The sequence below is a fragment of the Pseudomonas medicaginis genome, from assembly GCF_965119365.1.
GTDB lineage: Bacteria > Pseudomonadota > Gammaproteobacteria > Pseudomonadales > Pseudomonadaceae > Aquipseudomonas.
The window spans coordinates 3,946,400-4,177,085 of the sequence record NZ_OZ221631.1 but is presented as its reverse complement, the minus strand read 5'-3'; the positions used below and the strand labels follow the sequence as shown (position 1 = coordinate 4,177,085).

The window sequence follows — 230,686 nt, the reverse complement described above, 5'->3', positions numbered from 1 at the left end:
GTTCGCTGGTTTTACAATAGCCAATCTTGAAATCGATTTCGCCACGAGGTGGCGGGAGATGAATGCCAATATAGTCAGGCTGCACAACTTGCTCATTGTTGAACGCTTTATATGCCTGCGCCACAGCGTCTATGACATCTTTCATGGCGATCAAACTGCCAACTTCTTCTTTGGTCAGCAACAGTGTGTTCAATTTACGTGACCTCGCGGTGCTTTAAACCAGGGGCATACGCTCTACGGGCTTGATCGCGCGGGTGGGAAAGAAGATTGTCAGCTCTGGGACGGGATCAAAGGCGGCCTCAGGGAAGAGAGCCCGCTAAAGCGGATTTGAACAAAGGCTTATGATTTCTTGGCCGATTCTTCGAGCACGCGCGCCTGAGCGTCAATCGATTCTCCGGGTGTCTCAGCGACTGGGTTGTCATCGCCCATGGACTTGCGAAATCCCCTGATCGTATCCCCGAGATCCGTCCCCAGGCCTTTCAGGCGCCTGGTGCCGAACAGCAGCACCAGGATGGCCAGGACGATCAGCAATTTTCCGATACTCAAACCACCTAATCCCATGCTCTTTACTCCGCGAATGATGTGATCGGTACTGGGGCCGGCAGAGGAGTACTCATCTGCCGGTGAGGATGCCGTTGGCGTTACTTGCAGACGTAGAACTTGCGTACATAGACGCTGCTCTTCCAGGCACAGGGTGCGCCTCGCGCTACGAACACTGTATCCCCGGTGTTGACCGCCAGTGGGGTTCCATCGACTTGGAGAATGATGCTGCCCTCGATCAGGTGCATCAGTTCATGCATCGTGTGAGGTCGCGCCTTGCGGGTATAGGGTGTCGAGTCCCAGATGCCGATGCGCAGGTTGGTCGCGTCCTCGACGAACACATTGTTCGAGCGACATTGCGGTGTCGGGCTCAGCAGGAACTCTTCGCTTGGAGGCGTCGAAGGAGAGAGCAGGGTATACGGGGGGAGAACGGTCAGCCCTGGGTGGCCGGTTTCAACCGGTTGGGTATCGGCGCAGAAAGCCCAGAGCGAACCAGGTTGCGCCTCGATCCGAACCGATGTGCCGCGGGCAATCACGGCGCTGTCACCTGGATTGAGTTCGAGCGCGTGATCCCCGCTCTGCAGGGTGACGTGTCCGGCGTGGACCACGATCGTTTCACTGTAAGGGTATTCATCGACACTGAACTGTCCGCTCGCCTGGACGATGCCGGCAGCAATGTCATCCGGCCCTGCATAAGCGATCTGCCGGTCGAAAGGATCGTTGGCGCCCAATGATCCAGAGGTGAATGCGGATGACGCGGGAGTGCCGTTGGCATGGGCCAACAGAACGGCAGTGGGTTCTGGCATGAGGATGTTTCTCCGGGAGTGGATGGTGTAGGGGTTCAGCTGATGGCCTGGGTCACTAGCGCAAATGGGTGTACGCCACCGCTGGCCTGGGGCGGGGTCCCGCGAACCATTTGTGCGACGGTGTCGACCAGCTTCAGCCCGGCTTCTTCCAACCAGGGGGCCAGGCCGCAATCGGACGGAATGTCGATGCGCACGAAAGCATCCGGCACTTGCGCCAACAACACGGCAATCAAGTGCTTGGCCTGCTCTGGATTTTCTGCCACGACCGGGCCGATGCAGCGACCCCGGCCGAAGGGACGCAGAATGGCGAATGCACGCAGTTGTCCATCGCGCTCGATGCCCACGACGTCTTCGACACTGTCGAACAGATCGTTGAGCACGGCACGCCTGTCCAGGCCGCTGCCAGCGTTGGCCAGTTCGATCACGTCGTTTCGATCGGCTTCGGTCAGGCGGCGCACGCGCTCACCGGAGGGCAGGTCCTTGGGGGCAGGGGGGCATACGTTTCCCTGATGCTGCTGGATATGTCCAAAGTCAACGAATCCCTGGCTGACATAAAGGGGCGCGCCGGCCAGCGTCGCATTGAGCATGGCGGTCTGGGAACCGCAGGCTTGGAGTGCCAGCTCCATCAATCTGCGCCCGATGCCCTGGCCCTGGTACTCGTCGCTGACGATCACCAGGCCAATCGTGGCGTAATCACCCTGGGGGCACGTGAATGCCGTACCGATAAGACGACCTTCGTCCTCTGCGACAAAACCCTGCGAGACACGCTGCAGCATGGCCCAGTCTTCCAGGCGGTGGGGCCATTTCAACCGCACGGACAAGGCATGGGCCGCCGCCACATCGGCAGCCGTCATGGGGCGATAGGTATAGACAGGGCGTGGCAAGTTGGACATGACAGATCTCCGTAGGTAAGGGAGCGTGGCCGGTCGGATTTCTCCGCTGAAAGTGTTGGTATCTCACCTGCCGCCAGGCCTGACAAGGGGCGGACATTGATTCGGTAGATTGCATAAGTTGCGGCTTCACGCGCCGCAGTTATTGCTCAAATCGGGCACAGGCTCAGCAGCAAATATCAGCGGATTTTCGTCGGTACTTTTCATCGGCGCAGGGGCCCAAGGGGGTCAATAACAGCGCTGGCGGTCAATCTGGCCGAGCATCGATTCGCCGCGCTGCTGTCGACGGATATTGTCCAGCAACACACCAAAGGCACTTTCGGGTTGGGTCATTGCCGCGATATGGGGCGTCAGCACTATGTGCGGATGCTGCCAGAACGGGTGATCCGGTGTGGCCGGCTCTTGTTGCAAGACGTCGAGCACCGCGCCACTGAGCTGGCCGCTGGCCAGGGCCTCGAGCAGGTCTTCTTCTATCAGGTGTCCACCGCGGCCCATGTTGATCAGGGCAGCCCCCTTGGGCAGCTGTTGGAACAACTGGCGGTTGAGAATCCCTTTGGTCTGTTCGGTCAAGGGCAAGACACACAGCACAATGTCGCATTGGCCGAGGAACGCTGGGAGCTGTTCGTCACCGGCGAAGCAATCCACCCCGTCGATGCGGTGTTCGCTGCGAGCCCAGCCGGACAAGGCGAAACCAAAGGTCTGCAGGGTGGCGAGGATCTGCTGGGCTTGCATGCCGAGCCCCATGACCCCGACCCGACGCCGGGCGGCCGGTTGCAGCAAGTGCGCTTGCCAGCATCGAGCGTTCTGTTGCTGGCGATAACGGAGCATATCCCGGTGCAGGCTGAGCACTGCGAAACTGGCGTACTCGCACATGCCCCGGGTGATGCCCGGGTCAAGTAGACGGACCACCGGCAGGGAGGCGGGCAGGCGATCGAGGTCAAGCTGGTCAACCCCGGCCGACAGGGCGAACAGCACTTCCAGATTTGGAAACAGGGTTTCGAGGTCGTCCGGGGCCTGCCAGGCAGCGAGGTAGCGAATGTCCTTCGGATCACCGATGTCCGGCCAGGCACGCCATTGGATATCCGGAGCGTGCTCGGCGAACAGACGCTTCCATTGTTCACCGCGCACCGGGTCGGCTTTATAAAGCAGGGCCATGGGTCACTTCTCTTGCTGAATAGGGAGCCTCCAGCATGCCCGAGTGGCAAAGCAGGATGTACCGAAAGAGCCTGCGTAATCCCATGACCCTGCGTTGTAGGGGGCGTCTGCCGGCAGATTCCATGGGGCTGGGGCCGGCTGAAGGATTCTGCTGTTTGACGGGGTGAAAACAGTCGATCCGAATTTCCCAGAGGCCAAGTTCGGCTTAGACAATTGCGTCGAACGCTTAACCTGTGGAGCACATCGCAACCGTTCCCGGTTGCCTGGTTCACTGTGGGAGATGCCATGAACAGTAAAGTCGAAGAAACCCCAAGCCTGCTCCGTCAACGCGATCAATTCGTGCCACGGGGGTTGGTCACCGCACATCCACTGGTCATCGACCGGGCCCAGGGGGCTGAAGTGTGGGACGTGGACGGGGCGCGTTATCTGGATTTCGTCGGCGGCATCGGTGTCTTGAACATCGGCCACAATCATCCGAAGGTGATCGCGGCAGTGCAGGCTCAACTGCAAAAGGTCAGCCATGCTTGCTTCCAAGTGGTGGCCTACAAGCCCTATCTCGACCTGGTCAAGCGCCTGTGCGAATTGGTGGGGGGCCAACAGGACTACAAGGCGGCGCTGTTCACTTCCGGCGCGGAAGCGGTAGAGAACGCGGTGAAGATCGCTCGGGCCCACACCAATCGTCCCGCGGTCATTTCCTTTCGTGGCGGTTTCCATGGCCGTACCTTGCTGGGTACGACGCTGACGGGCATGAGCCAGCCCTACAAGCAGAACTTCGGCCCCCTTGCGCCTGAGGTCTTTCATACCCCATACCCGAATGCCTACCGCGGTTTCAGCAGCGAGATGGCGTTGCAGGCCCTCCACGAATTGCTGGCGACCCAAGTCGCTCCGGATCGCGTCGCGGCGATCATCATCGAGCCGGTGCAGGGCGACGGAGGTTTCCTTTCCGCGCCGCCGGAATTTCTCCAGGCGCTGCGGGCCCTGACCGAGCAACACGGCATCGTGCTCATCCTCGATGAAATCCAGACCGGCTTCGGCCGTACCGGCAAATGGTTCGGTTTCCAGCACGCCGGCATTCAGCCGGACCTGGTCACTGTCGCCAAGAGTCTGGCAGGCGGCTTGCCCATTTCGGGCGTGGTGGGGCGTGCGGCTATCATGGACGCGCCATTGCCCGGCGGCCTGGGCGGTACCTACGGCGGCAATGCCTTGTCTTGTGCCGCGGCGCTGGCGGTGATCGACGCTTACGAACAGGAACAATTGCTCGAGCGTGGCCAGGTCCTGGGCGAGCGGCTGCGTCAGGGCCTGCTGCGCTTGCAGGCTCGTCATCCTCGCCGTATCGGAGACGTGCGCGGCACCGGTTTCATGCTGGCCATCGAATTGATCAAAGACGATGAGGCTCGCAGCCCCGATGCCGACTTCACCCAGCGCCTGATCGATCAGGCCAGGATCGGCGGGTTGTTGGTGATTAAGTGCGGGGTGTACCGAAATGTCCTGCGCTTCCTGGCGCCCCTGGTCACCGAAGAAAGTCAGATCGACGAAGCCCTGACCATTCTTGAAGCAGCATTGCAACGCGTGTTGGATTAATCTCGGTTCTCGGTCGGCCCATCTGGAACGGCGGGCCGACCGAGAGCATTTAGCGCATATGGATTGATGAATGCATCATGGGAGGCGACACACATGCACCTGACTGATTATCGTGCGCTGCTGATCGATTGCGACGAAGTCCTGGTCGATCGGGACTCTGGTGTCTGGACGGCCTTGCAACCTTTGCTCGACAACCATCCGGGAACGCCAGGCAGGGAGGCGGTGCTGGCTGAATTCGACGAGGCGGTGCGCGGGCTCTATCCGCGTTTTTCCGAGCTGGGCTTCAGTGGTTTGTTGTGCTTTGCCCATCGCCAACTGGCCGAGCGCCTGGGGCTCAAGGTCAGCTGGGAGGAGGGCATGAGCTTTGCCCGTTCGGCCTGTAACTGGTCGCTGTTCGAAGACGCGCCCGGTGCCATGTTGTACCTGCGCAAGTTCTACCGGTTGCTGGTGTACTGCGATCGTGATGCCGAGGATCGTGACCTGCTGTGCGAGCGCTTGGGCATTGCACCCGAGGACCTGCATTCGCGCGCCAGCAATCCATTGGAGGACGAAGCATGGTTGCTGGAGAACAAGCTCAAGCCTGAAAACATCATGCAAGTGTCCAGGCCGCCTGCGCAGCCGCCTAAGTCGGCTGGCTTGTGCCTCATCCGCCGTGGCCATGATCCTGATAATCAAGAATATTCTGCCGACTTCTACATCACCAGCATGGCCGACCTCGTCGCTCAGCATCAGCTATCTTTGCGACGTTGAATTTGCTAAAACCACTGTCAACCTGAAGACAACCGAGGGGTACCCGATGGAAGGTTTAATCAAACTAGACCGAATTGATATCAGTATCCTTGTTGAACTTCAAAAGGACGGTCGAATGACCAACGTCAGTCTCGCCGATGCCGTGGGCCTGTCATCCAGCCCGTGCTTGCAGCGGGTCAAGCGCCTTGAGTCGGCCGGTTATATTTCCGGCTACAGGGCTCATCTCAACCTGGCCAAGATCACCGACTCGGTCACGGTCTTCACTGAAATCACACTCAGCGACCACAAGCGGGAGGACTTCGCCAAGTTCGAGTCCAATATTCGTTTGGTCGATGAGGTACTGGAGTGCCATTTGATCAGCGGCGGTTACGATTACCTGGTGCGTTTCATGACCTGCAGCATCCAGCATTACCAGGAAGTGATCGAAGGGTTGCTGGACAAGAACATCGGCATTTCCAAGTATTTCAGCTACATCGTCATCAAATCCCCCGTGCTCAAGGATGGGGTGCCGTTGCGTAGGTTGTTGCGTCACTGATACGTCCTGGCGCAAACCCCTCAAACGGGCCTTACGGCCTGCAAGCAGCCCCGGCGCTGCCGGAATCAATGCGCCTTGGCATTGCGTTCCGATCGATTGGCGATGTGACGTCTACCTCTTCAGACACTCCAGAAACGCCGAGAGGTCGTGCGCGATCGCGGGCTTTTCTCATCGGTGCGGTCGCGCAAAAGGGAGCATTTGCTCCCTTTTGCAATTCGATCTTCATAAAAACGTAACACGACTGTTGCAGAGTTCCCCAGCCCGTCATCACAAGGAATCTCTTTCAATGAAAAGTTTGATGAAGTCTGCTGCGCTCGCCGTTACGCTTTCTCTTTGTGCCACTTCGGCAACCTTCGCCGCAGAGAGCGTCCGTCTGACGGGTTCTGGCGCGAGCTTCCCGGCGCCGATCTACCTGACGTGGTTCAAGGATTTCAGCAAGAAATCCGAAGCTGTCACAGTGGATTACCAATCCAAGGGCAGTGGCGCGGGTGTACAGGACTTTCTGAATAAAACCGTCGATTTCGCCGCCAGTGACTCGGCAATGAAGGACGAAGACATCGCCAAGGTGGCCGAAGGCGTGCAGTTGCTGCCGATGACCGCTGGGGAAATCGTGCTGGCCTATAACCTGCCGGGCAATCCCAAGGGTCTGAAGCTGCCACGGGATGTGTACTCCAACATTTTCCTGGGCAAGATCACCCGCTGGAACGATCCGCAGATCGTTGCTGCCAACCCGGACCTGAAATTGTCCGATACGCCGATCACGGTCGTCGTACGTGCGGATTCCAGCGGCACGACCGCTGTATTCACCAAACACCTGGCGACAATCAATCCAGAGTTCAAGCAGGCGCTGGGTGAGGGCAATACCGTCAACTGGCCGGCCAGCGACAAGTTCATCAAGTCGCCGAAGAACGATGGTGTGACGGCGACCGTGCGCCAGACGCCGGGCGCGATTGGCTACATCGAATACGGCTTCGCCAAGCTTGCCAAGGTTGACTTTGCCCAGTTGCAGAACAAGGCCGGCCAGTACGTGGTGCCTAACGCCGAAAGTGGTGCCGAGGCTCTGGCTGCGGTGGAAATGCCAGAAAGCCTGGTGTCCTGGCTGCCTGATCCGGACGGCGCCAAGTCCTACCCGATCACGTCTTACACCTGGATGATCTTCCGCAAGGACAACGGCAATCCGGCCAAGGCCAAGGCCATGCGTGAAATGGTCGAGTACAGCCTGACCGAAGGGCAGAAAATTGCCGATTCGATGGGGTATATCCCGTTGCCACAATCGGTCGTCGACCAGGTCCGTAAAGCGTCCGCCAACATTCAGTAACGCCTGAGGCCTCTCTCGGTGTGTGCTATCAGCCATGCCGGGAGAGTTTTCCCCCTGTTCCGGACGTAGCCAATGAACAAACCCTTTGTCGTACCGGTGAATCCAGACTCCGCCTGCCAACCACCGTCTGCGAAGGACTTTCTGGTTGATCGCACCTTTCGTGGGCTTGCGCGTATTGGGGTGGTCCTGGTTCTGGCGTTGGTATTTGCCCTTGTGTTCGAGGTGGGGCGCAAGGCGCTACCTGGCATGGAAAAGCACGGGTTCGATGTGCTTCTGGGCACTGTCTGGGATGTCAACCAGGGCAAATACGGCATCCTGCCGGCTATCTGGGGCACGCTCTACAGCGCGCTGATCGCGTTGCTGATCGCGGGTTTTTTCGGCGTCAGCATGGCGATCTTCCTGACCCAGGACTTCCTGCCTCCCAAACTCGCCGCCATTTTTCGAACCATCGTCGAATTACTCGCGGCCATCCCCAGCGTCGTCTACGGCCTGTGGGGGATCTACGTGGTGATCCCGGCGATTCGGCCACTGACGACCTGGTTGAACAGCGAGCTCGGCTGGGTGCCTTTTTTTGGCACTTCCTTGAGCGGGCCGGGGCTGCTTCCTGCGGCGCTGGTGCTTGCCATCATGATTCTTCCGACCATTGCCGCTGTTTCGCAGGATGCGCTCACGGCCGTACCGATGAAGACCAAGCAGGCCGCCTACGGCATGGGGACCACCCACTGGGAAGCGATTCTCAAGGTGATGGTGCCGTCCGCTGCCACGGGCATTTTCGGCTCCCTGGTGCTGGGCCTCGGTCGCGCTCTGGGTGAAACCATGGCACTGGCAATGCTGGTGGGCAACGCGAATAACATTTCCCTGTCGTTGTTCGCACCGGCCAACACCCTGGCGGCCTTGCTGGCGCTGAACTTCCCCGAAGCCGGGCCGAACGAGATCGAGGTGTTGATGTATGCCGCACTGGTACTGATGTTGATCACGCTGATCGTGAACATCTTCGGTTCCTTGATCATGATGTACGCCCAACGGGGTAATAAGTGATGACTGACCTCACTGCTGCAACAGACTTGACGGCTCCGGCAGGCGCGATGCCCAGCCTGCAGCGCAAGTTCGAGGGCCGCGCCCTGCGCAGCCTGATCTTGACCACGCTGGTCTGGGGCGGGGCACTGCTGGCCAGCGTGCCGTTGATTTCCGTGCTCTACATGCTGATCACCCGCGGCGGCGCTCGCCTGAACCTGGAAGTGTTCACCGAATTGCCGCCAACCGGCTTCGAGATGGGTGGGGGCTTCGGCAACGCAATGGCCGGTACCTTTGTCATGGTGGGCATCGCGGCGGCAATCGCGGTGCCGGTCGGCATCATGGCGGCGATCTTCCTGGCTGAACTGGGGCCGGACAGCAAGCTGGCGAACGCGGCGCGCTTTGCCGCCAAGATGCTCACGGGGTTGCCCTCGATTCTGGCCGGGGTGTTTGCCTATGCCTTGGTCGTGATGACCACCGGCACTTATTCGGCACCGGCCGGTGGCGTAGCCCTGGCAGTCCTGATGCTGCCTATCGTCGTGCTGACGGCAGAAGAGTCGATGCGGATGGTGCCCAAGATCATGAAGGATGCCGCCTACGGCATGGGCTGCACCCGCTCGCAGGTGATCTGGAAAATCGTCCTGCCGACCGGCATGCCGGCGATCCTGACCGGCGTCATGCTGGCCGTGGCGCGTGCCGCGGGTGAAACAGCGCCGTTGTTGTTCACCGCGCTGTTCAGCAACTACTGGATCTACCACCAAGGCAGCCTCGAGGTCATGAACCCGACGGCATCGCTTGCAGTGCTGATCTACAACTTTTCCGGCATGCCTTTTGACAACCAGCTCGAGCTCGCATGGGCGGCCTCGCTGGTGCTGGTGATGATCGTGCTGGTCGTGAATATCATCAGCCGTATTTTCGGCAAGCCCAAGTATTGAGAACGGGAGCATCTGATCTTGAACGTATCCACTGCGCAAATAGCCGCTCCGTTTGTCACCCAGGCACCTGTAGTCATGGACTGCAAACTGGACAAGATTTTCTACGGCAACTTCATGGCGGTACGTGACAGCCATGTGCCGATCGAGAAAAACAAGATCACCGGGTTCATCGGTCCTTCCGGCTGTGGCAAGAGCACCGTGCTGCGTAGCCTCAACCGGATGAACGATCTGGTGAAAGGTTTCCGTTTCGAGGGCCACGTGCATTTCCTTGGGCAAGACGTCTACGGCAAGGGCGTCGATCCCGTGGTCGTGCGCCGTTACATCGGCATGGTGTTCCAACAGCCAAACCCGTTCTCGATGAGCATCTTCGACAACGTCGCGTTTGGCCTGCGCCTCAATCGCTACAAGGGCGATATAGGCGATCGGGTCAAGCATGCGCTGCAGGGCGCCGCCCTGTGGGATGAAGTCAAGGACAAGCTCAAGGTCAGCGGCCTGTCGCTCTCCGGCGGCCAGCAACAACGACTGTGCATCGCCCGCGCCATCGCCACCGAGCCAGAAGTCCTGCTGCTGGATGAGCCGTGTTCGGCACTCGACCCGATCGCTACCCGGCGGGTCGAAGAATTGATGGTCGAGTTGAAGAAGGACTACACCATCGCGCTGGTCACCCACAACATGCAGCAAGCCATCCGTGTCGCTGACACGACGGCGTTCTTCTCGGTGGATATTTCCCAGGGCACGCGCACCGGCTATCTGGTCGAGATGGGCCCAACGGCGCAGATTTTCGACAACCCCCGTGAACAGATGACCGGCGACTACATCAGCGGCAAGTTCAGCTGAACCACACGTTCGGTCAAGGCCGCATACCTGCATGAAGCCAAATGGATTTGGCGGGCATCCGGTAGACATTTACCAAGCGTTTCCAAGGAGCACCAATGCCAGCTACGCATCGCCTTGATTTGCCTGCGATTGAACGCGCACTGCGGGAAGTGCAGAACCGCTTCGCCGAACTCAGCCGGAATTTCACGGAGCCGCGCGATCCCTTGACTGACGAGGTGCTGCACAATGTGCTTGAAGGTTACGCGTTGATTGACGACTATGTTGCCCGCGGCGTTGACCTGTTTGACCTCCAGCAACTGAACCTGATGCTCGAAATCAACGCCACGGTGCTTTGTGGCCGTGACCCGGTGCGTCGCCTGGAATACGCCCAGCACCTGGCGGCGACCGAGGCGCATTTCTTCAACAACGTTGAGGGAGGCATCAAGGACTTGTTCAATTGGTATTGCGCGTATCGCAGCGAATCCGTCTGGAAGCGTGCGGCAGGTGTCTATGTCCGCATCCTCAGCAAGCCGCAGTTGTTCATCGAAGGGAACAACCGCAGTGGGTCGCTCATCGTCAGCTACCTGCTCATGCGTGCGGGCTTGCCTCCTTTCGTGTTGACGCTGGAAAACGCCAAGGGCTACTTCAACCCGTCATCGGTCATACGCAACTCTGCCAAACATGGAGTCAAGGCGTTGTACGAATTGCCCAAGATCAAGAAAAAATACGCAGCTTTTCTAGAAGAACAAGCGCCTGACCCGATGAAGTTTTTTCTCAAAGACAAGCCACTGCCCGTCTCTCACGGTGGCCATTGATGAGCGGGAATCTTGCGCTCGCCAGATGCAAAGCCTACGGCAGCCGGGTAGGGCAGGCCATCCGCGGCGCGATGCCCATGCCCATGCCCATGCCCATGCCCATGCCCATGCGTCAGCGCGTACGCATTTCGTTTGATATCGATGACACGCTCGCCTGCCAACTCCACCACTGCGCGGTGGAGCACAGCAGGCTGCCGGCCTGCGTTCATCGGTGGCTGGGCGAGCCGTTGCGCAGGGGGACACGCTCCCTGATCCGAGAGCTGCGCCGCCAGGACTGCAGCATCTGGGTCTATACGTCGTCCGGTCGCACGCCGTCCTATATCCGGCGCTGGCTGTTGCTATACGGCATCCGCGTCGACGGTGTGGTCAACAGCGTGCTGCACAACCGCGCACTGACGGTCCATGGGCTGTCGAATGCGCCCTCGAAGTATCCACCGGCGTTCGATATCGACTTGCACGTCGACGATTCCGAAGGCGTGCAGATTGAAGGTGATGATCACGGATTTCGCGTTGTCGTGGTGCAGCCGGAAGATGCGGGCTGGGCGCAGAAAGTACTTGATGCGGTGGCCATCGTCCAGGCGCAGTTGGCTTGGCAGCAGAGGCCAGCCCAGCGAACTTCGTTGCACCGGGTGCCGACTGTTTAACTGAACGGACAGCCCGCCCGTTGCGGCCCTGCAAGAGCGTCAATCGACACCCCCTCCACCGGCTTTCAACACCAATAGATGATAGACGCCGTCTTCCGCTTCGATCCCATGGGTGTCATGGGTAAAGCCGGGAAAGGACCTGTCGAACGCTTCCAGGGCCTTCAGGTAGGCCAGCAACGGTCCATCTGCGGGACCGGCATTTTCGCCCGGCATCAGCAGGGGAATCCCTGGTGGGTAAGGCACGATACCGGTGGCGGCGATGCGCCCGGCGGCTTCCTCAAGCGTCACCTTCTCGATGTCGTTGCGCACCAGCTTTTCGTAGGCCTCGACCGGGCTGAACACGGCTTGTGGCAGTATGCCGAACGCCTGGGCCATGGATGCGGTGGTCTTATGCTTTTTCATGGCGGCAAAAATATCATCGGCCAGGTCCTTGAGGCCCATGCCGGCATAGCGCTGCTGGTTAGCGGTCAGCAGGTCCGGCAGGCACAGCTCCAGCTCGAGGTTTTCGTCATAGTCGCGCTTGAAGTCGAGCAGGGCGTTGACCAAGGTGCCCCATTTGCCTTTGGTGATGCCAATGGAGAACAGGAACAGGATGGTGAAATCGGTGGTTTTCTCCACCACGATACCCTGGTGCCCCAGGTAGGCGGTGACGACGCAGGCGGGGATGCCAACCTCCTGCAGATTGCCGTCGTCCCCCATGCCCGGGCTCAGCACCGAGACCTTGATCGGGTCGAGCATGCAGTAGCCGTCTTCGATGTCACCGAAGCCGTGCCAGACTTCGTTCGGGTGCAACACCCAACAGTCCGGGTCCGTCCTGAGCGTCACCGGGTCGGCGGCATGGAACGGCACCTGTGTGCCGTCAATGTGCACCGATGGCGGCTGCCAGCAGGTGAAGAACCACTCGTCCTTGCCTTGCATCTCATTGTGCATGCGCGAAAGCACCTGGCGGAACGCAACGGCTTCCTCGATGGATTCGCTGGTCAGGATCTGCCCGTTCGGCGCCTCCATCATGGCGGAGCTGACGTCGCAGGACGCCATGATCGCGTAGTTGGGCGAGGTCGAGGCATGCATCATGAATGACTCGTTGAAACGCCCGTGTTCAATCGGGTTACGGCCATTGCGCACATGAATCATTGATGCCTGGGACAGGGCTGCGAGTAACTTGTGCGTCGAATGGGTGGCGAACACGGTCGGCTTCGAATCATCATGGTCGTCGGGGCTGCCATGCATGGCGAAGCGCTCGCGATACAGCGGGTTGAAACGTGCATAGCCGTACCAGGCTTCGTCGAAGTGCAGGCGGTCGACGCTTTGCCCGAGGAGTTCCTCGACCCGGGTGACGTTGTAGGTCAGGCCGTCGTAGGTCGAGTTGGTGATGATCGCATGCACCGGCGTCGGATCGATGCCGGCCTTGACCATCGGGTTATTTGCGATGGCCGCTTTCACCCCTTCGGCGCTCAGTGTCTGCGGCAGGATCGGACCGATGATACCGTAGCGGTTGCGGGTCGGAACCAGGTAGGTGGGCAGGGCGCCGGAGAGGGTCATCGCGTGCTCGGCGGATTTGTGGCAATTGCGGTCGCACAGGGCAACCTGGTTGCGCGTGACGCTGGCCATCAGGATCACGCGGTTGGACATCGACGAACCGTTGGTGACGTAGTAGGTGCGGTGGGCACCGAATACCTTGGCTGCGTAGCGCTCACCCTGGCCAATGGGGCCGCTATGGTCCAGCAGCGAACCCAGCTCGCCGACCGAAATGGACAGGTCCGAACGCAGCAGGTTTTCCCCGAAGAACTCGTAGAACGCCCGGCCGGCAGTGCTTTTCAGAAAGGCCGTACCGCCGGCATGACCGGGCGTATGCCAGGAATATTCATAGGAGCGGGCGAACTTGACCAAGGCACCGAACATGGGCGGCAGGGCCGCTTTGCGGTAGCGCTCGATGGCCGCCAGGATCCGGCCGCTGAGGAATCGGCTGGTGTCTTCCGGTAGCCAGATGAAGTCGTCGGCGTGCTGCATCACCACCAGTGGGATGCTGGACGCGGTGCTGCGATCGCTGATCAGGAATACCGGCACCCGGGTGTTGCGTTCGCGCAGGTTGGTCAGCAGCCTGATGCATTCCTCATGGCTTTCGCTGGCGTCCATTTCCCAACTGAGCAGGACACATTGAATGGCCGGGTCGGCATTGAGGATCGACGTTGCGTCGCCGAGGGATTCCGACACCAGTACGCTGATAGCGCGCTGTTCCACGTCACTGATCAACTGATTCAGGGCGCGGCCGAACACTGTGCGCTTGTCGGGGGGGCTGCTGACCAGCAGGGTGAGCATCCCGAGCGTGTGCGTAGTTTCCGTCATGATTGAACCTCCAGGATGCCTTTGTTCAAGTGGTTGACCGGTACGGGTTCGCCCGTCAGGTGCCGGGCACTGACGGTTTGCGTCGGTACGCTGTTGTTGAGCGCTTCAAGGCGAATGAGCCGGTTGTTGACGAAGCCGAACAAGGTGTAGCCGAAAATGGTTGCCACGCCGCCGAGCATCAGTGCCTGTTCGCCTGAACTGTAGAGCGCGAGGTAGCTGTAGGCCGCAGCGACCCAGGCAATGATGTTGGTCACCAGTGCCTTGCCAGGCGGGACGTTGGAAACCTTCTGCATGGTCATCAAGGCGGCCATGGAAAGGATGTAGGGCACGAGGTTGGTGACCACCGCGAGGTTGACGAGGATGTCGAATTGCTTGCTCAGATCCGGGCTGATGGTGAGCAGCGCCAATGCCGTCTGCGCCGCGAGCAACACCAGCATGCCGGCAATGGGCGTACCGGCCTTGTTGGCTTTGGCAAAGATCGCCAGGAAGTATCCGGTGTCGGCGGAGCTCTTGTAGACTTGGGCAATGGTGAACTGCCAGCCCAGCAAGGAGCCGATGCACGCCAGCACCATCAACGCCATCACGATGTTCCCGACCAGCGGGGTGAACATCTTGGCGAAGACCAACCCGAACGGTGCCGTGGATGCGGCCAGTTCCGGATTTTCGACGATCCCGGCGATAATGTTGGTGGACGCGATATAGAGCACTGCCGCGCCGAGCGTGCCGCCAAGCACGGCAATCGGTACGTTCTTTTCGGGGTTTTCTACCGCATCGGTATTGGCGCAGGCCGACTCCAGTCCGAGAAATGCCCACAGCGTAATCGCCACGGAAGCCCCCGCTGCGTCGTACCAGCTTTTGTCGTGGGGGTTCCAACCGGCGGCATAGACACTGCTGTCGAACCAGAACCAACCAATGGTCGAAACCAGGACCACCGGTGCAATGACGCCCCATACGGTGACGGCGCCTATCCGACCGGTGATCCGTGCACCGCCGAAGTTGGCGAAGGTGGTGATCCACAACAACGCGATGGTTGCCAGCCCCACTTGCAATGAATCCAGCTTGAGTTGGAACAGCTCTTGGATATAACCGACGGCAGTGATGCTGATCGCTACGTTGGCAATCAACAACGACAGCCCGTAGGTGTAATTGGTGATGTAGTTGCCGGCCTTGCCAAAGGTGTATTCGGCATAGCCTCCCATACCGCCTGTCTTGCGGCTGAGCATCCCGCAACGGGCGAACGCATAGGCAAGCGCCAGGGAACCGGTGGCGGTGATGAGCCAGGACAGGATCGAGATACCGCCGACTTCGGCGAGTTTGGTTGGCAACAACACAATGCCGGACCCCAACATGTTAACAGCGGTCAACATGGTTAATTGCACCACCGTCATTTTCTTAGCGACTGACATTCCGTGCCTCACTTAATGCGGGGGGAGGAACATTAGCTATAGCTAAGGACAGGGAAGTAGCAAGTGCGCCTTAATTGTTTCTCTGACATCTAACAGTTGGTCAAGCTTGTTTTTATGTGTTTTTTAAAGCGTATTGCAAACATATCGACTAAACATTCGCACTGCTCATGAAGCTCATCACCCCGAAATCATTATGTTTCGTCGGCCAGGCAATTAATGAAAAACCGCGACTCATTGTATTTGCGATGGGATAGCTAATAGCGGTTCATGGCTGGCACCATTTTCTTCAAACGGTGCGGTAACCGGCGCCGGAACGGTCGCAGTCGGGGTCAGCTATCCTGATGATGAATCATCGGTTGTGCGCGTCGGTAACCGGCGCGCCAAGCCCAGCATCAGTAGCGGCACCAGGGCCATCGACAATGCGATGGCCAGCACCAACAGGTCGTGCAGGCGCTGATCGATCAGGCGCTGCTCCAGCGCGAGCTTGAACACCACAAAGGCAAACTCGCCACCCGAGGCCAGCACCACGCCAAGGCATATCGCCCCGGCCCGGTCGAGGCCGCCAGTCCAGCGCCCGAGGCCCACCAGGATCGGCAACTTCAGGCCCACCAGCAGCAGCGTCAACCCGAGCACCACCCAAGGCTCGGCCATCAACAGGCGCAAGTCCATGGACATGCCTACACCGACGAAGAACAAACCGAGCAACAAACCTTTGAAAGGTTCGATCTGGGCCTCCATTTCGTGCCGGTATTCGGACTCGGCCATCAGCATGCCAGCCAGGAACGCCCCCAATGCCATCGACACCCCGACGTGTTCCATGATCCAGGCGGTCCCCAGCACCAACAGGAGCGCGGTGGCGGTGGAGACTTCCCGCAGCCCCGAGCCCACCGCCCAGGTAAAGGCCGGTCGCAACAGAACGCGGCCACCGACGATGATCACGGCAATACCGGCGATTACCGCCAACACCGGCTTGAGCCCGGTTTCGGCGGGCGCGCCGCTGTCCGCGGCGCCGAGCAGGGGCACTAGGGCAATCAGTGGAATGGCGGCGATGTCCTGGAACAACAGGATGGCGACCGCCAGGCGGCCATGGGGGCGGCCCAGCTCCTTGCGTTCGGCCAGCATCTGCAAGCCGAAGGCGGTGGAGGACAGCGCCAGGCCAAAACCAATCACGACCGACACCTGACGCTCCTGGCCGAGCAGCAATGCCACGCCGCCGATGGCCACGCCACTCAGCAATACTTGCAGCAGTCCCACGCCAAACAACGCCCGGCGCATCATCCAGAGTCGTCGTGGCGACAGCTCCAGGCCGATGATGAACAGCAGCATCACCACGCCAATCTCCGAGAGCCGACTGACGTTTTCGGCATTGCTCACCAGGCCCAGTACCGAAGGCCCGATGAGCACCCCGGCCAGGAGATAGCCGGGCACGGCGCCGAGCCGCAGGCGCTGGGCAAGCGGTACCAGCAGGACCACCGCCAACAAGAACATCACGGTGGCTTTGAGCAGGCTTCCGTCATGAGGCATTGGATGTTCTCCTATCCGTAGCGTTGTTCCTGTGGGAGCAACGCTTGCTTGCGATGGCTGCCCGGTTATCCCAACGCAGGCATGGCGGATCGACGACGGTCGAGCCAGTGAACGATCAGGCACGCGTACAGCGTCACGGCGATGAACAAACTCATGCGCACGGCAAATGCGGTGTAGACGTCCTTGCCGGCTGCGCTGTCCTGGACCGATTGACCGAGCAGGATGATCATCGTCATCAGGGTACTGAGCCAGAAGCCGGGGCTTTGCCACGTGGGCCGCAGGCCATACAGCCTGCGGCCCAGCAATAGGACCACCAGCAGCGTCCACAAAAAGAACATCCACAAGTGCACGAACAGGCTGAGGGCACACCAGACCCCGACCGCCAGCAACCCGCCCAGCAGCGTCGAGCCGAGCAACTCGCGTCCGGCATGGCTGGCGGCGGTCGTGGAGCTTTGCTGGCCCAGGCTGACGGCCTTGAGGATGATGGGCAGGTACTTGGTGGGTTCGATCAGGGCGAGCAGGAACGTGGGCAGCACGATCAAGGTTGCGCGCAGCGCGATGCGGCCGATCTCGATGGGGGATGTGCCCGGTGGTGCGGGCGGCGCTGGCGCCTGGGTGGGCTCGGGAAACAGCCAATGACTGAAGGACAGCGCCACGACTGCCAGGAGCAATCCCTGGACCAACGCGCCAATGACCATGACCGCGGAGCCGAAGTCGGCGGTGCCAGCGGCGGAAATCATGGTCAGGCCCATCACCAGGAAAATCATGACCAGGGCATTTCCACCTTGCAAGCCATAGCGGAATGCCAGGAACAGGCCGAGCCCCACCAGCAGGACGCCGCACAGCGGGTAGTAACGCAGGATCGGAATCAACAGCAGCCCGCAGCCGGTGGTCAGGATCGCCACCAGGACCAGCTTCAGGCAATCCTTGGCGGATAACGGCCGGTGGCTCATCGCCAGGATCAAGGCGAGGACCGGCGCGAGAAAGGGAATCGGCAGGTCCAGGCCGAAGCTGATCGCCAGGCTCGATGCCGTGCCGCACGCCAGGCGTAGCGTCCGCTGAGCACGTACGCCTCGCTTAATAGGCATAGGACAGCCAACTCATCAACCACAGGAACACGCGGCCCAGGGGGTTCAACGGGTTGCCCTGGGATGGAAACGCCATGACTTCCGCCTGCCCACCCGCACGCACCACGCCGAGCGTGCGCAGCCGCTCACGGGCGTCGGCAGAGAACTCGATGATCACCGGGAAGCGTTGCGCCGGACGCAACCAGTCACGGCTATTGCGCACGGTGGGCAGGGTGCCGGGCGCGGTGCCCTGGCCGACTTCGACCCCGTAGCCGATGCTGCGCACCCGCCCTTGCAACACTTCACCGGGCAAGGCGTCGAGCACGATGGCCACCGGCGTGTCGACGGTTACTCGGCCGAGGTTGTTCTCGGTCATGTCCGCGCTGATCCAGACATCGTGGATGGCGATGAGGGTCATCACCGGTGTACCCGCCGCCGCAAAATGGCCGACATCGGTGCGCAGGTCGGTGACCAGGCCGGCGGAGCGCGCGCGAACCTGGCTGTTGGCCAAGTCCAGTTCAGCCTTCTCCACGGCACTGGCGGCGCTGCGCAGCAAGGCGTTGGTTTCGTCGCTGCCGCCTTCCTGCTCACGCGCCCGTTGCACCTCGGCCCGCGCCGCGGCGACCTGGCTGGTCGCCTGCTCACGGGTGGCCCGGGACACTTCAAGCACGCGCACGGAAATGGTTCCCGGATCGGCCCGGTACAGCCCCTCCAGGCGCTGGTTGTCCTGCCGTGCCTTGAGTTCGTTGGCTTGAGCGGCGCGTAACGACGCCTGTGCCGAAGCGATGCCGGCGGTGCTCGCGCCGATCTGCCGGCGGGTGGATTCCAACTCGGCGCGGGCCCGGTCGACGGCGATCCGGTACGGCAACGGGTCCACTTCAAAGAGCAGCTCGCCGGCGTTGATATCCTGGTTGTTGCGCACGTTGACCCGAGTCACCCGGCCGGCCACCTCGGACGCCACCGGAATGACGAAGGCCCCGACGCGGGCTTGTTGTGTATAGGGTGTGAAGCGGTCCGACAACAAGTACCAGGCCAGGCTCAACACGATCACCAGCAGCACCCATTTGATGCCTTTGTTCACGGGGGCGGCCTCGGCGCCTGGGGCCGGAGCGGGGGACGGCGCTTCAGTCATGGTCGGTTACCTTGATCGGGGCCGCGGGAGGCGGCAGGGCGGAGGTCGGATGGCTGAGCAGGTCGCCCCAGTCGGAGCGCCGTTCCATTTGCTGTCGAGTCTTTGGGTCCACCACAGGCTGGCTGTTCTGCCAGCCGCCGCCCAGGGCTTTGTACAGGGCGACCAGGTTGCTCACGGCGTCGCTGCGGCTGATCAGATAGTTGTCCTGCTGCTGCAACAGTGCGCTTTGGGCGTCCAGGACCCGTTGGAAATCCGAGTAGCCTTCGCGATACCAGGTGTTGGCCAGTACCAGCGAACGTTGAGCCGCCAGGGCGGCTTGGCGCAGGATGCGCTCGCGTTCGAGCGCCTTGGTCAGCCCGGTGGCGGCGTCGTCGGCCTCCCGCGCCGCCTGGCGGACCTGGTCGCGGTAGGCTTCGATCAATTGTTGCAGGCGGGCATCCTGGACCCGCACGTTGTTGCGGATCTGGCCATGGTCGAACAGGTTCCAGCGCAAGCTGGGGCCGCCGACCAGGTCCAGGCTGTTGGAGGTGCCACTCAGCGAGTTGGCTGACCAGACGATGCTGCCCAGCAGCGTCAGCGACGGATAGAGGTCGGACTCGGCCACGCCAATCAATGCCGATTGCGCGGCGACGTTGAGCTCTGCGGCTCGCACGTCCGGGCGACGCAGCAACAGGTCGGCCGGCACGTCCTGCAATACGGCCCGGTCCACCAGCGGGATCAACCCGGTGCTTTCAACCCGCAAGGGCAGGGCACCGGGTGGTTGGCCGATCAATGACGCCAGCGCATTGCGCGTGCGGGCCGCCTGGTCTTCCAGGCTCGGAATGCTGCTGGACGTGCCCAGGTACTGGGTCTTGGCCTGTTGCACGTCCAGTTCGGCAATCTGCCCACTGGCGAAGAGTTTTTCCGTGATATCGAGGTTGCGTTGCTGCTGCGCCGCGTTTTCCCGGGCTACCTGCAGTCGGGCTTCAGTGGTGCGCAAGGCGAAGTAGGTGGTGGCGACCTGCGCGCGCAACAGCACCAACGCATCCTCATAGTTGGCCTGGGCGGCGAAATAACCGGTGTCCGCGGACTCGATGGCACGGGCGAAACGCCCCCAGAAATCCAGCTCCCAGCCGATATCGTAACCGGCGCTGTATTGCCAGAAGTGACTGTCCTGAGGATTGTTGCCTCCGGATTGATCCCGCTTGGCGTACAGCGTGTCGGCGCTGGCTTGCTGCAGTTGTGGATAGCGTTGACTTTGCGCGATGCCCAACTGCGCCCGCGCCTCCATCACCCTCAAGCCGGCAATTTTCAGGCTTGAGTTGTGGGCGTCCGACTCAGCGATCAGGCGGTCGAGCGTCGGGTCGTTGAACACCCGCCACCACTGGCGCAGGTCCGGGTTGAGCTGCCGCTGGCTGGCGCGCGCGATGGCTGGGCTGTCCCAAGTCTTTGCCCAGGGTTCGCCGGGCGGCTGGAAATCCGGGCCCAGGCGGGTGCAGGCGGCGGGGAGCAGCACGCCCAGCAACAACGCGACGTCACGCAGTGAGGCGCGCATGGCCGGGTCACTGCGCCCCGGGCGGCAGCTCATCCTCGACGGCGATTTCCGGCGGCCGGGCGGCGACCCATTGCCAGAACAACTGATAACCGACAGCGAGCACGACCGGGCCGACGAACAGGCCGATGACGCCGCCGGTGACCATGCCGCCCAGGGCGCCGATCAGTATCACCGGCATTGGTACATTGACCCCGCGGCCGAGCAGCAATGGCTTGAGCACGTTATCCACCAGTCCGGCGACAAACACGTACACGGCGAAGATGATGGTCGTGGTGCTCGCGCCCTCGGTCGAGAATACGAAGATGATGACCGGGATGGTAATCAGCGTCGCCGGCAATTGCATGATGCCGATCAGCAATACCGCCAGGGCCAGTAGACCGGCGCCGGGCACGCCCATGAACACGAAGCCCAGGCCCACCAGTAGCATCTGGATGAAGGCGATACCAATCACACCCAGCGCCACGGCACGAATGGTCGAGGTGCACAATTGGGTGATCTTGGGCCCCTTGGTCGTGCCGCAGATACGCGAGACGATCTGGATGGCGCTGGCGTGCCCGCGTTCGCCATAGGCCATGAAAAAACCCGCGACGATCAGCGAACCGACGAAAATGAGGAAAGCCAATCCAAACCCAGCGACTTTGCTCAGCAGAGAAAGACTGAAGTGCTTGATCTGGGGGATATAGCTCTGCACCAGCGCGGGCAGGTCGGTGGCGGCGCGCATCCACAGCTGTTGCAGCGGCTTACCCACCAGCGGCCAGTTCGCGACGGCATCGGGTGGCAGCGGAACTTGGAGGTTGTCGGCCTTGATGTCGGTCATTACGCCTTGGATCGAGGTCACCAGCGAGTTGCCCAACAGCAGGGTCGGAATCGCCAGGATGCCGAGCGTGATGAGCACCAGCAGTGTCGCGGTGTATCCATCGCTCAAGCCCAACTTGTTTTTCAGCTTGATTTGCACGGGGTAGAGGGTAATCGCCAGAATCACTGCCCACAGCATCAAATCGAGAAAGGGACTGAAGATCCGGTAGCAGAAGAACACCATGACGGCCAGCAGACCAGCGCGAATCAACACATCGAGCATGCTGCGAGACCACGGGTTTTGGGACACTGGCACAGAGGGCATCTGAGTATTCCTGAGGTGGTGAGCAACTCGAATCACCCCAGTGTAGTGGACGAATGGGCGGTGCACCTTGGCGGTTTCCATCCGCTTCGCAGCCTGCTTCCGGGCTTGGGTGGGGTCATGTACTAAAGACGTGCGGCTCTTCATTTATGCTCATCTTGTCTACTACCCTTGTTTTCGTCCTACGATATCTCCCATCCCCGGCAGCGGCTGAACCAAGAAGCCCATGACGGAGGAATATTCGCCCCATCACAAAAAATACTATTGGAGTCCCGATGAGCCTCTCGCCATTCCACCTAGCAATCCCCGTCTACGACCTGGCCTCCGCGCGGCGCTTCTATGGAGATGTCTTTGGCCTTGAAGAAGGACGCTCCAGCAGCCAATGGGTCGATTTCAATTTTTATGGTCATCAACTGGTGATTCACGAGCAACCTAAAACCGCCTCGCAAGAGAGCGCTCACAGCAACCCGGTCGATGGCCACGACGTGCCTGTCCCGCACTTCGGCGTCATTCTGGAGTGGGAGCAATGGGAGGCGCTGGCCGAACGGCTGAAGTCGTTCGGCACGCCGTTCGTGATCGAGCCCTATATTCGCTTCAAAGGCCAGGTCGGTGAGCAAGCCACCATGTTCCTGTTCGATCCCTGCGGTAATGCCCTTGAGTTCAAGGCATTCAAGGATATGAGCCAGATTTTCGCCAAGTAGAAATATTCACGGCACAACCCTGTTGTGCCGCGTGATCTCAAGTGAACTGGAAGCCCAGGACGCCGGTGTTGCTTCGCCCATGCACATGGACAAGTTTCACCGAGAGCCCATGCCTAACGAATCGGCAACAACGCCCCAAACGCAACGAAAAAGCCGCCGCAGACGCGGTTGAAGCGCCGGCCCATTCGTGCCAGCCACGGCCGAACCCGGTTCGCCGCGCTCGCCACGCCAAACTCCACGGCGAACTCGACGAATGCGTAGGTCAGCGCCATGACCAGAGCCTGCAGGATCAGATTGCGTTGGGCGTCAATGAAGGGCGTGATAAAGGCGGTGAACAGCAGCAGTGCCTTGGGATTGGAGATCGCCGACAGCAGCCCCTGGCGAAACAGCGACCAATCGGCCGATGTCCTCACGTCGCTGACCGTGAGGGTCATCGCCTCCGAGCGCCAAAGGCTCAGCCCCAGCCAGATCAGGTAGAGCCCGCCGATGATCTTCAGTGCGGTCAGCCAATGCTGCGACGCTTGCAGCAGAGCGCCCAGGCCGAGGACGCACAACGCGATCACGATGGCGAAACCGAGGACGCCGCCGGAGATGGTGAACAGCGTCTTGCGATTGCCATGGATCGCCCCGTGGGTCAGCGCCAACAGGGCATTGGGGCCGGGCACCAAGGCGATGCCGAGGCAGGTCAGCAGGTAGAACAGCCAGGCGTCGAGGGACATGGGGGGCTCCGGTGCATGATGACAAGCACCGATGTTGCCGCGAGAAGACCTGGACGAAAAGCGCATATTGTGGCAATCAGGTATTCGATTATCGAATGCAGGAATTTCCACATGACGCCCCGGGATCTTCAGATCGATTGGCTCAAGTGCTTCGTCGCCGCCGTCGATACCGGCTCGCTGTCGAGCGCTGCCCTTGAGATCAACAAATCGCAATCGGCCGTCAGTATGCAGCTCAAGAAACTCGAGTCCGCCCTTGGCCGTCAAGTCCTGAGCCGTGGCCCGCGACACTTCCAGCTCACCAGCGACGGTGAAGCGCTGCTCGGCTACGCCCGGCGCATGCTGGCCTTGCATGCAGAAACCCTGGGGGCGTTCTGGGGTGAGCAGTTGAGCGGGCGGATCCGCCTCGGTGTGGCGGAAGATTACGCCGGGCCTTACCTGACGCCGGTGTTGAAGCGCTTTTCGGCGCGCTATGCCAGCGTGGATATCGAGTTGACCTGCGAACAATCGACCGCGCTGATTCCCCGGGTGGCCAGCGGTGAACTGGATCTTGCCCTGGTATCGCGCGACAGCCCCCGTCGCGGCGCATTTCTGTTCCATGAACCCATGGTCTGGGTCGGCTCGCCGCAGTTCGAACTCTGGCGCCGGGACCCGTTGCCGATCGCGGTCTACGACGAAGAGAGCCTGGCCCGCCGCACCGCGGTCGAGACCCTGGCCCGGCAAGGGCGCCGCTACAAGGTCGTCTATAACAGCTCGAGCCTGGCCGGGCAGATCGCTGCGGTGGAAAGCGGGGTGGCGGTGGCGGTGCTGACGCGCTGCTGCACCCCGGCCAACCTCCAGGTGCTGGGCCAGGAGCATGGCCTCGGGGCGCTGGAATCCATGAGCGTGGCGGTCTACCGCAGCCGGACCTCGCAAGGATCGATAGCCGTGGATGGGCTGCGCAGTTTTTTGATCAAGACCCTGGGATCGCCTGCAGTGGGCAAGGGAATAGCTTAAGCGAAGGGCCTTGTCGCTGGGGGGCTGCACGTGCAGTTCACAATGGCGATCCTGATCGCCATCCTTGGACTGGTCGTGAACATCGCCAGTGCGTTGCTTCTGGCTGGAAGTGGTCACGGTCACGTCCATGATCATTCCCATGACGATCATGGTCACTCCCATGGGCAAGACAACAACCTGCGCTCCGCGTATGTCCACGTGCTCGCCGATGCAGTCACGTCGGTTATGGCCATCGTAGCGTTGCTGGCCGGCAGGTTCTTGGGATGGGTATGGCTCGATCCGTTAATGGGCATTGTCGGGGGGTCGTCATTGCCCGCTGGGCGTGGTTCCTGATGAAAGACACCGCATCGGTGTTGCTTGACAAGACGGATGAGCATTTCGCCGGAGAAATCCGGGAGCTGCTTGGTCAAGCCGGACCGTTCCAAGTAACCGACCTGCACGTATGGCGGGTAGGGCATGAAGCCCGTGCCGCCATCGTCAGCGTGCAGGGCTAGCAAGCGGTTTCTGCCGATGATGTGCGTGCCGCCTTGACTGCGGTCCATGAGGTCACTCATCTCACGGTCGAATACAGGACGGTGGAAAACTGAGCCTTTCGCTCCAGAGCGGTGTTGTCATCGAACGCCGCTCGCCATTATTTCTGGAAACAAACATGGCCAAAGACGTTGAAAACCCCTGCGTATCACTTTGTCAGTTAAACAGTGAGATGTGCGTGAGTTGTGGGCGTACCAAGGAAGAGATACGCAAATGGCGCAGCATGAAACGGCCCGAAAAAATCGCAACCGTGCAGAAAGCGTCCGCTCGGATGAAAAGTATTGCAAAGAAGAAGGCGAAGGCGAGATAGCGTGATCATGGGCGTGACCTCTGAGTTAGGCTCTGTACGAAAAGAGATGTCGCAAACACTGCATGGAACAAGCTAGCGAGACCATAGCGGCGTAGCTTTTCGCGAGCTTGTCGAAGCGTGTCACGATCCGGCGGTTTCTTTCAGTCAGCCAAACATGCTCTCGATGATGTTGCGCTCTCGGTATTTGGGCGATCAAACAGTCTTGGTAAGCCAGGCTTGGGCTTTGCGCTTCATCGAGCGCAGCGGGATTACAGGCTGCTATGCTGGGGCAGGCTTACTCCTGCCTCAGTATAAATTAAGCGCACTACTTAAAGCCGTGTGCGTCAAAGGGTGTCGCCACCGCCAGAACGCCGATTGCTGGATGTGGAGATTCGCTAAATCATCAGCGGCGCGGGCGTAACGCCCGGTTGTTATATGCTTTATTGCTCTGGGGGCTTATTAAATAGATTGCCCGCCATATATTTAAGCCCGGTGTCGGAGGCAACAGTAACTACTGTTTTGCCGGGGCCTAGTTTTTTAGCAAGTTTAATCGCGGCAACGACGTTCAATCCTGTAGAAGTGCCTGCAAGAATTCCTTCCTTCTCGGCAAGGTATTGACACATCTCGCGAGCTTCGAGTTCACATATACCCCATGCTTCGTCATAAAGCCGAGCATCTATGAAGGGAGGAACAAAACCTATGCCAATACCTTCTACATGGTGCTCCCCAGCGTAACCCTTAGATACCATTGGAGAGGTTGCAGGCTCGAGTACGTAAATTTTAGTTGCAGAATTGACCTCTTTCAGAATTTTAGCAACACCCATCACCATGCCTGCTACCCCCACAGCGCCACAAAAAGCATCTACGCCCTGAGGAAATTGTTGAACGATTTCTTCGCCAATCACCTCGTAGCCAATCAATGCATCTCGATTGGAAAATTGATCTGTAAGATAGAAGTTGTCTTTTTCGCCATACTCCACAGACCTCTTGATCATCTTGGGAATAAGATCTGAACCGATTTTTCCCGATTCGCTATGGATGAGCTCCAAGTCTGCGCCGAATGCGACCATGGCCTTCAACTTTTCTGAAGCAAAGGCATTAGAAGAGATTATCTTGAATTTGTAGCCTTTTACAGCACAAACGAATGCGAGTGAAGAGCCTGTGCTGCCCCCGCTTGCCTCCACGACCGTCATACCTGCTTTCAATGCCCCTCGTTTTTCGGCTTCTTCGATCATGGTCCTTGCCATTCGATCTTTGTAAGAACCAGTGGGGTTGAAGTATTCCAACTTCACATAGACGTCAGCATGGCCGTGAGGGACAACTTTATTAAGCTTGACGACAGGGGTATTGCCTATAGCGTCAAGCATGTTATGGCAAATGCGTAGCGGGGTGGTATTCATGTTATTACCTTTAGAATTTGCGCAATGGGTTTATCACTTGGCTTTATCTGTCGCTCTCAGCAGAGAAATTCTATGCCCGGGCCAGGCTAATAGTTTTTCTTAATTTTTCCTCAGTCCGCCGATCAGGTTAATATCGTTAACCGAAACGCATTGGTACGAAGCAAATGGACAAAATTGATCGAGCTATATTGGAGCTCCTGCAGGCTAATGGCAGGCTGAGCAATGCGGAAATAGCTGAACATGTATCATTGTCGCCTCCAGCGTGCTGGAAGCGTCTGAAGCGCTTAGAGGAGGAGGTGATATCAGGGTATCATGCGCACCTAGACAGAGACGCCCTTGGTTTCGGCTTGTTCGCTTTTGTTAGTATTATTCTAGAAGGGCATAGCGATGAGACAATGAACAATTTTGAGGCGGGGGTTAAGCGCATTCCCAATATTGTGTCGTGCCACAACATCTCCGGTCGATATGATTATTTGTTGCAAGTTGTAGTAAAAGACATGAACGCCTTTCACGATTTGGCGATGAACCAGATTCGCTCAATAGGTAATATCAAGGAAATGAATACTGGGTTTTCGTTAAAGGAAATAAAATTGTCTTCGCATCTTCCGCTGTGATTTTCAACTTTGGCTTCCACGTGTCGGTAGAGACGATGGGGACAGGTGCCGAGCTGCTCCGCGGTTGTCAGTGGGCTCAGAAGCGCGTGGCCAGCGGGACAGACTCCAATGATTACGCCTGTGTTGCGCGAAACGAGGGAGCGATTGAATTTGGCAGCTTAAACGGCAACGGTTGATCGAAAGAGTGATTTAATTGCTACATCACAAATATTCTACTTTCAATACGCCATCGTGCAGATTGTCAGATGGAAGGAGGCATTTTTGGGGCATTCACAAGCTGAAAAAGCGCAAAGTCGTGAGCGAATCCTGAAGGAGGCGGCTGATCAAATTCGTGAAGGCGGGCTTGATTCGGTGAGCGTTGGTAAACTCATGAAGAGCGTAAACCTGACTCATGGCGGGTTCTACGGCCATTTCGCATCACGTGCGGACTTGCTTGCCAAAGCTCTGGAGCGCGCCCTGGATGCTGGGGCGCACCGGTCGGCTGGGGAAGAGTTAGCTTGGCCGCACGGCTTCGCAAGCTTCGTTCGTAACTACCTGAGCCAAGCTCATCGGGACTCGCGTAGTGAGGGTTGCGCAATTTCTGCCCTGGTTTCCGATGTCGCTCGTGGCGATGTGCAATCCAGGGCCGTCATGGACTCTTCCATCGAGGACTATATTGCCACCGCTCGGCGACAGCTGGGCGACGATGACGATACCAGGGCGATGTTTGCCGTCAGTGCCATGGTGGGGGCCCTGTCCCTGTCGCGGGTGATGACAGACGCCCCTCGCTCGGATGAGTTACTCCGCAACGTGAGTGAGCAATTGATCTCTCTCTACGGCCCAAGCGTCCCCGAACGCTCAGACAACCCGGACTGAGTTCTGACTGGGCAGTCGGTGCCGCTTTTCCATTGCAATCCCCTGCGGGGTATGGCGGGCCTTCTCGCACGACGTTGAGGCCTGCTTTGCCGCGAGCGTTGGAAATCAATCCTGCACCGCACGAATAAGAGGGGCGGGGCGGCACGCCTGCGCGATGGTCAAAGGCTGGACGTTCTTCTTCGACGCCGCCCACTGATCCTTGGTCTGAATTAAAATTCATAACTTTTGCGTAGACAGCATGATGGTCATCATGCAGAATTATTCCGTCACCTGTAAATGACGCTGGCAGGTGCCGGCCCATATTTCTGTCGGGGCACCGTGCCATCGGCTTAGTGGTGCACCAGAGATAGTTCTATGACCAAAGTGCAGATGCAATCCTGCTTCTTTTTCAACCCTCGTGCTTGGTGAGCGGACGGAATCCGGCTTTTATATTCAAGCTTCACTACGAGGGGGAAGCCGTACTTAGGTAATAAAAAATCATGCACAACGACCAATTGCATCAATAAGGGGTATCCCGGATGAGTACGCTTGACTTTTACTTCGATTATCGAAGCCCCTACAGTTTCCTGGCGCTTTCGCAACTCAGGAAGATGAATGTCAAAATCGCCTTCCGCCCGATCGAGCTTGGCGACCTTATGGGGCGGGTAGGGAACGTGCCAACGAGCCTTACTTGTGAATCCAAGGGTCGCTATGTGATGACTGACCTAGGGCGGTGGGCAGTGCACTATGGTGTCAACCTTAACCGCCACCCCCAAGCGTCGGCGATCGATGCCGGCAGGTTGTTGCGTGCCACCCTCGTGGCTGAGCAGTTGGGCGTTATGTCCACTGCGGTGGATGCAATCTTTCATGCTTTTTGGTCGGTTCCGGCACCGCTTACTACCGCGGCGGAAGTTGCAGCCTTGCTGGGTGCAGCTGGCCTCGACGCCGATGAACTCGAAAGGCGGATGGACACGCCGGTGGCACAGGCCCTGCTGGAGCAGGCAACCGCTGAGGCAGCGTCACGCGGCGCATTCGGTGTACCGACGCTATTCGTGGGTAACGAAATGTTCTTTGGTAATGATCGGCTGCACTTCGTGCGGAATCATCTGGCAGGTGCTGTATGAAGCCGCTCGTTGTCATTACCGGCGTTGGGCCCGGCCTTGGCTCGGCAGTGGTCCGGCGATTCCACGACGGCGGCTACCAAGTCGCTATGCTGGCGCGCACTGCCGAGCGTCTGAAGGAATTGGAAGAACAACTTCCTAATGCCTTTGCGGTCCCTTGCGACGTTGCCGACACTGGGGCGCTCGTAGCCGCTCTTCACGGCATCGAGCTTCGTGCTGGCACTCCCAAGGTGGTGATCCACAACGCCGTGGGCGGGACCTTTGGAAACTTCCTTGATATTGAACCGGAAGTCCTTGAGCAGAATTTTCAGACCAATGTCATGGCCCTGTTGCATCTGGCTCGGTGGGCGGTACCACGGATGGAGGGGGCAGGGGGCGGCGCCTTGCTAGTGACTGGCAATACTTCGGCCTATCGCGGTAAGGCCGGCTTCGCAGGTTTTGCGCCAAGCAAGGCGGCGCAGCGCATTTTGACCGAATCCATCGCACGTGAAGTGGGGCCTCGAGGCGTGCACGTGTCCTACTTAATGGTCGATGCGGTCATTGATCTACCGTGGACCCGCGAGAGGTTCGAGGGCAAGCCGGATGACTTTTTCATCCAGCCCGCCGACATCGCCGAAGAGATCTGGCATGTCACCCACCAGCCGCGCTCAGCTTGGTCGTTTCTTACGGAGGTGCGGCCCTTTGGGGAGTCTTGGTGAGAAAGGTCGAACTCAACTAGCTAAGGCAGTCGCCTGCGTTGGGGCTGCTTACAGCATTTAGCCACGATCCGTCTGCTCACGCATTCTTCTGCACTACTGCAACTCTCGAAGAACCGATTCAAATGCCTCGAGGTGCTTTCTAGCCAGCAGATCCAGATCGCGCGAGCGCCTGCAGCACCTCGATCGCTTTCTGGGCATCATCTTTGCCCACAAAAATGTGGTCGTGGTAGTAAGCCGCAATGACATTACAGCTGATGCCAGCATTTCCCAGTGCGGTTGCAAAGGCAGCCGTCAAGCCAACGGCATCCAGCGCCGAATGGACGGTCAAGGTAATCCAGGCGGCGACATATTCGAATTCAAGACCAAGCGCCAGAGCTGCGGATTGCTCGAGGATTACCGTTAGGCCTTCCTTCTCCCGAAAGCTTCCCAGCACTTCCTGCCCCTCAACGATGTTGCTGTTTTTGACAGTGCAGAAGACATAGTTACCCTCATTCAGCGAAGGGCTCATGCCATGGAGTAGCTTTGCTATTGATTTTTCACCCGACATTTCATAAGTCTCTATTGATTGTTGACGCCCAGTCTCCGCTTTTTTTGCGATAAGAAAAATTCAATTTCATGATGCAGGATTAGCAAATCTAATGTTGTATGGGGTGTCTGGCATCTTATCTTGCGGTTCCCTTGTTACCCCTGAATTGCTGATTTAAATGAAGAAATACTGACGTCAGCATAAGAGAATAGAGGAGGCGGGCGTGATCAAGGGCGATCAGGCTAACCTCGATCACTGGGATGCGTCCGCCTTATCGCCTTCAAGGAAGAAGTCAGCGGGTCTTGTCGCACACCGTCGCGGGATGGACAACGGTAATAGCATAGTCGGGGAGGAGGGTCATGATGCTTTGAAGTGCCAGGCTACAGATTCGGAAATCTCTTATCTTTCGATACCCGGAATTGTAATTCGGTCTCCGCTGTTCACCGCCCGCCACCATCCCACGGCTCGTAGCGCCAACCCGTTGGTTGCCAGATCATCTGATGCGTCAACTCCAAAGCCTGCAGAAAATCCCGATCGTGGGCACTGACGATGAGCGCGCCCTTGAATTGTCCGAGCAACTGCTCGACTGCTTCCAAGGCCGCGATGTCGAGATGGTTGTTCACTTCGTCGAGCAGCAACAGTTGCGTCTGTTTGGGGCCGCCTGCCAGCCAGGCGAGCGCTGCGCGCAGGCGCTCGCCACCACTGAGCCGACCGAATGGCGTGGCCATCTGCCGAGCGTCGAGCCCGGCGTTGGCGAAGACCTGGCGAAAGCGACCCTCCTCGACAGTGCCCAGCCCAAGCACGCCGTAGAGCCAGGCGGTCCGAGCGGCAGTAGGTGCGCTGGCGAAAACCACCCCCGCAGGGTCGCCCGGGTCGAGCAGTATCGGTAGCATCGGCAGCAGCAATGCCGTGCCCAGGCCGTCGATAAAAATGATCATCAGCAGGATCAAGGGCGCGACCTTGGCAGTGGCGCGTGTCTGCGAGAGAACGGCGGTCATGGCTGGCTCCGTGCGAAAAAGACGCGAGTGAGCATGGTGTCAGGTGCGGCAATCTGGGTCATTCGCCATAAGTCCTCAGGTAGCGGCCATCGAGAAAGCGTTGGCTCAGCGCCAAATAATCGGATCGCTCCGACTGCGCCATGGTTTCGAAGAACAACATCTCGCGGGTGATCAGCTCCACGCCGTGACGTGACATGCGCGAGAGCGCGACCTCGTGATCCAGGACGCTGCGGGACGAGGCTGCTGATGTCCGGCGCGGGGGTACTCATTCTTTCAAACATCCTTGAGAGGATACGGCTCCATAGACTGCGACTAGAGACTTGGGCTGGCATCCCGGTATCAGTGATCGGCAATAGACGCGGAGCATACCTAGGGGGTGAGGAAATTACTTTTGAAAGTGCGTGGATGCGTGGACAGCTGAAAATGCATTTAGAGTGGTCATCATTGTCTTGATCACTGTGTGACAAATGAATATTCCGCTTTTTATTTCTTTGGATGGACCCAAAGGCACTGGCAAAACCACGCTGTTAGAGGCCGTAACGGCAGCGCTGAGGGCGGACAACAAGAAAGTCATCCGACTTTGCGAGAGAAAAAGCGATCCCTACAGAAGGGAAACCATGGCCCTGGTCAATGAACTTGCCAGAAATCCCTCGCGGGAGCTGGAGTGGGCTGTGTGCGAGCGCTTTGCCGACAGTCGCCGCTGGATATCCCGGAACGTGCTGACTCAGCAGCCGTTGGACAGCATTATCCTGATTGATCGCTGGTATCCGTCCGATGCTGCGTTTCGACACACCATCTCGTTTGCAGAGATTCTCCAGTTGAACCGGGAGCGAGACGTGCGAGTGCCAGAAGTGCATGTCGGCGTTGTCACCGCGCCGGATATTTCGTGGGCAAGGGCAACTACACGGTCGCGAGGATTGGGCGGTACAGTGATCCAGAAGTATGCAGAGCATGTTGCGTGCACAGAAATGTTCGAGCAGGCGGTTGAGGATCATGACTGGGTGATGTGCCGTAATGAAGGTGCGATCGAAGACGCAGTGAAGCAGGTGGTTGCTGAGATCCAAAAAGTAGCTGGGTGAATTTGTCGAATCAGTGGCTTAGACAGCTCATGAACATCTGTGATGTGACCTTTCGTTTAACATAATATACATTATGCGATGCTAAGGATTAGCTCAGTTGACGCCCTGTGCAGGCTTTTTCGCTGTGCTTCCACTGTCGGCCACAACGGTAAATGCTGCCCCGTTACCAGGCTTTTGCTGAACGACTGGCTCACGCCTCGAGGCCGATTCAGCTTGCTGATGACGGCCTGTCAGCCACGGGTCAAAACTTCCATACGTGACGAACACGTAACACGCACTGGCCGGCACGTCGATCGGCGTCCCTTGCTGCGTGTAGCAACTGCAGCTACCACGAGACTCAGCGCTCATGCAGGCCGCCACCCGCGGGAAATCAGTCGGTGCCGTCAGCGCGTCATAGACCGGCGCCGTGTGCAAACTGCCCGGGATCCGCGGCTTTAAATTCTGCTCGGTCCATACCGCCTTATCCTTTGTCGACGGCGCGAAATCAAAGGCGTTTTCCTGGGCCGCTGTGGTCACTGCTTTGTGCTGAGCATCCACCGTCGCAATCGGCTCTTCAGTGAAATGTCGAACGGATCGATAGGTGTAAAACGAGCAAGCCACCACGACCACTAACGCCATGCCGAGCACAGCAAATATTTTGTATGGCGGTCTCGCCTTGTGCGTGTCCAGGACCGTCGAGGTGTACAGCGTAAAAACCTTAGGGTTGGGCTTCACCAGTTGCCGTTGGCCAAGTGCTTTCGCCGTCTTGGTGTTCGGATCGTTCTGCACATTGTCCCAGGTATAACGGGCGCCTTTCATGTTCCAGGGTCGGATGTAATGAACATGCGGTTTCGCCAGTTTCCGGGCAAATGGATGGAGAAACATCGGGCTTTGGGTGGTGAAAATGAAGTCCTTTCCTTCATGTCGATGCACGGCCAGATCCTGGACCCATTGAGGCGCATCCCGGCCAAGATCAGTACCGCAATAACGCTGCACCTCATCGCAGAAAATCACCACCCCACCCGCTTCGCTCCAAAAAGCCCGCTGGGGAATCGGACTTACCGGGACCTGTCCTGCAGCAGCGCTACACGTCACGGGACCGCGCAGGCTGCGCGACAGATCCGGGAAACGCCCAGGGGCAAATCAGGGCGCGAAGTGAGATAGCAGCGACGTCGAGCGTTTCGCACGCGAAGAAAAACCCCAGGGGCCTGCTGATCGCTGGGGTTTTTCGTTTGGCTCAAGACCGGCCGGCTTCGCCGGCTACCGGCGCGGACGTTTCAATGCCTGGCTGAGGAACGGCGTGGCTCCTAATGCCCTTCGGGCAGATCGAGGCCAGCAGGGTCTATGTGGAAACACGATCCAGCAGCAAAGCTGCTGCGGTGCGGGCACCTTGAATAACTTCATTGGCCGCGTCCAGTTCCGTTTGGAGCGATTCAACCAGTATTTCAAGGTCACCAATCTGGTTACGCAAAAGCTGATACTCAAAGGCTGCGTGCGCGTAGGCCTTCGAGGCAGTGTTGGTGCGGGTTTGACGCTTGAGAGCTTCGACAAAGTCGCTATCAGCATCGAGGATCTTTACAAGCATTCGGTACCACTCCTGTTCACCAGGCCACGTGCCTGGACGAAGGAATAGTACCAAAAAATACTCACATTGCAACCTTTTAGTACCATAAAATCATCACATCGTAGGCCGCGATGATTTCAATGGTACTATTAAAGTCGCTTTATAGGCTTTGGATCATTGATCTGATCGCACAAGACTACGAGTCTCATGCCAAAAGCGAGCAGCATCATTTACCCGGAAATAGACATCTTCATATCCACCACCAGCACCGTGCGTTATTTCCCAGTGTGTTGCATTTGGGCCATTTCCGAAGAGAGCGCCGCCGTCCGCCAAGATCTGGTCAGACTCGTCTCGAACACAATAAGGCTGTCGGATTGCGGGATGAGCTCTGAGAGAATCAATGGTATCAACGGGTAACACAGAGACTAGGAGTGTATGACTACCGCCACACTCCGAATGGCCGCAAGGAAAGGTAACCATGAAATCAGGCTTCCAGTTGAACACTGGAGAAACACTTGTATTCCATTGCCAGCCAGCAAGATCAAAAAACGCTGCCCATCGAGCAAGCAGCTCGGTTTGAAATTCTAATCCTTTATAGCTCGCAGACATCGTTCTGCTCCTCGGTTAAACCTAACAGAGACCTCAGAGTAACGCGAAAAAAGGCTGTGCATAATGGCCGCTATGGCTAAATCCTCGCTGGGCTTCGCCATTTTCCCGGCTTCGGATTCTGCACCAGGTGCAGCGAGTACCATACGTCGACCCCATTATGCGAACCTTCGTATTGGGATGTCAGGGTCAGTGGTGGTCAGATTTCAAGCCAGGCTCAACTCTCGATCACCGTCTCCAGCTCGTACAGGCTTCGCTTGGCGATGCTTTCTCCGCATGATTGAATGCCAGCCTTTAGTAACGTTGTTGCTTCCACTAGGCGCCGGAGAAACGGAATGTGGCTTTGTACAGACTGGAAAATTGATTGGAACGCAATCAGCGCCGTGGCTACTGCCGCAGCCGCACTCATCGCATTATTCGTTTGGCTTTACGACAAACATCAACGGAGGCTCGAACGCAAGGCCAGTGCTAGGCTTCTAGCTCAGATCATGACGACATCTATTGGAGCTGCACATGTCCAGATTTCTAAATTCAAAAGCGATCTTTTTCCAACTAGCAGTGATCCCCTGATCAGCAGTTTGCTGCAGGACAAAAATGCGCGAAAGCAGCTGGGCGAAAAGGCATCAGCAATTACGATTGAGCTCCCATCCCAGTTTTTGGACAAAGCTGATTTCTTCAGTGAGGCTGTCAGCAGCAGCCTGGCAAACGCATTTTCTGAAGTAAATCGCTTAAGACAGTTCGTCGGTTTATTCGGTGACCTGGCAGATAAAGAGCGGCAAGACGTGATTGACCTTCACTTAATGACGGTTCTCAACCAAATCAAAACGGCTGAGACAGCCGCTGAAGCTGCCTTTCAGGCTCTTTTAGTGGTTGGCCGAACCAGCCGGTAATTTTCTCTCCCCTTCCCCGTTATATAAAAGATTAGGGCACGAACCGATAACCTACTCTGGTTTTACGGTGAAAAGCAGATTGAACGCCGGGGAATCGGTCTCAAATTTAGCAGCTAAATCAACAAGGTGTCAGGCGGTGTAACAGCACCCCACCGCTTCGCTCCGAAAACCGAATCAAACTTCGCCTCAGATCGCTCAGTTAGTGATGCAGGCATGTCGACAGTGGAATCGGTAGACGACGCCGTAGATATGCAAATCGTGCTTCTCAAGGCTTATGGAGCCCAGGTCGGTGAAGAGAGATCAGCAGATTGGATGGAAGACGCTAGCTTCCTGGAAGATTATGCAAAGGCTGCTCGCATCGTCGGTAAAGAAGAACTCATTGACGCCTGGAATGACGCTCACGACTTCTGAGAACCGGTCGATAGAGAATCGTACCTCTGTTGCGTCACGCAACAGAACAAGAAACGCTCATCAGAGCAGACAAAGGAGCAGTCGATAATGTCGCAGAAGTTCATCACCACCTGGTTTTACGCATCCAAAGACTCAGAAACCCAAGACGTGGGCATCTTCAGAACCAAAATCAAGAAGATCTATGATAACCGCTCTGTGGATTTCGATGAGTTTTCACAGCGTCTTGAAGAGGCGTACAACAACTTTGATGAGCGCGGCTATGACGTGATCAACATCGTTCCGATCGCTATGGGTTCGTCTGAGCAGTGCAAGCAGTCCAATGGTAACTACGTCGGAGACGTAGGCTTCTCTCTCACGCGAGGTGCAGTCGTCGTTGGAAAGCGCAGAGACTAAATTTAGCTGCTAAATCGAGACACCGGGAAAGCCGTTTCGAAAAGCAGTAATTTAGGCGCGAAGTACTAGGTGCGTGAGCCTGGGAACGTGACCCGCGAAGAGAACCCCAGTAGTCTAGCGATCGCTGGGGTTTTTCTTTGTCTGAAGACCGGCCGGCGTTGCCGGGTATCGGCGCGGAAAGATCAAGTTTTCACCGTGATAAATCATGGCGCCTAATGCCCTTCGGGCAGTCGAGGTTTGACCTGTATCTCTACGTCAAGGCCAGCCGCTACAACCAACTGGGCGAGCTGTTCAAGGGTGAAGTGTAGTGGATCTATTATGAATGTCAGCAGCACCGGCTCATGTCGACTGGCTGATTCGGATGAGGCTTTTACTGGCAGGCGCTTGCGGGCCGCGGTAGCCACCGGCGCAACACCTTCTTCTACAGCGAGCGAGGTCGGTACACGGACGGACGCCGGCCGTTGGTATGGATAAACGTAAGCACACAGCTCTCCGCTCCATAGCTTGCTGGCTACCTGGCAATGTCGGCGAACAAAGCGTTCTGCCTGCCACGGTTCACGCAATTGGATCCTGGTCGCCTCGCTCCCCTCTCGTAGCATGGATGGGGTGCCGGCAGGGCTGGATCGAGCCCCCAGCTCGATACGATCAGTTCCGTCAAAAAAACATATCCGCATAGGCTGCCAGTCCCGGGCAGGAGGATGAAGAGGCAGTGTAGATGATCCAGACATCCAGCTCAGCGCACATTGTTTAACGCAAGAATTGATCAAATCAGGCTACACAGCATTCTCACCGATCGAAGCGCTGTCAGATCCTGTAATAAATCGTTCCGTATGAAATGTTAGAAACCGTTGTAGGATTTCTTCCCCAATTATTTCCAGGTCTGTATGAACACCCTTCAGGAACCTCCCAGTCGTCTTTCGAAGCCCCCTGTTCCTTCCGCCGCGCCAGCGCCTGTCATACGCGCGTTGCAGTCCCCTTCCCTCGCTTTGATCGCCCGAGGGAGCAAATAATCCATGGAATGGATCGTTGACCCCACGGCCTGGCTGGGCCTGCTGACCTTGATCGTGCTGGAGCTCGTGCTCGGCATCGATAACCTTGTATTCATCGCCATCCTGGCTGACAAACTTCCGCCCGAGCAGCGCGACCGTGCCCGTATCATCGGTCTGTCCCTTGCGTTGCTGATGCGCCTTGGCCTCCTCGCCAGCATCTCCTGGATGGTGACATTGACCAACCCGCTGTTCGAGGTCTTCGACAAGACATTCTCGGGCCGGGACTTGATCATGCTGTTTGGTGGTGTGTTCCTGTTGTTCAAGGCAACCATGGAGCTGCATGAACGACTCGAGGGCCATGTGGCGCAACGTTCCGGCAACGCCGCCTATGCGATGTTCTGGCCTATCGTTGCGCAGATTGTGGTGCTCGACGCGGTCTTTTCCCTGGATGCGGTGATCACGGCCGTGGGGATGGTGGAGCACCTGTCGGTCATGATGATCGCGGTGATGTTCTCGATCGGTTTGATGATGATCGCGAGCAAGCCGCTGACAACATTCGTCAACGGTCACCCTACCGTCATCATGCTGTGCCTGGGCTTCCTGATGATGATCGGCTTCAGCCTTACGGCCGAAGGCCTGGGTTTCCACATTCCGAAAGGGTACTTGTACGCCGCGATTGGTTTCTCGATCCTGATCGAACTGTTCAACCAGCTGGCACGTTCCCGTCGCAAGAAAAGCCTGCAAGGACTTCGGCCGATGCGCGAGCGTACCGCCCATGCGGTGTTGCGCCTGCTAGGCGGTCAAAAGCTGGGGGCCGAGGAAGTCGGCGAGGAAATCGCCGACATGCTGGAAGGCGACGAACCCGAACAGGTTTTCCATCGGCGCGAACGGGTCATGATCAGTGGCGTGCTGCAACTGGCGGAGCGCCCGATACGCAGCGTGATGACGCCTCGTGCGCAAATCGATCACCTCGACCTGGCGGACGCTCCGCAAGAGATCCGTACGACGCTGATGCACTCTTCTTACTCCCGCTTGCCGTTGATCCGGGAAGGACGCGTGGATGAGCCCTTGGGCTTTGTCCATAAAAAAGAACTGCTCAAGGAAATACTGGCGGGCAATCAGCCGAACCTCGAAGCCATGGCGCGCAAAGCCATCAACCTGCTCGACAGCTTCACGATCCTCAATGCACTGGAGCAAATGCGTAAGGAGTCGACCCACATCGCCTTCGTGGTGAACGAGTTCGGTGACTTCGTCGGCCTTCTCACCATGACCGACATCCTGGAATCCATTGCAGGTGAACTGCCCGATGCCAGTGAGATCGAGGGTCCGAACATTGTTCCCCAACAAGGGGGATTCCTCGTCAGTGGTGCCCTGAATCTCAGTCAGGTCCGCGAACACATCGGCTTCCAGGCGAAAGCAACGGACGATTACCAGACGCTTGCCGGGTTGGTCATGAGCCTGTTGGATCGCTTGCCGATCATTGGGGACACGCTCAATTGGCAAGGGTGGAGCATGACCGTGATGGCGGTTGAAGAACGTCGGGTGACCCGGGTGTTGTTGCGTAAGGAATAGATGTAGAACGAGGATTATCCGGAAATCAAATAGAGTGGCCGGGAAGCAATCTAACGATTGGAAGGAGCCGTGACGCTGACACGTTCGTGAAGCGGGAGGAACGATCCTGATAGCCCGGCCTACTTTCCACCGGTCACATCCAGGAAGGTGCCTGTCACAAACGAAGCCTGCGGCCCCGCCAACCACAGAATGGCACGCGCGACCTCCTCCGGCTGGCCACCACGCCCCATGGGGATCGTATCCTTCACCCGGTCGACTCTGCCGGGCTCTCCCCCGCTCGCATGCATCTGGGTATAGATATGCCCGGGTCGAACGCAGTTGACTCGAATCCCCTCCCGAGCCACTTCCTTGGCATAGCCGGTCGTGAACGTCTCGGTCGCGCCCTTGGACGCTGCGTAATCCACGTATTCATTCGGACTGCCGAGACGGGCTGACGCCGAGGAAACGTTGATGACTGCGCCGCCGCGCCCGCCATATCGATAGGCCATGCGCCGGGTGGCGTGCTGTGCACAAAGCATCGGACCCAACGTGTTCACCGCAAATATGCGCTGCATGCGCTCGAACGCAAGATCCTCCAAGCGAGACTGGCGTGCCAATATCGAAGCATTGTTGACCAGCACATCGATTCGCCCGAAGCGCAGGTCAAGGGTGGCGAACAGGTCGGCGACCTGCGCCGGCTCGGCGTTATCGGCACGTACTGCCAAGGCACGGCCTCCCCTGGCCTCGATCTGCGCCACCACCGCCGACGCCGCGGCTTCATCGGCGATGTAGCTCAATACGACGTCGTAACCTTGCTCAGCGGCCAGTATGGCCGTCGCCGCCCCGATCCCGCGCCCGCCTCCGGTAACCAGGATCACGGGTTTTTGCGAACGTTCGTCCATGGTCAATCCTCACGACTCAATGAAAAAAGAAACGTCAACCGATCACCAGCGTACCGAGCGCAATGACTGCGCAAGCCAACAGCTTGCGTAAGGTCAATGCCTCGCCAAGAAATGCATACCCGATCAACGCGGCGAACATGACGCTGGTTTCTCGCAGGGCAGAGACCGCCCCCATCGGTGCATGGGCCATGGCATAGATCACGACCCCATAGGCCAGCAATGAAACCAGCCCGCCAGCGATGGCCGAGGCGATACCTGGCCGCAGGGCAAAGAGGCTTTGCGCGTCTCGCAGTCCGATATAGACCATGGGCATCATCAGCCCCCACATCAAGCTCATCCAGGCGGTGTAGGCCATTGGAGCCTCGGAGAGACGAACGCCTATGCCATCGACGACACTGTAAGCGGCAATGAAAAAACCGGTTCCCAGTGCATAGGGCAAGTCAGGCAGCCTCCGCCGGCGCCCGGTATAAGCCAGCGATATGATTCCTGACGACACCAACGTAATACCCAACAGCCCATTCGGTGCCACCCGCTCACCGGCGAACACCGAAGCGGCCAAGACGATCAGGATAGGCGAGACACCGCGGGCGATTGGATAGGTTTGGCCCAGGTCCCCGGACTTGTAACTGCGCACCAGGAACAAGTTGTACCCCACGTGCAAGACGGCGGAGAGTCCGGCGTAAAACCAACTTGCCCGGGCGGGCGGCACCAGGAGCACCGCCACGATGGCACTCGCCAGGGCTATCGCCATGCACATGATAGTCATGGACCACAAACGGTCGACGCCCCCACGCAGCATGGCATTCCAACTGGCGTGCAGCAGCGCGGCGAACAAGACGAGGAAAATGATGTGTAAGGGCATGCATCATCCTAGACCGCTCAAGTGGCACTACAAAAGCAAAGTCTCCTCATCCAGGCATGATGAAAACCTCATGTATAAGCGTGCTGAGCGGCGTCTGCCTGGGTAACCAGCCAACGACGGAAGCAGGTTATATGAGGCTGGGTCTCGATTCCTTTGGGACACACGAAGTAATACGCCAGAGGCGATGGGAACGGCAGTTGGAAAAGTCTTTCCAGACGACCATCATTGAGCTCGGCTTCAACATGCCCGCTGCGTGCCAGCGCGATCCCCTGCCCCAACAGCGCCGCCTCGATGGTCATATTGGTGTCTGCGTAACGAATACTTTCCTTCAAGGTCGTGACCTCAACCCCTGCCTGGGCAAACCACTGTTCCCATTTCGGCACCAGCGCTGCACCATCGCGCGTGAGCAACGGATAACGCAACAGTTCGGCTGCCGTTTGAGGCATACCGAAACGTGCGAGCAACGCCGGGCTTGCGACAGGAAAAATCTGTTCGCGGAACAGAAACTCCGAAAACAGCGACGGGAAATGGCCATTACCCAGGCGGATAGCAACGTCCGGGTCTGTCGTCGAGAAGTGAATGGCGCTGTCGGTACTGTCCAGCGTGAGCAAAATCTGCGGATGCGCTTGCGCCAGATCCGCAAGCCGTGGCAGCAACCACTTCAAGGCGAAAGAGTAGGTCGTGCTGACACTCAGCCGCTGCCGCCCATTTTGCTCGCGCAAATCGGCCAGGGTGGCGTCGAGTTTGATGAAGAACTCCCGCACGATGGGCGCAAGCGCGGCCCCTGCCGAGGTCAGGTGCAGCGAGTGACCGCGATGAAACAGCTGCAATCCCCAGAGCCGCTCCAAATGCTTGAGCTGGTGGCTCACTGCACTCTGCGTGACATGCAACTCCTCTGCTGCCGCCGTGAAAGTGGCGTGGCGCGTAGCCGCTTCAAAGGCTCGCAGACTGGAAGAAGGCGGAAGGTTTCTCATGATGGACCCTTCTATGAGTAAACCTTCATGCTAGCCCCTTTGCGTCGCTCGTTGTAGGCAAGCCCTACAGCTTGCGCACCTCACCACCCTCCTCCTTTAAACGCTCCAGGTACGCAGTGGCATCCAGCAATTGATAAGGAAAATAGAGCCCTGGCGAGCTCGGTGGCTGGCCGTCCAAGCCGAGCAGGCGTTCAAGGGTCATTGCGACGCTGAGGCCGGTCAAGGGTGCCGCGCCTGCCGGGTGGATAACCGCATGACGGGTCTGCAGCGGCTCGCCCTGGAGGTCCTCGCCAACGAGTTCGATGATGATCTCGGTAGACATCGGCCTGCCCTGGCGCCGGGTCGAACTCACGGCGGTGGCCAGGTTGAACTGGACGTTCGACGCCCCGGTCGCCGCTGCCAGGCCAACCACATCAATGGACGAGAAACCGACGGCCTCGATCTCCGTACCATCCACCGCGTGGAATCTTGCCTTGGAACCCTCTCCTTCGCGCCAGACGAACACACCATCGCGCCGTGTCAGTGCGGCGGGGAGCATTTTGTTCAAATGTTCAAAGTCGGTGGCAACGGTCGGGCCGCCGGTGTCCTGCTCATCGACCAGGGCATTGATCCGGATGTCGTGGATCTGACGGAACGCCCGGGCAATGCTCAGGGTTGATACGGTCGTGGCGCCTGCCATCCATTCGTAGCCGAGGACAATCGACGAGGCGTCAGGCCTGTGCATGTACGTCGCGATTTCCGGCGCGATCTCGAAAACGCCGGAAGAAATACTCAGGTGCGGCACGCCGCGCTTTTGCGCAAAACGCAATCCGGCAATGGCATGGTCCATATAAAAGACCACGACTGCGCTGACCCGGCGATCGCCGAGGCCCAGGTCGTCTGCGGCGGAGTCAATCACGACGCTCTGCGCCCCGCCTATTTGCTCCGCGGCTCGCTGAGCCTTGGCAAGGTCGCGACCACCGATCAGCAGCGGCACGTCGGGGTGAGCGGCGCGCAATGCCCGGGCGGTGTGATGGCCAATGGCGCCAGAACCGCCCATCAGCAAGATAGGATCAAGTGACATGGTGTTTTCTCCTTGTCTCTGGTTTAAACCTACTTTCAGTAGGTAAGCTAACACAACACCGCGCACCAAAACCTACCATTGGTAGGTTTTTATCAATCAGGAACGAAAACGTGCAGAAAGACATTGAGCACAGCCCTGGCAACTCCCCTTCCCGACGGCTTGCGAAAGCCGAACGGCGGCGACAGTTGCTGGATACCGCGTTATTGATCGTGCGCGAGGAAGACGCGGATCGCTTGACCTTGGGGCGGCTGGCCGTCCGCGCTGGCGTGTCCAAACCGGTTGTCTACGATCATTTCGGCACTCGCTCGGGCCTGTTGATCGAGCTCTACAAGTGGATCGATACCGAGCGGGTCAGCGCTTTCCGTGACGCGATGTCCAACACTGCGCGGAACCTGGAGGAGACGGCCCTGGTCCTGGCCAGCGCCTACATTCATTGCGCGGCCGATCACACCGACGAATTCCATGCCGTGGGCGCCGCCCTGGCCGGCAGTGAAGAAAAAGCGGCGGTGTTCCAGGAGCTTCTGGATAACTGTGTGCAGATGTTCATCACCGTGCTCAAGCCTCACACGACGTGGCCTGCGGCCGAACTCGAACGATGCTGCATTGGCCTGGTGGGCGCGGGAGAAGCCTTGTCCGGTGCGTTGGTACGAGGGCGGTATGGCGAAGACGAAGTCATTGAGACATTCGCGTCACTGATCCGCAGCGCCGTAAAGCCGACGGCAGTGCCGCCTCAGGCACTGCCATAACGGCCTCGTGATGCTTATGTGTCCGACTATAGGCTGAGTGCCCTGGCCCAGTCGCGCAACAAATACTTCTGGATCTTGCCGGTCGAGGTTTTCGGCAACTCGCGGAACACCACGGTCCTGTGCACCTTGAACCCCGCCAGATGCTCACGACAGAACAGATCGTGTTATCGACAACCATCATTCAACGCGAGAGCGAACTGTTGCTATCCGATAGGCCCGGACTGTCACTGACGCCCTCCTCGGCATTCGCTTACTGTCGTGGCTCACCCCACGGAGTGATCCCCATGCCGGATATCGCCAATCTCTACCTGTTCGTGGTTGCTGTTGTGCTTCTGCTGATCGTCCCAGGGCCCAACATGGCCTTTGTCACCAGCCATGCGTTGGCTCACGGCTGGCGTGCCGGCATTGCCGCCGCCCTCGGCATTTCCTTTTCGGACGTGCTGATGACGATGATGGTCAGCGCGGGCATTGGCGCGCTGGTGATGAGCTGGGCCCCGGCGTTCGACGTGCTGCGCCTGGCCGGAGCCGGTTATCTGCTGTGGCTGGCCTGGCAAGCGCTGAGAACGCCGGCCGCGACTCAGGACAGCCAATTGCAGGCAGCTTCGCTGTGGAAAATCTTCTGCCGAGGCGCCCTCAACAGCCTCTTGAATCCCAAGGCGCTGCTGTTCTTCATGGTGTTCCTGCCCCAGTTCGTCAACGTCAAGGCTGGAGGCATCGGTGTGCAGTTGATCTTCCTGGGCGCGTTGCTGGCGCTGATTGCACTTGTCTTTCATACGCTGCTGGGTGTTTGCGCCGCTCAGCTCAGGGCGAAGCTGGCAAGCGGCGGGATTTCAAGGCGCCTGGGCACGTATGGTTTTGCCGGGGTCATGGCAGCGCTGGCCGCACGCCTGTTGTTTCTTGACCGCCCGCTTTGACCACTGGCTTCCCTGCAACAGCGATTGTCCTATGCTTAGCCAATCCATTGCGGAGCTGGATCAATGTCGTCCTCGGAAACCACCCTCCTTCAAAGCTGGCACCACAATGCCCAATCCTGGATCGAAGCCATCCGCACCGGGGCCATCGAAAGCCGGCTGACGGTCACGGACCAGGCCATGCTACTGGCGGTGCAGAGCCGCCAGCCCGAACGCGTGCTCGATCTGGGCTGCGGCGAAGGCTGGCTGTTGCGGGCGCTGGCTGAACGGGGCATCGAAGCGGTCGGTGTGGATGGCGACGCGACGCTGGTCGATGCGGCGCGGGCGGCAGGTTCCTCGCCGGTGCATCTGGCAAGCTATGACGCGCTGGTGGAGGCAAAGGTGCACGTCGGCAGTGGCTACGACCTGATCTGCGCCAACTTCGCCCTGTTGCACCAGGACATCATCCCATTGCTCGCTGCGATGAATGCCCTGCTCAGCCCAGGTGGCGCACTGGTGGTTCAGACGCTGCATCCATGGACCGTGGCAGCGGGCAATTATCAGGACGGTTGGCGAGAAGAAACCTTCGATGGGTTCAAAGGCCAATGGCAACCTATGCCGTGGTACTTCCGCACCTTGTCCAGTTGGCTCAATGCCCTGGACATGGCCGGTTTCCGATTGGTGGTCCTGCAGGAACCTCAGCATCCACAAAGCCCGGTGCCGCAGTCGTTACTGCTGGTGGCCGAGCAATCCCCGTCATGGCGTTAGCGACTCGACGGTAAAACACCCCGAGCGATACACCCTGCGCGCCTGCAGTCCGCGCTTTTGCAGGGTTTTCCTGACGGTTCTGAGAAACATGCCGTGAGAGACAACGATCGTGGTCTTCCCCGGTTCGCCGCAGTTGTTGTAAAGCTCATCGGCGACACCAAGCGCCCGCTGGTGTTCGGCTTTCCGGCTGGCGGCCCCTAGTGAAATCCCCAGCAGCCACAGGATCCTGTGCAAGGCGAACCAATGCCTCACGCCCATTTTCAAGACAGGAATGCTGCTTAACCGCAGGTCGTATTCACGTAGTCGAGCATCCTGTTGGATACGTGTGGCTTCGAATAGCCGGCATGCCGTCGCGTAGGCCCTGTTGACGGGTGAGGAAATGATGTTGGCTTCGGTCGCCAAAAGCACTTGGGACAAGTCCGGTTGGCTCAGGAATGCGGCAATTTCACCCTCATCGATGGACGAGGTCTGATTGTATTCATCCAGCAGCAGCTTGGCTGAATGCGCATTGCAGGGGTTGTAATCGATCAACGGCGTGGCATGGCGTATCAGGTAAATCACAGCGACAGCTCCCTTGTGTTGTCTTGAAAATCCCTTTCGAAGCGCACCTGTATACAGGCAACGACGCCATTGATCGAGTGCAATGCCATTTTTATTCAAGGAGTGATGACCCTGTGGCGAGGGAGCCCGTTCTCTTGCCACAGGATCGGCTTTACCGGCGATCTCTTTACCAAAGCGCCAGCGTGTAGCTGAGGATCAACCGGTTCTCATCCAGGTCGTTGCCAAAATTCGAGCGCACCGTTGCGTTGCGCCATTTCAAGCCCAGGCCCTTCAAGGTTCCATCCTGTACCACATAGGCGATATCCGTGTTGCGCTCCCATTCCTTGCCTTCGCCCGGTGCGCTGCGCTGGACGTTGTCGCCGGTGATGTAGCGAGTCATGAAGGTCAACCCGGGTACGCCAATAGCCGCGAAGTTGTAGTCATAGCGCGCTTGCCAGGAACGCTCGTCGATGTTGGCGAAGTCGCCGATCTGCACAAAGTTGACCAGGTAGGGATCGCTGCGTCCGATGTACGGGAACGGATCATCGCCGCTCATGCGCTGGTAGCCCAGGCCCAACGCATGGCCCGCCAGGCTGTAGGTGAACATGGCGCCGAAAGCCTGGTTGTCGAGTTCGCGAAAGCTGCCGTCTTCGGTGCTGCGCGAATAGCGCACGTCACTCTTGAACGACTGGCCTGCGCCCAGGTCCAGGGTGTGGACGAAGCCGAGGTAGTTCTGCTGGTAGATATCTTCCAACAGGCTATAGCGGTATTGCGCCGTGAGGTTCGGCAGGAACTGATAGTCCGCTCCGGCGAACTGGAACTTGTCGCTGCTACCGCCGATGCGGTTGGCGGTCATGTCCTGGTAGTCGGTGGAGTCGACAAAATTGATCTGCGTGAGTTGCCCGGCGGTCAGCTTCAAACGATCGATTTCCTGCACGCTCAGCAAGCCGCCCTTGAAGGTGCCCGGCAACAGCCGCGTGTCGTTGGAACTCACCGCAGGGTCCTTGATCTGCAACGTTCCCAGCTTCAAGGTGCTGTTGGACACACGGACTTTGGCGGTCAGGCCCAGTTCGCCATAGCGATCTTGCGAACCGCCAGACCGATCCGCTGGCAGCAGGTTGGTGCCCGCCGTGCCGCCCCCGGAGTCCAGTTTGAAACCGGCCATGCCCAAGGCATCGAGGCCGAAACCCACGGTCCCGGCGGTGTATCCCGACTCCATCCGCAGCAGAAAGCCCTGCGCCCATTCTTCAGCCTTGTCCCGTGCCCCCTCTTGGCGGAAGTCGCGGTTGAAGTAGAAGTTGCGGGCCTCCAGGCTGCCTTTGCTGTCGGCGATGAAGTCGGCCTGGGCGTTCGGCACGCCGATCAGGCTCAGGCCCAGCAACGTACCGGCGGGGGTATAAAACCAGGTGGATGTGAAATGCCCCATGTCATGCTCCTTTTTTATGGACGCGAGCGAACGCTCTCGGGGGCGTTGCGATCGCGTCCGATGGTTGTTGTTTTAAGGGTTGTAGCGGCGTCCGCGCTGTGCGCGGACGTCACGGGTGGTCAGGACTCGAGCTGCCTGCCGCGGGTTTCCGGCAGGCTCAACGCCGCCAGGATAACCACGCCATAGGCGCCGGCCGCGAACACGCCGATCCCGGTGCCGATGGGCAAGGTGTTGCTCAATGCGCCGATGAACAATGGGAACAGCGCGGCGATGGAACGCCCGGCGTTGTAGCAGAAGCCCTGCCCCGACCCGCGCATGCGGGTGGGAAACAGCTCGGTCAGGAATGCGCCCATGCCGGCGAAGATGCCCGAGGCGAAGAAGCCCAGTGGAAAGCCCAGCCAGAGCATCCAGGTGTTATCGATGGGCAGTTGGGTGTAGGCCAGGACGATGGCCATGGACCCGACGGCGAACAGGATGAAGTTCTTCTTGCGACCGATGGCATCGGTCAGCAATGCACTGGTCACATAGCCGATGTAGGAACCGACGATGACCATCGCCAGGTAACCGCCCGTACCGAGCACACTCAGACCGCGCTCGGTTTTCAGGTACGTCGGCAACCACGTGGTGATGGCGTAGTAGCCGCCCAGCGCACCGGTGGTCAACAGCGAGGCGCGCAATGTCGTGCTGAGCATCCGTGGGGCAAATATCTCGAAGAAGGCCCAGCGAGAGCCCAGTTCCGGTTTCGCCTGGCGCTCCCGCACCGCATGTTCGAAGGTGTCCGACTCCTTGACCAGCCGACGGATCACCAGCACAAACAGCGCCGGCACCAGGCCAATCATGAACAACGCCCGCCAGGCGTCTTCCGGCGGCAGGAAGCTGAACAGCCCGGCATACAACAGCGCCGTCAGCCCCCAGCCCAGCGCCCATCCGGCCTGCACCATGCCCACCGCCTTGCCACGGTCCTTGGAGCGGATCACCTCGCCGATCAATACCGCCCCTGCGGTCCATTCACCGCCGAAGCCAAAGCCCATCAAGGTCCGGGCCACCAGTAATTGTTCGTAGTTCTGCGCCAGCCCACACAGGAAGGTGAAGAATGCGAACCACAGGACCGTCAATTGCAGGGTCCGTACCCGGCCGATTCGGTCGGAGAGGATCCCGGCGATCCAACCGCCGGCCGCCGAGGCCAGCAGTGTGCAGGTGCCGATCAAGCCGGCGTCGCCCTTGGAAATCCCCCAGGTCGCGATCAGGGTCGGGATGACGAAACTCAGCATCTGCGTATCCATGCCGTCCAGGGCATAGCCGATCTTGCAGCTCCAGAATGTACGTTTTTCATTTTTCGACAGGGGGCCGTACCAACTGAACGGGCCCGAGCGCCCTGTCCCGGTGGTTACGCAGTCAGTCATGGTCTTTTCCATGGAAGGTTCCTGCGGCAGCAAGCGAAGATGACGGACACGCCTCGTTATTTTTTTGTGAAGGCGTTGTCGTTGGGGATGCGGACGCAGTGGCTGCGTCGTGGAGCGGATTCTTGGTGGCGGATCGGCACAGCGTCAAACGGGAAAAACAACAGATGGGACATAAGAAAATTTGATGCCCCACGGCCCGTTCTGGAGTAACAATTGCAAAACAATTGCAACATAAGACCCCCCCGCACCCCGAGAGCCCTCATGAACCTCAAGTTCCTCGAAACCTTCGTCTGGGTCGCCCGGCTACAGAGTTTCAGCCTCACCGCCGAGAAGATGTTCAGCACCCAGGCGGCGATCTCCAGCCGAATCGCTTCGCTGGAAGAGGAGTTGGGCCTGCGCCTGTTCGTACGGGATTCGCGCGGGGTTTCGCTGACACCCGAAGGCCTCAAGGTGCTCGACTACGCCGAACAGATGCTCGAAGTGCAGCGGGCGTTGAAGCAGTCACTGGACACCAGCAGTCCGCAGCAAGGCCTGGTGCGCATCGGCGTGATGGATACGGTGATCCACACCTGGCTCAGCCCGTTGATGTCGATGCTGATGCAAGCCTTCCCCGCCGTGGAAATCGAAATCACCGCCGACGCCGCCCGCAACCTCTGTGAGCAATTGCAGAAAGGCTACCTGGACATCGTGTTCCAGACCGATCTGGTCCGCCACGAAAGCGTGCGCAATCTGGAATTGGGTCACTACCCCATGCACTGGATCGCCGCCAGCCAGTCGATCTATGCCCGCCCCTACGCGTCACTGGTGGAGATGGCCGGCGAGCGCATCATCACCTTCGTCAAGCATTCGCGGCCGCATCAGGATGTACTCAACCTGTTGTACGCCCATGGCGTGAGTGCGCCACGGGTCAGTTGCGTCAACTCGGTGTCGGCCATGACCCGATTGATTCGCGACGGATTCGGCATCGGCGCCCTGCCCGCCGCGCTGGTGGCCAAGCCCCTGGCCAGCGGCGAATTGATCCAGCTCGAACCCGGCACCGCCCTGCCCCAACTCGACGTCGTCGCCTCGTGGCGCGCGGGTGTCGGCCTGGAACTGGTGGAGAACATCGTCCAGATGAGTCGCCAGGTGGTCAGCCAATACGCCGTAGATGTCGGGCCGCAACGAATGGTGGCGGCTCCCGGGCTGAACAGCCAACCGCCTCTTGAATAACTTTTAGTTGTCACGGGGTAGCAATATTCCTTGTTGGACGTCATCGCCACGGTGTTCTCAAAGTAGCGAACGAACGCTTGGAGAGCCCCGTAATGATGTCCTTCGAACAACTGCAGCAATGCACGCCCCTGGCCCTGCGCCAAAACATCGCCGCCGGTCAGTACCAGGGCCATACCAGCGGCCTGGGCCAGGGCCGCGTGCAAGCCAATATCGTGATCCTGCCCGGGGACTGGGCCAATGAATTCCTGCGCTACTGCACCCTCAATCGCCAGGCCTGCCCGGTGCTTGACGTGACCGAGCCAGGCGATCCGTTCTTCCGCAGCCTGGGCGCCGCCATCGATATCCGCCACGAGGTGCCTCAATACCGGGTCTACCGCCACGGCGAGTTGAGCGAAGCGCCGCTGGACATCGAACACCTGTGGCAGGACGACCTGGTGGCCTTCGCCCTCGGTTGCTCGTTCTCGTTCGAACAACCCCTGCTGGAGGCCGGCATCCGTTTGCGGCACATTGAGTTGGGGCGCAATGTCGCGATGTTCCAGACCAACATCGACACACACCCCACCGCCCGCCTGTCTGGCAAAATGGTGGTGAGCATGCGGCCGATGAAAGCCGCCGCGGCGATCCAGGCGATCCAGATCACCGGGCGCATGCCCAACGTTCACGGCGCCCCGGTACACATCGGCGATCCGTCGCTGATCGGCATTCAATCCCTGGACTCGCCGGATTACGGCGATGCCGTGCCGGTGGAAGCGGACGAGATACCAGTATTCTGGGCCTGCGGCGTAACACCTCAATCGGTGGTCCAGGCCTCACGTCCACCGTTGTGCATCACCCACGCCCCGGGCTGCATGCTGGTGACGGACTTATGGAACAGTGATTTGTAAACCTCGGACGAGGCCGTTTTTCAACTTGAAGGGACACACGATGAACACCGCTGAGCAATCGATTCAACAGTACATCAGCGCCAAGGACGGCAACCGCCCTCACCTGCTGGATCAGGCTTTTACGCAGACTGCTACTCTGCACATGGTGGTGCGCACCGGTTCCATCACGTTTCCCGACCACGTCGAAGGCCGTACCGCCATTGGCGACGTGTTGGTCAGTCGCTTTGGCCAGACCTTCGAAAACGTCTACACGTTCTGCCTGGCCGCCCCGCCACCGGCAGACGCCGAGGCGTTCCAGTGCAAATGGCTGGTGGCAATGTCCGACAAAAGCAGTGGCGAGGCACGCGTCGGTTGTGGCCTGTATGACTGGCAGTTCGATCCGGCGTCGAGCCTGGCCGAGCGACTGACCATCACCATCGAACACATGAAGACCCTGCCGGCGACCGATCTGCCGATGATCATGGCCTGGGCATCGCGGTTGGAGTACCCATGGTGCCAGCCTGAAGCGGTTATCGATAACGTCCCGGATTCAGGCGCGCTACAGGATGTTATCCGTTACCTGGACGATCATTGATCAGGCCGCCCGTGCGCTTTCAGGAGCCTTGCATGACTGTTTCAAGGAATTGCCCCAAGTGAACATCAAGTTTCTCGAAACCTTCGTCTGGGTCGCCCGCCTGAAAAGCTTTCGCCTCACCGCGGAAAAGCTGTTCACCACCCAGGCGTCCATCTCCAGCCGGATCGCCGCCCTGGAGGACGAAATGGGCGTGCGCCTGTTCGTGCGCGATTCCAAAGGTGTGTCGCTGACCTCCGAAGGCCAGCGCGTGCTGGAATACGCCGAGCGCATCATGGACACCATGCAAAGCATGAAAGCCGTGATCAAGGATCCGCGCCAGGTGCGCGGCCGGATCCGCATCGGTGCGATGGATACGGTGATCCACACCTGGCTCAGCCCCTTGGTGACGCGTCTGATGGAATGTTACCCGGCCCTGGAAATCGAACTGTCGGCCGACACCGCGAGCAACCTGTGCTCGCAACTGGAAAAAGGCTACCAGGACATCATTTTCCAGACCGACATCCTGCGCCTGGACAGCGTACGCAACGCGCTGCTGACCCGTTACCCGATGCACTGGGTGGTGCGCACCGGTTCCACCTATGACCGGTCCTATGCGTCGCTGGAGGACTTGTCCCAGGAACGCATCGTGACCTTCTCGCGCAACTCACGGCCCCACCAGGACATTCTCAACCTGCTGCATTCGGCCAACATCGTCTCGCCACGCATCAACTGCGTGAACTCGGCCTCGGCCATTACCCGCCTGGTTCGCGATGGCTTTGGCATTGGCGCGATGCCCGCGGCGCTGGTGGTCGGCGAACTGGCCCAAGGCACATTGACGTTGGTGGACGGCGTGCCGCTGCCCTCGGTCATGGACATTGTCGCCAGTTGGCGAACCGGCGCCGGAATGGAGCGGGTGGAGGACATCGTCAGCCTGACCCGGGAAGTGGTCGGCGAGTTCGTCGCGCAACTGCCCGCCGCTTACCGATTGGCGGCGCAGGACTTCAGCGGGCTGTAAGTGAACTGCAATATCCCCGACTTATTCTGAGCCAAGCGCACTGCGGCAAATGCTGCTTGCGCAAGCCACCCGCTCGGAATGATCCAGGGAATCCGCCATGAAGATCAGTGTATTCGGAAGTGGTTACGTCGGTTTGGTGCAAGCCGCCGTGTTGGCCGAGGTAGGCCACGATGTAGTGTGCGTGGACATCGACGAGCGCAAGGTCGACAGCCTGCGTCAAGGCCAGGTGAGCATTTACGAGCCTGGCCTGGCCGCTCTGGTGCGTGAAGGCCTGGAGGCTGGCCGTTTGCATTTCACCTGCGACGAACAGCTCGCCGTGCAGCACGGCCAGGTGCTGTTTATCGCCGTGGGCACGCCTTCCCGGGATGACGGCAGTGCCGATCTGAGCCAGGTCCTGGCCGTCGGCGAGGCCGTCGCCCGCTACCGCGAGCAACCGCTCATTGTGGTGGAGAAGTCCACCGTGCCGGTGGGCACCGGCGACGTTCTGCGGGCGCACATCGACAAGTGCCTGCTCAAGGCCAGTCGCCTGCTGCAGTTCGATATTGTTTCCAACCCCGAATTCCTCAAGGAAGGCTCGGCGGTCGCCGATTGCCGTCGTCCGGATCGCATCGTGATCGGCTGCGAGCGCGATGAAGTGCGCGAAACCATGCGCGACCTGTACGCCCCGTTCAACCGCAACCACGACCGTGTCCTGTTCATGGACCTGCGCAGCGCCGAGCTGACCAAATACGCCGCCAACGGCATGCTGGCGACCAAGATCAGCTTTATCAACCAGATCGCCGAACTGGCCGAACACCTGGGGGCTGACATCGAGTCCGTGCGCTTGGGCATCGGCGCCGACTCGCGCATCGGCTATCACTTCATCTACCCTGGATGCGGCTACGGCGGTTCGTGCTTTCCCAAGGACATGCGTGCCCTGATCCACACGGCCGAGCAGGCTCATTGCTCCAGCGACCTGCTGCAAGCGGTGGAAGCCATCAATGGGCGGCAGAAACACAAACTGTTCGAGCGGATCAACGCGTTCTACCAGGGCGACCTGCGCGGCAAGACCTTCGCCCTCTGGGGCCTGGCCTTCAAGCCCAACACCGACGACATGCGCGATGCACCGAGCCGCACCCTGCTGGAATCGCTTTGGGCAGCGGGTGCCAGTGTCCGTGCATTTGACCCGGAGGCGATGCAGCAGACGCAGCTGCTCTATCCCGACGAGACCCGACTGATGCTGATGGGCACGCCGGAATCGGTGTTGCCGGGGGCCGATGCGCTGGTTATCTGCACCGAATGGCAGCCCTTCAAGGCACCGGACTTCGAACTGATCCGGCAACGGCTCAAGGCCCCGGTGATTTTCGACGGCCGTAACCTGTTCGACCCCGAGCGCATGGCCGACAAGGGCTTCACCTATTTCCCGATGGGGCGCGGCCAGTCGCGCAACCTGCCTATCGCCCAGCAAACGTGGTTCCCGGCTTCGAGAAGCGCCTGACCTGTGGGCGTTACCTCAAAATTAATGCACTCAACCAGCATTAATATGAATTTGTAAGCAAGGGTTGTGAACGGCACACTGTGCACCGTTCCTCCCCCAACTGTTGGAACACTTAAAGGGCTTTCTGGGACTCTCCCGTAAGCCCCTTTTTTTGTTGGTTTTTTGGATTTCCGTTTAATGCTTTCTCGCTGGTTCCCCGCCGCTATCAATACCCGTCCCACCGAGTGGAGCCGCGCCGCCATCGGCATGGCGCTGGGGACAATGTTCAGTGTCTGGCTGTGCGGCCAAGTCTTCGGCCTTGAGGTGGCGCAGCACCTGATTGGCCCCCTCGGTGCCTCGGCCGTGCTGTTGTTTGCCGTGTCATCGGGCGCCCTCGCCCAACCCTGGTCGGTTGTCGGCGGTTACCTGTGTGCGTCGGTCGTGGCGCTGTTGGTGGCCCATGTCTTGGGGCGGACGCTGGGCAGCGCCTGCCTGGCGGCCGGCATGGCGCTGGTGTTGATGTGCTGGCTGCGTTGCCTGCACCCGCCGGCAGGCGCCCTGGCCGCGACGCTGGTGCTGGCAGCTCCCTCCATCATTGCCCTGGACTGGCGGGCGGTCGGCGCGGCCATGCTGGCCGGCTCCGGGTTGCTCGCCTTTGCGCTGGCCTACAACAACCTGACGCGGGTGCGCTATCCCAAGCGCGCCAGCGAACCGGTGGCCGTCGTACCGGCTGACCACCCTCCCGTCGACCGCCAGGCCATCACCGCCGAAGACCTGAAATTGGCCCTGGCGGAAATGGAAGCTTTCTTCGACGTGACCCCGGAAGATCTCGAGCAATTGATCCACGCCAGCGAGCGAAATGCCAAGCGCCGCAGCATCACGGAGGTCCTTTCCAGTCGCGGTTGAGCCTGTGGCTGCTATAAATATGCAGACAGGACCTGCACGTATCCCGGTTGTGCACGGCAAATTTGCACTGGTACGATCCTCAACGGGTACGCGCGACACAATTCATAAAAAACAATAAAAGCAGGGAGTTAGCGATGACAGCTCAGGTTTCATCCCAAGCTGCGGAAACCATCGAAACCGTGGCCCATGAGGTGCTGGTCGACGTTCGCAATCACGTTGGCCACTTGACCCTGAACCGCCCCGCCGGCCTCAATGCCCTTACCCTGGGCATGGTGCGCAGCTTGCAGCAACAACTCGATACCTGGGCTCTGGACCCACAGATCCGCGCCGTGGTACTGCGTGGCGCAGGCGACAAGGCCTTCTGCGCCGGCGGTGATATCCGTTCGTTGTACGACAGCCACCAGCGGGGCGACACCCTGCATGAAGATTTTTTCGTCGAGGAATACGCTCTCGACCTGACGATTCACCACTACCGCAAACCGATCCTCGCCTTGATGGACGGCTTCGTGCTCGGCGGCGGCATGGGCCTGGTGCAAGGTGCCGACCTGCGGATCGTGACCGAGCGCAGCCGCCTGGGCATGCCGGAAGTCGGCATCGGTTACTTCCCGGATGTGGGCGGCAGTTATTTCCTGCCGCGCATTCCCGGGGAGCTGGGCATCTACCTGGGGGTCAGCGGCGTACAGATCCGTGCGGCCGATGCGTTGTATTGCGGGTTGGCCGACTGGTATCTCGACAGCCGCAAACTCAAGCAGCTCGATGAACGCCTCGACGGGCTGCAATGGCACGACACGCCGCTCAAGGACCTGCAAAACCTGCTGGCCAAACTCGGCCAGCAGCAACTTCCAGCGCCCCCCCTGGCCGACTTGCGGCCGGCCATCGATCATTTCTTTGCCCTGCCCGATGTGCCAAGCATGGTCGAGCAACTGCGCCAGGTCACCGTCGCCAACAGTCACGAATGGGCGCTGAAGACCGCCGACGTGCTGGACAGTCGCTCGCCCCTGGCCATGGCCGTGACCCTGGAAATGCTGCGGCGCGGTCGGCATTTGAGCCTGGAAGACTGTTTCGCCCTGGAACTGCACCTGGACCGGCAATGGTTCGAACGCGGTGACCTGATCGAAGGTGTGCGCGCCTTGCTGATCGACAAAGACAAGAACCCGCGCTGGAACCCGCCGAACCTGGAGGCGCTGGACGCTAACCATGTGGCGAGTTTCTTCGACGGCTTCGACGACCACGAGAACTGAGCCATGCATGACCTCGAACTGACCGAAGAACAAGTGATGATCCGCGACATGGCCCGGGACTTCGCCCGTGGTGAAATCGCCCCCCATGCCCAGGCGTGGGAAAAGGCCGGCTGGATTGACGACGGCCTGGTGGCAAAGATGGGGGAACTGGGCCTGCTGGGAATGGTGGTGCCGGAAGAATGGGGCGGCACCTACGTCGATTACGTCGCCTATGCCCTGGCGGTGGAGGAAATCTCCGCGGGCGACGGTGCCACCGGGGCACTGATGAGCATCCACAACTCGGTGGGGTGTGGACCGGTCCTGAATTTCGGCACCGATGAACAGAAACAGACATGGCTGGCCGACCTTGCCAGTGGCCAGGCCATCGGCTGCTTCTGCCTGACCGAACCCCAGGCCGGTTCCGAAGCCCACAACCTGCGCACCCGAGCCGAACTGCGCGATGGCCAGTGGGTCATCAACGGCGCCAAGCAGTTCGTCAGCAACGGCAAACGGGCGAAACTGGCCATCGTGTTTGCCGTGACGGACCCGGAACTGGGCAAGAAAGGTATTTCAGCGTTCCTGGTGCCCACCGATACCCCAGGGTTCATCGTCGATCGCACCGAACACAAAATGGGCATCCGTGCCTCGGACACCTGCGCCGTCACCTTGAGCAACTGCACCGTCCCCGAGGCCAACCTGCTGGGCGCCCGTGGCAAAGGCTTGGCGATCGCCCTATCCAACCTGGAAGGCGGCCGCATCGGCATCGCGGCGCAAGCCTTGGGCATCGCCCGCGCGGCGTTTGAAGCGGCGCTGGCCTACGCGCGTGATCGCGTCCAGTTCGACAAGCCGATCATCGAGCACCAGAGCATCGCCAACCTGCTGGCCGACATGCACACCCGCATCAACGCCACCCGCCTGCTCATCCTCCACGCCGCCCGTCTGCGCAGCGCCGGCCAACCGTGCCTGTCGCAAGCCTCCCAGGCCAAGCTGTTCGCCTCGGAAATGGCCGAAAAAGTCTGCTCCTCGGCCATACAGATTCATGGTGGGTACGGGTATCTCGAGGATTATCCGGTAGAGCGCTACTACCGCGATGCGCGGATTACCCAGATCTATGAAGGCTCGAGCGAGATACAGCGGATGGTGATTGCCCGGGAGTTGAAACACTACCTGGTTTGATGGCTGGAAAGCATCGCGAGCAAGCCCGCTCCCACAGGGTCCAGTGGTGTGAGCGAGGGCTGCGTACACCTGAGATCCAGTGTGGTAGCGGGCTTGCTCGCGAAAGCGGTGGGTCAGCCACTTCTATGCTGGGTGTGCCGGCGTCTTCGCGGGCAAGCCCGCTCCCACAGGGACCAGTGGTGTGAGCAAGGGCTGCGTACACCTGAGATCCGGTGTGGGAGCGGGCTTGCTCGCGAAAGCGGTGGGTCAGTCACGTCTATGCTGGGTGTGCCGGCGTCTTCGCGGGCAAGCCCGCTCCCACAGAGTCCGGTGGTGTGAGCAAGGGCTGCGTACACCTGAGATCCAGTGTGGGAGCGGGCTTGCTCGCGAAAGCGGTGGGTCAGTCACTTCTATGCTGGGTATGCCGGCGTCTTCGCGGGCAAGCCCGCTCCCACAGGGTCCAGTGGTGTATGCAAGGGCTGCGTACACCTGAGATCCAGTGTGGGAGCGAGCTTGCTCGCGAAAGCGGTGGGTCAGTCACTTCTATGCTGGGTATGCCGGCGTCTTCGCGGGCAAGCCCGCTCCCACAGGGACCAGTGGTGTATGCAAGGGCTGCGTACACCTGAGATCCAGTGTGGGAGCGAGCTTGCTCGCGAAAGCGGCCGTCGCAACGCGTCTTACTTGTCCTGGAACTCCGGCGCACGCTTGGCCACGAATGCCGCCATGCCTTCCTTCTGATCCTGCGTCGCAAACGCGGCGTGGAATACCCGGCGCTCGAAGCGCACGCCTTCAGACAGGCTGACTTCAAAGGCGCGGTTGACGCTTTCCTTGACCATCATGCTGATGGGCACCGACTTGGAGGCGATCAACGCTGCGGTTTTCAGTGCATCGTCCAGCAGTTCGTCAGCCGGTACGATCCTGGCGACGATGCCGCAACGCTCGGCCTCCACGGCATCGATGAAGCGCCCGGTCAGGCACATTTCCATGGCCTTGGCCTTGCCCACCGCCCGGGTCAGGCGCTGGGTGCCGCCCATACCTGGCAGCACGCCGAGGTTGACCTCCGGCTGGCCGAACTTGGCGTTGTCGCCGGCCAGGATGAAGTCGCACATCAACGCCAGCTCACAGCCACCGCCCAAGGCAAAACCGTTCACCGCCGCGATGATCGGCTTGCGGCGGTTGGCCACGCGGTCGCTGTCGCTGAACAGGTCGTCCAGGTAGATCTGCGGGTAGGTCAGCTCCGCCATTTCCTTGATGTCGGCACCGGCGGCAAAGGCTTTTTTCGAGCCAGTCAACACGATGCAGCCAATGTTCGGATCCGCCTCCAGGCTATCCAGCGCCTGGTTCAGTTCGCTGACAATCTGCGCATTCAAGGCGTTCAAGGCTTGGGGACGGTTGAGGGTGATCAGGCCGACGCGGTCCTTGATCTCCAATAAAATCGTTTCGTAGCTCATGCAGGACTCCTGTTCAAAGATTGCGCGAAATGACCATGCGCTGTATGTCGCTGGTGCCTTCGTAGATCTGGCAGACCCGTACGTCGCGGTAGATGCGCTCCAACGGGAAGTCGTTGAGGTAACCGTAACCGCCCAGGGTTTGCAACGCCATTGAGCAAACCTTTTCGGCCATTTCCGAGGCGAACAGCTTGGCCATGGACGCCTCCACCAACGCCGGCTGGCCGCCGTCCCGCAGCGCGGCGGCGTAATGGACCATTTGCCGGGCCACGGCGATCTGGGTCGCCATGTCGGCCAGGCGAAACGCCACGGCCTGATGCTCGATGATCGGCTTGCCGAAGCTGGAGCGTTCCCGCGCATAATCCCGGGCCGCTTCGAACGCCGCCCGCGCCATGCCCACGGCCTGCGCCGCGATGCCCACCCGGCCGCCTTCCAGGTTCGCCAGGGCGATCTTGTAGCCCTCGCCCTCCTCGCCCAAGCGATTGCCCACCGGCACCTTTAAATCTTCAAAGAGGATCTGGCAGGTGTCGGACGCGTGCTGGCCGAGTTTGTCCTCAACCCGCGCCACGCTGTAGCCCGGTGAATCGGTCGGCACGATGAACGCGCTGATACCCCGCTTGCCGGCGCTCGGATCGGTCACCGCGAACACAATCACCACCCCGGCGTTCTGTCCGGAGGTGATGAACTGCTTGCAACCGTTGAGCACGTAATGATCGCCCTCCAACCGTGCCCGCGTCTTGAGGCTGCTGGCGTCCGAACCGGCTTGAGGTTCGGTCAGGGCAAAAGCCCCCAGCATCGCGCCGCTGGCCAGGGGCGTGAGGAATTTCGCCTTCTGCTCATCGTTGCCGAACTTGAGGATCGGCACGCAACCCACCGAGTTATGCACGCTCATGATGGTCGAGCATGCGCCGTCGCCGGCGGCGATTTCCTCCAGGGTCATGGCATAGGTCAGGTAACCGGTGTCACAACCACCCCACTGCTCCGGCACCAGCATGCCGAAAAAGCCCAATTCGGCCATTTCGGCGATGGCTTCCCCGGGGAAACGGTGCTCGCGGTCCCATTCGGCGGCGAATGGTTTCAGGCGCTCCTGGGCGAACTGTCGGGCCATGTCGCGGATTTGGGTCTGTTCTTCAGTCGGGAGCATGGTTGTTCCTTAATACAGGCATTCGACGGCCATGGCCGTGGCTTCGCCGCCGCCGATGCAGATCGCCGCGACGCCGCGCTTCAAGCCTTTCTGGCGCAGGGCCGAGAGCAGGGTCACGATGATCCGCGCGCCAGACGCGCCAATCGGGTGACCCAGCGCGCAGGCGCCGCCGTGGACGTTGACCTTGTCATGGGCGACTTCCAGCTTGTCCATGGTCACCAGCCCCACTACGGCAAAGGCTTCGTTGACTTCGAACAGATCGACGTCATCCAGCGACCAACCGGTCTTTTGCATCAGTTTCTTCACGGCGCCAATCGGCGCCGTGGGAAACAGGCTCGGGGTATCGGCAAACGCGGCATGACCGTGGATCACCGCCAAGGGCTTGAGGCCACGCTCGGCCGCCTGGCTCTGGCGCATCAGCACCAGGGCGGCGGCGCCATCGGAAATGGAACTGGCATTGGCCGCCGTCACCGTGCCGCCCTCGCGGAACGCCGGTTTGAGCGAGGCGATCTTGTCGATCCGCGCTTTGGGTGGCTGCTCGTCGTGGCGAATGGTCACCTGTTCCTTGCCGACCAGGACCTGCAACGGCACGATCTCGGCGTCGAAACTGCCGTCCTTGATCGCCTCCTGGGCGCGGGTGGTGGACGCAATGGCGAAGGCATCCTGTGCCTCGCGACTCAAACCGTTGGCCTCGGCGCAATCCTCGGCGAAAGTGCCCATCAGCCGACCTTTGTCGTAGGCGTCTTCCAACCCGTCGAGGAACATGTGGTCAAGCACCCTGCCATGGCCCATGCGATAACCGCCGCGGGCGCGATCCAACAGGTACGGCGCGTTGGACATGCTTTCCATGCCGCCGGCCACCACCACATCGGCGCTGCCGGCAACGAGCATGTCGTGGGCCAGGATCGTCGCTTCCATGCCCGAACCACACATCTTGTTGAGCGTGGTGCAGCGGGTCGACTTGTCGAGCCCGGCGCCCAGCGCAGCCTGACGCGCCGGTGCCTGGCCCTGGCCGGCGGCGAGCACGCAACCGAACAACACCTCTTCAACCGCATCGGCTGGGATGCCGGCGCGCTCCACGGCGGCCTTGATGGCGGCGGCCCCCAGCTGCGGCGCGGTAAGGCTTTTGAGTTCGCCCTGGAAACCGCCCATGGGGGTGCGGACGGCGCTGACGATGACAATAGGATCGTTGGACATCATGAATCCTCCTGACTTATTTGGCTGCCATGCGCAAGGCGCCGTCGAGACGGATCACCTCGCCGTTGAGCATGCTGTTTTCAATGATATGCCGGGCCAGCGCCGCGTACTCGGAAGGTTTCCCAAGGCGCGGCGGAAACGGTACGCCGGCGGCCAGGGAGTCGCGCACTTGCGGGGTCATGCCGGCCATCATCGGGGTCTCGAAAATCCCCGGAGCAATGGTCATGACCCGAATGCCGAAGCGCGCCAGCTCACGGGCGGCCGGCAATGTCAGGCTGGCGATGGCGCCTTTGGAGGCGGCATAGGCCGCCTGGCCGATCTGGCCGTCGAAGGCCGCCACCGACGCTGTATTGATGATCACCCCGCGCTCACCGTCAGCGTTGGCCTCGGTTTCGGCAATGGCCGCCGCCGCCAGGCGCAGCAGGTTGAAGCTGCCGATCAGGTTGACGTTGATCACTTGGCTGAAACTGGCCAGCCCATGGGGGCCCTCCTTGCCGAGGATCTTCTCGCCCCGCACGATACCGGCGCAATTCACCAAGCCATTGAGCCCCCCGAACGCATCGACGGCGGCCTTGACCGCCGCTTCAGCCGCGGCTTCGTTGCTGATATCCGCCACCACGCTCCGGCAACCCAGCTTTTGCGCCTGGGCGGCCACGGCGTCGGCGTTGAGGTCCACCAGCATCACCTTGGCGCCGGCTTCGACCAGCATTTCAGCAGTGGCCGCGCCAAGGCCCGAAGCACCGCCGCTGACGAGGAAAATCTTGTTGTCGATCTGCATCATGGTTTCCTTGGGTTCAAGCTGAAACGTTCTGCGCCGCGGCTTCTTGGGCCTTGGCGATCTCTTGGTTGCGCAAGATAAAGCGCTGCAATTTGCCGCTTGGGGTTTTCGGCAAGTCGCTGACAAATTCGATTTCACGGGGATAGGCATGGGCCGCCAGGCGCTGGCGCACGTGCAGGCGCAATTCCTCGGCCAGCTCCGGTGCGGCACGGTATTGGGTGTTGAGCACCACGAAGGCCTTCACCAACTCGGTGCGTTCCGGGTCGGGCTTGCCAATCACCGCCGCCTCCACCACGGCCGGGTGTTCGATCAGCGCGCTTTCCACGTCGAACGGCCCCACCCGGTAGCCGGAGGTGGTGATCACGTCGTCGCTGCGGCCGACGAAGCTGATGCTGCCGTCCGGGTTCAGCTCCACGGTGTCGCCGCTCAGGTAGTAATCACCTACGAAAGCCTTGGTCGGCCCGCCTTCGTAACCGGCGAACCAGCACATGGGGGACTGGCTGCGGTCCACCGCGAGAATGCCGGGCTGGCCCACGCCCAGTTCGCGCTGGTTTTCATCCAACACCACGATCCGATGGCCCGGCGAGGCGAAACCGGCCGCCCCCAGGTGGACCGGGTGTTCCAGCCCGTGGTGGTTGCACAGGACCATGCCCAGCTCGGTCTGGCCGTAATGGTCGTGGATCACCACGTTCAGGTTGTCGGCGAACCAACGGATCACCTCCGGGTTCAGCGGTTCGCCGGCGCTGCTGACGATGCGTAGCTTGCCCTTGATCGAGCGGGCAAACTGCTCGCCCCCGGCGATCAACAGGCGATAGGCCGTGGGCGAACCGGTCAGGTTGGTGATCCCGTATTTGTTGATGATCCGGCAGGTGCTTTCCAGGGTGAACGGACCATCGTAGAAGGTGATCGGATGCCCCATGGCCAGCGGCCCGCTCACGCCAAAATAGATACCGTAGGCCCAACCCGGGTCGGCGACGTTCCAGAAGGCGTCTTCAGGACGCAGGTCAACCGCGTCACGGGTGTAGCTCTGGAAGGCCACGATGGCCTTGAGCGGTACTGACAGTGCCTTGGCCGGTCCCGTGGTGCCCGATGTGAACATCAGCAGGAACGGGTCTTCGCCGGTGAGCATCAGCGGTTCGCATTGGTTGGAATGATTCGCCACTTCGGCCCAGAAACTGTAGTCGCCACGCACGATGCCCTGGCCCTTTTCGCCGCCGACCGTGACGATGGTGGGACAACCGGCAACGTCTTGGAGCTTGGGACGGTTGACGGCGTCGGTCACGACGACCCGCGCCCCCGAACTGCCGAGCCGGTGCTCGATGGCCTTGGGCCCGAACGCGGTGAACAGCGGTTGATACACCGCCCCGATGCGCCAGGTGGCGAGTACCACGATCAGGAGTTCAGCGGTGCGCGGCAACAGGCCGGCCACCTTGTCACCCTGGCCAACGCCTTGGGCACGCAGGAAATTGGCGAACCGCGCCGCGTTGTCCTGCAGGTCACGGTAAGTCCAGATGGCCTCGCTGCCGTCACGCCCCTCCCAGAACAGGGCGATACGCCCCGGCAATGCATGCCGGTCGCAACACTCGACGCATGCATTGAGCGCCTCGAGCGAGCCGTGCAGGGCGGCGTTGGCGGTGTGCAGGTAATCGAACTGCGACGTGGCGGACGAATAATCGCGCATGACCAGAATCCCTCTGTACTTTTTATTGGTTGGGGGAACCGTGAAGAGCAGACAAATACTCGCGCCGAAGGGCGATGGCGGCAATGGTCAAAGCCCTCAAGTTGCTTGACTGGTTTGGCCATGGTTCAGGGGTGTGGTGTTCTTCAGATACGCATCGCGAGCAAGCCCGCTCCCACAGGGGATTTGTAGTGGACTTCGATTTTGTGCCCCCCCAAGCCCCCCTGTGGGAGCGGGCTTGCTCGCGAAGACGGTGCTTCAGCCGCTACAAGGGTTGCTGCCAGGCAAACGAATAGACCTTCTCCGGCGCTGGCGACTGGCAGCGCTGGTTGTCCGCATCAGCCCCCGTCAGGAACCACTCGGCCCTTGAGGTATCGCCGACCCGGCGAGCCTTTTGCGGGTCGTAACAGCGGGCCAGATCCCGGGCGGGAACCAGGGCGAAGGCCCGGGGATGGCTTCGCAGCCAGGTGGCGGATTGTTCCAGGGCGTTGCCGTTATAAAAGCCGAAATGCACGATGGGTTGCTGGGCGAACAGCCAATGGCCCTCACGCCAACCCACGAGCACCAACTCGGCATTTGAAGTCATCCCCGCGACATCGCGCATCAAGGTCTGGTGGGGGTTGATGCCTTCCTTGTGGGGCTCGACGAAACCGCGTACAAGCCAGGCACACAACCACAGCGCAGCCACTACGTTGAAGACCACCCTGCCCCTCGGCCGGTCACCAAACCAGCGGCGCAGCATCCACGGCACAAGCGGCGCCACCACCAGAATCAACGCGGGTAACGCGGGAAAGATATACAGCTTGCGTTTGCCGCTGCTCAGGCTAAAGAACACCAACACCAGCAGCACCCAACCGAGTAGCACCAACACCCGACCGTCGTGCTTGAGCAGTTGTTTACGCCAGGCCGGCACCAGCCAGGGGAGCATGAACACAATCGGCAACCAGTACTTCGGAATCACCTGGACGAAGAAATACCAGAATGGTTCGCGGTGCTCCCATGCGTTGGCATAACGCCCCGCCGTTTGCTTGAACAGGATTTCCTGGGCGTATGCCAGGCTGTCGGCACTGCCCTGGGAGACAATCATCAGCAAAGGCCCCAGCCATAACGCGATGGCGACCAACGCTACGACCAGCCCCAGCCACCAGCGTCCCGCCCGGCCAGGCATGGCCACCACCCCTTTCCAACCTTTGCGCAGCGCATAGGCATAGGGAATCAGCAGTAGCACCGGCAGAAAACCCACGCCTTTGCTGATGATCCCCAACCCCATCGCCGCACACGCCACGTAGTACCAACGCCAGGCCGGGCCGAGCAGCATGTGTCGGCACAAGCCATAGATCCCCAGGATGGTCCAGAGCGCAAGGAAACCATCGATCTGCCCGGTGCGCAGGATGCTGTAGGTCTGGTAGGTCGCGAGAAACAAGAGCGCCGCGATCACCCCTATGCGCCGTCCCCACAAGCGTCGGCCCAGGTCATACAGGCACGCGGTGGTGACGGCGCCTGCCAGCAGCGCGGGCAAGTACAGGGCAACTTTGGGCAGGTGGGTCAGTTGCACGAACAGCGCCACCGTCCACATGAACAGCGGCGGTTTGTCGGCGTAGATTTCACCGGCGCGATGGGGAATGAACCAAGAGCCGTTCTGCAGCATCTCCAGGGCAACGCCAAGGAAGCGCTCTTCATCGACGTTCATCGGTTGGCGCCAGCCAAGGCCAGCGCCCACCATGATCAAGGCCAATACCACAAACGCCAGAAGCTCCAGCCGCGAAGAGGATAATCGTATCCGCACGGTCTCAGCCCTTCTCAGCCAGTTCGCGGTTTTCCTGCTGATGATGTTTGGCGATTAACTGCAAATTGCGCAGGTACACGATAAAGCCGAAGGACTGGCCGACAATGAATACCGGGTCTTCGCGGTAGATGGCATAGGCCAGCAACAGCGCACTGCCGATGATGCTCAGGTACCAGAAACCAACAGGAATCATGCTGCGTTTCTTGTACTCGCTGTACAGCCATTGCAGGGCAAAACGCCCGGTGAATGCCAATTGCCCCCCGAAGCCAACGGCCAGCCACAAGGTTTCTCTGCCCATGTCACACCTCGGTTTCTTGTGCGTTGGTATCCAGGCGGGTGCGCTTTATCAGCCACCACACCCCGAACAGATCGACGATGCCCACCAGCGCCCGGTCCAGGTTGCCGTAGTTGGACACCCCTGCCCCACGCTCGCGGTGATTCACCGGGTGAACCAGCATCCGGCCGCTGTGACGGCGGATCAGCGCCGGAATAAAGCGATGCATGTGATCGAAATACGGCAGGCGCAGAAACGCCTCGCGTTCGATCAACTTGATGCCGCAACCGGTATCGGGTGTCTGGTCCTTGAGTAGGCCGGCGCGCAATTTGTTGGCAAATCGCGAGGCCCAACGCTTGCTCGCCGTGTCCCGGCGGTTGACGCGATGCCCTGCCACCAGCTTGACGCCCGCGGGGGTGCCTTCGGAGCCGCGCACCAGGTCGAGCATTTTCGGCAGATCGGCCGGGTCGTTCTGACCGTCGCCGTCCAGCGTTGCCAACCAATGCCCGCGAGCCACTTCAGCGGCGTGGTAGATCGAGGTGCTCTGCCCGAGGGAACGGGTGTGGGTGAGCACCCGCAATTGCGGGTAGCCGCTACCTTGTAAGGTGCTTAACTCAGCGGCGGTGGCGTCGGTGCTCCCATCGTCCACCACGATGACCTCAAAGTTCTCATCGGCCAACGCCGTGCGCACTTCCTCAAGGAGTGGAATGAGATTACCTGCCTCGTTCTTGGCCGGAATCAGGACCGATACATAAGGGGCTTCTTGCATGATGCTCCAGAAAAATGCTGGCAAATGAGTGGTTAAACGGCGTAATAGTCGCGGTACCAATCGACAAACGACTGCACACCGACGGGCACTGCGACCTGTGGGCGAAATCCCACCCGCTCCTCCAGTTCACGAGTGTCCGCCCACGTGTCGACCACGTCGCCCGATTGCAGTGGCAAGAAATTCTTTATCGCGCGGATGCCCAGCGCTTCTTCAATGCACTCGATAAACTGCAAAAGCTTCACCGGTGAGCCGAAGCCGATGTTGTAGACCTTGTTGCGCACGCCGGTCTCATCGGTCGGCGGCAGCGGTATCAGCCGCACGAGGCCCTCGATAATGTCGTCGATATAGGTGAAATCGCGAGACATCGCGCCGTCGTTGTAAACGTCGATGGCGCGACCGTTGAGGATGGCATCGGTGAATTTGAATGGCGCCATGTCGGGCCGTCCCCAAGGCCCATACACGGTAAAAAACCGCAGGCCGGTGGTGGGAATGCCATAGAGATACGAGTAAGCGTGAGCCATCAGCTCATTGGCGCGCTTGGTCGCGGCATAGAAAGACACGGGCTGATCGACAGGGTCGGTCGTGGCGTACGGCAGGCGGTCGTTCAAGCCATACACCGAACTGCTTGAAGCAAACACCAGGTGCGCCGGCCGATGGGCACGGCAGGCTTCCAATATGTTGAGGAAACCTACCAGGTTGCTTTGCGCATAAACGTCCGGATGGTCGATGGAATAACGCACGCCGGCTTGGGCCGCGAGGTGGACGACTTGGTCGAAGGCATGTTCGGCAAACAACTCCAACAGTGTCTGTTTGTCTGCCACATCCAGCAACTGAAAGCGGAAATCGCGGCATTCGGCCAACTGAGCCAGCCGTGCCTGTTTCAGCTCGACGCTGTAGTAGCTGTTGAGGTTGTCGATGCCTATGACCTGATGGCCATCGCTGCACAGCCGCTTGGCGGTATGAAATCCAATGAACCCTGCGGCGCCGGTGACCAGTACTTTCATACGCGGCCCAAAACGGTCATTTGCATACATTACCCTGACGGATGGCCCGGCTTTTCCGGGGCCTGCACAGGCTTGTATCAGAAATAAATGACGGTTTTATGAGCGTGCCTGTGTGCCAAGCGAAGAACCCTGTGGGAGCGAGCAAGCTCGCTCCCACAGGGGCTTGGGTAGGCACAAGATTGAAGGCCACCCAATAGATGGGTCAATCAGGATCGTTGAGAATCAGGCTGCGATAATGCCCCGGATTGGACCCGGACCATTTGCGAAACGCCTTGTAGAAGGAACTGGCATCGGCAAAGCCCAGGCGCGAGGCGATTTCGACGAAACTGATGGAGGGCTCGGCCAGCCAAGTGATCGCCAGGTCCTTGCGCACGCTGTCCTTGAGCCCTTGGTAGGTCTGGCCCTCGTCCGCCAGGCGTCGGCGCAGGGTTGAAGCGGACACGCACAACTGCTGGGCCAGGGCCTCGGTTTCCGGCCACTGGTCGGCGGGCAGTTGCCGCAGGTCGTGCCGGATACGGCTGGCCAGGCTTTGCGGGTCGCGGTATTTGACCAGGATGTTGGCCGGGGCTTGGGCTAGGAAGCGCTTGAGCTCATCGGCGGTACGCCGGATGGGCAGGTCCAGGCATTCAGCGGCGAAAATCATCCGGGTGCGCGGCCGGTCAAAACGCAGGTTCTGGGAAAACATCACCCGATAGTCGTCGCAGAAATCCGGCGCCGGACAACGCAGTTCGACGGAAAGAATGGGAATGCGCCGCCCGGCCAGCCAGCAGGCCACGCCATGGACAATCATCCAGTAGGTGAAATAGGTAAAGGCGCGGCGCGGTTCCTGATCGTCTTCCAGCAGCACGATCTCCGCCAGGCTTTGCTGGCGCACCCACTGGGCCGGCAGGTGTTCGAGCATCAGTGACAGAAACCCCAGCCCCGCCGTCAAGCCGCTCGCCAGCGTGGGCTGGGCCATGGCGCACTGGCAGAGAAACGCCAGGCTGCCGGACTTGAGCTTGCGCGGGTCCATGCCAAAAAACTCGTCATCCAGGCGCCGGGCGAGCAAACGCCAGAGCCGCGCATAGGCATGGGCCGGGACCCGCGCCTGGGCGTCGTCGAGCAACGCGGGATCGATGCCCACCTTGCTCAATACCTCATCGGTAGCCGCTCCGGGAGCGCAACTTTGCAGCAGCGCCTCACGCACCAACTGAATAGAGATGGTGTCTTTTTTCGACATGGCGCGGGTGTTCACAGGATCCGGTAAAGCAGCCGTTCTATCCGCACCCGGCTGACCCGTTTCAAGAACCTGGCCACGGCCTCGGGGTAATCCGGCAGGGTTTCCAGGTCCAGGTAACGTTCGATCCGGCGCGTGTGGCGGTAGATCTGTTCAAGCTCGGCCTGGCGCGGCGCCAGCAACTCGCCCTTGGGATCGTCCAGCAACAGCGCGTTTTCCAGGTCCAGGCGAAAGGCCCGTGGGTTGAGGTTGTTGCCGGTCAACAAGGTGTAGCGTTCGTCGATCCACATGCCCTTGAGGTGATAGGTGTTGTCCCCGTCACGCCACAGGTGCAGGTTCAATTGGCCGCTGTCGATCGCGCGCTGATGCCGTTTGGCGAAGCGGCGCAGGCTGATTTCGTAGAGGTACGGCAGCGCCGCGATGATCTTGAACGGCTCGCTTGGCGGAATGTAGAAGTCGTTGGCGGTCTTGTCGCCGACGATGATGTCGATCTTGACCCCGCGGGCCAGGGCCCGGTTGAGCTCCCGGGTCACGGCCAGGGGCAGGTTGAAATACGGGGTGCAGATGGTCAGTTGCTGGCGGCTGCTGGCGATCAGTTCACCGATCACCCGGCTCAGCGGATTGTTCTTGCCCACGCCCAGCAACGGGCTGACCGACAGGCCGCTCTTGTCGAGGCTGCCAACGCTGGTGTCATAGGTCGCGTACTTGAGGCGACTGCGCAGGTCGCCGATGTCCTTGCGCAAACTGCGGGTGCTGGGCAGGTTCGGCAGGTCCAGGCGGTGCACGGCCCTGGAGGTGATCAGGCCGTGCTGCACCAGGTGATGCATCGAATCGGCCAGTGCCGTGTTCTGCAGCAGGTGATAGCGGTCGTAGCGGTATTTGTCGAACTTGTGCAGGTAGACGTTATTCAGGCTGGCGCCGCTGTAGAGGACACAGTCGTCAATCACGAAGCCTTTCAAATGCAGCACGCCGAACAGCTCGCGGGTCTGCACCGGCACGCCGTAGATCGGCACTTCGCTGGCATGGGTGCGAGTTTGTTCCTGGTACCACGCCGAGTTGCCCGGCTGCTTCTTGGCGCCGATCAGCCCGCGCTGGGCCCGCAACCAGTCCACCACCACGACCACGTCCAGCTCCGGACGCGCCGCTTTGGCGGCATGCAGGGCATCCAGGATTTCCTGGCCGGCCTCGTCCTGTTGCAGGTACAGGGCGACGATGTAGATGCGCTGGGTGGCCTGGGCGATTTTCTCCAGCAGGCAACGGCGGAATTGAGCAGCACCATCGAGGATGGTCACCGCGTCGGCGGTCAGTGCAAAGCTGCGCAGCTTGGGCAGCAGGGAGCGTTTGAAAAGCGACGGCATAGGGCTCGCAAAAGGTCGATTCCGTAGAACGGATGAGCTTACACCAATGGATGGGGTCGGGTCTTGCTACGGCAGAGAAAAAAACTTGACTAAGGAGAACGATCATTCTACTTTGCCTCATGAACGAAATCACTGGTAATGAAACACGAGACATCATCCTCGATGTCGCCGAAAAGTTGATCTATAAAAGTGGCATCGCCGCCACCGGCATGGACCTTCTGGTGAAAACCGCCGGCGTCTCCAGGAAAAGTGTCTATCGCTACTTCGCCAACAAGGACGACCTGATCGTGGCCGCCCTCAGGCGGCGGGACGAACGCTGGATGCACTGGTTCAGCACCGAAGTGGACAAGGCGCCGACCCCGACTGCACGGCTGCTCAACCTGTTCCCGGTGCTCAAGGGCTGGTTCGACAGCGAAGGTTTCCGCGGCTGTGCATTCATCAACACCAGTGGCGAAACCGGCGATCCACAGGATCCGGTCCGCCAGGTGGCGAAGATGCACAAACAGAAGTTGCTCGATTACGTAACTCGGCTGTGCGTCGAACAAGGTGTCCAGAACCCGGACGCACTGGCCCGCCAACTCCTGATTCTGATTGACGGCGCCATTACCGTGGCGCTGGTCATGGGCGACCACAGCGCGGCTGACGACGCCCAGGACTTGCTCGAAAAACTGTTACACGTCTGACCTGTTGAACCCTTGTGCAATACGTTAATTCACTGGAGATCCGCCATGTCTGCCTCTTCCGAAGTTCGCCCGCCGTTGCCGCCGTTCACTCGTGAATCGGCGATCGAGAAAGTTCGCCTGGCCGAAGACGGCTGGAATTCTCGTGACCCACAAAAAGTATCCCTGGCCTACACGCTGGAGACTCAATGGCGCAACCGCGCCGAATTCGCCCACAGCCGCGAGGAAGCCAAGGCGTTCCTGACCCGCAAATGGGCCAAGGAGTTGGATTATCGGCTGATCAAGGAGCTCTGGGCGTTCACCGATAACCGCATCGCCGTGCGCTACGCCTACGAATGGCACGACGACTCGGGCAACTGGTTCCGCTCCTACGGCAACGAAAACTGGGAGTTCGACGAGCAAGGCCTGATGTACAACCGCTACGCCTGCATCAACGACATGCCGATCAAGGAAAGCGAGCGCAAGTTCCGTTGGCCCCTGGGCCGTCGGCCGGACGATCATCCTGGGTTGTCCGAGTTGGGGTTGTAACCCTCTCGACTGAACCGCCGTTATCGTGAGCAAGCTCGCTCCCACAGGGGATTGAGCGGACACAGCATTTGTGTGCGCTGAAATCCAAATGTGGGAGCGAGCTTGCTCGCGATGACGGCGGCAAATCCAACGGGTGTGAAACTGACCCACCGCTATCGCGAGCAAGCTCGCTCCCACAGTACAACAACCGCGCCAGACCAGCGGCCGCTCCAGCAGGCTTGACCCGCATGCCGCCAGGCATCACATTGCCTGGGCCGGCGTTAAGCCCGCTGTTCGTTGTGCAGCAGATTTTGTGGAGCCCATGACCGCGTCGATCCCGATCCGCCCCCCTTGCCCACCCGGCGTCTGCGATTGCGGACGTGATGCGTTGCTGCAAGCGCCGGGCAGCGACCTGCGCATCCTTTGCCTGAATCGCCAGGAAGAAAAGCGCTTGCTCGAACGCCTGGAGAACATCCAGAGCCTCGACGAACTCCAGCGCCTGCAGCAACGCCTGTACGAGAACCTGGGGATCCGCCTGAGCGTCGAGCCCGGCTACAACGAAGTGCGGACCATGCGCGGCATCGCCATCGAATTCCAGGAGCAGCCTGGCCTGTGCCGGAAAATTCGCCAGTCAATCCCCGCCGCCATTCGCCGCGGGCTGGAAAAACGCCCCGAGATCGCCTGGCGACTGCTGGATGCCCACGATCTGTTTCGCGACATCTGAACCCAGGCCGCCCCCTCCCTGGAGCGGCACTTCGGCTAGAAATCCACCGTCGCGGAAAGCAGGTAGGTCCGCGGGGTCGACAGCGTCAAGCCAGGCTCACTGTCATCCGACGCGCCGGCCGAACTCCAGTAGCGTTTGTCGGCCACGTTTTCGATGTTGGCCCGTAGGGTGATGTTTTTTTCGTCGACCCTGAACCCGTAGCGGGCGCCCACGTCGAAGCGCGTCCAGGCATCGATTTCCTTGGTGTTGGACGGGTCCAGGTACTGCGAACTGGAGTAGATGCCGCGACTGGTCAGGGTCAGGCCCTGTACCGTCGGCACGTCCCATTCGGCGCCGAGGTTGACGTTGTACTTCGGCGTGGCCGGCGCGCGGTTGCCCTCGAAGGTGCTGTCGGTGGTGTCAGTCAGTTCACTGTCGATGAACATCACGCCGCCGAGCAAACGGGTTCCCTTCATCGGTTCGCCGAACACACTCAACTCCACGCCGGTGTTTTCGCGCTTGCCGTTCGGGCCGAAGACACGTGTCGTGGCGTCGGTCGCATAGGCGGGCTGCTTGATTCGGAACACGGCGGCGGTGACGGCGAAGGGGCCAGCATCGTACTTGGCGCCCACCTCGACCTGACGGCTGATGAAGGGCGGGAAAATCTCATCCTCGTTCACCGACGTCGACGGCGCGATCTTGCCCTGGCTCAGGCCTTCCATGTAGTTGGCATACAGCGACAGCTTGTCGGTCGCCTTGAACAGGATGCCGGCCGACGGCGAAACCTTTTCTTCGTCGTAGGCGGTGTCGCCCTTGACGTTATTCGTCCAGTCGTCAACCTTCACCCGTTGCCAGCGGGCGCCGAGGGTCAGCAACAAGCGATCCTCGAACAAGCCCAAGGTGTCGGACAACGCCACGCCGCTGAAGCGGTTTTCGGTGTAGACCTTAGCGTCCTGTCGCGTCGGGTTGCTCGGCGTCGGGGTCTGCACCGGGTCATACAGGTTGCTGCGACCGTTGGCGTAACGGGCGCCGCCATTCTCGAAGTCCATATAGAAATAACTGGTCGCCAGGTTGACCTCATGGCTCACCGGCCCGGTATGGAACCAGTTGCGCACCCCGGCCGTGGCCGTGCGGACATTTTCCTCCCGGGTAAAGTCACGGGGCTGGACGATGAAGTCGCCTGCGTCGTTGGTCACCGAAACGTTGTGCCGAAGGAAATCGTGGTCGCTTTTACGCGCGCCGACACCGCCATACAGCATGACGGAATCGCTGACGTCGAATTCAGCGTTCACCGTGCCGAAGGTGTCCTCGGTGCGCGCCTTGCTCCAGGATTGGGCATAGTTGTCGCGCACATCACTGGCGTGAGGAACCTGGGCATCGGCACCGACCTGCACGCGCTCCTGGGGCGCGTCGGTGTGACGCTCAGTGTGGCCGATGTCCGTCGACAATCGCAGGCGTTCCCCCCGAAAATCCAGGCCCAGCACCGCCATTTCGCGGTCCACGCTCTGGTGATCCCATTCGGTGTCGCCCGCCTGTTTCACCCCGTTGAAACGAATACCGAACTTATCGTCTTCACCAAAGCGCCGACCAACATCCACCGCCCCGCCGAGCTGGTTGTTGGAGGCATAGCTGCCGGTGAATGAGGTGATGGGTTTGTCGGTGGCGCGCTTGGGCACCACGTTGATCCCGCCCCCCACGCTACCCCGCGGCGAGACGCCGTTGATGAGCTGGCTCGGCCCCTTGATGATGTCAACGCGCTCAGCCATCTCCATGTCGATCGTGTACGTCGGCAGGATGCCGTAGAGACCGTTGTACGCGACGTCGCTGTTGAACAGGCTGAAACCGCGAATGGTGAACTGCTCATAGCGCCCGCCCGCCGGATTGGTGGCGCGCACCGATGGGTCGCTGGCGATCAGGTCGCCCAGGGTACGCGCCTGCTGGTTCTTGACCGTCGTGCTGGTGTAGGTGGTCATGCTGAACGGCGTCTCCATGAAATCCCGCGTGCCCAGCAAGCCTTGCGAACCACGCCGTGCCACCTGACCGCCGGCATACACCGGGCTGTCCGTCGACGGCGTGGCGCCAAGGATCGAGGTGGGCGCCAGTTGCAAGCTGCCGCCTTCTGGCGCCGGCATCAGGATGTACGCCTGTTCCCCCACCGGCTGCAACTGCAGGCCCGAACCGCGCAACAGCCGGGCAAAGCCCTCCTCCACCCCATATTCCCCCGAAAGTCCGGCACTGTTGCGCCCGCTCACCAGGGCCGGATCCACCGAGAGGTTGACCCCCGCCAACCCGGCAAACCGGGTCAACGCGGTGCTCAGACTGCCGGCGGGCACTTGGTAGCTGCGCCGTACGGCTTCTTCGGCCAGGCTCGATGAAATGGAGAATGGGCTGGCACCCAGGCTCAGCATGAGGCTCAGGTTCAACAGCGAACGCCAGCCGGCAAGGGCCGGGCGCAAACGCAAAGGTGCAACTGGGGACATTGGAAAGCGCTCTCGTTTTTGTTCAGTTGCCTTGAATGACAAGCGAGACAAAAAAAAGGGACAGGTCTCAGGCCATATTCTTACGAAGCGTCAACGTGACCCAGTAACGTGTTCGCGTGTGCACGTCCAGCGGCAGGCTGGCCGCCAGCAGCGCGAGGATTCGATCGGTGTTGTCGAGACGGAAGCTGCCGGTGATGCGCAGGGGCTCCAGGGTTTCGTCCCAGCGCAGCACGCCGGGGCGATAGCGACTCAGTTCCCGCAGGAAATGGCCCAGCGGCTGGTCCTGCGCAACCAGTACCCCGTCACGCCAACCCAGCTGTGCTACGTCGAACGCTCGCACCGGCCCCACGCCCGAGGCCTGGAAATGGACCTGCTGGCCCTCTTCCAGGTTCAACAACGGCCCGCGCAGCGGTTGCAGTTGCGCCGAGCCGCTGACCACCGACACCCGGCAGTCACGCTGGCCCAGGTACACGCAGACTTCGCCACGATGGATCGTGATAAGCCCATAGGGTGACTGAACGGACAGCGGCGCGCGTGCGCCAAGCTTGAGGGCCATCTCACCGCGCACCAACACCAGGCGCCGCGCCTGGAGGTCCAGGTCGACGGCGCTGTCAGTGTTCAATTGCAGCGAACTGCCATCAACCAGCGACCAGCGCCGTTGCTCGCCCGTGGCAGTGTGCAAATCAGCGCGCCAGGCCTCCAACGGCAGTTCTCGTCCCAGCAACCAGGCAGTGGGAACCAATGCGGCAACGCCCAATGCACGCTTGAGCACCGCGCGCCGAGCCAGCGCCGGTCGGTCCAGGGTGGCCATGCCCAAGGACGCGGGCACCCCGGCAAAGCGCTGACGCAATCGCTGGGCCTTCTGCCAGGCTGCCTCATGGTGAGCGCTGCTGTCGCGCCAGCGTTGCAGCGCCGCCGAGTCGAAGGCGTCCCCGTCGAACTCCATCAGGGTCAACCAGCGGGCAGCCGCCCGTGCCGCTTCACGGGCTTCGGGCGATGGCGCCGACGACATCAGAAGTCCACCAACAGGCAATGCTCATAGGCCTGGGCCATGTAGCGCTTCACGGTGCGCTCGGACACGTGCAGGCGCTCGGCGATCTCGCGATAGCCCAAGCCCTCGAGCTGGCTCCATAAAAAAGCCCGCCGCACCAAGGGCGGCAGGCCGTCCAGCAATTCGTCCAGGGCTTGCAGGGTTTCCAGCAACAGCCAGCGCTGCTCCGGAGACGGTGCGCAGGCCTCGGGCAGGTTCGCCAAGGCGTCGAGATACGCCTGCTCGAGATTTCGCCGGGTGTAGAAATTGCTCAGCAGGCGTTTGCCGACGGTCAGCAGGTAAGCGCGGGGTTCTTGCAGGTCGACCAATGCCTGGGAGCTGGAAAGCACCCGCAGGAAGGTATCCTGGCGCAAGTCCGCCGCATCCCAGGCATTGCCCATGCGCCGTCGCAACCAGCTTTCCAGCCAACTCCCGTGGTCACGGTACAACGCATGGAGGGATTGCTCCGTCGGCGTAACGGCATCACACATGTCCAGAAGCCTGCGCAAAGTCTTAAATGAGACTGATTCTAATTAATGTTCGCGCAGGAATCCAAGTTGTTTATGCAAGGTGTGTCTAAAAATGGGAGGGAATTCCCCTCCCCTGTGGGAGCAGTGCTATCAGTGACTGGCGTGCAAGGTCTTTGGCACCTCCGGCATGGCCGAAGAGTGGTGGTTGATGATCATCCACTGACCGTCGAGGCGCTCATAGAGGAAGGTGTAGCGCGCCTGGACTTCGCGCTTGGAACCGTCGGCCTGGGTCAGGGTGAAGGTGTAGACACCACTGTCCATCGCCGCGTCAGGCCCCAGGTGGCGGATTTCCCGGTAGTTGATTTGCCCGACCGGCTTGCCCGCCAGGAAATGCTCGAAGTAATCCTGGATCAGCGCCGGCGTGTTGCGCACTTTGTTGGAAACTGTCGGCTGCAGAATCGCATCCGGGGCATAGAGACCGGTCACCGCGGCGGCGCTCCCGGTTTGCAGCGCGGCATTCCAGCGATCAAACAGTGCAGCGATTTCCCGGTCATTCACATTCTTGGGCTGCTCGGCCACGGTGCGGTACACGTAGGGGGTGACCTCGACAGCCTGGACAAGCGGCGCGGTCAGCAGGAAAAAAGCGGCGATGGCACAGGTTTTCATTTTCATCAGAAGGCTCCTTTGGGTTTCAATGAGCCCACTTTGCCGACCGTCCCAGCCTTCGCCATCGGCCAACCGGTGCCAATCGCCTATGCCATTCGGCAGATAGGCCCCGTGCCGGTGACACGTTTTAATGACGCCACCGCGAACCGTCCGATTTTTTTCCGTTGGAGTCCTCATGCAAAGCCCACCCCATGATCCCGGCAGTGCCCTGGCCATCCGCAGCCAGTATCGCCAGTCGCAAAGCCGTGCCGCGCGGCTGGGGTTGCTGTTGGGGACTGGTCATGAACTGACGCAGTTGCCACTGCCGGCCATGCGTCAGCGTGCGCTGCAACGGGCGTGTGCGTTCATGGCCATGGACCATGGCCTGCTGCTGGAGTGGACGCCGGACAACACACTGCGCGCCCTCGCCAGCCACGGCAGCGCGGAACGCGTCGACCTGCTGGCCAAGCTGGCCCAGCCGCAAACGCCCAGCCCGCACTGGTTGGAGTCTCCCGGCAGCGCCCTGCCCCAAGTCTTGCGCATTCCATTGCGCACCTCCGATGGCGTGGCGTTCGGCGCGTTGCTGCTGGGCAATAGTGTCGCCCTCGGGACGCCGGACAACGAAGACATCGAATCGCTGCAATTGCTCGCGACGCTGTTGGCGGCGCACCTGGAGAACAGTCGCCTGCTCGAAGCGCTACAGGCCCGCGAGCGGACCATGTCCGAGCTGGTCCACCGCTTGTTCAGCGCCCAGGAAGACGAACGCAAGCGCGTGGCCTACGACCTGCACGACGGCCTGGCGCAGAATCTGGCCGGTCTGCATCAGCGCTTGCAGGGCTTCGCCGGTCGTTGCCCATCGCTGCCGCCGGCGCTGGCGAGCGAGTTGCAGGCCATCCTCGACCTGGCCCAAGGCTGCGTCGGCGAGGGCCGGCAATTGATCGGTGGCCTGCGCCCCCATGTGCTGGACGATTTCGGCTTGTACAAAGCCGTCGACAAGGAGGCTGACCGCCTGCGTGACGCGGGCCTGACCGTGAGCTGGGCCGAACACAGCAGCGCGCGCCTGCCGGGCAACACCGAGATCGCCCTGTTTCGCATTGCACAGGAAGGCATCAACAACATTCTCAAGCACGCCCAGGCCCGCCATGTGGGCCTGGGGCTGGCCGTGGAAGATGGCCTCGCCTGCCTGCGGGTAGAAGACGACGGGCGCGGCTTTGCCCTGGAACGCCCCATCGAGACCAACGGCAGCCGCCACCTGGGGCTGGCCGCCATGCAGGAGCGCGCCAACCTGCTGGGCGGCCACCTGGACTGTTGCAGCCAACCCGGCGCAGGCACGCGCTTGCTGGCCAGTGTGCCGCTACCGACCCTCGGAGTGCAGCGATGAACCGCCCTTTGCGCCTGCTGCTGGCCGATGACCACGAAGTGACCCGCACCGGGTTTATCAGCATGCTCGCCGACAGCCCGGGGTTCGAGGTCGTCGGCCAGGCCCGTGATGGCCAGGAGGCCCTGGACCTGTGCGAGCGGCTACAACCGGACATCGCGATTCTCGACATCCGCATGCCCGTCCTCAATGGTCTGGGCGCGGCGCGGATCCTGCAGCAGCGCCAGCCCGGGATCAAAGTGGTGATCTTTACCATGGACGACAGCCCCGATCACCTCGAAGCCGCCATCGGTGCGGGCGCGGTCGGCTATCTGCTCAAGGACGCCAGCCGCGATGAAGTGCTCGACGCCCTCAAGCGGATCGCCCAAGGCGACGAGGCGCTGAACAGTTCAGTCAGCGCACGCCTGCTGCGCCGCATGGCCGAGCGTGGTGCCAATGGCACGGCCCAGGTCCAGGCCCTGACGGCCCGTGAGCGGCAAGTGCTAGGGCTGGTGGCCGGCGGCTTCAGCAATCGGGAGATCGGCGAAAAACTGGGCATCGCATCCGGCACGGCCAAGGCCCACGTCGAGCGCGTCATCGGCAAGCTCGGCGCCGCCGACCGAACCCAGGCCGCCGTGCGCGGCGTGGCCCTGGGGCTGGTGGCCCCCCCCACCGGACAATGGCCATGAGGTTTCTCGCCGCCCGCCGCTGGGCCGACCTGCCGTTGCGGGGCAAGGCCCTGGTGGTGATTTCCCTGCCCCTGGTGGTCCTGCTGCTGTCGCTGGTGCTGATCTATATCACCGAACGCCAGACCGCCCGGGCCGAAGAGGATGTGCGCCGGGTGTTGCTTGTCCAAGGCGATATCCAGACGGTCCATACTTTGTTGGCCGAGGCGGCGGCCAGCGTGCGCGGTTACCTGCTGACTCGGCGCGAAGATTTCCTGCCCAGCTACGAACAGGCCACGCCGCTGATCCATGCTGCCTTGCAGCGCCTGGACCACAACATTCGCGATGCCAGGATGCGCGAACACCTCAAGACCATCACCCCGCTGATCGCCGACAAGCTCGACGGTTTGGTCGCATTGCGCAACGGCCAGCGGGACGACCCCGAGGCCATCACCGCGATCCTGATCGAAAACAAACAGGTGCTGGACGTGCTGCGCGACCAGATCAGCGCCATGCGCGTACGCGAGGATGGCCTGCTCGCCGAGCGCAGCGCCGCCGCCTCGGCCACGCGCATGCGGCTGTTGTTTGCCACGTTGCTGGCGGCGGTGTGCGGGCTGCTGGGGGCCATTGTCGCGGTGCTGTTCCTGTCCAAGGGCATTGTCGCCCGGGTCCAGCAGGTGCAAGGCAACGCCCAGCGCCTAGCTCTGGGCCAACCCTTGTTACCGCAACCGCCGGAGCAGGACGAAATCGGCCAGCTCGGTACGCGCCTGGTGGAGGCCGGGCAGTTGCTCGCCGAGCGCGAGCGGGCCCTGCGCGACAACGAAGAGCGCTTGCGGTTGATCATCGATGGCGTGAAAGACTACGGGATCTTCGCCCTGGACGCCCAGGGCTACGTCACCACCTGGAACGCCGGCGCCCAACGCATCAAGGGCTACACCGAGCAGGAAATCCTCGGCCAGCACTTCTCCCTGTTCTATTTGCCCGAGGAATGCCCGGCGCACCCGGACATGGCCCTGCGCGAAGCCACCCGCGACGGGCATTACATGGAGGAAGGCTGGCGTTGCCGCAAGGACGGCAGCCGCTTCTGGGCCAGCGTGGTCATTACAGCCCAATACGATGGCACAGGAGCCCTGCGTGGGTTTTCCAAGATCACCCGCGACATCACCGACCGGCGCGCCGCTGAAATCGCCCTGCGCACCGCCCGGGAAGAAGCGGAAAGCGCCAGCCGGGCCAAGAGCGAATTCCTTTCGCGCATGAGCCACGAATTGCGCACGCCATTGAACGCCATCCTGGGGTTCGCCCAACTGCTGGACATGGACTCCACCGCCGGCCAACGCCCTCAGGTCAGTCACATCCTGCGGGCCGGCCAGCACTTGCTGGCGTTGATCAACGAGGTGCTGGACATCGCCCGGATCGAGGCCGGGCGCCTGCCCCTGAACATCGAACCGATTGCCCTGGCGACGGTGCTGCACGAAGCCTTGACGCTGGTTTCACCCATGGCCGCCGATGCCGGGATCCACTTGGTCGACCTGCCCGCGTTGCCCGACGACAGCGGTGTGCTTGCCGACCGCCAGCGCCTGGTGCAGGTGTTGCTCAACCTGTTGTCCAACGCCATCAAGTACAACCGGCCCGGCGGTGAGGTGCGCATCGAAGTGAACATCCAGGCCCACCAGGTGAGCATTGCCGTCCATGACACCGGCCATGGCATCGCCCCTGAGCAACTGCACCAACTGTTCAAGCCGTTCGAACGCCTGGGTGCTGATCCGCAGGTCGAAGGCACCGGCCTCGGCTTGTCCTTGAGCAAGAACCTGCTGGAGATGATGCAGGGTAACCTGCGGGTCCACAGTGAGCCCGGCCACGGTTGCTGTTTTACTCTGCAATTGCCCGCCACCCAGGTGATCGGCACGCACTTGCCTCCCATCGCCGCCCGGGCCGTAACGCGCGCCCCCGTGGATTACCACGGCAAGATCCTCTGCATCGAAGACAACCTGTCGAGCCTTGCGCTGATCGAGACCTTGATGCAGCGCCGGCCCGGCATCCAGCTGTTGTCGAGCATGCAAGGCCAGATGGGCCTGGACCTCGCCCGACAGCACAGCCCGCAACTGATCCTGCTGGACGTCACCCTGCCGGACCTGGAAGGCCTGGAGGTCTTGCGGCGCCTGCGCCAGTCCCCGGCCACCGCGGCCACGCCGGTGCTGATGATCACCGCCGATGCCAGCGACCTGACCCAGCGGGCCCTGCGCGATGCCGGGGCCACGGCGATCCTGACCAAACCCATCCATATCCAGGCCTTTCTCGGCCACCTCGAGCACTACCTACCGGAGCCCGCATGAATCGCGATTTGCGCATTCTGATCGTCGACGATCAGCGCCCCAACCTGGACCTGATGGAGCAACTGCTGGCCCGCGAAGGGTTGCACAATGTGCTGAGCAGCACCGAGCCTTTGCGCACCCTCGACCTGTTCAACAGCTTCGAGCCGGACCTGGTCATCCTCGACCTGCACATGCCGGCATTCGACGGCTTTGCCGTGCTGGAGCAACTGAACCGGCGCATCCCGGCCAACGACTACCTGCCGATCCTGGTCCTGACCGCCGACGCGACCCGTGATACCCGCCTGCGGGCCCTGGCCCTCGGCGCCCGGGATTTCATCAGCAAGCCCCTGGATGCGCTGGAAACCATGCTGCGCATCTGGAACCTGCTCGAAACCCGCGCGCTCTATAAAGCGTTGCGCGAGTTGATCCCGTCCCAGCAGATCGAACTGTTACGCCAGCACCGTCCCGCTGCCGACCCGGCCTAGCCTGGCGGTCGATTCATCGAGGCCATCGCGGGCAAGCTCCTGCAGGTATTTCATTTGATCCGGTAGTGAAAGGTATTGCGCACTGCCGGCACCGCCACCGCCTTGCCATCGATGATCCGTGGCTGATAACGGAACGTCTGGGCGGCGGCCAGGGACGGGCGGATGAACAAGGGGTGGCAACCGTCGATGACCTTGGGATTGTCGATCCGTCCGTCCGGCATCACGCTGTACTCCACAGTGCAATCGCCTTCCAGGCCCTTGTCCAGGGCGCGTTGTGGATAGTCCGGGGCTTGCTTGCTCAGCGGTTGATAGCTGCGGCTGTCGGCGACGGCCTGGCGCGCCTGCTCGACTTGGCGTTGCTCGGCAAGTGCTTGCGCCTGCCGGGCCTGACGCTGTTGTTCGGCGGCCTGCTGCTCGGCGTCTTGCCTGCGTCGCTCGCTTTCCTGGCGTTCGCGCTGCTGTTGGGCCTGTTGCTCGCGCTTTTGCTCCTCGACCCGTTTGCGGGCCAGGGCCGCCTGCTCCAGTTTCTGTGCCTTGGCACGCGAATCGACAACCGGTTGGCTGGGAGCGGGACGCGGCGCTTCTACCGGCGCCGAAGCCGGCTCGGCCGATGGCGGTGCTACAGGAATAACAGCGGCCGGTGCAGGCGCTTCGGGCACTGGTGCCGCGGGCAACATCACCAGTTGCGTGCGCAACACCCGGGGCGCCTCGGCGGCTGGCTTCTCCACGCTCCAACCCAACACCAACAACGCCACCACACCCGCGTGCAGGGCTACGGCGAGCCCTGCCGCCAGGCCGTTTTTCCAAAAGCGACGGCCCAGCGCAGGCACACTCAGGGAGGGACTGTGCATGATCATCGCCGTCATTGCGGCGCCTCGGTCACCAGTCCCAGATTGCTCACGCCGCCCTGCTGCAAGGCGGCCATGGCTGCAACGACCCGGCCGTAATCGGCATGCTCGTCGGCACGGATGTACACCTGGGTATCGCTGCGCTCGGCCACGACCTGCGCCACCTTGGCGCGCATCTGCTCCAGGTCCACGGCGCTGTCGGTCTGGTGGTGGGTGTCCAGCTCACCGCCCAGGTTCCAGTAGTAACCGCCCTCGGCCTTGACCGACAGGGTGAGGATTTGCTGGCGACTGTCGTTGGCCAGTGCTTCGCTGGCGACCTTGGGCAGTTCGATCTTCACGCCCTGGGTCAGCATCGGTGCGGTGACCATGAAAATCACCAGCAGCACCAACATCACGTCGATGTACGGCACCACGTTCATTTCGGCCTTGGGACCGTGCTTGCGTTGTGGCTTGACGAGCATCTGCCCTCTCCTCTCAAGCGGCCGTGGCCAGGTTCACCGGTGCACCGTGCAGCTTGCGGTGCAGACGCGCCTGCAGCTCGTTGCCAAAGGCGTAGTAACGGGTCAGCAGGGTTTGGCCGCGAGCGGCAAATCGGTTATAGGCAATGACCGCCGGGATCGCCGCGAACAAGCCGATGGCCGTGGCGATCAACGCTTCGGCGATGCCCGGCGCCACCGTGGAAAGGCTGGCCTGTTGCACTTGGGACAGGCCGATAAAGGCATTCATGATCCCCCAGACGGTGCCGAACAAACCGATGTAGGGGCTGACCGAGCCGACGGTGGCGAGAAATTGCAGGCCTTTTTCCAGCTGTATTTCCTGTTCGCTGATCGCCACTTGCAGCGCGCGCTCGACGCCTTCAAGCACCACTTCTGGCGTGCTTGAAGGTTGGTTGAGCTGAGTGAAGGCCAGCACACCCGCCTGGAAAATCGGCGTGACACCACCGTCCTCTTCGCGGACTTGGGCGTGTTCCCGGTACAAGGGCAGCAGATCCTGGCTGCTGCGAAAACGCTGCATGAAACCGTTGAGCTGACGCTCGTTGCGTTGCAGCACGGCGCTGCGCTGGATGATCAAATACCAGCTCAATAGCGAGGCCAGCAGCAACGTGAGCATGACCGCCTTGACCAGCAGACTCGCGTCACTGATCAGGCCCCAGATCGTCATGTGTTCCAGAGTCGCTTGCATAGTTGAAACTCCTGTCTGGCGGTTATTCGATGAAATGTTCGTGACCGGCTGATGACAGCATCGCTCAAGGCAGGCGCAGCGCTTTCGCCACGTCGGCCCAGGGCACGAACTTGAAGTTCTGGGTTTGCTCGGGCATGCGCTTGCGACCGTCCTGGACCACCAGCATGCCCTGGCTCCAAGGCCCGCCGAGGTTGACCGAGGTCACCTCCAGGCCATCGGTTTCCGACGCGCCATCAATGCCCGCGGCCGCGTTCAGGCCGACCCGGAAGGCGCCGCGCACGGCATAGGGAGGCTCGGCATCGAGCACCAGGTAGCTGTCGTTGCCCTGGCTGGAGATCACCAGGTAGTCGTGGCCGTTGGCCTGGTACAAGGCCATGCCCTCGACGTCGGCGTGCAACGACGGGCCGACCTTGATCACGCTGCTCAATGTGGCCGGTTGCTCGGCCCGGGCATCCACCGCCCAGACGCCGACGTCCTCTTCGCCGAGAAACAAGCGCTGGCGCTGCTCGTCGGCGACGCAACCTTCGGGCTGGCTGTCGACGCTGAACTGGCGCACCAACTGGCCTTTCACCACGCCGTCCGGCGCGCTCAGGCGGTACTGCATGAAGCGCCCGTCCTTGCCGTTGGCGAAGGCATACAGTTCGCCTTCGGCAGGCTGGAACAGGCAGATGCCGTAGATTTCCTTCAATGACGTCGCTATCTCACCGGCTTCGCGCAACTCGCCGCTGGTGCGGTCGATGCTGAACAGGCTCAAGCTGTTGCGATCTCGGTTGCTGGCCACGGCCAGATCGACGGTTTGCCTACCCAGCTTGAAGTTCGCCCGCACATCGACGTTATTCAGGCGCCCGACCGCCAGTTCCTGCAACAACTTGCCTTGCAGGTCATAGGCCAGCAGGCCCTGCTTCTTGTTGGTGCCCAGCACCCGGCTCAGCCCGGGCGTCGTTGGATGCACCCAGATCGCCGGGTCATCGGCGGCATCGCCCTGGCGGGCCACCGGTTCGCTCTGGACCATGGCAGCCACAGTGGGCAGTACCGTCGGCAAAGTTACTGGCGTGGGTTTCCAGCTGATTTCGCCTTGGTACAGGTGCCCATTGTCATCGTCGCGCAGCAGCACTTCGATGCCACTTTTCGTCAGCCGCGCCGCGAGGTTTTCCGGCTCCTTCAGACCCGCCAACGGCAGACTGGCTTCAGCACTCCAACCCTCTCCCTGCTGCTGATACACATGCAGGTGCGCCGCGTCCGGGTCCAGCCCCAACAGGCCTCCGGGCAACACGGCCATGGCTCCGGCGCGTTGCTGGAGGTCGCCGAACGGTGCGCGCATCGCCACGGGCACCCGCACGGCCTCGGCCTCAGAGGATGCCGGGTAGGCCCACCAACCCACCCGCTCCTCGTTGACGAACAATTGATTAGCGCTGTCCTGCACCTGGCAGGTCTTGGCATCCGGCGGCAACGGCAGGCCCCGCACCCGTTGCGCGGTGTCGCTCAGGCGCTCGCCATTGCCCACCAGCCATTGCTCGCCCTTGCCCTCCTCGCCGACCAGGAACACAAACAGGTTGCTCGCCTCGTCGCGGAACAAGCACAGGCCGTTGACCGGGAAATCCCGCGCGGGCAAGTACAACGGCGTACCCCACTGATGGTTTTGTGGGTCGAGGCTGACGACCAGGGCTTGCTGGCGCTCGCTGTCGAGGCTGGCGAGCAACACGTTCGCGCCCTGGGCACGGCTATCTACGCCCTCGAAAGTGCCCTTCAGGCGCGTCAGTTCGCGACCTTGGGCATCGAGCAAGAACAAGCCTTCGCGGGCACTGGCCAGCCGCTCGGTCGTCGAAGGGCCAGGCAGGAATGCCAGTGCGTTGATCGACAGTTGCTCGGCTTGAGACCAGGGTTGCAGCTTTAGCTTTAGCTTGGGCGCCGGGGCAGCCGCCAGGGCGGCGGCTGAAGCCAGGCTGATCGCCATCGCCAGTAGGTAGCGCTTGGGTAAAGACAACATCGTGTTCAACGGGAAAATCCTTGTCATTGGGCCAACTTCAGAAATGGGTAAAGGTCAGCCCCAGCTTGTAGGTCGGGCCGTACTCTTCGTACTGGCCGTTGTAGGCGCGGTGGCCGGTGTAGACGAAATACGACTCGTCGGTGAGGTTCTGGGCCTCGAGACTGACCTGCAGGTTCTTGGTCAGCGAGTAACGCGCGCTGAAATCGACAAAGGTCTGGGCATCGACGTGCAGGTCATGGTCGCGGTCGCCGATGGACGCCAGTTCGAACAGATAGGCTGACTTGTAGTTGGCCGACAGCCGCAGGCTCAGCTTGTCGTTTTCCCAACCCAACATCAGGTTGCCGACCGTGTCCGACTGGTTCGGCAAGTCGATGCTGCGCTTGCGCTGGGTGCCAGTGGCCTGGTCGAAACCTTCGATCTCGGCGTCCGAACGACTGAACGTGGTGTTGGCCCCCAACAACAGTCCGTTCCAGGGCGCCGGCAGCCAATCGAATTTTTGCGAGTAGGCCAATTCCAGGCCATAGAGCTTGGCGCTGTCGCCGTTGGCGTAGCTGTGGGCTTCGGCGAAATCGGTCCAGGCGCCCGTGCCGGCCAGGTCGGTGTTGTAGACGAAGTTCTTGATGTCCTTGTAGAACACGAAGGCCGAGACCGTGCCGGCGTGCCCCATGAAGTGTTCGATGCCCAGGTCCAGGTTGCTCGATTCCAGCGGCTTGAGGTCCGGGTTGCCAAAGGTGGCCTCGTCATCGTCGATGACAAAACCCGGCGCCAATTGCCCGAAGGTCGGACGCACCACGGATTTGGTCCAGGCCGCACGTACCTGGGTGTTCTTGTCCAGTTGATAGCGCGCGTGCAGGCCCGGCAACCAGTGGTGATATTTGCGTCGGGTCTCGGTATCGGTGAAGACCCCGTCGGTGGCGCCGGTGCCCTTGGCTTCGAACTCGGTGCCTTCGTAGCGCATGCCGGCGATGAAGCGCCAGTCATCGATGTCGACGGTGTTCATCAGGTACCCGGCGTTGATGTCCTCGCTCATCTGGAAGTCGTTGACTCGCGACTCCTGCGCGTCAAAGAACTGGTCGCGGTTCAGCCCGCCGAGCAACTGCTTGATCGCGTCGGCGCTGATGCCCGGGCCGAAGCGACCGAGGCGGTAATCCACGGTGCCTTTCTGGAACTGCCCAAGGTTCAACTGCTCGTCGGTGAAACCCAGGTCATCGAAATCCTCGTAGACCCAGGCATTGAGGTCGTTGTCCTTGTTACGTCGGCTGACTTTGCCACCGAACTTGACCTGGGACGCGTAGCCACGCAGGTCATAGTCCCGGGCCAGGTCCAGGCGCAGGTTTTTCTCGGTGTCGGTGGTCTTCTGCTCCTCCCAATCCACCTTGTCGAGGCTGAAGTTGGCCGGATCGTAGAACCCCGAGCCGATGATCGGCCGCGGCTTGTCGTTGTCGTAGAAGCCGCCGTTGAAACCGTCGATGCCCTCGAAAGTGGCGCCGGCGATGTGGCCGGGGCTGTCTTCGCTGGATTGGCTATAGCCGCCCTGACCGCTGAGGGTCCAGAGCCCGAACAGGCGTTCGCCACCGAGCACGTAGGATTGGATCTCCTGGGTTTCTTCACGTTGCTTGAGTTTGCGCTTGCCCTCAGCGTCCCCCAACACACCGGCGGCTTGCGGGTCTTCGAAGGCAATGCTGGCGGCGTTACGGGTTTCGCTGTCCTTGTAGCGGCTGTACAGCGTGCGCAGGTAATAGCTGCTGAAGTCGTCGGGCTTGTAGTCGAAGTTCAAGCCGCCACCGGCCCGCTCTCGGCGGATGTCGTAGTCACGCTGTTCGAATTCTTCGAGGCGCGAGCCTTGCTCGAAATCCCAGGCACCGCCGGTTTCGACGTTGTCCGAACCGAAATCGCGCTTCTGCCAACTCAGCGCCGCAGCCACGCCGAAGTTGTCGATGCCATCGCCGAGGCTGAACCGATCGCTAAGGGCGCCGGAGAACTTCGGGCTGGTCTGGCGGGTGTTCTTGTCATAGCTGGCTTCGCTGCTGCCGGTGTAGAACAAGCCTTTGTGGTCGAAGGCCGAGAGGCTTTTCACATCCACGGTGCCGCCCAGGGAATTGGCATCCATGTCCGGCGTCAGGGTCTTGATCACCGACAACGATTGCACCAGTTCCGAAGGCAACACATCCAGGGCAACGGCGCGCCGCTCGCTTTCCGGGGCCGGTACCAGGGTGCCGTTGATGGTCACGCTGTTGAGGTCCGGCCCCAGGCCGCGCACGCTGACAAACCGGCCTTCGCCCTGGTCCCGCTCGACGGCGACGCCGGGCAAACGCTGCACCGCTTCGGCGACGTTTTCATCCGGCAACTGCGCCACACCGTCGGCATGCACGACACTCTTGATGCTGTCGGCGCTGCGCTGTTCCTTGAGCGCCTGGTCGATACTCGCCGCCTGGCCGACCACTTCAACGTGTTCAGTGGCCGCCTGCTCGGCGGCGCTCAGCCGCTCACTGGCAATGGCCATCGCCAATGCGGTGAACGTGAAACCGACGAGCCCGGCAGTGCTTGTGCGGTGGTACATGGTGGTCCTCCCCAGGAATCCGGAAATCCGCCAGGCAATGGCCCGGCAACTGGGAGGGCACGCTAGGGGTGGGGAATGACGGTTCTGTGACAGGGTTTCGCTGGAGGGGCTGCAATCGGCTGATTCAGGGGGGCTGGCGAGCCGGAATGAGCTGAAATGACCTGGTTTCGAGCCGCCCGGATAATCCGCAGCCGATCACTTTTGTGGCGAGGGGATTTATCCCCGCTGGGCGCAAAGCGCCCTCATTCATATTGCCTGACATACCGCGATGCCTGGTTTTAGGGTCGCTTCGCAACCCAACGGGGATAAATCCCCTTGCCACAATGAGATAGCTGGCGATGTCATGAATGAAAAGTTCAGACAATGGATGAGCTGATTCGACCTCTCCCACCCCGTCACTCGCCGTCATCGCACTGTCATATCCATCTGCTGTGCTGGGCCGCATTCCGCTTCTGGCAAAGGATTCCGGCCATGTTCTCCGTGCTGCGCCCGCACCGTCTCAAACTCGCCCTGCTCCTGCTGGCGGCCAACCTCGGGTTGATCCTGCACTTGGCCAGCGGCGAGCTCAAACCCGTTGCCGAATGGGTCTGGCTGGACATCCTCGGCGAAGGTGGCTCGGCGCTGCTGGCGCTGGTCTGGTTGGGGCTGGTGCTGAAAAGCCGCCCGGCCGGACGGGTCACCAACTACCTGATCCTGGGCCTGGGCTGCATCTTCTTTTCCTGGTGGATCGACAGCCTCGATGAGTTCATCCGCCTGCCCGACAGCATCACCTGGGACCACTGGCTCGAATCCGGGCCGATGCCGGTGGGCATGATCCTGTTGACCCTCGGCATCTATCACTGGCACCGGGAGCAATTGGCGATCAACGGACAGATGGAGAAGCGCGAGCGGCTGTTCCGTGAGCATCGTCTGTTCGACAAACTCACGCCGTTGGGAGGCGCCGACTTTCTCAAGCACGAACTGTCTGCCAGCCTGGAAGACAGTCGACGCCGCCAGCAACCCTTGTCGCTGCTAGCCCTGGACCTGGACCACTTCACCGCCATCAACCAGCGCTTCGGCCACGGCGAAGGCGATGCGGTGTTGCAGGCCGTCAGCCAGTTGCTGGTCTTGAACCTGCGCCGCCAGGATCTGCTGTGCCGCCTGGCCGGTGACCGCTTCGTGGTGTTGCTGCCCGATACCGGCGAGAGCCAGGCCCGGCGCCTGGCCCTGGAGCTGGAAATTGCGGTGCGCAGCCTGGCCCACAAGACCCGGCAACACGGCGAACGGTTGCAACTGGTCGCCAGCACGGCGGTGGTGATGGCGTTCGACGAGTCCCCCGAGGCCTTGCTCAAACGCCTGAACCTGGCGCTGGCCCAGTCCCGGACCACATTGGCGAAAAGCGCATGACGCTCAAGACGTGCTGGTACGAAACCGACAGCCGCTTCATTCCGGGGCACTATCAGCCTGCCGCGCTGATCGACCTGGCGCTGTCGCGGGACATCGACAGCCATCGCCTGCTGCGCGGCACCGGGTTGTTTCACGACGATATCCTTGCCGGGCACAGCCGCATCAGCCCGCAGCAGTTCCTCGGCCTGATCGACAACAGCCGGCGCCTGCTGGATGCCAGCGACAGCAGCTTCCTGTTTGGCCAGCGACTGTTGCCCGGGCACTATGGACCGGCGAGCCACGCCTTGCGCCACGCCCAGAACCTGCATCAGGCCCTGCAAAGCCTGATCGACCAGCAGGCGCTGCTCAGCCCGTTGGCGGCACCCCGCCTGTTGCTGGACGAGCATTACGCCTATGTCCATTGGCTGGACAGCTGCGGCGCCGGGGATCAATGGCGCTTCGTGCTAGAGGCGAGCATGACCTCGATGGTGGCGATGAGTGCCTGGCTCAGCGGTGAACGCCTGCCCTGGCAGTGCGGCTTTCGCCACAGCGAGCCGCGTTACGTCGAGCAATATTGGGTGCACCTGGGCGAGCACACGCAATTTGACCGCCCCCTGGACCTGATGCGCCTGCCCCGCCACTGCCTCGCCCAACCCTGGCCCAACGTCTCGGCCACTGCCGGCCAGGTGGCGCGGATCGAAGCCGGGGACCAGCTCGATCAACTGGGCTTCGCCTCAAGTTTCCTGGACTGCCTCTACGATTACCTGCACACCCATGTGCAGCAGACGCCCAGCCTGGAACAGACCGCCCAGGCCTTCGCCATGAGCCCGGCAACCCTCAAGCGCAAGCTGCACAAGCACCAGACCGGGTTCCAGCAACAGGTGGACCGGGTGCACACCCATGTGGCGTTGTATCTGTATCAGGTCAAGGGCTTCAGCAATGAGGAAGTGGCGCAGTACTTGCGCTTCAACGATACGGCGAACTTCCGGCGCTCGTTCAAGCGCTGGACCGGCAGTACGCCGAAGCTGATCCGGCAATTGCTGATGTTGGGCTGAACGGTGGGTTCAGTGCCCGCGGATGTAGTGCTCCAACTGCCGGATCAAATCCGCCTGCTCGACAATCGCTTCTTTCACCAGGTCGCCAATGGACAGCAGCCCGATCAACTGCCCGTTATCCAGCACTGGCAGGTGCCGCAAGTGGCTGTCGGTCATGACGGCCATGCAGCGGTCGATGCTCTGCTGGCTGTCGGCGGTGACCACTGGCGCGCTCATGATGGTGCGCACTGTCGTCCCCACCGATGAGCGCCCCTTGAGCACCATCTTGCGCGCATAGTCCCGCTCGCTGAACACACCCACCACCTGACCATCCTCGATCACCGGCAGCGCACCGACATTTTTTTCGGCCATGATCTGCAGCGCTTCGAGCACCGTCTGCTCGGGCGCGATGCTGTGGACCTGCTGGTTCTGCACACTCTTGAGTCTCACCAGTTGGGCGGCGGTTTTCATGACTAATCCCCAGGTTGCGAATCACACAATAATTTGAGCTAAACCATTCCTGTGGCGAGGGAATTTATCCCCGTTGGGCTGCGTAGCGGCCCCAAAAATCTTACGGTCGCCAGGCAACCGAACGAGGCGGCGCGACGCTTCGCTAAATCCCCTCGCCACAAATGGGTAAGCCAATCAATCTTCGCCAATCTCCACCACATCGCCATTGAGCCGCACTGGCCACACCCGCAGGCTTTGCTCCGGGTATTCCAGGCAGTGGCCGTCTTCCAGACGGAAATGCTGCTTGTACATCGGCGAGGCAATCACCAGGTCACCCTTGATGCTGCCCAGCAAGCCACGGCCGATGACGTTTGCACCCGACTTGGGGTCACGGTTGTCGATAGCGTACAGCGGCTTGTCCTGATGCTCGGGCAGGTACAGCAACGCCACTTGGCTGCCGTCATGCCAGGCGACCACGCCGGAGTTGGGCACCAGGTCTTCACGGCTGCACAGGGCACGCCATTGCAACGGTTCCTGGGCGACATCGCGGGTGGGAATACGAACGACGTTTGACTGGCTCATCAGAGCACCTCCTCGGTAACGGGAATCAGGTGGAGTTCGTGGGCGTGAACCGGCCGACGCTGGCCGCGCTCGCGAACGAAGTGCACGTCCGGATCGCCGCGCTTGTCGTTGACGAAGGTGCGGAAACGCTTGAGTTTGTCCGGATCCTTGAGGGCATTGGCCCATTCGCATTCGTAGCGGTCGACCACCAGTTGCATCTGCGCTTCGAGCTCGGCGCCCAGGCCCAGGCTGTCGTTGATGATCACGTCCTTGAGGTAGTCCAGGCCGCCTTCCAGGCTTTCGCGCCAGACCGAAGTCCGTTGCAGTTTGTCGGCGGTGCGGATGTAGAACATCAGGAAGCGGTCGATGTAGCGGATCAGCGTGGCGTCATCCAGGTCCGTGGCGAACAGCTCGGCGTGACGCGGGCGCATGCCGCCGTTGCCAGCCACGTAGAGGTTCCAGCCCTTCTCGGTGGCAATCACGCCGACGTCCTTGCTCTGGGCTTCGGCGCACTCGCGGGTGCAACCGGACACCGCGAACTTGAGCTTGTGCGGCGAGCGCAGGCCTTTGTAGCGGTCCTCGAGGGTCAGGGCCATCTGCACGCTGTCCTGCACGCCGTAGCGGCACCAGGTGCTGCCCACGCAGGATTTCACCGTGCGCGTGGATTTACCGTAGGCATGGCCGGTTTCGAAACCGGCTTCGATCAGCTCGGCCCAGATGTCCGGCAACTGGTGCAACTGGGCACCGAACAGGTCGATGCGCTGGCCGCCGGTGATCTTGGTGTAGAGGTCGTATTTCTTGGCGACCACGCCGATGGCGATCAGCTTGTCGGCGGTGATTTCTCCGCCGGCGATACGCGGCACCACCGAGTAGGTGCCGTTCTTCTGCATGTTCGCCATGAAGGTGTCGTTGGTGTCCTGCAACGGAACCAGGGATGGGTCCATGATCGGCTGGTTCCAGCACGACGCCAGGATCGAGCCCACCGCCGGTTTGCACAGGTCGCAGCCGGTGTGACCACGGCCGTGTTTGGCCAGCAGCTCTTCGAAACTGATGATGCCTTCCACCCGCACCAGCGCATACAACTCCTGGCGGGTGTAGGCGAAGTGTTCGCACAGGCTCTTGTCGACGGTGACGCCGCGGGCGGTCAATTCATGCTCGAAAACTTGCTTGACCAGGGCCGCGCAACCCCCGCAACCGGTACCGGCCTTGGTCTCGCACTTGAGCTGGCCCAGATCGGTGCAGCCGCCGTCGATGGCCGAGCAGATCGAGCCCTTGGTGACGTTGTGGCACGAGCAAAGGGTGGCGGTTTCGGGCAAGGCCGCCGGCCCCAGGGTCGGGACGCCCTCGGACGATGGCAGGATCAGGCTCGCGGCATCCTTGGGCAAGGCGATGCCGTTCTGCATGTATTGCAGCAAGGTGTCGTAGTAGCTGTTGTCCCCCACCAGCACCGCGCCGATCACACGCTTGCCGTCGGCGTCCACCACCAGTCGCCGGTAGCTGGCGCTGGTTTCGTCGATGAATTGAAAGCTGCGCGCCCCCGGAGTGTTGCCCTGGGCGTCGCCGATGGAACCGACGTCCACGCCCAGCAACTTGAGCTTGGTGGACATGTCGGCGCCGGTGAAGGCTTCGGCGCTTTCGCCGCACAGCCGGGCCGCGACGTTGCGGGCCATCTGATAGCCCGGGGCGACCAGGCCGAAAATGCTGCCGTTCCAGGCCGCGCATTCACCGATGGCGTAGATGTCCGGATCGCTGCTCTGGCAATGGTCGTCGATCACCACGCCGCCGCGCGGGCCGATCTGCAGGTCGCTCTGGCGAGCCAAGGCGTCCTGGGCGCGGATACCGGCGGAGAACACGATGAGGTCGGTTTCCAGGAAATCGTCATCGCCGAAGTTCATCCGATAACGGTACTGCTCGCCGGCACTGATGGACTGGGTGCCCTTGGACAGGTGCACGCCGACGCCCAGTTTTTCAATACGGGCCTTGAGGGCCAGGCCACCCTGCGTGTCCAACTGCACCGGCATCAGCCGTGGGGCGAATTCCACCACATGGGCTTCCAGGCCGAGGGTCTTGAGGGCGTTGGCCGCTTCCAGGCCCAGCAAGCCGCCACCGACCACCACGCCACGGCGGGCGTTGCTGGCGGCGGCGCGGATCGCGTCCAGGTCTTCCAGGGTGCGATAGACCAGGCAGGAATCGCCCTCTGCGCCCTGGATCGGCGGCACGAACGGATAGGAACCGGTGGCGAGCACCAGCTTGTCGTAGCTGATCCGCTCCCCGGCAGTCACGACTTCGCGGGCCTGGCGATCGATTTCCAGTACCGGTACACCCAGGTGCAACGTGACGCCGGGAGTCTGGTACAACGAAGCTTCGCCCAGGGCCAAGGACTCGGCATTGCGCCCGGAGAAGTACTCGGACAGGTGCACGCGATCATAGGCACGCATCGGCTCTTCGCTGAACACATGCACGCGGTAATGATTGAGGGCACCGCGTTCGACCAGTTGCTCGACACAATGATGGCCGACCATGCCATTGCCGATCACGATCAGCGTTTGCAGCTTGTTCAGAGAAGCAACGTTGGAATTCATAAAAAGCACCCGACAAAAGCCCATCACGATTTTGAAAGCAAAAAAAAGACGCCTGAAACCTTGCGGTTCCAGGCGTCTTTGCCTGTTCTGTGCGGTATCGGCCCGGCGACTGCGCCCTGACCTACCGTTGTTCCCCGACCTGCTGGCACTCGATCTTCGTTGACCGACGGGGTTGCCCACTCGACTGTGTTCGCGGCGGGCCTGTATAGCTTCTTGCAGCGAGCGTGCCAAACCTTGTCCACCCACGTGTTCACGGCCGCCCACTCACCGCCGATCCCCCGTGGGAGCGGGCCCGCCCGCGAAGACACCAGCTCAGTCACCACGAGCTGACCGGCGCCCGCCGTCGTTTCGCAAGCACCGTCAACTGCCTTGCGATGGTGCGATCACTGCACCTGCGGCTTCATAAAAGTGCAGTTCGCCCTCAGGAGTGGCTGGCTCTCGATATCAATCGATCAATTGGCAAAGGCGCCGGATGTACCGCCGCCTTCGCGAGCAAGCTCGCTCCCACATTGAGATTTCAGCGAATACGCATATTGCGCCCGACATCGATACCCTGTGGGAGCGAGCCCGCTCGCGAAGAGGCCGGCACATCCAACATCACCCAAACTGACACGCCGCCATCGCGAGCAGGCTCCCACGGGGCTGGGGTGGACATGAGTGTTGTGCCTGCTCGCGATCGCAGTGGCCCAGTCATTTGAATAACTCACTGCTCATGAAATCAATGAATACCCGCAATTTCGGCGCCAGGTGTTTGCTTGAGGGCCAGAGCATGCGGAAGGTGCTCTGATGCTTGTTGAAGTCGTCCAGGACGGTGACCAGTTCACCGGCAGCGATGGCCTTGCGCACGGTGAAATCCGGCACGCAGGCAATCCCCAGCGCATCATGCACCACGTGCAGCAACGCCTCGGTGGTGTTGCAGACCAGGGTCGCCGGCAGGTTGAGTTCCGGTTCCCCGTCCCCGTTTACCGGCCAAACTTGCATCCTGCCAGTACTGGGGAACTTGTAGAGCAGGCAGGCATGGCGCAGCAGATCCATCGGTACGTGCGGCGTACCGTGTTCGGCGAAGTACCGGGGCGAACCGACCACAACGAGCTTGAACGGGCCCAACGGACGGGACATCAGCCGGGAGTCGTTCGGCTCTCCGGTCCGAATGACCGCATCGAAACCTTCCTCGATGATATCCACCAGCCTGTCGGAAAAGTCCAGATCCAGTTCAATACTGGGGTAGCGGCGCATGAAGGCGATCAGCGTCGGCATGACCAGATCTGCAACCAGGGGCAGACTCACGCGCAGCTTGCCCCGTGGCGCTTTGCGGGTTTGCGACAGTTCCTGTTCGGCCGCTTCGACTTCGCAGAGAATGCGCCGGCAACGTTCGAGAAACAGCGCCCCTTCCGCCGTCAGCGTGATACTGCGCGTGCTGCGATGAAACAACCGCACGCCCAGCCGCTCCTCGAGCCGGGCGACACTTTTGCCCACCGCCGAAGACGAAATGCCCAGCGCCCTGCCCGCCTCTGAAAAACTGCGGGTTTCGGCTGCGCGCACAAAAAAATCAATCCCGCTCAGTGATTCCACGCCAAGCCCTCATTGCGGACATTTTTTCCGATGTGTTGTGCACTCTAGCATTCTTGTCTCGCCAAGGAGGTGCACCTACCGTGGTCGACACTTATCAATCTGCGATTGATCGCGTCGTCCCGACGGGTCAGGAGCGCTCCAAGCAGGTGACAACATGACGATTGCCAACCCCCCTATCGACGCCGATGCCGAGGTTGTTCAAGACACTGCGCAGCTCCCCATCGGATCACTGTTTGCCCTCGCACTGGCGGCGTTCGTGACCATCCTCACCGAAGCCTTGCCCGCCGGCCTTCTTTCACAGATCAGCGAAGGACTGGCGATCTCCGAAGCCCTCGCCGGGCAGTTGGTCACGGTCTACGCGATCGGTTCGTTGCTGGCAGCCATTCCCTTGACCGCCGCGACCCAAGGCATGCGACGCCGGTCGCTCTTGCTGATGGCCATCGCCGGCTTCGCCGTCGCCAATACCGTCACGACGCTCTCCACTCATTATGGTTTGACGATCGTCGCCCGCTTGCTGGGTGGTGTATCGGCCGGGCTGCTCTGGGCCTTGTTGGCCGGTTATGCCGCCCGCATGGTGCCCGAGAGCCAGAAAGGTCGAGCGATTGCGATCGCCATGGTTGGCGCACCCTTGGCGTTATCCCTGGGGGTACCGGCCGGCACCTTGCTCGGTAATTTGATCGGTTGGCGGATGAGCTTCGCCATCATGAGCCTGTTCGCCGTCGCCTTGATGGTCTGGGTGCGACTCAAGGTGCCTGACTTCCCCGGGCAAGCCACCCATAAGCGCCTTGCGTTGCGCCAGGTGTTCACCCTGCCGGGCGTTCGCCCGGTGTTGTTCGTGGTGCTGGCTTTTGTCCTGGCGCACAACATTCTCTTTACCTATATCGCTCCGTTTTTGACCGCGGCGGGCCTGGGCGAGCGAACGGATCTGGTCCTGCTGGTCTTTGGGGTCGCGTCGTTGCTGGGCATCTGGGTCGTCGGCGTGCTGATCGATCGCCATCTGCGGGTGTTGACGCTCGCAGGTACGGTGCTGTTCGCCCTTTCGGCAATGATGCTAGGGGCAATGAGCGACAGGCCTGCGGCGGTGTATATCGCCGTGGCCGCGTGGGGAATCGCTTTCGGAGGGGCTGGGACGCTGTTCCAGACGGCCATCGCCAAGACAGCCGGAGACGCGGCGGATTTTGCCCAGTCGATGTTGGTCACGGCCTGGAACCTCGCTATTGCCGGCGGCGGGATCGTCGGAGGTATTCTGCTCGATCACCTGGGAGTCGTGGCGTTTTCGCCAGTCCTGGTGGTTCTCCTGCTGCTGACGTTGGCGGTGGTGTGGTCGGCCAGGCAGTACGGGTTTACAGCAAGCATGCGCTGAGTATGCGTATGCACCCTGGCTGGCCCTCAACGATAGACATCGCAACCGACATCAAATTGTCATCACTGCGTCGCCAAAACGCCATAAGCCCTGAGTAGTGTCCTCGCCAATGAGATCGATCTCAAGCGAGTGACAATGACTGATTTGAAAGAAGTGGCGCGCCTGGCAGGGGTTTCACGAGCAACCGCTGCCCGCGCCTTCGCCTCCCCTGAAGTGGTGCGTCCGGCCACCCGCGAGCAGGTGTTCGCCGCTGCGCGCCAACTGGGTTTTCGGCCCAATCGTCTTGGCCGCCAGTTGCGCCTGCAGGTGACCAGGCTGATCGGTGTGGTGGTCCCCAACCTGCTCAATCCCGTGTTCGCCGAACAATTCCAGGCCATGGAGCGCGCGGCGCGCTTGCGCGGCTACAACCTGCTCCTGGCGACGACCGACTACAGCAGCGAGCGCGAAAGCGTGGTGGTCGAGGAGTTGTTGCGCCAGCGCGTCGATGGCCTGGTCCTCACGGTGACCGACGCCGAGAGCAACCACGTATTGCAAAGCCTCGACAGCGAGGACACGCCTTTTGTGCTGGCCTATCACCAACCGGAAAACCCGGACTACAGCGCCGTGTCGGTGGACAACCGCGCCGGCATGGCCCTCGCCACGCGCTATCTGCAGGAAGCCGGGCATCGGCGCATTGGCATGGTTGCCGGCCCTGCCCTGCAATCGGACCGTGCTCGCCTGCGTTACGCCGGTTATTGCGACGCCATGGGCGAGGCTGGTCTCGACTGCTGGCCGGTGATTGAAATGCCGGCCCATACCGAAGCCGACTTCGCCGCCATCGAGCCATGGCTGCAAGGCCCGCAAGCCCTCAGTGCATTGGTTTGCTCCAACGATCTGTTGGCAATCAGCCTGATTGCACAACTGCGCCGCAGCGGCTGGCACGTCCCCCAGCAGCTTTCGGTCATTGGCTTTGACGGCATCGCACTCGGCACTCAGATGCACCCGACGCTGTGCAGCGTCGTCCAGCCCATCGAGACCCTGGCCTGCACCGTGATCGACCAACTGCTGGCGCAGATCGCCGGCGCCACACCGGTTTCCCATTGCCTGCCCTGCCATATACGGCCGGGCGAAAGCACTCAACCCTACGAGGAGACACTCGATGATCCGCTTCAGTAAAACCCTGGCGACGTTACTGCTTTGCGGCGTCGCCAGCCTGGCACAGGCTGCCGAAACGGCGATTTGCTACAACTGCCCACCGGAATGGGCCGACTGGGGCACGCAGCTCAAGGCCATCGCCGATACCACCGGCGTGCAGGTCCCGCTGGACAACAAGAACTCCGGACAGGCCTTGGCACAACTGGTGGCCGAGCAGGCCGCGCCAGTGGCGGATGTGGTGTATTACGGCGTGACCTTCGGTTTGCAGGCGCAAAAAGCCGGGGTGGTCGGCACCTATAAACCCAAGGGTTGGGAGCAGATCCCGGACGGTTTGAAGGACCCGCAAGGACACTGGTTTGCCATTCACTCCGGCACCTTGGGCATCATGGTCAACGTCGATGCACTGGGCGGTTTGCCCGTGCCGCAAAGCTGGGGCGATCTGCTCAAGCCCGAGTACAAAGGCATGGTCGGCTACCTTGATCCGTCCAGCGCGTTCGTCGGCTACGTGTCTGCGGTAGCGATCAACCAGGCCATGGGCGGCAGCCTCAATGACTTCACGCCAGCGATCGACTACTTCCAGAAACTGGCGAAAAACTCGCCCATCGTGCCCAAGCAGACAGCCTATGCGCGGGTGCTGTCCGGGGAGTTGCCGATCCTGGTCGATTACGATTTCAACGCCTACCGGGCACGCTACAAGGACAAGGCCAACGTCGCTTTCGTCATTCCACAGGAAGGCAGCATCAGCGTGCCTTACGTGATGAGCATCGTCGACAACGCCCCTCATCGGGCCAACGCCGAGAAGGTCCTGGACTTCGTCCTGTCCGACCAGGGGCAGGCACTCTGGGCCAAGGCCTACCTGCGGCCAGTGCGGGCGATGAAGATGCCTGCCGACATCGCGGCGCAGTTCCTGCCGGACAACGATTACGCCCGGGCCGGCGTGGTCAACTACGAGCAGATGGCGGCGGCGCAGGAAGCCTTTTCCGCACGCTATCTCAAAGAGATCAAGTAAGTGACCGCCTCGGCAATAAAAACCCAGGCAACCCCTTCGGGCCAAACCGCGGTGCCGCGTTTGCGCCTGACCGCGGCTTGGGCCCTGGCGCCTGCGGCAGCGGTGCTGTTCGCGTTCTGGCTGTTGCCGCTGGCGCACCTGATCATGCTGGGCGGGCAAAGTCGAGACGGCGGCGAAAGCGGTTATTGGCAAGTACTAGGCAGTGCGCAATACCTGGGCAGCCTGGCACAGACGTGCCTGCTGGCCCTGGCGACGACCCTCGCGGCGCTGCTGGTGGGTGGCATCAGTGGTGTGTTCCTCAGTCGCCAGCGCTTTTTCGGTCGTTCGCTGCTAATCGCCTTGTTGACCTTTCCGCTGGCCTTCCCCGGTGTGGTCGTCGGTTTTCTGGTGATTCTGCTGGCTGGGCGCCAAGGCTTGTTCGCCAGCCTTGGCCTTGAGCTGGCGGGTGAGCGCTGGATCTTCGCCTACTCGTTGATGGGCCTTTGTATCGGCTACCTGTACTTCTCGATCCCACGGGTAATTCTCACGGTGATGGCCGCCTGCGAAAGCCTGGATCGCAGCCTGGAAGAGGCCGCTCAATCGCTGGGGGCCAGTCATTGGCGGGTGGTTTGTGATGTCATCGTCCCCGGCCTGGCTCCGGCATTGGTGTCGTGCGGGGCGATCTGCTTCGCGACGTCCATGGGGGCGTTCGGTACAGCGTTCACCCTGGGCACCCGACTCAACGTAACCCCGGTGGCGATCTACAACGTGTTCACCAACTACGCCAATTTCACCGTGGCCGCCGCGCTGTCGGTGGTGTTGGGGGCACTGACCTGGGCGGTGCTGCTATTGGCCAGGCGCCTGGTGAAAAATTCGAGGACCGTCTTGTGAAACGCTCAACGCTGTTTATCGGCCAACTGCTATTCACCCTGCTGGTCTGCGCGTTCATGTTGGTGCCAGTGCTGATGTCGCTGCTGGCCGGGCTGACGCGCAATTATTTCCAAGGCGTCTCCAGCGGCCTGACGTTCGATTGGCTGGTGCACGTCTGGCAGGCTTATTCGCCGACGGTCTGGCTATCCCTGCAACTGGCCGCGGCCTGCGCACTGTGCGTCTGCGTGGTGGGGGTTCCGGCGGCTTACGCGCTGGTACGGATGAACAACCGCTTCAGCCGTGCGTTCGAGGAGTTGATGGTGCTTCCGGTGGCGATGCCAGGCCTGGCCAGCGCCTTGGCATTGCTGCTCACCTACGGGCAATTCGGTGGGTTTCGCGGCAGCTGGCTGTTCATTCTCGTCGGCCACGTGCTGTTCACCCTGCCGTTCCTGGTGCGCCCGGTGATGGCCGTGATGCAACGCCAGCAACTGCCTGCCCTGGAGGAAGCGGCAGCCAGCCTCGGCGCCGGGCCGCTGCGACGATTCTTCAGTGTGGTGGTACCCAATTGCCGGGCAGGGATCCTCGCCGGGGTACTCATGGTTGTCACGCTGTCGCTGGGCGAGTTCAACCTGACCTGGATGCTTCACACGCCGATGACCAAGACATTGCCGGTGGGCCTGGCGGACAGCTATGCCTCGGCCAGGCTGGAAGTCGCCAGTGCCTACACCCTCATATTCCTGCTGATGATCGTGCCGCTGCTGATTGCGTTACAGGCCATCAGCGCGCGCCTTTCCCGTGGAGAAAAACGATGACCGGAACCACCATTCGCCTGGCGGGTTGCCGCAAGGCGTTCCCGGACGGCACCGTTGCCGTACATGACCTGGACCTGACCATCAATGCCGGCGAAACCTTGGCGATCCTCGGCCCGTCCGGTTGCGGAAAAACCACCACCCTGCGATTGATCGCCGGTCTTGAACGCCCGGATGCGGGGCGCGTGTTTTTTGGCGACAACGACGTCACTCGCCTGCCCATCGAACGCCGCGACGTGGGCATGGTGTTTCAGAACTATGCGCTGTTTCCCAACCTGGATGTCGCCGGCAACATCGTCTATGGCTTGAAGATTCGCGGCATGGCGCCTGCTGAACGGAACAAGCGTTGCTCGGAGTTGCTGGAGCTGGTGGGTCTTCAGGATCATGGCAAGCGCAGTATCCACGAGTTGTCCGGCGGTCAGCGCCAGCGGGTCGCCCTCGCCCGCGCCCTGGCCCCCAAGCCCCGGATATTGCTGCTTGACGAACCCTTGGCCGCGCTGGATGCACAGTTGCGTGAGCGCCTGCGCAGCGAACTGGATCAGTTGCTACGCCATCTGGGCATGACCGCCGTGTTCGTCACCCACGACCAGGGCGAAGCCATGGCGCTGGGCGATCGGATCCTGGTCATGGAGCACGGCCGCGTTGCGCAATTGGCCATCCCACGGGAGATCTATCAGCAACCGGCCAACACTTTCGTCGCCCGTTTTGTTGGCAACCTCAATGCCTTCCCGGTGATCGAACACACCCACCGTGGCTTGAAAGTCAGTGGAGGGGAGTTGCCATGGAGTGGTGCTGACCTGCCTGCCACCGTCTATTGCCGCCCCGAGCATTTGCGGGTGATGGACAGCGAGGGGCATCTGCACGGTCGTCTACTGGGCCAGTTTTTCCAGGGGGCTCAAAGCCGCCTGCTGGTGGATGTCGGAGCCACTGAGCCATTGCTGGTGGATTGCACGGAAAACGTCATCCACGCCCCCGGCACCCCGATTGCACTGGCCATCGAGCCACATGCCCTGTTCACCCTGTCATCGTGATCGTCGTCTTTTCAGAGGGTTTGTCTTGAAGCGTCCGTTTCTTGTTGCGCAGATCAGCGATCTGCATCTTAAAGCTGGGGAAAAACTCACATACGGTGTCGTTGATACCCTTGCCGCACTGCGTCGCGCGATCGATCACTTGAATAGCCAGGTGCCGCGGCCCGACGTCGTGGTGATCAGTGGCGACCTGGTGGACTTCGGTCGCCCTGATGAATACGCCGTGCTGCACCCCGAACTGGCCCGCCTGCACATGCCTTGCTACGTGGTGCCCGGTAACCACGACAACCGTGAGTATTTGCGGGCGGCATTTGCCGATCATGACTACTTGCCAAGCTTGGCCGCTGGGCCCTTGGATTGGGTGGTTGACGAGCATCCGCTGCGCCTGATCGGCCTGGACACGACCGTCCCCGGTGCCCATGGTGGCCAGTTGCTGGACAGCCAATTGCGCTGGCTCGACGAACAACTGGCCGCTCGCCCCGATACGCCCACGCTACTGGTGATGCACCACCCGCCCTTCATCAGCGGCATCGGTCACATGGACCGTGAACCGTTTATCAACGCAGCGGCACTGGAGCAAGTCGTCACCCGCCACCCACAGGTTGAGCGCTTGCTGTGCGGGCATTTGCATCGGCCGATGCAGCGGCGTTTCGGCGGCAGCCTGAGCTGTGTATGCCCCGGCGTCTCTCATCAGATCGTGCTGGATTTGCAAGAGGCCGCGCCAGCGCATTTCAATCTGGAGCCGCCCGGGTATTTGCTGCATCACTGGCATGCCCAGGGACTGGTGACCCATAACGGCGTGTTGGGTGAATATCCCGGGCCCTATCCGTTTTATGACGCTCACGGATTGATCGACTGATAACCCAAGGACTTTCATGGTGCTGTTCTGAAGGCGCTCCTCGGAGGTTTGAACCACTGCCCCATTCCATAGATTGAAGTTGCTTGACGTTTTTTATTCATGCCTCGGCCAATCGACTGATCGGCTGAAGGCTTCCTGCTGCCTTTTCAATATGCCCGGAACAGTGATTCCGCGCAGGAGTACGTCCTGATGAAAGCCCTATTGCAAACACTGAGTCTTTTAACTGGCGGTGTGAGTCTGGTCCTGAGCCCATTGGCATCGGCTGATTTTATCAGCGACAGCAAAGCCAACTTGAACTTGCGCAACTTCTACTTCAACAACGATAACCGTGATGGAGCCGCCGCGCCTTCGAAGACCGAAGAATGGGGCCAGGCCTTCATGCTCAATTATCAGTCGGGGTTTACCGACGGCACCGTGGGGTTCGGCCTGGATGCGATCGGGTTGCTGGGCCTGAAGCTCGACAGTGGCGCGGGCCGTCATGTCGGTGGCTCGATGTTTCCCAATGATGGGGACAAGGCGGCGGACCAATGGGCGCGTCTCGGTGCAACAGCGAAGATGCGTGTTTCCAAGACCGAGCTGCGGTACGGCACTTTGCAGCCAAAGCTGCCAATCCTGGTTTCCAACGATGGCCGCTTGCTGCCGCAAACCTTCGAGGGTGGCCAAGTCACCAGCAATGAAATCGACAACCTGACCTTCACTGCCGGGCAACTGGAACACGCCACCGGCCGTGCTTCCAGTGACAGCGCCGGGCTGGCCGTGGCGGGCGGCAGCCAGGAAAGCAATAAATTTACCTTTGCCGGTGGTGATTACAAACTGACCAAGGATATGACCGCGCAGTATTACTACGCCAATCTTGAAGACTACTATCAACAGCACTTCGCCGGTTTGCTGCATGTATTACCGTTGGGTGAATACGGTTCGTTGAAAACCGACCTGCGTTACTTCAAGACCACGTCCGATGGCAAGAACAGCAGCGCTGCCGGTCGCGCCAGTGGCTATAAGCTCGGCGGCTATACCAAGGACGGCAGTGGTGAAATCGACAACGATACCTGGAGTGCAGCGTTCATTTATTCGTTGGGCGGCCATGCCATTACTGCAGGTTATCAGCGTGTTTCCGAAGACAGCAATTTTACGCAATTGAACCAGGGCGGCCTGGTGGGCAAAGGTGAAGGCGGCGCGAGTCTTTATCTCTACACCGACCGCACCATCCAGACGTTCATCCAGGCCGGTGAACGCACGGCATTTGCCCAGTATGCCTATGACTTTGCAGCGCTCGGTGTGCCGGGCTTGAAGGCGTCGGTGATGTACCTCAAGGGCGACAACATCCAGACGGCCAGCGGCCAGGAAGCCAGTGAATGGGAGCGTGATATTTCCCTGGACTATGTGGTCCAGAGCGGCGCGTTGAAGAACGTCGGTTTCGGCTGGCGCAATGGCATGTCGCGAAGCGATATTGCTCGTGACCAGGATCAGAATCGCCTGATCGTGAGCTATAGCATTCCATTGATGTAATCGTGCAGAAGGAGCCGGAGGTCCCCCACTCCGACTCCTTTGTTCCTGCCCTGCTGCGCGGCCCCAACAGCGCGCACCTTCCTGGGGCGCGGTGATTCGCATGATCAGGCAATAATCAGCCCGGATCGTGCAATCCCCCCCAAGCATTCCTTTCTATAGTTAACCAGAGCCAAACCATCTGGAGCTGGTCCCCCTATGAGCGCCCTGAACATAAACGGCCGTGAATACACGGTCGACGTAGACCCTGGCACCCCGATTCTCTGGACCCTGCGCGATACGCTGGGTATGACTGGCACCAAGTTCGGCTGCGGCGCTGCGCTGTGTGGCGCCTGCACCGTGCACCTGGACGGCCAGGCCATTCGCTCCTGCGTGACGCCCATCGCCGCCGCCGTAGGCAAGAAGATCACCACCATTGAAGCGGCAACCAATGGCAGCGATCCGGTGGGCAGCGCCGTGCACGAGGCGTGGGTCAAGCATGACGTGGCGCAATGTGGTTACTGCCAGAGCGGCCAGATCATGAGCGCGACCGCTTTCCTCAAGGCCCAGCCCAAAGGCAAACAGCCCACGGCCGCCGAGATCGACTCGGCCATGGCCGGCAATATCTGCCGCTGTGGCACCTACGCCCGTATCCGCGCTGCGGTGGCTGATGCCGCCAAAGCCCTTGCCTGATCGGAGCCGACCATGTTGAACGAGATTTTCCCGAACGAGCTCCCACGCGCCTTGCAGCACATGCTTGAACGCAGCGAGGCTGACGGCCCTGCGGCCCTGCCCCGGCGCAGCTTTCTCAAGATCGTTGGCATTGGCGGGCTCGCCTTGGGCGCATTCCCGCACCTGGCCTTGGCGCAGGAGGCCAATGCGGGCGCCGCAGCGCCGCTCAAACCGACCCAGCAACCCTCCGCATTCGTGCAGATCGCCCCCAATGGCGAGGTCACGGTGACCATCAATCGGTTGGAGTTCGGCCAGGGCGTACAGACCGCCCTGCCCATGATTCTCGCCGAGGAGCTCGATGCCGACTGGAGCCTGGTGCGCAGTCGCAACGGCAGCAACGACGCCGCCTACATGGACCCGGCCTTCGGCATCCACCTCACCGGCGGTTCCAACACGATCAAGAACAGCTACACCCAGTACCGCGAGCTCGGCGCACGGGCGCGGGCCATGCTCTTGAGTGCGGCCGCCGCCCGCTGGAACGTGGACGTGGCGAGCCTGAGCACCCAGGCCGGCATGGTCCTCGGCCCGGCAGGCCGTAAAGCCAGCTACGGCGAGCTGGCCGAAGCCGCGATGACGATGCCGGTGCCCGAGCAGATCACCCTCAAGGATCCCAAGGACTTCCGCATCATCGGCCAGGCCACGACCCGCATCGATGCCAAGGCCAAGAGCAGCGGCCAGCAGGATTTCGGCATCGACATGCACCTGCCGGGGCAGCTCACCGCAGTCGTCGCCCGACCTCCGGTGTTCGGCGCCAAAATCGCATCCCTGGATGACAGCGCGGCGCGGGCCACGAAAGGTGTCAAAGCCGTGCTGCGCATACCGCTGGACGGTGGCGCCGAAGGTGTCGCGGTGGTCGCCGACAGTTACTGGCAGGCGAAGTTGGCACGGGATGCACTGAAGGTGGAATGGAACGCGTCCGCCGTGGAAAAAGTGGACAGCGAAAAACAATTGGCGCAATACCGCGAATTGGCCGGCAAACCCGGCCTACTGCACTTTGATGCCGACATGACGCCGCTGGCCGCCGCGCCGCATCAACTGGACGCCGAGTTTGTATTTCCCTACCTGGCCCACGCTCCGATGGAGCCCCTCAATTGCACCGTACAGCTCGCCCAGGACAGCGCTCAACTGTGGGTCGGCACGCAGTTCCCCGGCGGTGACGGTGCGGCGGCGGCCAAGGTGTTGAACCTCAAGCCAGAGCAGATCCAGGTGAACGTGCAGACTGCCGGCGGCGGTTTTGGCCGGCGCGGCGTGCCCACCAACGATTTCGTGGTACTGGCTTGCGAGGTCGCCAAGGCCGCGCGCACCGCCGGGGTCAACGCCCCTATCCGCACCCTTTGGAGCCGGGAAGACGACATCAAGGGCGGCTACTACCGCCCCATGCACCTGCACCGCGCACGCATCGGTTTCGACGACAGTGGCAAGGTCCTGGCCTGGGATCATGCCCTGGTGGGCCAATCGATCCTCACCGGCACCGTATTTGGTGGACAGGTGAAAAATGGCATTGACCCGACCGCCACCGAGGGCATGCGCGACCCCTATCCTGTGCCCATGCGGCTGACGGTTCATCACCCCAAGCTCAACGTGCCGGTGCTGTGGTGGCGCAGCGTGGGCTCTACCCATACGGCGTTTGTGATGGAAACGCTGATCGACGAAATCGCTCGCACCACCAAGCAGGATCCAGTGGCCTACCGGATGAAGCTGTTTGGCGACCAGAGCCCACGCCATCGCGAGGCGCTGCAGTTGGCCGTGGACAAAAGCGAGTACGGCAAGCGCCAGTTACCGGCGGGCCATGCCTGGGGCGTGGCGGTCCACGAGTCGTTCAGTTCGGTGGTGGCGTATGTGGTCGAAGCCTCGGTGCAGGACGGTCGTCCGGTGCTGCATGACGTGACCGCAGGCGTGCACTGCAACCTGGTCGTCAACCCACGCAGTATCGAGGCCCAGGTCCAGGGCGCGGCGCTGATGGGGCTGTCGATGTGCCTGCCCGGTGGCGCGATCACGCTGAAAGACGGCGTGGTCCAGCAAAGCAATTTTGCGGACTTCAGTGTGCCGCGCATTACCGACATGCCGACATTCGCCGTCCACATCGTGCCCAGCGCCGAGCCGCCCACGGGCATGGGCGAACCCGGCCTGCCAGCCTTGGCCCCGGCTTTTGCCAACGCCGTGGCGAGCCTGACGGGTAAACCGTTGCGTGAGTTGCCTTTCAAGTTGGTGTGACGGCGTGTGAGGTTGCCTGGTCGCAATGCCAGGCAAGCCTTACGATCACAAGCGAATCCGCTTGATATCCCGCTGCGGCGGCGCTCCGAAGAGACGACTGTATTCGCGACTGAACTGCGAGGCGCTTTCATAGCCCACCAAGCCCCCAGCGCTGCTTGCATCGACGTTCTGGCTCAACATCAACTGCCGAGCGGCTTGTAGCCGCAGCTGCTTCTGGTATTGCAACGGGCTCATTCCCGTCACGGTGCGAAAATGCTGGCGAAAAGTGGAAGGACTCATATGGGCCTGTGCCGCCAGATCGTCCATGCGCAACGCCTGGCTAAAATTCAGTTTCAGCCAGGCGACCGTCCTGGCAATGTGCTGGCTGGGTGACCCGGCAGCGATCACATGCAGCAATTGCGGCGCGTGGGCACCGCTCAGCAGACGCGCGATGATCTCTTCCTTGATCAGCGGAGCCACTGCCTCAAGCAGCGGCGGTTCATCCAGCAGGTCTATCAAGCGTCGCAGGGCGTCCAGCACTCCGGTATCCAGCGCTTGAACGGTAATCGGTCGAAACGCGTCATCTCTCATGCGTTGTGACAACTGCATGCGTTCGGCCACATGCATCACCATCGTGCTGTCGAATCTCAGCATCATGCCCAGGAATGGCTTGGCGATGCTGGCTTGGGAGACGTGGGAAATGACCGGCAGGTCCACGCAGGTCACCATGGACTGGCCTGGCGCATAGGTCAGTATTTCGTCCCCGATCATGGCTTGCTTGCGGCCTTGCAACGTCACGCCGATGCCCAGGCCATAGATACAATGCATCGGCGCGGTGACCGCTTTGTGCCGATGCAGACTCAAGCCAGCAATAGCGGTGATCTGGTCACCATCGCTGGGCATGAGCTGGCTGACCGAACCGACCAGGCGACTGATGTTGCTGACGCTCGGGTCACTTTTTGAATCGGTGTGCACACTTCACTCCTTGAAAACATCGGACCCAGAACTCGCCCTGATGGCGAACAATATTCGGCATCAGGGCAAGTCGATGGTCAATATGGGCGCAAGTATGCTGGGTCGGCGGTTCGAGCCGCTTGCCTGATTGGCGCAAATTCTTGCTCGATTCAACGAGCCGTAACTGGCGCCAATCCGCCCCGGCCAGGTATGACCAGATATTTCAGCAAGTTAGAAATGCACAAAGCGACGGTTTGCTTCGAAAGCTAAAGACTCTGGAAGAGGTAGCCCGTTGAATGTTGATCATCCAACGCGACACCGGCTTGCTCCAGTCGTCGGGCCAGGGCCGGCGTCTCGACCCGCACTTTCCAATCCAGACCTGCCGGTGCCACGGGGGCCCGGTCGTAACGAACGATCGCTTCAGCCAACTGCACCCGATCAGGCAAATACACCGCCAACGCGTTGCCCTTCCAGGCCGCGACGTTCATGCCCATCGCTTCACACAACGCAATCTTGGCCTGGGCATCGTCCCTGTCCGCCTGGCGGGAACGTTCGATTTGATCGGCCAGGAGCGGGTCGACGACGCGGTCGGTAAACAAGACCTCCCCCGTCTCCCAGACCTCGGGAGGACAGACCTTGTCGGCCGGGCGCAAGGCAATGAGCGGATTGATTTCCATCGGGTAGATTCGACAGACCAACGGCCGCTCTTCATAAATGCCGCAACGACCGTCGTCGCCGAGATTGCGACACTGGGTCAGGGCATTGCCTGCGAACACCGCAACGACTCGGACCCGGGCATCGCCGCTGGTGACTTCCACGGCCCTTTGGGCGCTGTGGGCGAATTGTCGAGGCTCCGCAGGCCAGGTCGACTCATCGAATGCCTCCAGTACGACCGCCACCTCGTGCCCGCGTTGTAGCCACTGCCTAGCCTCCTCCAGCGTCAGCGGAATCAGCCGCCCCTTGCAGCAGATCCCACAACCGTTGCAGGCAAAGCGGATCGGGTTGTTTTGCATACTAAGCACTCGCACACAGGTTTTCGAACGCCTACACAAAGCCCCGCCACTCGGATACCGGTGTGGCAGGGCCTCAGGGCCGCGAGAGTATGTGGAGTGGAACGCCAATCCGTTTGCCGGATCCGCCGGCATGATTGCCTGATCCAAGGTGATTTCAGGTATCAGCCCCTGGCTGGAAATTCGATGTTTCAGGCACTGTGAACCCAGGACGCCCGTAGACCTGGAGACTCATGATGCGGCCTGGGCATGCTCAGGCCCCATGAAACGCCTGCCCCAACACCGCCAACCGCTCTGCCAACGGTGGCAAGCACTGGCTGCTGCGGGTCAGGATGCCGATGTTGTCGGCGTTGCGCTCGGCCACGGCCTGCACGCTTTGCAGGCGCTGGTTGATGCCCATCGATGCCTTGGATTGCTCCTGGGTGGTGCTGGCGATCAGGTCGTTGAAGTGGTTGATCACGGCGATGTCTTCTACAACGGCATGCAACAGTTGCGAAGCCAGTTGGCTGGCGGACACGCAGCGCTCCACCCCGTCGCGGCTGTCTTGCATCGCGACGGCGGCCTGGCGGCTGCCTTGCTGCAGCTTGGCGATGATCTGCTGGATCTCCGTGGTGGACGTCGAGGTTTTTTGTGACAACGTGCGGACCTCATCGGCCACCACCGCGAACCCGCGGCCCTGCTCGCCGGCCCGGGCCGCCTCGATGGCGGCATTGAGAGCCAGCAGGTTGGTCTGCTCGGCAATGCCGTTGATCACATCCAGCACCTGGCCAATCTGCTGTGCCTGGTCGGCCAGGACCTGCACGGTTTCGTTGGTCAGGTTGATGCGCCCGGCCAGCTCGACGATCTCTTCCCGGGCTTGATCCACCGTGCTGCGCCCACGGTTGACCTGCTCGTTGGCCTGGCCGGCGCGCTGCACGGTCTGGCCGACATGGCCGGCAATATGCTCCATGGCCTCGACCAGATGGCTGATGGCACCGCTCATCTGTGCCACTTCGTCGAGCTGGTGGCGGGCACCGGTCTCCAGGGTCTGGCCGACCTGGGACAGGTCCTGGCCCAGGTCCGAGAGGTTGCGGGTGTCGCGTACCACACCGTCCACCAGTTGGGTGACCTGCTGGAGGAAATGATCGAATCGCTCGCTCGAAGAGACCTTGCCCCCTTCGCTTCGCGGCCTGCCGGCGTCGTTGCTCAATTGCGCGGCCGCCGCCAATACCTTGTCGAGCACCTCCTGGTTTTCCGTGGCGTCGACCAGGCTCTGGTTCGCCAGATAAATCAGGATCACGCTTTCCACCACCACGTAGAACGCGTGAAGAAAGATCATCGACCAGCCACCGTGGGTGTCCATGACGAACACCGGGTACCCCTGGTGTTGAAGCCAGTGAAACCCAAGGTGATGAACCGCGATGGTGGCGGCGGCAACGACAATCGGCAGCCAGTCACGGTAGAACGTCAACACGGCCAGCAGCACGAAGATGCCGAAGTGGAATTCGATCACGCCGTGAGTCTGGTTGATGTGCAATGCCGCCATGACCATCAGCGCCACCGCGATGACGCAGCGCATGGCCCGCGTGCCGGCCAAGACGCGATAAAGCGCAGTGCTCGCCACGCAGGTGGTCGCCCCTACCAGCAGCGCCTGGGTAAATGTCGAGTGCAGGAATGCCAGGCCCAGGGAATACAGGAGCGTGAGCCAGAGCAGCCCCAGCATGATGCGATCGGCTTTACGGTGGTGATCGTCAAAGCGCACGGGCGATGTCATGGGGGTTGTCCTTCTCAGAGACTTGGAGGTCCGTTACCAAATGCCGCTATCGGCTCGGCGGCGTTTCGAGAGGGACTTTAACTGATTATCACTGATGATGGCACTGAGCCACTAAATTTTTCCAGGTGGCCTTTGCTTTATGATGTCCGCCATCTCATGACTGACTGATGGACCCCCCATGACTTTCGATTTCGACACGGTAGTGGAGCGCCACGGCACCGGCAGTACAAAATGGAGCCGCTACCCGGCCGATGTGTTGCCGATGTGGGTGGCCGACATGGACTTCCCGGCCCCGCCAATGGTCATCGACGCGCTGCACAGGCGCCTCGAACACCCGATGCTGGGCTACAGCGTCGCCCAGGACAATCTGCGTGCAGCCATCGTGACCGATCTCTGGGACAAGTTCGCCTGGCGCGTCGAGCCCCAGCAGATCGTGTTCCTGCCCGGTGTCGAGCCGGGTTTCAACATGGCGCTGCATGCCCTGGTGGAGCCCCGGCAGAATGTCGTGGTGCAGGTGCCCAACTACCCGCCGCTGCGCCACGCTCCCGATCACTGGCAGTTGAACAAAGTCGAGTTGCCGTTCACCTCGGCCAACGGTGAATTCCACACGCCGTTGGCCGCGTTGCGCGATGCGTTGCAGGGCGGCGGCGCCCTGCTGCTGAGCAATCCCCACAACCCCCTGGGCAAGGTGTTCGGACGCGAAGAACTCAAGGCCGTGGCCGACATTTGCCTGGCGCAGGACGCCTGGATCATCTCCGATGAAATCCATGCCGAACTGTGCTTCGACGGCCGTGTGCACATTCCGACCGCCTCCCTCGGCCCGGAGATTGCCGAGCGCACCATCACCCTGATGTCCGCCAGCAAGGCCTACAACATCGCCGGGCTGAAAACTTCGTTCGCCATTATCCAGAACGCCAAGCTGCGCGAACGTGTCAACGGCGCCCGGGCCGGCATGGTCGACAGCGTCAATGCCCTCGGCCTGGAAGCGACCCGCGCAGCCTACAGCGAAGCCGGCCCGTGGCTGGAAGCCTTGAAAACCTATCTGCAAGCCAATCGCGATTACTTGGTGGAGGCGGTGAACACCCGTCTACCGGGCATCACCATGACCGTGCCCCAAGGCACTTACCTGGCCTGGCTGGATTGCGCCGGGTTGGGGTTGGACGACCCGCAAGGGTTTTTCCTGAAAGAAGCCAAGGTCGGGCTGAGCGCCGGGTTGGATTTTGGTGACGATGCCAGGCAGTTCGTGCGCTTGAATTTCGGCTGCCCACGGGCGCTGCTGGAAGAAGGCCTCGCGCGGATGGAGCGCAGCCTGAAAGCCAGGGGCTGATTCACCCTGTGGCGAGAGCTTGCGCCCTCGCCACAAAAACGCCCTTGCCACCCTTGTTCCGGGGTTTATTCATGCATGTCCGGCGCATGGACAAAGCACAGCTTGTTGCCCTCCGGGTCGCGGCAATAAGCCCCGAAATAACCCTCGCAATACTGCGGTCTCGGGCCGGGTGCGCCTTCGTCGATACCCCCCATGGCCATCGCCTGCTCCCAGGCGGCGCGGACGGTTTGCGGGGAGTCGGCGGCGAAGCTCACTTGCATGCCATTGCCCCAGGTCGCGGGCAGGCCGTTGAACGGCAGTTGGACAAACACCTGCGGCCAGTGCTTGCCGGGTTGGCACCAGCCCTCCCCCGGCGGGCCCGAATCGTTTTCGCCCTCGATGCGCTCCAGCCCCAGGCAACCGAGGACTGCGTCATAAAAAGCGACCATTTTCGGCAGGTCGCGCGCGCCGATCTGTATGTGGCTGAACATTGTCCTGCTCCTTATCGACACCGGTACTGAGGTTGGAGAATACAAGCTCTTCCAAGGTTCGCCAGGGGCCCTCTACTCACCGAATAAACGCGCCTGATCACGCTCATCGACCGGCCAGGCAATCCGACCGAACTCTGCCCGAAAACCCAAAGTCCACCCTCCATCACAACCCACCTGGAGAACGACAATGGCCGACTACCCTTTTCCGCCTTTCCCGAAACAAAGCCAGCCAGTGCCCGGCACCCAGCGCAAGATGGACCCTTATCCGGACTGCGGCGAACAGAGCTATACCGGCTCCGGACGACTGGCGAACAAAATCGCCCTGATCACCGGCGCCGACAGCGGCATCGGTCGCGCCGTTGCCATTGCCTTCGCCCGTGAGGGCGCGGACGTGGCGATTGCCTACTTGGACGAGCATGAAGACGCCCGGGAAACCGCGCGCTGGGTCGAGCAGGCCGGACGTCAGTGCCTGTTGCTGCCCGGTGATCTGGCGGACAAAGGCCTGTGTCGCAAGATCGTCGATGAAACCGTTGCCCGCTTCGGGCATATCGACGTCCTGGTCAACAACGCTGCGTTCCAGATGACCCACGAAAACCTGGAGGACATTCCCGACGAGGAATGGGTGCGCACCTTCGATATCAACATCACAGCGATGTTCAGGATCTGCCAGGCCGCCGTGCCACACATGAAGCCTGGTGGCTCGATCATCAATACCAGCTCGGTCAATTCCGACATGCCCAAGCCGACATTGCTGGCCTATGCCACCACCAAGGGCGCCATCGCCAACTTCACCGGCGGCCTGGCGCAACTGCTCGGGCCCAAGGGTATCCGCGTGAACAGCGTGGCGCCGGGACCGATCTGGACGCCGTTGATCGTGGCGACCATGCCTGAGGAAGAAGTGCAGAATTTTGGTTCCCAGACACCTCTTGGTCGCCCTGGCCAGCCGGTTGAAGTGGCGCCGATCTATGTGCTGCTGGCTTCGGACGAAAGCAGCTACATCTCCGGGGCCCGTTATGGGATTACCGGGGGCAAGCCGATGCTTTAAGCATCGGCGCAGTGTTTTACCTGTGGGAGCGAGCTTGCTCGCGATAGGGGCAGTCCAGGCAACATCAATGGTGACTGGTTCACCGCTATCGCGAGCAAGCTCCCACAGTGGAATGTGCCCAGCCAGTCGATCGGTAACAGCAGTGCCCTTGACACAAAGTACCTGTGACAGTGCTCAGGACGGCTCCTTGGCAATCACCGATATCTTCCCGTTGCGCTCAATGATCGCAAACTTGATCTGTTCCAGGGCCTCGATGCCCTGCCCCGCGCCCGCCGAACGCATCGGTGGAGGTTGCAGCGTTTGCACCTCGAAGCCTTCCAGCCAATCGCCGCCCAACTCGACTTCCAATACGGCGTTGGTCTGGCCCTTGAGACGGATGACCAGGGCGTTGCTGGAGCCATTGCGGTGGAAAGCCTGGTACTCGACGCCAAGGCTGCCGTCGTTGCTGTGCAGCTCCCGGTTGCTTAGCGGGCCACGGGAAAACAGCCCCAGCAAAGGCCAGGATCACCAACAGCACCAACACGTACCAGCCAATTCGCTCGAAACGCCAGACCTTGTGCTGGAACGCCATGTCTTCACGTACGGGAAACTGACGGCTCCGGTGGTCGTCCTGCTCGTATGAATCGCTCATGGCCGCCCCCTAGCGCCGCTCGCCGGCCACGGCGCGCTGGTGAAAGCTGGGCAGTTGTTGCAGCACGTATTCGGCGGCCCACAATTGCACCTGACAGCGACTGCCGAAGAACCGCACGCAGCGACTGAACAGTGCTCGCTGACCGTTCACATCGAACGCCCAGGCAAAGCAGACAGTGCCGGCGGGTATTCCGTCCTTGTCGTCTGGCCCGAGCAGGCCGGTGGTGGCGACCGCCGCGTTGGCATTGGCATCGTGCAAGGCACCAAGGGCCATCTCCTCGGCGACTTCGCGGCTGGTGAGATTGAACGTCTCGATGGTGCGTGGGCTGACACCGAGCAAGCGTTGTTTGGCCTCCGGGGAATACACCACATAACCGCTTTCGATCAGTGACCCACTGCCGGGCACCTCGGCCAGCAATGTGACGATCTTTCCGGCGGTACAGGATTCGGCCGTGGTCAGGCGCAGGTCATGATCGCGCAGGTAATCAACCAGGATTTGAGCAACAGTCATGGCAGACGGTCCTTCAGGGGGGCTGATGAGTTGACCTTTGCCGTTGTGATTCATTCCCTTTATCGCCCCGTCGGCCGGGAACAGCAAATAAATGAAACCCGCGTCTTTTTCTGTGCCTCAAACCCAATAAAGGCCTCATGCAGAGGCCATCCTGATCAGGAGGTCGTCATGTCCGCACCTTTCGTCAAACTGTTCACCCAGCCCGAATTCGCCTGGGCCGACATACGCGAGCAAGAACAGGCACATCCACGCCATTACCTGGCGCATTTGCTGCTGCTCGCGCTGATTCCCGCGGTATGCCTGTTCATCGGCACCACCTGGACCGGATGGAGCCTGGCTGAAAACGAAACGGTACGGCTCAGCAGTGCCAGCGCCCTTCAATTGTGCGTGCTGCTGTATCTGACCAGCGTCGTCGGCGTCACGTTGATGGGGCTGTTCATCCGCTGGATGTCCCGCACTTTCGAAGCGCGCCCGACGGTCAACCAATGCATCGGTTTCGCCGCCTATACCGCAACGCCATATTTCCTGGCCGGAATCTTTGGGCTTTACCCGAGCCGCTGGCTGGCCGTGGCAGTGCTGTTGCTGGCGTCGGCCTACTCGACATTTCTGCTGTTCGTCGGGCTGCCCAAGTTCATGGGCCTCAAGAAGGAACAGGGCTTGCTGTATTCGGCAAGTGTCTGGGGCGTGGGCATGCTGGTCCTGGTGACGATCCTGGTGGAAATGATCCTGCTCTGGTTCAACTACCTGCAGCCGGAATATCTGCGTGTGCCGGTGGGCTGAACGCATTTCAGATTACCGATGACAAGGGCTTGTGATGATCAGGTTCATCCTGGGGGAGCGAGCTTGCTCGCGATGGCGGTGGTTCAGTCACATGGATATTGGGCTTGCTGGCCTCTTCGCGAGCAAGCTCGCTCCCACAGGGGACCGCGTCGTATATAGAGTTTGTGACTTCTGAACATCCGAATAGCTGGTATACCTTAGATTTTCTTCATACCGATACGCCTGCGCATCTCAGCCGTAATATTCTGCCGAGTCTTCTTCAGCCCAGCCCAAGGCTCATGACCCACCTCCGCCAGGCGCTCATGAACATTGTGCACGTTCCATAGATTTGCCCCCTTGAGCTGCGCCACCTCCTCGCGAAAAATCGGTACCGACACCGGTAACCCTTCGCGCGTCCGGGCGGCGTAGGCGCAGATGGTGGTAGCGCCCAGACCATTGCGCAGGTAATCGATGAAGATCCGCCCTACCCGGTTCTTCGGCCCGGACACCGCCGAAAAACGGTCCGGCAACAGCTTGGCCATGTGGCTGACAATCGCATGGCTGAAGCCCTTGACCTCATCCCACCCCAGCTTGCGCGTCAATGGTACTACCACATGGATGCCCTTGCCGCCGCTGGTCTTGAGGAACGCCTTGAGCCCCAGCTCATCGAGTACCGACAACGTGAGCTGCGTGGCCTCGACCATGCTTTTCCAGGGCAGCGCCGGGTCCGGGTCCAGGTCAAGGACGAAGCGGTCGGGCTTGTCCAGGTCGACGGACATGGCATTCCAGGTGTGCAGCTCGACCGTGCTCATCTGCACTGCACCGACCAGCGCCTCGGCGTTGTTGATGATCATCACAGGCTGCCCCGTCAGGGCCTTGTCCAGGCTGGTGATACCGGGAATCGCCAGGCGCTCTGAGTTCTTCTGGAAAAACAGCTCACCGGCGATGCCATCCGGTGCGCGGACCAGGGCCACCGGGCGATCTTTCAATTCCGGCAGGATGAATTCGGCGACGCTGGCGTAGTATTCGGCCAGTTGCAGCTTGGTGGTGCCGCTGCTGGCGTCGATGATCCGCTCCGGGTGGGTGATTCGGACCTTGCCATCCATGCCCGGCGCCTTGGCTTTTGTCTGGGGCTTTGCCTTGTCCTTGCTCTTGTCCGGTTTAGCGTCAGGTTCATCCTGGGCACGGGTTTTCTTCGCCGCGGTGGTTTTTTTCACGGGTTTGGCAAGCTCCTGGGTGATGTCCTTGGCCGGTTTATCGTCGCGCAGCCCATGGAAGACCGCATGGCGCACCGAACCCTCCTTGGTCATTTCGGCGAAGGCCACTTCCGCCAGCAGCGTCGGCTCGAGCCAATGCACGCCCTTGGCTTCATAGCCGGTGGGCGGATTCACCACGGCGGCTTTTTTCGTTTCCAGGGGCAGCAGTCGCTGGTAAATGCTTTTAAGAGTGGTCTCGTTGAACCCGGTGCCGACCTTGCCGGCATAGCGCAACTGGCCGCTGTCGGTATCGTGCAGCCCCAACAGCAAGGCGCCGAATGCGTTGCGAGCGCCCTTGGGATCACTGAAACCCACCACCACGAATTCCTGGCGACGCTTGCACTTGAGCTTTATCCAGTCACTGCTGCGCCTGGACACATAGGCGCTGCCGACGCGCTTGCCGATCAGCCCTTCCATCTGCATCTGACAGGCGCTATTGAGCAGCGCATCCGGGGTTTCTTCGAACGCATCGGAAAATCTCAGCAAGGGGCTTTCATTGGGCTCCAGCACAGCAGCCAATGCGGCCCGGCGTTCTTGCACCGGCACTTTGCACAAATCCATGCCATTGAGGTAAGGGACGTCGAACAGGTAATAGGCGATCTGGCCGCTGCTGCCGGCCTCGAAGGCGTTTTGCAAGGCCTGGAAGTCCGGCACGCCCTGCTCGTTGGCGACCACCATCTCGCCGTCGAGCCAAGCCGACTCCAACCCCAGCGCGGCCAGAGCCTCGGCCTGCGTGGGTAACTTGTGGGTCCAATCATGGCCGTTGCGGGTAAACAGCCTGACGTCGCCGTTTTCGATGCGCGCCATGACCCGATAACCGTCGAACTTGATTTCGTAGAGCCACTCGCCGTCGGGCGCGCTGTCCACCAGCGTCGCCAGTTCCGGCTTGAGGGTGTCCGGCAGCGGCCCGGCGACCGCGCCGCTGAGGGTGGTGTTGGAGGTGCGTTTCGGCTGGGCGGACTTTTCCCGTTGTTTCACCGCCTTGGCCGCGACAACCTTGCCTCGACGCTTGGGCACGAGGGTGCGATCACTGAGCACGCTGTCCGGCTCGGCCTGGACCACGTCGTATTCGCTTTCGGAACGGGCGGCCGGGTCCTGATGCTTGATCAGGAACCACTGCTCCTGCTTGCCGGGCATGTGGGTGCGCACCAGGTTCCACAGGCCGCTGAGCTTTTCGCCTTGCAGCTCGAACTTGAGCCGGCCTTTTTCGTAGGCTTCACGGGGGTCTCCCTGGGGAATCCAGACGCCCCGGTCCCAGACGATCACGTCGCCGGCACCGTAATGGCCTTCAGGGATATTGCCCTCGAACGTCGCGTAGTCCAGCGGATGATCTTCGACATGCACCGCCAGGCGCTTGGCTTTCGGGTCCAGGGAAGGCCCCTTGGGCACCGCCCAGCTCTTGAGCGCGCCGTCCAGCTCCAGCCGGAAGTCGTAATGCAGCCGCGAGGCATCGTGTTTTTGAATGCAGAACTGCAAGGCATGGGCGGTTTTTGCCGATTTTCGCGAGCGTTTCGCCGCCGGCTCCGGGGTGGCGGCGAAATCCCGCATGCGGTTGTAATCCTCCAGGGTCTTGCTGCTCATGGACCACCCGCCACTTGCTGCAACGCTGGGTCAGCAACCGGCATCCCGGCGGTTTCCGCGAGCAATTGATCCACCACTCGACTCAGGGCCTGTTCGACCGAATCGCCCAGCAGCAGGCCTTGTTCGTAGAGCACGATTTGGCGATCGGCACTGGTGCCTTCCTGCACGATCCGGCGGGCCTGCTTGAACACGTCCTGCACGCCCAGCTCGGCCGCGGTTTCACCGAAGGTCTGCTCCGCCAGCGTCAGCCACTCACCGATCAGCATCGGCTGTTCCTGCCCCTCGACGATAAACTCCGCGAGAATCCCGTGGCGCTTGGCTCGCCAGCGGTTTTCCTTGAGGATCCACTGGGACATCTGGGTGTAATGGATACCGGGCCGGCGCTGCGCCACGGCATGGGCCACCATCAGGCGAAACAGCGAAACCAGGCACAGCACGTCGTCTGCCCGAGGACAGGCGTCGCAAATGCGCAATTCCAGCGTGGGATACCGTGACGAAGGCCGTATCACCCACCAGCAATCGCTGGCCTGGCGAATGGAACCGGTGCGCATGAGCATATCGACGTAGCCGGCGAACGCCGACTCATCTTCGAAGTACTCCGGCGCGCCCATGCGAGGCCATTCATCGCAAGCGACTTGTCGATAGCTGCTAAAACCACTGTAGCCACCGTTCCAGAATGGCGATGACGCGCTCAGGGCCAGGAACATCGGCAACCAGGGCAGGACCTCATTCATGACCCGCACGCGATCCTGCGTGGCCGGCACTTCCACATGGACATGCAGGCCCGAGAGCACGCTGCGCCGCGCCACCCGCTGGTAATCATCGAACAGTTGCTGGAAGTGCAACTCGTCGGTGGGTTGCAACACCTGGGTGGCCATCGGGTGCGAGCCGGCGCTGAGCAAGCCCAGGCCATAAGACGCCAGCCGCTGGTTCAGGCCCGTACGCACCTGGCTCAGGTAGTCGGCGGCGTCGGGCAGGCTGCGGAAGATGGGTGAGGCCATCTCCACCTGGCATTGGAACATTTCATGGGCGAAGTGCTTGCCCAGCTCGGCCTGGCACGCGGCGACAGCCTCCGCGGGTGGTTCACCCGGCATGCAACGGGTGTGCAGATCAGTGATGAAATACTCCTCTTCAACGCCGAATTTCATGCGCCTGTTCATCGATAGTCCCTCCGATACCCGCGCCGATGCGGGTTACAACCAACGCCACCACGGCGATCCTTTCCACGTCCTGATAACCCGGCGTGAGCAGTTCCTCACCGAACACATCCGGGTCCAATTCCTTGTAGGTCCAGCCGAAGTCCGTGGAGTCACGCCATTGCCCGAGCGCTTCCAGGAACGGGTCACGTCCGTCGACCATCGCCACGCCGGTGTAGAGCACCAACGAGCCGCCAGGGGTAAGCCGGGGCAAGGCCTGTTCGACGATACGCAGCGACAGGCCGGCGCCCAGTGTCCCGCCGCCGTGGCGATAGGCGCGCTCGGACGGATCGGCCATGTACGGCGGGTTGGCGACGATCAGGTCGAACTGGCCTGGCACGTCCTGCAACACGTCGCTATGGGCGACCTCGACATTGGCCAGCTCCGCCAGTGCGGCGTTCACGGCGCTCAGGCGCAAGGCCTGGGGATTGATGTCCACGGCCAGCACTTGCGCTTCACGGCGGGCGCGGGCAATCACGATGGCGCCGACACCCGCGCCACAACCGATGTCCACGGCGCGATGCACCGCCGTGAAACTCTGTTGCAGATGAGTATGGATCAGTTGGGCGAAGCGGTAGCTGTCAGGGCCGAAAAACACCGCATCGGTGGCCTGCGTGGGGAACTGCGAATGGGCAAACAGCAAGCCATCCAGGCTCGACCAGCGCACCCGGCTACGCAATAAGCCGTCGTGTGCCTCGAGCACTTGGGCGTCCTGCAGTTGCCGCTGTTCGTCGGTGCTGATCAGCCCCGGCGCAAAGGGCCGCGACCAGCCGAACACGTCCCGCAAGGTCTTGGAACACTCATTGCCGGGACGCTGGTTGACCCGTTCATGGGTCAACGGCGTCGGGGTGATGAAACGGTAGCCGTCGGCTTGCAGACGCCGACCTAGTTGCAACAGTGCGAGGTCCGGTTCGGACAGGCGTTCTTCCACATTCATGCAAGGCTCCCTAGCGCAGTGCGGATTTGAGTTCGATGAACCGGCGAGTCGCCAGCAGCCCAGCCGGATGGCTGTGACAGCGGGCGCAAAGCCAGGGCATCAGGACTTGCATCTGCTCGTCGGGCGTGCGGCCTTGCAAGGCCTGTTGCAGGCGTTGCACATCGGGATCATCCATCGGCGTTACGGGTTCGCAAGCGGCGCCTGGCACCCGCCGCAGGCCCGACTTGGTGCCCTCGTCCAGCCACTCACCAGCGATCCAGTCGTGCAGCAGCTGTTTTTCGTAAGGACTGAACACCCCGAACATGGCCGCCCCTGCCCCGTCGATCAGCGTCCAGAAGCGGCTGTGTTGCGGGTCTTCATGGCGCTTGATCCAGCCTTTGTTCTCCATGGCCGCCAGGAACCCTTCCAACTGGCCCGGTGCCGAAAGCCACTGGTTGACGGTCTTGCCTTCGAACTTGCAGTAATCGGAATGCATGTGCTGGCCGAACGGACGTTTGCGTTCGAGCATGTCCAGCACTTCGCGGTCCAGGTCGAAGGCGTCGATGATGGCCCGGCTGCCCTGCCCCAGATCATTGAGGCGATAGCCCAAGGTGACTCGCTGCCAGAAAGCTTCCCGGTCCGCCTCCATCGGCATCAGTTGCAACAGCGACTGAACGGCCTTGTGGGCGTGGCCGGTGCTGGCGTTGTCGATGGTGACATGGAGGGTGAAATAGTACGGATCGATGTCCAGCTCGCTCAACTCATAGGCGCTGATCAACAGATGCAAGGGCAATTGCTCATAGCCCAGGTTATAGCCGATGACCTCCGGCAGGTAGTCGTCGCCGGCATAGCCCAGGGCCAGTTGCACGGCGCCTTGCAGATAAAGGTCGTCGTCGATGTCCGGCGCGTCCGACAGGTCGTGTTCGGCGAGCAACTTGCGATAGAGCACCACATGGTTCTGCGAAGGATGACCGTCCCCCAGCTCTTCCAGGTAGGTGCACAACAGTCCTTCGAAACGGTGGTCGTGCCAGTGCTTGACCACGCCATAGAGCCAGGCACCGTCCACCCGTTTGGTCGGCGCCACGGCCTGGAGGAAATACAGGGCATGGGCCTTGCCGCGGAAGAACTCCCGGGGGCCGCCGTTTTTGCGCCGTTCCAGATAGTCAGCGTATTGCCGGGCCACGCCGGCGCTGTGTTGCTCGACCCAGGCCTGCAACGCCATGGGATCGGTGGGCATCTCCTGGGGGAGCGATGCAGCCTTTGTGATGCATTGCTCAAGGAACGCTTGGGCGACAGCTTGCTTGTCGGCGTCATCGGGGCCCTGGAACAGCCGTTCATAGCATTGGCGCACCTGGCCGTTATGAATAACAGGGTGCACGGTGGCCGGCTGGGATTGGAGGGGTGTCAGCGCAGTCATAAGGGCCTCTTGAGTTCTCGGCGGACGCTGAATCAGAACGTCTCTCCTGTTGCAGAGCGTCGAGAACGGCGAAAAATTCCGTTGGATTGAAAGGCAGGCGGATAAACGGAGCCGTCTGTTCACAGCGGGAACCCTCGCTTCGCTCCAGCCCTCGAATGCTGAGACTCACCCGGCTGTTGAATGTGACAACGGCACTGTCCAAGGAGCAACAATGACGTTCACAGTATGGGTAGCGGTGCTCGGTGCGGTGTTGCTGACCCTGGCCCTGACCTCCTCCTATCTGCGCTGGATGCCGGTCACCACCTCGGCGATGTGCCTGGTGCTGGGGGCGGCCATCGGGCCGATGGGGTTGGACGTGCTGAAGCTGGACATCAGCGACTCGACGGTCTGGATGGAGCACCTCACGGAAGTCGCGGTGGTGTTTTCGCTGTTCGTCAGCGGCCTCAAGTTGCGCCTGCCCCTCAAGGACCGTACCTGGCGCGTGGCCTATGGGCTGGCCGGGCCAGTGATGATCCTGTGCATCACCGGCCTGTGCCTGGCGCTGCACTATCTGTTGGGCCTGAGTTGGGGCGTGTCGATGCTGATCGGCGCGATGCTGGCGCCCACCGACCCGGTATTGGCGGCGCTGGTGCAGGTCAACGACGCCCGGGATGACGACCGGGTGCGGTTCAGCCTGTCGGGCGAAGCCGGGTTGAACGACGGCACGGCGTTTCCCTTTGTGATCCTTGGCCTGTTGATGCTGCGTGAGGACGGCAGCGGTTTTCTCGGCGATTGGCTGCTTTATGACGTCCTGTGGGCCGTGCCCGCTGGGTTGCTGGTCGGTTACTGGATGGGCCGCGGCATTGGCAAGCTGACCTTGTCGATGCGCATCAAGAATGCCGACAGCACCCTGTCCCCCAACGACTACCTGGCCCTGGCCTTGATTGCCCTGGCGTACGTGGTGGCTGAGTGGGTCCAGGGCTACGGCTTTCTCTCAGTGTTCGCCGCCGGCCTGGGGCTGCGTCAGGCCGAGGTCAAATCCACCGATCAAGCGGCGCCGCCGGCCGAACACCTGGTACAACCGGTGGTGGGCCATGAAACCGTCGATCCCCGACAGGCGGTCCTGGGCGATACGGAATCGCTGGACGACGGTCAATTGGCCGCCGGGGTGATGATGAGCGACATGTTGGCGTTCGGCAGCCTGGTGGAGCGGTCGATGGAGGTGTTCCTGGTGACGCTTCTGGGGATCGTGCTGGTCAACCATTGGGACTGGCGGGCCCTGGCGATCGGTGCCCTGCTGTTTGTCGTGATTCGTCCGTTGAGTGTGCTGGTGGTGCCCTGGCGGCAATTGCTCGACGGCCCGCAACGGCTACTGATCGGCTGGTTCGGCATTCGCGGGATTGGCAGCCTGTTTTATCTGTTCTACGCCTTGAACCATGAGCTGCCGCCAGAGGCCGCGCAACTGTGCATCAACCTCACCCTGTCGGTGGTGGCCCTGAGCATTCTGGTTCATGGCGTCACGACCCAGCCCACGCTGGCCTGGTATGAGCGCCGTAAACGGCTGGGTTGAAGCATTGTGGCGAGCAGGCGGCTCCCCCAATGGTTCCTGCGGTGTACGCAGGATTTGCGCACGCCTCCATCCCTGTGGGAGCTGGGCTTGCCCGCGAAGACGACGGCACATTCAGCACCTCTGTAACAGGTACACCGCTTTCGCGAGCAAGCCCCCCACCACAATGATGTCCTCATTCCCAAGGTGTCTCTCAAACACCTGGATCGCTCACCTGGATGTAGAACGAATACGCCCCCAGCAACACCCAGAACGTGGCGAAGATCCAGGGGGTACGCACCGAGAACAGCAGCGACTTGCGGTAGCCCTTGTGGGTCGATTCCCGCTCGCTGAACAGCGGCGATTCGTCGTAGGCCAGGCCCATCAGCGGTTCGGCGCGCAAGAGTTCGCTCTGCTTGAAATGCCAGTGATCGATGATCTCGTAGGCCGCCTTGATGCCCGGCCAGGCGTTGAGCGAACTCAGGAATCCCAGCAAGGCCAGGAACGGCGGCACGATCAGCGTGAACAACTTGCCCCACTCCGGGTTCAGGTTGGCCATGCACGAGGCAAAGGCGATCACCAGGAAAGATTGGGCGGCCAGGTAAGCATCGGTTCGATTGGCCAGGATACTGGTTTCGTATTGGATCTCCCGGCGATAAAAATCCAGCCGCTCCTTGGGCGAGCCGAACAGCTTGGCGTTGTGTTCCGTCAATTCTTCTTCCGGGGTGGGCCCGGTGAGTATTCTGGGCATTGCGCAGGCGGTGCCTCGGTGATGATTGGGACTCGTTAGAAAAACCCGGTGCACGGCAAGTTCAAGCCAACCGACCACAGGTGCAGCAAATTTCGAGGAAACGCTCCCCAACCGCCAAGGTCATTACTACTTAAAGGCAAGAGGACCGTTGTGTGGATTATCTTGGATGGGTGCAATGGCCAGCGATGCTCGTCACGGTGCTGGCCGCCTGGTTGATCGGCTCACGCCAACCCCGACGCAGGGTGGCGGGCTTCAGCTGTTTTATTGCGAGCAACATTCTGTGGGTGGGCTGGGGGCTGCATACCCACGCCTATGCATTGATCGTGTTGCAGTTTTGCCTATGCGCGATGAATTTGCGGGGGTTCAAGAAAAATACCGAATAGACACCTTCCCTTACAGATAGGTACTTCCCTTGTGGCGAGGGGATTTATCCCCGTCGGGGCGCGAAGCGGCCCTCAATAGAGCCGACGCCTCGGGGTATCAGGTTGATAAAGGGGCTGCTGCGCAGCCCCACGGGGATAAATCCCCTCGCCACAGGGAGGCTGTATTCAACCGGTGACCGGTTCTATTTCATCGTCTGCCCGATGACCTGCATCAGGTCAATCTGCTTGAACGGCTTGATCAACCGAGGCAGTTGCGTGGCGAAACCCTCCAGGCGTTCGGCGTAACCTGTGGCCAGGATGATGGGCAGGGTCGGTTGGCGTTCGCGCAACAATTTCGCCAACTGCGCGCCGTCCATCTGCGGCATGGCCATGTCGGTGATCACCAGGTCGATGTCCAGGTTGCGCTCATACAGCTCCAGCGCCTGGGCCCCCGAGGGTGCGCAAAGCACCCGGTGCCCCAGGTCTTCGATCAACAAGCGAGTGCTGGTCAACACCAGGCTGTCATCGTCGACCACCAGCACTGTCAACGCGTGGACCGGCGGTGCCGCCTCTTCGATCGTCGCCCTGCCAGGGGCCGCATCGCCGGCCACTGGCAACCACAATTCGGCGGTGGTACCGACCCCTTTCTGGCTTTTGAGCATCAGGCGGCCACCCAGCTGTTCCGCCAGGCCATGCACCATGGACAACCCCAGGCCCGTGCCCTTGCCGACGCCCTTGGTGGTGAAGAACGGGTCCACGGCCGAAGCCAGCGTGGCGTCGTCCATGCCCTCGCCCTCATCGGTCAAGGCCAGGCAGACGTAGCGTCCGGAGGCCATCGGCTTGTCCGGCCCGGCATCAGCCCCTTGCCGCTCATCGGCGGCAATGAGGATCTGGCCCCCATGGGGCATGGCGTCGCGGGCGTTGGTCGCCAGGTTGAGAATCGCCAGTTCCAATTGGTTGACGTCGGCCAGCACCGGCGGCAGCGCCTCATGGAAACGGGTCTGGATGTGTATCGACGGCCCCAGTGAGCTTTGCAGCAGGCCGCTGATGCCCTGTACCAGGGCCGGCAGCTCGACCGATTCGTAGGTCAGTTTCTGTCGGCGGGCAAACGCCAGCATGCGCTGGGTCAGCGACACCCCGCGCAACGCGCCCTGGGTCGCGTTGTCCAGTAATTGAGTGAGTTTCGGCTCGCTGGGCATGCGTTTGCGCACGATTTCCAGGTTGCCGAGGATGACCGTCAACAGGTTATTGAAGTCATGGGCGATACCGCCGGTGAGCTGACCGATGGCTTGCAGTTTCTGGGATTGAAACAGCGCTTCACGGGCCTGTTCAAGGGCCTGCTGGGCCTGAGTGGCGTCGGTGATGTCGCGGGTGATCTTGGCAAAACCCAGCAGGGTGCCGGTATCGCTGCGAATCGCATCGATGACCACATGGGCCATGAACCGCGAGCCGTCCTTGCGCATGCGCCAGCCCCTTTTCTCGAAACGCCCTTCGCTGGCAGCGATGCTCAACGCGCGCTGGGGCTCGCCGGCCTCACGATCCTCGGGGGTGTAGAACATCGAGAAATGCCGGCCGATGGCTTCCACAGGGAGATACCCCTTGATCCGCTGCGCCCCCAGGTTCCAGTTCGTGACCTGACCCTCCGGGTCGAGCATGTAGATGGCGTAGTCGGTGACGCTCTGCACCAGCAGGCGAAATTGCTGCTCGCTTTGCTTGAGGGTCTCCTCGGCCATCTTGCGGTCGGTCAGGTCGCGGGTGATCTTGGCGAAGCCGAGCAAGGTGCCGCTCTGGCTGTCGATGATCGGATCGATCACCACATGGGACCAGAACAGCGTGCCATCCTTGCGCACCCGCCAGCCCTCGCCTTCGAAGCGCCCCTCATGCACGGCCGTGTCCAGCGCCCGTTGCGGCAGTCCGGCGGCGCGGTCCTGATCGGTGTAGAAACGGGAAAAATGCTGGCCAAGGATCTCGGCCTCCTCGTAACCCTTGAAACGCCTGGCACCGGTGTTCCAACTGGTGATGATGCCCGAAGGGTCGGTCATGTAGATGGCGTAGTCGACCACCGCATCGATGAGCAGGCGAAAGCGCTGCTCCTCGTTGATGAGTGGGGTTTTGGGGTCGTTCTCAAGCATCTGCCGGAGCATCCGTGTGGATTTTTTGCCGATTATGGGCCAAGTCTGGTGCCAGGAAAAATGATTGGGCGAATCAACAGGTCTCCTGGCTGCGCGCCTAACCAGGTCCTACTCAAATGGCACGGTGTGTTTCCTGAGTGACAGACCACCAGCGCGGCAATAAGTGCTGCACCCTGGCCTCGCCGAACCGATCATCGATCAGCATCACCACCCCGCGATCCTGTTGGGTGCGGATCACCCGGCCTGCCGCCTGTACGACTTTCTGCAACCCGGGATACAAATACGTGTAGTCATAGCCATCGCCGAAGATCGCCGCCATTCGATGTTTGATCTGTTCATTGACCGGGTTGAACTGCGCCAGCCCCAAGGTGGCGATGAACGCACCGATCAGCCGCGATCCCGGCAAGTCGATACCCTCGCCGAACGCGCCGCCCAGCACCGCAAAGCCAATGCCTTGGCTGTGCTCCATGAACCGCTCGATGAACGCCTGCCGGGGCGCTTCGCCCATGCCCCGCGATTGCGTCCAGAGTGCAATCTGCGGGTATCGCTCGGCAAACAGCCCGGCCACTTGCTGCAAATAATCGAAGCTGCTGAAAAAGGCCAGGTAGTTGCCCGGGCGCTCGCTGAATTGGCGGGCCATTAACGTGGCGATCGGTTCCAGGGACGCCTGGCGATGGGCAAAACGCGTGGAGATGCGGCTGACCACCTGTACATCCAACTGCTCAGCCTTGAACGGCGACTCCACATCGATCCACACCGTGTCGCCCGGGGTCCCCAGCAAGTCCGCATAGTAATGCCGGGGGCTCAGGGTCGCCGAGAACAGCACGGTACTGCGGGCCGCCGTCAACCTGGGCCGCAGGAACGCGGCCGGCACCACGTTGCGCAGGCACACCGTCGACAGGCTGCGCTGGCGGCCGAGCTCACGCTTGTGGATGTCGAACAAAAAGTGCTCGTCGAAGGTGTCCGCCACCCGGCCAAACTGCAACGCATCGAAATAGAACGCCTGCAAGCCGCTGTCCAGGCCTTGGGGATGGTCGTTGAGGTAGTCGCCGATGGCGGTGGTGCAGGTGGCCAAGGCCTGGAGCAGTTTTTCCGGCGGTTTTTCATACGCCTGATAGGCCACCACCTGGGGTGCATGCAAGGCGTTCCACTGGCGATTGACCCGTTCCAGGGCTTTCTTCAACGCTTCGGGGGCGGTCTTGCGCACGCTGCTCAGCGTGGCCTGGTCGAGGGTCGCGCTGTACATCTGCCGTCCGCGCTCCACCAGGTTGTGAGCCTCGTCCACCAGCGTCGCGACGGTCCAGCCATTGGCCTGGGCCAGACCAAAGAGCAAGGCGCTGAAATCGAAGTAATAGTTGTAGTCGGCCACCACCACGTCGGCCCAACGGGCCATCTCCTGGCTGAGGTAATACGGGCAAACCTCGTGGGCCAATGCAATTTCGCGCAATGCCGCCTGATCGAGCAAAGAGACCCGGCTCGCCGCCGCCCGGGCGCCCGGCAGGCGATCATAGAAGCCACGGGCCAGGGGGCAGGATTCGCCATGGCAGGCGTTGTCCGGGTGTTCGCAGGCCTTGTCACGGGCAATCATCTCCAGTACCCGCAACGGCATCGACGGCGCGCTGTGGGTAATCACCCGCGCCGCATCCAGGGCCAGCTTGCGCCCCGGGGTTTTTGCCGTCAGAAAGTACACCTTGTCCAGTTGCTGCGGCGCCAACGCCTTGAGCATCGGGAACAAGGTGCCGACGGTCTTGCCGATGCCGGTGGGCGCCTGGGCCATCAGGCAGCGGCCAGTACTGACGGCCTTGAACACCGATTCGGCCAAGTGCCGTTGCCCGGGCCTGAAACCCGCATGGGGGAAGACCAGCGCCTGTGCGCCGAGGTTACGCGCCTGTCGATGGGCCATTTCCTGCTCGGCCCAAGCCAGGAACAGCGCGCATTGTGCTTGGAAGAAGGCTTGCAACTGCGCCGCCTCGAAGCGTTGGGGGATGCAGGTTTCCTTTTCGCTGACGATGTCGAAGTACACCAGGGCGACGTCGATGTGCGGCAACTGCAACTTCTGGCACATCAACCAGCCGTAGATTTTCGCCTGGGCCCAATGCAACTGGCGATGGTTGGCCGGCTGTTTACTCAGGTCGCCCCGGTAGGTCTTCACTTCTTCAAGGCACTGGCGGACCGGGTCGTAACCGTCGGCCCGGCCTTTGACGGTCAATGCCTGGTGGTGACCTTCGAGGGCCACTTCAGCCTGATAGCCCTCACTGCGCCGCGAGGCAACGGTGCGGTGGCCGGCGATGCCCTCCAGGGCCGTGGGCGACGGCGTGAAGCGCAGGTCAAGGTCGCCCACCTTGGCGGTGAACTCACACAACGCCCGCACGGCGATACTGTAGCTGGATGCCGGGGTCATGCGGCCCCGTCGCGCGCGATGGCTGGCTCTGCCCATTGCACATAACAAACGGCGACGGGCATCTGGTGCTCATGACAGAACTCCAGCCAGCGCAGTTGGTTGTCCTGCAGGCGATCGCCGGGGCCTTTGACCTCGATCATGCGGTAGGTCTTGTCTTGCGGCCAGAACTGGATCAGGTCCGGCATGCCGGCGCGGTTGGCCTTGATGTCCTGCAGCAGGCGCCGGAACCAGTGCTTGAGGTGCTCGGCCGGCAGGCAATCGAGGGCCTGTTCCAGCAAGGGCTCGGACAACGCGCCCCAGAACACGAAAGGTGATTGCACGCCCCATTTTTCAACGTAACGACGGCCGATGGTCTGCCGATAACGGCCATCGTCCAGCTCCGCCAGACAGGCCGCGAACAATTCGGCACGACGGGCATGGAAATCCTCATTGAGCAGGTCGACCGGCCCGCGCTGGAAGGGGTGGAAGAACGCGCCCGGCAACGGCGCGAAGATGGCGGGCCAGCACAGCAGGCCGAACAGTGAATTGACCAGGCTGTTCTCGACGTAATGCACCGGCGCGGTTTCGTCGTGCAGGTGGGCCTGGACGTGGTGTTCCACCGGCAAGCCCGGATCGACGCGAGGCAGCTTCAACGCCAGGCGCTCCACTTCCCGGGGCGTGGCCCGTGGCACTGGAGGGCCGCCCAGCTTGCGCCGCAGACGAGGCACGATCCGAAGCAAGGCTTGGGTTTCGGCAGCGCTTTGCGGTGCCTGCGCCGCCGCTTCGCCCAATTCAAGGGCCAGGGCATATTCGCCGATGCGCTCCAGTACCCGGACCCTGCGCAGCCGCGCACCCGGGTAGGTGCAGGCGCGATAGATACGCAAGGCCAGGGCGAAATCACCGATGCGCTCGCCGTGCTGGCCGATCTGGAACAACAACTTGCCCCGGCGCCGCTCCAGCCATGGATTGTCCAGCGACAGTTGGTTGACTTGGGCGACGATCTCTTCCAGGGCCTCGCCGGCTTCGAAGCGCTGCTGACAGTCGTGCAGGAACAGACAGGCATCGACGTCTTCACGACTGCGCAACCCTCGTGACTCGGCACTGAACTCGACGGTTTCGTAGGTGAAGATGCCCAGGTCCGCCAGGACGAATTCCGACCAATCCTGGTAAAGGTTGCCGAAGAACATCAAGCGCAGCCTGTCGCACAGCTGCATGATCGTCAGGCTGTACAGGCGGTCGTCGAGTTGCGGGCACCAGTCGCGGAACGGCTGGACCTGAGCGCAGTGCCCCGCCAGGGCCTCAAGCCATTCGGCCTTTGTCGCCTTGGGGTATTCGATCAAGTGGCCCAGGCACAGGAGGATTTCCGTCTTGAGCAACACCTGGAACAGTTCAACGAGCCCGATCGGGGCCTGTTCCTCGACCCAGCCCAGCGCCAGTAACGGCGCGACGGCGGCGTCAATGTCGCCGATTTCCGGGTAACTCAGCTTGCCATGGCGAAACCGCAGCCCCTTGCGCATCACCATCCGCACCAACAAGCCCTGGGAGGCACGGGGCAGCGCCGCGAAGTCATCAATGAAGCGCTGTTCCTCGCCGCTGAGCACATCGGCATAACGCTGGCCCAACCACGCGAGCACCTGCTGGAAGTTGTTCAGGTAGTAAAACGGATCGTCGAGAGAACGGGCTGCCACGGAAAGAAACGCCAAGGAGGTCGGGATACTGGTTATGCATACAGATAACAGCTGTAAACCCGCCAGGCAACCGCAAAAGATGAACGGTCTCCTATATTTAAGGAGAAATCCTTCAGCTAGCGATGAACTTTCCTACGACAAGCGGGACCAATGGCGGTTAGCTAATGTGATGGCGCGGTCGAATCAGTTGCTCCGTGTCCTTTGAGATTGAGAGGTTATGGTTATGAACATCAGGTTTCTGGGCCTGCCCCTGGTTGCCGTGGCATTGATGGCTTTGGCTGGCTGCGCGTCGCCCACGGTAGTGACCTTGCAAAACGGTACCCAGTATTTGACCAAGGACACCCCTAACACCCGCACCGCCGACGGTTTCTACGAGTTCGAGGATATTTCCGGCAGGAAAGTCCGGGTCCGTGCCGACGATGTGGCAACCATTCGCAAGGAAGACTGATTCCCAGTGACTTGCCGGGTAGTCGGCGATCGCGAGCAAGCTCGCTCCCACACTTGTTTTCCGGTGCTCGCAGAATCCTGTGTTCACCCTCCATCCCCGTGGGAGCGGGCTTGCTCGCGAAAGCGGTGGGTCAGTTTGCAATGATGTTGAATGTTCCGCCCCTTCGCGAGCAAGCCCGCTCCCACAGGATCCGGCGGTGAACACTAATCCTGCGTACACCGAAATCCCCTGTCGAAGCGAGCTTGCTCGCGATAGCGAACTCAGGCGAACACGATCCCTTCGCCGCCTATCTGACCGATACCAACGCCCACCAGGGTCACGGAACTGTCACCGACCTTGAACAGCGTGTCATTGCCCACTTGTGACAGGTGCTCACTGTAGTCATGACCTGCCCCGGCGCCCGGTACGCCGAGGAACACCAGTTTGTCCCCCGCCTCATAACCACTGATCCGGTCCTGGCCGAACGCCCCGTTGAAAAGGAAGGTGTCGCTGCCGCCCCCTGCTTGCATCAGGTCATTGCCCGCACCGCCAACGAAGGTGTCGTTACCCGCGCCGCCCACCAGCACATCGTGGCCGTCCTGGCCGAACAACCAGTCACCCTTCGCGCTCGCCACCAGGGTGTCGTTGGCCGCACTGCCCTTGACCGACGAGGCATACGCCGTCAGATGGGAGCCCGCCACCAGGCCATTTGCGGTGACGCTGTGGCTCACCTCATCCTTGAACAGCCCCCAGAACAATCCAGACTCTTTACTGACCAACGTGCCGATGTCGCGGGTGATACTGATCGCGCCGTGGGCATCGCGCATGTACAGCGTCCCGGCGCCGTCATGGACAAAACTGAAATCCTGCACCGACTGCTGCAATTGCAGGCTGTTGCTGCCCTGCCCGCCCAGTATCACGTTGTAGCCACCGCCATCGCGAAAGGTGTCATTGCCGGCACGACCTTCCAGGTAGTCGTTGCCCTGGCCGCCCTGGATCAGGTCATTGCTGTCGCTGCCGATGATGAACGTGCTGCCGGTATGGGTTTCAGCATTGCGGTTGAGGTCCTGCACCCAGGTATTGGCCCGCGCCGGGTCTGACAGGTTGGCGACAATGACAGTGGAGTCTTTTTCGGTGAGGTCATAGAACGCCGACCCCATGATCCGCCCCATGCCATCGCTGTAGCCGCTGGGCAGATGGGAAATCCAGGTGGGGATGTTGAGAATGGAAAACGGCAAGACATTCCAGGCCGTCGAAGCGTAGTGGTCGTTGAAGCTGACAATGTTGTTGGTGGCTGATTCCTGCTGCCCATCGTGCACGCCCACCGACGCGAGGTTGAACGTCGAGCCGTCCAGGGCGCGGAACACCGGATCGTTCTCGTAACCGATGTTCAAGACCTTGTCGGTATGGCTCTGGGTCGGCGAGGCGTAGGCGATGTAGTTGGCATCGGCGTAGAACCCCGACCATTGGCTGGCGCTCAAGTCCGCCAGGCTGTTGACCGCCAACCCGCCCAGGCTGTGGCCGCTGACCAGCACGTCCGCGCCCGTCAGGCCATGGGCCTGGGCAAACTTCGCGACGTCCCCCAGCAGGTTGCCAAAGGCTTCGCCGGCGTAGTTTTTCGCATAGTCCTTGGGCCCCAGGGCGGCCATCAGATCGTTGATCGCGTCGCCAATGGAATCGCCAATCAGGTTTTCCCGAGGGCCACTGGTGCCGCGAAACGACACGCCGATTTCCTGCAGGTGACCCGCGGCGTCGTACTTGCCGAGGATCTCGACCTGCGCGGTGGTGTAACCGGCTTTTTCACCAAAAAACGTCCCGCGGCCATCCACCTTGCCAGCGTAGCCCAGTTGCGTGGCGCTGATGGGCGTCCAGCCAGCCTTCTGCACCGCCTCCAAGGCGAGCTTTTCCGAGTCGGGATTCCACGGCATGCCGGGAATCACCCCTTGGGAATCGGTGCCCCCCAGGAGCGCGGTGACCAGGGTCGCCGGCAGGCCAGCGCCAAAACCGTTGTGCTGGTACCCGGCGGCAAAACCGTGGTCGAGGTTGTGGTAGGAATACAGCATGATCGCCATCGCGTCGCTGACCAAGGCCTTGGATTCGGTGGTGCCGAGGTTCTTGTAGTCGTAGATACCCATGGTTGTTGCTCTCTTTTTGTTGTTGGAATGCTAGAACCGGGTGATACCTGTCACGGGGTTGAGCAAGCAGGCTTGCTCACCACAGTGGGTCAGAACTGCCAATCCAGGGTCAGGCCCACACCATGGGTTTTATCCCGGGCGCCGAGCAGGCCGTTATAGTCCAGGTTGAACCGCACATCCTTGGCGAGCGCGAGCCCGGCGCGGGCGCCGATCACGGCGGCATTGCGGTCCATGGACACGCTCTGCACCGCGAAGGTGTTGCTGCTGCCGGCAAATGCCAGGTCCTGTTCGGACGCGGTATTGCTCAGGTTGTGCTGCCAGCCAAGGGAGCCGGACAGGTGCAGTGCTTGCTGATCCGACAGCGCCAGGCTATGGCTGGCACGCACGCCCAAGGTCGAGAGCACGGCATCGCGCCGGTCGTCACCACCGTGCAGGGCCGCGTTGTCGCCTTTCTCGTGGAAGCTGTCGCTGTCCAGGTGCACATAGGCCAGCTGGGCGAACGGCTCCAGGGCCACCGGCCGCATGTCGAGGCGATACGCCGCTTCGGTGAAGAGCTGGGTGGTCCGGGCATCGCGCTTGGTTTTCTCCCGGCCGCTGACGTCACCCCATTGCAGGTCGCGCTTGACGTCGATGCGATGCCAACTGTGGGCACCGCCAACGGTCAGGCGCAGCGCGTCGATCTCATGCCCCAGATAGGCCCCCAAGTGGTAACTGTCGGCCTTGGCCGAGGAATGGGTGCCGTCGCCCATGCTCAGCGAGCTGTCGCTGTAGCCGGTGACGAAGCCCAGGCGTGTCTGGTCGCTGATCAGGCCGTCGACACCGGCCAACAGCCCGCCGATGGAGCTGGTCGTACTGGCGTGATCATGTCCGCCATCGTTCTTGCCCCAGGCACCCAGTACCTTGAACCAGGCATTGCTGCTGGCGTCGGTCGGCGTACCGGCGTCGTAGAGCGCGTCCTGGCGCAGGCGATCACCCACGGCGTCGCGCAATTGACGGCTGTCATTGATCAGTAGGGTGCCGATGGCCGGGTGGATCTCGCCGGACAACTGCTGGAACGCCTGTTGTGCCACTGCCGCGCTGGGTGCCAGCAACAACGCTTCGTACAACCCGTTGCCAGCGCCCAATTGCTCGGCGGCAGTGGCCACGGAACGCTGGTTGGGCGTCAGTCCGAGGCTGGCGAATGACGCGTCGTTACGCTCGACCGCCAATTGAATGCCGCTGGCGCTGTAGGCTAGGTCGCCCCCCAGGAACGCGTAGTTGGGCAAGACTTCAGCGAAACGTCCGTCGATGCCCCCGGTGGCTTGCAGGATATTGAACTGCCGCCCCAGCAAACTTTTCACGTCGCCGGCCGTCAGCAGTGTCGGGCTGTTTTCCAGGGACAGCGACACCGTCGCCCCGTCAATGGACGCCTTGCCACCCGCCACGATCAGGTCGCTGGAGGTGGGCGAGACTTCCACCGCGTAGTTCGAACCGGGTTGGAACGTCACGTCACCGGCCACTTGCAACGTACCGATGGAGTTGCCTGGCGCCACGCTGCCACCGCGGCGGGCGGTCAGGCTGGCGATGCGCCCGTTGCCGCCCAGGATGCCGCCGTCGTTGACGGTAACGGCCGACGTCAGCGAGCCGTTGATCGCCAGTCGCCCTTGATTGATCAGGGTGGGCCCGCTGTAGGTATTTTCGCCGGTGAGCACCAGGGTGCCGATGCCCTCCTTGGTGAGTCCACCGTGGCCGGCGATGTCGTTGCGCCAAACGTCCAGGCCACATTGAATGCCGCTGCACACCCGCTCCGTGGATTTGCCGGCATCGATGATCGCGCCGATGCCCGGCAGGTTCGCCACGAACTGACCGGAGCCATAGGCGCCATCGATGCGAAAGTCCTCGGGAATGTCTTGCTCGGTCACCAGCATCGATGGACCGTCGATGGCCTTGGCGAGGTTGATCATGCCCCAGCCATACAACGAATCGACGCCCGGCGCGCCCATGTCGGTGGCGGTGGTGCGCAGCACGCTGGCGACCTGGGCGCCAGTCATGTAGGGAAAACGCTCCATCAACACCGCCACGCTGCCGGCAACGTGGGGCGCGGCCATGGAGGTGCCGCTCTTGTTGGCATAGCCCACGGTCAAGTCGTCGGCGCTGGTGCCGCCGATCACGGCGCTGTAGACCCGGGTGCCCGGTGCCGACACACAGAAACTGGCGGTGTAACCGCAGCGCGACGAGAAGGTGCTGATGGTGTACGGATCGGCGCTGGTGGTGTCCGGATTGACTTGCAGCGCCGCCACAGTGAGCCAGTTCGGCGCGATGTCCGGGACGAAATACGCCAGGCCCGCGATGGCATCGGGGTTATTGAGGTTGTAGTCGTTGCCGGCGGCGAAAATCGTGACGATACCGCTGCGGGCCGCGGCGATGGCACCCTCATAGGCACCGCCAGGCTTGGTGCCCAGCAACGGCTGGATCTGGTCGAATTGCACCTGCGCATCCTGCACGGTGAAGTGCGGGAACGCCGGATCGCGACCGCCCTGGTCGAAGCGGTCGGTGATGCCGATGCCCCAGCTGTTGTTGATGATCCGTGCGCCACTGGCGATCAACGCGTCCCAGCCCGCCTTGTACACCGCGCCATCGTTGCCCCGGATGATGCCGTCCTCGGGCCCCGGGTCACCGTTGTCGGCGCTGATGATCTGCGCGTCGAACGCCACGCCGTGCATCGGACTGCCATCGCGACTGCCGGCGGCGATCCCACCGACGTGGGTGCCATGGGAACCCAGCTTGCCGTCCGAGCCGACGGTGGGTGAACCGTCGTAGCGGAACGGATCTCCGGCTTTCACCGGGATGTAGGGGTCGGTGTACTCACGAATGCCGCTGGTGACCAAGGTCACGACTTTGCCGGTGCCGGAGAACTCCGGGTGCGCCGCGTAGACCGGCTGGTCGAAGATCCCCAGTTTGACGCCCTTGCCGGTGTATCCGGCGGCGTAGGCCTGCTGCGCGTTGATCGCCCCCAATCCCCATTCGGCGTTGAATTCGCTGCTGCGCCAGCTATCCGGGTCACCCGCCCTGCCGCTCTCGACATAAGGCGCCGCCTGGGCGGTGCCCAGGGTCGCCAGGGCACAGAGCACGGCGCGGTTGAGGGCCTTGGGCAGAAACACGCGCCCCGTCTGTCCGGGCTGTTTTTTGTTATCGACTTTCATCACGAACCATCCTTAGTAGCGCTTTATCAATTGTTGTAAACACCTCTGTGGCGAGGGGATTTATCCCCGCTCGACTGCGAAGCAGTCGCCTGAGGGCCCGAGGTCTGTCTGGAAGAACACGGTGTTTGGGGTGGGTCCGCTTCGCAGCCCAGCGGGGATAAATCCCCTCGCCACAGGTCATTGAGTTGACGCCCGGGAGACAAACGCCTCATCCACCTTCGCCAGGTCCTGCGCGCCGAGGGTGCCGGCGTAGTAATGCAGCTTGGTCCAGGCCATGAGGTAGTCGTAGCGGGCCTGGGCCAGGTCGCGGCGGGTGGTGTAGAGCTGTTGCTCGGCGTTGAGTGCGTCGAGGTTGACCCGCTCGCCGCCGAGGATGCTTTGCCGGGTCGAGATCACCAGCGCCTCGGCGGAGCCCAGGGCCTTCTGATAGGCCCGCAATTTATTCACCCCCGACACGCAGGCGCTGAACTGCCGACGCAGCTCGATCAACGTCTCACGGGTCTTGGCCTCCAGCTCGTATTCGGCTTGCTCCATGTTGCGGCTGGCCTGGCGGGTCGACGCCGAGACCCCGCCACCGGCGTACAGCGGCACGCTGACTTCCAGGCCAATGGTGTTGGTGTCGTAGCGCTGGTTGTAGGTGTTGCCACTTTCCGATTCGTTCTGGCGCATCGTCGCGTAGGCACTGACCTTGGGCAGGTGGCCAGCCCGGTTGCGTTCGACCTCGAAGCGGGCCACATCCACCGCCTGGCGCTGGGACGCCAGGCTGGGGTTATTGCTCACCGCCAGCTCATGCCAGGTCGCGAAACTGGCTGGCTGCAAGGCAAAGGTCTGGAAGGTGTCGTGCAAAGGCGCCAGGTCGGAGATATCCAGGGCCGGGGCGCCAATCAACGAGCCGAGCTCCCGCAAGGCCGCGTCCTGCTCGTCCCGCGCCTCGATTTCTTCGGCGATTGCCAGTTCATAGCGCGCCTGGGCTTCGAGGATGTCGGTGCGCGTGCCTTCGCCCTGGCGAAACAGCTGTTCGTTCTGCTGGAATTGCTGCTCGAAAGCCTTTTTCTTGGCCTGGGCGATGTCGATCTGGTCCTGGGCGAACAGGGCCTGGGTGTATTGACTCAGCACCCGCACCAACAGCGCCTGGCTCTTGTCACGAAAGCTTTCGTCGGCGAACAACGCCTGGGCCACGCCCTTGCGGTAGGCCGCGTATGCCTCGTAGTCCAGCAAGGGTTGTTGCAGCGTCAGGCTGGAGCCGTAGCTGCTGTAGTTGCGATCGTCATGTTGGCTGGCGCCACGATCATTGAGGTACGTGACCTTGGATTGGTTGCGGCCCTTGTTGTAGCTGTAGCCCAAGTGCGGCAACAGCCCGGCCCGACCAATGGCGCGGTTCTCCAGGCCCGCGTCGCGTTCCTTGATCGCGCCCAGGTAGACCGGGTCATTGCGCAAGGCTTGCTCGTAGAACTCGAAGGGCCCCATGGCCCAGGTGTTGTTGCTCACGAAAACGACCAGCACGGCCATCCAAAAGAAGCGTTTCATGCCACCGGACATCCTTATTCTTCGGTCAACGCAGAGCCGGCTCGGTCGAGCAGCGGCTTGAACAGGTAGTTGAGCAACGAGCGCTCGCCGGTACGTACGAACATTTCAGCCGGCATGCCGGGCTTGATCACCAGGCCGTTGAGCTTGTCCATCGCCACATCGCTGACGCTGCTGCGCAGCACGTAGTACGGTGCGCCGGTTTTCTCGTCGAGCATCTGGTCGGCGGAAACCAGGCTGACCTCCCCCGGCACCCTCGGCGTTCGGTTCTGGTTGAAGGCGGTAAACAGGATGTCCACCGGCAGATGAGGCCCCACCTTGTCGATCAGGTGCACCGGCAGATGCCCTTCCACTTCCAGCCGCGTGCCCTGGGGCACGATTTCCAGCAAGGTGTCACCCTGGCGCACCACCGCGCCTTCGGTGTGCACCTGCAGGTTCACGGCGATGCCGTCGGCGGTGGCGAGGATTTCGCTGTGCTGCAGTTCGAAACCGGCGGACTTCAGTTGCTGTTGCAGGGTTTCGCTCTTGAGCTGGGCGTCGGCCAACTGACTGCGCACTTCTTTCTGGTATTCCTCGTTGTGCTGCTGCAGCTTCAGCCGCGACTCGACGATCCCCTGCTCCACCCGCCCGCTTTCGCCGCTGTTCTGCGCCAGTTCCTGCTGCACTTGCGACAACTGGCGCTGATAGTCCAGCAGGCGGTTGCGCGGGATGTAGCCGTTGTCCGCCAAGGGTTGCAGGTTGCCCAGTTGCAAGCGCAGGGATTCGGCCTGGGCGGTCAAATCGCTGCGGGCCCGGCGCATGCCCGCCAGTTGCGCCGTGGCACCCTCGATGCTGGCACGCAACGCCGCCTGCTCGCGGGCAAAGGCCTCACGGCGACTGCTGAACAGTTGCCGCTGGCCTTCAAGCACCAGGGCCACGCGTGGATCGGGATCGCGACTCAGTTCAGCCGGGAAACTCACCTGCAACAGGTTGTCCCGCTCGCTTTGCCAGCGTGCCAGGCTGGCAAAGCTCATTCGGTACTGCGCCTGCAGTGATTGGACATCGGCGGCGGCCTGAGTCTGATCCAGGCGGAACAGCGGCTGGCCTTGCTTCACCGCCTCGCCTTCGCGCACCAGTATCCGGCTGACCACACCGCTGCTCATCGATTGCACCGCTTTACGCTTGCCTGAAACCACCACCGTGCCTTGCACGGGGATGCCTTGATCCAACGGTGCCAGGCTGGCCCAGGTGAAAAAACTGCCGGCGCCCACCAGCGCCAAAACCCAGCCCATGCGGGTGAAGAAACGGGCGTCGCGCTCCGGGCGCTCAAGGCCTTGAGTCGGTTCGAGGTTCATCTGGCCTTCCTTGCTCATGCGCCACCCGGTTTGCTGGCAGCTTGATACTGGCGACTCATGCTCAGCCCGTTGGGCGTCGCCGGGGGGCTGTTTGGCGGTGAGTGGCGCGATGATTCCGACTGACCGGACAGTGCCCGCAGCACTTGCTGGCTTGGTCCGAAGGCCTGTAGTCGGCCCTCGTCGAGCACCAGCAACTTGTCGGCCTGGGCCAGCGCCGAGGAGCGATGGGTGACCAGCACGACGCTGGTACCCTGGGCCTTCATCTGCGCGATGGCATTGGCGAGCGCGGCCTCGCCGACCGTGTCCAGGTTCGAGTTGGGCTCATCGAGCACCACCAGGCTCGGCCGGTCATACATCGCGCGGGCCAACGCGACCCGCTGCTTCTGTCCGCCGGACAAACCACCGCCGTCCTCCCCCAGCACCGTGTCATAGCCTTGGGGCAGGCGCAGAATCAGCTCGTGAACCCCGGCTTGTTGCGCGGCGGCGACGACTTTCTGCGGATCGGCGTGGCGAAACCGGGCGATGTTCTCGGCGATGCTACCGCTGAACAGTTCGATGTCCTGGGGCAGATAGCCGATGTGCGGGCCAAGTTGGTCGCGATTCCAGCGATGGATGTCAGCCCCGTCGAGGCGCACCGTCCCGGCGAGGGTCGGCCACACGCCGACCAATACCCGGGCCAGGGTCGATTTGCCGGAACCGGACGCCCCCAGTACGCCGAGCACTTCCCCCGCGGCGAGGCTGAAGCTGACCTGCTGCAACGTCGCGTTGCGTTGCCCCGGCGGCCCGGCACTCACTTGTTCAAAGCTCACGTGTCCCTTGGGCGCTGGCAGCGTCATGCCGTCGTCCTGGGGCGCAAATGCCTGCAACAGCGCATCGAGACGGCGGTAAGCCAGTCGGGCCCCGCTCCACTGCTTCCACACGGCGATCAACTGGTCGATGGGGCTCAACACCCGTCCCATCAGGATCGAACCGGCAATCATCATCCCGGCGGTCATGTCGCCCTTGATCACCAGCAGCGCGCCCAGGCCCAACACCAAGGATTGCAGGCACAGGCGCAGGGTCTTGCTCAAAGAACTGATCACCGCACCGGTATCGCTGGCCTGGTTTTGCAGGCCGAGAAAGCGCGAATGCACGGCAAACCAGCGGCTGCGCAGTGCCCCGAGCATTCCCATGGCCTGGATCGTTTCGGCGTTGTGCAAGTGGCTGGTGGCCAATTGGCTGGATTGTTGCGAATAAACGCTGGCCTGCCCCAGCGCTTTTTGGGTCATGGCCTCGTTCAAGCACGCCAGTCCGATCAACAGCAGCGTGCCGATGGAAGCGAACACGCCAAGCCAGACGTTGAACAGGTAAATCACCAGCAGATAGACGGGAAACCATGGCGCGTCGAAGAACGCGAACAACGCCGGCCCGGTGAGGAATTGGCGAATATGCGTAAGGTCGCCCAGGGATTGTCCTGCGTTGCCTTCACCCTGGCGCAGGTTGCGCTCGAAGGCGGCCCGGTATACCTGGAGATTGAAGCGCTTTTCCAATTGGCTGCCGATGCGGATGACCACGAAGCTGCGCACCATTTCCAGCAGTCCGATGAACACAAAAAAGCCCACCACCATCAGCGACAACATCACCAGGGTGGTTTCGTTCTGTGATGACAGCCCGCGGTCATACACTTGGAGCATATAAATCGAAGGTGCGAGCATCAGGACGTTAATCAGTGCGGTAAAACAACCAACACTGATCAGAATATTCTTATAATCGCCCAGCGCCTTAAATAGCGGCACTGCGGCAGCGCTCCTTGCCTTGTTCATGATCTTCCTTGCTGTTGGCTTCGCCAGCGAACCGGCCGTTAGTTCAACTCAGCCATCTTTTATTCTTTATTCGATTCACACTGACGCACACGCCCATTTGAACGAGCGTGTTTCGATCATTACTCAACTTACAAACCCGTTTAATGAGTGCCCTGAGACTTATTGCCGCTCAAGCCTAAGTATCAAACCGGACTTCAAGGTCATTTGGTAATGATGTTCCGGGCGCAGCCCCAGGTGCGTCCTGGAGTCTTGCTTGCCAATCAAGGACAGGCCATCGGGTTCCGTGAACCAGCGAACCGGCTCGTCTCCCAACCACTGCCCCAGGCAATCGGTTTGCCCCCCAAGGGTCTGGTCCGCCTTGAGTTCGACGAGGCAAGTGTTGGACGGTTTGTCCTGCATCGCCTGGCTTTGCGCGGTCTCCTGCGGGCTCGACAAAACGGCCTGCCAATGGCCGGCCAACTGCGAGGGTTCTGCTAACAACAAGCTGCGCGCCATGGCGACTTCTCCACAAAACATCATCAGCGTAGCGAGCAACCCGACAGTGACCTGAACGCTACAAGGCATCGATTCTCTACGCATTTGCTTGATCCTGGCCGGAGTCCCGCAGGAGCCGCTACCCCCACGGGACAGGGACATCAGGCCACGATATCCGAGGCCGCTGCCTGGCCAACGGTACTGACCAGGAAATCAGCCACGCCGTGCCCGGAAAAGTCCACCGACAGCAGGCTGTTGCCACCCGATGTCGACAGCACCGCATCCCCCGCCGCACCGGTGAAGGCACTGACGAAATGCAGGCCCGCGCCCTTGGTGATACCGGTCAGGTCGATCTTGTCCAGGCCACTGACGAAATCGAGGATCTGGTCCGTTGCCCCCGGCCGCGAATCGGAGCTGGCGGCGAACACGAAGGTGTCGGAACCGGAGCCGCCCCAGAGTTTGTCCGCACCACCGGCGCCCCAAAGGATATCGTTACCGGCACCGCCCTTGAGCTCGTTGGCCACTGCGTTGCCGATCAGCAGGTCGCTGCCCGAGCCACCGATGGCGTTTTCGATGACGGCCCCCTGGGCAATGGACACATTGCCCACCATGCCACCCACGTCGGAGAACGAGGCGTCATTGAGGTTGATCTTCTGGTTCTGGGTGAAGCCGGAGAAATCCAGGGTGTCGCGGCCGCCCGCGTCCCATACCGAAAACACCACTTTGTCCGACGACGACGAAGCACTGAGGAAGTCGCGACCGGTGTTGGAGTTGAAACCATAGGTCGAATCGCCGGTACGGGTCGTCGTATTGGCACCGTAGAGCTTCTGGATGGCCGCGATGTCATCCATCAAAGGACCCGAGGCGTAGGCTTCGACGCCACCTTTGCTGAAGTTCTGGTTGGTATTGCTTTCGCTCCAGTAGCTCATGACGCTGTAGCCACGGGTGTCCTGGCCATAGGTGGCATCATCATAGGTCGGGCTGCCTTCGCCGGCGTTGTAGTCACCCGGATGGGCCAGGCCGAGGGTGTGACCGATTTCGTGGGTCAGGGTCTGGCGGCCGTAATTGTTCAGGTCCGGGTTCTTGTTCTGGGTGTAGCTACTGTTGATCAGGTACCAGGACGTCCCGTCATAGCCGGCGCCCGTCCCCGGCAGATACGCGAACGCCGCCGCACCATCCTGGCCGCCGCTGTAGTTGCCGAAGGTCATGTGGCCATCGCCACCGCTGGCTCTTTCGGTGAAGGTGACATTGGCCACGTCCGCCCAGGATTGCATGGCCAGGGCGGCCTGGCCTTTCTGCTGGGCGCTGAACTGGCTGAAGCCGCTGATCCCGTGTTTGTTCATGGTGCTGAAAGAGGCAGACGTCAGGAAGGTATACGTCAGCTCGATCTTGCCGCTGCCGTCCCGGTCCTGATAAGCCGCCCCGTCGCGCAGTAACTGCGTGGCCGCCTCGTCGACGGAGTACGACGGCTTGCCGTTGACGGTCAGGTTACCGCCGCGGTCGTATTGGTGGCTGAAACTATTGACTTGGTTGAACGCATTACTCGGAGCCGCCAATTGCGGAGCCCAGAGCAGTTGTTCGGCAGCATCAATAGCGCTGTTTTTGACTTTCGACATAAACACACTTCCTTGTTTGCAAATGGAACAGTTTTAGTCAGACAGACGATCTCCGGCGAGATCGTCCTATCACTCGCCCAATGAGGACGTAAGAAACCTGACACAATTGGAAATCAAACGTCTAGCAATTTTTTCCGTTCAATTTCTCCCCTGCCCCTTAACACCCCATAAACAATAGACTTGCGCCTCGTTAGTGTGTGCCGTCAACCGCACGAGTTACAGATTGTCGGACAAAACTCTATTTAAATATTAAATATCCATAACGCTCCCTTTGCGCACGGCGTCGCACTTCGGCCAACTAAGTGCCAGCGAAATGCTATTAATGAATATTTACCAAGCCACTAGGGTTTACTTGCGCACACTTCCCGCAAACAACTTCGAAGCCAACGATGCACGGGGTCGGCGTCCATCCGTGGATGCCAGAGCATGGCGATCGTGAACCCAGGCACCGGGAACGGCAGTGCAAAGCTGTGCAGGCCGTTCCTCAGGCTGGTGGTGTAGCGCTCAGGTACGCTGGCGATCAAGTCACTGGACCGGGCCAGCCCCAGCGCCGAGGAAAAGCCTGGCACAGTGGTGACGATCTCCCGTGACAGGCCCAGTGCCGCCAGGGCCTGGTCGATGAGCCCATGATCCAGGCCGCGCATCGAGACGCCAACGTGTGCGCACGCCGCATAACCGGCGGCACTCACGGCCGCCTGGCTCAGCGGATGCCCTGTACGCACCACGCCAATCAAGCGGTCGCTGAGCAACGCCTGGGTTCTCAGCTCCGGGCTGGTGTCCTTGTCCACCACGGCCGTTTCCAAGTCCACGGTGCCTTCGCGAAGCGCCGTGCTGTCCCGGTCGGTCTTTTCCACGAAACACAGCCGCACGCCGGGCGCTTGCTCGTGAATGCGGGCGATCAGGTCGATGGCGAAGTTCTCCACGAACCCTTCCCGGGTGCGCAGTGTGAACGTACGGCTCAAACGCCCAAGATCCGGGATCGCCACCGGGCGCAACACCGCCTGGGCCTGCTGTACCAATTGGCTGACCTGTTCACGCAACGCCAGCGCACGGGGGGTCGGCACCAGCCCTCTCCCGGCTCGTACCAACAATGGATCACCGGTGGTTTCCCGCAACCTCGCCAGGGCCCGGCTCATGGCCGACGGGCTGAGCCGCAGCCGCCGGGCGGCCCGGGCCACGCTGCCTTCCGAGAGCAGCACATCAAGGGTGACGAGTAGATTGAGGTCAGGCAAAGACATGGCGCAATCCCGAATTGAATAGAGGGCGTCTGGTGCAGCTATAACCTGCAAATGCTGCGCCTTCCGCCATGTTATGCCCAGTTGTAAGGTTCTGACAGCGCCGTTTCGAGCGCCACGCACACAGGTGACACGATGAAACCCATCAACACACAACCAAGCCGGCCGACAACCGCACCCCTTAACCAGCCCTTTTCACCTCGCTGGGCCTTGGCCAGCCTTGCGCTCTCGACGCTGCTGGCCTCCCTGGGCGCCAGTGTGGCCGCCGTGGCGCTGCCGACGCTGGCCCAAGTCCTCGGCGCTTCATTCCAACAGGTCCAATGGGTGGTGCTGGCCTATCTGCTCGCCATGACCACGCTGATTGTCAGCGTCGGTCGCTTGGGCGACCTGATGGGCCGGCGCAAGCTGCTCCTGGCTGGCATCGCCTTGTTTACCTTGGCCTCGCTGCTTTGCGGCCTGGCGCCTTCGCTTTGGTTGCTGATCGCAGGTAGAGCGCTGCAAGGCCTGGGGGCCGCCATCATGATGACGTTGACCCTGGCCTTGGTTGGCGAAACGGTCGCCCAGGAAAAAACCGGCGGTGCCATGGGGCTGCTGGCCACCCTGTCTGCGGTGGGCACGGCTCTTGGGCCGTCGTTCGGCGGCCTGTTGATCAGCGGGTTCGGCTGGCAGGCTTTGTTTTTGGTCAACATTCCCCTCGGTCTGCTGACGCTAGGGCTGGCGTGGTACGCGTTACCGGTGCGGCAAGTGCCGCCGAAGGCCGAAAGGGTCCGTTTCGATATCACCGGCACGATTCTGTTGGCGTTGACGCTCGGCGCCTATGCCATGGCCATGACCTCCGGGCGCGGGGGTTTTGGCGGATTGAATATTGCGTTGCTCGTGGCCGCGCTGATAGGCGGTGGACTGTTCATTCGGGCCCAGTCCCGGGCCGTCTCGCCGTTGATCCCCTTGACGGTGTTTCGCGACACGTCATTGGTCTCGGGCCTGGCGACGAGCGCCCTGGTCGCGACGATCATGATGGCGACGCTGCTGGTCGGCCCTTTTTACCTGTCCATCGCCCTTGGACTCCCCGCGATCCTTGTCGGGCTGGCCCTCGCGGCAGGGCCGTGCGTCGCGGCGCTGGCGGGAGTGCCTGCCGGACGCCTGACGGATCGGTTCGGCGTGCAGCCCATGCGGCTAGCCGGCCTGGCGACCATGGCCCTCGGCTGCCTGATGCTGTCACTCGTTCCACCATCCCTTGGCGTCGTCGGTTACCTCGCTGCCATCGTCGTGACAACCCTGGGCTACGCGTTTTTCCAGACTGCCAACAACACGGCTGTCATGGCTGATGTGGTCGCCCAAAGGCGGGGCGTGGTTGCCGGGCTGCTCAACCTGTCGCGCAACCTGGGGTTTTTCACCGGAGCTTGCGTGCTCGGCGCGGTATTTGCGAGCGCAGCGGCGACGAATGACATCACCCACGCCAGCTCCGAAGCCGTGACGAACGGTCTGCACGCGACGTTCACCGTCGCCCTGGCGGCAGCGGTCCTTGCCTTGGTCATCGCGCTGAAATACCGCGTGCCAGAGCGGTTGAGCCAATCCCGTGACACGCCCAGCCAAGCGTGATGGCATTCTGAGCATGGCCGCTTAAGTCGTGATCCAAATCAAAAAAAGTGAACCCATCGCAAAACAGACTGAAAAAATCCACATGGGCTTCATTTTCAGGTGCTATTTTTAGTTCTCACTGGTAGAGCCATGATGGCTCTTCCTTCCTGACATGAGCAAAAGGAAGCGCTCGATTGAAGAAGGTGGGCAACACATGAATAAAGGATCTTTCAGCAAGGTTACGTTCCCCAACGCTTGCCAGTTGATGCGCTGGCACTTCCATCCCATGGGATTCGAAGCGAGCATGGATGCACCAGGCAGTATGGTTGCCCGGTTGTTTGATCGTGCCAGCGGCGAAACGATGATCGCCATCGCGGGGATCCCCTGCGCAACGGTGATGAACGCGCCGGATGTGGAGCGAATAATCGAGGCAGTGGAAGCCGAACTGGAAGCGTTTGTGCCACCGGTAGGGTTGCGACGGTTTGCTTCCTGATCGGGAACAGAATTGATCACTTGAAAGCGGCGCCTTCCTCTCCAGGGAAGGCGCCTTTTTTTCATGGGCCTCTGGAACGTTTTTGCCCCACCCCTCGGTGCCTGGCGACTCAGGACGAAGGTGTTTGCTTCATCCTTTGCGGACACGACGATGGTCGGCGAAAAAGGGCTTGTCCGCGGCAATACGATCCGAAGCCTTAGGCGCATTGGCCGCCTGGCCATCCTGCCCATCGACGTACCAGTAACAGTGTTGTACGGCGCGCGTGATGCCCACATACGCCAGGCGCAGGACTTCGTCTTTTTGCGCTGTGTCGTAGGGTTCGGCGTCTCCCTCCTGGCCTAGCCCGGCCATTCGATAGACTTGGTTCTTGTAGGGCGAACTGCTCAGGTGCTGGCAGTCGCCCAACAGGAACACCGCATCCGCCTGGAGCCCCTTGGCGCTGTGGTACGTCATTTGCCTGAGCCGCCGGGCATCGTACGGCAAGCTAGAATCAACATTAACTGTTGGCTTAATATGCCTTTCTATCAATAACTTATCGCTACTTTTTCGATACAACATCAAGATGGAATCCCCCTTGCGATAGTGCTCTTCCAATCGCAAGGCCATCCCTTCGTCATCTCGATCCAATACATTGACCGGACTCAGTGATCGAGGCATGCCGCCGGCCTTGGCTTTCTTGCCGGGGATAGACGCAGCGGCGCGCACGATGTGCTCGGCCGCGTCGATGATGTGCTGGTGGCTCCGGTAGTTGTCGGTGAGCATGACCCGGGTTGTCGCGGGTGAAGGGAATTGCTTGTTGAACGCCATGAAGTAGCTCGGCGAACTGCCCCGCCAGCCATAGATCGATTGCCAATCGTCCCCGACACACAATAAGGAAGAACGCTGGGCGCCGCGCCCCACATGCAACGCAGGACCACGGCTGCGGACCTCTCGAAGACTGGCGCGAAGCCAGGAGACGATCTGCGGTGACACATCCTGGAACTCGTCGATCATCAGGTGCGAAAGCGGCCTGAGCAAGGCATCACCCAACAGTTTGAAGTTTTCCGGCGAGTGCTCGCTGAACAGCGCGAACATGCGGTTGTAGGTCATGATCGGCGGCGTTTGATCGAGCAGATGATCTTCGAATGCCCGCCAGTAGCGACTCAACGCCTCGAAAAAATACCGATCGGGGTCATCCTGGGCAAAGGACATCCGCCCCACGGCATCCGGGACGTCCAGGCCAAGATTCTCGATAAAGCCTGCCGCCGCGACAAAACAGTCCAGCAATGGCGCCGAACCCAGTTCGCCCTTGACCTTATAGTCGAACCCCGGCCCGGCGCTGGCGTCGCCAGCCATCGATGCAACCACACGCTTTGAGCCCTCATAACTCTCTAACCATATCAGCGGCTTACGACAGAAAGCTTGAAACAGAGTGCGCTTTACCGCCCACTCCGCACGGATACTCAACTTGGCCCCGGGACGACTGAGCCGGGCGTCTTCCCCCGGATCGAAACCCAGCATCACCCAGGCATCCAACGAAGGCGCGTAACCGTGACAGTGGAATGTCGAACCGTTGATTTCAAAGGCCTGCCGCTTTGGCTCGATTCCCTTGATTGGCCAGGCACCGGCGCGAAACCACAGGTCTTCGACGGCATCGCACAACTCTTCATCGCGCTGGGCCGCCAGCTCGGTCACGGCCACCCGTTTTTGCACATCCGGGTGATCGCGTTCCAGTTCCTTGAGTTGCAGGGCGTGGCGGGACAGCGGTTGGATCAGCTCACGGAAACGCGCGTCACGTTGGTAAAGCGCGTAATAGCAGGCGTTGAGTTGCTGGCGCTGGACATCGTTGATACGCAAGTCGAAGGGATTGCCTTGGGCGTTGTCGTCCGCTTCAGCGCGATGGCTCAGGGTCTCGAAGGCCTGGAGCCGCTCTAACCCGGGCAAACTGCGAACCATGGGCAAGATGCGCGAATGGAAGGTCCGCACCAGGTCGCGAGCGTCCTTGAGGCTGACGGTTCGCCCCCACAGGGCAAACACTTCGATCAGCTTCTGGATGAAGTCCTTGCGCGACTCCCGGGTAAACGTCACCACGGTCATTGAGTCCAGTTCGAAGCCCAGGTAATGGGACAGCAGCACGATGCGCAGCACCAGGGTCGTGGACTTGCCCGCACCCGCACCGGCGACCACCGAGGTCGACGGTGTGTCGCTGAAAATCATCTTCCACTGCGCGGCACTCGGTTGCGCATGCGCCGGCAGCAATCGGGCGACGTCCGCTTTGATGCGTTTCTTCAATTCGGCAGTCAGCGGCAGGCGCCAGTCATCAAACAGTAAATCGTCCACCTGGGGTGCCGGATGCTCGGTGCTGCGGGAGTCACGAATCAACAGGACCTGGCGGCCCTCCTCGAGCCCTTCGGCCCGACCTTCCTTGTAGCCATAGTCGAAACCGGCGGTATGACCGCTGCGAAAGCCGTCGGCCTGGCCGTGCAACCAGGACGCTCGATGCTGGGCGCGCAGGCGCGTCAGACCATGGCCGAAGAACCGGGCGGCCAGGCGTTTGAGCAACGGCATCTGGGCCAGGGGTAAAAGCTCGGGAGGAAGATCGGGAGTGTGTTGCGACACGCTGGGACTCCGGTGTTCATGAATCATGGCGGCTATGGTGTCTGTATTTGCCGTCAGGTTCCACTCAAAAGCTTTTAAGTCATGGGTTTAGGCGATGAAGTGAAAGTTGGCTCACGATTTCACATCTAATTAGGCGATAGGTTTGACGCGTTTTTTACGCTTTTTGTCGATGATTTCCTTCGCGAGAATAGCGCTATCAACCATCGCTTTCGCTCCCAGCGGAAAGGACACGAACATGCTCGAACTCAGGCCCTTCGCCACCTTGGGCGCCGCCAACCACGGTTGGCTGGATGCCCACCACCATTTTTCGTTCGCCGAGTATTACGACCCGCAACGCATGCATTGGGGCAACCTGCGCGTCTGTAACGATGATGTCATCGCCCCAGGCAGCGGCTTTCCTCAGCACCCGCACCGAGACATGGAAATCATCACCTATGTGCGCGAAGGTGCGATCAGCCATCAGGACAACCTGGGCAACAAGGGCCGCACGGAGGCAGGTGATGTACAGGTCATGAGTGCGGGCACTGGCATCGCTCACAGCGAGTACAACCTGGAATCGACGGCCACCCGCATCTTCCAGATATGGATCATCCCTAATGAAGAAGGCCTGGCACCGTCATGGGGCGCCAAACCGTTTCCCAAGGACTCCCGCGAAGGTTTCGTGACCCTGGCCAGCGGCAAGGCCGGCGATGACCAAAGCCTGCGCATCCGTGCCGACGCACGGTTGGTGGCGGCCAACCTCAAGGCGGGTGAAAGTGCGGAATATCGGCTGGACGTCGGACGGCGAGCTTATCTGGTGCCGGCAACAGGATTAATAGAAATCAATGGCTTGCGTGCACAAGCTCGAGACGGTGTTGCGATTGAAGATGAACGGGTATTGCAGGTGACCGCCATTGAAGACAGTGAAATCGTGCTCGTCGACCTGGCCTGAATCCTGCGCTGCTGCTTGTGGTGAGGGCGCAAGCTCCCTCACCACAAGGCCACATCACTGACCGGAAATGGCGCCATCCACCAACGTTTGCGCCTCAGCCACCAATTGCTTGAGGTGCGCGTCGCCAAGGAAGCTTTCGGCGTAGATCTTGTAGATATCCTCGGTCCCGGACGGGCGTGCCGCAAACCAGCCGTTTTCGGTCATGACCTTCAGGCCGCCGATGGCCTGGTCATTGCCCGGCGCATGACTGAGGATATTCTGGATCTTCTCCCCGGCCAGTTCGGTAGAGGCCACCTGATCCGGCGATAGCTTGCTCAACAGCGCCTTCTGCTGCGGATTGGCCTTGGCATCGACGCGTACCGAGAACGGCTCGCCCAGCTCGTCAGTCAACGCGCGGTAGGCCTGGCTCGGGTCGCGACCGGTGCGCGCGGTCATTTCCGCTGCCAACAGCGCCGGGATCAGGCCGTCCTTGTCGGTACTCCAGACGCCGCCGTCCTTGCGCAGGAACGAAGCACCGGCACTTTCTTCTCCCCCAAAGCCCAGGGAACCATCGAACAGACCGTCGGCAAACCACTTGAAGCCCACCGGCACTTCATAGAGACGGCGCCCCAGGCGCTTGGCGACGCGATCGATCAGGCCGCTGCTGACCACCGTCTTGCCCACACCGGCATCGGCCCGCCATTGAGGGCGATTCTGGAACAAGTAGTCGATGGACACCGCCAGGTAATTGTTGGGTGCCAACAGGCCGCCGGACGGCGTCACGATGCCATGGCGGTCATGGTCCGGGTCGCAGGCGAAGGCCACGTCGAAGCGCTCCTTCAGGCCAATCAACCCTTGCATGGCATGGCTGGAAGAGGGGTCCATGCGGATCTGCCCGTCCCAGTCGACCGTCATGAAACGGAAGGTGGAGTCCACGTGGGTGTTCACCACGTCCAGGTCCAGGCGGTAATGCTCGGCAATGGCCGGCCAGTAGCGCACGCCCGCGCCCCCCAACGGGTCGACACCCAGGCGCAACCCGGCGGCGCGGATGGCATCGAAATCGATGACATTGATCAGGTCTGCCACGTAGGTGTTGACGTAGTCATGACGGTGGGTGGTATCGGCCTTCAGGGCCTGCTCGTAGCTGACACGCTTGACGCCAGCGAGCTGGTTGGCCAACAGCTCGTTGGCCTTGGCTTCGATCCACTTGGTGATATGGGTATCGGCCGGGCCACCATTGGTGGGGTTGTACTTGTAGCCGCCGCTTTGCGGCGGGTTATGGGACGGCGTGATGACGATACCGTCCGCCAGGCCCGAGGTGCGACCACGGTTGTAGCAGAGAATGGCGTGGGAAACCGCCGGTGTCGGGGTGTATTCATCCCCCTCGGCGATCATGACGGTCACACCGTTGGCCGCGAAGACTTCCAGTGCGCTGGCGCCTGCGGGGGTCGACAGCGCGTGGGTATCGATACCGACGAACAGCGGTCCGTTGATGCCCTGGGCTTCGCGGTACAGGCAGATCGCCTGGCTGATAGCCAACACGTGCCACTCGTTGAAGCCCAGGTCAAAAGAGCTGCCACGGTGACCGGAGGTGCCGAAAGCCACGCGCTGGGTCGCAACCGAGGCATCGGGGCGGCCGGTGTAGTAGGCCGTCACCAGTCGCGGGATATCGATCAACAACTCTGCCGGTGCCGGCTTGCCCGCAAATGGACTGACTGTCATGCAAAACCTCTGAGTGGAGTGGCTCGGGAAATGGGGTGCAGTTTACTGACAGTTCGACCATGGCGCGATGGGTTCGATCCATCGCGCCGATTACGATTGTTCCAGCCTCAAGGCATCAGCCAGCGCGCAGAGTGCAGCGTCCAGGTCCTGTGGCCCGTTGAGCGCATGGGTCAGGCGCATATGCTGCCCATACAGGCCATGCAGGCTGAACAGTTCTCCCGGCGCAATGACGATTCGCTGGGTCAGCAACCGATGGAAAACCCGCCGCAGATCAACCCGTCGCGTCGAGCGCAACCAGAACGTCGCGCCACCTTGGGGTTCTGCCCATTGCAGGCTGTCCCCCAGCCGCTCGCGCAACCGTTGTGCGGTTGAAACCGCGCTCTCGCGCAGCAGACGCCGCAACACCAGCAAATGCTGGTCAATCCGACCATTGCTGTACAGCCGGGCGATGGCTTTCTGGCGGATCGGCGACAGGCGAAACGCCCTCAGCAGGAAATGCCGCTGCAGGTGCAAGGTCAACTGGCGCGACAACACGTAGCCATACGGTGCCTCTGGACCGATGGTCTTCTCGAAGGAGGAATAGACGATCAACCGGTCCGGGTCGAGCAGGTCGCGAAAAGGCGTCGCCCCGGCCTCGAACGCCAGGTCGGTATGGCTGTCGTTCTCCAGCACCCAGGTGCCGTGCCGCTCCAGCAGATGGGCGATGGCGCGACGGTTCTCTTCAGGAATCAGCGAACCCGTTGGCATGTTCAGGACTGACGACAGCACCACCAGGCCTACCGTTTCGCTCTCCAGCAGTTCTTCCAACTGTTCGGTATCGATTTCCCCGCCGGCCAGCAATGGCAGCTCGATGAGGTGGATGTCGGCGGCCTGCAGCAGGCGCAATACGGCCCAGTCGCAGGGTGACTCGATCAGTACCGTTGCCCCCCTGAGTGCCAGCACCGCAATCAGAATCTCCAGGACACCCCGCAGGTCGGCGCCGATGTAGACGTCATCGGCGTTCCAGCAACGGGCCGGCGAAGACGTATAGCGGGCAGCCAGGGCGGTGCGCAGTTCCAGCTCGCCCCAGGGCTGCGAGGGCGTCTGCGAGGAGCGTGGGTACTGGCGCAGCAGCTCCCGCTCGAGCAACAACATCGGGCTGTCCAATGGCTGCAGCGACGCCGGCTCATCCGCGCTGAGCACCCGCATGCCTGGCCGACGGGCATTGACATACAAGGTTTCGAGCAAATCGCCACCGCCGTCCAGGGGGGTCATGCTGGGGGCTGGCAGCGCGTAATAACCGGACTTGGCGATCGAATAGACCCGCCCTTCCTTCTCCAGCAACGAATAAGCGTACTGGATGGTAGAGATCGACACATTCAAACGTTCGGCCAGTTGCCGCAGTGAAGGCAGGCGCACCCGCGCATCCACCTCCAGTTCGTTGATCAGCGTGGTCAGGTAGCGATAAACCGCCTGGTAGGCGAAATCTGTTTCCCGGCAACCTTTCATGGGATCACGCCAGGAAAGCGGGTTGCAGTCGGTCGGGTCGCAACATCGGGCATCATGACCAGGGACGAGATAGACGAGTCCATCAAACCTCGTTCCTCAGTGCCTGGCCGAGCGTTCGTGCGGCTCATCGTCGACCTGTCCGGCTTCTGCTGCATCTACGTCGTCAAGGGCCTGCTGCAGATCCGTTCCCGCAACCGCTTCCGATTGTTCCGGTGCAGTGATGCTCGCCCGGTACAGCTTGCCCAGGATATCGATGGGCAAGCCACTGACGTCGACCATCCATTGCGCGACCTGATCGGCGACGGTCGCGCCCTGCATGGCCTTGTGCAGGTCCGGCATCGCCACCAGCATGCCTGGATGGCAACAACGCAGGAAGTGTTCCAGGCCCGCGCCCTGCCCCACGAACGGGGCAAACAGCATGCACACCAGTTGCGTTTCGCTGAGCCCCAGGATCTTTTGCGCTTCGAGGGCCGCGTAGGCGCGGCGCTCGGGAATCGATGCCGGTGAGCCGAACAGCGACCGAGCCTGCTCGCAGGCGTGTTCCGGCAATTGCTTGCGATGCATGATCATGATCGCCCGCTGCACGTAGTCGCCGTATCCCGTTTCGTAGCTGCGCCCTTGCACGTAGCAGGCCTGCAGGCCATGCAGATGGGCCGACAGCAACGGACTGAGGTATTCGTTTTCAGGCGCCGAGGGCATGAGTCCATCGGTCCGAACCCGCAGGAATTCGTTGAAAAGCGGCCAGTTGGTGCCCTCCAGGCGGTCGACGATCAGGTCGTCTATGCGGATGTGGCTCATCCGCCGACAGGCCTCGAAATGCCCCTCGGGCTTCCACGCGCCAAGGCGCTCGGGACCATAGAAATGCTCGTAGAGATCGTTGTTCAAGGCATCGAGGTGCGCAAAGAGGCTGTCGAAACAGCCGATGTTATCGGTCGGCAGGCCGATCTTGCGGGCCGCGCGGCGCAGACCTGAGATGAACTGTTTTTGCTGGCGCGGCGTATCGCTGCTGACCATCGAATCCACGCCGGCCTCCCAACGGGCCATGTGCCGGTAGAACTCGGCCATCGCCAGGTAACCGTCGCTCCCGATTTCCAGGGGGCCGTCGATCGAGCGCAGGTGCCCCAGAGCCAGCAGGTCCATGCGATTGGCTTCATGCCCCGCCACCGACAAGGGCTGCCGGTGATTGAACGGCAACACCTCGCGGTTATCCGCCATCAGCAACTCGACCCGTGAATCGTCATAGACAAACAGTGCGCTGTAGCAGCGATGGATGTTCTCCAGCGTCGCCTGGGTGGTTTCGCTCAGGCGTGGCGTGGCGACCCGCAAGGCGAAGGTCGTCGGATGCCGGCCCGCGATACTGAGCTGGGCGGCCCGCAAGGCCGTCAATACGTAAAAGCTTTCCCGGCTCCCGTTCTGAACCGTCAGCACACGATAATCGCCAATCCGGTCGATGCCTCCAGCGGCGACAACCAATCGCTGGATCAAAAGCTGCAACGCGGTCCGTTCGGCCCGGGAATAAAAACCCAACAATCGCTGCAGTATCTGTTGATACACGTGAGTCATTGCCTGCTCATGAATTGCACTCATAGCCATATACCTGAAATTCAACTATCGGCGCCGCACCCGCACCAACGTGACCGCGCGACGTTTTGGTCTGAATGGATCGATCTAGTACTCAAAGAGTATTAGCAATACGTTCAAGCATCGCTTGTCGTAATTATTTGATACATACGCAGGAAGTCACCCCGCGCGCTTGGCCACCCGCGCCGGGGGCCTTGAAATACGGGGCCTAACCGGACCAATGACACGTCCTAGGAGAATTCCGACAACGTCCCACAGATAATGAGTACGAGAAATAAGGAACTTGCCGAACTTTAGTGGACGCGTTACCCCATCCTGTTTTCTCCAGGATCGATAGATAGCCCCGTACCAATTAACGCTCGTTGCACCTTGAATGTGCCTTGAAGGATGAACGCCTTCGAAAAAGTTATACCGCACCACGACTTCTTCCTTGATATGGAAATCAGCGTTCAATTATCAGGACTTAAATAATGATTAGAAGATACAGATTGAGGGCAAAAACCAGTTCAGATGTTCACCGGCCAACCGAATCTGCCTCGAGCGAGGCGGGACAGGTTACTTGAGGGGGATTGCGAGGCACGTACACACGCCGCCAGGCAGCTTGTGTCGTGGGCAAGGATGGAGATCAACGGAGGCAGCGCAAGAGCCCGGACGATGACTCTTGCGCAAGACAGGTATCAGGCGGGATCGACGACCTGAAGGGCAACGCGCTCACGACAAGGGCATTCGCCCATGTACCGGTGAGCCTCGACAAACTCGGAGAACGGGAAGACCCGGGTCTTGAGTGGCAACAGTACGCGATCGGCGGTCAGTTGGTTGATATCGCGCAATGCACGCTGCAACGCCACTTGGTCCTGGAGGATGCCCAGTTCCGGCTTGCCGGTAAAATTGCCAATGCAGTGTACGAAGAACTGAATGTTTTTCTGGAATGCCGCGCAGGCCGGGAACGGCGTCTGGTTACCGCCCTGCAAGCCATACAACACCAGGCTGCCACGGGGCGCCAGCACATCGCCCAACAGGGACATCTGCGGCCCGCCAAGGCCGTCGAATACCACGTCGACGCCACGGTTGTCGGTGAGCTTGTTGATTTGCATCAGCAAGTCCTGCTCTTCGGTGACGATGACTTTCTCGGCACCCAGCGACAGCAGGTATTCGCGCTCGTCAGCCGTCTTGGTGGCCGCAATCACCCGGACGCCCAGGGCCTTGCCCAGCTGGACAAAGGACGGGCCGGCGCAATGACTGGCATCGGTGACCAGGGCGAATTGCCCCGGCTTGACCCGCGCCAGGTCCATGTAGGCGAAATACGCGATCAGCAGCGGCGTATAGTGCACGGCCGCTTCAATCGGGCTGAGCACGTCGGGATAACGGGTCAGGGCGGTGCGTGGCAGCACGATGACTTCACCGTACACCGGGTAATCGTTCGGGCTTTCGGCCGGAAAGCTGGCGACCTTGTCACCCACGATCAGGTCATCGATGCCGTCGCCGACGGCCGTGACCACGCCGGCCATTTCATGACCCAGGCCAGAAGGCAGGCGCGCCTGGGACGACGCCAGGTTCTGGCGCCACAAGGTGTCGTACCAACTGATGCCGATCGCTTCGACACGGACCTGCACTTCTCCTGGCGCAGGAAGAGCCGCCGCATGCTCTTCGCATTTGAGCACCTCGGCACCACCAAACTTGTGAAAACGGATCGTGCGGGACATCGCAAACCTCGTCAAAGTAACCTCTAATGCCATGAACTCTATCCGGGCTTTGTAGCCAAGACCATCAGTGGCTATTAATAGTCGACATGCCTGTCATTGATTCCGCAGCAAGAAAACCGAATCATTCCTGTAAGACTTATCCCTAAGAAAATGCATTTACCCGATGCAGAGTACCAGCCTTTCCCCGTAAGATTCATGCCGGCCATTGTTCCCATATGGCCGCTCACGTCAAGCTTGCCGAATCTGCCAGGACCCCAGATGAATCGTAATGACCTGCGGCGTGTCGATCTGAACCTGTTGATCGTGTTCGAAACGTTGATGCATGAGCGCAGCGTGACTCGCGCGGCCGAGAAGCTGTTCCTTGGCCAACCGGCCATCAGCGCCGCGCTGTCGCGCCTGCGCAGCCTGTTCGATGACCCGCTGTTCGTGCGCACCGGCCGCAGCATGGAGCCTTCGGCCCGGGCGGTGGAGATCTTCGCCCTGCTCTCTCCGGCCCTGGATTCGATTTCCACGGCAGTCAGCCGCGCCGCGGAATTCGACCCGGCCACCAGCACCTCGGTGTTTCGCATCGGCCTGTCGGACGACGCCGAATTCGCCCTGCTGCCGATGCTGCTCAAGCGCTTGCGGGCCGAAGCACCGGGTATCGTGCTGGTGGTGCGCCGGGTCAACTACATTCTGATGCCGGGCTTGCTGGCGTCCGGTGAAATCTCCATCGGCGTCAGCTACACCGACGACCTGCCGGCCAACGCCAAGCGCAAGGTCTTGCGGCGCAGCATGCCTAAAGTGTTGCGAGCCGATACCGCGCCGGGACGACTGACCCTGGACGAATTCTGTGCTCGCCCCCATGCCTTGGTGTCTTTCGCAGGTGATTTGAGCGGCTTCATCGATGAAGAGCTGGCGAAACTCGACCGCAAGCGCCACGTGGTGCTGGCCGTGCCGCAATTCAATGGGCTGAGCACGCTGCTGTCGGGCACCGACATCATCGCCACCGTGCCCGACTACACCGCCGACGCACTGACCGCCGCCGGCGGCGTACGCGCCGAAGACCCGCCCATACCGGTGCGCAGCTTCGAACTGCACATGGCTTGGCGCGGGTCCCAGGACAACGATCCTGGGGAGCGCTGGTTGCGTTCGAGGATTCAGATGTTCTTCGGGGACCCCGATAGCTTGTAATGGAATTCCAGTAAATTCCATAAAACTGTTTTATAACAAGCGCTTATTGTTAATTTCAATCCACTGCCGCCTGTCTAAATCCAATGGATTCCACGACTCATGGGGGCATAATTGGGGGCAAATTTCGGTTCCTTAAAAAGGATGCCCCCACCGATGCCCCCAGATAATGCGGTTGTTTTCAAACGAAAACTCAGCGATGCCTTGATCCGCTCGCTGACCGAACCCGGTAAACACGCCGATGGCGAAGTCCCTGGCCTCTACTTGGAGGTAAGGGCGTCGAGCAAGGTCGGCAAATCCCCTTCCAAGTTCTGGCGCTTGAAGTATCGGCTACATGGCAAAGAAAACCGCTTCTCAATCGGCGCATACCCCGAAATCGGCCTGAAAGAAGCGCGCGACATTGCCCGCGGCGCACGCCGCGACGTGGCTAACCACACCGCTCCGCTCAAGGCCAAGACCGCCAAAATCGAGGCGCAACTCCTCAGCGAGGTGCGCACCTTCGAGTATGTAGCCAAACAATGGTTGGCATTCAAGTCTGCCGAACTGGTGACTAAATCCATCTCAGGGTTTAGCGGAGCGCTGAACAACCACATCTTGCCTGCCATTGGCAAAAAAACCGTCAACGAGATCAAGCTGGAGCACATCACCACGATCATTACCGATCTGCGCCGCCAGCGCACAATGGCCATGGCCCGGCGCGTGCGCACCATCATCCGTTCCGTCCTGGGCTTTGCCGAGGGGCGCGGCTGGGTGGAACGCAACGTGGCGCTCAGCAACATTGAGGAGTTGAAGATCCGCCATGTCGTGACCAGCAACCCAGCGATCGAAAGGCCAGCGGACCTGGGCAGGTTTCTGCTGCGACTGGATGACTGCAGCAACGGCAGCGTTGCCACCGCAATGCGCCTTCTGGTCATGTTGCCGGTCCGCCCGGGCGAACTGGTCCAGATGCGCTGGGAAGACATCGACTTGGTGGGCGCCGATTGGCGTTACGTGGTCAGCAAGACCAAGCACTTGGACAAGAGCAAGCACATCGTGCCGTTACCCGAGCAAGCTCTGGTGCTGTTGCGCGAGCTACATAAAACCCGCGTGGTGGATGCAGAGGACAAGGGCTGGGTGTTTGTCTCCCCTGTCTATCCGGGTAGACCAATCAATCCGACCTCCATGCTCAAGTCCTTTCAGCGTATTTGGCCGGAGTACGACATCACTGCCCACGGCTTTCGCGCCACCTACCGCACCATTGCCCATGAGCACCTAGGTATCGATCCAATCGTACTAGAACTGTCGTTATCTCACCGAATGCCAGGTGCATTGGGAGCTGTGTATGCGCGTGCACAACTGCTAACACAACGCCGAGAGGCCGCTCAACAATGGGCAAACTACCTAGACCATTTGCGGCAAAACGCGGCTCGATTGACGACAGATTGACGATGCAACGAAATTCCAGGATATGGTGACAGTGGAACCTCAAAAACGAAAAAGCCCACTCAATAAGCAGGCTCTTTATTATGACCTGGCTTTCAGCATCCAGGTTACTGAATATGGCGCGGCGGACGGGATCATAACTCACTCCCTAACTCTTTGAAATTATAAGCTTTTCATAATATCGCGTTTCATTGATGGACTGAATTGTGTACTCAATATTGATTGCTGTAAATAGCTTCGCTGGGCTTCAATGACTTGGGCGCCGAAAAGGGCCGCTTGTTCGGTAAGCCGCTGCAAGCTACTTATTTGTAGGTGCTCCGCCGCGCAACGATCGACCAAAATGATCTCACAGCCATATCGACGGCATGGCTCCACGCCCAATGACCCGCTACGGTGTTTCCAAGCTCATCTATCGCAGAACGAGGAACCTGCAGGCGGTTCATCTGCTACTCGGCCATACAAAAGCTGGAGAGCACTGTTCGATATCTGGGGGTTGAGGTCGATGACGTCCTGGAGATGGCGGAACAAACTGAGGTCTGACCATGCATAGCGACGGTCGAAGTCAGGCCGTCGCTAACCGGCCAAAAGCAGGCCCATCGCTACTCTTTAAACAAGGCTTAAACAGACCGAAATGACGCCTGGCTAGGCAGTGCAATAAAGCAAACGCTGAAAATGTGATCTGGAACGGAGAGTACCCTTGTCGAGGCCCATGCCGTGAATACTGGTTGATAGATCATCAAATACACTATCATCAGCCCACTATTTGGCAGTCCCGTGCTCCGGAATGATCAGGGCGTCCAATGGAGTCTGGGAGAGATGGATGTACCTCAATCAAAAATCCAGCCGCTGTATCTCGCTGGCCGGCGCGTTTATAATTAGCGGTTGCACTTCGTTTTGCAGAGCAAGCAGTTTTACGAAGTTACGGAGCGCCAGGCGAGCGCATCGTTCTCCGTCCCGTCGACTTTTGTACCCACCCTGCAGCGTCAATTCACAACGATCATCGAGCTCCGTTATCAGGAGCTCTTCAGGTGTACACAACCGCTTGAAACGCGCGACACGCAATAACCCATCACGAAAATTCCGAGCGTGATAAGCCGCCAGAAAAGACGGTGGCATAACAGAGCCGTTGAGCGCACAAGGCAAGGATAAACACACAGTCGGATCACCCTTGATCTCGACCATGCATCGCCAAAGATCGAAAAACTATGCAGTCGATACTGGAGAGTCGTCCCGCAGCAGACGGAACGGAAGCCGACTCCGGGCAATAAGCTCGGCAGGAGACATGCCCAGACGATTCACTCCCTCCCATAACGCGGCAGGAATCTTGATCCTTGCAGGTACTGCGCTCGGCGTTTTACTCATTTGGCCTGAAAACCGCCGTCGACATTCAAGATATGTCCGGTCACGAAGCTGGCCTGATCGGAAAGAAGCCAGAAGATCGCGTTGGCGATTTCGTCCGGGTTGCCCAGACGCTGCATTGGGTGCATGGCTTCAAGCTCTGCCTCGTTGCTGTTGATCTGCTCAGCAATGATATCAGTCCTGATGGCACCAGGCGCCACGCCATTGATACGCAAGCCCTGCGCGGCATGATCAAGCGCTGACGACTTGGTCAGACCAACCACTGCATGCTTGGTCGCGGCGTAGGTTGCACCCCATGGGATACCGTTCAAGCCGGCAATCGAAGCTAGGTTTACAATCGAGCCTTTGCCTTGGCTGAGCATCTGGGTGATTTCGCACTTCATGCAGTGATACAGACCAAGCACGTTAACCTCGATCATGTCACGGAACTGCTTGGTGTCAGATCCGTTGACCGGGGCATATTCAGTGAAAATACCGGCGTTATTGACTGCCATGTCGAGCCGACCGAAGTCTTGAACGATCTGTTCGATCATCGCTTTTACAGCCACCTCGTCAGACACGTCGTTCTGAATAAAGCGCACTTGGGCTTCGCCCGTGGCGACAGCGGAGATTTCAGCCATTGCTGCAGTTCCGACGTCTGCGCGGCGGCCGCTAATCACCACGGTTACACCACTAGCAGCGAGTTTCAATGCCACGGCTTTACCGATGCCAGATGCACCGCCAGTGACCAGGGCTACTTGATTTGTCATGAGAATCTCCAAGGTGGCTTGCAACACACAATATGCCGCTGAGAGAACTGTACGAGATATAGACTTTTTCCTCGTATGCGCAAGGCGCCAATCGACTTGCAAAGCACGCCAAGGTTCTCTGGTGTGCCTGCTCATACAGCTGGTGCCGCACAACAGGATCTGATGATTCTGCCCAGAATGGCGCTCTGACGGTGTGACGAAGCGGATCCTGCTGTGCCGGTGTTCGGTATTATGCCGGCGCATAAAATCCCTCACCCAAGTCCACGCAGCGTCCAAACTGGAAAAACCATCCTGCGGCCATTGCGGGCAGTACTTCAGCGTTCTAAACAGTGATTCCGAGTAAGAATTGTCGTTGCTGACCAGAATCAAGTGCAGGTCAAGCTCTGCCGGCGTCCCACGGTCGTGCTGTACTCGGATAACGGAGCGCCGATGAAATCCGTGGCGCTATTAAGCAAAATGTACGAGTTGGGGATTACACCTCGCGGGGCCGAGTGCGGATTTCCCGTTTTTTTTGCCGACGATCTGGTGCTGCGGGAACAGTTCGGCCAGGGTCGCCATCGCGACTTTGCCGTTGCGATCACCGAACAGCGGCACGACGATCGAGCTGTTGCCGGCGTAATAGTTGATGTACGACGCGCAGATATTCGTGCCGGCTTGGCGGGTGTGGGTGCTGTCCTGCTGGTCGAGGCCTTCGGCTTCTTCTTCGGTCCACTCAAGCTCGTCGGGTTGCGGCAGTTTGTGCACGATCAGTTCACGGCCACGGCTGTCGCGAGCGCTGCCCAGAATGTCGTAAGCCCCTTGATAGATTTCCCACTGCGGATCGTCTCGGTTGTCGGTCCATTGCAGCACCACTTCGCCGGGACGGACGAAACAGGCGAGGTCGTCAACGTGGCCATCGGTTTCGTCGAACTTACAGCCGCGTGGCAGCCAGATGATTTGTTCGGCACCGAGGTAATCGGTAAGCCTGCGGGTGACTTCGTCCTTGCCCAGATGTTGGTTGCGATTGCGGTTGAGCAGGCATTGTTCGGTGGTGAGGATGCTGCCCTGACCGTCGCTCTGGATGCCGCCAAGTTCGGCAATCAATGGGGGGGCGGTAGCGGTCGAAACGTTCGATTTCGAGGATCTTGCTGGCGATCTGTTAGTCTTTATCCCACAGGTAGTAGAGGCCGCCGTCGAAACCGCCATAGGCGTTGAATTCGAAATCGACGCCGCGTACTTCTCCATTCTGGTCATTGACCACAAAGCACGGGCCGCTGTCACGGAACCAAGTGTCGTTGAAGGTCATTTCCACGACGCGCACTTGGTGTGGCAACTGCTGGCGGGCGGTGGAGAATTGCGCGGCCGAGGCGCAGACAATGACCGGTTCGCTGTGGGAGATGGCGGTGACGATCTGCACCCATACTTTCTGCGCCGGCTTGGCGCCGTTGCGCCAGACGTCGGTGCGCTCCGGCCAGCCGAGCCAGCAGCCGGACTTGGTTTCGAATTTGCCGGGCAGACGGAAACCGTCGTGTTTAGGAGTGGAGTCGAGCAAACGTGCCATGGTCAAACCTCGTCTTCGCGATGGGAATGACCATAAGGTACGGTCCCAGGTCGCCTGCTTGCCAACGATGATTATTGCGAAACAGCTGAATTCAACTCATCGATCCGCCGCATCTGAGCGACGGCAGGGCGCTCCATTCGCACTCGCTCGCACACCAGCGCGTTTTGGCCGAGCGCGATCATGCTACAGGTGAAAGGCCGCACCAAGCGGCCGCTCTGCAAGTCCTCCTGCGCGGTGGGTTGTCGCCCGTCGCCACGCCCTGGCCTTGCGCCGCCGCTTCCAACGCCAGACCTGCATGGGGCGAAATACAACTGACGCTGCGGGCGTTGATCGCCAGCGAGACTGGTCAGTCAGGCGGTCCAGGTCTTGCCGTCCTGGTCGTCGTGGAGCGAGCAGTGGCGAGCCAGATCCTTCGGGGTTTTCAATGTGCCCTGGTTGAACAGGCCGGGACTACACACCGGGAAGAATTGCAGCGCCGGCAAGGGCCGGACGAAATAGGCGCTGCTGGCGACCGGACCGGTGCCGTAAGGTCAATCGGTTGTTCGTAGAGGTGCAAGGTGATGCGGGTAGCGCGCGTAGAAATCGGTGAGGCGGCTCATCAGCCATTTTTGCGCGAGTTTGGCGGTCACGGTTAAGCGCAGCACCGCCAGCGAGGATGGATCGCGCAATTCATCGCAGACGTCGCCGATTAATTCGAAGGCCTGTTGCAGGCTTTGCATCAGGCGCCGGGCGGCGATGGTCAGGCGAATCTGCCGGCCTTCGCGGATGAACAGCGACACGCTGAGTTGTTCTTCGAGCTGGCGGATCTATTGGCTGGCGGCTCTGTCGGTGACGCAGAGTTCAGCGGCGGCTCGGCCAAAATGCGCGTGACGGGCGGCGCATTCGAAAGTGCACAAGGCGGTCAGTGAGGGAAGTCGTTGCATGGATTTTTGAACCCCGCTTTTTATAGGGACATGCCGACTTGGGGAAGGGTGGGCGTCCAGTGCAACCGCGTTATCGTTTATCGCGAGCAGGCTCAGTCCTCAATTTGATATCCATTATATAGCCCAGGAGCAGCTGCTAATGGGATTAATTTAACTCCCAAGGACAGTCTCTAATTTATCGAAATTCCTTCGGTCAAATTTTGTTGCATGTAGGCCAGGAAACGGCGCTGGAAGAGCATCGTGTGTTCGTGAGCTGCTCGTTCGGCGTCATCAGGTTTGCGCTTCGCAATTGCTTCAATGATTTCATCGTGGTCACGCCCCAAACGCGTGCTTGTACTGGCGGCGCTGATTATGTAATCGAAATGCAGGTGCAGCAGCCGTTGGCCTTCGCCCAGGAGCTTCTCGTAATAGTTGACGAAGTAGGGGTTCTTGCCCGCCTCGGCAATCGCGATATGGAACGCCTTGTTTGTTTCGGACATGGCCTGGAAATCTCCCGACGTCACAGCCTCGAGGTAGGCCGCGTCTGCCGCACGTATGCGTTTGAGGTCTTCCTCATCGTGCTGTGTCGCCGCCAGGCGAGTCACGGCTCTCTGAATCAGGTCAAGCGCAGAGACGTAGTTGGGGAAATCCTCGATCTCAAACGGCGTGACCAATGTGGTCCGGTTGGGCAGGATCGTCACCAGCCCCTCGCTGATGAGGCGTGCCAATGCGTCTCTAACCGGCGAACGCGAAAGACCGAACTGCGCGGCAAGCGACACTTCGTCCAGTGGCGACCCTGGCTTGAGCTTGAGCGTGAGGATCTGCTTGCGCAGTTCCTCGTAGATATATCGGCCACCATGGCGCTTGGTGCTGGTCTCGGGGGGTTCGTTGCTCATTGGGTCACTCTCAGGGTGCTGACGGGTCATTTGACCGGACGCAAGATTAACACTGGCACTCGTTAAGTTAAAAACCTTCGCCCCAGGTGTCGCTCAACATAAAGCCAGCGGCCAGTGGGTCATCCGGGTCGACGCCAATCTGATGCATGCCGTACACCCAGGCCCGCCCGGTGATGCGCGGCAGCACAGCCGCACGGCCGCCCACTTCGGTCAAGCCCAGCAGTTCGACCTTGAACTCGCCACCAATGGTTGAGCGCGAAACCAGTTGGTCGCCCGGCGCCACCTGACCACGGGCACTCAAGGTCGCCAGGTTGGCCGAACTGCCGGTGCCGCAGGGCGAGCGGTCGACGCGCCCGGGGGGCAAGGTGGTGCAGGTTTGCCAGGTTGAGCGGTCGAGACGGTTGCGAAACATCACATATGCCACCTCGTTGAGGCTCTCGATCAACGGATGCTTCACGCTGACCTGGCCGTTGATGATCGTTCGCAGGCGCACACCCGCCTCCGCCAGGGCGCGGGCGTTGCCAGGCGCGATGCTCAAGCCGACCTGTTCAACATCGACCAGGGCGTAGTAGACCCCGCCAAAGGCAATGTCCACGCTGATCGGGCCGAACTCGTCGGTGTGGATGCGCGCATCCAGGTGCTCGACAAACGCCGGCACCATATCCAGTGAAACACTCACGCAGCGCCCATCCACGCATTGCGCTCGGGCAGTAACCAGGCCCGCCGGGGTGTCCAGGACCACGGTCGTGAGCGGCTCCTCCATCGGCAGGATCCCCAACTCAAGTAGGGCCGTGACCACGCAGATGCAGTTGCTGCCCGACATCGGGTGCGCTTTGTCGGCCTGCAGCACAATAAAGCCCGCTTGGGCCTCCGGACGCGTGGGCGGCAGCAGCAGGTTGACCGACATCTGCAGGCACCCACGAGGCTCCAGCATCACCAGGCGACGCAGGCTATCGTCGACCTCATTGATATGGTTCATCTTGTCGAGCATGGTCTTGCCGGGGATGTCGAGGACGCCACCGGTGATGACTTTGCCGATCTCGCCTTCGCAATGCACATCGACCAGTTGCAGCGTTTTTTTCCAGCGCATGGCGCCCTCCTTTACTTGATGTACCAGCCCCACGGCTGGTCGCTGTCGTAGCGAGTAATCTGTTTGGTTTCCAGATAATTGTTCAAGCCCCACTCGCCCAACTCGCGGCCGATCCCGCTTTGCTTGTAGCCTCCCCAGGGCGCTTCGGTGAACGTCGGCTGCGAGCAGTTGATCCACACAATCCCGGCGCGCAGACGGCGTGCCACGCGCTCTGCCCGCTCCAGGTCTCTGGACATGACCGCCGCCGCAAGGCCGAAGCGCGAGTCGTTGGCGCTGCGCAAGGCTTCGGCTTCATCGTCGAAGGGACGCACGCAAACCACCGGGCCAAAGATCTCTTCATTCCAGATCCAGCTGTCGACCGGTACATCCGCAAAGATCGCTGGGGTCAGGAAGTAGCCGGCTTCGCAGCCGACCGGCCGGGTGCCACCGTACAGCAGCGTGGCGCCCTCCTCCTGGCCACGGGCGACGGCTTGCAGGATCTTCTGGTACTGGGTGCTGTTGACCAAGGGCCCGAGCAGCACGCCGTCCTGCATGCCGGGGCCGATGCTGAGCTTACCGGCCTCCTCCACCAGGCGTTTCAGCAACGGCTCATACACGCCGCGCTGCACCAGTACGCGCGAGGTGGCCGAGCACACTTCCCCCTGGTTCCAGAAGATGCCGAACATGATCCACTCGACGGCCGCTTCAAGGTCACTGTCGTCGAAAATAATGAAGGGGGATTTACCGCCCAGCTCCAGGCTGATGTTCTTGATGTCGCGGGCGGCCGCTTGCATGATTTTGGCGCCGGTCGGCACGCTGCCGGTGAACGCCAGCTTATCGATGCCTGGGTGCTCGCTCAGCGGCGCCCCTGCATCCGGCCCGAGCCCCGTGACCACGTTCAACACACCAGCGGGCAGGCCGGCCTCATGGGCGATATGCGCCAGTTCCAGGGCGGTCAACGGCGTCAGTTCCGACGGTTTGAGCACCATGCAACAGCCTGCGGCCAACGCCGGAGCCACCTTCCATGCGGCCATCAGCATCGGGAAATTCCAGGGGATGATCGCCCCGGCCACGCCCATCGGCTCTTTGCGGGCGATGCAGGTGAAGCGCTCATCGGCCAGCTGCACGTTCTGCTCTTGCCGGGTATCCAGTTGTTCGGCGAGGTCGGCGTAAAAATCGAAACAGCCCGCCGTGTCGCCGATATCCCATTGGGCCTCGGGGAACGGTTTGCCGTTATCTTGCACTTCAAGCGTCGCCAATGTGTCCAGGCGCTCGCGGATACCGCTGGCGATGCGACGCAGGATAACCGCCCGTTGTGCACCGCTGGTCTGCGGCCACGGCCCCTCGTCGAAGGCCTTGCGCGCAGCCTTTACCGCCAGGTCGATATCGGCGGCCGTGCCAGCGGCAACCTGGGCCAACACGGTTTCATTGCTCGGGTCGAGGGTCGGGAACGTGCCACCCAGGGCAGGTTTGACCCATTGGCCGTCGATGTACAGATGCTCGTAAGACTTCATGGAAAACCTCAGTTGAACGCAAAGCGCCGGGCGCTGAAGGGGGTCAGGTCCTGGGCCGGTGGGCGGCCGCTGACCAGGTCGGCAATCAGGCGCCCGGTGGTGGCGCCGAGGGTCAACCCAAGCTGGCCGTGGCCGAACGCCAGGAAGACATTCTTCAAGCGCGCGCTGCGGTCGATCACCGGCTTGGTATCCGGCAGGAACGGCCGATAACCGATGCCGTACTCGACGTCGTCGAGTTTCAATTGCGGAAGGATCTTGCGCGCCTTTTCCAGAATGATGTCGGCGCGCTTGAAGTTGGGCTCGGCATCCGGCCCGGAGAACTCGATGGTGCCGCCGATCTGCAGCCCACGGGTCATCGGCGCGAAACAGAACCCGCCATCGGCATAGATCACCGAATGACGCACTTCGACACCCGAATGGGGTAACAGCACCTGGTAGCCGGCGATGCCAGCCAGGGGCACCGAACCACCGATCTGGGAGAAAAACTGCCGTGAGCCCGTACCCGCCGCAATCACCACATGGTCGGCCGGGTGGCGCTCACCGTTGTCCAGGGTGACGCCACTGGCGCAATCAGCGATTTCGTCGATACGTTGAACCTGCCCGCGTACACGAACACCGCCTTGCTCAATAAAGCTTTGGGTCAGGGCGGCAATGAACCCCTTGGTGTCACTGACCGCGCGCCAGTCCGGGAACAGCAGGCCGTGGCTGAATTTTCCCGCCAGGGCCGGTTCCAGGTCCGCGATCGCCGCACGGTCCAGCACTTCGGACTTGAAGCACAGGGAACGCCGCAGGTCCATATGCGGGCCTTCCTGGGCCAGGCCTTCAGGTGTATCAAACACCTCAATGATCGGCCGCTCGCCCATCAGTGATTTATCGGAGCAGCGCTCCAGCAGCGGAGCGTAGTCTTCGTAGACGTGGTGAGTCAGGGTCGCCATCTCATTGGCAATATCGACGATGCGCGAATGCCGGGCGCAGGCCACGAAGCGCAGAAACCACGGCAGGATCCCCGGCAACGCGCTGGGCCGCAGTGCCAGCGGGCCCTTTTGGTCCAGCAGCCAGCCGGGTATTTTTTTCAGAATGCCCGGCTTGGACAGCGGGATGACCTCGCTCACGGCCATCTGCCCGCAACTCCACTTGGCGGTGCTGTCACCCGCCGCCTCTGGATCAATCAGCGTGACCCGGTGGCCTTCGCGCTGCAGGTACAAGGCGCAGCAGACCCCGACGATGCCGCCGCCGATAACGACAGTCGCTTGGCCGTGGGTGGGCGATTGCGTGTTGATCATAAAGCCCCTCGATTAGCGCAGAACCTGCATACATGAACCCGCATCGGCATGGAGCGCCGATGCGGGCGCGATATCAGCCTTGAAGCTTCTCGAACTCACGGCGGAATTCGGACTTTTCCTCGCCGGTTAGCGGCAACAGCGGCATGCGCGCCACGCCCACATTAAACCCGGCCAGCTCACACCCGTACTTGACCTTCTGGATGAACTTGCCACTTTCCAGGTTATTCATCAGCGGGAACAGCGAGCGCACAATCTGCTGCGCACCGACGAGTTGCCCGCTGACGTACTGCTCATAGAACGCCACGATTTGCGGCGCGAGGAAATTCGCCGGCGCGCAGATCCAACTGGTGGCGCCCCATAGGAAAAAGTCCAAGGCCTGGTCATCCGAGCCGCACGAGAGCTGGATCTTGCCCTTGTAGCGCTCATCGATCTCGATGGCCCGCAGCAAATTGCCCGCGCTTTCCTTGATGGCGATAACGCGCTCGTGGTCCTTGAGTGCATCCATGACGCTGTAGCCCACTTCCACGTTAGTGCGGATCGGGTAGTTGTACAGCACGATGTTCACGTCGGGTACTGCATCGAGGATGGCGTTGTAGTGACCGATCAGTTCGTCTTGCGTCGGGATGGCGTAGTAAGGCGGGGCGATCAGCAAATTGCTGTAGCCGGTGTCGCGGGCCTGCTTGACCTGTTCGATCACCTCACGGGTGCACGACCCGTTGGCGCCGGCAATCAGCATGACGCGCCCGTCAGCGACTTCGCGCACGGTGGCCATGACCCGGCGACGTTCTTCATTGGTCAAGGCATAGTATTCGCCGGTGGAGCCCAGGGGCACGAGGCCGCCCACGCCTTGCTTGATCTGGTACTCGACCAGGGAGGCCAACACGTCGTAATCGACTGCGCCGTTTTTATCGAAGGGAGTAACCAGGGCCGGCATGATGCCATTGAGTTGTTGCATGAGCGTGTCTCCAATGTGTGGATCAGTAGGCGTAGCGTTTGAGCATCCGGGTCTCGACCACTCCGACCAGTCGGGTCAGGGGGAACGCCACCAGGAAATAGATCACCGCCACCGCCGATAAAAACTCCACCGGGCGAGCGGTACTGTTGGAAATGTTTTGCCCCACGAACATCAGGTCAGCGATGCCCACGGATGAAATCAGCGCGCTCTCCTTGAACAAGCTGACAACGTTGGAAAGCAGCGGCGGCACGGCACGCAACAGTGCCTGCGGGAAGATCACGTAGAGCACCTTGTTCCACCTGGCCACGCCCAAGGCCGTGCACGCATCGTGCTGCTCGCTGGGAATGGATTTGAGCGCGCCGCGAAAGGTCTCGCTGGTAATGGCCGTCATGTACAGAGTCAACGCCAGTAGCACCGATACGTAAGGCGGCACCGACAGGCCAAACACCACCGGCAGGCAGAAGAAAATCCAGAACAGTTGGATCAACAACGGCGTGCCACGAAACAGCTCGACGTAGAGCCCGGTGGGGATGCTGATCCAACGGCTTTTCGACAGGCGCAGCAGGCTCAACAGAAACCCGAAGACACTGCCCAGCAGCGCACAACTCACGGTAAACGCCAGGGTCAGCGCAAGCCCTTTGGCCAGGACCTGCCAGTAAGAAAACACCACCATAAAATCCAGTTGCATGACGATCTCCTCAGCGCGCGAGCGCAGCGTCCTGACGGCGTTCGAGCCACTGCACGCATTGCGCGATGGGCAACGACAATGCGAAGTAGATCAAGGCAATCAGCGAGTAGGTTTCCAGCGGCCGATAGGCTTCTGTGGCGATGCTCTTGCCCACATACATCAAGTCGGCGACGGCCACGATGGCGACCAGCGCACTCTGCTGCAGGATCGAGATGCCATTGGTCATCAACACCGGCAATGCCGTGCGCAGCGCCTGGGGCAAGATCACATACAGCGTGCGTTGCCACGGACGCAGGCCCAGTGCGACGCAGGCATCCAGATGCTCCCTGGGTACCGCCTGCACACCGGCCCGATAGGCTTCGGCATTGAACGCGGTGAGGTTCAGGCCCAGGGCAAGCACGCCCATGGTGATGGGGTCGATAAACACGTTGAACAGCATCGGCACGCAGTAGAAAAACCACACGATCTGCAACAGCGCCGGCGTGCAACGGAAGAACTCGATGAACAACTGCGCCGGCCAGCGGATGAAAAACCAGCGGCTGAGCGTCAGCAGGCACAGGCCAAAGCCCAGCACCAGGCCGACCACGTTGGAGATCAAGGCGAGCTGCAGGGTGACTTTGAGGCCATCCCAGAGCGCGCCCCAATTGCCGGTCAGAAAGTGAAAATCGAACTCATAATTCATGTCGGCGAGCCTCAATCCAGGTGCAGAACTTTTTCCAGGAACTCGCGGGTGCGCGGCTCCCTCGGCTTGCTGAAAATCTGCTCCGGCGGGCCTTGCTCGACCACTTTGCCGTTGGCGCAAAACACCACACGCGAGGCGATGCTGCGGGCGAAATGCATGTCGTGGGTGACAATGATCATGGCCATTTTTTCCTCGGCCAGTTGCATCATCACGCCCTGCACTTCGGTGACCATTTCCGGATCAAGCGCCGACGTCACCTCATCGAACAGCATCAACTTGGGTTCGAGCATCAATGCGCGGGCGATGGCCACGCGCTGTTTTTGCCCGCCTGAAAGCTGGCTGGGGTACACATTGAGCTTGCTCTCAAGCCCGAGTCGCGCCAGGAACACCCGCGCCTTTTCCGTGGCCTGGACCTTGGTCAGGCCATGCACTTTCATCGGTGCAAGAATCAGGTTGCCCAGCACCGACAGGTGCGGGAACAAGGTGTAGTGCTGGAAGACCATGCCCACCTGGGCCTGCAACGTCGTATCCAGGGGCTTACCGGCGCCCCGGCCCGAACCGTCGATGTAAGGCTTGCCCTGAAAGGCAATAGTGCCGCCCTGGATACTCTCCAGCCCCATCATCACCCGCAGCAGCGAGCTTTTGCCGCTGCCGCTCGGGCCGATGATCACTAGGCGATCATCCGAACGCATGTCGAGGTTGAGACGGTCCATTACGACCAGGCCTTCGCCATAGGATTTGTACACGTCACGCAACTGAATAAAGTCACCCTTGGCCGAATCAAGGACGAGCGAATCCTGCGGCTGGGCAGCCACCAGATAAGGAGCGGTCATAGCACTGTCTCCAAGAGAACGCTGAAACAGAAGCCGTTCTCGGGATCGTCGGGAAATTACTGAGGGGTTTTATCGCCGGCGTTGGCGAGCGCAGAGGCCTTGTCCACCAGGGCAGATATCTCCCCGGTTTCTCGACGTTGCGTGAGGTAGATGTTCAAGACCTGCAGATCTGAAGGCGTAGCGTTACGGGGAAGACCAAAAGCGACGCCTTGTTTCGCCAGGGCCGGCACGGGCAGGACTTCCTTGGTCCAGTCCGGGTTGGCGATAGCAAAGAGGTGATTGGTGTCACTGGCATCGACCAATATGTCGGCACGCTTGGACATCACCGCCAGACGTGTTTCATCCATACCGGGCAGGCGCATGATCGTGGCGTTCTTGACCACGCTGGAAATGGCTTTGTCTGCCGCGGTGCCCGACATCACGGCGATCGAAACGCCGGGTTTGTCATAGTCGCCGATGGCGCTGCCGGCGCTGGCAAATTTGGGGTTGTCTTTGTTGGTGAGCAACGAGATCTGGTAGTCGGTCGCCGGCACCGAGAACGTCACCGCCATGGCGCGTTCCGGGGTCTGGTTGAGGGCCATTGCCAAGTCCCACTTGCCGCCTTGCAGGCCTGCTACCAGGTTGTCCCAGTTGGTGTCGACAAACTCGACCTTCACCTTCAGCACCTTCTCGCCGAAGTCCCGGCACAGGTCGACGAAGTAGCCGCTGTACTGCCCGGAACGCGCATCCCGCATCACATACGGCGCCGCCACGGCCGCCCCGCAACGCAACACCCCTGCCTTCTGGATACCTTGCCAAAGCGTTGGATCGGCTGCGTGCGCGGGAACCTGGGCGAATAATGCGCCCAAGACTGCAACGCCTGCGAGCATCTTGCGAAGGGGGGAAGAATGGAGCCGTTTCATGTTGACCTCACCGATATTTAGTTTTTTTTGGGCAGAAAGGTACAAGCGTCAGTGCTGCATACGCCGTCATGTATGCAGCGCTGTATGCAGATTAGATCTACGCGATTTGATGTGTCAACCGTGAGCCGGTTTTTTATTTCGAGGTGGGCGACGATTCAGGCGAGAGCCTCACGCCGCTTCGCGATACGCCCGATGTGTACCATGTTGTGCAACTTGGTTATGGTCAGCCCTATGACACTGCAACAGCTCAACTACTCTATCGCCACTATCGAGCACGGCACCTTTTCCGAGGCCGCTGAGAGCCTGCACATTTCCCAGCCTTCGTTGTCCGAGCAGATCCTGCGGCTGGAAGAGCACCTGGGCACCCATGTGTTTTCCGCACCAACCGCCGGTTGATGTTAACCGAGGCTGGGAGGCGTCTGCAGCCGTTTGCGCAGGGCATGGTGACCTCAGCCCGCGCTATGCCCAGGCTGCCGGACAAGGCAACGGCCAGGTCGGAGAAAATATCGGGAGGAGTTGGAAGGCACTATCAAATACCAGCGCGATACGCTGCAGTGCGCGGAAGATATCCCTATTTGCGAGAACGTACAGAGAGGACTGAAATCCATTGGATACAATCAAGGGCGCTTCGTCGTTGGAGGTGATCGTGTCCAGGTGACCGAAGCGCCGGTACACCACTTCCAGAGCCTGGTGATCAATGCTCTTGGACTCAAAATTGGAGTCGAATAATTAGGCCGATACAGCGGGCGTGGATATGTAATGTGTTTTTGTCCATTTGCTCGCTGTATGCGCAATCCTGTACCGACCCAGACCAGCAGTAATTAACAAGCATTCTTCTCCTCTACTGGTTGCAGAGGGAGAGCTGACCGTTTGACTTGAATGCTCCTGTTGTTGGAACTGCCCCTTACGAATAGCATTATTTGCTTGAGAATCTGGCTGCATATTCCCAAGGGGGCATTTCATCTCTCTTTATAACTCTGAGGAATACGTGCTCATCGGAGCTGTAGTGATTCAGTCCGGAAGGGGGGGGCCAGAGCAGGCTCCTGAAAGAATCGGGAGCACAGCATCCGGCATCAGCTGAGCGCTTTGAATATGGGGTTTATGGAGCGCTTAAAATTGAAGTGACCGCTCACCACCGGAGTGAGCCATCGCCCTTGAACCCAGATGGGTTCATGATGTAGACGTTTCAGCTCATCCCGAATGGCCAGCAACGTTGTACTCATCGCCTCCTGAGCATCAGTCACAATATTTGAAAACCACTTTTCCTATTGGTACCGCACAGTGTGTGAAGCCAAGCAGTCAGAGCCCATTAACGTTTTGTATTGGCGATAAACCAATTAACTACAGGTTCAACCACGGTATTATGTTTATGACGATTTCTGAGCAGATATCCGAAATCTTCTCTTGAAACCGCCGGGCCTAAGCGAACTAGCTGACCCGAAGCAACAAACTCCTCGACCAGAGTTTCCCAGCCCAGCGTTAATCCTTGCCCTGCTATTGCGGCATTGAGAAGCAACGGGTAATTATTGAATTTAAAATCAGTGTCGACATTAACGTTTCCAAGCCCAGCCAGAATCGACCATCGATTCCAGTCCAACCACCTAGGGTCGCATGAGTCCATATGGAGTAATCTCAAATCAACCATGTGCTCTTTTGTAAGTTCACTTGATATACCATGTTTTTTCGCAAACCCCGGGCTGCACACAGGAAAGACGGTCTCATTACTAAGCATCACTTCAGTATCTAAATGAGAATTCCTTTGCCCAAATACGATATCTATATCTGACTCCTGTATTTCTGGCGTCACCTGAACGTCGGTAGCGGTAACGTTAAATATATAGTCAGGAAAGGCGTACTCCAACGACTGCATTCGACGAAGTAACCAAAGATGTACAAATCCAAAATTTGCTGAAATGTTTAATGTTGGCCGACCACGAGAAAGTTTCGCCTGAGCCTCCTCAATCGCAGACGTTATACCCGACAGACCTGGAGCAACGTTACGATACAAGGCCTCCCCGGCAGCCGTTGGAATAAGCGTCCCGCCAGTTCTATCGAGCAGAAAACCACCGACCAAATCTTCTAGGCTCCGGATTTGTTGTGAAACTGCGGGCTGGGTCGTACAGAGCTCCCTCGCTGCTGCGGTCATTGACCCCAACCGAACAGTGGCCTCAAAAGCAATTAAAGACTTCATGGCTGGAACTGGCCGCTTAGACATTCACCGCACCCATAAGTTTTTTGCATATAGCGTATAAGATAAATCGCTGTTTCTTAATCATCTTCACATTGCTAGCCTTTCCCATGCCCAATGAGTAAATAAAAAAGCCAAGCTAATCGTTGCACAACCTTTTGCATCCTGCCATGCCTAAACCAATTTCACAATAAACGGTTCGCGGAGATGATCTATGCGTAAGCCCTTGCTTTCACTCGTATTTGTCGCTGTTACCCTTCCCTCTCTGAGCGTTACTGCAGCTCAAGACCCCCAGCAATGCCAAGCTATAAGGCTCGCCGATCTCGGCTGGGCTGACAATGCCGCGAATAACGGTCTGACAATGGCTGTCGCCCAAGCCATCGGCTATAAGCCAACGAAGACAATGGTTGCGGTGCCAATTGCCTTGGGTTCAATCCAAAACGGGCAACTTGATGCTTTTCTTGACTACTGGTCGCCTTCTTTGGATCCGACCGTAATGCCTGCTGTGGAAGCAGGAAAACTCCTCAAGTTGATGCCACCCAACCTGACTGGCGCTAAGTACACCTTGGCAGTTCCGGACTACCTTGCGGAGCAAGGCCTTCGAACTTTTCAAGATCTTGCCAAGTTTAAAGATCAGCTCGGTGGAAAAATTTACGGAATTGAGCCTGGAAGCGGTGGCAACAGCTCTTTGAAAAAAATGATCAGCCAAAACCTCTATGGTCTCGGTGATTTCAAAGTGGTCGAGTCCAGCGAAAGTGCGATGCGCATGGAAGTTTCCCGTGCAATTGCTCGCAAGAAGCCGATCGTGTTCCTCGGATGGGCACCACACCCTATGAACATCGATTTCAAAATGACTTACCTGTCAGGTGGCGATGAGGTTTTTGGCCCCGATTATGGAGCAGCAACAGTATATACAGTGACAGCGCCAGATTATGCACAACGCTGCCCTAACGCTGCAAAGTTAATTGGAAACATGAAATTCAACACCGACATGGAAAGTGAAATCATGGTCGGCATCCTAGATAAGAAGGATCCGTTGAAACTGGCAACTGAATGGATTAATAATAATCCAGTCTGGCTTGAAACTTGGCTCAGCGGAGTTTCCACTTTCGATGGAAAAGATGCACTTGAAGCTGCCAAAAAATACTTCGACGAGCAGAAACTAGCTAATCGCGAGTAGACTTAATACTAGAATACTGAAATTCTCGGATCTTCACATGAAAAACGTTGAGATTATTTTTAAAGAATCGCCCGCGTCCGTTATTTTTCGTAAAGCCGAGACAACACTTGAGGTTCCAGCGCTTTGGCTCAGAGAAAAAACACCTGATGCTGATTCAACCGACACGCAAACTCAGCAACGGTTATTTGACTCTCACCTCATTGATCCAGAGATCGCTCTAATCAAACTGGAAAAGGTCAACTCTAGCAGCGCCTGGCTAACCTTCAGCGATGGACATCAAGCACTTTATACAGAGTCTGAAATTCTGGATAATGCGCTGGATCTGGATTCAGTCTCATCCGCCGAAAGCTGGAAAAGCGACATCAATGTAAAACTGGTAAAACATAACTGGACAGAGCTGAATGATGACGCCAAGTTTCAGGCTTCACTGATTGCCTACCTCAAGTATGGGTTCATCATTCTGACAAATGTGCCGAATAATACAGAGCAGGTGCTCGCTGTTGGATCAAAATTCGGTTACGTGAAGGAAACGAACTTCGGGAAATATTTCGAGGTTTACTCGAAGCCGAGCGCGAATGATCTCGCATATCGCAGTGTGCGACTGGGCCCTCACACCGATAACCCATATCGTGATCCAGTACCAGGCATCCAGTTGCTTCACTGCCTAGTCAATGAGACCTCTGGTGGCCTTTCCACCCTAGTGGACAGCGTCTCTGTCGTAGAGGCGCTCAAGAGAGAGGACTATGAGGGATACAAGCTGCTCAAGGACACTGCAGTTCGATTTCGCTTCGTGGACAAGGGCGTAGAACTGACATCTCGCCGCCCGATGATCAGCGTCGATGACGCCGGCAACACCTTGGGCGTTCATTACAGTCCTCGCTTGGACAGTCTTCCTCTGCTGGAAGACTCCAAGGTCAAAGCATTCCACCGTGCACGCAAGCGCTTGGCTGAGTTGTTCAATCACGAGGATTACGAACTCAAGTTCCGCCTCGGTGCTGGTGAGCTAATGCTGTTCGACAACAGCCGGGTTCTGCACGGACGAACCAGTTACGACCCATCCGAAGGTCATCGGCACCTGCAAGGTTGCTACATTGACTTTGATGGCCCACGTGAACGCTTCAGTGAAGTGGTGAAGCGACTCAAAATGCTTGAGGAGGCTGCGTAATGGAGCAGGTAGAATTCATCAGAATGAAAGACGGCACGCACGCCGAATATCACTTTCTGGAAAAACTAGAAAGCGACTTCAACAAAGGTTTGCCGGATCGAATACTCGATGCGCTGAATGGGCTGTCATCGACCTTGAGCGGATACAAGGTCGATCGACTGCAACACTCCCTGCAAGCTGCTGCACGGGCTCAGGCAGACGGTGCAGATGAAGAAATGATCGTTGGTGCGTTGATCCATGACCTAGGAGACTTCCTCGCTCCCTACAACCATTCACAGTATGCCGCCTCTATCATCAGGCCGTATGTGAGAGGGGAAGTAACATGGATCCTACATCACCATGGACTGTTTCAGAACTTCTACTACGCCCATTATTTTGGGGGAGACCGGAACGAGCGTGACAGATACAAGGATCACCCTTGCTATAAGTCATGCGTGAATTTTTGCGAACGCTGGGATCAATCTTCATTCGACCCAGACTACCCTACGCCAGGTCTTGAACACTTCGCTCCATTGGTGCACAAGATTTTCAGCCGCAAACCATTCGACCCCACTGTACTAAAAGACGAATACCCAATGATGTAATGGCAGGCCCGCTACGCTTTATTTTTTCCGCATAGCGGGCCAGCTGGGCATATAAAAGATCCCGAATACCGCAACACCTTATCCACACGACTCTAGATGCCGGATTATGAGCAAGATCCCGGTGTCCGATTGTGAAGGTGTTGCGTAAACGTTTATCTGCCGACCTCCGAGATGATCCCAACCCAACCCAACCCAACCCAACCCAACCCAACCCAACCCAACGCAATGCAATGCCATGCCATGCCCCTGTATCGCAGCTTCGATCAAAGTGGATAACTGTTAACGGTCAGCCCTTTGTTAACAATAGTTGTATTAACGCTATTCCGGTCAAGCCATTACCGCCAGGTTCCAGTTCCAGCTCTCAGCCTCAAGCTCGAGACCACAAAGATACGCTCATGAAAGTGTTTCCTCGCATGGAATCCGCGCTACGCACCGTCACCAAAGATGATTGCTGCGTCTACATCGGTTGCAAGACAATTCTTTTCGACGTCTGAAATCATCAGCCGCGGCCAAGGCGGCCGTTAAATCGGGTATCTTCGGCATGATAAGCATATTGCCGATAGCTTGGTCGCATCCAATCGTAAAGGTGCTCTCATCTCCCTTGGTCTGTAGGTCGGTCGTTGCGCTGGCGAGGTTCGCGAGCGCTGTTGCGACCACGTGTTGGAAGTTGCGCCCTTGGGGTAAGACTAAGCGAACGATTGGCTCTGATGAACATCCAACCAGCTTTCAAGTGATTGAATCTGCTGACTTATCGCGGCTTGGATGAGATGCAACTCTGCCCAGCCTTCGTGAAACTCAGGTGCCCAGCCGATGCCTCGAACGCGATCAACGGATCCAGCGGAGGAAGCTTTTGTCGATAGCTTTCATAAGAATTATTTATCCGAATGCCCAGGGAATGGTTGTTGGTCAGGATAGAAAGATTAGCTTATGTTATTCGAACTATCTGTTCAACTCACTGAACCCCTCATCTAGGTTCCGCCCCACACACATGGGGCGTAATGCTGGATCGGACAGAGTTGGATGAAGATTTATTCGTGAAATCGAGACTGCATCGTAGCGGTAAAGGAGCTGATTGTCATGTATTTGAAAATCTCGAAAATATCTGACGAAACGGCGTCTATTCGAAGCTTTTACCTGGTTAATGCATCGGCAGGAACGTCGCTGCCGGAGTTCTCGGCTGGATCTCACATTACCGTGCGCGTAACCGAGACCATAAGTAGACAGTACTCGTTAGCAAATACCCCCGGCTCATCGGATCATTACTTAATTTCGGTTCTTAGGGAGCAGGAAGGACGAGGTGGGTCGCAATGGATACATGAAAACTGGAAGATCGGGGATACTATAGAAGTAGAAGGCCCTGCCAACAATTTCAGACTCGACGAATCGGCGGGTAAAGTTATTCTTATTGCCGGTGGCATCGGTATTACCCCTATCCTGTCGATGGCGAGACGCCTGCAACAAATCGGATCCAAGTATCATTTATATTATTGCGCGCGCTCAGTCGAGGAGACTGCGCATTATAACGCAATAGCAACTTCAACCCTGTGCGATAATGTAACGTTTATTCATGACAAAGCAACAAAAGATAAGCGCTTAGATGTGTCCAGTCTAGTGAAAGATCGCGAAGAAGATTGCCACGTGTACGTATGCGGCCCACTAGGGCTTGTGGAGGCCGTCAAGAATGCGGCCCGAGGCTGCTCTCCGGAGACGGTGCACTACGAGTTGTTCGGGGCGGATCCAAGTGCAATACGATATCACGAAAGCGACTCGGAATTTACGGTGACAATCGGTAGCAGCGGAAAGTCGTTTGCCGTGCCCCCAGGCCAATCGATACTACAGGTACTGGCCGCCAATGGGATGAAGGTACGAACGCTGTGTGAAGAGGGGTATTGCGGGTCTTGTCTGACTCCGGTGCTGAGCGGCAAGCCGGATCACCGGGACAGTGTTTTAACGCAGGCGGAACGAAACTCTGGACAGCTAATTGCCCTATGTTGCTCGCGTGCTAAGTCCGAAAATCTGATCCTGGACTTGTGAATATGAAACGATCCGATTTAGCTCGCTCGCGCCGACTGGCCGAGGGACATAGCGTTCGTGTGATTTCCGGCTTTAGCCTGCCGATGGTTGCTGCTATTTTTTATCGATGCCCGTGTGTATTTGCGGTGCTCGCGGTGAGTGCCTCCGACAGGACTCATTCGGTACCGTCGAATCCGGCCAGTTGGGCTGACGGTCAGCCGGCAAATAAGGCCGACGCCGCACCGCTTGCCTCCCGACGCCGGCGATAAGGGCCGACATAGATGGCTGATGGCCCCACGCGATGTAGGCCAGCAAGGAAGCCGGTTGTTGCCGCTGTTCCCGCAGTGAACTGCCTACCAAATATACTGTTGAGCGTTTTGGAATCAAACATAAGTGTTGTTGACACTGATTTCAGCTGAAATTCAGTGGCGTATCGTCTAGTCAGCGAAGGCATAAAATTATTGCGCAAAGTATGTACAGCGGACTAAGCACACTTGAACCAACTATTGGAAACGAAGCAGCTCGGGAGGTACTGATGTATAGCCAATTTATACACAAGAGTCGTAAGCGCCCTCACTTGGTTCATTTTTTTTGCACCGCTCAATCCTTCGCAGGTGCACGCCTCTAAGGAGAAGACCTTAATCAAGGTAGCGCAACAAGCAGGCGAGTCGGAAAAAATTGCACCTCTTGTCGACCAATGCGTAGATCGGCGTTTCAGCAAACGCAAAGAGTATAACTAAACTATGGCGACCGGAAGATAATACTCCGAAAACAACAAAATCATCAAAAACAGAAAAACAGAAAAATAGAAAAATAGGAACTGCCGCCCTTACCTTAAATTAGCTTGAGGAATTTGCACCATGAACGCATTACCTCCAACGTTATTTCTATTCGCTTTTTTAGCGTCTTTCGTCAGCCAAGCTGCGGAGCCAGATCAATGCCGACTGGTTAAATTTTCAGACCCGGGGTGGACTGACATTCAAAGTACCACCGCACTCGCCACGACGATTCTGAAAGCGCTCGACTACCAAACAAAAGTGACGTCGCTCGGAGTTCCACTTACGTACAAGGCTCTGGCCGAAGGTAAGAATCTGGATGTTTTTTTAGGAACCTGGATTCCGACCATGGAGTCTGAACTGAAATCATATCGGGACGCCGGCACCATCGATACAGTGCGAGTAAACCTGGAAAACGCCAAGTACACGCTGGCGGTGCCTGAGGATCTCTGGAATTCGGGGCTGAAGGACTTCTCGGATATCGCTAAATTTCAAGATGAGCTAGGTCGGAAGATCTACGGGCCGGAAGCCGGTGATGGCGGAAACAATGCGATCCTGAAAGCAATCGATGAAAACGCCTTTGGCTTGAAAGATGCCGGATTCACCTTAGTGGCCTCCAGTGAGGCAGGAATGCTTTCCCAGGTAGAGCGGGCAGCGAGGCGAAATTCAGGGATTGTGTTCCTAGGCTGGGAACCTCATCCGATGAATAGCCGTTTCAAATTGAAATACTTGACCGGCGGGGATGACTTCTTTGGGCCCAATTTTGGTCAAGCTACGGTGTATACCAGTACCCGTAAGGGCTACGTGGATGAGTGTCAGAACGTGGGACAACTCCTCAAGAACATGAGCTTCAATGTGGATATGGAAAACCGAATTATGGGTTCAATCCTAGACGACAAAATGGCGCCTCAAGCAGCGGCAATGGCCTGGCTCAAAGCTAATCCTCAAATTCTGAATACATGGCTATCGGGGGTCACAACTAGGGAAGGTAGCTCTGGCTTAGAAGCGGTGAAGGCCAAGTTGCTTAATAACGAGGCTTCAGTCAGCATCCAGCGACTCGACGAGTAACGGCGCTCCATGGGCTCGTTCGCCGCAATGTTGATCTTGGGTTGCGACGGCGTGTGCAGGCCATGTCGGGGAGTAGCAATAACGATGGATCGTCACATACTCGAACAATAGCTCTTAGCAGCTCCAACCCGTCCATTCAACGGGCGGGTTGGCTCACCAAGAAACCTTTCCACCGTGACGAGTGCAAATTTTAGGTTCTTCACGGAATCCTGGGAAACACAGAAACAAGAACGCCGATTTGATTGATGATGTTCGTGCGAGCAAACACATCTAACAAACCGGCGTTCTTATGCACGATATTAATACTTTCCTTCCGTTTTGGGAGGGCTTTTCTGTCGTCGCCATCAAGCCAGATGGTGACGCGCTGCTGATCGATCTCATCCCCCAGACCACCCGATTTCCTACTTGCAGCGGCTGCAACGAGTCCAGCCCAACCACCCATGAATACTGTCAGCGGCTCATCCGAGACCTGCCCATTCTGGGGCGGCCGGTGCGGCTAAACGTTGAGCTCAGACGAGTTGGATGTGGCGCTTGCGGCAAACGAATGGAGGCTGTCAGCTGGCTTGATCGCTACTCCCGGATGACGCGCCGCTTGGCTGAAACCGTCATCCAGACCTGTAGACGGCTGCCTACCTTGCATGTGGCCCAACTATTCGGATTGCACTGGGATAGCGTGCGATTACTGGAGCGACGGGCTCTGCAGGCAGAACTGGATAAGCGGCCTGTAGCCCGTCCCAGGCGATTGGTCATGGACGAGTTTGCCCTGTTCAAAGGACATCGATATGCCAGCGTCGTACTGGATGCCGATACCCGCCGAGTGTTGTGGATCGGCGAAGGACGCAGCCGCGCCGCAATCCGGCCGTTCTTTGAAGAGCTGGGGCCTGATGGTTGCGCGCGGATTGAGGCGGTCGCGATGGACATGAATACCGCTTTTGACCTGGAGGTGCGCCAGCATTGTCCTCAGGCACGAGTGGTCTACGACCTGTTTCATGTGGTGGCCAAATATGGCCGAGAAGTGATTGATCGGGTACGGGTCGATGAAGCCAACCGCCTGCGTCATGACAAACCTGCCCGCAAGGTCATCAAGCAAGCGCGGTGGCTGCTGTTGCGCAACCCGGAGAACCTCAAGAGCGCAGATCAACAGGTGCACTTGCAGGATTTGCTGGCTGCCAACCAGTCGTTGATGACGGTTTATCTGATGAAGGCAGAGCTCAAAGCGCTATGGTCACCGACTACCGCTTGGGGCTGGCGATCAGCGTGGAAACAGTGGCTGCGTCTGGCCGATGAAAGCGCGATACCGGCTCTGAAGCAGTTTGCTAAACGTCTGAAGGGATACTGGCGCGGCATCCTGAGCAGGGTGCGGTGGCCCATGCACACGGGGCAACTGGAGGGGATCAATAACCGAATTAAGGTCATCAAGCGGATGGCCTACGGCTACCGGGACAGCGAATTCTTTTTCATGAAGATCAAGAGCGACTTTCCCGGCAATCCGTGAAGAACCAAATTTTAGGGCTGGTTCCAGCGCGAGTGGTCTTGCTCATATCCGGATCCCGCACGACTCCCGTGCCACCTTGGCACAGAATCCGTATGACGCCCCGCCGAACAAGATCCTTTCGCTCCAGACAGTTCAATGTAAGCGTCCGCCCAACACACCTTGCGTTATTAAACGGGCGCCCACATGTGCGGTAGCAGTTCGGTAATCTCAATCGCACGCTGCGTCGGCAGGCATGTAAGAACATCCTTCAAGTAAGCATACGGATCATGCCCGTTGAGCTGCGTCGACTTTATCAAACTCATGATCGCCGCCGCACGTTTACCTTTACGTAGCTATCCGGCAAACAACCAATTCGAGCGTCCCAGTGCCCACTGTCGGATCTAGTAGTCGGGCAGTCAGACGGGGTTACCCGCGTCTCCCCCCTAAGAACCGTGCATGCGAGCTTCCCAGCACACGGCTCAATCATCTACTGAGGCGCTATTGGGCACCCGGTTGTACATCGTCGACGTTGACAAATCGCACATCCCTTGGGCACCGCAGGTGGTAGATCTCAAGGTTGGCGGCCGCATCCGTACTCCGTGACTCAGCTCACAACATGGCGGCTATGCCATGGTGTGTCTTTGGTGACCGGTTTAAGGTATGCGCAGCAGCGGCCACCTTGCCGTAGACACACCCGATACAGCTTGGCTCGACCCTTTAGGGAGATAAGCATTCTTTTGCCCCATCGGGATTCGAAGTACTCATCCCATTGAGGGTCGTGAGAGTTGGCAGCAGGCTTAATCTTGATATGTCGCACAATTGGCGTGTTTGAGGCGTCCAATAACGTGTACCGACGCTTCCGACCATCGGCGCACTTTTCAGCACGTTAGAATACTTCGACGCGCCCTTTGTACTTTGAAATACCGATCCTTCACCCATCGGCGTGTCTTGCGAGGGTGGCGACATACCGCCCATCGCCAGAGCATTTCCCATACTGCGGTCTTACCCGCGATGGGGAGCGGCACCGACTTCGGATCAGTCTTCAAACCGGATCGGGCATTTCTCCGCCCCTTCCAGTTTTCTCAACTCCTCCACCACCGGTGGTCTCGCCCCGCGCAGGGTCAGGCTGCGATCCTGTTGCAACAGCCGCCGCGCTTCCTGGTGCAGCATTTCCACACCCGAATAGTCGATGAAGTTGATCTGCTGCGCCTCGATCACCACGCGCGCGCCGTGCATCCGTTGCAGGCGCACCTGCAGGTAATGGCTGGCACCGAAAAAGATCGACCCGCCGACCCGCACAATGTCTTCATCGCCGTCGCGCCAATGCTGCACCCGTGGTTGCGAAGTGCGTTTTAGATAGAAAAACAGCGAAGCCAAAACGCCGGCGTAGATCGCCGTCTGCAGTTCCAGCAGCAGCGTGGCGATACAGGTCAGCGCCATCACCAGAAACTCCGCGCGGCTGACCCGCAACAGCGCCCCAATCCCGCGATGATCCACCAGACCCCAAGCGATCAACAGAATGCTGCCGGCCATGGCCGGGACGGGGATATGCGCGATCAAGTTCGCGCCGAAGATGGCAAACAGCGCCACCCATAGCGCCGAAAAAACGCCGGCCAGGGGCGAGCAGGCGCCGGCCTCGTAGCTCAGGCCCGAACGAGTGAAGGAACCGGCTGACAGCGAGCCGGAAAAGAACGCCCCCACCATGTTCGATACCCTTGGGCGCGGACTTCCTGATTGACATCGAGCAGTTGCTGCGAACGGGCTGACAAGGAACGGGCAATCGATAGGCTTGTCACCAGACCGAGCATCCCGACCGCTACGGCGCTGGGCAGCAGGCGCAGGATCAAGTCCAGATCCAGCGGCAATGGACTGAAGGGCGGCAGGCGTCCGACGAACGCGCTGACCAGCTTCACATGACCGAACATGGCTGGCCAGAGCCAGACCAGCAGCCCGCTAAGGATCAGGGTGATCAACAGGGTCGGCCAGCGGCGCAGCAACAATTTCAGGATCACGCCCACCGCTACCGTCGCCAGCCCCAACGCGAGGGAGGGTTTATCCACTTCGCCCAGGTGCTTGAACACCATCAGGAAGCTGTCCAACGCTGTCGCCTGGTTGGGCACGTCGAGTCCCAGCAGGTTCGGCAGTTGACCGATGGCAATCACCACGGCCGCGCCAAGGGTGAAGCCCAGCACCACCGAGTGTGAAACGAAATTCACCAAGGCACCAAAACGTAGCAACCCCAATAGCCACTGGAAGATGCCGGCGAGCAGCGTCAGCAACAGTATCAGCGTGACGTAATCCTCTGACGCGGGAACGGCCAGGGGACTGACGCTGGCGTACAGGACGATGGAGATGGCCGCCGTAGGGCCGCAGATCAGATGCCAGGACGAACCCCACAGGCAGGCAATCAGCACCGGGATGATCGCGGCGTACAAGCCATACTCCGGTGGAAGACCGGCAATGAGGGCGTAGGCAATGGATTGCGGCAAGGCCAGAATTGCACCGCTGAGGCCGACGATCAAGTCTCGGCAGACGCTGGCGCGGGTCTGCCGCGGCAGCCAGGTCAGGAAGGGGAAGAGTGAATGGCGGCTGGGGAAGGCCATGGATCCTCTCGGGTGGTTTTGCATATGGGTATCAGGACGACGCGATCATCGTGGCGAGGGAGCTTGCTCCCTCGCCACAGACAACCCTTACAACTTGGCTTTTACGGCCGGCAACGCGTCCTTCCCATCCACGGTCTGCACGCCATCCAGCCATTTATCCAGCACCGCCGGATTGGCCTTGATCCAGGCCTTGGCCGCAACGGCATTGCTGATCTTCTTGTTCACCACCTCAGCCATGATGCTGTTCTCCATTTCCTGGGTGAAACTCAGGTTGGTGAGTAGCTTGCCAACGTTCGGGCAGGCCTGTGCATAACCTTTGCGGGTCAGGGTGTAGACGCTGCCGGTGCCGCCGAAATACTTCTCGCCGCCCTTCAGGTAATGCATTTTCAGCTGCACGTTCATCGGGTGCGGCGTCCAGCCGAGGAAGGCCACGAACTTCTGCTTTTTCACCGCCCGGGAAACTTCGGCCAGCATCGCCTGCTCGCTGGACTCGACGAGCTTCCATTGACCCATGTCGAAGTCGTTCTTCTTGATCATTTCCTGCAAGGAGATGTTGGCCGGAGCGCCCGAGCCGATGCCATAGATCTTCTTCTCGAATTTGTCGGCGTGCTTGTTCAGGTCGGCAAAGTCATGCACACCGGCGTCCCAGACATAATCGGGGACGGCAAGAGTGAACTCGGTGCCTTCGAGGTTTTTCGCCAGTTGAATGACATCGCCGGTGGCCACGAACTTATCGTAAAAGCCCTGTTGCGCTGGCATCCAGTTGCCCAGAAAAACGTCAATCTGACCATCCTTGAGCCCGCCATAGGTGATCGGCACCGCCAGGGTATCGACCTTGGCCTTGTAGCCCATGCCGTCCAGCAGAAAACCGGTGATGGCGTTGGTCGCTGCGATGTCACTCCAGCCAGGGTCGGCCATTTTCACCGTCTCGCAGCTTTGATCGGCATACGCCGATGCGCTGCCTAGCGCCAGAAGCCCGACCGTCAGGACTATAGAAAACTTTTGCATGGACTTCCCCTTAACATTATTGGTTTTTGCAGGGTTGTGGATAACGTGCTTTGCGCTCCAGATCATCAAGGTCGATGTGGTTGCGCATGTATTGCTGACTGGCGTCCACCAGTGGCTGGTGATCCCAGCTCTTGAGCTTGCCGATGGTCAGCGCTTGGGCGACGAAACGCCGACGACGCTGGCTTGCGAGCACCTGTTGGTGGATCAACGGGATATTCCATTTGGCGCGCGCTTCGGCAAGAAACTCCTCGAACAGCTGCAAATGTTGGGGCGACTGGCTGAGCTCGTCCTGTTCGCGCGGGTCGTTGTGTACGTCGAAGAGTAGGCAAGGGTCGTCTTCGCTGTAGATAAATTTATAGGCGCCGCGACGAATCATCATCAGCGGGCTGATGGTGCCTTCAGCCATGTATTCGCCAAAGACTTCGTCATGACCGCCCTGCCCCTGCAGGTGCGAAACCAGTGAGCGGCCGTCCAGTGGCAAACCTGGTTCCAGCGAACCGCCAGCCAATTCGACGAAGGTCGGCAGCAGATCGGCGGTGGAGACTGCTGCGCTGACCCGGCCGGCGCCAAATTGCCCGGGTGCGCTGATCAACAGCGGTACTCGAGCAGCCATTTCGAACCAGTGCATTTTGTACCAGAGCCCGCGTTCACCGAGCATGTCTCCGTGGTCGCCAGAGAATACGATGATGGTGTCGTCGATCAGGCCCGTATCTTCCAGGGTTTGCAGTAGTTTGCCGACGTTGCTGTCGATATAGCTGCATGCGCCGAAGTAGGCACGGCGCGCATCGCGGATTTTATCTACAGGCAACGGTTTGTCCCACAGGTCATACACTTTCAGTAAACGTTGGGAATGCGGATCAAGTTCGGACGGCGGCGGGGTTTCAGGCAATAGAATGTCGGCGTCGTCGTACATATCCCAGAACGCTTTGGGGATGGTGTACGGATCGTGCGGATGCGTCATTGAAACAGTCAGGCAAAATGGCTGATCGCCATCCTCACGGATGTGGTCGAACAGGTATTGCTGGGCCTTGAACACGACCTCTTCATCAAAATCCAGTTGATTGGTGCGCACGCACGGCCCGGCTTGCAGCACCGACGACATATTGTGGAACCAGGTCGGACGCACGTCCGGTTCATCCCAGTTCACCGACCAGCCATAGTCGGCGGGATAAATATCGCTGGTCAGGCGTTCTTCATAACCGTGCAACTGGTCTGGGCCGCAAAAGTGCATCTTGCCGGACAATGCCGTGCGGTAACCGAGGCGACGCAAGTAGTGGGCGTACGTCGGTACATCGGCGGGGAAATCGGCCGCGTTGTCATAGGCGCCGATCTTGCTCGGCAACTGACCGCTGACCAGGGTAAACCGCGACGGCGCGCACAGCGGGCTGTTGCAATACGCAGCATCGAACACCACGCCTTCGGCGGCGAGGCGACTCAGATTGGGCAGTTTGATGGGCGAAGAACCGTAGAACGGCAACATTGGCGCGGCCATCTGATCGGCCATGATGAAAAGAATATTCTTGCGCTTCATGTGATTGCGGCATTCCATAGTGAATATTTATGCGAGAGTGCTGCAATCGAGCATGAAGTCCGTAAAGTTTGCGGTAAAGCCCCTGCGCGGCAATGACTAGGATAAGCACAGCTTATGTATGACGCCCTTGGTGATTTGTCTCTGGATTTACTGCGCGCGTTCAAGGTCGCAGCCAGGCAGCGAAGCTCTACTGCTGCTGCGGTGGAACTCAGCAGCACGCAGCCAGCCATGAGCCAACAAATCAAACGGTTGGAAGATCAACTGGGGACGCGGCTGTTTGATCGGATCTATCGCGGCATCGAATTGACCGGAGCCGGGGCGATACTTTTCCAGCAGGTGAAAGCAGGTTTGCAGAACATCGTTGAAGTTGCTCTGCATCCAACTCGGCTTCAGAGCCGTGCCGCACGCCTAGCCAAAAGATGCTCCCTTGATTCAAGCGCCGGGCTGCAATCCAAATCCCCACGCCGTCATAGACCAACACTTTCATACGATTGGCGCGGCGGTTGGCGAGCACATAAGCACAGTGCGGCTTCGCCGCACCGAACACCGCAACAGCTAGCGCCAGCGCGGCTTCAATGCCGGCGCGTATCTCCATGGGCTCGATGGCGAGCCAGATGGTGTCGATGCGAATCATCGCAGCAGGTCTCGCAGAAAAGCGGAGCATGTCGCTGCATTTTCTGCCGGCCAACTCACCACGACTACGCCTCTTGAATGAGGCACTTCGATTCGATTCGCGGCCGGAACAATTTGAGGGGCCGCTGTCCAAGAGAATGCCTTGACCGAAATAAAGGCAGTTTGCAGTGCCAGGTTTTTCTGCGCATGCATCCGAATCCATTTATGGACAAGATTTGCATTGAGGTTGTGGCTAAAAGCGACATTGGCAATCGAGGCGTCAGCCTACGCACACTCGGCGATAACCTGGGCTTCAAAGGACTGGGAATAGGAACGTTCTAGTGGCATGGGCGTCCGCTTAAAAAGGCTAGAAATGGTGTCCACTTAATTTAGGTGGACACCATCGGCTTAAGCGATGGCATCAGGAAGGTGTGTTGCCCGGACGCTTACAGTTCAATCATTTGTTCCGGGTTGCATCCGTTGCTGGCTGCTCCTAAATAAGAGGCGATGCTTTGGCAAAAAAATTCGTGAAACACAGGAGGAGTTGTATGGACTGCAAGCAACCCGAGAAGCCGCAGAAACCATCCTCGGTTAATTTCATCCAGGAGAACGACGAGCACTTTTCGCCACTGCCAACTTCGATACGGACGAAAAGTTTAGAAGATCTCTTAGGCACGAGATCCTTGGACACTTTTGGATCAATACCTTCAACCCCACCGAAAAACGAGCAGTCTTAGAGACGATCGTCGAGGCGCGTAATGCACCTGAGTGTGCCGTCGTGGCAAGAGGTTGACGAGCTTAACGTTGGTATCAGAGACACTCGGAAGCTGAAGATCTCTTTGCGTTCACGTGCGAAATAATCGCCCCGGACAAGCGGGCCAATCCATGTCGCCGGCACGCAATCTCTTCAGCAGGTATTCATGGCTCGCGCAAGAATTGGCTCTTCGCAGGATCATTGCGCAGCGGAAAACGGGCAGCGGCAGTCATGAGTTTGATCCAGTCGGAGCGACTCAACGGGCATGATCCATATGCTTATTTGAAGGACGCCCTCACGCGCCTGCCGACGCAGCGGAGTGGGATTGCGGAGCTACTGCCGCATAGGTGGCGACCGGTTTAGTTGCGCAAGGCGGGATGCCCAGACGCATAAACTCGATAAGCTCTATTTGTCATTTTCACCGCCTGAATTTTGGCAATTCGAGCATTTCCCGTGTTCCCCAATGCCGAGCTTGAACGCATACAACTTTACGCAAAAAAAGGCCATGTGGGCGTGGACACATGGCCAAAAATTGATGCAACTATGAGCGCGTAAATGCTTGATTAGCTTGGCAGAAACTCCTCCGCCCATCCAAGGCTAGCAATACCGCGACGGAGGAAATCATCGACTTCCGCCTGGGAGTACCCGATGCTTGCAAGTACCTCTTTGGTTGAGTGCCCCCAGCGCTCAGGGAGAGATACCGCCGAGATTTTCGAATCCACTGGGCGGATCGCGTAGTGATCGATCTGTGTCAGGCAATGGCCGCTTGGGTGGTTGCGGTGAATCGAGAATGCGAAGCTGCCGTTGTGGATACCAACGGTGTTGTCCCCTTCACGGGTGTATTGCGCACGGAGCTGCTCGATCGAATTCGGCACTGCGGCAGCGATATCAGCTTCATGCAGGCGATCAGCCCAGTATGCAGCGGGTGCATTCAAGAATGCCTCCTTCAAGAATGCCGAAACGTCGGAGGCTTTACCGATGCCTTCCAGCCCTTCGATTTTTTCCAGCTTCTCGATTTCTGCTGGCTTGCTGTCCAGATACAGCCACCCCTCACTCGTCTGGTAGAAATGCGACAGAGCGTTATAGCCCAGCACATCGCGACCCGAGGGCTCGTTGAAGGCGCCGCGCCCCGCATAGTCATAGGCAAACGAGATTTGCGCGAGGTTGGTAACAGCCGAGAGGGAGGTGCGCGAACGGGTGACTTTTCCAGTTTTGATCCGGTGGTAGATCTGCACAGCCATGCCCAGGCCGGCAGCGAAACCACAGTTGACGTCTAGTGTGCCTAGGTGAGCGTGCTCTTCTGGAGTTTGTGGGCCACCGAAGCGACTCATGATGCCGCTATGAGCCTGAATGATGTCGTCATAGCCGATGAAGTTGGACTTCGGCCCTGGTAGCGGCCCGCCCAAGCAATCGAGGCGGCAGAACAGGACGTTGGGGTTGACGATACGCAGGCTCTCCTTGTCCAGTCCCAGCTCTTTTAACTGACGCTCTGGAGCATTGATGACCACTATATCCACCGAGCTAACCAAGCGGTTGAAGGCGCCTCGGCCTTCTGGGCTGAGAATATCAACCAGCGCGCTTTGTTTGCCCATGCCTGTCTGGAAGGTAAACAGTGTGCCAATCAGTGGGTCATATAGAGGCTGAACCGGATCGAGCTTGATGACCTCGGCACCGAAGCGAGCAAGGAACGCAGTTGAGTGCGGGCCAGCAATAACGTTGGTCAGGTCAAGGATACGTAGCCCATCCAACCAGCCCTTCCCAACTTCGGACTTGATCGTACTACCTGTTGGGTAGGTAGCCGGATATTCAGCGGCAACTTCTTTAAGCTCGACCAGTGCCTGTTCGAAAGATGTGTTCTTGCGAGGACGAGGCTTGACCATCTCGCCTGCGAACTCTTCAAGCCACACGATCGGCCCAGGCTGTTTCATCAGGCCATATTCAGGATCTTCAACCTCAACGATCAGACCAGCAGTATTGGTGTGTTCATGATTGACCCATTCTTGAGTGGTACGGTGAGGCGCCCCTGGAATTTTGTTCTCACCGAAAATCTGCCCCCACTCTTCCGAAGTTTTTGTGAGGAACGCTTTCTTCATCTTTGCCGAGATATGGTCTGCCCACTTCTTCGGCAGAGGGTATACGCCAATCGACGTCTCGCCATCCCACTCACTGATAGGTGCATGCAGATCGGAGACTTCCGGTAGACCATCCGCCACGAGCTCCTCGTAAATACCGAGAACCTTCAGCGCACGCTTGGCATGGTTCCGGTGCGACGGGCATACGCAGTAAAACATCCGTCCATCTGCACACAAATAGGTGCGGTAGAAGGGATCGAGATACTCCTGCAAATCCTCGTAGCTGAGGTTCATTGGGATGTTGTTGGCCTTGCGATGCTCGATTTCGAGCTCTCGCATCGTCTTATAACGCTCAGGCAGACCGTCGATAACGTAGGAGTTGTAGGAAAGACCTTCCATCAGCGCGGCAACCACCGGCACTTCGATCTCATCACCATGGCCGGTACGTTCACGAGCCTGAAGAGCGAGTGCAACTGCGCCAGCGGCCAGAGTGGTGGCGTATGCAGAACCCAGAGGAAGGGGAGAAAAGCTAGGATTCAGACCAAGCAACACTCGGTTGAACCCCATGTCGGTGAATGCGCCCGCAGTCGCGGCAACAACAGCCTCTGTAGCTTTCCACTCACGACGCAGTGTGTCGTTGCTGGCAAAGCCTGGAACGGAAAGTGTGATCAGCTCCGAGCGACTGGCGCGCAGCTTTTTAAAGTCAATGCCCAGGTTTTTCATAACACCCGGACGGAAGCTTTCCAGCACGATGTCAGCCTGAGCAATCAGATCATTCGCCTGCGCCAGACCGGCAGCGGTCTTAAGGTCGAGACGAATACAGCTTTTGTTGCGATTAAGCACAGCGTTCGCCGGATTATCCCACAGTGGGCCCGTAGGGGGGTCGATGTGCACCACTGTCGCACCGAGATCCGCCAAGATCATTGCAACGGCGGGGCCAGCGATCTGCTGACCGAAATCGACTACGCGAACGCCGGCAAGTGGCAATGGATTAGTCTGCTTCATTTCGTTTTATCCTTCTTAGAGGCAGTTTTAGATTAGGTCTAAAGACCTAGTTGTGGATTCATGGCAGTGGACGAAAAGCTATATCAGCAATTACTGAAATCTGATTTAACGACAAAAACTCTCGCCAACTTTTTTCGGTATTCCTCCACCGTGTGATATCGATATTAGAAATCTCACAACGGCCAATCCAGCAATATAAATTAGCCCTGAGGGTCAATTTTTGTTATGGCTCCTAGCTACCCCTTGAAACAAACCACAGCAAACTTCTCCGCCGCCGCCATCGACCCATAAAAAAAACAGGGGGTCAGGCTGACTTTTTTTTGCTTCACAAACTTATTCGCACACCCGAGAATTAATCACGACCCACCTGAGGTCGAAACAATTCATGCCGGCGGCCACGCCCAAATAATCTATGCGGCTATTGCGCAGAGACGGTGTCTTTTACTCCAACTGATAAATAAAACAGGAGCATTTATGGCTACCCCAGTAATTCTGCCTCGCCTGATGTCCATCGGCGAAAATGCTTGTGAAGAAATTACGACGGTTCTAGCGAGCCTTAATCTTCGCAAGCCCCTCGTAGTGACCGACAAGATGATGGTCAAGCTGGGCTATGCCGCCAGAATCGTAGAAGTGCTCTCCTCTGCCGGCATCCATGCTGACGTATTCGATGACACCGTTCCCGAGCCCACAGTTGCCTCGATCAGTGCAGGTGTGCGTTACGCTGAAGAAGGGGACTTCGACAGCATCATCGCACTGGGTGGTGGCAGTCCTATCGACAGTGCTAAGGCTATCGGAGTGCTTGCCAAGCACGGCGGCCAAATGCGTGATTACAAGTTCCCACGCATCGTAAACGAAGCTGGACTGCCACTGATTGCTGTCCCAACCACAGCGGGCACTGGCTCCGAGGTCACTCGATTCACAATCATCACGGATGAGTCGACCGACGAGAAAATGCTCTGCGTGGGATTGGCCTTTATGCCAGTTGCCGCCCTGATCGACTACACGCTGACGTTGAGTCTCCCTGGGCGCATCACGGCTGACACAGGCATTGACGCCCTCACGCATGCCATGGAGGCATACGTCAGCAAAAAGGCAAACGCCTACAGCGACACTCAAGCTCTAGCTGCAATGCGATTGATCGGGCCCAATCTTCGAACCGTGTATCGCACCGGAGCCGATAAGAAGGCTCGTGAAGCGATGATGCTTGGCTCAACGCTCGCCGGGATGGCCTTCTCAAACGCATCAGTCGCTCTAGTACATGGAATGAGCCGCCCTATCGGCGCTTTTTTCCACGTCCCCCACGGATTGTCCAACGCGATGCTGCTGCCAACTGTGACCGAGTTTTCGATCCCTGCAGCACCGGAGCGTTATGCCGAATGCGCTCGCGCAATAGGCTTGGCCACCGTCCAGGACAGCGATGCCACGGCCAATGAAAAACTGCTGCGCGAACTCAAAGCCATCAATGAGGATTTGAACGTCCCCAGCCCGGCACAGTTTGGAATCGATAAAGCGCAGTTCATGGACAAGATCGAAACCATGGCACAGCAAGCCTTGGCCTCAGGATCGCCGGGAAATAACCCTCGCGTCCCGACCACCGACCAAATGGCTGAACTCTATCGCACGCTTTGGTAGTTGAACGCTCTACCGCCAAACGTTGTTATCCAACATTACAATAATCAGGAAACATGAAATGGAAACTGTAGGACACCTCATTAATGGCGAGCGCCTGGACGTTGGACAGCGTTTTCAGGATGTATTTAACCCTGCGACTGGACAAGTAACCAAGCGCGTGGCTCTGGCCTCCAAGGTGACGGTTGAGCAGGCCATCTCGGCAGCGCAGGCAGCCTTCCCCGCCTGGCGCAACACCCCTCCTATCAAACGCGCTCGTGTCATGTTCCGCTTCAAGGAACTCCTGGAGCAGAATTCTGCGAAGATTTGCCAACTCATTGGCGAAGAACACGGCAAGATTTCCCACGACGCCATGGGTGAGTTGCAGCGTGGCATCGAAAACGTTGAGTACGCTTGCGGTGCTCCTGAGTTTTTGAAGGGAGAACACAGCAAAAACGTCGGCCCGGATATCGATTGCTGGAGCGAGTTCCAGCCGCTGGGTGTGGTGGCTGGCATCACCCCGTTCAACTTCCCAGTGATGGTGCCGCTCTGGATGTTCCCGATGGCAATTGTCTGCGGGAATTGCTTCATCCTCAAACCATCCGAACGCGATCCAAGCTCGACTTTGCTCATCGCCCAACTGCTGCAAGAAGCAGGTCTTCCAAACGGCGTCATGAACGTAGTCAACGGGGATAAAGAAGCTGTCGACACTTTGCTGTCCGACTCGCGGATTGAAGCAGTAAGTTTCGTAGGCTCTACGCCAATCGCCGAATACATCTACAAGCTCGCCACCGCCAATGGAAAACGTTGCCAAGCATTGGGCGGGGCGAAAAACCATGCGATCGTAATGCCCGATGCTGACATGGACAACGCAGTGAACCAGCTCTTGGGTGCAGCTTTCGGCTCATCAGGTGAACGCTGCATGGCACTGTCGGTTGCCGTTGCGGTAGGTGCAGGTACTGCACAAGCCCTTGTTGAAAAGATGCGCACCGCCATGGCTGCGCTTAAAGTCGGCGCCTATTCAGATGCGAGCAACGACTTCGGCCCCGTTATCACCCGCCAGCACAAGGATAAGGTTGTCGGGTACATCGACAGCGCGGAGGCCGACGGTGCCCGCATCATCGTAGATGGTCGAAATGCGGAAGTCGCGGGATACGAGAGCGGCTTCTTTGTGGGTGGCACCCTGATCGATGGCGTAAAACCGACGATGCAGAGCTACCAAGAGGAGATCTTCGGGCCGGTGCTTCAGGTGATTCAGGTCGACTCAATGCAGGAAGCCATGAATCTCATTGATAACCATGAATATGGCAACGGGACGTGTATTTTCACCCGCGACGGCGAGGCAGCGCGCTACTTCACCGACAACATCAAAGTAGGGATGGTAGGCGTCAACGTCCCATTGCCGGTACCAGTTGCATATCACAGTTTCGGCGGTTGGAAGCGCTCTCTGTTCGGCGACCTCCATGCTTATGGCCCGGATGGCGTGCGGTTCTATACCCGTCGCAAAATGATCACCCAGCGCTGGCCATCGGCAGGTGTTCGTGAAGGAGCCTCATTCTCAATGCCTACATTGAAATAACGGCCCCGATTGGGCATGGAAACCCTCAAGTTTTCATGCTCCGAGGCGTTCATTGCTATCGCCTCATATGATCATTTACATCTTTAGACGCTACATACTATTATTGAATGGGCGATGGCGGTAACCATCACCCGCTCAATAATGCTATATGAAGAGCGATCTATAAGTGAATAAGAAACGCCTTCCCCCGCTGAATTGGCTTCGCTCGTTCGAGGCCTCTGCACGCCACTTGAATTTCACCTTAGCTGCTGACGAACTAAACTTGACACAGGCCGCGATCAGCCAACAGATCAAAGGTTTGGAGTCACAACTTGGCATGACGCTTTTCAAGCGTCTAGCGCGCCGACTAGAATTGACCGAAGCGGGACGCGCTTATATGCCTGCGGTTCATGAAGCTATCGAACGTCTCGCTGCTGCCACCGATGAAATTTTTGGCGAAGGACGTGCAAAGGTCATTACCACCAGGGTGAACCTTGTTTTTTTTTACTACTTGGCTAGCTGCGAGACTAGAACGATTTACCAGCGTTTATCCTTCAGTTAACCTGCATTTCAGCAGCAATATCTGGCTGGAGGAGCAGGATAAAGAAGTCGATATTGATGTTCGATACGGCAAGGGAAATTGGCCGGGTTATAAGTCATACAGACTGACGTGGGATGACCTTATTCCAGTATGCAGCCCCAAGCTATTAATTGCCGACTCTAACGTAGACATCAATATAGAGAAAACACTAGAAGAACATGGACTACTCCATGTCATCGGATACGAAGAGGGATGGGGTTATTGGCTAAAGCAAACAGGAATTTCCTGCGTTCCACCTTCGAAAGGCATGCAATTTGACACGCTTATAACAGCGTTGGAAATGGCGGTTCTTGGACACGGTTTTGCATTAGGACGAACATCACTTGTAGCTACGATGCTAGCTGAAGGCAAACTCGTCGCTCCGTTCACTCAACGCGTACCCACCTCCGAAGCGTTCTACGCTGTCCTTCCAGAACATCAATATGCCAGCCCTCAATCCCAAGCATTTTTAGACTGGTTACTTGAGGAAGCCGCTCTTTCAAAAAAGGAATCCACTCAATTATTAGATGGCTAAGTGGATTCCTCCCCAGACCGGTCTTCTGCACCTTCGGTGAGGCGGGCCTCCTCCTTTAACCAAGCGACAAATTGCTGAGCCACATCGCTCAAACGATCGGATTTCCTCGTCAAAAGGTATATCTCTGGGCGGAACCGGATGCCGCCTGCTCGCCATGATTCAAATGGCTGCGCTCCGCTCACGCAGTTCTATGTTCAGGATGCGGTCGTTCTCGGAGTAGTCGACCGGGCAATCAATCACATGCACGCCCGGCGTCTTGATGCAGTGCTCCAACAGCGGAAGCAGGCCTTCGGCACTTTCCACGCGATGGCCATTGGCACCGTAAGCTTCGGCGTATTTGACAAAGTCCGGGTTGCCGTAATCCAGGCCGAAATCGGTGAAGCCCATATTCGCCTGCTTCCAACGGATCATGCCGTAGCCATCGTCACGCAGGATCACTACGGTGATATGCATACCCAGGCGTACTGCTGTCTCCAGTTCCTGGCTGTTCATCATGAAGCCGCCATCACCACACACCGAGATTACCGGGCGATCCGGGTGAACAAGGTGCGCTGCCATACCCGACGGTAAACCAGCCCTCATGGTCGCTAGCGCGTTGTCCAGCAGCACGGTGTTCGGCTTGTGCGCCTTGTAGTTGCGGGAACCAGATTTTGTAGATTCCGTTGTCCAGCGCGACGATGCCGTCGGACGGCAGTACACGGCGAACGTCAGCCACCAGGCGCTGGGGGTAGATTGGGAAACGGCTGTCATTGCCACCCTCGGCGATCTGTTTTTCGTTAGCTTCACGGATTTCCAGCAATCGGCCGAAATCCCAATGCGCGGTGTAGTTCAGCGCTTCGCCGATCTGCCTCCTGCTCACCTAGAATGTCTTGGCGAAAGGACGGCGCAGCATCAGCGAGTTTGCGCCACTGATGTGGCTGATGAGGCCCCGCAACACTTGGTTCGATAGCCGCAAGAACAATGCTCAAGCCGGGCTGATACCGAGACGACGCGGTAATTGAGGAGCATGTCACCCAGGCCTGCAGCGCCCAGCCCGACTTAGTCCCCACGCGATAGCGCATTGCGCCCCCAGACCGTATGGAATCAAAAACTTAGAGTTTTGACATAACGATCGCTTATCCATGAGCCCTGAATAACATTGTTTGTAGGCGGCGCGTCGCGTGGGCAATATTGTTTTGTACGACGCGACAGGCCACCAGAGGCTTACTACTCAACGTCTCTAGCGTTACACATCATGTGCATCAACGACCGTAGACCCATCGAAGCCGTAACAGCCGAAATTAATTGAGAGGATAGATCATGTCTGCAAACAGGTTTTATAAAAAAGATCAGGATAAACCCTTTGTTGAAGATCCGAGCAAGTCGCACACTCTGCCGGCACGCTATTTCTACGATCAAGACATATTTGAACAGGAAAAATCAGCAATTTTCTACAAGAACTGGGTCTATGTCTGTCATAGAAGCCGCGTGGCTAAGCCGGGCGACTATGTCACCGAGTTAGTCCATGATCAGAACGTGATCATAGTAAAGGGCAGGGATGAGAAAATTCGGGCATTCCACAATGTGTGTCAACACCGCGGACACGAATTGCTCAAAGGATGTGGCAAGGCGCAAATGATTGTCTGCCCCTACCATGCCTGGACGTATGACCTCGATGGTACCCTGCGCGCCGCACGGGAAACGGGATCCATTAAAGACTTCGACAAAAGCGAGTTCTCGCTGAAAGAAGTTGCGCTGGAAGAATTCTGTGGCATGGTCTTTGTAAACTTGGATGGCCAAGCAGTACCCTTGCGTGAACAGGCTCCAGAGTTGGAAAAGGAAATCCGCAGCTACGTGCCGAACGCCGACGATCTTGTGTATGCCGACTGCCAAGAATTCCAGCCGCAGGCGAACTGGAAGATTTTGGTCGAGAATTTCCAAGAGTGCTACCACTGCGCTGTCGCGCACAAAGACTTTTCGGTACTGGTCGATTTCGGCGACGAAGCCTACAACCCCTATTCCAACGGAATATTTACCAGTCACTGTTCCACTCGGACAACTCGTGACAGCGCGGCCTATCAGGTGAGCGGAAACGACATTGACGGTTACGGTGGGTGGTTCCTGTGGCCCAATCTCACGATCTGGGTTTATCCGGGCGAAGAACAACTCTCGGTTATGCGTGTCGATCCGCTCACTCCAACGACATCCTATGAGCGCCACGACTGGTTTACGAAAGACGGAACCGTCAGCGAGGAGTTGGAAGGCACTATCAAATTCCAGCGCGATACGCTGCAGTACGCGGAAGATATCCCTATTTGCGAGAACGTACAGAGAGGACTGAAATCCATTGGATACAATCAAGGGCGCTTCGTCGTTGGAGGTGATCGTGTCCAGGTGACCGAAGCGCCGGTACACCACTTCCAGAGCCTGGTGGTCAATGCTCTTGGACTCAAAATTGGAGTCGAATAATTAGGCCGATACAGCGGGCGTGGATATGTAATGTGTTTTTGTTCATTTGCTCGCTGTATGCGCAATCCTGTACCGACCCAGACCAGCAGTAATTAACAAGAATTCTTCTCCTCTACTGGTAGCAGAGGGAGAGCTGACCGTTTGACTTGAATGCTCCTGCTGTTGGAACTGCCCCTTACGAATAGCATTATTTGCTTGAGAATCTGGCTGCATATTCCCAAGGGGGCATTTCATCTTGCTTTATAACTCTGAGGAATACGTGCTCATCGGAGCTGTAGTGATTCAACCCGGAAGGGGGTGCCAGAGCAGGCGAACTGACTAACGAGTGCAGGGCTTTAGGCACTTTTATAGTTACAATGACGTCTATGGACAGTATCGAATGAGCGCAGTATCCACACGAAAGTTGATTACAGCGCACTCGGTCGCGCTCCTAGTTCCCGTCATGTGGGGCGTATACTGGATACCGGCCCGCTATGTGGAAGCATCCATTGGTGCTGGTGTCTGGGGCACCGTGTACGTGGTGATTGTAGCCTGCATGGTTCTGGCGCCCGCCGCTTGGCGCTACCGGACATCCCTTTACTCATCCAACCGTTACGCGCTCCTATCTACCGGTCTCGGCGGGGCGTCGTTCACGCTGTATTCAGCCGGCCTGTTGTATGGAAATGTCGCGGTGGTGGTGGTTCTGTACTACTTGACGCCGGTCTGGAGCATTCTGATCGCACGTTTATGGTTCAAACAGGAGACCTCCCTGGCACGTTACGCGGCGATCGCCATCGGTATGGTCGGAATATTATTGGTTCTACAGGGTGGCAACACCGGCATCCCGTTGCCGCGCGAAATCGGCGACTGGCTTGGTCTCGCTGGTGGCATTCTGTGGTCGATCGCAAGCACCGGCATGTACACGCACTCACGTCTCGACTCTTATAGCAGCAACTTCATCTTCAGCGTCGGCGCGCTTTTGTCTGCCGTACTTTTGGCTTGTGTGATGGAGGGCCCGAGCTTGGAGGCCAGGCCTTCAATCGACTACGGCACCGGTATTCTAGCTATCATCATCATTGGAATCGGGTGGTGGGCGGTCGCGCTCACCGGGTTCCTGTGGGCTGCGCGCTTCTTGGAGCCCACACGGCTCGGGATTTATATGATGATAGAGGTGGCCGTTGGTGCCGTTTCCGCAGCGTTGTTTGCAGACGAACCCTATGGTGTCCTGATGCAAGCAGGAACCTTCTTGGTCGTTGTAGCCGGCCTGATGGCGGTCGTCTCGCCGTCGACCCCGCAGTTGGCGGATGATCGCGGGTGTTGAAAAAACCATTGAGGGACATCGTTTGGCTGCCTAATTTCGTGCGTCAGTACGTGAAACCGTTCACGCAGGCTCTTCGGGAAACAATGGCCACTGCCGCAGCAGGTATTTTAGACGACCAAGGCTTGTGTACGTGAGTGGCTCTTGAGGGGCATGGAATGGTGTACCTGCATGGCCTCGGCAATTTCGCCGCACGAAGGGCAATGGAAGCTTCCGACCTTGGGTGTAGGCAGGAAGGATACTTTGTCGTTCTGCCAAGAACTGTGCGTGAGATCTGCCGCCACCATCACAATGCTCGCCCTTCAAGGTCAAGGTCGTCGCGGCCCGCCTCAAGCGCGAGACACGGATTGCACTGCAGCAATTTAGCTGAAGGCCGCGAACATCGCGACAAATAACTTCTCGCCGGCGCTGTGCTCCTGGCGCTTCACCACATTCAACCGTCCTGCGAAGCTCAGTAGTGGTCGCAGAACCAACTGTAGTGATAACCCTCTAGGTACGCCATTTAGTACTTCTGCGAAAGCAGCGCCAGAGTCAGAGCAGGCCGGCATAGCTCGGCGTGGCTCATGGCTCAGCGGGACAGTTGATAACCCGCAATCGAACCTGAGGGATAGCACCTCGGGAATCTTGCGCATTGATAAACGCTCCACTACGGCCTCACTGCTCCTAAAACATCACTGAACGAAACCCTGCGTCGCTCATGCCGAGTTATCGGGAAGGCTGTCGACTCAGTGCTCGGATGGCTCTGGAGAGTATCCGGATCAGCCTGGGATCGCGTCTTGATGCTCGAGGAATGGATATCCGAGTGTGCACGGAATACGCACTCAAGATTACGGGCTGAAATGGCTCCGACCGTCTGCGCGCGTCCGTCTATGTCAAAGTCGAGCTTCGTCTCTCCGCCACAGCTTGATGTCCTCCGGACAGTCGGTCGCGATAGCTTAATCGGGGTCGCCCGAGATCACAGCTCCAAAATCAGATTTTCGGACTTTGCACGGGAACAGCACAGGGCAATTAGCTCTCCGGAGTTTCGTTCCGCCTGCGTCAGCACACTGTCCCGATGGTCTGGCTTGCCGCTCAGCACCGGGGTCAGACAAGACCCGCAATACCCCTCTTCACACAGCGTTCGTACCGTCATCCCATTGGCGGCCAGTACCTGCAATATCGATTTACCTGGGGGCACGGCAAACGACTCCCCGCTGCTACTGATCGTCACCGTAAATTCCGAGTCGCCCTCACGACACCGTATCGCACTTGGATCCGCCCCGAACAGCTCGTAATGCACCGTTTCCGAAGGCCAGCCTCGTGTGGCGCTCTTGACGGCCTCCACAAGCCCTAGTGGGCCGCATACGTACACGTGGCAATCTTCTTCGCGATCTTTCATTAGACTGGACACATCTAAGCGCTTATCTTTTGTTGCTTTGTCATGAATAAACGTTACATTATCGCACAGGGTTGAAGTTACTATTGCGTTATAATGTGCAGTCTCCTCGACTGAGCGCGCGCAATAATATAAATGATACTTGGATCCGATTTGTTGCAGGCGTCTCGCCATCGACAGGATAGGGGTAATACCGATGCCACCGGCAATAAGAATAACTTTACCCGCCGATTCGTCGAGTCTGAAATTGTTGGCAGGGCCTTCTACTTCTATAGTATCCCCAATCTTCCAGTTTTCATGTATCCATTGCGACCCGCCTCGTCCTTCCTGCTCCCTGAGAACCGAAATTAAGTAATGATCCGATGAGCCGGGGGTATTCGCCAAGGAGTATTGCCGCATTATTGTGCCGTTCACGCGCACGATAATATGCGCCCCCGCCGAGAACACCGGCAGCGGGATATCTGCCAATGCATTTACGAGCGAAAAGCTTCGAATTGACGCCGTTTCGTCAGATACATCCGAGATCTTTAAATACATGATAATCAGCTCCTCAGTCGCTGCGGACGCACCCCTCGGTATCGCGATGAATTCTCATCCAGCGCTGTTCGATTCTGCGCCGCTGCGCACTATTTCTCCTGCTCGCGCTAATCAGCGCTCGAGAGGTTTCGGTTGATTTGAACACCTCTTTCGGACAATATAATTTAATACTTCCAGCCTGACCAACAGCCATTACTTAGGCAATTGGATAAATAAAACTTATGAAGAATTATCGACAAAAGCTTCCTCCGCTGGATCCGTTGATCGCGTTCGAAGCGTCGGCTCGGAACCTAAGTTTCACGAAGGCTGGGCTTGAGCTGCATCTCACTCAAGCCGCAATCAGTCAGCAGATTCGATCCCTCGAGAACTACTTGGGGGTGCAGCTATTCATCAGAGACAATCGTTCGGTGAGCCTTACCCCACAAGGGCGCAACTTCCAGCATGTGGTCGCGACAACGCTCGCAAACCTCGCCAGCGCGACCACCGATCTGCGGGCGAAGGGAGATGGAAGCATCCTGACAATAGGATGCGACCAAGCAATCGGCAATATGCTTCTAATGCCGAAGCTCCCCGAATTAACCGCCGCCTTCCCGCAAATCACACCGCGCTTGATGATTTCGGACGTCGAGAAGATCTGTTTGACGACCGATGTCGATGCGGCGATCATTTTTGGCGACGGCATGTGGCACGGATTCCATGCGGAGAAACTCTTTCCTGAGCGTATCTTTCCGGTTTGCAGTCCGAAATATTTTAAGAACAGTCCCGAACTTCTAAAGGCCAGCGATCTCTCACAACACAAGCTCATCGAACTCGAGGATGAGCACTGGAACTGGATGAGCTGGCGGCAGTGGCTCGACCGGAATGGCGTCAACAAGGCCATTGTCACAAAGGGGCTAACCGTCAACAGTTATCCGCTAGTGATCGAAGCCGCAGCACAGGGGCACGGCATTGCATTGGGTTGGGATCATCTCGTGAATCGAGAGATAGCGAACGGGACGCTGATTAACCCACTTCCAGACTCGACGATCGAATCAGAACTTGGCTACTATGTCCTGTGGGCAGCGGGTACTCATAGCCATCTTAACATACGCGCGTTTATTGACTGGTGCCTCCACTCACTTATTCGAAATTGACGATTGTCGAGGACTGCCGCGGCTGCACGGCATGTCGCGTCATTGTGCGAATCACTGGTTGCGGTAGGGATGGCAGTTAGCTGCCCCAGCCCCCGCACATACATGGATGCCCCCGGGTTGCCAAGCTTTCAATCAGTGACGGCTCAATGGTAGAGATTGCACTCATACATCCGGACTTTCGGTGCGGCGTTGCCGCTGTCCCTGATGGAATCCGCTGGCCGAGTTCTCAATAGATCCGTGTGCTCAGGGCACGCTGTGCGGGTCAGATTTTCTTGGCCACGGTCTTACCAGTTTTGCCATCAATTCATGATCACCTGAGCAATCAATAGAGCTGGTCTGCTGCAGGGTTAAGTTGACCTCTTCAAGCCGCTTCGATTACGCGACGACGGTCGTGTAATCGAAGCGGAACTCACGGTCACCGGCCAACAAGGCCCAGATAATTCGGGCGTTTTTATTAGCCAGTGCAACGGCTGCCACATTGGCATTACGCCGCTTAAGTAGCCGGCCAAGCCAGCTGTCAGAGATCTCTTTTCGCTGTGCTGCGTAGATCATCGACCGTGCCCCCTGGATCAGTAGCGTCCGTAAATAGGAGTCTCCCCGCTTACTCATCCCCAACAGCACCGTCTTACCGCCAGTGGAGTTCTGCTTCGGCACCAGCCCAAGCCAAGCACTCACCTGTCGGCCATTCTTGAAACTCTTGGCATCGCCAAGAGAGGCTACCATTGCACTGGCCGTGATTGGCCCGATGCCTGGCATCTTGGCCAGCTTGCGGCTGTTTTCGTTCGCGCGATGCCAGGTGATAATTTGATTCTCGATCTCATGAACCTGATGATCGAACCCCTTCAATTGTTCCAGTAGACGCTGCACAAGCAGACGAAACGAGCCCGGCAACTCGTTGCGCTCATCCTCAATAAACTCCGGCACGCGCTTGGCGACATGTGCAATGCCCTGCGGGATTACAAGACCAAATTCGGCTAGCAGCCCACGGATCTGATTAGCTTGCGCTGTCCGTGCCTTCACGAATCCTTGACGAACCCGATGCAGCGACAGCACGGCTTGTTGCTCAATGTCCTTGATCGGCACAAAACGCATGTTTGGCCGACCCACCGCTTCGCAGATAACCTCAGCGTCAGCTACATCGTTTTTGTTCGTTTTCACGTATGGCTTTACGAATTGCGGGGCCATCAGCCTCACATCGTGACCCAAGCTGCGCAGCTTGCGAGCCCAATGGTGGGCGCTTCCACAGGCCTCCATACCAATCAGACACTGCGGCATGATGGCAAAAAAGGTAGCGACCTGGTCGCGCTTGAGTTGCTTCCTCAGAACGGGCTTGCCATGTTCATTAACACCGTGCACCTGAAATACATTTTTCGCCAAGTCGATACCAACGGTCATAATTTTCATACCGGACGCTCCTCTTGGATTGTGGTTTCTGAGCCCTTCCACTATGGCACGTTGAGACCTTTGGCTTGTGGATGGGGCGTCCATACCAATAGATCCGTACGTGAGGCGAGGCGCTCTGCTGAGTAGGGATGAGCGGTGCAGGGCCGTGATATATAGAGATCGGCAAGTCGTCCATATCGCGACCATTGGAGCCAGTCCTGTTGGCGCTGATTGAAAACTGACCCTGGGTCAGTTTTCGGTCAGCGGCAACAGATCCTGTCATTCGAATGAAATACAACCTCGTCTAAGATCCAGATACGAGGCTGCCTACGCACGCCTCCTGCTTGACGCGAAAGTGTTGAGTTCTAAGTGAATGTCGCGCCATTGATTTCCAGCATCGGCCTTTGAGGTTTACTCCGGGCCGATTTTCAAGAATCGCTATCTACGCGCGTAGATAGCATTAGAAAAAGAGATCACACGGGTATCGACATTGACGCAGCCCCAAAATGGTCCTGTGTGGGCCGTCCTTGTATCAGGAGTTTTTTGATGTCGACAGTTGGAAGTGCTGCTCAACCCGATGCGCCTTTCGCATGGGGCCCAGCGGATGAAAGCTTGATAACCCCGCAAGGACGCCGGGAGCTGTATCGCGCCACCCTCGCCTGTTGGCTTGGCACGGCAATGGAGTATGCGGACTTCGCCCTTTATGGCCTGGCGGCGGGCCTTATCTTCGGCGATGTGTTTTTCCCCAATGTGTCACCTGCCATGGCGTTGCTCTCCACCTTCGCGACCTGGTCGGTGGGGTTTGTGGCGCGGCCGATTGGCGCTCTGTTCTTCGGGTGGCTGGGTGATCGCAAGGGCCGCAAGGTGGTCATGGTCTCGACCGTCGTGTTGATGGGCGCTTCCACCACGTTGATCGGCTTGATCCCCAGCTATGCATCGATCGGTATCTGGGCGCCGGCATGCCTGGTGCTGCTGCGCTTTACCCAGGGTTTCGGTGCAGGCGCCGAATTGGCCGCAGGTACGGTGATGCTGGGCGAGTTCGCGCCCGCCAAACAACGGGGCCTGGTGTCTTCGGTGATTGCCCTGGGCTCCAACAGTGGAACCTTGCTGGCTTCACTGGTGTGGCTTGCCGTGGTGCAAATGGATCAACAGCAATTGCAGGAGTGGGGATGGCGCATTCCGTTTCTGTGCAGTTCACTGATTGCACTTGCGGCGCTGTGGCTGCGTCGCAACCTGCGGGAAACGCCGGTGTTTGAGCTTCGAAAGGCACAATTGCAAGCGCAGCGCGATAACGCTCTCACTGCCCCTGTACAGCGAGTTGGTTTCTGGAAAGGCAGCCGGGCATTTATGACCATGGTCGGTTTGCGCATTGGCGAGAACGGCCCTTCTTACCTGGCCCAGGGTTTTATCGTTGGCTACGTGGTGAAGGTGCTTGCGGTGGATAAATCTGTCGCAACCCAGTCCGTGTTGATCGCGTCGATCCTCGGCTTTTTGATCATCCCCTTGGCGGGCTGGCTGTCTGACCGGTTTGGTCGACGCATCGTGTACCGCTATTTCTGTCTGCTGCTGATGCTCTACGCCTTCCCGGCGTTCATGCTGCTGGATTCCCGCGACCCGGCCATTGTCATGACCACCATCGTGGTCGGCATGGGCCTCGCTTCCCTCGGTATCTTCGGCGTACAGGCGGCCTGGAGCGTTGAGATATTCGGCGTGAAAAACCGCTACACCAAACTGGCCCTGGCCAAGGAGCTGGGCTCGATCCTCTCCGGCGGTACCGCGCCTCTGGTGGCTGCCGCGCTGCTGACCTGGACCGGCCACTGGTGGGCGATTGCCGGGTACTTTGTCGCCATGGCCGGGATTGGTTTCGTGACGACCTTTGTCGCTCCGGAAACCCGTGGGCGCGACCTCAACGCGCTGGAAGATGCCATCTAGTTTCATCCCCCTGAAAAACCACTGACGCCTCGCAGAAAGGCGCAAACCCGCACGACTGTTTAACCACAGAACCGGCGAAGCCATGCCTGTAAATGGGCAAAACCATAGGAGCATTTACATGAAACGGTCCACCCTCGCACTGGCAGTCACCACCACGATCCTTGCGCAACAAGCACTGGCTGCTGGCTTTATTGATGACAGCACGGCATCGATCAGCGCACGCACTTTCTACCTTCGCAGTGATAACCCGAATACCGCGGGCGTTGACCAAAACGAACTGACGCAAGGTTTCAAACTGGACTACCTCTCAGGGTTCACCCAAGGCCCGGTCGGTTTCGGCCTCGATGTTCAAGCCATGCAGGCGTTCAACCTGTCCGGTGGTACCCAACACCCGAGTGCCAGCACCTCGAACTCACTCGCACCGGTCGATTCGGACGGCACGCCGGTGGACAGCTGGAGCCGCCTCGGGGCCAACGCCAAGCTTCGCGTGTCCAAGACCGAGTTCCATGCCGGCAGCGCGCTGCAGCCTAACCTGCCCATCCTGGTGGCCAACGATGGCCGGTTGCTGCCGCAAACCTTTGAAGGCCTGACGGTAACTTCCAAAGACATCGATAACCTGACGATCAATGCCGGGCAACTCAACCGCTCCACGGGGCGTGCGTCGTCCAACTCCACTGGGTTGGCCATTGCCGGTGGCACCCAGGACAGCAACCAATTCACCTATGCCGGCGCCGACTGGAAAATTACCCCCACCACAACCCTGCAATACTACCGTGCCGACTTGAAGGACTATTACACCCAGGATTTCTTTGGACTGTTGAACACCACGCCGCTGGGTGAAAACTCCCGCTTCAAAACCGATCTGCGCTACTTCAACAGCAAATCCCAGGGTAAAAACGGCACCACCGGCTACCTCTTCAACAACAACGGCGGATATGCCAGCGAGCCGGGCAAAGTTGATAACACCACTTGGAGTGCTGCATTCACCTACTACCTGGGAGGCAACGCGTTCATGCTCGGCCGCCAGCAGGTTTCCGACTCGGGCGGCACCGTGTACTTGAACCAGGGCAACGTAGTGGGCGGTGCCGGCAACAGCGAAGGCAACGGCGGCGCCAGCGTCTACCTGATTACCGACGTGATGGATAACTCGTTTATCCGTGCCGGCGAAAACACTAACTTTGCCCAGTACTCCTATGACTTTGCAGCCCTGGGTGTACCGGGCCTCTCGGCATCGGCGCTATACCTGCATGGCGACAACATCCGCTCAGTCGACGGCGCGAGCCGCTACTCGGAATGGGAACGTGACATGCGCATCGACTACGTGGTGCAGAGCGGTCCGTTGAAAGGGTTTGGTACCTCGTTACGCGAAGGCAGTTTCCGCAGCGGCATTCCCAACGTGGGTGCGGTGGATCAGGCGCGTGTGATCTTCAGCTACACCTACGCGATCTTCTGATCCTGAAGGGGCTCCAGGTGACTAAAAGGGAACAGTACACAGGTCATCAAACTGAAATAAACGAGCAGTGATAATGCGGTCCATCTCAGCCCCTTCTCTTGCCGTAAACATCTACGCGAGTAGACCCGTTATCGGGTACCACCCGAATGTCCATCGACTCACAGGAAATGGCAGGTCCCTTTGACAAAACAGTATCCCACCAGGGCCACACGCGATGATGTGGCTCGCGAAGCAGGAACCTCGGTCGCAGTCGTCAGTTATGTGATCAACGACGGCCCCAGGCCCGTCGCCAAGGCGACGCGCCAGCGTGTACTGGATGCCATAAAACACACCGGTTACCGGCCCAATGGCGTCGCCCAGGCACTGGCCTCGGGCAAAACCCGTACGTATGGGCTGGTGGTGCCGAATATCTCGAATACCTTCATCGCCTCCTTCGCCCATGCGCTGCAACAGGAGGCACTGGACAACGGCCTGGTCATCTTGCTGGGCGACTCCGGTGACTGCCGCAAGCGTGAGCTGAACCTGATCAACAACCTCCTGAGCCAGCGGGTCGATGGCCTATTCTACACCAGCGTCGACCGCCACCCGCATATCGAGCTGATCCAGGCCAGCGGCACGCCCTTTGTGATGCTCGACCGTGTCGACCCCAGCCTGGCCGTCAATATGCTGCGGGTCGATGAGCGCGGCGCGGCCCATCAAGTCACCGCGCATTTGCTGAGCCATGGTTATCGCGAGGTCGGCATCATTTGTGGCCCGCTGGAAATGCTCAACGCCCAAGACCGCTTGAACGGCTGGCGTGATGCACTGGCGGACTACGGGATTGAGGAACGCGCCAAATGGATATTGCCCGCCAGCTACACGCGACAAGGCGGGTATGACGCGACGCAGCGCATGTTGGCCGACGGCCCCCCAGCCCGCGCGCTGTTTTGCTCCAACGAAGCACAAGCCATCGGCTGCATTCGGGCCCTGTCGGAACACGGCATAAAAGTCCCCGAACAAGTGGCGCTGGTGTGTTTCAACGGTACCGAGGAGTCGGCGTTTTATGCGCCGTCACTGACCACCGTGTGCCAGCCCGTCAGAGACATGGCCAAAGCCGCCATTTCAATGCTGCTGGCCTGGAATGGCGAGGTGAAGCTGCAAGAGTTTTCGCACCGCTTGGTCATTGGCGAGTCCTGCGGATGCGGCGCTGTGCAAACACCGCGAGTCTAAAAAAAGAAGGTGAAATGAAACGTTTAATTATTGATTGCGATCCCGGAAACGGGATTGCAGGCGCCAATGTTGACGACGGTCTGGCATTGGCGCTCGCACTGGTTGCACCTGAATTGTCGCTTGAATTGGTCACCACTGTTGCAGGCAACACGCCCAGCGCAGTGGGTTACAACGTCGCCAGAGACCTGATGGCCCGAACCGGCCGCTCGCTTCCCGTCGTCAGGGGCAGCACCCAGGCCCTACAGGAACCCGGCGGCCCCTGGCGCGATGCGCTGGACAACACCGTGCACAAGCGCCAACTCGCTCATTTATGGGATGGCGTTCGCACGCCCCTTGATTTCGAGGCCCCGGCCCAAGAAGCGGCTGACGCCATCGGCCAGTTGATTTGCACGAACCCCGGGGAAATCACCCTGGTAGCGATCGGCCCGCAGACCAACGTCGCGCTGGCGATTGAACGCTACCCGGAAATGATCAAGGCGGTCAGGCAAATCGTGATCATGGGCGGTGTATTTGCGCTGGATGATTTTATCAAGGACACCAACTTCGGCTTCGATCCGGAAGCGGCAGACCGTGTACTCAATTGCGGCGCGAATATCACTTTGGTGCCCCTGGATGTCACCACGCAAACCTTGATGACGCACCAGGACCTGGACCGTATCCAGCAACTCGATACGCCCCTCGCCGATTTTATCTGTGAGACGTTCAGGCCCTGGATCGATTATTCAATGGCCACCCGCAGCCTGGCCGGTTGCTGGATTCATGACGCCCTGGTGATTGCCTGGTTGCTGGACCCGCGTGTCGCCACCGCCACGCAGTACTACACCGAGGTAGAACTGCGCGTCGGCCGTACGCGAGGCAAAACCTGGCGCTACAAGCAGCCCCTGCGGCTGAATGTTGCAATCACGCCGCCCACCAGTGGCCTGGTGGACGTATTGCAAAGCGTCGACAACCGATTATTGCTCGAAATCATAGAAAAGTATTTATCGACTAATCCTGGCTCAGCCTCAAAGAACCATCAATGATATCGGAGCCATGACTCAGTTCGATTTTGGTGTGCGCAGACTAGTGCGCAGCACACTTCTGTTATCGCAGTCCAACGAGAGGGGATTTAATCTCTCAGTGATCTATGGGAGATTAGTAAGGAAATAGGACGGGCCGCTTTGACCAATTGAGGTCTTACGTCGCCATCACAAGGATTTTGGCGAGGCCAATCTCGTCAAAAGTACGTTCATTCACTCAAACGGGTGTAGAACGTCACCTATAGCAATTCCCATGAGTCGTTTCTCGTCCGAGTGACAGATTTTTTTCGCGGACGTGTTTAGAGAGTGTCACCTTCTGGTACCTGAGACAGACTTTCCAAAGAAATTGTTGGTCGGGTGATCTCAGGACTATCAAGGGCTCCAGCGTGTAGGTCGCGACAGACTTTATTCTTCAACATCAAGGATGATCTAGATTAACCGCATGATCAATACGAATACGATACGGTCTACTTCACCAATAAGTAATTGGCTGACCTCAGGGGCCTGCTCAGAGAAACCATTCACCAAGGTAGCGCGTAGCGATGCGTCTCGCACCAATAGCGAACCCGAGGTAATGGACAGCACACTGACGAGCACAAGCGTGGTTGTCAAAAAGGCTTCAGCGAAAGTATCTCGAGCGAAGATAAAAAGTATCAGAGATGCAAACAGCCAGAGCCCGCAAAATACAAGAATTAAAATCATTTCACGACACTCACCGCTGAAGTATTCACCAGCAGATTCCGACAAAGAGATCACCATGCGCTACTCCAAAAAATCAGAACCAATAAAAAATGCTTCTCATATAGAACTCCCCCTACAACCAAGCTATATGAGACACTGTAATTTTGACTTTAGCGGAACCAACCGCGAACAAAAAGCCTGCAATTAGGTGCTATACGATGCAAAATTGACATGTTTCCAAATCACTAAAAAATAGTGTTATCAAACTATAAACCACTACAATTAATTGTTGGGCATCCGCAGTGCACCGTCGAGACGAATAACTTCCCCGTTGAGCATGCTGTTCTCTATGATCTGTCGCACCAGTGCAGCGTACTCGCGCGGCCTGCCCAACCGCGGCGGAAACGGTACGCCAACGCTGAGAGAATCACGGATCTCAACGCTCAGCCCAGCCATCATCGGTGTTTCGAACACGCCAGGGGCGATGGTCATCACACGGATACCGCAGCGGGCAAGTTCGCGAGCAGCGGGTAAGGTAAGGCTGGCGACCGCACCTTTGGACGCCGCGTACGCGGCTTGACCTATCTTCCCATCGAAGGCTGCTATCGAAGCAGTATTGATGATCACTCCACGCTCGCCATCCTTATTAGGAAGGCCCTTGGCCATTACCTCCGCAGCCAAACGCAGCAGATTGAAAGTGCCGATCAGGTTGATACCGATCACTCGGCTGAAGCTTTCCAGCCCATGAGGGCCGTTCTTTCCAAGAATTTCTTGACCGGCAACAACGCCCGCACAGTTGACCACTCCATGGAGCGCACCAAATGTCTGATGAGTCGCCTGAATGGCGGATTTAACGTCCTCTTCCAAGCTGATATTGGCGATCGAGAAAGCCGCGCCCAGCTTGTGAGCCTGAGCCTCGACCGCTTCGGCGTTAATATCCACGAGCATGACCTTGGCCCCGGCATCGACCAGCATTTTGCCGGTAGCCGCTCCAAGCCCTGAGGCGCCCCCGCTAACTACAAAAACCTTGTTTTCAATTTGCATGGTGTATTCCTTGACTTCCGACCGGCGAACGCCTGCTGCATAGCGCTATCGTGATTGCACCGTGAAAATTACCAACGCCGACCACGTCGTCTTATCATGGAGCCTACGGAGCTGATGGTTGGAAAAGAGCGCGGATGAGTTACTCTAACATCGGCGTCAAATGCTTTTTCACACTTAAAACGCACTGTTTCAAGAGTACCAATACGGCGCCTTCAGGTAATGCTCATAGTTTTCTTCATCGTGCGCGAAGAAGATTTCCGCACCGTACTTTTCGGCAATTTCCTTGATCCGCAACATTGACTTATAGCCTTTGACCGGATCGACGTGGGACGCCGGCATCAACATCGCGTCCAGGCCCTTCTGTGAGTACACCGCATCTGCCGGGAACAGCATTGGTCGGCGCCCAGCCAATTCGACCATCAGGCTGTAATGGCCCAAGGTATGCCCTGGGGTTTCGAACAGATGAATGCCCTTGGCAAGCTCCTGGTCGCCACTGAGCGTTTCGAAGCGCGGGGTATAGATTTCAATTTCAGGATCGGCAGCCTCGACACCTTCAAAGCTGCGGTCCGAATAAGACAGCGTCTCAAAGGGTTCAGGCTTTGACGCCGCTTCAAGTTCGCACTTGTGGCAAAGCGTGGTCGCGTGGTGACAGTGCTTGTTGCCGCCGCAATGGTCGAAGTGATAGTGCGAATTGATCACGTAGTTGATGTCGCGAGGACGCAGACCCAGCAGATCAAGCTGGGCTGGAATGGTTTGCTGGATAGTTTGAGCAGCGCCACTGGGAGAAATCGCTGTTTCGAAGTGGTGCAAGTCAAATCCGGTATCGAACAGAAATTTACCGTCGGCGTGGTCGATCATTACGCCATACGCTGGCATGGATATGAGCTTCTCGGAAGGAAGGTTCCAAAAGACCTGATACTCCTTGGCATGCATCAGACCACCGTCCAGCAGCGCGACCTTGGTTTTTTTCACGTTTAAAGACTCCTTTACCGCTCTTGAACTCCTGTCAGTCGAGGCGCTGATTCAGCGCCGGACCGGCAGCCGGACTCATCGATACTGAGCATTCAATGGCCAAGCCTGGCGACCAAGTCGATCGCTTCTTCAGCAAGTTGGTCCATCAAGGTGCGTGGCAGGCCTTCGTCCTGGCACATCCGCTGAAACAGGCGGGTGTCCTTTTCGGTCATCGCCACTGCGTGCCGTGCGAACGCGGGATCAGGCATTAGGCGATCAATCAGAATGCCGAGGTTGAAGCTTCCGGCACTGCCGGAGCGCAGGACCTGCTTGACCCCGTCTGGGTCAAGCCCCAAGGCGTCGCCCAGTTCAATTGCCAAGTGCGCCATGCGCAAATTGGCGAAACCCAGAACATTGTTTAGGACCTTCATCCGTTGCCCGCTACCGATGCCACCCAGGTGCAGGATGGACGCCCCGTAGGCCTGCATGAGCGGCAACGCCTTCTGGAATGCCGCCGCCTTGCCGCCGACCATGATCGACAGCGTCCCGGAGGTCGCGCCGCTACGGGCCCCGCTGACAGGTGCATCGAGCACGTCGACGCTTCCTACTTTGGCGGCCGCGGCGATTTTCAGTGTGGCTGCCACGGAGATGGTGCTGTGGATGACCAATACACTGCCTTGCTCCATGCCTTCCAGCAGACCGTTAGGACCCAGCACGACAGCGAGGACATCGTCATCACCAAACACGCACACGCCAACGACATCGCTGTTGCGACCGACTTCGGCCGGGCTTCGCGCGGCGTTGAATCGGGTGCCCCTGAACGCCTCAAGGCTGGCCTCACGACGGGCCCAAAGTGTGGTAGCAAACTCGGCATCGACGATACGCCGGGCAATGGCGCCGCCCATGTCACCCAGACCGATAAACCCTGCTCGGATCATGATTCCCTCACATTCAATGAGACGTTCGGCACGCCGCCATCAGGCGGGCCGCATTCTTGTTGTTGGTTCAACGCAAGCGGCCAACGCTTGCATTGCGCGGTGGGTCATCGCTGTTGCCTTCTTCGGATTCACCGCTGAAGGGTGAACCAACAGGGGCGGACGAGTCGACGGAATCGATACTTGAGCTCTGGCGCAGATTGATCGCTTGAGCTTTGTCACCCGTTTTGACGGAGGGCGCGATTGATTGCGAAGGTGTCAACACCGAGGTTGGCAACAGGAAGTGTGAAAGTGCAGGAATCAACACCAGTGCGCCCACCATGTTCCAGACAAACATGAACGTCAGCAAGATGCCCATGTCGGCCTGAAACTTGATAGGGGACCAGGCCCAGGTCACCACCCCGGCGGCAAGCGTTACTCCCACCAGCGCGACCACGTTGCCGGTGAACGACAGCGCTTTCTCGTACGCCTCGCGCAATGGCAACCCTAGACGCTGGTAGCCCAGTTGCACACTCAGCAGATACAGCGCGTAGTCGACGCCGATCCCGACTCCGAGGGCCACAACGGGTAATGTCGAAACCTTGACCCCGATTCCCAATGCCACCATCAGGGCTTCACACAGTACCGATGTCAGAACCAGCGGCACCACCGCGACCACCACCGCGCGCCAAGAGCGAAAGGTGATGAAGCACAGCACGATCACAGCGACGTAGACCAGCACCAACATCAGCCGGTTGGCTGACTTCACCGCGATGTTGGTCGCGGCTTCGATACCCGCCGAGCCGGCAGCGAGCATGAACTGCACGCCGTCGCCGCTGTGTTGGGTGGCAAACTCGTCGGCGACCTTGACTACGGCTTCAAGCGTTGCCGCTTTATGATCGCGCAGGTACGCAATAACGGTCCCCAGACTGCCATCCGAGTTGATCAGCTCGGGACTGTTGGTGCGCAAGTCATAGGTCGATTGCGAAGACAGCGTGTAGGAGCGGTTCAATGTGCCCCACTTTGGTGTGCCTTCGAAGATCCCCGACATGGAAGCACGCGCCAGATTCGCGGCGGACTCAGTAGTCTGCACCACATCGAGCTGACGCAGGGATTGCTCGAGACGATCCTCTTCGATCAGCGTTTGATAACTGCTCAGGCCTTCAGCCGCGGTCTTGACGATGATGGCGAACACGTCACTGGATAAACCGAAATGGCTGGTGATGAAGTGATTGTCGCGGTTGTAGCGCGAATCCTGACGCAGCTCCGGCGCGCCGGGATCCAGATCGCCCACTTGAAGCTGAGTTCCAGCCACCAACCCGATCACCAACAATGCTCCTGACGCCGTCAGGCCGATCACGGCCCATTTGCGCTGGGTGTAGCGCCCAAGCAATGAGGCCAGCAAACCCGGTTTGGTTCCGGTCGACTCGAGGCTACGTTGCGCGGCGACCGGACTGACACCAAGAAACGACAAAAGAATCGGTAGCAGCGCCAGATTGGTAAAAATCAGCACGGCGACGCCGATGCTCGCGGTCAGCGCCAAGTCCTGAATAACCGGGATATCGATGACCATCAATACCGCGAAGCCCACCACGTCGGCGACCAGTGCCGTAAGCCCCGCAAGAAATAGGCGCCGGAAGGTGTAACGCGCCGCGACGTATCTGTGCGTGCCACGTCCGACATCCTGCATGATGCCGTTCATTTTCTGCGCACCATGGGACACGCCAATGGCGAAGACCAGAAACGGCACCAGCATCGAGTAAGGGTCCAGTTCAAAACCCAGGGCTTGAACGATACCCAACTGCCATACCACCGCTGCCATGGAGCATCCCAGTACCAGCAAAGTGCTTCTGACACAGCGGGTGTAGGCGAAGATCGCGATGCCTGCGACCAACGCGGCAATTGCGAAGTAGGACATCACCCGATTGAGCCCGGCAATCAGGTCGCCAGCCAGTTTGGCAAAACCAACGATGTAGATTCCGGTGTTATCTGACTCGAAGCTGCGCACCTGCTGTTCGAGTTGCTGTGAGAACTGCGAGTAGTCCAGCGGCTGGCCGGTGGCTTCGATGCGATCAAGCAGCGGTACGAAAATCATGCTCGAATGCTGGTCGTTCGCCACCAGACCGCCGATGGTTCCCGAGATACCCACATTGTTCTTAAACTGCTGGATCGCCTGTGGCGACGCGTCATAACTGTCGGGCATCACTGCCCCGCCGCGATAGCCTTCTTCGGTAATCTGAGTCCAGCGCACACTGGGCGTCCAGAGTGACTTCATCAGCGAGCGATCGACACCTGGCAGCAGGAAGATCGTATCGTTGATCTTTTGCAAGGTACTCAGATACTCCGGGTTATAGATGTCCCCGCTTTTGTTTTCGACGACAATCCGGATCGAGTTGCCCAGGCTGCGCAACTCGTTACGGTTATCCAGGTAGTTCTTAATGAACGGCTGTGAGTGAGGGAGCATCCGTTCGAAATTCGCGTTGACCTTCAGCTTCACGGCTTGCATGCCGAACAACACGGTGAGAATGACGAAAATGACGACCAGCACCCAGCGGTTGTTGAACATCAAGCGTTCCAACAGACTGCCTGTCGATGGATCGAACGTCGCGCGCTCATGCACCACGGGCATCGCGGCATGATTGTCCGATGAGACTGCCATTTATTGATCTCCCGAAGATTGGGCGCCAGGTAACAGAGACGTGCCGACCCCTGCGTATCCCACCACCACCAGGGTGTCGCTACCGGCAATCAATGCCGACGCTACCGGCTGTTTCAGCGCTTGAGGCAATCGCTCGAAATGCTGCCCTTGGGCGTTTGCACGTAACAAGTCGCCCGCCTCGTCAATCAGCAGCACGTTGCCATCGGCCTGAAACAAGCCACTGAACAAAGCTGAGGATGTTTGGGTATTGACCTGCTCCCATGTCTTGCCCTGATCGAGACTGCGGTAAGCCGTCCCTTTCAGGCCAAACGCGAGCACAATCCGGTCATTGCCGACTATGTCGAAGTAGCTGCCTGGATATCCGGTGCTGACCGGCACAAATTGCCCGGAAACGCTGTCCTGGCGAAACACCACACCGCGCTCGGCAGCGATATACAGATGCCCACCGATCCGGCGGATCGAGTTCAGGTTGAGTTGGTCCGGGTTGTCGATTCGGTCGAAAGCCGGCAGCCACTGGTTGCCGCCGTCGACAGTGGACGCAATCATTCCGAACGCGCCAACCGCATATCCCTGTTTATCGTCGACAAACGCCAGCCCCAGGTAGGGCAGTGAGCTGTCACCCTGAAGGTTGTTTTGTACTTGAGTCAGATACTGCTCATTGTCAGCCGCGGCGCCTGTGGTGCTGTTCTGGTAGTGCAACGGAAACTGTTCACGGGCCTGGCGCAAGTCCAGTTGTTTGCTCCAATGCAAACCGCCGTCGAGCGTCTCCAGAATCACCCCGTCATGCCCAGCCGCCCAACCCTGGCTGGCCGACACAAATGACACCGTGGTGAGATCGGACTGCACAGGCACAGTGGCCTGCGTCCAAGTGCGACCCTGATCATCGGAAACAATGATCACGCCCCGCAACCCCACTGCAACTACCCGTTTTCCGGCCAAAGCCAACGCCAGCAGAGGCTGGCGCTCAGCGCGTAGTGCGCCCTTCACCTCGGCCGCCTGCACATCCAGCGGGTCTACAAAATGCCCCATTGATTGCGTATGGCCGGACACGCTTTCACACAGTGTCCAGGTCGCAATCAACGCGGCCGCCACCGCCTTGAACTTGCTGATCATAGGATTGCTCCAAACCGTCATTGCCAACCGGCCGGTCCGCACAGGCGACCGGCCGCGATGTCGCTGGTTAACGAATGCCCTTGGCCGCGAGCTGCTGCGGCGTGAACATCACCCCGTTGAGCGGTTTGTCGCTGACCCGAAGTTCGTTATGAGGGCCGACCCAAGCGTTGAAGTAGGTGCTTTTGGTCAGGTCGATCAGGAAGTACGCATAGCCGAACAGGAACGGAAGGTTGGCGTCGGCCACAGGCGTCGGCAGACCGAAGCCTATGCGGTAAAGTTTTCCGGACTGGTCGTAGCCGTCGGTGGCCAGGATGTTCCAGGAGTCTTCATCGAAGAAGAACACCCGTTTGGACAGGATGTGGCGCTTGCCGGGTTTGAGGGTGGCCTCGACCTGCCATACCCGATGTTTCTCCCAACGGAGCATATCCGCGTTGGGGAACTTGGGTGTGTTGTAGGCATCCTCGGTCACGCCGGGATTATTCGGCTTGCCGACGTTGTACGGAACGTACATTTCCTTCTTGCCGATGATCTTGAAGTCGAAGCGATCCGGGCGTCCTGAGTAGAGGAACACTTCGTCGTAAGTCAACGAGCCTCCGAAGTTGGCTGCGGGCGTGTCATAGGTGAACTCTGGCGCGACCCGAACCCGACGCTGCCCAGGCGTGTAGACCCAGTTCAGTTGGTCGGCATCCGAGTAGTTGATCGAGAACGACAGCAGCAGGTTGTAACCGACTTGCGACGACGGCGCGTTGCCGACATCCAGCTGTTTGAAATAGTACGGATCGGTCAGCGAGGTCTTGGTGTTGTCGTAATACGCCAGGCCCAGATAGTTCATGAAGTTACCCTGCAGGGTTTTGTGCCCTGGGGTGACCAGCCAGCTGTCGTTCTTGAACTTCCAGTTCGATGGCTGCCACCGCAGCGAGTAGTTCCACAGCGCTTCATAGCCGTTCTTTGGGATCGGAAATGGCAGGCCGCCGTAGGCATTCTTGACGCCATCGCCCTCTACGTTCCCGGTCAGTTCTGCAGTCGTTGCATTTTTGATGGTGTTATCGAGCACCCACTTTGGATAAGCCGCCGTACGGTGCGTGGGGTAGACATTGAGATAGAAGTCAGGGTACTGCTGCATCATGGCGATCGCGCCAGGTGTCAGGTTGTCCTTGTATTGGTTCATGTTCTTGGCATCGATGCGCAGCAGCGGCTTCTCAGCCGGAAATGGGTCGCTGAGCTTGCCGGTTGCCGCATCGTAGCCAGCGCTTCCAGCGGCGGTCATGCCGCCGGTATATGCAGGGATCGAACCGTCGACATTGCCGGCACGCTCGGCACCGAATTCGGTGAGTTTGCTACCACCCAGCTGCTTCGCCTCCTCAGGAGACACAGCGCTAAAAGCAGAGCCGCAGACAGCCAGCGAAATCACAGTCAAGGCAGCTCGTATTTTTATAGTTGTCATGTGTACGATTCCTTAGAAAGAGGCCTGAAAGGTCAGCGAGACCCAATCCTTGTCGTTGTAGAAGTAGGTGCCGTTGCCACTGGCGTAATAGGAAGGGAACCCTTGGGTACCCACCGGCACAGGCGTGCCACTGGCCGTAGGGAAGTTGGTCAGTCCGCCGCTTTGATGGGCGTGATAGCCGTTATATTGAAGGGTGACGTTGTAGGTGGATCGAACCAAGGCATGGACGCCAAAGGTATAGTTCAACGCACCCTGGTTCACCGGAGAGCCCAGGCTGGCGGAGTTGCCGGATAGCCCATACATCGCGAAAATAGGCATGTCCAGGTCAACGCCCGGGAAGACTTGCAACCATTGGGGGTCGAACTGGCCAGCAATCGAAACTGCATCGTCCGTAGAGCAACCATCCCATTTACTACCCGTAGGACAGCCAGCACTGTGGGTGCCATTGTACAAATCATTGTTCTCGGTGACCGACAGCTTCCGCGTATACGCAATTTCAGCCAAGGCAGTGCCGGTTTGGTAAAACGGCGTCGGAGTCAGGCCCGATAGAACGTTGGCGACTACGTTGAGTGTGTCCCCACGCGCACCCTCCCGACCTTTCAGATCCCCGGGAAGAGGTCCTACCGCGCTATTGAGGGCCGTGTTGCGACGATACGAAACTTCGAAACCGGTACTCAACGAACCGATCTGTTTGTCCAGGCTAATACCCAGCATGTCCACGTTTTTCGCGTACGCGGTGTGGTAGTTGGGATTGCCGCTGGCATCGACGCCAAATAGCGGTGCCCAAGGCTGTGTCTCGTCAAAATGGCGATAGTAGAGGCCCAAGGCGCCGCGCAACCACTCCGGTGACCAGCTCAATCGCAGGCCGAAGTTATCGTTGATGCCGTCGGGTTTGTAGTTGTGCCCGTGAGGCACCCCGTTCGGGCCGAGCAAGAAGTCCGGGCCATCGAACAGGAAGTTGGTGATCCCGAGGTAGGTCCCGCCTTCAGGCAGACGGTTGCCCTGGAACTCCATGAAATATTGCGCTTCAGCGAGCAGCTCAGGAGTGACCTGGGTCGAGACCAGGAACTGCGCACGCGGAATGGCCAGCTCTTTGGCCTGAGTGCCGGGCGCCGATGCACCCTTGATGTTGTCGACGGCGTTCTGCGAGTAGTTGATACCCGCGTTGCCAAAGAACAAGGCATTACCCCAATAAGCCGTCAGGCGACCCAGCTTGACCGAAGTTGCATGACCCATGACGTCGTCGAAGTTGGCGAACACGAAGGCATCGAGAATTTCTGCGCCCATGACATAGCGCTTTTTCGAGTAGTCGGAGAAACGATCGTTTTTGTAGCTGCCCAGAGCGCTATAAGGAACGCCTGGGGCAACCTCGCCAGGGTTGTTGTCGACGTCACTGTCATAAGCGAAATCGCGAAAGCCTGAGGCGCTGATGCGAAAGCCGGAAGAACCAAAGCTCTCGGCGTGCTGGGCGTCCAGCTCGGAAAGTAGCGACATGCGGTTGGTCACTACATCGCCGGCGTCTTTGAAGCGGTAATCGTTTTCTGAAAAGTTCGGGTTGTTACCGATGTGATCGTCAACGCCTTTGGCTCTGAATCCGAGATTGTAGAGCACTGTGTTATCCCAGTGGACGGTCCAGTCATCGCCGAAGTCATACTGCGCCGCCTGAGCGACACCCAGTGCATTTACCATCACAGCGCCTGCCAGCGAGGTAATGCACCGTCGCGTAGTAATGACACCCATGATTCATCTCCTGGTTTTTTGTTTTTATTGTTTGCCGCACCGCACTTCACAAAATGATGAGGTAGATCCTAAACAAGATCTTCATCATCTAGTTGATCTATATTAGGCACCCTATCGAGACGCTGTCAACAAAGTGCCCGACCGCCGAAAACCTTGAGTGGCGGGCACTCGAAAGATGTTTTCCGACGTCGGCATCATCTTGTTTTTAATAGATAAAAATTGATTTTTCGGGTGGCGGTGCATCCGAAGAGCACCCATCAGGAGATGGAAAAGCGCAGTCAGGAAGGAAAAATTATCTGATATTTTTTTAGCCGCATGAGGGCCAAAAAGCGGGCACGTAGAAACGCTCCGCGCGAGGGTTCGAACGGAGGCGAAGTCTGTTCATATGGCCAAAATGCTGGCGACCGATACCCGTGGGCAACGGTCGCCAGTAGAGGTTTTAGATGTTGACCTGCATCAGCAATTGATCAGCATCGTCGTGGGCACGCCCCTGGAGTACAGACCCTGTCGGATCCTCGGCGTCCCAGGGTTTGTAGTCGGTGTAGCCTTCTGCGCCTAGTGTGTACATGGTGTTCAGGTCAGGCTGTGAAATGGCGTGGCCCTGGCGTAAGCGCTCCACCAGATCAGGGTTAGAAACAAACGCCCGGGCGAAGCCGACCATATCGGTCGCGCCGCCGCTCACCATCTCTGCGTATTGCGCCGCCTTGAGGCTACCCTCCGCAAGTACAGTGCCCTTGAAGCGTCCGCGGATGCCACGGTACACCTCTGACGTCAATAAATCGCCGAAATACAAGTGCAAGAATGACAGTCCCTCACGCTTGTTCAACTCATCGATGAGATAGGCATATTTCTCCTCGATGTCATCTTCCTCGATCTCGTGGACCTGGAACCCCGGTGTCAGTTTGATCGACACGTATTCCGGACCATTTACCGCAATCACCTTGTCCAATACCTCAAGGGCAAAGCGCGCGCGGTTCTGCGGCGATCCGCCATAACGGTCGGTACGCTGGTTGACGTTGGTCGATAGGAACTGGTGAATCAGATAACCCGAATCGGCGTGTACCTGTACCCCATCAAACCCGGCAAAAACGGCGAGGCGCGCTGCCCGCTGGAACTCATCAGCAACCAGGGAAACCTCTTCGGTTTCCAGCGCCCGCGGCATCTCATAGGGCGTGATGCGCGGAATGTTGATGGTGATCTTGCGTGAGTCGCGCGGTATACGAACCGCCGACGGAGCCACTGGCTGCACGGCGCGCGGCAGGTACTGCAGGTTGTTGGCACGCCCAACATGGTTCATCTGCAGGATGATGCGACCACCCCTCTCGTGCACTGCATCAGTGACCTTGCGCCACCCCAAGGCATGCTCGGTGGTAAACATCGCCGGGCAATTCATGAAGCAGCGTCCGGTGGCACTGACCGGTGTCGAGTCGGTGATGATCAAGCCAGCGCTGGCGCGCTGGGCGAAGTGTTCGACCATTAGATCGTTAGGCGTGCCGTCGATCTCTGCCCGCACACGGGTCATCGGCAGCATGACAATGCGATTGGGCAGCGTGAGGCCGCCCGCCAGCGACAACGGTTGGTAGAGTGGGTCCAGATCGCTGCGCGTGATGTCTTTGATACTCATATTCATGCTCTTGTTCTCGGCGCGGTCAATGGAAAAGCTGAATTAGGGAGCGGATATCAGGCAGCCCCTCAAGATTCATCACTGTTTCAATGCAGCGCTCGATTTGCCCATGCGCCAGACCCTGTTCGGTGGACTGACGGAATTTCGCAAATAGCTTAGAGTCGCTCATGGCGGTTTCCGCGAGGAAGGGGTCGCCTGGCGCGTAGTCGCCCTTCATTTCGAAGGTCTGGCCACGGGCACGAATCTTCACTGCGCTTGGGGACTTTTCCCAGCGCCCGCTGAGCAGTTGGCTTACCACCGCCTGATCGGCAGTCTCGTACAGGTGGCATTTCACTTTGCTCTTCAGCGCATCCACAGTCGAGCTGGTCCAGTATTCAGGTGCAACCCACTTCGGCCCGGCAGGAATACCCAACGCTGACATGGCAATCAGATGCGGCATGCTGAACTGGCAATCCGATTCGCCACCCACCACAGGGCTGTCCATGTGGTAGGCGAACATCATCTGCGTGCTGTATATGTCAACGTGCTCGATTTCCGCAGCGGTGATCCGGTGCTCAGCTACCAACTGTTCGAACAGACCAAGCGGACCATGGGTGAAACGGCAGCTCGGATAAGGTTTGAACGACGCGTCCAGCGTCACCCAGCGATCACCCAGGCCACCTACGGCTGATTGAGGCTCAACGCCGATGCAGCCTGCCATTTGCCACCAGTTGGCTTTCACCTCAGCAGCCTCGCCGTCAAAGACGTTCGGGTCACCGGTGAAGCCGTTCTGCGACAGCAAGGCGGCGAAGGTGCCGCTCTCTGCCATGAACGCGTACGGGTTGTACTTCATGTGATTGCGCGGTGGCAAATGCCAGCGTGCGCCGGTCGGCACTGTCGCGGCAAAACCCGCGATGCCCATCGCCGAAGCCATTTGCGTTTCGTCGAGTTTGAGAATCCTGCCAGAGCCGATTACCGCCGGGAACACGACCCAGTTGACGCCACCGCCGGATGGATTGAATTTGAGTTGGCCAGTTTCATCCTGAATTACATGGCGAGCCGCTGAAGCAATTCGTGCGCCCAACTCGTAGGCAAGGACCGCCGACGCGAGGAAATCACGACCACTGGCACCGTTGGCTTCTGCAACTGCCAGCGCGGGCATGAACGAGCACTGCCCATGATGGCCTAGCTGCAGGCAGGTATCGTCGGCTTCCAAAGCCGAGGCCAGTGTCGCGTTGCAAAACGCAGCACTGGTTGGCGATAGCTTCTGACCGGTCACCAGCACCGTCGAGACGGGCGTACCGCCCAATGCCTGCTTGGTCTTCAGCGCCAGCTTGCCGGCACTGGTCGAGTAACCGGCCACGGCGTTACCCAGCGTATCAAGTATCAGGCGCTTGCCTTTCTCCAGCACCGCGTCTGGCAGTGCATCAAAGGGTGTCCCTACCGCGAATTCTGCCAGTGTCTTTGTATATTCAGTCACAGCGCCTCCTGTCTGCTCGGCCCGGGCCGGCATTCGTTGTTTTTATCCATTGCAGCAGCACTCAACTCCGTTCGATCACCAAGTCAGCGGCAGGTGGTCGACGCCAAATACAATCCCGCCGTGCATCACAGGGCGTTCACCTGCTTTCACGCCGAACTGTGGAACACGCTTGAGCCATTCTTCGATAGCCAACACCAGTTCCCGGCGTCCCAGGTGCGAGCCCAGGCAGCGGTGGATGCCGGTGGCGAACGCCATGTGGCGATTCTGCTGACGGTCGAGGTCGATCTTGTCGGCGTCGACATGCTCTTCCGGATCACGGCTACCAAACATGGTGCCAATGACGATCCAGTCGCCAGCCTTCATCTGTACGCCGCCGACCACGGTGTCCTGCATCACGTGACGTCCGGTGGTCACCACCGAATAAGCACGCAGCAACTCTTCCACCGCTTGAGGAATCAGATCAGGGTTTTCTCGCAGACGCTGTTGGTCGGCAGGGTTCTCCGCCAGATGTTTGAAGAAGAAACCCAGTGAAGACGCGGTGGTGTCGAGCCCGGCAATGAACAGCAAATACAGCATGCCAATCAAACGCTCGGGTGGCAGGGGCTGGCCGTCAATCCGGGCGTTGACCACGATGCTCGTGACGTCAGTACCTGAGGAGTCCAGCTTGCGCTTCTCGATCAGGTCCAACAGGTAATGGAGGATGGCTTTACCACCGACGACGCGCCCTTCGAGGGTCGGACTGCGCAGCAACTGCTCACCCCACTCCACGAACCGGTCGAAGTCCTCCATCGGCAAACCCATCAGCTCGAGAAAAATCTTCACTGGATAAGGCCGCGCGAAATCATTGACGAACTCGACCTCGCCTTTCTCCAGAAAATTGTCGATGAGTTTGTTGCAGAAATCACGCAGGCCAGGTGTCAGCTGTTCGATTCGCTTGGGCGAGAACACCGGGTCGAGGATTTGCCGCAGCTGCCGATGCTCTGGCGGGTCGACTTCCAGCGGAGCCAGATCCCAGGTTTCACCTATCAGGGCGGTAAAGCCGGATTTGGACTGACTGCCGAAGAGCTCAGCGTCACCCATGACTGCCTGGATGTCTTCAGCCCGGGTCAAGACCCAGGCGCCCGCGTTACCGGCATAGTGCACGGGGGTGTAAAACACTGCGGGCCCGTCTCGGTAACGGTCCATCGCACTGAAAGGACAGACGTTGTCAGGCGTTGCCCAGATATCGTGGTCGACAATCAATTCGCGGGGCACGTGTTCAGGGACGTTTGAAATGTCTACTCGTAATTCGCTCGCGTCACCCATATCGGTAGCTCTCCTCGGCTAGCTGTTTTTATTTTAAACATCTATATGATCTGATCTTATAGATTATTGTTTGATTTCTTCCGTTGTCAAGGCTTAGGCCGCTCACAGCCGTGCGTTGCCAGCGGTTGCACTAACAGGGTAGAGCTGCCGGGTGCAGACGAATCGGAACCGGTATCGCTGCCGCAGAATGGCGCAGGAAGCCGCCGTCGACAAGCACTGTCTGCCCATTGATAAACCCTGCCTGCCCTGACGCCAGAAACAGTGCCAGCTGTGCGACGTCGTCCATGGTGCCCTGCCTTTGGACCAACTGGGCCTGACGAATGCTTGCCTGAATAGCGGCATCGACATTGTGCTGCGCTGCGGGCGAATCCATCAGGCCCGGCGCGACGCCATTGACCCGTATACCCAGGTTGGCCAGCTCATCAGCCAGCACCAGAGTCAGGTTGTTAACTGCTGCTTTGCTCAGGCTATAGGCGCCGTTAGCCATGTAAGATGCCATTGAGGACATGTTGAGGATGACCCCTCCCCGACTCGCCAGACTTTCGCGGCATGCCCTGGCACAGAACAACATGCCGAAGACATTGACCTCGAACAGGCGCTTGAGCCGTTCTGCCGGCATCGCCGTCAATTGGTAGATGTCGCCATAGGCGATACCGGCGTTATTGATGAGCACATCAATACCGCCCACCAGCCCGAGGGCCTGCTTGATCGCGGCCTGAACGGAGATCTCGTCCCCGACATCAACGGCTAAACCATGGGCAACTTGACCTAGGGATACAATCTGGGCCGCTGTCTGCATCGCCATGGCGTGGTCAAGGTCGGCAGCCACGACAACCGCGCCTTCTGCGGCAAATGCCTGACACAATGCACGTCCTATACCGCCGCCGGCACCGGTGACAAGCACGTTTTTGTTCGCGTAACGCATGTCCTGCCTCCTTGAAGTAGAAATTCTGTGGTTGATCACCGAGCAGCGCTCAGTCAAATGCCAACCACGCTTCTTCCGTCTGCGTCAGCAGATAGGCACGATGGGTAAAGTCTTGGGTAGAACCGAGAATCCTGACCGCTTGCGGCGCGCGATTGGGCTGCAAGGTGAAACAACCTGCCGTGGACGGTGGGTGAGTCAGAGTATCCAGATCCACCCTGCGGCCATTGGAAATGAACACTGCCCGGCGCAAGGTTAATGCAGCCTCGCATTCATCATCAGATAATGTGCGTAGCGCCCAATCAGCGAAGCCTTCCCGCAGCTCGATGCCGTCATAGTGGGTGCTGCCAATGATCCGGGTCTGTTGCAGCGACCATTGAATCATCCGCTGACCATCTTTCGAGAGCTCCGCCTCACGTGCGCCGTCAATTGCATCGGTTACGCGCATGTCGTAACGCAGCGTTCGCAGATTGCGCGTGGCTGAAGCTACCGCCAATCCCGCCAGATCAAACAGATGGGTGCATTGAAATTGCCTGTCTGTGTGACGAGCCACGTCAGATGCACAACGGGATAACGTCATGCCACACAATCGCTGCAGCTGGCCAGCGGCTTCCTGGCAGGTGGACCAAGGACGCCGGAGTGTGTCTCCATGGACCTCGGTCACCACCGCACCATCGTGATGAACCGTCACCCTGAAATGATGAAAGTCGTCCTCCACCACCGCCCGCACCGCATTCGGTCGAACAGCGACGCGGACCGTACGCAACAATTCACCCATGTTTTCGCTCACCCCCGCGCCGCCGCATCAATTGATCAAGGGCGACGGATCATGCCGCCGTCCACGCACCAGGTCTGACCGGTGACCCAACTGGCGTCATCGGAGAGCAAAAACAGGGCGGTGTTGACGATGTCTTGAGTGGTGCCCAAGCGTGCCAGCGGCAGTTGCGAAACAACGCTGTCCAGCACTTGTCCAGGTACTGTGGTTTGCGTTGCGGTGGTGTCGGTCGGACCTGGAGCAACGCCGTTCATACGGATGTTCATAGGACCCAGTACCCGGGAAAGCGACATGGTCAGGCCATTGAGACCCAGCTTGGCAACCCCATAGTAGTCATACCCGATGTACGCGGCGGTCGAGGAGCCGTTGACGATGGCACCGCCTCCACGCTTCTCCATGTGTTTGTAGACGGCGCGGGTCATGATCAGCGCGCCATGCAGGTTTACGTCCATGAAGCGCTTGTAATAGTCGAGATCGATCGTCAGCTCGCTTTCCATGCGCATGCCCGCGTAAATAGCGGCATTGTTGAGCAGATAATCGATACCGCCGAATGCTTCAACGGTTTTTTCAGCCACCTGTGCCGCAGAAGACTCACTGGACACGTCCGCTTTCACAAAGATGGCTTTGCCGCCTGCATCATTGATTTCTTGCGCGACACGTCGGCCGTTTTCCTCGCTGATCTCGGCGACGACAACTGCCGCGCCTTCCTGTGCCAACTGCTTGGCGTAGTGCTCGCCAATGCCTTGCCCGGCGCCCGTCACAATCGCAACCTTGTCTTTGAAACGCATGATGTGTTCTCCGTTATGAACCGCAGATGACAAACTTTCAGAGCGAACGCACTTCAATCAGATCCACGTTCACATCCCTTGGAAGCGACAACACGTTGATCAGTGCGCCAGCCAGGGTCACTGGCGAAGCAGGAGCACCGGTAAAAGCACGATGCCCGGACACTTCGACAGCCATGGCGAATTCCTTGGCCGTATTTTCCGGCCAGGTGTCAGTGATGCTGCTTTCAGCGGTGTTGCCTGCGCGCAGGATGGTGACCCGGATCCGGTCTGGACGCAGCTCGGAACGCAGCCCCTTGCTGAAGGTCTCGAGCCCGCCCTTGGTGGCGGCATAGACCGTCAAGTAAGGGAAAGGCAGGCTGGTAGATTCTGAGGAAATATTGACGATGTCGCCGCCCTGGGCGGCTCTGAGATGAGGGATTGCTGCACGCGCGCACAGGATCGGGCCCAACAGATTGACATTGATCTCGCGACGCAAATCATCATCCGTCGCGTGTTCGACTTTCTGCAGTTGGCAGACCGCTGCGTTGTTGATCAGGATGTCGATGCGCCCAAACTGGCGAACCACCTCTGCGAATGCGGCATCGACGGATGCGGGGTCGGCTACATCGCATACCACGGCGATTGCAGCATTGCCCAGTTCGCCCTGGACGCGATCAAGCTGTTCGGCAGAGCGCGCGAGCAAACCGACCCGAGCCCCGCTGCCAATCAATGCCTCGGCTATGCGTTTGCCTATGCCTCGTGAAGCGCCGGTAACTACAGCAACTTTTCCGGACAGTGTCTGGCCCATCGTCCTATCCTTTTTATTTTTTTTGACTGGATCATATATGTGATCTAAACGTATCACCTGCCATTCACAGCGTCAACAGGGCCAGAGGACGGTATAAACGACTTTTTTAGGCGATGGTTTTTTCATCTTGATCATTTGCATCATCTAGTCGATAATTTTTTTGTGCTTTGCCCTTAATAACGGAGGTATAACAATGAAAATAATCGTTAAGACCAGTGCCTGTGTCGGACACGCTCGCTGTGCGCTCGCCGCGCCTGAAGTGTATGAACTAGATGACAACGGCTACATCGTCACCACCGACAAGGTGATACCGCCAGAGCTTCACGTCCAGGCCATCCGAGGTGCCCGGGCCTGCCCGGAGCGCATCATTCAGATCGTCAATGACGATGAAGCCAAGTGATCCAGCCCTCTCAACGGGCGACAAGAACGACAAATGGAGTCAGCATCAATGAACAAGGTCGTGGTGATTACAGGTGGGTTTGGCGTTTTGGGGTGGGCCGTTGGCCAGGTATTTCAGACCGCTGGAGCCAAGGTGGCATTGGTCGACTACGCCGTCGAGCCGTCATTTCATCTCAAGGATGATTATTTGGCGCTGGGAGGCGTCGATCTGTGTGATGAGAGCGATGCGCAGCGGTGTTTTGCCTCGATCAAAAGTCAGCTTGGCAACATCGATGTGCTGATCAACATTGCCGGCGGCTTCTGCTGGGAGACCATAAAGGACGGCACTGCCCAAAGCTGGGATCGCATGTTTCAGATCAACGTCAAGACCACATTGAACAGCTGCCGGGCCGTCCTGCCGTCGATAAGCCAACAAGGCGGACGCATCATCAACGTTACCGCTGGAGCGGCGGTAAAGGCGGCAGCGGGGATGGGCGCTTACGCCTGTGCCAAGTCCGGCGTTTCGCGCTTGACTGAAGCGCTGGCGGAGGAGTTGAAAGATCAGGGCATCACGGTCAACGCAATCGCCCCAAGCATCATCGACACCCCGCAGAACCGTGCGGATATGCCGGACGCGGATGTCAGCCGCTGGGTGCAGCCTGAGGCAATCGCTGCCTTGATGTCGTTCCTCGCTTCGGATGCAGCCAGTGCCATCACTGGCGCGATCATTCCCATCACCAATCGCTGCTAAACGCCTACGGCCGCAGGTCCATCCGTACAGGATGAGCCTGCGGCTACGACCACAGCATTTCCATCGTCTTTTCCTATATGTTCAGCATTGTGAAGTGCTGCAGCCCGGCTGCCATTCGACAATTGGCGACCCATTGATCTCCATGGGTCTTCTCCAAAGCTTCAATTCGGATTCGCCGCTTCCTCCCCGGCTTTGGCTTACGTGCATTTGTTTGCCCCTGTGCGAGTGAAGCTGAAATAAAAAAGCGGTCGAAGACCGCTTTTTTCAACCCGCGACGCAGTATTTATCGGCTCATGAAGCGCTCAATGCGCGCCCGAGTCCCGGCGCTTGTGGCCAGCGCAAGCAAACCGTCGAGCTCGCGCTGGTACAACACGCTTTCAGGTACAGGCAACAATGGATCGCAGCCTTCACCCCCAGTCAGCACATCGGCCAAGGCATGAGCAATCACAGCGTCCTCTGCACTGATGCGGCCGGCGTTGCGCTCGGTGTCGACACGCAGGCGAATCGCTGCCAGGCCTGAAGGCCCAGGCAATGTCAGGAGGGTTTCAGCGGGTACCTGATAGCCTGCGTCCGCCAGCCTGACCGCTGTCCGTTTGGCCTCGAATAAAACATGATCACGGTTCATGACGATCTGATCCTGCGATCGCAGCACTCCGGACTGCCTTGCCATCAAGCCGGACGACGAAATCGCTGCAGAGCTGATGACATCGAACACCGACTGTGCAATTGCAACCGGCCCTTTGGGCCCCTGCTCGGCCTGAGCGGCACGAATCAGCATTTGCGTACAACCACCCCACGCAGGTACCAACCCCACCGAAACCTCAGGGAGGCCAGCGTTGAGTTCCGCGTACGCAACAATGGCGTCACAGTGCAGCAGGATTTCACAGCCACCGCCCAACGCCATGCCTGTCACGGCAGCGACAACCGGGAAAGGCGAGAACTTGAGTGCCCGGAACGCCTGCTGTCCGCGGCCGATGAAATGGGCGAGCCCGGCGAAGTCGCCGTCGGTGATCTTTTGCAGAATGAAGCTCAGGTCGGCGCCGGCAGAAAATACTTTTGGATGCCGGGAGGCAATGACCAAGGCACGAATACTTGAAGACCGCTCTTTGATCAGCTCTGCGATCATTTCGAAGACCGTGTGATCAAAAACGCCCATCCTGGTTTTCAACTCAAGACAGGCAACGCCGTCGCCCAGATCCCAGAGCTGCGCGCCGGCATTCTGCTTGATCGGCTGGCTACGCGCGGCTACTTCATCAAGCGAAAGTAAATTCGTGGGTCGTACCCGCATAACCGCCGCGCCGTCGGTCGTCGCGACCTCACTGCGCTCGGTGCGGTAAAATCCGCCGCGCTGCACAGCGGTCTGCAGCAACCTTGGCACCGGTTCCTCTTCGCCCGCCATGCGCTCGGCTATCCAGGTGACACCGACAGAGTCAGCCAACGCGAAAGGACCC

Annotated in this window: 192 protein-coding genes and 16 pseudogenes (2 of these 208 cut by a window edge); 85 read left to right on the top strand and 123 right to left on the bottom strand. The window is 59.4% G+C overall.

Annotation, left to right across the window (positions count from 1 at the left end):
- The 5 genes from ACMTA2_RS18425 to ACMTA2_RS18405 form a co-directional block, all read right to left on the bottom strand.
- A protein-coding gene (locus tag ACMTA2_RS18425; RefSeq protein ID WP_413791152.1) for an ornithine cyclodeaminase family protein crosses the window boundary here: on the bottom strand, nt 1-193 show its beginning. It extends 797 nt beyond the left edge of the window; 193 of the gene's 990 nt are visible here — the first part of the coding sequence; it begins with the start codon at nt 191-193; its stop codon lies beyond the left edge, outside the window.
- Nucleotides 194-339: 146 nt separating this feature from the next.
- Nucleotides 340-561, bottom strand: a complete 222-nt coding sequence (locus tag ACMTA2_RS18420; protein ID WP_413791151.1) for a twin-arginine translocase TatA/TatE family subunit — start codon at nt 559-561, stop codon at nt 340-342.
- Between the two features lie 80 nt (nt 562-641).
- Nucleotides 642-1,346 carry a cupin domain-containing protein gene (locus ACMTA2_RS18415; protein ID WP_413791150.1) on the bottom strand — a complete coding sequence of 235 codons (705 nt, stop codon included), beginning with the start codon at nt 1,344-1,346 and terminating at the stop codon, nt 642-644.
- Between the two features lie 35 nt (nt 1,347-1,381).
- The gene (locus tag ACMTA2_RS18410; RefSeq protein ID WP_413791149.1) at nt 1,382-2,239 is read right to left on the bottom strand and encodes a GNAT family N-acetyltransferase; all 858 of its coding nucleotides are present in this window, start codon (nt 2,237-2,239) and stop codon (nt 1,382-1,384) included.
- Between the two features lie 225 nt (nt 2,240-2,464).
- Nucleotides 2,465-3,391, bottom strand: a complete 927-nt coding sequence (locus ACMTA2_RS18405; RefSeq protein WP_413791148.1) for a 2-hydroxyacid dehydrogenase — start codon at nt 3,389-3,391, stop codon at nt 2,465-2,467.
- A 285-nt stretch (nt 3,392-3,676) separates the two neighbouring features.
- Between ACMTA2_RS18405 and gabT the strand changes: the two genes are divergently transcribed.
- The 9 genes from gabT (at nt 3,677) to ACMTA2_RS18360 (ending at nt 11,799) form a co-directional block, all read left to right on the top strand.
- Nucleotides 3,677-4,972, top strand: a complete 1,296-nt coding sequence (gene gabT, locus ACMTA2_RS18400) for a 4-aminobutyrate--2-oxoglutarate transaminase (RefSeq protein WP_413791147.1) — start codon at nt 3,677-3,679, stop codon at nt 4,970-4,972.
- 93 nt (nt 4,973-5,065) lie between these two features.
- Nucleotides 5,066-5,722: an HAD family hydrolase gene (locus tag ACMTA2_RS18395; protein ID WP_413791146.1), complete on the top strand. Its 657-nt coding sequence runs from the start codon at nt 5,066-5,068 to the stop codon at nt 5,720-5,722.
- Between the two features lie 46 nt (nt 5,723-5,768).
- The gene (locus ACMTA2_RS18390) at nt 5,769-6,257 is read left to right on the top strand and encodes an Lrp/AsnC family transcriptional regulator (protein ID WP_008146530.1); all 489 of its coding nucleotides are present in this window, start codon (nt 5,769-5,771) and stop codon (nt 6,255-6,257) included.
- 286 nt (nt 6,258-6,543) lie between these two features.
- Nucleotides 6,544-7,575 (top strand): phosphate ABC transporter substrate-binding protein PstS, encoded by a 1,032-nt coding sequence (gene pstS, locus ACMTA2_RS18385; RefSeq protein WP_413791145.1) that lies wholly within the window; start codon nt 6,544-6,546, stop codon nt 7,573-7,575.
- Between the two features lie 72 nt (nt 7,576-7,647).
- The gene (pstC, locus tag ACMTA2_RS18380; protein ID WP_413791144.1) at nt 7,648-8,613 is read left to right on the top strand and encodes a phosphate ABC transporter permease subunit PstC; all 966 of its coding nucleotides are present in this window, start codon (nt 7,648-7,650) and stop codon (nt 8,611-8,613) included.
- Entirely contained in the window at nt 8,613-9,524 is a 912-nt protein-coding gene (gene pstA / locus ACMTA2_RS18375) for a phosphate ABC transporter permease PstA (RefSeq protein ID WP_060742349.1), read from the top strand. The genes pstC and pstA overlap by 1 nt, the downstream gene beginning before the upstream one ends.
- Before the next feature lie 75 nt (nt 9,525-9,599).
- Nucleotides 9,600-10,361: a phosphate ABC transporter ATP-binding protein PstB gene (pstB, locus tag ACMTA2_RS18370; protein WP_016774591.1), complete on the top strand. Its 762-nt coding sequence runs from the start codon at nt 9,600-9,602 to the stop codon at nt 10,359-10,361.
- Nucleotides 10,362-10,456: 95 nt separating this feature from the next.
- Nucleotides 10,457-11,155: a hypothetical protein gene (locus ACMTA2_RS18365; protein ID WP_413791143.1), complete on the top strand. Its 699-nt coding sequence runs from the start codon at nt 10,457-10,459 to the stop codon at nt 11,153-11,155.
- Between the two features lie 77 nt (nt 11,156-11,232).
- Complete coding sequence (locus ACMTA2_RS18360; protein WP_413795683.1) at nt 11,233-11,799, top strand: hypothetical protein; 567 nt, start codon at nt 11,233-11,235, stop codon at nt 11,797-11,799.
- Between the two features lie 39 nt (nt 11,800-11,838).
- Here ACMTA2_RS18360 and ACMTA2_RS18355 read toward each other — a convergent pair whose 3' ends face one another.
- The 8 genes and pseudogenes from ACMTA2_RS18355 to ACMTA2_RS18320 form a co-directional block, all read right to left on the bottom strand.
- Nucleotides 11,839-14,145 (bottom strand): Orn/Lys/Arg family decarboxylase, encoded by a 2,307-nt coding sequence (locus ACMTA2_RS18355; RefSeq protein WP_413791142.1) that lies wholly within the window; start codon nt 14,143-14,145, stop codon nt 11,839-11,841.
- Entirely contained in the window at nt 14,142-15,551 is a 1,410-nt protein-coding gene (potE, locus tag ACMTA2_RS18350) for a putrescine-ornithine antiporter (protein ID WP_413791141.1), read from the bottom strand. Before potE ends, ACMTA2_RS18355 begins: the two co-directional genes overlap by 4 nt.
- Nucleotides 15,552-15,711: 160 nt before the next feature.
- Nucleotides 15,712-15,813: pseudogene (locus ACMTA2_RS18345) on the bottom strand (DUF2950 family protein); the annotation flags it as partial.
- Nucleotides 15,814-15,884: 71 nt separating this feature from the next.
- Nucleotides 15,885-17,075, bottom strand: coding sequence for a monovalent cation:proton antiporter-2 (CPA2) family protein (locus ACMTA2_RS18340; protein ID WP_413791140.1), 1,191 nt, complete (start codon nt 17,073-17,075; stop codon nt 15,885-15,887).
- A 65-nt stretch (nt 17,076-17,140) separates the two neighbouring features.
- Nucleotides 17,141-18,163: a DUF2955 domain-containing protein gene (locus tag ACMTA2_RS18335; protein WP_413791139.1), complete on the bottom strand. Its 1,023-nt coding sequence runs from the start codon at nt 18,161-18,163 to the stop codon at nt 17,141-17,143.
- Nucleotides 18,153-19,274 carry an HlyD family secretion protein gene (locus ACMTA2_RS18330; RefSeq protein WP_413791138.1) on the bottom strand — a complete coding sequence of 374 codons (1,122 nt, stop codon included), beginning with the start codon at nt 19,272-19,274 and terminating at the stop codon, nt 18,153-18,155. Before ACMTA2_RS18330 ends, ACMTA2_RS18335 begins: the two co-directional genes overlap by 11 nt.
- A complete protein-coding gene (locus ACMTA2_RS18325; RefSeq protein ID WP_413791137.1) occupies nt 19,267-20,808 on the bottom strand; it encodes an efflux transporter outer membrane subunit in 1,542 nt (513 codons plus the stop codon). The genes ACMTA2_RS18330 and ACMTA2_RS18325 overlap by 8 nt, the downstream gene beginning before the upstream one ends.
- 7 nt (nt 20,809-20,815) lie before the next feature.
- On the bottom strand, nt 20,816-21,928 hold the full coding sequence (locus ACMTA2_RS18320; protein WP_413791136.1) for an AI-2E family transporter: 1,113 nt from the start codon (nt 21,926-21,928) through the stop codon (nt 20,816-20,818).
- 272 nt (nt 21,929-22,200) lie between these two features.
- On the opposite strand from ACMTA2_RS18320, the gene ACMTA2_RS18315 reads away from it, so the two are divergent.
- Nucleotides 22,201-22,626: a VOC family protein gene (locus ACMTA2_RS18315; protein ID WP_413791135.1), complete on the top strand. Its 426-nt coding sequence runs from the start codon at nt 22,201-22,203 to the stop codon at nt 22,624-22,626.
- A gap of 113 nt (nt 22,627-22,739) precedes the next feature.
- Here the strand turns inward: ACMTA2_RS18315 and ACMTA2_RS18310 are convergent, their stop codons facing one another.
- Nucleotides 22,740-23,345 (bottom strand): LysE family translocator, encoded by a 606-nt coding sequence (locus tag ACMTA2_RS18310; protein ID WP_413791134.1) that lies wholly within the window; start codon nt 23,343-23,345, stop codon nt 22,740-22,742.
- Nucleotides 23,346-23,456: 111 nt separating this feature from the next.
- Between ACMTA2_RS18310 and ACMTA2_RS18305 the strand changes: the two genes are divergently transcribed.
- The 3 genes and pseudogenes from ACMTA2_RS18305 (at nt 23,457) to ACMTA2_RS18295 (ending at nt 25,179) form a co-directional block, all read left to right on the top strand.
- The gene (locus ACMTA2_RS18305) at nt 23,457-24,338 is read left to right on the top strand and encodes a LysR family transcriptional regulator (protein ID WP_413791133.1); all 882 of its coding nucleotides are present in this window, start codon (nt 23,457-23,459) and stop codon (nt 24,336-24,338) included.
- A 30-nt stretch (nt 24,339-24,368) separates the two neighbouring features.
- A pseudogene (locus ACMTA2_RS18300) lies at nt 24,369-24,925 on the top strand (cation diffusion facilitator family transporter); the annotation flags it as partial.
- Nucleotides 24,926-24,987: 62 nt separating this feature from the next.
- On the top strand, nt 24,988-25,179 hold the full coding sequence (locus ACMTA2_RS18295; RefSeq protein WP_413791132.1) for a DUF1289 domain-containing protein: 192 nt from the start codon (nt 24,988-24,990) through the stop codon (nt 25,177-25,179).
- Between the two features lie 25 nt (nt 25,180-25,204).
- Here ACMTA2_RS18295 and ACMTA2_RS18290 read toward each other — a convergent pair.
- Both ACMTA2_RS18290 and ACMTA2_RS18285 read right to left on the bottom strand, forming a co-directional pair.
- Nucleotides 25,205-25,437 (bottom strand): annotated as a pseudogene (locus ACMTA2_RS18290) (IS5/IS1182 family transposase); the annotation flags it as partial.
- A gap of 161 nt (nt 25,438-25,598) precedes the next feature.
- Nucleotides 25,599-26,558: a PLP-dependent cysteine synthase family protein gene (locus ACMTA2_RS18285; protein WP_413791131.1), complete on the bottom strand. Its 960-nt coding sequence runs from the start codon at nt 26,556-26,558 to the stop codon at nt 25,599-25,601.
- A 164-nt stretch (nt 26,559-26,722) separates the two neighbouring features.
- Here ACMTA2_RS18285 and ACMTA2_RS18280 point away from each other — a divergent pair, with 164 nt between their 5' ends.
- The 4 genes from ACMTA2_RS18280 (at nt 26,723) to ACMTA2_RS18265 (ending at nt 29,825) form a co-directional block, all read left to right on the top strand.
- Nucleotides 26,723-27,172 carry an Lrp/AsnC family transcriptional regulator gene (locus tag ACMTA2_RS18280; RefSeq protein ID WP_413791130.1) on the top strand — a complete coding sequence of 150 codons (450 nt, stop codon included), beginning with the start codon at nt 26,723-26,725 and terminating at the stop codon, nt 27,170-27,172.
- Between the two features lie 261 nt (nt 27,173-27,433).
- Nucleotides 27,434-28,027 (top strand): TetR/AcrR family transcriptional regulator, encoded by a 594-nt coding sequence (locus ACMTA2_RS18275; RefSeq protein WP_413791129.1) that lies wholly within the window; start codon nt 27,434-27,436, stop codon nt 28,025-28,027.
- 518 nt (nt 28,028-28,545) lie between these two features.
- Nucleotides 28,546-29,130, top strand: coding sequence for a 2-hydroxychromene-2-carboxylate isomerase (locus tag ACMTA2_RS18270; protein WP_413791128.1), 585 nt, complete (start codon nt 28,546-28,548; stop codon nt 29,128-29,130).
- Entirely contained in the window at nt 29,127-29,825 is a 699-nt protein-coding gene (locus ACMTA2_RS18265; protein WP_413791127.1) for an SDR family NAD(P)-dependent oxidoreductase, read from the top strand. The genes ACMTA2_RS18270 and ACMTA2_RS18265 overlap by 4 nt, the downstream gene beginning before the upstream one ends.
- Nucleotides 29,826-29,964: 139 nt before the next feature.
- Here the strand turns inward: ACMTA2_RS18265 and ACMTA2_RS18260 are convergent, their stop codons facing one another.
- The 3 genes from ACMTA2_RS18260 to ACMTA2_RS18250 all read right to left on the bottom strand — a co-directional run bounded on the left by ACMTA2_RS18260 (nt 29,965) and on the right by ACMTA2_RS18250 (nt 31,545).
- Entirely contained in the window at nt 29,965-30,372 is a 408-nt protein-coding gene (locus ACMTA2_RS18260) for an ACT domain-containing protein (protein WP_413791126.1), read from the bottom strand.
- Nucleotides 30,373-30,791: 419 nt separating this feature from the next.
- Nucleotides 30,792-31,349 (bottom strand): hypothetical protein, encoded by a 558-nt coding sequence (locus tag ACMTA2_RS18255; RefSeq protein ID WP_413791125.1) that lies wholly within the window; start codon nt 31,347-31,349, stop codon nt 30,792-30,794.
- Between the two features lie 58 nt (nt 31,350-31,407).
- Complete coding sequence (locus tag ACMTA2_RS18250; protein WP_413791124.1) at nt 31,408-31,545, bottom strand: hypothetical protein; 138 nt, start codon at nt 31,543-31,545, stop codon at nt 31,408-31,410.
- A 271-nt stretch (nt 31,546-31,816) separates the two neighbouring features.
- Between ACMTA2_RS18250 and ACMTA2_RS18245 the strand changes: the two genes are divergently transcribed.
- Nucleotides 31,817-32,428: a dTMP kinase gene (locus ACMTA2_RS18245; protein WP_413791123.1), complete on the top strand. Its 612-nt coding sequence runs from the start codon at nt 31,817-31,819 to the stop codon at nt 32,426-32,428.
- 93 nt (nt 32,429-32,521) lie between these two features.
- On the opposite strand, the gene ACMTA2_RS18240 is transcribed toward ACMTA2_RS18245, so the two are convergent.
- The 3 genes from ACMTA2_RS18240 to ACMTA2_RS18230 form a co-directional block, all read right to left on the bottom strand.
- Nucleotides 32,522-33,502, bottom strand: a complete 981-nt coding sequence (locus ACMTA2_RS18240) for a zonular occludens toxin domain-containing protein (RefSeq protein WP_413791122.1) — start codon at nt 33,500-33,502, stop codon at nt 32,522-32,524.
- A 247-nt stretch (nt 33,503-33,749) separates the two neighbouring features.
- On the bottom strand, nt 33,750-33,992 hold the full coding sequence (locus tag ACMTA2_RS18235; protein WP_413791121.1) for a hypothetical protein: 243 nt from the start codon (nt 33,990-33,992) through the stop codon (nt 33,750-33,752).
- Nucleotides 33,993-34,145: 153 nt separating this feature from the next.
- Nucleotides 34,146-34,580 carry a hypothetical protein gene (locus ACMTA2_RS18230; RefSeq protein WP_413791120.1) on the bottom strand — a complete coding sequence of 145 codons (435 nt, stop codon included), beginning with the start codon at nt 34,578-34,580 and terminating at the stop codon, nt 34,146-34,148.
- A 332-nt stretch (nt 34,581-34,912) separates the two neighbouring features.
- On the opposite strand from ACMTA2_RS18230, the gene ACMTA2_RS18225 reads away from it, so the two are divergent.
- From ACMTA2_RS18225 to ACMTA2_RS18210, 4 genes are all read left to right on the top strand, one after another.
- Nucleotides 34,913-35,467, top strand: coding sequence for a hypothetical protein (locus ACMTA2_RS18225; RefSeq protein ID WP_413791119.1), 555 nt, complete (start codon nt 34,913-34,915; stop codon nt 35,465-35,467).
- 213 nt (nt 35,468-35,680) lie between these two features.
- Complete coding sequence (locus ACMTA2_RS18220; protein ID WP_413791118.1) at nt 35,681-35,878, top strand: hypothetical protein; 198 nt, start codon at nt 35,681-35,683, stop codon at nt 35,876-35,878.
- Between the two features lie 87 nt (nt 35,879-35,965).
- Nucleotides 35,966-36,271 carry a hypothetical protein gene (locus ACMTA2_RS18215; RefSeq protein WP_176717680.1) on the top strand — a complete coding sequence of 102 codons (306 nt, stop codon included), beginning with the start codon at nt 35,966-35,968 and terminating at the stop codon, nt 36,269-36,271.
- Nucleotides 36,272-37,284: 1,013 nt separating this feature from the next.
- A complete protein-coding gene (locus ACMTA2_RS18210) occupies nt 37,285-38,832 on the top strand; it encodes a TerC family protein (protein ID WP_413791117.1) in 1,548 nt (515 codons plus the stop codon).
- A gap of 119 nt (nt 38,833-38,951) precedes the next feature.
- Here ACMTA2_RS18210 and ACMTA2_RS18205 read toward each other — a convergent pair whose 3' ends face one another.
- The 4 genes from ACMTA2_RS18205 to ACMTA2_RS18190 all read right to left on the bottom strand — a co-directional run bounded on the left by ACMTA2_RS18205 (nt 38,952) and on the right by ACMTA2_RS18190 (nt 42,612).
- Entirely contained in the window at nt 38,952-39,713 is a 762-nt protein-coding gene (locus tag ACMTA2_RS18205) for an SDR family oxidoreductase (RefSeq protein WP_413791116.1), read from the bottom strand.
- A 34-nt stretch (nt 39,714-39,747) separates the two neighbouring features.
- Nucleotides 39,748-40,575 carry an EamA family transporter gene (locus tag ACMTA2_RS18200; RefSeq protein WP_413791115.1) on the bottom strand — a complete coding sequence of 276 codons (828 nt, stop codon included), beginning with the start codon at nt 40,573-40,575 and terminating at the stop codon, nt 39,748-39,750.
- 68 nt (nt 40,576-40,643) lie between these two features.
- Complete coding sequence (gene gcvA, locus ACMTA2_RS18195; RefSeq protein ID WP_413791114.1) at nt 40,644-41,549, bottom strand: transcriptional regulator GcvA; 906 nt, start codon at nt 41,547-41,549, stop codon at nt 40,644-40,646.
- 64 nt (nt 41,550-41,613) lie between these two features.
- The gene (locus ACMTA2_RS18190; protein WP_413791113.1) at nt 41,614-42,612 is read right to left on the bottom strand and encodes an NAD(P)-dependent oxidoreductase; all 999 of its coding nucleotides are present in this window, start codon (nt 42,610-42,612) and stop codon (nt 41,614-41,616) included.
- A gap of 110 nt (nt 42,613-42,722) precedes the next feature.
- On the opposite strand from ACMTA2_RS18190, the gene ACMTA2_RS18185 reads away from it, so the two are divergent.
- Entirely contained in the window at nt 42,723-43,358 is a 636-nt protein-coding gene (locus ACMTA2_RS18185) for a TetR/AcrR family transcriptional regulator (RefSeq protein ID WP_413791112.1), read from the top strand.
- 26 nt (nt 43,359-43,384) lie between these two features.
- Here ACMTA2_RS18185 and ACMTA2_RS18180 read toward each other — a convergent pair.
- Nucleotides 43,385-43,513, bottom strand: a pseudogene (locus ACMTA2_RS18180) (hypothetical protein); the annotation flags it as partial.
- A gap of 129 nt (nt 43,514-43,642) precedes the next feature.
- On the opposite strand from ACMTA2_RS18180, the gene ACMTA2_RS18175 reads away from it, so the two are divergent.
- Nucleotides 43,643-44,272: a LysE family translocator gene (locus ACMTA2_RS18175; protein ID WP_413791111.1), complete on the top strand. Its 630-nt coding sequence runs from the start codon at nt 43,643-43,645 to the stop codon at nt 44,270-44,272.
- A gap of 63 nt (nt 44,273-44,335) precedes the next feature.
- Nucleotides 44,336-45,016: a class I SAM-dependent methyltransferase gene (locus ACMTA2_RS18170; protein ID WP_413791110.1), complete on the top strand. Its 681-nt coding sequence runs from the start codon at nt 44,336-44,338 to the stop codon at nt 45,014-45,016.
- Here ACMTA2_RS18170 and ACMTA2_RS18165 read toward each other — a convergent pair.
- The 3 genes from ACMTA2_RS18165 to ACMTA2_RS18155 all read right to left on the bottom strand — a co-directional run bounded on the left by ACMTA2_RS18165 (nt 45,005) and on the right by ACMTA2_RS18155 (nt 48,385).
- The gene (locus ACMTA2_RS18165; RefSeq protein WP_413791109.1) at nt 45,005-45,577 is read right to left on the bottom strand and encodes a phosphoglycerate mutase family protein; all 573 of its coding nucleotides are present in this window, start codon (nt 45,575-45,577) and stop codon (nt 45,005-45,007) included. The two genes, ACMTA2_RS18170 and ACMTA2_RS18165, sit on opposite strands and share 12 nt — an antisense overlap.
- Before the next feature lie 166 nt (nt 45,578-45,743).
- On the bottom strand, nt 45,744-46,982 hold the full coding sequence (locus ACMTA2_RS18160) for an OprD family porin (protein WP_413791108.1): 1,239 nt from the start codon (nt 46,980-46,982) through the stop codon (nt 45,744-45,746).
- 119 nt (nt 46,983-47,101) lie between these two features.
- A complete protein-coding gene (locus ACMTA2_RS18155) occupies nt 47,102-48,385 on the bottom strand; it encodes an MFS transporter (RefSeq protein WP_413791107.1) in 1,284 nt (427 codons plus the stop codon).
- Nucleotides 48,386-48,646: 261 nt separating this feature from the next.
- Between ACMTA2_RS18155 and ACMTA2_RS18150 the strand changes: the two genes are divergently transcribed.
- From ACMTA2_RS18150 to ACMTA2_RS18115, 8 genes are all read left to right on the top strand, one after another.
- Nucleotides 48,647-49,594 (top strand): LysR family transcriptional regulator, encoded by a 948-nt coding sequence (locus ACMTA2_RS18150; protein ID WP_413791106.1) that lies wholly within the window; start codon nt 48,647-48,649, stop codon nt 49,592-49,594.
- Nucleotides 49,595-49,686: 92 nt separating this feature from the next.
- Nucleotides 49,687-50,478, top strand: coding sequence for a putative hydro-lyase (locus ACMTA2_RS18145; RefSeq protein WP_413791105.1), 792 nt, complete (start codon nt 49,687-49,689; stop codon nt 50,476-50,478).
- 40 nt (nt 50,479-50,518) lie between these two features.
- Nucleotides 50,519-51,052 carry a hypothetical protein gene (locus tag ACMTA2_RS18140; protein WP_413791104.1) on the top strand — a complete coding sequence of 178 codons (534 nt, stop codon included), beginning with the start codon at nt 50,519-50,521 and terminating at the stop codon, nt 51,050-51,052.
- 58 nt (nt 51,053-51,110) lie between these two features.
- Nucleotides 51,111-52,046 (top strand): LysR family transcriptional regulator, encoded by a 936-nt coding sequence (locus ACMTA2_RS18135; RefSeq protein WP_413795682.1) that lies wholly within the window; start codon nt 51,111-51,113, stop codon nt 52,044-52,046.
- Between the two features lie 97 nt (nt 52,047-52,143).
- Entirely contained in the window at nt 52,144-53,523 is a 1,380-nt protein-coding gene (locus ACMTA2_RS18130; RefSeq protein WP_413791103.1) for a UDP-glucose dehydrogenase family protein, read from the top strand.
- 177 nt (nt 53,524-53,700) lie between these two features.
- On the top strand, nt 53,701-54,408 hold the full coding sequence (locus ACMTA2_RS18125) for an HPP family protein (protein ID WP_413791102.1): 708 nt from the start codon (nt 53,701-53,703) through the stop codon (nt 54,406-54,408).
- Nucleotides 54,409-54,542: 134 nt separating this feature from the next.
- Entirely contained in the window at nt 54,543-55,649 is a 1,107-nt protein-coding gene (locus ACMTA2_RS18120; RefSeq protein WP_413791101.1) for an enoyl-CoA hydratase/isomerase family protein, read from the top strand.
- Between the two features lie 3 nt (nt 55,650-55,652).
- Complete coding sequence (locus ACMTA2_RS18115; protein ID WP_413791100.1) at nt 55,653-56,804, top strand: acyl-CoA dehydrogenase family protein; 1,152 nt, start codon at nt 55,653-55,655, stop codon at nt 56,802-56,804.
- A gap of 656 nt (nt 56,805-57,460) precedes the next feature.
- On the opposite strand, the gene ACMTA2_RS18110 is transcribed toward ACMTA2_RS18115, so the two are convergent.
- The 11 genes from ACMTA2_RS18110 to pssA form a co-directional block, all read right to left on the bottom strand.
- Nucleotides 57,461-58,234 carry an enoyl-CoA hydratase gene (locus ACMTA2_RS18110; RefSeq protein ID WP_413791099.1) on the bottom strand — a complete coding sequence of 258 codons (774 nt, stop codon included), beginning with the start codon at nt 58,232-58,234 and terminating at the stop codon, nt 57,461-57,463.
- A gap of 13 nt (nt 58,235-58,247) precedes the next feature.
- Entirely contained in the window at nt 58,248-59,375 is a 1,128-nt protein-coding gene (locus ACMTA2_RS18105; RefSeq protein WP_413791098.1) for an acyl-CoA dehydrogenase, read from the bottom strand.
- Nucleotides 59,376-59,384: 9 nt separating this feature from the next.
- Nucleotides 59,385-60,575, bottom strand: a complete 1,191-nt coding sequence (locus ACMTA2_RS18100; RefSeq protein WP_413791097.1) for an acetyl-CoA C-acyltransferase — start codon at nt 60,573-60,575, stop codon at nt 59,385-59,387.
- A gap of 13 nt (nt 60,576-60,588) precedes the next feature.
- On the bottom strand, nt 60,589-61,350 hold the full coding sequence (locus ACMTA2_RS18095; protein WP_413795681.1) for an SDR family NAD(P)-dependent oxidoreductase: 762 nt from the start codon (nt 61,348-61,350) through the stop codon (nt 60,589-60,591).
- Between the two features lie 16 nt (nt 61,351-61,366).
- Nucleotides 61,367-63,031 carry an AMP-binding protein gene (locus ACMTA2_RS18090; RefSeq protein WP_413791096.1) on the bottom strand — a complete coding sequence of 555 codons (1,665 nt, stop codon included), beginning with the start codon at nt 63,029-63,031 and terminating at the stop codon, nt 61,367-61,369.
- Nucleotides 63,032-63,293: 262 nt separating this feature from the next.
- Nucleotides 63,294-64,751 carry an ArnT family glycosyltransferase gene (locus ACMTA2_RS18085; RefSeq protein WP_413795680.1) on the bottom strand — a complete coding sequence of 486 codons (1,458 nt, stop codon included), beginning with the start codon at nt 64,749-64,751 and terminating at the stop codon, nt 63,294-63,296.
- A gap of 67 nt (nt 64,752-64,818) precedes the next feature.
- A complete protein-coding gene (locus tag ACMTA2_RS18080) occupies nt 64,819-65,112 on the bottom strand; it encodes a lipid-A-disaccharide synthase N-terminal domain-containing protein (RefSeq protein ID WP_109754136.1) in 294 nt (97 codons plus the stop codon).
- A gap of 1 nt (nt 65,113) precedes the next feature.
- Nucleotides 65,114-65,857: a glycosyltransferase gene (locus ACMTA2_RS18075; RefSeq protein WP_413791095.1), complete on the bottom strand. Its 744-nt coding sequence runs from the start codon at nt 65,855-65,857 to the stop codon at nt 65,114-65,116.
- A gap of 32 nt (nt 65,858-65,889) precedes the next feature.
- Nucleotides 65,890-66,861, bottom strand: coding sequence for an NAD-dependent epimerase (locus ACMTA2_RS18070; protein ID WP_413791094.1), 972 nt, complete (start codon nt 66,859-66,861; stop codon nt 65,890-65,892).
- 202 nt (nt 66,862-67,063) lie between these two features.
- Nucleotides 67,064-68,080: an AraC family transcriptional regulator gene (locus ACMTA2_RS18065; protein ID WP_413791093.1), complete on the bottom strand. Its 1,017-nt coding sequence runs from the start codon at nt 68,078-68,080 to the stop codon at nt 67,064-67,066.
- Between the two features lie 11 nt (nt 68,081-68,091).
- Nucleotides 68,092-69,435, bottom strand: coding sequence for a CDP-diacylglycerol--serine O-phosphatidyltransferase (gene pssA, locus ACMTA2_RS18060; protein ID WP_413791092.1), 1,344 nt, complete (start codon nt 69,433-69,435; stop codon nt 68,092-68,094).
- A 119-nt stretch (nt 69,436-69,554) separates the two neighbouring features.
- Between pssA and ACMTA2_RS18055 the strand changes: the two genes are divergently transcribed.
- The 3 genes from ACMTA2_RS18055 to ACMTA2_RS18045 all read left to right on the top strand — a co-directional run bounded on the left by ACMTA2_RS18055 (nt 69,555) and on the right by ACMTA2_RS18045 (nt 71,346).
- Nucleotides 69,555-70,118 (top strand): TetR/AcrR family transcriptional regulator, encoded by a 564-nt coding sequence (locus ACMTA2_RS18055; RefSeq protein ID WP_413791091.1) that lies wholly within the window; start codon nt 69,555-69,557, stop codon nt 70,116-70,118.
- 45 nt (nt 70,119-70,163) lie between these two features.
- The gene (locus ACMTA2_RS18050) at nt 70,164-70,643 is read left to right on the top strand and encodes a nuclear transport factor 2 family protein (protein WP_413791090.1); all 480 of its coding nucleotides are present in this window, start codon (nt 70,164-70,166) and stop codon (nt 70,641-70,643) included.
- A gap of 301 nt (nt 70,644-70,944) precedes the next feature.
- A complete protein-coding gene (locus ACMTA2_RS18045; protein ID WP_083569150.1) occupies nt 70,945-71,346 on the top strand; it encodes a hypothetical protein in 402 nt (133 codons plus the stop codon).
- Between the two features lie 35 nt (nt 71,347-71,381).
- On the opposite strand, the gene ACMTA2_RS18040 is transcribed toward ACMTA2_RS18045, so the two are convergent.
- From ACMTA2_RS18040 to ACMTA2_RS18025, 4 genes are all read right to left on the bottom strand, one after another.
- Nucleotides 71,382-73,805 (bottom strand): TonB-dependent siderophore receptor, encoded by a 2,424-nt coding sequence (locus ACMTA2_RS18040; RefSeq protein ID WP_413791089.1) that lies wholly within the window; start codon nt 73,803-73,805, stop codon nt 71,382-71,384.
- A gap of 67 nt (nt 73,806-73,872) precedes the next feature.
- Complete coding sequence (locus ACMTA2_RS18035; protein WP_413791088.1) at nt 73,873-74,817, bottom strand: FecR domain-containing protein; 945 nt, start codon at nt 74,815-74,817, stop codon at nt 73,873-73,875.
- On the bottom strand, nt 74,817-75,326 hold the full coding sequence (locus ACMTA2_RS18030) for a sigma-70 family RNA polymerase sigma factor (RefSeq protein ID WP_413791087.1): 510 nt from the start codon (nt 75,324-75,326) through the stop codon (nt 74,817-74,819). The genes ACMTA2_RS18035 and ACMTA2_RS18030 overlap by 1 nt, the downstream gene beginning before the upstream one ends.
- A 129-nt stretch (nt 75,327-75,455) precedes the next feature.
- Nucleotides 75,456-75,977, bottom strand: a complete 522-nt coding sequence (locus tag ACMTA2_RS18025; RefSeq protein WP_413791086.1) for an SgcJ/EcaC family oxidoreductase — start codon at nt 75,975-75,977, stop codon at nt 75,456-75,458.
- 169 nt (nt 75,978-76,146) lie between these two features.
- Here ACMTA2_RS18025 and ACMTA2_RS18020 point away from each other — a divergent pair, with 169 nt between their 5' ends.
- The 4 genes from ACMTA2_RS18020 to ACMTA2_RS18005 are packed head-to-tail and all read left to right on the top strand — an operon-like array spanning nt 76,147 to nt 80,769.
- Nucleotides 76,147-77,331, top strand: coding sequence for a sensor histidine kinase (locus tag ACMTA2_RS18020; protein ID WP_413791085.1), 1,185 nt, complete (start codon nt 76,147-76,149; stop codon nt 77,329-77,331).
- The gene (locus tag ACMTA2_RS18015) at nt 77,328-77,996 is read left to right on the top strand and encodes a response regulator (protein ID WP_413791084.1); all 669 of its coding nucleotides are present in this window, start codon (nt 77,328-77,330) and stop codon (nt 77,994-77,996) included. The genes ACMTA2_RS18020 and ACMTA2_RS18015 overlap by 4 nt, the downstream gene beginning before the upstream one ends.
- On the top strand, nt 77,993-80,305 hold the full coding sequence (locus ACMTA2_RS18010; RefSeq protein WP_413791083.1) for an ATP-binding protein: 2,313 nt from the start codon (nt 77,993-77,995) through the stop codon (nt 80,303-80,305). Before ACMTA2_RS18015 ends, ACMTA2_RS18010 begins: the two co-directional genes overlap by 4 nt.
- Nucleotides 80,302-80,769, top strand: coding sequence for a response regulator (locus ACMTA2_RS18005; RefSeq protein WP_053187808.1), 468 nt, complete (start codon nt 80,302-80,304; stop codon nt 80,767-80,769). Before ACMTA2_RS18010 ends, ACMTA2_RS18005 begins: the two co-directional genes overlap by 4 nt.
- 50 nt (nt 80,770-80,819) lie before the next feature.
- Here ACMTA2_RS18005 and ACMTA2_RS18000 read toward each other — a convergent pair whose 3' ends face one another.
- From ACMTA2_RS18000 to ACMTA2_RS17980, 5 genes are all read right to left on the bottom strand, one after another.
- Entirely contained in the window at nt 80,820-81,635 is an 816-nt protein-coding gene (locus tag ACMTA2_RS18000) for an energy transducer TonB (RefSeq protein WP_413791082.1), read from the bottom strand.
- Nucleotides 81,632-82,078, bottom strand: a complete 447-nt coding sequence (gene tolR / locus ACMTA2_RS17995; RefSeq protein WP_413791081.1) for a protein TolR — start codon at nt 82,076-82,078, stop codon at nt 81,632-81,634. Before tolR ends, ACMTA2_RS18000 begins: the two co-directional genes overlap by 4 nt.
- Nucleotides 82,079-82,091: 13 nt before the next feature.
- Nucleotides 82,092-82,799, bottom strand: a complete 708-nt coding sequence (tolQ, locus tag ACMTA2_RS17990; RefSeq protein ID WP_413791080.1) for a protein TolQ — start codon at nt 82,797-82,799, stop codon at nt 82,092-82,094.
- A gap of 64 nt (nt 82,800-82,863) precedes the next feature.
- Complete coding sequence (locus ACMTA2_RS17985; RefSeq protein ID WP_413791079.1) at nt 82,864-84,795, bottom strand: phytase; 1,932 nt, start codon at nt 84,793-84,795, stop codon at nt 82,864-82,866.
- Between the two features lie 28 nt (nt 84,796-84,823).
- Nucleotides 84,824-87,346 (bottom strand): TonB-dependent receptor, encoded by a 2,523-nt coding sequence (locus ACMTA2_RS17980; protein ID WP_413791078.1) that lies wholly within the window; start codon nt 87,344-87,346, stop codon nt 84,824-84,826.
- A gap of 471 nt (nt 87,347-87,817) precedes the next feature.
- Between ACMTA2_RS17980 and ACMTA2_RS17975 the strand changes: the two genes are divergently transcribed.
- The gene (locus tag ACMTA2_RS17975) at nt 87,818-88,732 is read left to right on the top strand and encodes a GGDEF domain-containing protein (RefSeq protein ID WP_413791077.1); all 915 of its coding nucleotides are present in this window, start codon (nt 87,818-87,820) and stop codon (nt 88,730-88,732) included.
- A complete protein-coding gene (locus ACMTA2_RS17970) occupies nt 88,729-89,766 on the top strand; it encodes an AraC family transcriptional regulator ligand-binding domain-containing protein (protein WP_413791076.1) in 1,038 nt (345 codons plus the stop codon). Before ACMTA2_RS17975 ends, ACMTA2_RS17970 begins: the two co-directional genes overlap by 4 nt.
- 9 nt (nt 89,767-89,775) lie before the next feature.
- Here the strand turns inward: ACMTA2_RS17970 and ACMTA2_RS17965 are convergent, their stop codons facing one another.
- The 4 genes from ACMTA2_RS17965 to ACMTA2_RS17950 all read right to left on the bottom strand — a co-directional run bounded on the left by ACMTA2_RS17965 (nt 89,776) and on the right by ACMTA2_RS17950 (nt 94,910).
- On the bottom strand, nt 89,776-90,216 hold the full coding sequence (locus ACMTA2_RS17965) for a CBS domain-containing protein (RefSeq protein ID WP_413791075.1): 441 nt from the start codon (nt 90,214-90,216) through the stop codon (nt 89,776-89,778).
- A gap of 174 nt (nt 90,217-90,390) precedes the next feature.
- A complete protein-coding gene (gene nirD / locus ACMTA2_RS17960; RefSeq protein ID WP_413791074.1) occupies nt 90,391-90,777 on the bottom strand; it encodes a nitrite reductase small subunit NirD in 387 nt (128 codons plus the stop codon).
- The gene (gene nirB, locus ACMTA2_RS17955) at nt 90,777-93,338 is read right to left on the bottom strand and encodes a nitrite reductase large subunit NirB (RefSeq protein WP_413791073.1); all 2,562 of its coding nucleotides are present in this window, start codon (nt 93,336-93,338) and stop codon (nt 90,777-90,779) included. The genes nirD and nirB overlap by 1 nt, the downstream gene beginning before the upstream one ends.
- A gap of 690 nt (nt 93,339-94,028) precedes the next feature.
- Nucleotides 94,029-94,910, bottom strand: coding sequence for a LysR family transcriptional regulator (locus tag ACMTA2_RS17950; protein WP_413791072.1), 882 nt, complete (start codon nt 94,908-94,910; stop codon nt 94,029-94,031).
- Between the two features lie 154 nt (nt 94,911-95,064).
- Here ACMTA2_RS17950 and ACMTA2_RS17945 point away from each other — a divergent pair, with 154 nt between their 5' ends.
- The 10 genes from ACMTA2_RS17945 to ACMTA2_RS17900 all read left to right on the top strand — a co-directional run bounded on the left by ACMTA2_RS17945 (nt 95,065) and on the right by ACMTA2_RS17900 (nt 106,392).
- Complete coding sequence (locus ACMTA2_RS17945) at nt 95,065-96,273, top strand: MFS transporter (protein WP_413791071.1); 1,209 nt, start codon at nt 95,065-95,067, stop codon at nt 96,271-96,273.
- Between the two features lie 135 nt (nt 96,274-96,408).
- On the top strand, nt 96,409-97,428 hold the full coding sequence (locus tag ACMTA2_RS17940; protein ID WP_413791070.1) for a LacI family DNA-binding transcriptional regulator: 1,020 nt from the start codon (nt 96,409-96,411) through the stop codon (nt 97,426-97,428).
- Complete coding sequence (locus tag ACMTA2_RS17935) at nt 97,412-98,416, top strand: ABC transporter substrate-binding protein (RefSeq protein WP_413791069.1); 1,005 nt, start codon at nt 97,412-97,414, stop codon at nt 98,414-98,416. Before ACMTA2_RS17940 ends, ACMTA2_RS17935 begins: the two co-directional genes overlap by 17 nt.
- Before the next feature lie 51 nt (nt 98,417-98,467).
- Nucleotides 98,468-99,286, top strand: coding sequence for an ABC transporter permease (locus ACMTA2_RS17930; protein WP_413795679.1), 819 nt, complete (start codon nt 98,468-98,470; stop codon nt 99,284-99,286).
- A complete protein-coding gene (locus ACMTA2_RS17925) occupies nt 99,283-100,077 on the top strand; it encodes an ABC transporter permease (protein ID WP_413791068.1) in 795 nt (264 codons plus the stop codon). The genes ACMTA2_RS17930 and ACMTA2_RS17925 overlap by 4 nt, the downstream gene beginning before the upstream one ends.
- Complete coding sequence (locus tag ACMTA2_RS17920; RefSeq protein ID WP_413791067.1) at nt 100,074-101,105, top strand: ABC transporter ATP-binding protein; 1,032 nt, start codon at nt 100,074-100,076, stop codon at nt 101,103-101,105. The genes ACMTA2_RS17925 and ACMTA2_RS17920 overlap by 4 nt, the downstream gene beginning before the upstream one ends.
- Nucleotides 101,106-101,130: 25 nt before the next feature.
- On the top strand, nt 101,131-101,961 hold the full coding sequence (locus ACMTA2_RS17915) for a phosphodiesterase (protein WP_413791066.1): 831 nt from the start codon (nt 101,131-101,133) through the stop codon (nt 101,959-101,961).
- Between the two features lie 189 nt (nt 101,962-102,150).
- Nucleotides 102,151-103,470 (top strand): OprD family porin, encoded by a 1,320-nt coding sequence (locus tag ACMTA2_RS17910; RefSeq protein ID WP_413791065.1) that lies wholly within the window; start codon nt 102,151-102,153, stop codon nt 103,468-103,470.
- 195 nt (nt 103,471-103,665) lie between these two features.
- The gene (locus tag ACMTA2_RS17905; protein ID WP_413791064.1) at nt 103,666-104,139 is read left to right on the top strand and encodes a (2Fe-2S)-binding protein; all 474 of its coding nucleotides are present in this window, start codon (nt 103,666-103,668) and stop codon (nt 104,137-104,139) included.
- A 12-nt stretch (nt 104,140-104,151) separates the two neighbouring features.
- The gene (locus tag ACMTA2_RS17900; RefSeq protein WP_413791063.1) at nt 104,152-106,392 is read left to right on the top strand and encodes a xanthine dehydrogenase family protein molybdopterin-binding subunit; all 2,241 of its coding nucleotides are present in this window, start codon (nt 104,152-104,154) and stop codon (nt 106,390-106,392) included.
- Nucleotides 106,393-106,437: 45 nt separating this feature from the next.
- Here the strand turns inward: ACMTA2_RS17900 and ACMTA2_RS17895 are convergent, their stop codons facing one another.
- The 3 genes from ACMTA2_RS17895 to ACMTA2_RS17885 form a co-directional block, all read right to left on the bottom strand.
- The gene (locus tag ACMTA2_RS17895) at nt 106,438-107,346 is read right to left on the bottom strand and encodes an AraC family transcriptional regulator (RefSeq protein WP_413791062.1); all 909 of its coding nucleotides are present in this window, start codon (nt 107,344-107,346) and stop codon (nt 106,438-106,440) included.
- 245 nt (nt 107,347-107,591) lie between these two features.
- A complete protein-coding gene (locus ACMTA2_RS17890; protein ID WP_413791061.1) occupies nt 107,592-108,338 on the bottom strand; it encodes a YkgJ family cysteine cluster protein in 747 nt (248 codons plus the stop codon).
- Between the two features lie 250 nt (nt 108,339-108,588).
- Nucleotides 108,589-109,284, bottom strand: coding sequence for a methyl-accepting chemotaxis protein (locus ACMTA2_RS17885; protein ID WP_413795678.1), 696 nt, complete (start codon nt 109,282-109,284; stop codon nt 108,589-108,591).
- A 982-nt stretch (nt 109,285-110,266) separates the two neighbouring features.
- Between ACMTA2_RS17885 and ACMTA2_RS17880 the strand changes: the two genes are divergently transcribed.
- The gene (locus ACMTA2_RS17880) at nt 110,267-111,415 is read left to right on the top strand and encodes a MalY/PatB family protein (protein WP_413791060.1); all 1,149 of its coding nucleotides are present in this window, start codon (nt 110,267-110,269) and stop codon (nt 111,413-111,415) included.
- 65 nt (nt 111,416-111,480) lie between these two features.
- Here ACMTA2_RS17880 and ACMTA2_RS17875 read toward each other — a convergent pair whose 3' ends face one another.
- Entirely contained in the window at nt 111,481-111,885 is a 405-nt protein-coding gene (locus ACMTA2_RS17875; RefSeq protein WP_413791059.1) for a VOC family protein, read from the bottom strand.
- Between the two features lie 187 nt (nt 111,886-112,072).
- Between ACMTA2_RS17875 and ACMTA2_RS17870 the strand changes: the two genes are divergently transcribed.
- Nucleotides 112,073-112,930 carry an SDR family oxidoreductase gene (locus ACMTA2_RS17870; RefSeq protein ID WP_413791058.1) on the top strand — a complete coding sequence of 286 codons (858 nt, stop codon included), beginning with the start codon at nt 112,073-112,075 and terminating at the stop codon, nt 112,928-112,930.
- A 174-nt stretch (nt 112,931-113,104) separates the two neighbouring features.
- Here ACMTA2_RS17870 and ACMTA2_RS17865 read toward each other — a convergent pair.
- Both ACMTA2_RS17865 and ACMTA2_RS17860 read right to left on the bottom strand, forming a co-directional pair.
- Nucleotides 113,105-113,561 (bottom strand): annotated as a pseudogene (locus ACMTA2_RS17865) (hypothetical protein).
- Between the two features lie 9 nt (nt 113,562-113,570).
- Nucleotides 113,571-114,071, bottom strand: coding sequence for a CinA family protein (locus tag ACMTA2_RS17860; protein ID WP_413791057.1), 501 nt, complete (start codon nt 114,069-114,071; stop codon nt 113,571-113,573).
- A 168-nt stretch (nt 114,072-114,239) separates the two neighbouring features.
- Here ACMTA2_RS17860 and ACMTA2_RS17855 point away from each other — a divergent pair, with 168 nt between their 5' ends.
- Nucleotides 114,240-114,851, top strand: coding sequence for a Yip1 family protein (locus tag ACMTA2_RS17855; RefSeq protein ID WP_413791056.1), 612 nt, complete (start codon nt 114,240-114,242; stop codon nt 114,849-114,851).
- 197 nt (nt 114,852-115,048) lie between these two features.
- Here ACMTA2_RS17855 and ligD read toward each other — a convergent pair whose 3' ends face one another.
- From ligD to ACMTA2_RS17835, 4 genes are read right to left on the bottom strand one after another with little or no spacing between them, the layout of a single operon-like run.
- Nucleotides 115,049-117,667 (bottom strand): DNA ligase D, encoded by a 2,619-nt coding sequence (gene ligD / locus ACMTA2_RS17850; RefSeq protein ID WP_413791055.1) that lies wholly within the window; start codon nt 117,665-117,667, stop codon nt 115,049-115,051.
- Nucleotides 117,664-118,827: a carboxylate-amine ligase gene (locus ACMTA2_RS17845; protein ID WP_413791054.1), complete on the bottom strand. Its 1,164-nt coding sequence runs from the start codon at nt 118,825-118,827 to the stop codon at nt 117,664-117,666. Before ACMTA2_RS17845 ends, ligD begins: the two co-directional genes overlap by 4 nt.
- The gene (locus ACMTA2_RS17840; protein ID WP_413791053.1) at nt 118,799-119,800 is read right to left on the bottom strand and encodes a methyltransferase; all 1,002 of its coding nucleotides are present in this window, start codon (nt 119,798-119,800) and stop codon (nt 118,799-118,801) included. The genes ACMTA2_RS17845 and ACMTA2_RS17840 overlap by 29 nt, the downstream gene beginning before the upstream one ends.
- A 10-nt stretch (nt 119,801-119,810) precedes the next feature.
- The gene (locus ACMTA2_RS17835; RefSeq protein WP_413791052.1) at nt 119,811-121,196 is read right to left on the bottom strand and encodes an iron-containing redox enzyme family protein; all 1,386 of its coding nucleotides are present in this window, start codon (nt 121,194-121,196) and stop codon (nt 119,811-119,813) included.
- A 211-nt stretch (nt 121,197-121,407) separates the two neighbouring features.
- Here ACMTA2_RS17835 and ACMTA2_RS17830 point away from each other — a divergent pair, with 211 nt between their 5' ends.
- Nucleotides 121,408-122,745 carry a cation:proton antiporter gene (locus ACMTA2_RS17830; protein ID WP_413791051.1) on the top strand — a complete coding sequence of 446 codons (1,338 nt, stop codon included), beginning with the start codon at nt 121,408-121,410 and terminating at the stop codon, nt 122,743-122,745.
- Between the two features lie 190 nt (nt 122,746-122,935).
- On the opposite strand, the gene ACMTA2_RS17825 is transcribed toward ACMTA2_RS17830, so the two are convergent.
- On the bottom strand, nt 122,936-123,472 hold the full coding sequence (locus ACMTA2_RS17825) for a hypothetical protein (RefSeq protein WP_413791050.1): 537 nt from the start codon (nt 123,470-123,472) through the stop codon (nt 122,936-122,938).
- 152 nt (nt 123,473-123,624) lie between these two features.
- Here ACMTA2_RS17825 and ACMTA2_RS17820 point away from each other — a divergent pair, with 152 nt between their 5' ends.
- Nucleotides 123,625-123,855, top strand: coding sequence for a hypothetical protein (locus ACMTA2_RS17820; protein ID WP_413791049.1), 231 nt, complete (start codon nt 123,625-123,627; stop codon nt 123,853-123,855).
- Nucleotides 123,856-124,037: 182 nt separating this feature from the next.
- Here the strand turns inward: ACMTA2_RS17820 and ACMTA2_RS17815 are convergent, their stop codons facing one another.
- The 3 genes from ACMTA2_RS17815 to ACMTA2_RS17805 all read right to left on the bottom strand — a co-directional run bounded on the left by ACMTA2_RS17815 (nt 124,038) and on the right by ACMTA2_RS17805 (nt 130,034).
- A complete protein-coding gene (locus ACMTA2_RS17815) occupies nt 124,038-125,966 on the bottom strand; it encodes a hybrid sensor histidine kinase/response regulator (protein WP_413791048.1) in 1,929 nt (642 codons plus the stop codon).
- Between the two features lie 112 nt (nt 125,967-126,078).
- Entirely contained in the window at nt 126,079-128,367 is a 2,289-nt protein-coding gene (locus ACMTA2_RS17810; protein WP_413791047.1) for an ATP-dependent DNA helicase, read from the bottom strand.
- Nucleotides 128,364-130,034 (bottom strand): VRR-NUC domain-containing protein, encoded by a 1,671-nt coding sequence (locus ACMTA2_RS17805; RefSeq protein ID WP_413791046.1) that lies wholly within the window; start codon nt 130,032-130,034, stop codon nt 128,364-128,366. The genes ACMTA2_RS17810 and ACMTA2_RS17805 overlap by 4 nt, the downstream gene beginning before the upstream one ends.
- Nucleotides 130,035-130,257: 223 nt before the next feature.
- Between ACMTA2_RS17805 and ACMTA2_RS17800 the strand changes: the two genes are divergently transcribed.
- Nucleotides 130,258-130,482: a YgdI/YgdR family lipoprotein gene (locus ACMTA2_RS17800; protein WP_413791045.1), complete on the top strand. Its 225-nt coding sequence runs from the start codon at nt 130,258-130,260 to the stop codon at nt 130,480-130,482.
- A gap of 260 nt (nt 130,483-130,742) precedes the next feature.
- Here ACMTA2_RS17800 and ACMTA2_RS17795 read toward each other — a convergent pair whose 3' ends face one another.
- The 8 genes from ACMTA2_RS17795 to ACMTA2_RS17760 all read right to left on the bottom strand — a co-directional run bounded on the left by ACMTA2_RS17795 (nt 130,743) and on the right by ACMTA2_RS17760 (nt 143,766).
- Complete coding sequence (locus ACMTA2_RS17795; protein ID WP_413791044.1) at nt 130,743-132,596, bottom strand: polyurethane esterase; 1,854 nt, start codon at nt 132,594-132,596, stop codon at nt 130,743-130,745.
- Between the two features lie 89 nt (nt 132,597-132,685).
- Entirely contained in the window at nt 132,686-135,778 is a 3,093-nt protein-coding gene (locus ACMTA2_RS17790) for an autotransporter domain-containing protein (protein ID WP_413791043.1), read from the bottom strand.
- A gap of 177 nt (nt 135,779-135,955) precedes the next feature.
- A complete protein-coding gene (locus ACMTA2_RS17785) occupies nt 135,956-137,305 on the bottom strand; it encodes a TolC family outer membrane protein (RefSeq protein ID WP_413791042.1) in 1,350 nt (449 codons plus the stop codon).
- Nucleotides 137,306-137,319: 14 nt separating this feature from the next.
- Nucleotides 137,320-138,654 (bottom strand): HlyD family type I secretion periplasmic adaptor subunit, encoded by a 1,335-nt coding sequence (locus tag ACMTA2_RS17780; RefSeq protein ID WP_413791041.1) that lies wholly within the window; start codon nt 138,652-138,654, stop codon nt 137,320-137,322.
- Nucleotides 138,651-140,438 (bottom strand): type I secretion system permease/ATPase, encoded by a 1,788-nt coding sequence (locus tag ACMTA2_RS17775; RefSeq protein ID WP_413791040.1) that lies wholly within the window; start codon nt 140,436-140,438, stop codon nt 138,651-138,653. The genes ACMTA2_RS17780 and ACMTA2_RS17775 overlap by 4 nt, the downstream gene beginning before the upstream one ends.
- 159 nt (nt 140,439-140,597) lie before the next feature.
- The gene (locus ACMTA2_RS17770; protein ID WP_413791039.1) at nt 140,598-140,933 is read right to left on the bottom strand and encodes an AprI/Inh family metalloprotease inhibitor; all 336 of its coding nucleotides are present in this window, start codon (nt 140,931-140,933) and stop codon (nt 140,598-140,600) included.
- Nucleotides 140,934-141,073: 140 nt separating this feature from the next.
- The gene (locus tag ACMTA2_RS17765; RefSeq protein ID WP_413791038.1) at nt 141,074-142,528 is read right to left on the bottom strand and encodes a serralysin family metalloprotease; all 1,455 of its coding nucleotides are present in this window, start codon (nt 142,526-142,528) and stop codon (nt 141,074-141,076) included.
- A gap of 341 nt (nt 142,529-142,869) precedes the next feature.
- The gene (locus tag ACMTA2_RS17760) at nt 142,870-143,766 is read right to left on the bottom strand and encodes a LysR family transcriptional regulator (protein ID WP_413791037.1); all 897 of its coding nucleotides are present in this window, start codon (nt 143,764-143,766) and stop codon (nt 142,870-142,872) included.
- Nucleotides 143,767-143,898: 132 nt separating this feature from the next.
- Between ACMTA2_RS17760 and ACMTA2_RS17755 the strand changes: the two genes are divergently transcribed.
- Both ACMTA2_RS17755 and ACMTA2_RS17750 read left to right on the top strand, forming a co-directional pair.
- Nucleotides 143,899-145,362, top strand: a complete 1,464-nt coding sequence (locus ACMTA2_RS17755) for an MFS transporter (RefSeq protein ID WP_413791036.1) — start codon at nt 143,899-143,901, stop codon at nt 145,360-145,362.
- 193 nt (nt 145,363-145,555) lie between these two features.
- Nucleotides 145,556-145,834: a DUF1652 domain-containing protein gene (locus tag ACMTA2_RS17750; protein ID WP_003201764.1), complete on the top strand. Its 279-nt coding sequence runs from the start codon at nt 145,556-145,558 to the stop codon at nt 145,832-145,834.
- A gap of 129 nt (nt 145,835-145,963) precedes the next feature.
- Here ACMTA2_RS17750 and ACMTA2_RS17745 read toward each other — a convergent pair whose 3' ends face one another.
- The gene (locus ACMTA2_RS17745; protein ID WP_413791035.1) at nt 145,964-148,432 is read right to left on the bottom strand and encodes a UvrD-helicase domain-containing protein; all 2,469 of its coding nucleotides are present in this window, start codon (nt 148,430-148,432) and stop codon (nt 145,964-145,966) included.
- Between the two features lie 235 nt (nt 148,433-148,667).
- Between ACMTA2_RS17745 and ACMTA2_RS17740 the strand changes: the two genes are divergently transcribed.
- Entirely contained in the window at nt 148,668-149,363 is a 696-nt protein-coding gene (locus tag ACMTA2_RS17740) for a pirin family protein (protein WP_413791034.1), read from the top strand.
- Nucleotides 149,364-149,417: 54 nt separating this feature from the next.
- On the opposite strand, the gene pgm is transcribed toward ACMTA2_RS17740, so the two are convergent.
- The 4 genes from pgm to ACMTA2_RS17720 form a co-directional block, all read right to left on the bottom strand.
- Complete coding sequence (pgm, locus tag ACMTA2_RS17735; RefSeq protein ID WP_413791033.1) at nt 149,418-151,064, bottom strand: phosphoglucomutase (alpha-D-glucose-1,6-bisphosphate-dependent); 1,647 nt, start codon at nt 151,062-151,064, stop codon at nt 149,418-149,420.
- Between the two features lie 90 nt (nt 151,065-151,154).
- A complete protein-coding gene (locus tag ACMTA2_RS17730; RefSeq protein WP_413791032.1) occupies nt 151,155-152,552 on the bottom strand; it encodes an aminotransferase-like domain-containing protein in 1,398 nt (465 codons plus the stop codon).
- A gap of 96 nt (nt 152,553-152,648) precedes the next feature.
- Entirely contained in the window at nt 152,649-154,139 is a 1,491-nt protein-coding gene (locus ACMTA2_RS17725; protein ID WP_413791031.1) for a hypothetical protein, read from the bottom strand.
- Between the two features lie 671 nt (nt 154,140-154,810).
- On the bottom strand, nt 154,811-155,836 hold the full coding sequence (locus ACMTA2_RS17720) for a zinc-dependent alcohol dehydrogenase family protein (RefSeq protein ID WP_413791030.1): 1,026 nt from the start codon (nt 155,834-155,836) through the stop codon (nt 154,811-154,813).
- 258 nt (nt 155,837-156,094) lie between these two features.
- Between ACMTA2_RS17720 and ACMTA2_RS17715 the strand changes: the two genes are divergently transcribed.
- Nucleotides 156,095-157,009, top strand: a complete 915-nt coding sequence (locus ACMTA2_RS17715; protein ID WP_072405519.1) for a LysR family transcriptional regulator — start codon at nt 156,095-156,097, stop codon at nt 157,007-157,009.
- A gap of 153 nt (nt 157,010-157,162) precedes the next feature.
- Nucleotides 157,163-158,431: a tyrosine-type recombinase/integrase gene (locus ACMTA2_RS17710; RefSeq protein WP_413791029.1), complete on the top strand. Its 1,269-nt coding sequence runs from the start codon at nt 157,163-157,165 to the stop codon at nt 158,429-158,431.
- Between the two features lie 1,355 nt (nt 158,432-159,786).
- On the opposite strand, the gene ACMTA2_RS17700 is transcribed toward ACMTA2_RS17710, so the two are convergent.
- From ACMTA2_RS17700 to ACMTA2_RS17640, 13 genes and pseudogenes are all read right to left on the bottom strand, one after another.
- Nucleotides 159,787-160,536 (bottom strand): SDR family NAD(P)-dependent oxidoreductase, encoded by a 750-nt coding sequence (locus ACMTA2_RS17700; protein WP_413791028.1) that lies wholly within the window; start codon nt 160,534-160,536, stop codon nt 159,787-159,789.
- A 115-nt stretch (nt 160,537-160,651) separates the two neighbouring features.
- Nucleotides 160,652-160,896 (bottom strand): annotated as a pseudogene (locus tag ACMTA2_RS17695) (integrase core domain-containing protein); the annotation flags it as partial.
- A gap of 129 nt (nt 160,897-161,025) precedes the next feature.
- Nucleotides 161,026-162,076: pseudogene (aguA, locus tag ACMTA2_RS17690) on the bottom strand (agmatine deiminase); the annotation flags it as partial.
- A 71-nt stretch (nt 162,077-162,147) separates the two neighbouring features.
- Nucleotides 162,148-162,999: pseudogene (locus tag ACMTA2_RS17685) on the bottom strand (LysR substrate-binding domain-containing protein).
- A gap of 170 nt (nt 163,000-163,169) precedes the next feature.
- Complete coding sequence (locus tag ACMTA2_RS17680) at nt 163,170-163,874, bottom strand: GntR family transcriptional regulator (protein WP_413791027.1); 705 nt, start codon at nt 163,872-163,874, stop codon at nt 163,170-163,172.
- A gap of 67 nt (nt 163,875-163,941) precedes the next feature.
- The gene (locus tag ACMTA2_RS17675) at nt 163,942-164,964 is read right to left on the bottom strand and encodes a proline racemase family protein (protein ID WP_413791026.1); all 1,023 of its coding nucleotides are present in this window, start codon (nt 164,962-164,964) and stop codon (nt 163,942-163,944) included.
- An 11-nt stretch (nt 164,965-164,975) separates the two neighbouring features.
- Nucleotides 164,976-166,457 carry an aldehyde dehydrogenase family protein gene (locus ACMTA2_RS17670; protein WP_413791025.1) on the bottom strand — a complete coding sequence of 494 codons (1,482 nt, stop codon included), beginning with the start codon at nt 166,455-166,457 and terminating at the stop codon, nt 164,976-164,978.
- A gap of 8 nt (nt 166,458-166,465) precedes the next feature.
- Nucleotides 166,466-167,740, bottom strand: coding sequence for an NAD(P)/FAD-dependent oxidoreductase (locus tag ACMTA2_RS17665; protein ID WP_413791024.1), 1,275 nt, complete (start codon nt 167,738-167,740; stop codon nt 166,466-166,468).
- 73 nt (nt 167,741-167,813) lie between these two features.
- Nucleotides 167,814-168,695: a 4-hydroxy-tetrahydrodipicolinate synthase gene (gene dapA / locus ACMTA2_RS17660; RefSeq protein ID WP_413791023.1), complete on the bottom strand. Its 882-nt coding sequence runs from the start codon at nt 168,693-168,695 to the stop codon at nt 167,814-167,816.
- A gap of 22 nt (nt 168,696-168,717) precedes the next feature.
- Nucleotides 168,718-169,383 (bottom strand): amino acid ABC transporter permease, encoded by a 666-nt coding sequence (locus ACMTA2_RS17655; RefSeq protein ID WP_413791022.1) that lies wholly within the window; start codon nt 169,381-169,383, stop codon nt 168,718-168,720.
- Between the two features lie 10 nt (nt 169,384-169,393).
- A complete protein-coding gene (locus tag ACMTA2_RS17650; protein WP_413791021.1) occupies nt 169,394-170,065 on the bottom strand; it encodes an amino acid ABC transporter permease in 672 nt (223 codons plus the stop codon).
- A gap of 11 nt (nt 170,066-170,076) precedes the next feature.
- Nucleotides 170,077-170,898 (bottom strand): amino acid ABC transporter ATP-binding protein, encoded by an 822-nt coding sequence (locus ACMTA2_RS17645; RefSeq protein ID WP_413791020.1) that lies wholly within the window; start codon nt 170,896-170,898, stop codon nt 170,077-170,079.
- 56 nt (nt 170,899-170,954) lie between these two features.
- Nucleotides 170,955-171,746, bottom strand: a complete 792-nt coding sequence (locus tag ACMTA2_RS17640; protein WP_413791019.1) for a substrate-binding periplasmic protein — start codon at nt 171,744-171,746, stop codon at nt 170,955-170,957.
- A 285-nt stretch (nt 171,747-172,031) separates the two neighbouring features.
- Here ACMTA2_RS17640 and ACMTA2_RS17635 point away from each other — a divergent pair, with 285 nt between their 5' ends.
- Both ACMTA2_RS17635 and ACMTA2_RS17630 read left to right on the top strand, forming a co-directional pair.
- Nucleotides 172,032-172,196: a LysR family transcriptional regulator gene (locus tag ACMTA2_RS17635; protein ID WP_413791018.1), complete on the top strand. Its 165-nt coding sequence runs from the start codon at nt 172,032-172,034 to the stop codon at nt 172,194-172,196.
- A gap of 117 nt (nt 172,197-172,313) precedes the next feature.
- Nucleotides 172,314-172,529: pseudogene (locus ACMTA2_RS17630) on the top strand (hypothetical protein); the annotation flags it as partial.
- Nucleotides 172,530-173,109: 580 nt separating this feature from the next.
- Here ACMTA2_RS17630 and ACMTA2_RS17625 read toward each other — a convergent pair.
- Complete coding sequence (locus tag ACMTA2_RS17625) at nt 173,110-173,991, bottom strand: LysR family transcriptional regulator (RefSeq protein WP_413791017.1); 882 nt, start codon at nt 173,989-173,991, stop codon at nt 173,110-173,112.
- Between the two features lie 211 nt (nt 173,992-174,202).
- On the opposite strand from ACMTA2_RS17625, the gene choX (ACMTA2_RS17620) reads away from it, so the two are divergent.
- From choX (ACMTA2_RS17620) to choX (ACMTA2_RS17600), 5 genes are all read left to right on the top strand, one after another.
- A complete protein-coding gene (gene choX, locus ACMTA2_RS17620) occupies nt 174,203-175,168 on the top strand; it encodes a choline ABC transporter substrate-binding protein (RefSeq protein WP_413791016.1) in 966 nt (321 codons plus the stop codon).
- Nucleotides 175,169-175,205: 37 nt separating this feature from the next.
- Nucleotides 175,206-176,333 carry a TauD/TfdA family dioxygenase gene (locus ACMTA2_RS17615; protein WP_413791015.1) on the top strand — a complete coding sequence of 376 codons (1,128 nt, stop codon included), beginning with the start codon at nt 175,206-175,208 and terminating at the stop codon, nt 176,331-176,333.
- Nucleotides 176,333-176,917, top strand: coding sequence for an HD domain-containing protein (locus ACMTA2_RS17610; RefSeq protein ID WP_413791014.1), 585 nt, complete (start codon nt 176,333-176,335; stop codon nt 176,915-176,917). The genes ACMTA2_RS17615 and ACMTA2_RS17610 overlap by 1 nt, the downstream gene beginning before the upstream one ends.
- A gap of 1,077 nt (nt 176,918-177,994) precedes the next feature.
- Entirely contained in the window at nt 177,995-178,951 is a 957-nt protein-coding gene (locus tag ACMTA2_RS17605; RefSeq protein ID WP_413791013.1) for a PDR/VanB family oxidoreductase, read from the top strand.
- 839 nt (nt 178,952-179,790) lie between these two features.
- A complete protein-coding gene (choX, locus tag ACMTA2_RS17600) occupies nt 179,791-180,774 on the top strand; it encodes a choline ABC transporter substrate-binding protein (protein ID WP_413791012.1) in 984 nt (327 codons plus the stop codon).
- 199 nt (nt 180,775-180,973) lie between these two features.
- Here the strand turns inward: choX (ACMTA2_RS17600) and ACMTA2_RS17595 are convergent, their stop codons facing one another.
- A complete protein-coding gene (locus ACMTA2_RS17595) occupies nt 180,974-181,216 on the bottom strand; it encodes a hypothetical protein (RefSeq protein WP_413795766.1) in 243 nt (80 codons plus the stop codon).
- Here ACMTA2_RS17595 and ACMTA2_RS17590 point away from each other — a divergent pair.
- Nucleotides 181,118-182,269 carry an ISL3 family transposase gene (locus ACMTA2_RS17590; RefSeq protein WP_413795677.1) on the top strand — a complete coding sequence of 384 codons (1,152 nt, stop codon included), beginning with the start codon at nt 181,118-181,120 and terminating at the stop codon, nt 182,267-182,269. The two genes, ACMTA2_RS17595 and ACMTA2_RS17590, sit on opposite strands and share 99 nt — an antisense overlap.
- A 167-nt stretch (nt 182,270-182,436) precedes the next feature.
- On the opposite strand, the pseudogene ACMTA2_RS17585 reads toward ACMTA2_RS17590, so the two are convergent.
- The 5 genes and pseudogenes from ACMTA2_RS17585 to betC all read right to left on the bottom strand — a co-directional run.
- Nucleotides 182,437-182,649 (bottom strand): annotated as a pseudogene (locus ACMTA2_RS17585) (transposase domain-containing protein); the annotation flags it as partial.
- 477 nt (nt 182,650-183,126) lie between these two features.
- Nucleotides 183,127-183,234, bottom strand: a complete 108-nt coding sequence (locus ACMTA2_RS17580; RefSeq protein ID WP_413795676.1) for a hypothetical protein — start codon at nt 183,232-183,234, stop codon at nt 183,127-183,129.
- A gap of 49 nt (nt 183,235-183,283) precedes the next feature.
- Nucleotides 183,284-184,851, bottom strand: a pseudogene (locus tag ACMTA2_RS17575) (SulP family inorganic anion transporter).
- 87 nt (nt 184,852-184,938) lie between these two features.
- Nucleotides 184,939-185,859, bottom strand: coding sequence for a choline ABC transporter substrate-binding protein (locus ACMTA2_RS17570; RefSeq protein WP_413791011.1), 921 nt, complete (start codon nt 185,857-185,859; stop codon nt 184,939-184,941).
- Between the two features lie 16 nt (nt 185,860-185,875).
- The gene (gene betC, locus ACMTA2_RS17565) at nt 185,876-187,390 is read right to left on the bottom strand and encodes a choline-sulfatase (protein ID WP_413791010.1); all 1,515 of its coding nucleotides are present in this window, start codon (nt 187,388-187,390) and stop codon (nt 185,876-185,878) included.
- 114 nt (nt 187,391-187,504) lie between these two features.
- On the opposite strand from betC, the pseudogene ACMTA2_RS17560 reads away from it, so the two are divergent.
- A pseudogene (locus ACMTA2_RS17560) lies at nt 187,505-187,750 on the top strand (LysR family transcriptional regulator); the annotation flags it as partial.
- Here ACMTA2_RS17560 and tnpB read toward each other — a convergent pair.
- The gene (gene tnpB / locus ACMTA2_RS17555) at nt 187,632-188,024 is read right to left on the bottom strand and encodes an IS66 family insertion sequence element accessory protein TnpB (protein WP_413791009.1); all 393 of its coding nucleotides are present in this window, start codon (nt 188,022-188,024) and stop codon (nt 187,632-187,634) included. The pseudogene ACMTA2_RS17560 and the gene tnpB overlap by 119 nt on opposite strands.
- Nucleotides 188,025-188,930: 906 nt before the next feature.
- On the opposite strand from tnpB, the pseudogene ACMTA2_RS17550 reads away from it, so the two are divergent.
- A pseudogene (locus tag ACMTA2_RS17550) lies at nt 188,931-189,119 on the top strand (transposase domain-containing protein); the annotation flags it as partial.
- A gap of 200 nt (nt 189,120-189,319) precedes the next feature.
- Here the strand turns inward: ACMTA2_RS17550 and ACMTA2_RS17545 are convergent.
- Nucleotides 189,320-191,833 (bottom strand): CoA transferase, encoded by a 2,514-nt coding sequence (locus ACMTA2_RS17545; RefSeq protein WP_413791008.1) that lies wholly within the window; start codon nt 191,831-191,833, stop codon nt 189,320-189,322.
- A gap of 474 nt (nt 191,834-192,307) precedes the next feature.
- Here ACMTA2_RS17545 and ACMTA2_RS17540 point away from each other — a divergent pair, with 474 nt between their 5' ends.
- From ACMTA2_RS17540 to ACMTA2_RS17530, 3 genes and pseudogenes are all read left to right on the top strand, one after another.
- A complete protein-coding gene (locus tag ACMTA2_RS17540; RefSeq protein WP_413791007.1) occupies nt 192,308-193,465 on the top strand; it encodes an iron-containing alcohol dehydrogenase in 1,158 nt (385 codons plus the stop codon).
- 58 nt (nt 193,466-193,523) lie between these two features.
- Nucleotides 193,524-195,020, top strand: a complete 1,497-nt coding sequence (locus tag ACMTA2_RS17535; RefSeq protein WP_413791006.1) for a CoA-acylating methylmalonate-semialdehyde dehydrogenase — start codon at nt 193,524-193,526, stop codon at nt 195,018-195,020.
- Nucleotides 195,021-195,186: 166 nt separating this feature from the next.
- Nucleotides 195,187-196,114, top strand: a pseudogene (locus ACMTA2_RS17530) (LysR substrate-binding domain-containing protein).
- Between the two features lie 159 nt (nt 196,115-196,273).
- Here ACMTA2_RS17530 and ACMTA2_RS17525 read toward each other — a convergent pair.
- Nucleotides 196,274-196,961, bottom strand: a pseudogene (locus ACMTA2_RS17525) (thiamine pyrophosphate-dependent enzyme); the annotation flags it as partial.
- 452 nt (nt 196,962-197,413) lie between these two features.
- Here ACMTA2_RS17525 and ACMTA2_RS17520 point away from each other — a divergent pair.
- Together ACMTA2_RS17520 and ACMTA2_RS17515 are read left to right on the top strand one after the other, a co-directional pair.
- Nucleotides 197,414-198,562, top strand: a complete 1,149-nt coding sequence (locus ACMTA2_RS17520) for an aromatic ring-hydroxylating oxygenase subunit alpha (RefSeq protein WP_413791005.1) — start codon at nt 197,414-197,416, stop codon at nt 198,560-198,562.
- A gap of 379 nt (nt 198,563-198,941) precedes the next feature.
- Nucleotides 198,942-199,862 carry a DMT family transporter gene (locus ACMTA2_RS17515; RefSeq protein WP_413791004.1) on the top strand — a complete coding sequence of 307 codons (921 nt, stop codon included), beginning with the start codon at nt 198,942-198,944 and terminating at the stop codon, nt 199,860-199,862.
- Between the two features lie 383 nt (nt 199,863-200,245).
- On the opposite strand, the pseudogene ACMTA2_RS17510 reads toward ACMTA2_RS17515, so the two are convergent.
- Together ACMTA2_RS17510 and ACMTA2_RS17505 are read right to left on the bottom strand one after the other, a co-directional pair.
- A pseudogene (locus ACMTA2_RS17510) lies at nt 200,246-200,506 on the bottom strand (hypothetical protein); the annotation flags it as partial.
- A gap of 308 nt (nt 200,507-200,814) precedes the next feature.
- Complete coding sequence (locus ACMTA2_RS17505; protein WP_413791003.1) at nt 200,815-201,771, bottom strand: PDR/VanB family oxidoreductase; 957 nt, start codon at nt 201,769-201,771, stop codon at nt 200,815-200,817.
- A gap of 221 nt (nt 201,772-201,992) precedes the next feature.
- Here ACMTA2_RS17505 and ACMTA2_RS17500 point away from each other — a divergent pair, with 221 nt between their 5' ends.
- Complete coding sequence (locus tag ACMTA2_RS17500) at nt 201,993-202,904, top strand: LysR substrate-binding domain-containing protein (protein WP_413791002.1); 912 nt, start codon at nt 201,993-201,995, stop codon at nt 202,902-202,904.
- Between the two features lie 375 nt (nt 202,905-203,279).
- Here ACMTA2_RS17500 and ACMTA2_RS17495 read toward each other — a convergent pair whose 3' ends face one another.
- Complete coding sequence (locus ACMTA2_RS17495) at nt 203,280-204,308, bottom strand: IS110 family RNA-guided transposase (RefSeq protein WP_413791001.1); 1,029 nt, start codon at nt 204,306-204,308, stop codon at nt 203,280-203,282.
- 591 nt (nt 204,309-204,899) lie between these two features.
- On the opposite strand from ACMTA2_RS17495, the gene ACMTA2_RS17490 reads away from it, so the two are divergent.
- From ACMTA2_RS17490 to ACMTA2_RS17475, 4 genes are all read left to right on the top strand, one after another.
- Nucleotides 204,900-206,219, top strand: a complete 1,320-nt coding sequence (locus ACMTA2_RS17490; protein ID WP_413791000.1) for an MFS transporter — start codon at nt 204,900-204,902, stop codon at nt 206,217-206,219.
- Nucleotides 206,220-206,337: 118 nt separating this feature from the next.
- Nucleotides 206,338-207,672: an OprD family outer membrane porin gene (locus ACMTA2_RS17485; RefSeq protein WP_413790999.1), complete on the top strand. Its 1,335-nt coding sequence runs from the start codon at nt 206,338-206,340 to the stop codon at nt 207,670-207,672.
- A 219-nt stretch (nt 207,673-207,891) separates the two neighbouring features.
- Nucleotides 207,892-208,881, top strand: coding sequence for a LacI family DNA-binding transcriptional regulator (locus ACMTA2_RS17480; protein ID WP_413790998.1), 990 nt, complete (start codon nt 207,892-207,894; stop codon nt 208,879-208,881).
- Nucleotides 208,851-209,903, top strand: coding sequence for a nucleoside hydrolase (locus ACMTA2_RS17475; protein WP_413790997.1), 1,053 nt, complete (start codon nt 208,851-208,853; stop codon nt 209,901-209,903). The genes ACMTA2_RS17480 and ACMTA2_RS17475 overlap by 31 nt, the downstream gene beginning before the upstream one ends.
- A 426-nt stretch (nt 209,904-210,329) precedes the next feature.
- Here the strand turns inward: ACMTA2_RS17475 and ACMTA2_RS17470 are convergent, their stop codons facing one another.
- The 15 genes from ACMTA2_RS17470 to ACMTA2_RS17400 all read right to left on the bottom strand — a co-directional run bounded on the left by ACMTA2_RS17470 (nt 210,330) and on the right by ACMTA2_RS17400 (nt 228,106).
- Entirely contained in the window at nt 210,330-210,659 is a 330-nt protein-coding gene (locus ACMTA2_RS17470) for a hypothetical protein (RefSeq protein WP_413790996.1), read from the bottom strand.
- A gap of 204 nt (nt 210,660-210,863) precedes the next feature.
- The gene (locus ACMTA2_RS17465) at nt 210,864-211,625 is read right to left on the bottom strand and encodes an SDR family NAD(P)-dependent oxidoreductase (RefSeq protein WP_413790995.1); all 762 of its coding nucleotides are present in this window, start codon (nt 211,623-211,625) and stop codon (nt 210,864-210,866) included.
- A 189-nt stretch (nt 211,626-211,814) separates the two neighbouring features.
- Entirely contained in the window at nt 211,815-212,597 is a 783-nt protein-coding gene (gene pldA, locus ACMTA2_RS17460) for a 4-pyridoxolactonase (protein ID WP_413790994.1), read from the bottom strand.
- Nucleotides 212,598-212,689: 92 nt separating this feature from the next.
- On the bottom strand, nt 212,690-213,514 hold the full coding sequence (locus ACMTA2_RS17455; RefSeq protein ID WP_413790993.1) for an NAD(P)-dependent oxidoreductase: 825 nt from the start codon (nt 213,512-213,514) through the stop codon (nt 212,690-212,692).
- A gap of 67 nt (nt 213,515-213,581) precedes the next feature.
- Nucleotides 213,582-216,149 carry an efflux RND transporter permease subunit gene (locus tag ACMTA2_RS17450; RefSeq protein WP_413790992.1) on the bottom strand — a complete coding sequence of 856 codons (2,568 nt, stop codon included), beginning with the start codon at nt 216,147-216,149 and terminating at the stop codon, nt 213,582-213,584.
- Complete coding sequence (locus ACMTA2_RS17445) at nt 216,150-217,262, bottom strand: WD40/YVTN/BNR-like repeat-containing protein (protein ID WP_413790991.1); 1,113 nt, start codon at nt 217,260-217,262, stop codon at nt 216,150-216,152.
- A gap of 67 nt (nt 217,263-217,329) precedes the next feature.
- Nucleotides 217,330-218,706 (bottom strand): DUF1329 domain-containing protein, encoded by a 1,377-nt coding sequence (locus ACMTA2_RS17440; RefSeq protein ID WP_413790990.1) that lies wholly within the window; start codon nt 218,704-218,706, stop codon nt 217,330-217,332.
- 12 nt (nt 218,707-218,718) lie between these two features.
- A complete protein-coding gene (locus tag ACMTA2_RS17435; protein ID WP_413790989.1) occupies nt 218,719-220,446 on the bottom strand; it encodes a DUF1302 domain-containing protein in 1,728 nt (575 codons plus the stop codon).
- Nucleotides 220,447-220,885: 439 nt separating this feature from the next.
- Nucleotides 220,886-222,070, bottom strand: a complete 1,185-nt coding sequence (locus ACMTA2_RS17430; RefSeq protein ID WP_413790988.1) for an alkene reductase — start codon at nt 222,068-222,070, stop codon at nt 220,886-220,888.
- A gap of 25 nt (nt 222,071-222,095) precedes the next feature.
- Complete coding sequence (locus ACMTA2_RS17425; protein WP_413790987.1) at nt 222,096-223,529, bottom strand: MmgE/PrpD family protein; 1,434 nt, start codon at nt 223,527-223,529, stop codon at nt 222,096-222,098.
- A gap of 75 nt (nt 223,530-223,604) precedes the next feature.
- Entirely contained in the window at nt 223,605-224,834 is a 1,230-nt protein-coding gene (locus ACMTA2_RS17420; RefSeq protein WP_413790986.1) for a cytochrome P450, read from the bottom strand.
- A gap of 130 nt (nt 224,835-224,964) precedes the next feature.
- Nucleotides 224,965-225,759 carry an SDR family NAD(P)-dependent oxidoreductase gene (locus tag ACMTA2_RS17415; protein ID WP_413790985.1) on the bottom strand — a complete coding sequence of 265 codons (795 nt, stop codon included), beginning with the start codon at nt 225,757-225,759 and terminating at the stop codon, nt 224,965-224,967.
- Between the two features lie 49 nt (nt 225,760-225,808).
- Nucleotides 225,809-226,534, bottom strand: a complete 726-nt coding sequence (locus tag ACMTA2_RS17410) for a DUF2889 domain-containing protein (protein ID WP_413790984.1) — start codon at nt 226,532-226,534, stop codon at nt 225,809-225,811.
- 35 nt (nt 226,535-226,569) lie between these two features.
- Nucleotides 226,570-227,319 (bottom strand): SDR family oxidoreductase, encoded by a 750-nt coding sequence (locus tag ACMTA2_RS17405; protein ID WP_413790983.1) that lies wholly within the window; start codon nt 227,317-227,319, stop codon nt 226,570-226,572.
- A gap of 37 nt (nt 227,320-227,356) precedes the next feature.
- Entirely contained in the window at nt 227,357-228,106 is a 750-nt protein-coding gene (locus tag ACMTA2_RS17400; RefSeq protein ID WP_413790982.1) for an SDR family oxidoreductase, read from the bottom strand.
- A gap of 193 nt (nt 228,107-228,299) precedes the next feature.
- Here ACMTA2_RS17400 and ACMTA2_RS17395 point away from each other — a divergent pair, with 193 nt between their 5' ends.
- Nucleotides 228,300-228,506 (top strand): ferredoxin, encoded by a 207-nt coding sequence (locus ACMTA2_RS17395; RefSeq protein WP_413790981.1) that lies wholly within the window; start codon nt 228,300-228,302, stop codon nt 228,504-228,506.
- 48 nt (nt 228,507-228,554) lie between these two features.
- The gene (locus ACMTA2_RS17390) at nt 228,555-229,235 is read left to right on the top strand and encodes an SDR family NAD(P)-dependent oxidoreductase (protein ID WP_413790980.1); all 681 of its coding nucleotides are present in this window, start codon (nt 228,555-228,557) and stop codon (nt 229,233-229,235) included.
- A gap of 283 nt (nt 229,236-229,518) precedes the next feature.
- On the opposite strand, the gene ACMTA2_RS17385 is transcribed toward ACMTA2_RS17390, so the two are convergent.
- A protein-coding gene (locus ACMTA2_RS17385; protein ID WP_413790979.1) for a 3-hydroxyacyl-CoA dehydrogenase/enoyl-CoA hydratase family protein crosses the window boundary here: on the bottom strand, nt 229,519-230,686 show its 3' portion. It continues 1,127 nt past the right edge of the window; the window shows 1,168 of its 2,295 coding nt (coding positions 1,128-2,295); its start codon lies beyond the right edge, outside the window; it ends in the stop codon at nt 229,519-229,521.

Bases quoted from the DNA above. Each gene is read 5' to 3' on its own strand.
- ACMTA2_RS17810 (WP_413791047.1), bottom strand. From the start codon at position 128,367: ATGACCCCGGCATCCAGCTACAGTATCGCCGTGCGGGCGTTGTGTGAG.
- ACMTA2_RS17650 (WP_413791021.1), bottom strand. From the start codon at position 170,065: ATGAATTATGAGTTCGATTTTCACTTTCTGACCGGCAATTGGGGCGCG.
- ACMTA2_RS18045 (WP_083569150.1), top strand. From the start codon at position 70,945: ATGACCGCGTCGATCCCGATCCGCCCCCCTTGCCCACCCGGCGTCTGC.
- ACMTA2_RS18055 (WP_413791091.1), top strand. From the start codon at position 69,555: ATGAACGAAATCACTGGTAATGAAACACGAGACATCATCCTCGATGTC.
- ACMTA2_RS17395 (WP_413790981.1), top strand. From the start codon at position 228,300: ATGAAAATAATCGTTAAGACCAGTGCCTGTGTCGGACACGCTCGCTGT.
- ACMTA2_RS17770 (WP_413791039.1), bottom strand. From the start codon at position 140,933: ATGGCGCGCAGCTTGTTGTTAGCAGAACCCTCGCAGTTGGCCGGCCAT.
- ACMTA2_RS17615 (WP_413791015.1), top strand. From the start codon at position 175,206: ATGAAAAACGTTGAGATTATTTTTAAAGAATCGCCCGCGTCCGTTATT.
- ACMTA2_RS18285 (WP_413791131.1), bottom strand. From the start codon at position 26,558: ATGAATACCACCCCGCTACGCATTTGCCATAACATGCTTGACGCTATA.
- ACMTA2_RS17700 (WP_413791028.1), bottom strand. From the start codon at position 160,536: ATGACAAATCAAGTAGCCCTGGTCACTGGCGGTGCATCTGGCATCGGT.
- ACMTA2_RS17675 (WP_413791026.1), bottom strand. From the start codon at position 164,964: ATGCGCTGGAAAAAAACGCTGCAACTGGTCGATGTGCATTGCGAAGGC.
- ACMTA2_RS18245 (WP_413791123.1), top strand. From the start codon at position 31,817: ATGAATATTCCGCTTTTTATTTCTTTGGATGGACCCAAAGGCACTGGC.
- pstB (WP_016774591.1), top strand. From the start codon at position 9,600: ATGGACTGCAAACTGGACAAGATTTTCTACGGCAACTTCATGGCGGTA.
- ACMTA2_RS17645 (WP_413791020.1), bottom strand. From the start codon at position 170,898: ATGACCGCTCCTTATCTGGTGGCTGCCCAGCCGCAGGATTCGCTCGTC.
- ACMTA2_RS17655 (WP_413791022.1), bottom strand. From the start codon at position 169,383: ATGCAACTGGATTTTATGGTGGTGTTTTCTTACTGGCAGGTCCTGGCC.
- ACMTA2_RS17920 (WP_413791067.1), top strand. From the start codon at position 100,074: ATGACCGGAACCACCATTCGCCTGGCGGGTTGCCGCAAGGCGTTCCCG.
- ACMTA2_RS17405 (WP_413790983.1), bottom strand. From the start codon at position 227,319: ATGCGTTTCAAAGACAAGGTTGCGATTGTGACGGGCGCCGGGCAAGGC.
- ACMTA2_RS17410 (WP_413790984.1), bottom strand. From the start codon at position 226,534: ATGGGTGAATTGTTGCGTACGGTCCGCGTCGCTGTTCGACCGAATGCG.
- ACMTA2_RS17605 (WP_413791013.1), top strand. From the start codon at position 177,995: ATGTATTTGAAAATCTCGAAAATATCTGACGAAACGGCGTCTATTCGA.
- ACMTA2_RS17825 (WP_413791050.1), bottom strand. From the start codon at position 123,472: ATGCCCAGAATACTCACCGGGCCCACCCCGGAAGAAGAATTGACGGAA.
- ACMTA2_RS17540 (WP_413791007.1), top strand. From the start codon at position 192,308: ATGGCTACCCCAGTAATTCTGCCTCGCCTGATGTCCATCGGCGAAAAT.
- ACMTA2_RS18170 (WP_413791110.1), top strand. From the start codon at position 44,336: ATGTCGTCCTCGGAAACCACCCTCCTTCAAAGCTGGCACCACAATGCC.
- ACMTA2_RS18035 (WP_413791088.1), bottom strand. From the start codon at position 74,817: ATGTCGTCGGCGCCATCGCCCGAAGCCCGTGAAGCGGCACGGGCGGCT.
- ACMTA2_RS17500 (WP_413791002.1), top strand. From the start codon at position 201,993: ATGAAGAATTATCGACAAAAGCTTCCTCCGCTGGATCCGTTGATCGCG.
- ACMTA2_RS18145 (WP_413791105.1), top strand. From the start codon at position 49,687: ATGATGTCCTTCGAACAACTGCAGCAATGCACGCCCCTGGCCCTGCGC.
- ACMTA2_RS18220 (WP_413791118.1), top strand. From the start codon at position 35,681: ATGTCGACAGTGGAATCGGTAGACGACGCCGTAGATATGCAAATCGTG.
- ACMTA2_RS18295 (WP_413791132.1), top strand. From the start codon at position 24,988: ATGGCCAAAGACGTTGAAAACCCCTGCGTATCACTTTGTCAGTTAAAC.
- ACMTA2_RS18235 (WP_413791121.1), bottom strand. From the start codon at position 33,992: ATGCTTGTAAAGATCCTCGATGCTGATAGCGACTTTGTCGAAGCTCTC.
- nirD (WP_413791074.1), bottom strand. From the start codon at position 90,777: ATGAGCCAGTCAAACGTCGTTCGTATTCCCACCCGCGATGTCGCCCAG.
- ACMTA2_RS17570 (WP_413791011.1), bottom strand. From the start codon at position 185,859: ATGCAAAAGTTTTCTATAGTCCTGACGGTCGGGCTTCTGGCGCTAGGC.
- ACMTA2_RS18200 (WP_413791115.1), bottom strand. From the start codon at position 40,575: ATGCCCTTACACATCATTTTCCTCGTCTTGTTCGCCGCGCTGCTGCAC.
- choX (WP_413791016.1), top strand. From the start codon at position 174,203: ATGCGTAAGCCCTTGCTTTCACTCGTATTTGTCGCTGTTACCCTTCCC.
- ACMTA2_RS17815 (WP_413791048.1), bottom strand. From the start codon at position 125,966: ATGCTTGAGAACGACCCCAAAACCCCACTCATCAACGAGGAGCAGCGC.
- ACMTA2_RS18265 (WP_413791127.1), top strand. From the start codon at position 29,127: ATGAAGCCGCTCGTTGTCATTACCGGCGTTGGGCCCGGCCTTGGCTCG.
- betC (WP_413791010.1), bottom strand. From the start codon at position 187,390: ATGAAGCGCAAGAATATTCTTTTCATCATGGCCGATCAGATGGCCGCG.
- ACMTA2_RS17835 (WP_413791052.1), bottom strand. From the start codon at position 121,196: ATGACTGCGCTGACACCCCTCCAATCCCAGCCGGCCACCGTGCACCCT.
- ACMTA2_RS17855 (WP_413791056.1), top strand. From the start codon at position 114,240: ATGTCCGCACCTTTCGTCAAACTGTTCACCCAGCCCGAATTCGCCTGG.
- ACMTA2_RS17740 (WP_413791034.1), top strand. From the start codon at position 148,668: ATGCTCGAACTCAGGCCCTTCGCCACCTTGGGCGCCGCCAACCACGGT.
- gcvA (WP_413791114.1), bottom strand. From the start codon at position 41,549: ATGAGAAACCTTCCGCCTTCTTCCAGTCTGCGAGCCTTTGAAGCGGCT.
- ACMTA2_RS17760 (WP_413791037.1), bottom strand. From the start codon at position 143,766: ATGTCTTTGCCTGACCTCAATCTACTCGTCACCCTTGATGTGCTGCTC.
- ACMTA2_RS18260 (WP_413791126.1), bottom strand. From the start codon at position 30,372: ATGTCGGGTGAAAAATCAATAGCAAAGCTACTCCATGGCATGAGCCCT.
- ACMTA2_RS18140 (WP_413791104.1), top strand. From the start codon at position 50,519: ATGAACACCGCTGAGCAATCGATTCAACAGTACATCAGCGCCAAGGAC.
- ACMTA2_RS17890 (WP_413791061.1), bottom strand. From the start codon at position 108,338: ATGCAAAACAACCCGATCCGCTTTGCCTGCAACGGTTGTGGGATCTGC.
- ACMTA2_RS18075 (WP_413791095.1), bottom strand. From the start codon at position 65,857: ATGCAAGAAGCCCCTTATGTATCGGTCCTGATTCCGGCCAAGAACGAG.
- ACMTA2_RS18030 (WP_413791087.1), bottom strand. From the start codon at position 75,326: ATGTGTGATGCCGTTACGCCGACGGAGCAATCCCTCCATGCGTTGTAC.
- ACMTA2_RS18050 (WP_413791090.1), top strand. From the start codon at position 70,164: ATGTCTGCCTCTTCCGAAGTTCGCCCGCCGTTGCCGCCGTTCACTCGT.
- ACMTA2_RS17715 (WP_072405519.1), top strand. From the start codon at position 156,095: ATGAATCGTAATGACCTGCGGCGTGTCGATCTGAACCTGTTGATCGTG.
- ACMTA2_RS18420 (WP_413791151.1), bottom strand. From the start codon at position 561: ATGGGATTAGGTGGTTTGAGTATCGGAAAATTGCTGATCGTCCTGGCC.
- ACMTA2_RS18215 (WP_176717680.1), top strand. From the start codon at position 35,966: ATGTCGCAGAAGTTCATCACCACCTGGTTTTACGCATCCAAAGACTCA.
- ACMTA2_RS17980 (WP_413791078.1), bottom strand. From the start codon at position 87,346: ATGTACCACCGCACAAGCACTGCCGGGCTCGTCGGTTTCACGTTCACC.
- ACMTA2_RS17435 (WP_413790989.1), bottom strand. From the start codon at position 220,446: ATGGGTGTCATTACTACGCGACGGTGCATTACCTCGCTGGCAGGCGCT.
- ACMTA2_RS17495 (WP_413791001.1), bottom strand. From the start codon at position 204,308: ATGAAAATTATGACCGTTGGTATCGACTTGGCGAAAAATGTATTTCAG.
- ACMTA2_RS17710 (WP_413791029.1), top strand. From the start codon at position 157,163: ATGCCCCCAGATAATGCGGTTGTTTTCAAACGAAAACTCAGCGATGCC.
- ACMTA2_RS18340 (WP_413791140.1), bottom strand. From the start codon at position 17,075: ATGCCTCATGACGGAAGCCTGCTCAAAGCCACCGTGATGTTCTTGTTG.
- ACMTA2_RS17455 (WP_413790993.1), bottom strand. From the start codon at position 213,514: ATGATCCGAGCAGGGTTTATCGGTCTGGGTGACATGGGCGGCGCCATT.
- potE (WP_413791141.1), bottom strand. From the start codon at position 15,551: ATGTCAGTCGCTAAGAAAATGACGGTGGTGCAATTAACCATGTTGACC.
- ACMTA2_RS17775 (WP_413791040.1), bottom strand. From the start codon at position 140,438: ATGAACAAGGCAAGGAGCGCTGCCGCAGTGCCGCTATTTAAGGCGCTG.
- ACMTA2_RS17610 (WP_413791014.1), top strand. From the start codon at position 176,333: ATGGAGCAGGTAGAATTCATCAGAATGAAAGACGGCACGCACGCCGAA.
- ACMTA2_RS17515 (WP_413791004.1), top strand. From the start codon at position 198,942: ATGAGCGCAGTATCCACACGAAAGTTGATTACAGCGCACTCGGTCGCG.
- ACMTA2_RS17870 (WP_413791058.1), top strand. From the start codon at position 112,073: ATGGCCGACTACCCTTTTCCGCCTTTCCCGAAACAAAGCCAGCCAGTG.
- ACMTA2_RS17780 (WP_413791041.1), bottom strand. From the start codon at position 138,654: ATGAGCAAGGAAGGCCAGATGAACCTCGAACCGACTCAAGGCCTTGAG.
- ligD (WP_413791055.1), bottom strand. From the start codon at position 117,667: ATGAGCAGCAAGACCCTGGAGGATTACAACCGCATGCGGGATTTCGCC.
- ACMTA2_RS18250 (WP_413791124.1), bottom strand. From the start codon at position 31,545: ATGTCACGTCACGGCGTGGAGCTGATCACCCGCGAGATGTTGTTCTTC.
- ACMTA2_RS18125 (WP_413791102.1), top strand. From the start codon at position 53,701: ATGCTTTCTCGCTGGTTCCCCGCCGCTATCAATACCCGTCCCACCGAG.
- ACMTA2_RS17485 (WP_413790999.1), top strand. From the start codon at position 206,338: ATGAAACGGTCCACCCTCGCACTGGCAGTCACCACCACGATCCTTGCG.
- ACMTA2_RS18355 (WP_413791142.1), bottom strand. From the start codon at position 14,145: ATGACGGAAACTACGCACACGCTCGGGATGCTCACCCTGCTGGTCAGC.
- ACMTA2_RS18315 (WP_413791135.1), top strand. From the start codon at position 22,201: ATGAGCCTCTCGCCATTCCACCTAGCAATCCCCGTCTACGACCTGGCC.
- ACMTA2_RS18410 (WP_413791149.1), bottom strand. From the start codon at position 2,239: ATGTCCAACTTGCCACGCCCTGTCTATACCTATCGCCCCATGACGGCT.
- ACMTA2_RS17440 (WP_413790990.1), bottom strand. From the start codon at position 218,706: ATGACAACTATAAAAATACGAGCTGCCTTGACTGTGATTTCGCTGGCT.
- tolQ (WP_413791080.1), bottom strand. From the start codon at position 82,799: ATGCAAGCGACTCTGGAACACATGACGATCTGGGGCCTGATCAGTGAC.
- ACMTA2_RS17505 (WP_413791003.1), bottom strand. From the start codon at position 201,771: ATGTATTTAAAGATCTCGGATGTATCTGACGAAACGGCGTCAATTCGA.
- ACMTA2_RS17725 (WP_413791031.1), bottom strand. From the start codon at position 154,139: ATGAGTGCAATTCATGAGCAGGCAATGACTCACGTGTATCAACAGATA.
- ACMTA2_RS18065 (WP_413791093.1), bottom strand. From the start codon at position 68,080: ATGTCGAAAAAAGACACCATCTCTATTCAGTTGGTGCGTGAGGCGCTG.
- ACMTA2_RS17475 (WP_413790997.1), top strand. From the start codon at position 208,851: ATGCGGCGCTGTGCAAACACCGCGAGTCTAAAAAAAGAAGGTGAAATG.
- pstA (WP_060742349.1), top strand. From the start codon at position 8,613: ATGACTGACCTCACTGCTGCAACAGACTTGACGGCTCCGGCAGGCGCG.
- ACMTA2_RS17470 (WP_413790996.1), bottom strand. From the start codon at position 210,659: ATGGTGATCTCTTTGTCGGAATCTGCTGGTGAATACTTCAGCGGTGAG.
- ACMTA2_RS18210 (WP_413791117.1), top strand. From the start codon at position 37,285: ATGGAATGGATCGTTGACCCCACGGCCTGGCTGGGCCTGCTGACCTTG.
- ACMTA2_RS17800 (WP_413791045.1), top strand. From the start codon at position 130,258: ATGAACATCAGGTTTCTGGGCCTGCCCCTGGTTGCCGTGGCATTGATG.
- ACMTA2_RS18365 (WP_413791143.1), top strand. From the start codon at position 10,457: ATGCCAGCTACGCATCGCCTTGATTTGCCTGCGATTGAACGCGCACTG.
- tolR (WP_413791081.1), bottom strand. From the start codon at position 82,078: ATGCTCGTCAAGCCACAACGCAAGCACGGTCCCAAGGCCGAAATGAAC.
- ACMTA2_RS18105 (WP_413791098.1), bottom strand. From the start codon at position 59,375: ATGCTCCCGACTGAAGAACAGACCCAAATCCGCGACATGGCCCGACAG.
- ACMTA2_RS18335 (WP_413791139.1), bottom strand. From the start codon at position 18,163: ATGCCTATTAAGCGAGGCGTACGTGCTCAGCGGACGCTACGCCTGGCG.
- ACMTA2_RS17860 (WP_413791057.1), bottom strand. From the start codon at position 114,071: ATGACTGTTGCTCAAATCCTGGTTGATTACCTGCGCGATCATGACCTG.
- ACMTA2_RS17940 (WP_413791070.1), top strand. From the start codon at position 96,409: ATGACTGATTTGAAAGAAGTGGCGCGCCTGGCAGGGGTTTCACGAGCA.
- ACMTA2_RS18255 (WP_413791125.1), bottom strand. From the start codon at position 31,349: ATGACCGCCGTTCTCTCGCAGACACGCGCCACTGCCAAGGTCGCGCCC.
- ACMTA2_RS18310 (WP_413791134.1), bottom strand. From the start codon at position 23,345: ATGTCCCTCGACGCCTGGCTGTTCTACCTGCTGACCTGCCTCGGCATC.
- ACMTA2_RS17535 (WP_413791006.1), top strand. From the start codon at position 193,524: ATGGAAACTGTAGGACACCTCATTAATGGCGAGCGCCTGGACGTTGGA.
- ACMTA2_RS18160 (WP_413791108.1), bottom strand. From the start codon at position 46,982: ATGGGGCATTTCACATCCACCTGGTTTTATACCCCCGCCGGTACGTTG.
- ACMTA2_RS17390 (WP_413790980.1), top strand. From the start codon at position 228,555: ATGAACAAGGTCGTGGTGATTACAGGTGGGTTTGGCGTTTTGGGGTGG.
- ACMTA2_RS18000 (WP_413791082.1), bottom strand. From the start codon at position 81,635: ATGACGGCGATGATCATGCACAGTCCCTCCCTGAGTGTGCCTGCGCTG.
- choX (WP_413791012.1), top strand. From the start codon at position 179,791: ATGAACGCATTACCTCCAACGTTATTTCTATTCGCTTTTTTAGCGTCT.
- ACMTA2_RS18225 (WP_413791119.1), top strand. From the start codon at position 34,913: ATGTGGCTTTGTACAGACTGGAAAATTGATTGGAACGCAATCAGCGCC.
- ACMTA2_RS18010 (WP_413791083.1), top strand. From the start codon at position 77,993: ATGAGGTTTCTCGCCGCCCGCCGCTGGGCCGACCTGCCGTTGCGGGGC.
- ACMTA2_RS17750 (WP_003201764.1), top strand. From the start codon at position 145,556: ATGAATAAAGGATCTTTCAGCAAGGTTACGTTCCCCAACGCTTGCCAG.
- ACMTA2_RS17595 (WP_413795766.1), bottom strand. From the start codon at position 181,216: ATGGGTGGTTGGGCTGGACTCGTTGCAGCCGCTGCAAGTAGGAAATCG.
- ACMTA2_RS17400 (WP_413790982.1), bottom strand. From the start codon at position 228,106: ATGGGCCAGACACTGTCCGGAAAAGTTGCTGTAGTTACCGGCGCTTCA.
- tnpB (WP_413791009.1), bottom strand. From the start codon at position 188,024: ATGATTCGCATCGACACCATCTGGCTCGCCATCGAGCCCATGGAGATA.
- pgm (WP_413791033.1), bottom strand. From the start codon at position 151,064: ATGACAGTCAGTCCATTTGCGGGCAAGCCGGCACCGGCAGAGTTGTTG.
- ACMTA2_RS18130 (WP_413791103.1), top strand. From the start codon at position 52,144: ATGAAGATCAGTGTATTCGGAAGTGGTTACGTCGGTTTGGTGCAAGCC.
- ACMTA2_RS17625 (WP_413791017.1), bottom strand. From the start codon at position 173,991: ATGAAGTCTTTAATTGCTTTTGAGGCCACTGTTCGGTTGGGGTCAATG.
- pstC (WP_413791144.1), top strand. From the start codon at position 7,648: ATGAACAAACCCTTTGTCGTACCGGTGAATCCAGACTCCGCCTGCCAA.
- ACMTA2_RS17670 (WP_413791025.1), bottom strand. From the start codon at position 166,457: ATGAAGTCTTACGAGCATCTGTACATCGACGGCCAATGGGTCAAACCT.
- ACMTA2_RS18095 (WP_413795681.1), bottom strand. From the start codon at position 61,350: ATGCAGATCGACAACAAGATTTTCCTCGTCAGCGGCGGTGCTTCGGGC.
- ACMTA2_RS18270 (WP_413791128.1), top strand. From the start codon at position 28,546: ATGAGTACGCTTGACTTTTACTTCGATTATCGAAGCCCCTACAGTTTC.
- ACMTA2_RS18080 (WP_109754136.1), bottom strand. From the start codon at position 65,112: ATGGGCAGAGAAACCTTGTGGCTGGCCGTTGGCTTCGGGGGGCAATTG.
- ACMTA2_RS18025 (WP_413791086.1), bottom strand. From the start codon at position 75,977: ATGAAAATGAAAACCTGTGCCATCGCCGCTTTTTTCCTGCTGACCGCG.
- ACMTA2_RS17885 (WP_413795678.1), bottom strand. From the start codon at position 109,284: ATGGAGCATATTGCCGGCCATGTCGGCCAGACCGTGCAGCGCGCCGGC.
- ACMTA2_RS17905 (WP_413791064.1), top strand. From the start codon at position 103,666: ATGAGCGCCCTGAACATAAACGGCCGTGAATACACGGTCGACGTAGAC.
- ACMTA2_RS17445 (WP_413790991.1), bottom strand. From the start codon at position 217,262: ATGATCAGCAAGTTCAAGGCGGTGGCGGCCGCGTTGATTGCGACCTGG.
- ACMTA2_RS18320 (WP_413791136.1), bottom strand. From the start codon at position 21,928: ATGCCCTCTGTGCCAGTGTCCCAAAACCCGTGGTCTCGCAGCATGCTC.
- ACMTA2_RS17420 (WP_413790986.1), bottom strand. From the start codon at position 224,834: ATGGGTGACGCGAGCGAATTACGAGTAGACATTTCAAACGTCCCTGAA.
- ACMTA2_RS18175 (WP_413791111.1), top strand. From the start codon at position 43,643: ATGCCGGATATCGCCAATCTCTACCTGTTCGTGGTTGCTGTTGTGCTT.
- ACMTA2_RS18330 (WP_413791138.1), bottom strand. From the start codon at position 19,274: ATGACTGAAGCGCCGTCCCCCGCTCCGGCCCCAGGCGCCGAGGCCGCC.
- ACMTA2_RS17730 (WP_413791032.1), bottom strand. From the start codon at position 152,552: ATGAAAGGTTGCCGGGAAACAGATTTCGCCTACCAGGCGGTTTATCGC.
- ACMTA2_RS18110 (WP_413791099.1), bottom strand. From the start codon at position 58,234: ATGAGCTACGAAACGATTTTATTGGAGATCAAGGACCGCGTCGGCCTG.
- ACMTA2_RS18305 (WP_413791133.1), top strand. From the start codon at position 23,457: ATGACGCCCCGGGATCTTCAGATCGATTGGCTCAAGTGCTTCGTCGCC.
- ACMTA2_RS17830 (WP_413791051.1), top strand. From the start codon at position 121,408: ATGACGTTCACAGTATGGGTAGCGGTGCTCGGTGCGGTGTTGCTGACC.
- ACMTA2_RS18100 (WP_413791097.1), bottom strand. From the start codon at position 60,575: ATGATGTCCAACGATCCTATTGTCATCGTCAGCGCCGTCCGCACCCCC.
- ACMTA2_RS17465 (WP_413790995.1), bottom strand. From the start codon at position 211,625: ATGCAAATTGAAAACAAGGTTTTTGTAGTTAGCGGGGGCGCCTCAGGG.
- ACMTA2_RS17635 (WP_413791018.1), top strand. From the start codon at position 172,032: ATGACACTGCAACAGCTCAACTACTCTATCGCCACTATCGAGCACGGC.
- ACMTA2_RS18415 (WP_413791150.1), bottom strand. From the start codon at position 1,346: ATGCCAGAACCCACTGCCGTTCTGTTGGCCCATGCCAACGGCACTCCC.
- ACMTA2_RS18090 (WP_413791096.1), bottom strand. From the start codon at position 63,031: ATGCGCGATTATTCGTCCGCCACGTCGCAGTTCGATTACCTGCACACC.
- ACMTA2_RS18190 (WP_413791113.1), bottom strand. From the start codon at position 42,612: ATGTCACTTGATCCTATCTTGCTGATGGGCGGTTCTGGCGCCATTGGC.
- ACMTA2_RS17520 (WP_413791005.1), top strand. From the start codon at position 197,414: ATGTCTGCAAACAGGTTTTATAAAAAAGATCAGGATAAACCCTTTGTT.
- ACMTA2_RS18015 (WP_413791084.1), top strand. From the start codon at position 77,328: ATGAACCGCCCTTTGCGCCTGCTGCTGGCCGATGACCACGAAGTGACC.
- nirB (WP_413791073.1), bottom strand. From the start codon at position 93,338: ATGAATTCCAACGTTGCTTCTCTGAACAAGCTGCAAACGCTGATCGTG.
- ACMTA2_RS17875 (WP_413791059.1), bottom strand. From the start codon at position 111,885: ATGTTCAGCCACATACAGATCGGCGCGCGCGACCTGCCGAAAATGGTC.
- ACMTA2_RS18360 (WP_413795683.1), top strand. From the start codon at position 11,233: ATGCCCATGCCCATGCCCATGCCCATGCCCATGCGTCAGCGCGTACGC.
- ACMTA2_RS18205 (WP_413791116.1), bottom strand. From the start codon at position 39,713: ATGGACGAACGTTCGCAAAAACCCGTGATCCTGGTTACCGGAGGCGGG.
- ACMTA2_RS17450 (WP_413790992.1), bottom strand. From the start codon at position 216,149: ATGGCAGTCTCATCGGACAATCATGCCGCGATGCCCGTGGTGCATGAG.
- ACMTA2_RS17795 (WP_413791044.1), bottom strand. From the start codon at position 132,596: ATGGGTATCTACGACTACAAGAACCTCGGCACCACCGAATCCAAGGCC.
- ACMTA2_RS18020 (WP_413791085.1), top strand. From the start codon at position 76,147: ATGCAAAGCCCACCCCATGATCCCGGCAGTGCCCTGGCCATCCGCAGC.
- ACMTA2_RS18115 (WP_413791100.1), top strand. From the start codon at position 55,653: ATGCATGACCTCGAACTGACCGAAGAACAAGTGATGATCCGCGACATG.
- ACMTA2_RS17910 (WP_413791065.1), top strand. From the start codon at position 102,151: ATGAAAGCCCTATTGCAAACACTGAGTCTTTTAACTGGCGGTGTGAGT.
- ACMTA2_RS17415 (WP_413790985.1), bottom strand. From the start codon at position 225,759: ATGCGTTACGCGAACAAAAACGTGCTTGTCACCGGTGCCGGCGGCGGT.
- ACMTA2_RS17765 (WP_413791038.1), bottom strand. From the start codon at position 142,528: ATGTCGAAAGTCAAAAACAGCGCTATTGATGCTGCCGAACAACTGCTC.
- gabT (WP_413791147.1), top strand. From the start codon at position 3,677: ATGAACAGTAAAGTCGAAGAAACCCCAAGCCTGCTCCGTCAACGCGAT.
- ACMTA2_RS17580 (WP_413795676.1), bottom strand. From the start codon at position 183,234: ATGCTCTGGCGATGGGCGGTATGTCGCCACCCTCGCAAGACACGCCGA.
- ACMTA2_RS17840 (WP_413791053.1), bottom strand. From the start codon at position 119,800: ATGAATGTGGAAGAACGCCTGTCCGAACCGGACCTCGCACTGTTGCAA.
- ACMTA2_RS18395 (WP_413791146.1), top strand. From the start codon at position 5,066: ATGCACCTGACTGATTATCGTGCGCTGCTGATCGATTGCGACGAAGTC.
- ACMTA2_RS17785 (WP_413791042.1), bottom strand. From the start codon at position 137,305: ATGAAACGCTTCTTTTGGATGGCCGTGCTGGTCGTTTTCGTGAGCAAC.
- ACMTA2_RS18005 (WP_053187808.1), top strand. From the start codon at position 80,302: ATGAATCGCGATTTGCGCATTCTGATCGTCGACGATCAGCGCCCCAAC.
- ACMTA2_RS18070 (WP_413791094.1), bottom strand. From the start codon at position 66,861: ATGAAAGTACTGGTCACCGGCGCCGCAGGGTTCATTGGATTTCATACC.
- pstS (WP_413791145.1), top strand. From the start codon at position 6,544: ATGAAAAGTTTGATGAAGTCTGCTGCGCTCGCCGTTACGCTTTCTCTT.
- ACMTA2_RS17935 (WP_413791069.1), top strand. From the start codon at position 97,412: ATGATCCGCTTCAGTAAAACCCTGGCGACGTTACTGCTTTGCGGCGTC.
- ACMTA2_RS17945 (WP_413791071.1), top strand. From the start codon at position 95,065: ATGACGATTGCCAACCCCCCTATCGACGCCGATGCCGAGGTTGTTCAA.
- ACMTA2_RS18325 (WP_413791137.1), bottom strand. From the start codon at position 20,808: ATGCGCGCCTCACTGCGTGACGTCGCGTTGTTGCTGGGCGTGCTGCTC.
- ACMTA2_RS17790 (WP_413791043.1), bottom strand. From the start codon at position 135,778: ATGAAAGTCGATAACAAAAAACAGCCCGGACAGACGGGGCGCGTGTTT.
- ACMTA2_RS17965 (WP_413791075.1), bottom strand. From the start codon at position 90,216: ATGAAAACCGCCGCCCAACTGGTGAGACTCAAGAGTGTGCAGAACCAG.
- ACMTA2_RS18040 (WP_413791089.1), bottom strand. From the start codon at position 73,805: ATGTCCCCAGTTGCACCTTTGCGTTTGCGCCCGGCCCTTGCCGGCTGG.
- ACMTA2_RS17545 (WP_413791008.1), bottom strand. From the start codon at position 191,833: ATGAAGCAGACTAATCCATTGCCACTTGCCGGCGTTCGCGTAGTCGAT.
- ACMTA2_RS17970 (WP_413791076.1), top strand. From the start codon at position 88,729: ATGACGCTCAAGACGTGCTGGTACGAAACCGACAGCCGCTTCATTCCG.
- ACMTA2_RS17845 (WP_413791054.1), bottom strand. From the start codon at position 118,827: ATGAACAGGCGCATGAAATTCGGCGTTGAAGAGGAGTATTTCATCACT.
- ACMTA2_RS17680 (WP_413791027.1), bottom strand. From the start codon at position 163,874: ATGAGCAACGAACCCCCCGAGACCAGCACCAAGCGCCATGGTGGCCGA.
- ACMTA2_RS17665 (WP_413791024.1), bottom strand. From the start codon at position 167,740: ATGATCAACACGCAATCGCCCACCCACGGCCAAGCGACTGTCGTTATC.
- ACMTA2_RS17900 (WP_413791063.1), top strand. From the start codon at position 104,152: ATGTTGAACGAGATTTTCCCGAACGAGCTCCCACGCGCCTTGCAGCAC.
- pssA (WP_413791092.1), bottom strand. From the start codon at position 69,435: ATGCCGTCGCTTTTCAAACGCTCCCTGCTGCCCAAGCTGCGCAGCTTT.
- ACMTA2_RS18155 (WP_413791107.1), bottom strand. From the start codon at position 48,385: ATGACTGACTGCGTAACCACCGGGACAGGGCGCTCGGGCCCGTTCAGT.
- ACMTA2_RS18280 (WP_413791130.1), top strand. From the start codon at position 26,723: ATGGACAAAATTGATCGAGCTATATTGGAGCTCCTGCAGGCTAATGGC.
- ACMTA2_RS18230 (WP_413791120.1), bottom strand. From the start codon at position 34,580: ATGTCTGCGAGCTATAAAGGATTAGAATTTCAAACCGAGCTGCTTGCT.
- ACMTA2_RS18405 (WP_413791148.1), bottom strand. From the start codon at position 3,391: ATGGCCCTGCTTTATAAAGCCGACCCGGTGCGCGGTGAACAATGGAAG.
- ACMTA2_RS17755 (WP_413791036.1), top strand. From the start codon at position 143,899: ATGAAACCCATCAACACACAACCAAGCCGGCCGACAACCGCACCCCTT.
- ACMTA2_RS17720 (WP_413791030.1), bottom strand. From the start codon at position 155,836: ATGTCCCGCACGATCCGTTTTCACAAGTTTGGTGGTGCCGAGGTGCTC.
- dapA (WP_413791023.1), bottom strand. From the start codon at position 168,695: ATGCAACAACTCAATGGCATCATGCCGGCCCTGGTTACTCCCTTCGAT.
- ACMTA2_RS18085 (WP_413795680.1), bottom strand. From the start codon at position 64,751: ATGGTGGGCGCTGGCCTTGGCTGGCGCCAACCGATGAACGTCGATGAA.
- ACMTA2_RS18390 (WP_008146530.1), top strand. From the start codon at position 5,769: ATGGAAGGTTTAATCAAACTAGACCGAATTGATATCAGTATCCTTGTT.
- ACMTA2_RS18120 (WP_413791101.1), top strand. From the start codon at position 54,543: ATGACAGCTCAGGTTTCATCCCAAGCTGCGGAAACCATCGAAACCGTG.
- ACMTA2_RS18150 (WP_413791106.1), top strand. From the start codon at position 48,647: ATGAACCTCAAGTTCCTCGAAACCTTCGTCTGGGTCGCCCGGCTACAG.
- ACMTA2_RS17430 (WP_413790988.1), bottom strand. From the start codon at position 222,070: ATGAGTATCAAAGACATCACGCGCAGCGATCTGGACCCACTCTACCAA.
- ACMTA2_RS17975 (WP_413791077.1), top strand. From the start codon at position 87,818: ATGTTCTCCGTGCTGCGCCCGCACCGTCTCAAACTCGCCCTGCTCCTG.
- ACMTA2_RS17880 (WP_413791060.1), top strand. From the start codon at position 110,267: ATGACTTTCGATTTCGACACGGTAGTGGAGCGCCACGGCACCGGCAGT.